This is a genomic window from Streptomyces sp. NBC_00568 (genome assembly GCF_026341855.1).
Taxonomy (GTDB): Bacteria; Actinomycetota; Actinomycetes; order Streptomycetales; family Streptomycetaceae; genus Streptomyces.
On record NZ_JAPENW010000001.1, the window covers coordinates 1720882 to 1951567 of the forward strand.

At 71.0% G+C, this 230686-nt stretch carries 206 protein-coding genes (2 of these 206 running past the window's edge); 76 read left to right on the forward strand and 130 right to left on the reverse strand.

What is annotated here, in order from left to right; genetic code table 11:
• A protein-coding gene (locus OOK38_RS07290) for a UPF0182 family protein (protein ID WP_266765842.1) crosses the window boundary here: on the reverse strand, positions 1–179 show its start. 2791 nt of this gene lie to the left of the window's left edge; 179 of the gene's 2970 nt are visible here — the first part of the coding sequence; its start codon is at positions 177–179; its stop codon lies off the left edge, out of view.
• Positions 180–341: 162 nt separating this feature from the next.
• Here OOK38_RS07290 and OOK38_RS07295 point away from each other — a divergent pair, with 162 nt between their 5' ends.
• The gene (locus OOK38_RS07295; protein ID WP_266762540.1) at positions 342–884 is read left to right on the forward strand and encodes a PPA1309 family protein; all 543 of its coding nucleotides are present in this window, start codon (positions 342–344) and stop codon (positions 882–884) included.
• Positions 885–992: 108 nt separating this feature from the next.
• Here the strand turns inward: OOK38_RS07295 and OOK38_RS07300 are convergent, their stop codons facing one another.
• From OOK38_RS07300 to OOK38_RS07315, 4 genes are all read right to left on the reverse strand, one after another.
• A complete protein-coding gene (locus OOK38_RS07300) occupies positions 993–2090 on the reverse strand; it encodes a PDZ domain-containing protein (protein WP_266762538.1) in 1098 nt (365 codons plus the stop codon).
• A gap of 201 nt (positions 2091–2291) precedes the next feature.
• Complete coding sequence (locus OOK38_RS07305; RefSeq protein WP_266762537.1) at positions 2292–2477, reverse strand: hypothetical protein; 186 nt, start codon at positions 2475–2477, stop codon at positions 2292–2294.
• A 150-nt stretch (positions 2478–2627) separates the two neighbouring features.
• Entirely contained in the window at positions 2628–3089 is a 462-nt protein-coding gene (locus OOK38_RS07310; protein WP_266762535.1) for a molybdenum cofactor biosynthesis protein MoaE, read from the reverse strand.
• A 559-nt stretch (positions 3090–3648) separates the two neighbouring features.
• On the reverse strand, positions 3649–4764 hold the full coding sequence (locus tag OOK38_RS07315; RefSeq protein ID WP_266762533.1) for an SDR family oxidoreductase: 1116 nt from the start codon (positions 4762–4764) through the stop codon (positions 3649–3651).
• Between the two features lie 189 nt (positions 4765–4953).
• On the opposite strand from OOK38_RS07315, the gene OOK38_RS07320 reads away from it, so the two are divergent.
• Together OOK38_RS07320 and OOK38_RS07325 are read left to right on the forward strand one after the other, a co-directional pair.
• Entirely contained in the window at positions 4954–6387 is a 1434-nt protein-coding gene (locus tag OOK38_RS07320; RefSeq protein ID WP_266762531.1) for a zinc-dependent metalloprotease, read from the forward strand.
• A complete protein-coding gene (locus OOK38_RS07325) occupies positions 6384–6905 on the forward strand; it encodes an NUDIX hydrolase (protein ID WP_266762529.1) in 522 nt (173 codons plus the stop codon). Before OOK38_RS07320 ends, OOK38_RS07325 begins: the two co-directional genes overlap by 4 nt.
• A 100-nt stretch (positions 6906–7005) precedes the next feature.
• Here OOK38_RS07325 and OOK38_RS07330 read toward each other — a convergent pair whose 3' ends face one another.
• From OOK38_RS07330 to OOK38_RS07345, 4 genes are all read right to left on the reverse strand, one after another.
• Positions 7006–7761: an AIM24 family protein gene (locus tag OOK38_RS07330; protein WP_266762528.1), complete on the reverse strand. Its 756-nt coding sequence runs from the start codon at positions 7759–7761 to the stop codon at positions 7006–7008.
• A 16-nt stretch (positions 7762–7777) separates the two neighbouring features.
• Positions 7778–8458, reverse strand: a complete 681-nt coding sequence (locus OOK38_RS07335; RefSeq protein WP_266762527.1) for an AIM24 family protein — start codon at positions 8456–8458, stop codon at positions 7778–7780.
• A gap of 11 nt (positions 8459–8469) precedes the next feature.
• Positions 8470–10179: a TerD family protein gene (locus OOK38_RS07340; RefSeq protein WP_266762526.1), complete on the reverse strand. Its 1710-nt coding sequence runs from the start codon at positions 10177–10179 to the stop codon at positions 8470–8472.
• A gap of 124 nt (positions 10180–10303) precedes the next feature.
• The gene (locus tag OOK38_RS07345) at positions 10304–10900 is read right to left on the reverse strand and encodes a M48 family metallopeptidase (RefSeq protein WP_266762524.1); all 597 of its coding nucleotides are present in this window, start codon (positions 10898–10900) and stop codon (positions 10304–10306) included.
• 217 nt (positions 10901–11117) lie between these two features.
• On the opposite strand from OOK38_RS07345, the gene OOK38_RS07350 reads away from it, so the two are divergent.
• Both OOK38_RS07350 and OOK38_RS07355 read left to right on the forward strand, forming a co-directional pair.
• Positions 11118–12317 carry a TOMM precursor leader peptide-binding protein gene (locus OOK38_RS07350; RefSeq protein ID WP_266762522.1) on the forward strand — a complete coding sequence of 400 codons (1200 nt, stop codon included), beginning with the start codon at positions 11118–11120 and terminating at the stop codon, positions 12315–12317.
• Positions 12310–13686: an AarF/ABC1/UbiB kinase family protein gene (locus OOK38_RS07355; RefSeq protein WP_266762520.1), complete on the forward strand. Its 1377-nt coding sequence runs from the start codon at positions 12310–12312 to the stop codon at positions 13684–13686. The genes OOK38_RS07350 and OOK38_RS07355 overlap by 8 nt, the downstream gene beginning before the upstream one ends.
• Positions 13687–13764: 78 nt before the next feature.
• On the opposite strand, the gene OOK38_RS07360 is transcribed toward OOK38_RS07355, so the two are convergent.
• From OOK38_RS07360 to OOK38_RS07380, 5 genes are all read right to left on the reverse strand, one after another.
• Positions 13765–13989: a hypothetical protein gene (locus OOK38_RS07360; RefSeq protein WP_266766041.1), complete on the reverse strand. Its 225-nt coding sequence runs from the start codon at positions 13987–13989 to the stop codon at positions 13765–13767.
• 130 nt (positions 13990–14119) lie between these two features.
• Positions 14120–14443, reverse strand: coding sequence for a hypothetical protein (locus OOK38_RS07365; RefSeq protein ID WP_266762518.1), 324 nt, complete (start codon positions 14441–14443; stop codon positions 14120–14122).
• Complete coding sequence (locus OOK38_RS07370) at positions 14440–14808, reverse strand: WhiB family transcriptional regulator (protein WP_028802016.1); 369 nt, start codon at positions 14806–14808, stop codon at positions 14440–14442. The genes OOK38_RS07365 and OOK38_RS07370 overlap by 4 nt, the downstream gene beginning before the upstream one ends.
• A gap of 175 nt (positions 14809–14983) precedes the next feature.
• Positions 14984–15310, reverse strand: coding sequence for a hypothetical protein (locus tag OOK38_RS07375; RefSeq protein WP_266762515.1), 327 nt, complete (start codon positions 15308–15310; stop codon positions 14984–14986).
• 164 nt (positions 15311–15474) lie between these two features.
• A complete protein-coding gene (locus OOK38_RS07380) occupies positions 15475–17670 on the reverse strand; it encodes an ATP-dependent DNA helicase UvrD2 (protein WP_266762514.1) in 2196 nt (731 codons plus the stop codon).
• Positions 17671–18015: 345 nt separating this feature from the next.
• Between OOK38_RS07380 and OOK38_RS07385 the strand changes: the two genes are divergently transcribed.
• On the forward strand, positions 18016–18258 hold the full coding sequence (locus tag OOK38_RS07385; protein WP_266762512.1) for a mycoredoxin: 243 nt from the start codon (positions 18016–18018) through the stop codon (positions 18256–18258).
• Positions 18259–18264: 6 nt separating this feature from the next.
• On the opposite strand, the gene nudC is transcribed toward OOK38_RS07385, so the two are convergent.
• The 5 genes from nudC to OOK38_RS07410 all read right to left on the reverse strand — a co-directional run bounded on the left by nudC (position 18265) and on the right by OOK38_RS07410 (position 28856).
• Positions 18265–19212, reverse strand: a complete 948-nt coding sequence (gene nudC / locus OOK38_RS07390) for an NAD(+) diphosphatase (RefSeq protein ID WP_266762510.1) — start codon at positions 19210–19212, stop codon at positions 18265–18267.
• A gap of 95 nt (positions 19213–19307) precedes the next feature.
• Positions 19308–20726: a dipeptidase gene (locus OOK38_RS07395; RefSeq protein WP_266762508.1), complete on the reverse strand. Its 1419-nt coding sequence runs from the start codon at positions 20724–20726 to the stop codon at positions 19308–19310.
• A 4-nt stretch (positions 20727–20730) separates the two neighbouring features.
• Entirely contained in the window at positions 20731–24351 is a 3621-nt protein-coding gene (locus OOK38_RS07400) for an ATP-dependent DNA helicase (protein WP_266762506.1), read from the reverse strand.
• Between the two features lie 201 nt (positions 24352–24552).
• On the reverse strand, positions 24553–28242 hold the full coding sequence (locus OOK38_RS07405; RefSeq protein WP_266762504.1) for an ATP-dependent DNA helicase: 3690 nt from the start codon (positions 28240–28242) through the stop codon (positions 24553–24555).
• 248 nt (positions 28243–28490) lie between these two features.
• The gene (locus OOK38_RS07410) at positions 28491–28856 is read right to left on the reverse strand and encodes an MGMT family protein (protein WP_323178786.1); all 366 of its coding nucleotides are present in this window, start codon (positions 28854–28856) and stop codon (positions 28491–28493) included.
• A gap of 185 nt (positions 28857–29041) precedes the next feature.
• Between OOK38_RS07410 and OOK38_RS07415 the strand changes: the two genes are divergently transcribed.
• The 3 genes from OOK38_RS07415 (at position 29042) to OOK38_RS07425 (ending at position 35315) form a co-directional block, all read left to right on the forward strand.
• The gene (locus tag OOK38_RS07415) at positions 29042–31885 is read left to right on the forward strand and encodes a lysylphosphatidylglycerol synthase transmembrane domain-containing protein (RefSeq protein ID WP_266762500.1); all 2844 of its coding nucleotides are present in this window, start codon (positions 29042–29044) and stop codon (positions 31883–31885) included.
• Positions 31886–32097: 212 nt separating this feature from the next.
• A complete protein-coding gene (locus tag OOK38_RS07420; RefSeq protein ID WP_266762498.1) occupies positions 32098–33642 on the forward strand; it encodes an alpha/beta hydrolase in 1545 nt (514 codons plus the stop codon).
• Positions 33643–33758: 116 nt separating this feature from the next.
• Positions 33759–35315: an alpha/beta hydrolase gene (locus OOK38_RS07425; protein ID WP_266762496.1), complete on the forward strand. Its 1557-nt coding sequence runs from the start codon at positions 33759–33761 to the stop codon at positions 35313–35315.
• Between the two features lie 71 nt (positions 35316–35386).
• On the opposite strand, the gene moeZ is transcribed toward OOK38_RS07425, so the two are convergent.
• From moeZ to OOK38_RS07485, 12 genes are all read right to left on the reverse strand, one after another.
• On the reverse strand, positions 35387–36565 hold the full coding sequence (gene moeZ / locus OOK38_RS07430; protein WP_266762494.1) for an adenylyltransferase/sulfurtransferase MoeZ: 1179 nt from the start codon (positions 36563–36565) through the stop codon (positions 35387–35389).
• A gap of 63 nt (positions 36566–36628) precedes the next feature.
• Positions 36629–37378 carry a spherulation-specific family 4 protein gene (locus OOK38_RS07435; protein WP_266762493.1) on the reverse strand — a complete coding sequence of 250 codons (750 nt, stop codon included), beginning with the start codon at positions 37376–37378 and terminating at the stop codon, positions 36629–36631.
• Entirely contained in the window at positions 37366–38328 is a 963-nt protein-coding gene (locus tag OOK38_RS07440; protein ID WP_266762491.1) for an NAD(P)-dependent oxidoreductase, read from the reverse strand. Before OOK38_RS07440 ends, OOK38_RS07435 begins: the two co-directional genes overlap by 13 nt.
• A gap of 245 nt (positions 38329–38573) precedes the next feature.
• Complete coding sequence (locus OOK38_RS07445; protein ID WP_266848246.1) at positions 38574–40031, reverse strand: hypothetical protein; 1458 nt, start codon at positions 40029–40031, stop codon at positions 38574–38576.
• Positions 40028–41770 (reverse strand): DUF3492 domain-containing protein, encoded by a 1743-nt coding sequence (locus tag OOK38_RS07450; RefSeq protein WP_266848248.1) that lies wholly within the window; start codon positions 41768–41770, stop codon positions 40028–40030. Before OOK38_RS07450 ends, OOK38_RS07445 begins: the two co-directional genes overlap by 4 nt.
• 213 nt (positions 41771–41983) lie before the next feature.
• Complete coding sequence (locus OOK38_RS07460) at positions 41984–43714, reverse strand: ABC transporter ATP-binding protein (protein ID WP_323178787.1); 1731 nt, start codon at positions 43712–43714, stop codon at positions 41984–41986.
• Complete coding sequence (locus tag OOK38_RS07465; RefSeq protein ID WP_266762485.1) at positions 43711–44709, reverse strand: ABC transporter permease; 999 nt, start codon at positions 44707–44709, stop codon at positions 43711–43713. Before OOK38_RS07465 ends, OOK38_RS07460 begins: the two co-directional genes overlap by 4 nt.
• Positions 44706–45824 (reverse strand): ABC transporter permease, encoded by a 1119-nt coding sequence (locus OOK38_RS07470; RefSeq protein WP_266762483.1) that lies wholly within the window; start codon positions 45822–45824, stop codon positions 44706–44708. The genes OOK38_RS07465 and OOK38_RS07470 overlap by 4 nt, the downstream gene beginning before the upstream one ends.
• Positions 45825–45828: 4 nt before the next feature.
• Positions 45829–47547, reverse strand: coding sequence for an ABC transporter substrate-binding protein (locus OOK38_RS07475; RefSeq protein WP_266762481.1), 1719 nt, complete (start codon positions 47545–47547; stop codon positions 45829–45831).
• A gap of 197 nt (positions 47548–47744) precedes the next feature.
• Positions 47745–47837: an Ms4533A family Cys-rich leader peptide gene (locus OOK38_RS34500; protein WP_323178788.1), complete on the reverse strand. Its 93-nt coding sequence runs from the start codon at positions 47835–47837 to the stop codon at positions 47745–47747.
• Between the two features lie 56 nt (positions 47838–47893).
• Positions 47894–49591 (reverse strand): DUF3152 domain-containing protein, encoded by a 1698-nt coding sequence (locus OOK38_RS07480; RefSeq protein ID WP_266848249.1) that lies wholly within the window; start codon positions 49589–49591, stop codon positions 47894–47896.
• 8 nt (positions 49592–49599) lie between these two features.
• Entirely contained in the window at positions 49600–50589 is a 990-nt protein-coding gene (locus OOK38_RS07485; protein WP_266762477.1) for an alpha/beta fold hydrolase, read from the reverse strand.
• Between the two features lie 160 nt (positions 50590–50749).
• On the opposite strand from OOK38_RS07485, the gene OOK38_RS07490 reads away from it, so the two are divergent.
• From OOK38_RS07490 to OOK38_RS07505, 4 genes are all read left to right on the forward strand, one after another.
• On the forward strand, positions 50750–50968 hold the full coding sequence (locus OOK38_RS07490) for a hypothetical protein (RefSeq protein WP_266762475.1): 219 nt from the start codon (positions 50750–50752) through the stop codon (positions 50966–50968).
• A gap of 187 nt (positions 50969–51155) precedes the next feature.
• Positions 51156–51797 carry a TetR/AcrR family transcriptional regulator gene (locus tag OOK38_RS07495; protein WP_266762473.1) on the forward strand — a complete coding sequence of 214 codons (642 nt, stop codon included), beginning with the start codon at positions 51156–51158 and terminating at the stop codon, positions 51795–51797.
• Between the two features lie 168 nt (positions 51798–51965).
• Positions 51966–52193 carry a DUF3107 domain-containing protein gene (locus OOK38_RS07500; protein WP_028801993.1) on the forward strand — a complete coding sequence of 76 codons (228 nt, stop codon included), beginning with the start codon at positions 51966–51968 and terminating at the stop codon, positions 52191–52193.
• Positions 52194–52411: 218 nt separating this feature from the next.
• Positions 52412–52681 (forward strand): hypothetical protein, encoded by a 270-nt coding sequence (locus OOK38_RS07505; protein WP_266762471.1) that lies wholly within the window; start codon positions 52412–52414, stop codon positions 52679–52681.
• A gap of 184 nt (positions 52682–52865) precedes the next feature.
• Here OOK38_RS07505 and OOK38_RS07510 read toward each other — a convergent pair whose 3' ends face one another.
• Positions 52866–53627 (reverse strand): ferritin-like fold-containing protein, encoded by a 762-nt coding sequence (locus OOK38_RS07510; protein WP_266762469.1) that lies wholly within the window; start codon positions 53625–53627, stop codon positions 52866–52868.
• Between the two features lie 276 nt (positions 53628–53903).
• Here OOK38_RS07510 and OOK38_RS07515 point away from each other — a divergent pair, with 276 nt between their 5' ends.
• Positions 53904–56411 carry a DEAD/DEAH box helicase gene (locus OOK38_RS07515; RefSeq protein ID WP_266762467.1) on the forward strand — a complete coding sequence of 836 codons (2508 nt, stop codon included), beginning with the start codon at positions 53904–53906 and terminating at the stop codon, positions 56409–56411.
• A 433-nt stretch (positions 56412–56844) separates the two neighbouring features.
• Positions 56845–57714: an alpha/beta fold hydrolase gene (locus tag OOK38_RS07520; protein ID WP_266762465.1), complete on the forward strand. Its 870-nt coding sequence runs from the start codon at positions 56845–56847 to the stop codon at positions 57712–57714.
• Positions 57715–57862: 148 nt separating this feature from the next.
• Here OOK38_RS07520 and OOK38_RS07525 read toward each other — a convergent pair whose 3' ends face one another.
• Positions 57863–58759, reverse strand: coding sequence for an NYN domain-containing protein (locus tag OOK38_RS07525; RefSeq protein ID WP_266762463.1), 897 nt, complete (start codon positions 58757–58759; stop codon positions 57863–57865).
• A gap of 223 nt (positions 58760–58982) precedes the next feature.
• Between OOK38_RS07525 and OOK38_RS07530 the strand changes: the two genes are divergently transcribed.
• A complete protein-coding gene (locus OOK38_RS07530) occupies positions 58983–59135 on the forward strand; it encodes a hypothetical protein (RefSeq protein ID WP_007384531.1) in 153 nt (50 codons plus the stop codon).
• A 114-nt stretch (positions 59136–59249) separates the two neighbouring features.
• On the opposite strand, the gene OOK38_RS07535 is transcribed toward OOK38_RS07530, so the two are convergent.
• The 3 genes from OOK38_RS07535 to OOK38_RS07545 form a co-directional block, all read right to left on the reverse strand.
• Entirely contained in the window at positions 59250–59855 is a 606-nt protein-coding gene (locus OOK38_RS07535; RefSeq protein WP_266762461.1) for a MarC family protein, read from the reverse strand.
• A 496-nt stretch (positions 59856–60351) separates the two neighbouring features.
• Complete coding sequence (locus OOK38_RS07540; protein WP_266762459.1) at positions 60352–61209, reverse strand: PHP domain-containing protein; 858 nt, start codon at positions 61207–61209, stop codon at positions 60352–60354.
• A 522-nt stretch (positions 61210–61731) separates the two neighbouring features.
• Positions 61732–62373: a DUF6758 family protein gene (locus tag OOK38_RS07545; protein ID WP_266762457.1), complete on the reverse strand. Its 642-nt coding sequence runs from the start codon at positions 62371–62373 to the stop codon at positions 61732–61734.
• A 163-nt stretch (positions 62374–62536) separates the two neighbouring features.
• On the opposite strand from OOK38_RS07545, the gene OOK38_RS07550 reads away from it, so the two are divergent.
• Positions 62537–63790 (forward strand): MFS transporter, encoded by a 1254-nt coding sequence (locus tag OOK38_RS07550; protein WP_266762455.1) that lies wholly within the window; start codon positions 62537–62539, stop codon positions 63788–63790.
• A gap of 51 nt (positions 63791–63841) precedes the next feature.
• On the opposite strand, the gene OOK38_RS07555 is transcribed toward OOK38_RS07550, so the two are convergent.
• Entirely contained in the window at positions 63842–64426 is a 585-nt protein-coding gene (locus tag OOK38_RS07555; RefSeq protein ID WP_266762454.1) for a suppressor of fused domain protein, read from the reverse strand.
• Between the two features lie 616 nt (positions 64427–65042).
• Here OOK38_RS07555 and OOK38_RS07560 point away from each other — a divergent pair.
• Positions 65043–66155, forward strand: a complete 1113-nt coding sequence (locus OOK38_RS07560) for a magnesium and cobalt transport protein CorA (RefSeq protein WP_266762452.1) — start codon at positions 65043–65045, stop codon at positions 66153–66155.
• Positions 66156–66179: 24 nt separating this feature from the next.
• The gene (locus OOK38_RS07565; protein WP_266762450.1) at positions 66180–66725 is read left to right on the forward strand and encodes a hypothetical protein; all 546 of its coding nucleotides are present in this window, start codon (positions 66180–66182) and stop codon (positions 66723–66725) included.
• 82 nt (positions 66726–66807) lie between these two features.
• Here OOK38_RS07565 and OOK38_RS07570 read toward each other — a convergent pair whose 3' ends face one another.
• Positions 66808–67566, reverse strand: a complete 759-nt coding sequence (locus tag OOK38_RS07570) for a hypothetical protein (RefSeq protein ID WP_266762448.1) — start codon at positions 67564–67566, stop codon at positions 66808–66810.
• A gap of 186 nt (positions 67567–67752) precedes the next feature.
• Here OOK38_RS07570 and OOK38_RS07575 point away from each other — a divergent pair, with 186 nt between their 5' ends.
• The 3 genes from OOK38_RS07575 to OOK38_RS07585 are packed head-to-tail and all read left to right on the forward strand — an operon-like array spanning position 67753 to position 70907.
• Positions 67753–69144, forward strand: coding sequence for a CBS domain-containing protein (locus tag OOK38_RS07575; protein WP_266762446.1), 1392 nt, complete (start codon positions 67753–67755; stop codon positions 69142–69144).
• The gene (locus OOK38_RS07580) at positions 69134–69730 is read left to right on the forward strand and encodes a DUF1003 domain-containing protein (protein ID WP_266762444.1); all 597 of its coding nucleotides are present in this window, start codon (positions 69134–69136) and stop codon (positions 69728–69730) included. The genes OOK38_RS07575 and OOK38_RS07580 overlap by 11 nt, the downstream gene beginning before the upstream one ends.
• A gap of 43 nt (positions 69731–69773) precedes the next feature.
• Entirely contained in the window at positions 69774–70907 is a 1134-nt protein-coding gene (locus tag OOK38_RS07585) for an Mrp/NBP35 family ATP-binding protein (protein WP_266762443.1), read from the forward strand.
• A 97-nt stretch (positions 70908–71004) separates the two neighbouring features.
• On the opposite strand, the gene OOK38_RS07590 is transcribed toward OOK38_RS07585, so the two are convergent.
• From OOK38_RS07590 to sigE, 5 genes are all read right to left on the reverse strand, one after another.
• Positions 71005–71661, reverse strand: coding sequence for a hypothetical protein (locus tag OOK38_RS07590; protein WP_266762442.1), 657 nt, complete (start codon positions 71659–71661; stop codon positions 71005–71007).
• A gap of 333 nt (positions 71662–71994) precedes the next feature.
• On the reverse strand, positions 71995–72432 hold the full coding sequence (locus tag OOK38_RS07595; RefSeq protein ID WP_266762441.1) for a sec-independent translocase: 438 nt from the start codon (positions 72430–72432) through the stop codon (positions 71995–71997).
• A gap of 205 nt (positions 72433–72637) precedes the next feature.
• Complete coding sequence (locus OOK38_RS07600; protein ID WP_266762439.1) at positions 72638–74437, reverse strand: S1C family serine protease; 1800 nt, start codon at positions 74435–74437, stop codon at positions 72638–72640.
• Between the two features lie 137 nt (positions 74438–74574).
• Entirely contained in the window at positions 74575–75543 is a 969-nt protein-coding gene (locus OOK38_RS07605) for an anti-sigma factor (RefSeq protein WP_266762437.1), read from the reverse strand.
• Positions 75540–76238 (reverse strand): RNA polymerase sigma factor SigE, encoded by a 699-nt coding sequence (gene sigE, locus OOK38_RS07610; protein ID WP_266762435.1) that lies wholly within the window; start codon positions 76236–76238, stop codon positions 75540–75542. The genes OOK38_RS07605 and sigE overlap by 4 nt, the downstream gene beginning before the upstream one ends.
• A gap of 392 nt (positions 76239–76630) precedes the next feature.
• On the opposite strand from sigE, the gene OOK38_RS07615 reads away from it, so the two are divergent.
• On the forward strand, positions 76631–77164 hold the full coding sequence (locus OOK38_RS07615) for an O-methyltransferase (RefSeq protein ID WP_266765840.1): 534 nt from the start codon (positions 76631–76633) through the stop codon (positions 77162–77164).
• A gap of 166 nt (positions 77165–77330) precedes the next feature.
• On the opposite strand, the gene OOK38_RS07620 is transcribed toward OOK38_RS07615, so the two are convergent.
• On the reverse strand, positions 77331–77498 hold the full coding sequence (locus OOK38_RS07620) for a DUF3117 domain-containing protein (RefSeq protein ID WP_003966491.1): 168 nt from the start codon (positions 77496–77498) through the stop codon (positions 77331–77333).
• A gap of 364 nt (positions 77499–77862) precedes the next feature.
• On the opposite strand from OOK38_RS07620, the gene OOK38_RS07625 reads away from it, so the two are divergent.
• Positions 77863–78666, forward strand: coding sequence for an enoyl-CoA hydratase/isomerase family protein (locus OOK38_RS07625; protein WP_266762433.1), 804 nt, complete (start codon positions 77863–77865; stop codon positions 78664–78666).
• A gap of 165 nt (positions 78667–78831) precedes the next feature.
• On the opposite strand, the gene OOK38_RS07630 is transcribed toward OOK38_RS07625, so the two are convergent.
• Both OOK38_RS07630 and OOK38_RS07635 read right to left on the reverse strand, forming a co-directional pair.
• Positions 78832–79413 carry a DNA-3-methyladenine glycosylase I gene (locus tag OOK38_RS07630; protein ID WP_323178789.1) on the reverse strand — a complete coding sequence of 194 codons (582 nt, stop codon included), beginning with the start codon at positions 79411–79413 and terminating at the stop codon, positions 78832–78834.
• Positions 79410–79760 (reverse strand): DivIVA domain-containing protein, encoded by a 351-nt coding sequence (locus OOK38_RS07635; protein WP_266762431.1) that lies wholly within the window; start codon positions 79758–79760, stop codon positions 79410–79412. Before OOK38_RS07635 ends, OOK38_RS07630 begins: the two co-directional genes overlap by 4 nt.
• Positions 79761–79933: 173 nt before the next feature.
• Between OOK38_RS07635 and folP the strand changes: the two genes are divergently transcribed.
• Complete coding sequence (gene folP / locus OOK38_RS07640) at positions 79934–80794, forward strand: dihydropteroate synthase (RefSeq protein ID WP_266762430.1); 861 nt, start codon at positions 79934–79936, stop codon at positions 80792–80794.
• A 161-nt stretch (positions 80795–80955) separates the two neighbouring features.
• Here the strand turns inward: folP and OOK38_RS07645 are convergent, their stop codons facing one another.
• Positions 80956–81714 carry a TIGR00730 family Rossman fold protein gene (locus tag OOK38_RS07645; RefSeq protein WP_266762428.1) on the reverse strand — a complete coding sequence of 253 codons (759 nt, stop codon included), beginning with the start codon at positions 81712–81714 and terminating at the stop codon, positions 80956–80958.
• Positions 81715–81854: 140 nt separating this feature from the next.
• On the reverse strand, positions 81855–82934 hold the full coding sequence (gene dapE, locus OOK38_RS07650; RefSeq protein WP_266762426.1) for a succinyl-diaminopimelate desuccinylase: 1080 nt from the start codon (positions 82932–82934) through the stop codon (positions 81855–81857).
• A 128-nt stretch (positions 82935–83062) separates the two neighbouring features.
• On the opposite strand from dapE, the gene OOK38_RS07655 reads away from it, so the two are divergent.
• Entirely contained in the window at positions 83063–84046 is a 984-nt protein-coding gene (locus OOK38_RS07655) for a heavy metal transporter (protein WP_266762425.1), read from the forward strand.
• 361 nt (positions 84047–84407) lie between these two features.
• Positions 84408–84851, forward strand: coding sequence for an ATP-binding protein (locus OOK38_RS07660; RefSeq protein WP_266762423.1), 444 nt, complete (start codon positions 84408–84410; stop codon positions 84849–84851).
• 104 nt (positions 84852–84955) lie between these two features.
• Here OOK38_RS07660 and OOK38_RS07665 read toward each other — a convergent pair whose 3' ends face one another.
• Both OOK38_RS07665 and fdxA read right to left on the reverse strand, forming a co-directional pair.
• Positions 84956–86068, reverse strand: a complete 1113-nt coding sequence (locus OOK38_RS07665; protein ID WP_266848250.1) for a bifunctional succinyldiaminopimelate transaminase/glutamate-prephenate aminotransferase — start codon at positions 86066–86068, stop codon at positions 84956–84958.
• A 183-nt stretch (positions 86069–86251) separates the two neighbouring features.
• The gene (fdxA, locus tag OOK38_RS07670) at positions 86252–86572 is read right to left on the reverse strand and encodes a ferredoxin (protein ID WP_018089397.1); all 321 of its coding nucleotides are present in this window, start codon (positions 86570–86572) and stop codon (positions 86252–86254) included.
• Positions 86573–86712: 140 nt separating this feature from the next.
• On the opposite strand from fdxA, the gene OOK38_RS07675 reads away from it, so the two are divergent.
• Both OOK38_RS07675 and OOK38_RS07680 read left to right on the forward strand, forming a co-directional pair.
• On the forward strand, positions 86713–87744 hold the full coding sequence (locus OOK38_RS07675; protein ID WP_266848252.1) for a GNAT family N-acetyltransferase: 1032 nt from the start codon (positions 86713–86715) through the stop codon (positions 87742–87744).
• Between the two features lie 17 nt (positions 87745–87761).
• Entirely contained in the window at positions 87762–88613 is an 852-nt protein-coding gene (locus OOK38_RS07680) for a transglutaminase-like domain-containing protein (protein ID WP_266848254.1), read from the forward strand.
• A 63-nt stretch (positions 88614–88676) separates the two neighbouring features.
• Here the strand turns inward: OOK38_RS07680 and OOK38_RS07685 are convergent, their stop codons facing one another.
• The 8 genes from OOK38_RS07685 to OOK38_RS07720 all read right to left on the reverse strand — a co-directional run bounded on the left by OOK38_RS07685 (position 88677) and on the right by OOK38_RS07720 (position 96379).
• Positions 88677–89291: a response regulator transcription factor gene (locus OOK38_RS07685; RefSeq protein ID WP_266762418.1), complete on the reverse strand. Its 615-nt coding sequence runs from the start codon at positions 89289–89291 to the stop codon at positions 88677–88679.
• Positions 89288–90511: a sensor histidine kinase gene (locus OOK38_RS07690; protein ID WP_266765838.1), complete on the reverse strand. Its 1224-nt coding sequence runs from the start codon at positions 90509–90511 to the stop codon at positions 89288–89290. The genes OOK38_RS07685 and OOK38_RS07690 overlap by 4 nt, the downstream gene beginning before the upstream one ends.
• Positions 90512–90516: 5 nt before the next feature.
• Positions 90517–91257, reverse strand: coding sequence for an ABC transporter permease (locus OOK38_RS07695; RefSeq protein ID WP_266762416.1), 741 nt, complete (start codon positions 91255–91257; stop codon positions 90517–90519).
• Positions 91254–92228 (reverse strand): ABC transporter ATP-binding protein, encoded by a 975-nt coding sequence (locus OOK38_RS07700; protein WP_266762414.1) that lies wholly within the window; start codon positions 92226–92228, stop codon positions 91254–91256. Before OOK38_RS07700 ends, OOK38_RS07695 begins: the two co-directional genes overlap by 4 nt.
• Before the next feature lie 180 nt (positions 92229–92408).
• The gene (locus OOK38_RS07705; RefSeq protein WP_266762412.1) at positions 92409–94604 is read right to left on the reverse strand and encodes a hypothetical protein; all 2196 of its coding nucleotides are present in this window, start codon (positions 94602–94604) and stop codon (positions 92409–92411) included.
• Positions 94605–94764: 160 nt separating this feature from the next.
• Positions 94765–95190, reverse strand: coding sequence for a DUF6113 family protein (locus tag OOK38_RS07710; protein ID WP_266762410.1), 426 nt, complete (start codon positions 95188–95190; stop codon positions 94765–94767).
• 43 nt (positions 95191–95233) lie between these two features.
• A complete protein-coding gene (gene mshB / locus OOK38_RS07715; RefSeq protein ID WP_266762408.1) occupies positions 95234–96136 on the reverse strand; it encodes an N-acetyl-1-D-myo-inositol-2-amino-2-deoxy-alpha-D-glucopyranoside deacetylase in 903 nt (300 codons plus the stop codon).
• Positions 96137–96184: 48 nt separating this feature from the next.
• A complete protein-coding gene (locus OOK38_RS07720; RefSeq protein ID WP_150947166.1) occupies positions 96185–96379 on the reverse strand; it encodes a hypothetical protein in 195 nt (64 codons plus the stop codon).
• A gap of 187 nt (positions 96380–96566) precedes the next feature.
• On the opposite strand from OOK38_RS07720, the gene OOK38_RS07725 reads away from it, so the two are divergent.
• The gene (locus OOK38_RS07725) at positions 96567–98735 is read left to right on the forward strand and encodes a S9 family peptidase (protein ID WP_266762404.1); all 2169 of its coding nucleotides are present in this window, start codon (positions 96567–96569) and stop codon (positions 98733–98735) included.
• Between the two features lie 213 nt (positions 98736–98948).
• Here OOK38_RS07725 and OOK38_RS07730 read toward each other — a convergent pair whose 3' ends face one another.
• The 5 genes from OOK38_RS07730 to OOK38_RS07750 all read right to left on the reverse strand — a co-directional run bounded on the left by OOK38_RS07730 (position 98949) and on the right by OOK38_RS07750 (position 104604).
• Positions 98949–100010: an ABC transporter ATP-binding protein gene (locus tag OOK38_RS07730; protein ID WP_266762402.1), complete on the reverse strand. Its 1062-nt coding sequence runs from the start codon at positions 100008–100010 to the stop codon at positions 98949–98951.
• A complete protein-coding gene (locus OOK38_RS07735; protein ID WP_266762400.1) occupies positions 99991–100977 on the reverse strand; it encodes an ABC transporter ATP-binding protein in 987 nt (328 codons plus the stop codon). The genes OOK38_RS07730 and OOK38_RS07735 overlap by 20 nt, the downstream gene beginning before the upstream one ends.
• A 5-nt stretch (positions 100978–100982) precedes the next feature.
• The gene (locus tag OOK38_RS07740; protein ID WP_266765837.1) at positions 100983–101903 is read right to left on the reverse strand and encodes an ABC transporter permease; all 921 of its coding nucleotides are present in this window, start codon (positions 101901–101903) and stop codon (positions 100983–100985) included.
• A 91-nt stretch (positions 101904–101994) separates the two neighbouring features.
• Positions 101995–102918 (reverse strand): ABC transporter permease, encoded by a 924-nt coding sequence (locus OOK38_RS07745; protein ID WP_266762398.1) that lies wholly within the window; start codon positions 102916–102918, stop codon positions 101995–101997.
• A 54-nt stretch (positions 102919–102972) separates the two neighbouring features.
• Positions 102973–104604 carry an ABC transporter substrate-binding protein gene (locus OOK38_RS07750; protein ID WP_266762396.1) on the reverse strand — a complete coding sequence of 544 codons (1632 nt, stop codon included), beginning with the start codon at positions 104602–104604 and terminating at the stop codon, positions 102973–102975.
• 500 nt (positions 104605–105104) lie between these two features.
• Between OOK38_RS07750 and OOK38_RS07755 the strand changes: the two genes are divergently transcribed.
• The 5 genes from OOK38_RS07755 to OOK38_RS07775 all read left to right on the forward strand — a co-directional run bounded on the left by OOK38_RS07755 (position 105105) and on the right by OOK38_RS07775 (position 111275).
• On the forward strand, positions 105105–106133 hold the full coding sequence (locus OOK38_RS07755) for an ABC transporter permease (RefSeq protein ID WP_266848256.1): 1029 nt from the start codon (positions 105105–105107) through the stop codon (positions 106131–106133).
• A gap of 77 nt (positions 106134–106210) precedes the next feature.
• Positions 106211–107974, forward strand: a complete 1764-nt coding sequence (locus OOK38_RS07760) for an ABC transporter substrate-binding protein (RefSeq protein WP_266762392.1) — start codon at positions 106211–106213, stop codon at positions 107972–107974.
• A 138-nt stretch (positions 107975–108112) separates the two neighbouring features.
• Positions 108113–109093 (forward strand): ABC transporter permease, encoded by a 981-nt coding sequence (locus tag OOK38_RS07765; protein WP_266762390.1) that lies wholly within the window; start codon positions 108113–108115, stop codon positions 109091–109093.
• A 71-nt stretch (positions 109094–109164) separates the two neighbouring features.
• On the forward strand, positions 109165–110202 hold the full coding sequence (locus OOK38_RS07770) for an ABC transporter ATP-binding protein (protein ID WP_266762388.1): 1038 nt from the start codon (positions 109165–109167) through the stop codon (positions 110200–110202).
• Between the two features lie 26 nt (positions 110203–110228).
• Positions 110229–111275, forward strand: coding sequence for an ABC transporter ATP-binding protein (locus OOK38_RS07775; RefSeq protein ID WP_266762386.1), 1047 nt, complete (start codon positions 110229–110231; stop codon positions 111273–111275).
• 178 nt (positions 111276–111453) lie between these two features.
• Here OOK38_RS07775 and OOK38_RS07780 read toward each other — a convergent pair whose 3' ends face one another.
• Together OOK38_RS07780 and OOK38_RS07785 are read right to left on the reverse strand one after the other, a co-directional pair.
• Positions 111454–111831: a VOC family protein gene (locus OOK38_RS07780; RefSeq protein WP_266848258.1), complete on the reverse strand. Its 378-nt coding sequence runs from the start codon at positions 111829–111831 to the stop codon at positions 111454–111456.
• 18 nt (positions 111832–111849) lie between these two features.
• Entirely contained in the window at positions 111850–112362 is a 513-nt protein-coding gene (locus tag OOK38_RS07785; protein WP_266848260.1) for a DinB family protein, read from the reverse strand.
• Between the two features lie 105 nt (positions 112363–112467).
• On the opposite strand from OOK38_RS07785, the gene OOK38_RS07790 reads away from it, so the two are divergent.
• Positions 112468–113508 (forward strand): amidohydrolase family protein, encoded by a 1041-nt coding sequence (locus OOK38_RS07790; RefSeq protein WP_266762380.1) that lies wholly within the window; start codon positions 112468–112470, stop codon positions 113506–113508.
• Here OOK38_RS07790 and OOK38_RS07795 read toward each other — a convergent pair.
• Positions 113498–113890 carry a VOC family protein gene (locus OOK38_RS07795; protein ID WP_266762378.1) on the reverse strand — a complete coding sequence of 131 codons (393 nt, stop codon included), beginning with the start codon at positions 113888–113890 and terminating at the stop codon, positions 113498–113500. The two genes, OOK38_RS07790 and OOK38_RS07795, sit on opposite strands and share 11 nt — an antisense overlap.
• Before the next feature lie 150 nt (positions 113891–114040).
• Here OOK38_RS07795 and OOK38_RS07800 point away from each other — a divergent pair, with 150 nt between their 5' ends.
• Entirely contained in the window at positions 114041–114775 is a 735-nt protein-coding gene (locus OOK38_RS07800; protein WP_266762376.1) for a trans-aconitate 2-methyltransferase, read from the forward strand.
• Between the two features lie 101 nt (positions 114776–114876).
• On the opposite strand, the gene OOK38_RS07805 is transcribed toward OOK38_RS07800, so the two are convergent.
• The 7 genes from OOK38_RS07805 to OOK38_RS07835 all read right to left on the reverse strand — a co-directional run bounded on the left by OOK38_RS07805 (position 114877) and on the right by OOK38_RS07835 (position 126115).
• Positions 114877–116001, reverse strand: a complete 1125-nt coding sequence (locus OOK38_RS07805; protein WP_323178841.1) for a dipeptide ABC transporter ATP-binding protein — start codon at positions 115999–116001, stop codon at positions 114877–114879.
• Positions 116002–116006: 5 nt separating this feature from the next.
• Positions 116007–117071, reverse strand: a complete 1065-nt coding sequence (locus tag OOK38_RS07810; RefSeq protein WP_266762374.1) for an ABC transporter ATP-binding protein — start codon at positions 117069–117071, stop codon at positions 116007–116009.
• Between the two features lie 28 nt (positions 117072–117099).
• On the reverse strand, positions 117100–118077 hold the full coding sequence (locus tag OOK38_RS07815) for an ABC transporter permease (RefSeq protein ID WP_266762372.1): 978 nt from the start codon (positions 118075–118077) through the stop codon (positions 117100–117102).
• Between the two features lie 81 nt (positions 118078–118158).
• Positions 118159–119955 (reverse strand): ABC transporter substrate-binding protein, encoded by a 1797-nt coding sequence (locus OOK38_RS07820; RefSeq protein ID WP_266762370.1) that lies wholly within the window; start codon positions 119953–119955, stop codon positions 118159–118161.
• 111 nt (positions 119956–120066) lie between these two features.
• Entirely contained in the window at positions 120067–121095 is a 1029-nt protein-coding gene (locus OOK38_RS07825; RefSeq protein ID WP_266762368.1) for an ABC transporter permease, read from the reverse strand.
• 572 nt (positions 121096–121667) lie between these two features.
• Positions 121668–123581 carry a translational GTPase TypA gene (typA, locus tag OOK38_RS07830; protein WP_266762366.1) on the reverse strand — a complete coding sequence of 638 codons (1914 nt, stop codon included), beginning with the start codon at positions 123579–123581 and terminating at the stop codon, positions 121668–121670.
• A gap of 179 nt (positions 123582–123760) precedes the next feature.
• Positions 123761–126115, reverse strand: a complete 2355-nt coding sequence (locus OOK38_RS07835; protein ID WP_266848261.1) for an ABC transporter family substrate-binding protein — start codon at positions 126113–126115, stop codon at positions 123761–123763.
• A gap of 489 nt (positions 126116–126604) precedes the next feature.
• Between OOK38_RS07835 and OOK38_RS07840 the strand changes: the two genes are divergently transcribed.
• Genes OOK38_RS07840 through OOK38_RS07855 form a run of 4 tightly spaced genes read left to right on the forward strand, consistent with a single transcriptional unit; the run spans position 126605 to position 130614 of the window.
• A complete protein-coding gene (locus OOK38_RS07840) occupies positions 126605–126928 on the forward strand; it encodes a hypothetical protein (RefSeq protein WP_266848262.1) in 324 nt (107 codons plus the stop codon).
• 46 nt (positions 126929–126974) lie between these two features.
• Positions 126975–127796 carry a hypothetical protein gene (locus OOK38_RS07845; protein WP_266762360.1) on the forward strand — a complete coding sequence of 274 codons (822 nt, stop codon included), beginning with the start codon at positions 126975–126977 and terminating at the stop codon, positions 127794–127796.
• 18 nt (positions 127797–127814) lie between these two features.
• Positions 127815–129791 (forward strand): fumarate reductase/succinate dehydrogenase flavoprotein subunit, encoded by a 1977-nt coding sequence (locus OOK38_RS07850; protein WP_266762358.1) that lies wholly within the window; start codon positions 127815–127817, stop codon positions 129789–129791.
• A 52-nt stretch (positions 129792–129843) separates the two neighbouring features.
• Entirely contained in the window at positions 129844–130614 is a 771-nt protein-coding gene (locus tag OOK38_RS07855; protein WP_266762356.1) for a succinate dehydrogenase/fumarate reductase iron-sulfur subunit, read from the forward strand.
• 118 nt (positions 130615–130732) lie between these two features.
• On the opposite strand, the gene OOK38_RS07860 is transcribed toward OOK38_RS07855, so the two are convergent.
• Together OOK38_RS07860 and OOK38_RS07865 are read right to left on the reverse strand one after the other, a co-directional pair.
• Positions 130733–131053: a hypothetical protein gene (locus OOK38_RS07860; protein WP_266762354.1), complete on the reverse strand. Its 321-nt coding sequence runs from the start codon at positions 131051–131053 to the stop codon at positions 130733–130735.
• Positions 131054–131123: 70 nt separating this feature from the next.
• Positions 131124–132164 carry a hypothetical protein gene (locus OOK38_RS07865; RefSeq protein WP_266765835.1) on the reverse strand — a complete coding sequence of 347 codons (1041 nt, stop codon included), beginning with the start codon at positions 132162–132164 and terminating at the stop codon, positions 131124–131126.
• Between the two features lie 627 nt (positions 132165–132791).
• Here OOK38_RS07865 and OOK38_RS07870 point away from each other — a divergent pair.
• A complete protein-coding gene (locus OOK38_RS07870; protein WP_266848264.1) occupies positions 132792–134807 on the forward strand; it encodes a hypothetical protein in 2016 nt (671 codons plus the stop codon).
• Between the two features lie 54 nt (positions 134808–134861).
• Here OOK38_RS07870 and OOK38_RS07875 read toward each other — a convergent pair whose 3' ends face one another.
• From OOK38_RS07875 to OOK38_RS07900, 6 genes are all read right to left on the reverse strand, one after another.
• The gene (locus OOK38_RS07875; protein WP_266762350.1) at positions 134862–137576 is read right to left on the reverse strand and encodes a SpoIIE family protein phosphatase; all 2715 of its coding nucleotides are present in this window, start codon (positions 137574–137576) and stop codon (positions 134862–134864) included.
• 248 nt (positions 137577–137824) lie between these two features.
• Complete coding sequence (locus OOK38_RS07880; protein WP_266762348.1) at positions 137825–138256, reverse strand: ATP-binding protein; 432 nt, start codon at positions 138254–138256, stop codon at positions 137825–137827.
• A gap of 107 nt (positions 138257–138363) precedes the next feature.
• Positions 138364–138771: a (deoxy)nucleoside triphosphate pyrophosphohydrolase gene (locus OOK38_RS07885; protein WP_266762346.1), complete on the reverse strand. Its 408-nt coding sequence runs from the start codon at positions 138769–138771 to the stop codon at positions 138364–138366.
• A gap of 45 nt (positions 138772–138816) precedes the next feature.
• The gene (locus OOK38_RS07890) at positions 138817–138999 is read right to left on the reverse strand and encodes an SPOR domain-containing protein (protein WP_266454873.1); all 183 of its coding nucleotides are present in this window, start codon (positions 138997–138999) and stop codon (positions 138817–138819) included.
• Positions 139000–139519: 520 nt separating this feature from the next.
• Entirely contained in the window at positions 139520–140272 is a 753-nt protein-coding gene (locus OOK38_RS07895) for a GntR family transcriptional regulator (RefSeq protein WP_266762344.1), read from the reverse strand.
• 148 nt (positions 140273–140420) lie between these two features.
• Entirely contained in the window at positions 140421–141470 is a 1050-nt protein-coding gene (locus OOK38_RS07900; RefSeq protein WP_323178790.1) for a DUF4190 domain-containing protein, read from the reverse strand.
• Between the two features lie 721 nt (positions 141471–142191).
• Here OOK38_RS07900 and OOK38_RS07905 point away from each other — a divergent pair.
• Positions 142192–143298, forward strand: coding sequence for a threonine synthase (locus OOK38_RS07905; RefSeq protein WP_266762340.1), 1107 nt, complete (start codon positions 142192–142194; stop codon positions 143296–143298).
• A 45-nt stretch (positions 143299–143343) separates the two neighbouring features.
• On the opposite strand, the gene OOK38_RS07910 is transcribed toward OOK38_RS07905, so the two are convergent.
• A complete protein-coding gene (locus OOK38_RS07910; RefSeq protein ID WP_266762338.1) occupies positions 143344–143784 on the reverse strand; it encodes a MarR family winged helix-turn-helix transcriptional regulator in 441 nt (146 codons plus the stop codon).
• 250 nt (positions 143785–144034) lie between these two features.
• Here OOK38_RS07910 and OOK38_RS07915 point away from each other — a divergent pair, with 250 nt between their 5' ends.
• On the forward strand, positions 144035–145057 hold the full coding sequence (locus tag OOK38_RS07915) for an SMP-30/gluconolactonase/LRE family protein (protein WP_266762336.1): 1023 nt from the start codon (positions 144035–144037) through the stop codon (positions 145055–145057).
• A 100-nt stretch (positions 145058–145157) separates the two neighbouring features.
• Here the strand turns inward: OOK38_RS07915 and OOK38_RS07920 are convergent, their stop codons facing one another.
• The 3 genes from OOK38_RS07920 to ychF all read right to left on the reverse strand — a co-directional run bounded on the left by OOK38_RS07920 (position 145158) and on the right by ychF (position 146979).
• Positions 145158–145412: a Txe/YoeB family addiction module toxin gene (locus OOK38_RS07920; protein ID WP_266762334.1), complete on the reverse strand. Its 255-nt coding sequence runs from the start codon at positions 145410–145412 to the stop codon at positions 145158–145160.
• Entirely contained in the window at positions 145409–145690 is a 282-nt protein-coding gene (locus tag OOK38_RS07925) for a type II toxin-antitoxin system Phd/YefM family antitoxin (RefSeq protein ID WP_266762332.1), read from the reverse strand. Before OOK38_RS07925 ends, OOK38_RS07920 begins: the two co-directional genes overlap by 4 nt.
• A 200-nt stretch (positions 145691–145890) precedes the next feature.
• Positions 145891–146979: a redox-regulated ATPase YchF gene (ychF, locus tag OOK38_RS07930; protein ID WP_266762331.1), complete on the reverse strand. Its 1089-nt coding sequence runs from the start codon at positions 146977–146979 to the stop codon at positions 145891–145893.
• A 350-nt stretch (positions 146980–147329) separates the two neighbouring features.
• On the opposite strand from ychF, the gene OOK38_RS07935 reads away from it, so the two are divergent.
• Positions 147330–147758, forward strand: a complete 429-nt coding sequence (locus OOK38_RS07935; RefSeq protein WP_323178791.1) for a DUF6542 domain-containing protein — start codon at positions 147330–147332, stop codon at positions 147756–147758.
• 131 nt (positions 147759–147889) lie between these two features.
• On the opposite strand, the gene ppgK is transcribed toward OOK38_RS07935, so the two are convergent.
• Positions 147890–148639: a polyphosphate--glucose phosphotransferase gene (gene ppgK / locus OOK38_RS07940; RefSeq protein WP_266762327.1), complete on the reverse strand. Its 750-nt coding sequence runs from the start codon at positions 148637–148639 to the stop codon at positions 147890–147892.
• Positions 148640–148668: 29 nt separating this feature from the next.
• Positions 148669–149673, reverse strand: coding sequence for a 4-hydroxy-3-methylbut-2-enyl diphosphate reductase (locus OOK38_RS07945; RefSeq protein ID WP_266762325.1), 1005 nt, complete (start codon positions 149671–149673; stop codon positions 148669–148671).
• A 102-nt stretch (positions 149674–149775) separates the two neighbouring features.
• Here OOK38_RS07945 and OOK38_RS07950 point away from each other — a divergent pair, with 102 nt between their 5' ends.
• From OOK38_RS07950 to OOK38_RS07965, 4 genes are all read left to right on the forward strand, one after another.
• Positions 149776–151149 (forward strand): APC family permease, encoded by a 1374-nt coding sequence (locus OOK38_RS07950; protein ID WP_266762323.1) that lies wholly within the window; start codon positions 149776–149778, stop codon positions 151147–151149.
• Positions 151150–151248: 99 nt separating this feature from the next.
• Complete coding sequence (xseA, locus tag OOK38_RS07955) at positions 151249–152457, forward strand: exodeoxyribonuclease VII large subunit (protein ID WP_266762322.1); 1209 nt, start codon at positions 151249–151251, stop codon at positions 152455–152457.
• 9 nt (positions 152458–152466) lie between these two features.
• The gene (locus OOK38_RS07960) at positions 152467–152718 is read left to right on the forward strand and encodes an exodeoxyribonuclease VII small subunit (protein WP_266762320.1); all 252 of its coding nucleotides are present in this window, start codon (positions 152467–152469) and stop codon (positions 152716–152718) included.
• Between the two features lie 215 nt (positions 152719–152933).
• On the forward strand, positions 152934–153524 hold the full coding sequence (locus OOK38_RS07965; RefSeq protein WP_266762318.1) for a malonic semialdehyde reductase: 591 nt from the start codon (positions 152934–152936) through the stop codon (positions 153522–153524).
• Positions 153525–153654: 130 nt separating this feature from the next.
• Here OOK38_RS07965 and OOK38_RS07970 read toward each other — a convergent pair whose 3' ends face one another.
• Entirely contained in the window at positions 153655–154173 is a 519-nt protein-coding gene (locus tag OOK38_RS07970; RefSeq protein ID WP_266762316.1) for a DUF4245 domain-containing protein, read from the reverse strand.
• Positions 154174–154299: 126 nt separating this feature from the next.
• On the opposite strand from OOK38_RS07970, the gene glpX reads away from it, so the two are divergent.
• Entirely contained in the window at positions 154300–155331 is a 1032-nt protein-coding gene (gene glpX, locus OOK38_RS07975; protein ID WP_266762314.1) for a class II fructose-bisphosphatase, read from the forward strand.
• 89 nt (positions 155332–155420) lie between these two features.
• Here glpX and OOK38_RS07980 read toward each other — a convergent pair whose 3' ends face one another.
• Together OOK38_RS07980 and OOK38_RS07985 are read right to left on the reverse strand one after the other, a co-directional pair.
• Positions 155421–155789 (reverse strand): WhiB family transcriptional regulator, encoded by a 369-nt coding sequence (locus tag OOK38_RS07980; RefSeq protein WP_266762312.1) that lies wholly within the window; start codon positions 155787–155789, stop codon positions 155421–155423.
• Positions 155790–155988: 199 nt separating this feature from the next.
• Positions 155989–156717 (reverse strand): DUF1707 domain-containing protein, encoded by a 729-nt coding sequence (locus OOK38_RS07985; RefSeq protein WP_266762310.1) that lies wholly within the window; start codon positions 156715–156717, stop codon positions 155989–155991.
• Between the two features lie 247 nt (positions 156718–156964).
• Here OOK38_RS07985 and OOK38_RS07990 point away from each other — a divergent pair, with 247 nt between their 5' ends.
• The 5 genes from OOK38_RS07990 (at position 156965) to OOK38_RS08010 (ending at position 165295) form a co-directional block, all read left to right on the forward strand.
• Positions 156965–158632, forward strand: a complete 1668-nt coding sequence (locus OOK38_RS07990; RefSeq protein ID WP_266762308.1) for a fumarate hydratase — start codon at positions 156965–156967, stop codon at positions 158630–158632.
• A gap of 240 nt (positions 158633–158872) precedes the next feature.
• Positions 158873–160276 carry a class II fumarate hydratase gene (locus OOK38_RS07995; RefSeq protein ID WP_266762306.1) on the forward strand — a complete coding sequence of 468 codons (1404 nt, stop codon included), beginning with the start codon at positions 158873–158875 and terminating at the stop codon, positions 160274–160276.
• Between the two features lie 115 nt (positions 160277–160391).
• Complete coding sequence (locus tag OOK38_RS08000) at positions 160392–161084, forward strand: DUF402 domain-containing protein (protein WP_266762304.1); 693 nt, start codon at positions 160392–160394, stop codon at positions 161082–161084.
• A gap of 412 nt (positions 161085–161496) precedes the next feature.
• Entirely contained in the window at positions 161497–163653 is a 2157-nt protein-coding gene (locus tag OOK38_RS08005) for a SpoIIE family protein phosphatase (protein ID WP_266762302.1), read from the forward strand.
• Between the two features lie 178 nt (positions 163654–163831).
• A complete protein-coding gene (locus OOK38_RS08010) occupies positions 163832–165295 on the forward strand; it encodes a catalase (RefSeq protein WP_266762300.1) in 1464 nt (487 codons plus the stop codon).
• Between the two features lie 82 nt (positions 165296–165377).
• On the opposite strand, the gene OOK38_RS08015 is transcribed toward OOK38_RS08010, so the two are convergent.
• Positions 165378–167702, reverse strand: coding sequence for a transglycosylase domain-containing protein (locus tag OOK38_RS08015; RefSeq protein ID WP_266762298.1), 2325 nt, complete (start codon positions 167700–167702; stop codon positions 165378–165380).
• A gap of 248 nt (positions 167703–167950) precedes the next feature.
• Here OOK38_RS08015 and OOK38_RS08020 point away from each other — a divergent pair, with 248 nt between their 5' ends.
• The 5 genes from OOK38_RS08020 (at position 167951) to OOK38_RS08040 (ending at position 172951) form a co-directional block, all read left to right on the forward strand.
• Positions 167951–168925, forward strand: a complete 975-nt coding sequence (locus OOK38_RS08020) for an SPFH domain-containing protein (protein WP_266848266.1) — start codon at positions 167951–167953, stop codon at positions 168923–168925.
• Positions 168922–169179, forward strand: coding sequence for a hypothetical protein (locus OOK38_RS08025; RefSeq protein WP_266762295.1), 258 nt, complete (start codon positions 168922–168924; stop codon positions 169177–169179). The genes OOK38_RS08020 and OOK38_RS08025 overlap by 4 nt, the downstream gene beginning before the upstream one ends.
• 219 nt (positions 169180–169398) lie before the next feature.
• The gene (locus tag OOK38_RS08030; protein ID WP_266762293.1) at positions 169399–169926 is read left to right on the forward strand and encodes a PadR family transcriptional regulator; all 528 of its coding nucleotides are present in this window, start codon (positions 169399–169401) and stop codon (positions 169924–169926) included.
• Positions 169923–170621: an ABC transporter ATP-binding protein gene (locus OOK38_RS08035; protein WP_266762291.1), complete on the forward strand. Its 699-nt coding sequence runs from the start codon at positions 169923–169925 to the stop codon at positions 170619–170621. The genes OOK38_RS08030 and OOK38_RS08035 overlap by 4 nt, the downstream gene beginning before the upstream one ends.
• Positions 170618–172951 (forward strand): ABC transporter permease, encoded by a 2334-nt coding sequence (locus OOK38_RS08040; RefSeq protein WP_266848268.1) that lies wholly within the window; start codon positions 170618–170620, stop codon positions 172949–172951. The genes OOK38_RS08035 and OOK38_RS08040 overlap by 4 nt, the downstream gene beginning before the upstream one ends.
• A gap of 66 nt (positions 172952–173017) precedes the next feature.
• On the opposite strand, the gene OOK38_RS08045 is transcribed toward OOK38_RS08040, so the two are convergent.
• From OOK38_RS08045 to OOK38_RS08060, 4 genes are all read right to left on the reverse strand, one after another.
• The gene (locus tag OOK38_RS08045) at positions 173018–173446 is read right to left on the reverse strand and encodes a hypothetical protein (protein ID WP_266762287.1); all 429 of its coding nucleotides are present in this window, start codon (positions 173444–173446) and stop codon (positions 173018–173020) included.
• A gap of 4 nt (positions 173447–173450) precedes the next feature.
• Positions 173451–173873, reverse strand: a complete 423-nt coding sequence (locus OOK38_RS08050; RefSeq protein ID WP_266848270.1) for a roadblock/LC7 domain-containing protein — start codon at positions 173871–173873, stop codon at positions 173451–173453.
• A gap of 53 nt (positions 173874–173926) precedes the next feature.
• The gene (locus OOK38_RS08055; protein WP_266762284.1) at positions 173927–174889 is read right to left on the reverse strand and encodes a MarR family transcriptional regulator; all 963 of its coding nucleotides are present in this window, start codon (positions 174887–174889) and stop codon (positions 173927–173929) included.
• Between the two features lie 277 nt (positions 174890–175166).
• Positions 175167–176075, reverse strand: coding sequence for a LysR substrate-binding domain-containing protein (locus OOK38_RS08060; protein WP_266849315.1), 909 nt, complete (start codon positions 176073–176075; stop codon positions 175167–175169).
• A gap of 312 nt (positions 176076–176387) precedes the next feature.
• On the opposite strand from OOK38_RS08060, the gene OOK38_RS08065 reads away from it, so the two are divergent.
• A complete protein-coding gene (locus OOK38_RS08065) occupies positions 176388–176942 on the forward strand; it encodes a peroxiredoxin (RefSeq protein WP_266762282.1) in 555 nt (184 codons plus the stop codon).
• A 6-nt stretch (positions 176943–176948) separates the two neighbouring features.
• Positions 176949–177482: an alkyl hydroperoxide reductase gene (locus OOK38_RS08070; RefSeq protein ID WP_266762281.1), complete on the forward strand. Its 534-nt coding sequence runs from the start codon at positions 176949–176951 to the stop codon at positions 177480–177482.
• Positions 177483–177651: 169 nt separating this feature from the next.
• Here the strand turns inward: OOK38_RS08070 and OOK38_RS08075 are convergent, their stop codons facing one another.
• The 4 genes from OOK38_RS08075 to OOK38_RS08090 all read right to left on the reverse strand — a co-directional run bounded on the left by OOK38_RS08075 (position 177652) and on the right by OOK38_RS08090 (position 182752).
• Entirely contained in the window at positions 177652–179064 is a 1413-nt protein-coding gene (locus OOK38_RS08075; protein ID WP_266762280.1) for an AI-2E family transporter, read from the reverse strand.
• Between the two features lie 136 nt (positions 179065–179200).
• Entirely contained in the window at positions 179201–179923 is a 723-nt protein-coding gene (locus OOK38_RS08080) for a transglycosylase SLT domain-containing protein (RefSeq protein WP_266762279.1), read from the reverse strand.
• Between the two features lie 409 nt (positions 179924–180332).
• Complete coding sequence (locus OOK38_RS08085; protein WP_266762277.1) at positions 180333–181658, reverse strand: PhoH family protein; 1326 nt, start codon at positions 181656–181658, stop codon at positions 180333–180335.
• Between the two features lie 320 nt (positions 181659–181978).
• Positions 181979–182752 (reverse strand): isoprenyl transferase, encoded by a 774-nt coding sequence (locus OOK38_RS08090; RefSeq protein ID WP_266762276.1) that lies wholly within the window; start codon positions 182750–182752, stop codon positions 181979–181981.
• Positions 182753–182898: 146 nt separating this feature from the next.
• On the opposite strand from OOK38_RS08090, the gene mgrA reads away from it, so the two are divergent.
• The 3 genes from mgrA to OOK38_RS08105 all read left to right on the forward strand — a co-directional run bounded on the left by mgrA (position 182899) and on the right by OOK38_RS08105 (position 186200).
• Positions 182899–183936 carry an L-glyceraldehyde 3-phosphate reductase gene (gene mgrA, locus OOK38_RS08095; protein ID WP_266848272.1) on the forward strand — a complete coding sequence of 346 codons (1038 nt, stop codon included), beginning with the start codon at positions 182899–182901 and terminating at the stop codon, positions 183934–183936.
• Positions 183937–184344: 408 nt separating this feature from the next.
• A complete protein-coding gene (locus OOK38_RS08100) occupies positions 184345–184689 on the forward strand; it encodes a DUF192 domain-containing protein (protein ID WP_266762272.1) in 345 nt (114 codons plus the stop codon).
• Positions 184690–185048: 359 nt separating this feature from the next.
• Positions 185049–186200, forward strand: a complete 1152-nt coding sequence (locus tag OOK38_RS08105) for a winged helix DNA-binding domain-containing protein (protein ID WP_266848274.1) — start codon at positions 185049–185051, stop codon at positions 186198–186200.
• A gap of 121 nt (positions 186201–186321) precedes the next feature.
• Here OOK38_RS08105 and OOK38_RS08110 read toward each other — a convergent pair whose 3' ends face one another.
• Positions 186322–187110, reverse strand: a complete 789-nt coding sequence (locus OOK38_RS08110) for a class I SAM-dependent methyltransferase (protein WP_266848276.1) — start codon at positions 187108–187110, stop codon at positions 186322–186324.
• A gap of 84 nt (positions 187111–187194) precedes the next feature.
• Here OOK38_RS08110 and OOK38_RS08115 point away from each other — a divergent pair, with 84 nt between their 5' ends.
• Complete coding sequence (locus OOK38_RS08115) at positions 187195–187707, forward strand: DinB family protein (protein WP_266762268.1); 513 nt, start codon at positions 187195–187197, stop codon at positions 187705–187707.
• 138 nt (positions 187708–187845) lie between these two features.
• Here OOK38_RS08115 and OOK38_RS08120 read toward each other — a convergent pair whose 3' ends face one another.
• From OOK38_RS08120 to OOK38_RS08190, 15 genes are all read right to left on the reverse strand, one after another.
• On the reverse strand, positions 187846–188739 hold the full coding sequence (locus OOK38_RS08120; RefSeq protein WP_266762266.1) for an LLM class flavin-dependent oxidoreductase: 894 nt from the start codon (positions 188737–188739) through the stop codon (positions 187846–187848).
• Positions 188740–188779: 40 nt separating this feature from the next.
• Positions 188780–189445, reverse strand: a complete 666-nt coding sequence (locus OOK38_RS08125; RefSeq protein WP_266762264.1) for a dihydrofolate reductase family protein — start codon at positions 189443–189445, stop codon at positions 188780–188782.
• A gap of 84 nt (positions 189446–189529) precedes the next feature.
• A complete protein-coding gene (locus tag OOK38_RS08130; RefSeq protein WP_266762262.1) occupies positions 189530–190171 on the reverse strand; it encodes an OmpA family protein in 642 nt (213 codons plus the stop codon).
• Between the two features lie 3 nt (positions 190172–190174).
• Positions 190175–190771, reverse strand: a complete 597-nt coding sequence (locus tag OOK38_RS08135; protein WP_266848278.1) for a hypothetical protein — start codon at positions 190769–190771, stop codon at positions 190175–190177.
• A gap of 15 nt (positions 190772–190786) precedes the next feature.
• On the reverse strand, positions 190787–191395 hold the full coding sequence (locus OOK38_RS08140; RefSeq protein ID WP_266849317.1) for a pilus assembly protein TadG-related protein: 609 nt from the start codon (positions 191393–191395) through the stop codon (positions 190787–190789).
• On the reverse strand, positions 191392–191592 hold the full coding sequence (locus OOK38_RS08145; RefSeq protein WP_266848279.1) for a hypothetical protein: 201 nt from the start codon (positions 191590–191592) through the stop codon (positions 191392–191394). The genes OOK38_RS08140 and OOK38_RS08145 overlap by 4 nt, the downstream gene beginning before the upstream one ends.
• A gap of 102 nt (positions 191593–191694) precedes the next feature.
• The gene (locus OOK38_RS08150; RefSeq protein WP_266848280.1) at positions 191695–192426 is read right to left on the reverse strand and encodes a response regulator transcription factor; all 732 of its coding nucleotides are present in this window, start codon (positions 192424–192426) and stop codon (positions 191695–191697) included.
• Complete coding sequence (locus OOK38_RS08155; RefSeq protein WP_266848282.1) at positions 192419–193795, reverse strand: sensor histidine kinase; 1377 nt, start codon at positions 193793–193795, stop codon at positions 192419–192421. The genes OOK38_RS08150 and OOK38_RS08155 overlap by 8 nt, the downstream gene beginning before the upstream one ends.
• Positions 193795–194685 (reverse strand): DUF5936 domain-containing protein, encoded by an 891-nt coding sequence (locus OOK38_RS08160; RefSeq protein ID WP_266848283.1) that lies wholly within the window; start codon positions 194683–194685, stop codon positions 193795–193797. The genes OOK38_RS08155 and OOK38_RS08160 overlap by 1 nt, the downstream gene beginning before the upstream one ends.
• Positions 194686–194698: 13 nt before the next feature.
• Positions 194699–195640, reverse strand: a complete 942-nt coding sequence (locus OOK38_RS08165) for a type II secretion system F family protein (protein ID WP_266762252.1) — start codon at positions 195638–195640, stop codon at positions 194699–194701.
• Between the two features lie 58 nt (positions 195641–195698).
• Complete coding sequence (locus OOK38_RS08170) at positions 195699–197039, reverse strand: CpaF family protein (RefSeq protein WP_266762251.1); 1341 nt, start codon at positions 197037–197039, stop codon at positions 195699–195701.
• A gap of 18 nt (positions 197040–197057) precedes the next feature.
• Positions 197058–197483 carry a TadE/TadG family type IV pilus assembly protein gene (locus OOK38_RS08175; RefSeq protein WP_266762250.1) on the reverse strand — a complete coding sequence of 142 codons (426 nt, stop codon included), beginning with the start codon at positions 197481–197483 and terminating at the stop codon, positions 197058–197060.
• Positions 197484–197656: 173 nt separating this feature from the next.
• Entirely contained in the window at positions 197657–199276 is a 1620-nt protein-coding gene (locus OOK38_RS08180; protein WP_266848285.1) for an AAA family ATPase, read from the reverse strand.
• A gap of 198 nt (positions 199277–199474) precedes the next feature.
• Positions 199475–200188, reverse strand: a complete 714-nt coding sequence (cpaB, locus tag OOK38_RS08185; RefSeq protein ID WP_266762246.1) for a Flp pilus assembly protein CpaB — start codon at positions 200186–200188, stop codon at positions 199475–199477.
• Between the two features lie 171 nt (positions 200189–200359).
• Positions 200360–201241, reverse strand: a complete 882-nt coding sequence (locus tag OOK38_RS08190) for a hypothetical protein (protein ID WP_266762244.1) — start codon at positions 201239–201241, stop codon at positions 200360–200362.
• 376 nt (positions 201242–201617) lie between these two features.
• On the opposite strand from OOK38_RS08190, the gene OOK38_RS08195 reads away from it, so the two are divergent.
• Positions 201618–203306, forward strand: coding sequence for a chitinase (locus OOK38_RS08195; protein ID WP_266765832.1), 1689 nt, complete (start codon positions 201618–201620; stop codon positions 203304–203306).
• 189 nt (positions 203307–203495) lie between these two features.
• On the opposite strand, the gene OOK38_RS08200 is transcribed toward OOK38_RS08195, so the two are convergent.
• The gene (locus tag OOK38_RS08200) at positions 203496–204812 is read right to left on the reverse strand and encodes an Nramp family divalent metal transporter (protein WP_266762242.1); all 1317 of its coding nucleotides are present in this window, start codon (positions 204810–204812) and stop codon (positions 203496–203498) included.
• A 374-nt stretch (positions 204813–205186) separates the two neighbouring features.
• Here OOK38_RS08200 and OOK38_RS08205 point away from each other — a divergent pair, with 374 nt between their 5' ends.
• Positions 205187–206563: a M14 family metallopeptidase gene (locus tag OOK38_RS08205; protein ID WP_266762240.1), complete on the forward strand. Its 1377-nt coding sequence runs from the start codon at positions 205187–205189 to the stop codon at positions 206561–206563.
• Between the two features lie 69 nt (positions 206564–206632).
• Here the strand turns inward: OOK38_RS08205 and OOK38_RS08210 are convergent, their stop codons facing one another.
• The 5 genes from OOK38_RS08210 to OOK38_RS08230 form a co-directional block, all read right to left on the reverse strand.
• Positions 206633–207415 carry a hypothetical protein gene (locus OOK38_RS08210; protein WP_266762238.1) on the reverse strand — a complete coding sequence of 261 codons (783 nt, stop codon included), beginning with the start codon at positions 207413–207415 and terminating at the stop codon, positions 206633–206635.
• 64 nt (positions 207416–207479) lie between these two features.
• The gene (locus OOK38_RS08215; protein ID WP_266762236.1) at positions 207480–209003 is read right to left on the reverse strand and encodes a GntP family permease; all 1524 of its coding nucleotides are present in this window, start codon (positions 209001–209003) and stop codon (positions 207480–207482) included.
• A 199-nt stretch (positions 209004–209202) separates the two neighbouring features.
• Positions 209203–209613 (reverse strand): RidA family protein, encoded by a 411-nt coding sequence (locus OOK38_RS08220; RefSeq protein WP_266762234.1) that lies wholly within the window; start codon positions 209611–209613, stop codon positions 209203–209205.
• A 7-nt stretch (positions 209614–209620) separates the two neighbouring features.
• Positions 209621–210376, reverse strand: a complete 756-nt coding sequence (locus OOK38_RS08225) for an IclR family transcriptional regulator (protein ID WP_266762232.1) — start codon at positions 210374–210376, stop codon at positions 209621–209623.
• Positions 210373–211464 carry a sugar kinase gene (locus tag OOK38_RS08230; RefSeq protein WP_266762230.1) on the reverse strand — a complete coding sequence of 364 codons (1092 nt, stop codon included), beginning with the start codon at positions 211462–211464 and terminating at the stop codon, positions 210373–210375. Before OOK38_RS08230 ends, OOK38_RS08225 begins: the two co-directional genes overlap by 4 nt.
• Positions 211465–211611: 147 nt before the next feature.
• Here OOK38_RS08230 and OOK38_RS08235 point away from each other — a divergent pair, with 147 nt between their 5' ends.
• The gene (locus OOK38_RS08235) at positions 211612–212889 is read left to right on the forward strand and encodes an amino acid deaminase (protein ID WP_266762228.1); all 1278 of its coding nucleotides are present in this window, start codon (positions 211612–211614) and stop codon (positions 212887–212889) included.
• A gap of 16 nt (positions 212890–212905) precedes the next feature.
• Positions 212906–214534, forward strand: a complete 1629-nt coding sequence (locus OOK38_RS08240; protein ID WP_266762227.1) for an amidohydrolase family protein — start codon at positions 212906–212908, stop codon at positions 214532–214534.
• Between the two features lie 20 nt (positions 214535–214554).
• On the opposite strand, the gene OOK38_RS08245 is transcribed toward OOK38_RS08240, so the two are convergent.
• Positions 214555–215442, reverse strand: a complete 888-nt coding sequence (locus OOK38_RS08245) for a serine protease (RefSeq protein WP_266762224.1) — start codon at positions 215440–215442, stop codon at positions 214555–214557.
• An 810-nt stretch (positions 215443–216252) separates the two neighbouring features.
• Complete coding sequence (locus tag OOK38_RS08250) at positions 216253–216897, reverse strand: hypothetical protein (protein WP_266762222.1); 645 nt, start codon at positions 216895–216897, stop codon at positions 216253–216255.
• Between the two features lie 126 nt (positions 216898–217023).
• On the opposite strand from OOK38_RS08250, the gene OOK38_RS08255 reads away from it, so the two are divergent.
• From OOK38_RS08255 to OOK38_RS08280, 6 genes are all read left to right on the forward strand, one after another.
• Positions 217024–218235, forward strand: a complete 1212-nt coding sequence (locus OOK38_RS08255; protein ID WP_266762220.1) for a pyridoxal phosphate-dependent aminotransferase — start codon at positions 217024–217026, stop codon at positions 218233–218235.
• A gap of 124 nt (positions 218236–218359) precedes the next feature.
• Positions 218360–218782 carry a hypothetical protein gene (locus OOK38_RS08260; RefSeq protein WP_266762218.1) on the forward strand — a complete coding sequence of 141 codons (423 nt, stop codon included), beginning with the start codon at positions 218360–218362 and terminating at the stop codon, positions 218780–218782.
• Positions 218783–219019: 237 nt separating this feature from the next.
• Positions 219020–220093: a substrate-binding domain-containing protein gene (locus tag OOK38_RS08265; protein ID WP_266762216.1), complete on the forward strand. Its 1074-nt coding sequence runs from the start codon at positions 219020–219022 to the stop codon at positions 220091–220093.
• A 12-nt stretch (positions 220094–220105) separates the two neighbouring features.
• Positions 220106–221278 (forward strand): toxic anion resistance protein, encoded by a 1173-nt coding sequence (locus OOK38_RS08270; RefSeq protein WP_266762214.1) that lies wholly within the window; start codon positions 220106–220108, stop codon positions 221276–221278.
• A complete protein-coding gene (locus tag OOK38_RS08275) occupies positions 221275–222819 on the forward strand; it encodes a VWA domain-containing protein (RefSeq protein WP_266762212.1) in 1545 nt (514 codons plus the stop codon). Before OOK38_RS08270 ends, OOK38_RS08275 begins: the two co-directional genes overlap by 4 nt.
• Positions 222806–223414, forward strand: a complete 609-nt coding sequence (locus tag OOK38_RS08280; RefSeq protein ID WP_266762210.1) for a hypothetical protein — start codon at positions 222806–222808, stop codon at positions 223412–223414. Before OOK38_RS08275 ends, OOK38_RS08280 begins: the two co-directional genes overlap by 14 nt.
• Positions 223415–223478: 64 nt before the next feature.
• Here the strand turns inward: OOK38_RS08280 and OOK38_RS08285 are convergent, their stop codons facing one another.
• From OOK38_RS08285 to OOK38_RS08315, 7 genes are all read right to left on the reverse strand, one after another.
• On the reverse strand, positions 223479–224639 hold the full coding sequence (locus tag OOK38_RS08285; protein WP_266762209.1) for a hypothetical protein: 1161 nt from the start codon (positions 224637–224639) through the stop codon (positions 223479–223481).
• On the reverse strand, positions 224636–225442 hold the full coding sequence (locus OOK38_RS08290) for a PP2C family serine/threonine-protein phosphatase (protein WP_266762208.1): 807 nt from the start codon (positions 225440–225442) through the stop codon (positions 224636–224638). The genes OOK38_RS08285 and OOK38_RS08290 overlap by 4 nt, the downstream gene beginning before the upstream one ends.
• A 27-nt stretch (positions 225443–225469) precedes the next feature.
• On the reverse strand, positions 225470–226231 hold the full coding sequence (locus OOK38_RS08295) for a hypothetical protein (protein ID WP_266762206.1): 762 nt from the start codon (positions 226229–226231) through the stop codon (positions 225470–225472).
• Positions 226232–226248: 17 nt separating this feature from the next.
• Entirely contained in the window at positions 226249–227400 is a 1152-nt protein-coding gene (locus OOK38_RS08300) for a hypothetical protein (RefSeq protein ID WP_266762205.1), read from the reverse strand.
• 115 nt (positions 227401–227515) lie between these two features.
• A complete protein-coding gene (locus OOK38_RS08305; protein ID WP_266762203.1) occupies positions 227516–227980 on the reverse strand; it encodes a hypothetical protein in 465 nt (154 codons plus the stop codon).
• Positions 227967–228953 (reverse strand): serine/threonine-protein kinase, encoded by a 987-nt coding sequence (locus OOK38_RS08310; protein WP_323178792.1) that lies wholly within the window; start codon positions 228951–228953, stop codon positions 227967–227969. The genes OOK38_RS08305 and OOK38_RS08310 overlap by 14 nt, the downstream gene beginning before the upstream one ends.
• A 223-nt stretch (positions 228954–229176) precedes the next feature.
• Positions 229177–230686 carry the 3' portion of a phosphoenolpyruvate carboxykinase (GTP) gene (locus tag OOK38_RS08315; protein WP_266762201.1) on the reverse strand. Its footprint extends 317 nt past the window's final position, so only the last 1510 of its 1827 coding nucleotides appear in the window; the start codon falls outside the window, past its right edge; it ends in the stop codon at positions 229177–229179.

The following is a 230686-nucleotide window of genomic DNA, read 5'->3' on the forward strand; positions in this document are numbered from 1 at the left end:
ACCGACGAGTAATGAACCGATCGGTACCAGAGCCAGTCCGTCCAGAACCCCGCGAACATGACGAACGTCATGGCCAGCACGGCCAGCACGCCCAGTGTCATGAGCAGGGTCCGGACACGCCGGGACGGTCGGCCCACTCTGATCCGTGGCCCCGACGGGCCTCCGCCGCGGTCCGGCATCTGGAAAGCCAAGGTGCGCACCTCGAAGTCGCTGTTGATCCGTCAGGCCCCCGTGTCGGTGGCCGTCCGTAAGGCTCCGTGATCGAGGAGCCTCATCTATGCAACTTACTCACGCTTTACTCGGTTCCCGGTTCCGGGTACGAACGAGGCAGGATTGTGACCATGTCCAACACTCCCATGGCAGCGAACCCGCTCACCCGGGCCGTACTCGAGATCGACGAGTACGCCTCCGGCCTCGGCTGGGACCAGCCCGCTCGCCTCTTCGCCCTCGTAGACACCGCACGGCTGCGGGTCCAGGAACCCGGCCTCGCCGCCCAGCTCGGCCTGGAGGACGAGCAGGCGACCATCGGTCTCACCCCCATCGAGCAGGACGAGATCCCTGCCGGAAAGCCGCTGGACGAGTTCCTCGGCACGATCGCCTGGCCCGACGCCGTGGTCGGCTGCGCGCTCACGGTGGAGCGGCTGATGCTGCCGCCGTCCGCGGAGGCCTCGGTCCCGGAGGGTCTCAGCGGCAAGAAGCTCACGCAGTGGGTCGCCGCGCACCCGGACCGTCAGGAGGTACGGATGACGGTCGGCGTCCTGCGTGACGGCACCCGTGACTCGGCGCTGCGGCTGCGCGAGAAGGACGCGCCGACGGAGGTGCTGACGGGAGGCGGCCTGGTGCCGGGCCTCGCGGAGGCGCTGTCGGCGACGTTCGCGGACTGAGACGTTCGCGGACCGATCCGCGGAGCGACGACGTGAGAGGGGGCGCCCCGGAGTTCCGGGGCGCCCCCTCTCACGCGGCAGCGGTACCGTGCGGGCCGGTGGTGTCGGTCAGCCCTTGGTGGTGCACTTCGGCAGGTCGGAGGTCCGGCCCGCGCTGATGTCCTTGAGGGCGCCCATCGCGTCGTCGATGGTGTCGACCTTGACGAGCGTGAGCCCGCTGGGGGTGTCCTTGGCCGCGGCGGCGCAGTTGTCCTTGGGCGTCAGGAAGTACTGGGCGCCCTTGTCGCGCGCGCCGACGGTCTTCATCTCGATGCCGCCGATGGGGCCGACCTTGCCGTCGTCGTCGATGGTGCCGGTGCCCGCCACGAACTTGCCTCCGGTGAGGTTCCCCGGAGTGAGCTTGTCCACGATGCCGAGCGCGAACATCAGACCCGCGCTCGGACCGCCGACGTCGGCGAGCTTGATGTCGACGGTGAACGGGAACGTGTGGTCGGTCCCGGCCGAGATCCCGACGATGGCACGGTCGCTGCCGTCGTCGTCGGACTTGGCCGTGGTGATCGTCACGTCCTTGGTCCCGGTCGCCGTCCGGTTCTCCTTCTCGGCGGCGGCCTGCTCCTTGGCGGGCACGATCGTGAACACGACCTTGTCGCCGGGCTTGTGCTTGGTGACCAGCTTCGCGACGTCGTCGGGCGCCTTCACCGCCGTACCGTCGACAGCCTTGATCACGTCACCGGCGTGCAGCCGTCCTTCGGCCGGCGAGCCCTTGAGGACGGTGGAGACGATCACCCAGGACTTCACCGGGATGTCCAGTTCCTTCAGAGCGGCCACCTTGGCGCTCTCCTGGGACTGGCTGAACTCCTCGGCGTTCTCCTGCGTCGACTGCTCCTCGGTCTTGCCGTCCGGGTAGAGGGTGTCGTGCGGCACGATCTTGTTGTCGTGCGCCAGCCATCCGTACACGGCCTCGACGAGGTTCATGTTGTAGTCGGCGCTGGTGACCCGGACCGTGGTCATGTTCAGGTGCCCGGTCGTCGGATACGTCTTGCGCCCGGAGATCTGCAGCACCGGCTCGCCCTCGTGGTCACCCAGTGTGTTCACGGTGGGACCCGGCGACATCTCCGAGTACGGCACTTTGATGAACACTCCCGCGCACAGGAGCGCGATCAGGATCAGAGTGGAGGCGAGCATCGTCGCGGTGCGGCGTGGCATGGAACGACAGTACGGGACGGTGCTGTAAGCGCACCGTCGGGGCCGTCCGTACGTGGTGCTGCCCGAGCCCGCCCCCGAGGCACGATCGCCCGCTTTCCGGCGGTGGTCCGCTGCGTTCCGCGCGATGCCCGGAGCGGGCCGGGATCCTCGGACCGCCTCGGCCGCGCACCCACGGGCATCGCGCGGAGGCGGACCGGGGTCTCACACCGCGTCGGAGGGGGACTTCTCCCGGGTGTCGGACCGTTCCATGGCCTCACGGAAGCGCGTGTATCCGGCGAGCTCGACACCGTCTCCCGCGGCCTTGCGATTCCGGCCGGCCCAACTGCCCCACAGTCCGGCACCGATCGCGGCCATAAACGGAATCAGCAACCAGGCAAGCGCCGCCATGTCGACCTCCCAACCCCATGAGCGACCGCAACTGACTGATCAGCAGATTAACCATCCGCAGTGTTAACGCTCACGGCAGGGCCCCGGTTACGCAACCGGAAGAGGGGCGCGAAACAGGTCGGTCCTCAGCGGCGGAGAATCCCGCCCGTCTCAGCAGGCGCCGACCCACTCCTGCGACCCGTCGGAGAACGTCTGGTGCTTCCAGATCGGCACTTCGTGCTTGAGGTCGTCGATGAGCTTGCGGCAGGCCTCGAAGGCCTCGCCCCGGTGCGCGCACGACACGGCGACGACGACGGCCAGGTCCCCGACGGCCAGGTCACCCACCCGGTGAACGGCGGCCAGCGCCCGCACCGGATACGCGGCGACCACCTTCTCCGCGACCCGCCGCATCTCCGCCTCGGCACTGGGGTGGCACGAGTACCCGAGCTCGTCGACGTCCGCGCCTCCGTCGTGATTGCGCACGGTCCCCACGAACAACGCGGTCCCCCCGGCGGCGTCGTCCCCCACGGCCTTGAAGACCTCGTCCAGGGAGAGCGGTTCGTCGCGGATCGCGAGCAGCCGGATCGGATCCTGCGCGGCCTGCTCACCGGGATGGTCATAGGTAGGTGCCATGGCTCCATCGTGCCGCACCCCGCCGACACCGTGGAATACGGTTTTCACCCGGCACTCACGCGTACGGCTTTGGAGCCTCCTACAGGGCGGCCGGCCCCCACTCCACGAGCCCGTCCGTGACGCGCACGACGCCCACCTTCACGCCCGGCCCGACAACGGCCGGCGGCCCCCGGCCTCACGAGCCGGTCCCTGCCCGGCCCCAGGGCGGGCCGGCCTTCGCAGCGCGGTCCGGCACCGGCCCACGGGACGGGATCACCCGATCCGGACCGGTTCCGACACCCACAAGGCCCAACCGCGCAGACCGGTCCGTGTCCGTTCCGACGGACTCGGCTCCCCAGCCCGGCCACGCCCGGCCCACAGGGCGGGCCGACCCCACGGCACGGCCGCCCGGAACCGGCCCGCGGCCCCGGACCGTGCGGCCCCGCAGCGCCGTCACCCTCCCGCACGTTCCGCCGCACGCCCTGCCACGCCGTCACCTCCCGCACGTCCCGCCGCGGCACGCCGCACCGCGTCAGACCACGGACCACCCACGGCACGGCATCGCGCGGCCGTGGCCGCCTCAGATCCGGCGACGGGCCTTCCGCGCGCGCCGGACCACCGCGGCCGCGCCCAGCAGGGCCACCGTCGCGCCCGCCGCGCCCGCCGCGGTCGCGTCCTTGCGTCCCAGCCGCCGGCCCGCCACCGTGTGCCGCCCGGCAACCTCCTCCAGCAGCTCCGCCAGGACCTCCTCGTTGGTCCACTGCGGCCGCCATCCGGCGTCGTGCAGTCGGCTCCCGCTCACCACCCAGGGGTACATCGTGTAGGCGAGGTCCCCCGCGGGCGAGGGAGTGAGCCCGATCCGGTGAAGCCGGGCGGCGGCGCCCAGCGCGACCGCGGACGGCAGTTCCATCCGCCGGATCCCGCTCAGCTCCTCCACCTCCTCCTGCTCCAGCCATCCGTCGCAGCCGACGGCCAGCTCGCCCTCCACCTTCTCGACGACCGCGTACTCCAGCGCGCTGCACAGATCCTCGACGTGGCAGAACTGCCAGGCGGGCCTCGACCCCGCCACGACCAGCAGCCGGGGAGACTCGAAGTACCTGGTCAGCGCGGTATCGGTGCCGCCGCCGACCAGCACCCCGGGCCGTACGACGGTCACGTTCAGGCCCGGGTGCGCGCGCGGGGCGCGACGCGCGAGCCGCTCGATCTCCAGGAGGTCACCAACCCCCGTCGCCTCGGCCGTCGCCCGCAGTTCGGCGTCCTCGGCGAGGGGCAGCTCGTTGTCGGGCAGCGCCCCGTAGACCATCGCCGAGGTGCACAGCACGACACGGTGGACCCCGGCGGCCGCGGCGGCGGTGAGCACGGTCTGCGTCCCCCGGACGTTGTACGCCGTCCGGGCGGCCGCGTCCGTCTCCAGATCGAGGTCGAGCGCGAGATGCACCACGACGTCGGCGCCGCGCAGCTTCTCGGCGATCGCCGGGTCGCGGACGTCCAGGATGTGCCACTGGGCGTCGGCGCACTCGCCGCGCCGCTCGTCGATCGCGACGACCTGCTTGATCTCCTCGCTGGCGGCCAGCCGCTCGGTGAGCAGCGCGCCCACACCGGCCGCGGCGCCGGTGACCGCGACGACGGGGCCGCGCGAGGCTGGGCTGGTTGAGTGGTTTCGCGCTGCGCGAACCTGCGGATCTGGGGAACTCACCGGGCGTCTCCAGCGGTTGTCTTCAGTATGGACGCGCGTGACGCGCCCGTACCAGGTGGCATCCATCCTGCCGCAGGCGACGAGTCGGCGAAGCACCGAGGCCCGATCGGGTTCAGGTGTCTACGCTGGGTGGTGTTGTGGGCAGCCGCCGTCGGAACGAACCGGCGGCCTTACCAGCCGAGGAATCCCGTGAGTGACACCCCATTCGGATTCGGCCTTCCGCCGGAGGAGCCGGAGAACGGCGACGAGGGCAAGAAGAAGGACCAGCAGGGCGGTGGTGGTCAGGGACCGTTCGGTTTCGGGCTGCCCGGAGCCGGTGGCCCCGGAGCCGACAATCCGCTCGCAGCCATGTTCGGTTCCATGAACCCCAACGACCTGGGCGCCGCGTTCCAGCAACTGGGCCAGATGCTCTCGTACGAGGGTGGTCCGGTGAATTGGGACATGGCCAAGCAGATCGCCCGCCAGACGGTCTCCCAGGGCACTTCTGACGGCACCAAGGACGCGAGCGTCGGCCCCGCCGAGCGGCTGGCGGTCGAGGAGGCCGTGCGGCTGGCCGATCTGTGGCTGGACGACGCGACCTCCCTGCCCTCCGGCGCGGGCTCCGCGCTGGCGTGGAGCCGGGCGGAGTGGGTCGAGGCGACCCTGCCCGTGTGGAAGGAGCTCGTCGACCCGGTCGCCGAGCGTGTCGGCGCGGCCATGGGCGACGTCCTGCCGGAAGAGATGCAGGCCATGGCGGGCCCGCTCATCGGCATGATGCGCTCCATGGGCGGCGCCATGTTCGGCACGCAGATCGGACAGGCCGTGGGCGTGCTCGCGGGCGAGGTCGTCGGCTCGTCCGACATCGGTCTGCCGCTCGGCCCGGCCGGCAAGGCCGCGCTGCTGCCGCTGAACATCGAGTCGTTCGGCAAGGACCTGAGCGTCCCCCAGGAGGAGGTGCGGCTCTACCTCGCCCTGCGCGAGGCCGCCCACCAGCGCCTCTTCGCGCACGTGCCGTGGCTGCGCTCCCACCTGTTCGGCGCTGTCGAGGGGTACGCGCGCGGGATCAAGGTCGACACCGCGAAGCTGGAGGACGTGGTCGGCCAGTTCGACCCGCAGAACCCGGAGGAGCTGCAGCAGGCACTCCAGCAGGGCATGTTCCAGCCGGAGGACACGCCGGAGCAGAAGGCCGCGCTGGCCCGCCTGGAGACGGCGCTCGCACTGGTCGAGGGCTGGGTGGACGCGGTCGTCCACTCGGCGGCCAAGCCGCGGCTCTCGTCGGCCGACGCGCTGCGCGAGACACTGCGCCGCCGCCGCGCCACGGGCGGTCCCGCCGAGCAGACGTTCGCCACGCTGATCGGCCTGCAGCTGCGCCCGCGCCGGCTGCGGGACGCCTCGCGCCTGTGGGCCTCCCTCACCGACGCGCGCGGTGTGGACGGCCGGGACGGCCTGTGGGCCCACCCGGACATGCTGCCGACCGCGTCCGACCTGGACGACCCGGACGGCTTCGTCCACCGCGAGCACCTGGACTTCTCCGAGCTCGACAAGATGCTCGGCGAGGCCGCGAGCGGCGCCGCCACCGAGAAGCCGAACCTGAAGAAGGACGACGACTCCGAGGACACCGACAAGGGCGACGGCACCGAGTGAGCCTGTACGACGACGCGGTCCTCGTGCTGAAGAGCCACGAGGGCCAGGACGAGCTGCGCCAGGTCTATCTCGATCACCTGTCCGAGCATCCGGACGGCATGTGGAAGTCGTGCCACGCCGGGCACGTCACGGCGAGCGCTCTGGTGGTCGACCCGGTGCGGGGCCGCGTTCTCCTGACGCTGCACCGCAAGCTCCAGATGTGGCTCCAGATGGGCGGGCACTGCGAGCCGGGCGACTCGACCCTGGCCGACGCGGCCCTGCGCGAGGCGACCGAGGAGTCGGGCATCCAGGGTCTGACCCTGGCCCCGGGCGGACCCGTGACCCTGGACCGGCACGCCATCCCGGCGCCGTGCCACTGGCATCTGGACGTCCAGTACGCCGCCCTCGCCCCGGCCGACGCCGTCGAAGCCATCAGCGACGAGTCCCTCGACCTGCGCTGGTTCGCTTACGACGAGGTCGCCGAGGTGGCCGACGATTCGGTCGTACGTCTCCTGGAAGGGACCCGCGCACGGCTGTGACCGCCCCGCGGGCGACCGACCGACGTGTAAGGGGCGACCGCCATGGGCGGTCGCCCCTTACGTCTGCTCGCGGACCGTCGTTTCCCGAACGGCCGTACGGTCAGCTCCAGACGTTGCCCTGGTTCTGCGCGTGGGCGCCTTGCTGGCCCATGCCGTACTGGGCGCGCACTCCCTGGCCGATCACCGCGTTCTGCGGCGGCAGGAGTTCGCTGGGCTGGATGAGCGCGTAGCCGGTGCCCATGAAGCTGAGCTCCCAGCCCTCACCGGTGTTGCCGCGGCGCCGCCACACTCCGGAGGAGTGGGTCTGGGCCTGCATCTGCACGCGCAGGCCGGTGGACCACGCGACGATCGCGTCGGCGTCGCAGTTGACGTATTTGTCCGGTGTGACCTGCATCATCAGCGGCATCCCGGAGGTCATCAGCGCGACCTTGCCGCGTCCCGTGATGTTGAGCTGGTACTTGCCGGAGCCGGAGATGCCGTACTGGCTGTCCACGGCGATGACGTCGTGGTGCAGACCGGAGTCCATCGCCAGCACATAGCTGCTGTCGACGGTGAGGCCGTCCTGATCCACGTCGACCACGTGCACGTGCTGGCCGAGGTTGGCGAGGTAGACCGTGCCCTGCCCGTGGCAGCGCATCAGGTCGAGGCCCTCGCCGGTTTGCGCACGCGAGCGGCGCTGGCCGTTGTTCTGGTACTCGGCGTCGAACTCGACGAGACCCTGGTACGCGACCATGGTGCCCTTGCGGGCCAGGATGTCGTCGTGACCCTCCAGGACGACGCGCAGCATCTGCGAGTTCTGCAGGCTGTAGCGGTCCTGGGACTGCTGCTCGTTGTAGCCGAAAAGCGGGCTCTGCATGGTGTCCTGCTCCCCCTCAGCCCCGGACTCGGAGGCGGTCGGTGCTGTCCTCGCTGGGCTGGACGACGACGATGCCCTGCCCGGAGAACGCCATCTGGTACGCCTCGCCGCTGCCGCGTCCGATCAGCGACTGCGCCTTGAAGCTGCGCTTGCCCTTCACCTTGAGGTTCGGGGACCAGGCGACGAGCGCGTCCGGGTCGACGTACGTCTCGTCCTCACCGCCGCCGCAGTCGACGACGATCGGCTTGCCCCGGGACGTCAGCGCGACCCAGCCCTGACCGGAGATCTTGGTGTTCCACAGACCCTGTCCGGCGAACTTGGCGAGCCCCTTCACCCGCTCGACGCCCCAGGTGAGGTGAGCGTCGAAGGCGAGCAGATTCGTCGCGTTGACGGAGATCGCGTCCCCGTTGAGGTTGATGACGACGACGTTCGCCCCGTAGTCGGCGAGGTAGAGCAGGCCGTCGCCGGAGCACTTCATGAGGGGCGCGCCCTCGCCGGTCATCCAGTCGCGTGCGATCTGACGGACGGCGGGCGGGTTGGGCTCGTACTGGACGAACCCTTCGTAGGCGACCATCGACCCCACGCGCGCGAGGAGGTCGTTCCCGGTCTGCATGGCGACCTTCAGCATGTGATTGCCGTGGTTCTCCATGCGCGTGGTGACGGGTGTCGGGGCAAAGCCCGCGAATGGCTGGTTCATGACGGGCTCCCTCAGACCTCGTACGGCTGGACGACGACGAAATTGCCCGGCGCGGCACGGAACTGGAGGTTCACGCTCTCGCCGGTGTCGCCGGGGTAGGCGTTCCGGCGCATCCTGACCTGGCTGGACACGATCACCTGCGCGGCGGCGGACCAGGCGACGACGGCGTTGCAGTCGGCGAACGTCGTGGGTGTCACCGGAAGCACGACAGGAGCGCCGTTCGTCTTGACGACGATGGTGCCGGTCCCCTGGAACTGCATCGTGAACAGCGCGCCCCCGGGGATGCCGTGCCCCTCGATGCGGCGGACCTCGTACTGAAGGGACTCGTCGAAGGCGAGGACGTTCTCCGCGGAGACGCAGATCGCGTCACCCTGGAGTTCGATCGGGTGCACATGGGTGGCGTTCTCGGCAAAGAACACCTGGCCCTGGCCGGTACAGCGCATCAGCTGCATCTCCTGGCCGGTCGCGTTGCCCACGATCCGGCCGGCGAACCCGGCGCCCTTGTAGCTGAAGTCGACCTTGCCCTGGTACAGCACCATGCTGCCCTGCCGGGCCAGTACGGGCTGACCGCCGATGCCGAGATCGACGCGGATGAGCTTCTTGTTCTGCGGAGTCCACCGCTGACCGGTGGGCGTCTCCTTGAAGGCACCCAGTGCGGCGGCCACACCGGCCCCGCCCTGCGGCGCACCCTGGGGCGCGCCGTACGGGGAGGGGGCACCGGGCTGCCCCGGGTACGGCCCGGGTGCCTGGCCCGGGACCTGCCCGAACTGCGGCTGCTGACCGTAGCCGGGGGGTGCCGTCGGGGGCTGCTGACCGTATCCGGGAGGTGCCGTCGGCGCCTGCTGCCCGTAGCCGGGCGGCATCGGGGCTGTCTGGCCGGGCGGCTGCTGGCCGTAGCCGGGCGGCGGACCGGGCGGACCGGGCGGACCGGGCGGCTGCGCGTACGGCGCGGGGCCCGGCGGCGGGACGGTGCCGCCCGGCGGGGTGTGCAGCGGCCCCACGATGGTGGGGGCGGCGTGCACGGAGGGCGCGTGAGCGGGCGGAGTGGCACCGGGCGGCGGCGCGAAGCCCTGAGCGGCGGGGGCCGGGGCGGGTGCCGCCGGAGCGCCGAACGTGGGCGGCGCGGTGGCCTGGGCCGGCGGCGCGAAGGACGGCGCCGCGCCGGACTGCGGCTGCGGAGCGGCGGGCTCCTCTTCGGCGACCTCGCCGCCGAAGTTCTTCAGGAGCGCGTCGAGGCCGCCGTCGAAGCCCTGCCCCACGGCGGCGAACCGCCAGACGTCCTTGAGGTAGAAGTCGCCCAGCATCACGGCACGTTCGGTGGAGAACTCCGCGCCGCTGAAGGCGTACCGGGCCACCTCCTCGCCGCCCGCGACGACACGGAGATATCCGGGGGCGATCTGAGACATCTGTCCGGCACCGTCGAGCGTCGCCGTGAAGGACAGCTTCTGGATCTGCGCCGGAATCCGGTCGAGGGTGATCCGGAAGGACTCCGTGTCACCCGACTGCGCGCCGAGCAGCTGAATGGACTCCTCGGGGGACTTCGGCTGGTTGAAGAAGACGAAGTACCGGTCGTCCGAAAGCCGTTCGTCGGCGTCCAGACCGAAGCAACTGATGTCGAAGGTCAGCCCGGGGCCGGTGATCTGCACACCTACGTACAGATCGGTGCCCGCGGTGAGGTCACTGATCTTGGCCTTGTGGCCGCGTTGGAATTCCCTGGCCATGCGTAACGACCGTCCCCCATCCCGATGCGAGTGCGTCGCGTCAGGCTAACGGCAAAGTCCGGAAGTGGACGAAGCCGGTACAGACCCGGTACACAATCGCGTCCGCGGCGGGGCGGGCCCGCCCCTACTCGTCGCGCGAGGCCGGGAGGTGGGGCAGCCGGTCGGCGGCGACGACGCCTTCGAGATATCCGCGAGCCCGTTCGGTACGCGGATAGGCCTCGAGGAGCCGCCAGAAACGCGGCCCGTGCCCGGGTACGAGCAGATGGGCGAGCTCGTGGAGGAGGACGTAGTCGACGACGTACTCGGGCATGCCCTGCAGCCGGTGCGACAGACGGATGCTGCCCTCGGAGGGGGTGCACGAGCCCCAGCGGGTGTTCTGGTTGGTGACCCAGCGCACCGACGAGGGCCGCGCTCGGCCCTCGAAGTAATGGGCCGACAGCCGCTCGGCACGCTCGGCCAGCTCGGTGTCGCCGAGCACCCGTTTGCTTTCCTGGGCGGCCAGTTTGTCGAGCATGACGGTCACCCAGCGCTGCTCCTCCGCCTCGGACATGCGGGCGGGGATGAGCACGACGGTGCGATCGCCCTCTCGGTACGCGGAGACTGTTCTGCGCCGTCGGGCGCTCCTGCGGACCTCGATCGCGCTCGCCCCCGAACCGCTCGGCGGCGGGCTCGTCGTGCTGCGCTTGGTTTTTGCGGCGCTGTGCAGTGGGTCGGCGGGCACGCCCCGACGTTACCCGCTGCACATGGGGGAAGTCCCGCCCCCGGGACGGTTCGATGCCGATCCGCACTCCGCGCGTTTGATTTGTGCGACGAACGGTGCCGCCTGTGGACAACTTTCGGCGGGGCTCGACGCGGACGGGCATGCTGGCGATCGGTCCGCCGTGCGGCAGTCGCACCGCGGACATACGGGGACGTTCTACGGTCTACGGGGGTAGGTCATGCATCCGATCGTGAAGCCCGCGCTGCGGCGCGGCTGGCGGGATCTCAACACCGTGCAGTTCGGAATGGCACCGGCGCACGCGATGGTGCTGGGCCCGATGGACACGGCGACAGGCAGCTTCCTCGAGCTGCTCGACGGGACACGCGGAATGCCGCTGCTGCGCGAGCAGGGCCGCGAGATGGGGCTGCCGGACGGCCATGTCGACGGACTGGTGGACCGGCTGGCCCGGTCGGGTCTGCTGGACGACGCGACCGGAGGCGGCCCGGCCGCGGACGCGTTGCGCGAGAAGAAGGAGGTCATGGACCGGCTGCGATCCGACCTCGCCTCGATCTCCCTCGTAGCTCGCCGGCCGGGCGGGGCCGTCGAGCGTCTGGCCGCCCGCCGCTGTCTGCGCGTGCAGGTGCGGGGCGCCGGCCGGGTGGGGGTCGTCCTGGCAGCGCTGCTCGCGGGCGCCGGTGTGGGCGAGGTCGAGGTGCGTGACCTCGGCCGCGTCGAGCCGTGGGACGTGGCGCCGGGCGGCCTTCCCGTCGAGTCCATCGGTGAGCGCAGGGAGGACGCCGCGCGGCGGGCGGTGCGCCGAGCGGCCCCGGACCGTCCGCCCCGGGCCTCCTCCAAGGAGAGGCAGGATAGGCAGGGCGAGGAGACCCGCGGACTGTCCCTGGTGGTCATCACTCCCCGGGACGGCCTCGGCGTCCACGCGCCGGACCCGGTGTCGGCCGAAAGCCTGATCGCCTCGGGGACGCCCCACCTCTACGCGGGCGTTGTCGAGGCGACCGGGATCGTGGGCCCTTTGGTCCTGCCGGGCGACACCGGCTGCGCCGGCTGTCTGGACCGGCAGCGCACCGACCGGGATCCGACCTGGCCACGTCTGGTCGCGCAGTGGCGCTCAGGGCAGCAGCGCCGAGTGGCCGCATGCGATCTCGCCCTGGCCTCGGCGGTCGCCGCACTCGCCGCGAGCCACGCGCTCGTCTTCCTGGACGGAGATCAGCCCTCCAGCGCGGGGGCCCGCTGGGAGGCCTCGCTCCCCGGATGCGACTGGCACGCGAAGCCGGTCCGGGCTCATCCCGGATGTCCCTGCGGGACCGAGGAGAAAACAAAAGGGGAGCGGACCCCCGAGGACGGCGAAGGGCACGAGACAATGGCCGGGCAACAGCCGCACGCGACACGGCTTGCTGGGACCTGGAGGGCGCATGTCTGATCTTCCCCGGAAGGCAGTCACCCGTACTGCCAAACTGGCCGCGCTACCGCTCGGCTTCGCCGGGCGGGCGACCTGGGGACTCGGTAAGCGGATCGGCGGAAAGTCGGCCGAGATCGTGGGCCGCGAGCTTCAGCAGCGGACGGCCGAGCAACTCTTCAAGGTGCTCGGGGAGCTGAAGGGCGGTGCGATGAAGTTCGGGCAGGCGATGTCCGTCTTCGAGTCGGCACTGCCGGAGGAGGTCGCGGGCCCCTATCGGGCGGCGCTGACGAAGCTCCAGGAAGCCGCGCCCCCCATGCCGACCCGCACGGTCCACTCCGTGCTGGAGGAGAGGCTCGGCGCGGACTGGACCGAGCTGTTCACGGAGTTCGAGGACAAGCCGTCCGCGGCGGCCTCGATCGGCCAGGTGCACCGGGCGGTGTGGCACGACGGGCGTGAGGTCGCCGTCAAGGTGCAGTATCCGGGGGCGGGCGAGGCCCTCCTGTCCGATCTAACCCAACTCGGCCGGTTCGCCCGGCTCCTCGGTCCCCTGATCCCCGGAATGGACATCAAGCCGCTCATCACGGAGCTGCGTGACCGGGTCTCCGAGGAGCTCGACTACGGCCTGGAGGCGCAGGCCCAGGCGGCGCACGCCGAGGAGTTCGCGGACGACCCGGACGTCATGGTGCCGGCGGTGGTCCACCAGTGCGAGCAGGTCCTGGTGACCGAGTGGTTCGACGGGATACCGCTGTCGGAGGTGATCACCGACGGCACGCCGGAGCAGCGGAACCGCGCCGGGCAGTTGCTGGCCCGCTTCCTCTTCTCGGGCCCCGCCCGCACCGGCCTGCTGCACGCGGATCCGCACCCGGGCAACTTCCGTCTCCTGCCGGACGAGAAGAGCGGCTGGCGCCTGGGCGTCCTGGACTTCGGCACCGTGGACCGGCTTCCCGGCGGCCTGCCCCAGCCGATAGGCGATTCCCTCCGCATGACCCTGGACGGTGACGCCGAGTCGGTCTACGAACTGCTCTGCGAGGAAGGCTTCGTCAAGGAGTCGATAGACCTCGAACCCGACGCGGTCCTGGACTACCTGCTGCCGATCATCGAACCGGCCCAGGCCGACGAGTTCACCTTCACCCGGGGCTGGATGCGCAGCCAGGCCGCCCGCATCGCCGACCCCCGCTCCCCCGCCCACCAGTTGGGCCGGCAGCTGAATCTGCCGCCGGCGTACCTCCTCATACACCGTGTGACCCTCAGCACCATCGGTGTGCTGTGCCAGCTCGGCGCGACGGTCCGCCTGCGCGACGAACTGGAGGAATGGCTGCCGGGGTTCGTGCCGGAGGAGGAGCTGGAGGACGAGGACCTGGACGAAGAGGTGGCGGCCGCCGAGGCGTGAGTTCACGCCGCGGACGCGGTCCACGGGCGGGCAGTTGTCGCACCGGATCGCCGGAGGACCCCCTTCCTCGGGGCGGGACTACCACCAGGCCGAGTCGAGACGGCCCTCGATCGCTCTGAGGTTGCTGCGGGCGCAGTTGTCGCAGAAGTAGCGGCGGGTGCCGTTCTCGACGGAGCAGGTCCACGTCGGCAGGGGGCCATCGGCCTGGGTGCCGCAGTGGGCGCACACGATCTTCCGGGCTTCGCCCGCGTCGGACCGCGGTGGGGAACCGGTGCTGTCACTGTCTTCGGGAAGACTCGTCACTCGGGCGACGATATCGCCGCGATCGGCGGTTCGCCCGGCACAACGCACCGCGGGGGCCGGTCCGAACGGACCGACCCCCGCGGGATTCCATGTCTGCGACTGCTACGGCTGCTGAGACGACATGCGTCGACTACTGCATGACCGCCATGGCCAGCGCGCGCCGGGCTCGCATCGAAGCGCGCTCGGCCCTGCGCTGCATGCGGCGAGCGGTCGCCAGGCGCACGGCCCGGCGTTCCTGCTCGGCCTGGTGCAGTCGCTCGTGCATATGCGCACGAGCCAAGGCTTCTGGGATGAGTTGCATCTCTCGGGTCCTGTTCTGACGCGAGTCGTTCGCGCCGGTGGAGGTGAAGTCTGGGGTCGCGGAACCTGCGGGTTCGCTCGTGGACGGCTTCATCGGGGCCTGCTTCTTGGGGTCGTGCGTCAGGGGACGGTCGATCGTTCCTCGGATGTTCATGCCGCAACCGGGTTCTTGCGCGGGCGGCCACGCGGCCGCTTGCGGGCCACGACAACACCCTGGACGAAGAGCTCGCCACCCCAGACGCCCCAGGGCTCACGCCGCTCCTTGGCGCCGGCGAGGCAGGCCTCCATCAGCGGGCAGGTACGGCAGAGGGACTTGGCGTACTCGACGTCGGCCGGCGACTCGGCGAAGAAGACCTCCGGGTCGTAGGAACGGCAGGGGACGGGTACGCCGAGGTTCTCGATGGCGTCGTCGAGCGCGGTGAGCGCAGTGAGCGGGATCAAGGTGGAGTCCTCCGTGAGGCCGGGCGGGGGGATCGTTTCGGAAGGCGGTACGGACGGGGCGTGCGCTTCGAGTTGCACGGTTCGTCTTCCTCGTCTGGTCGTGCCGGCCGGGTTGGCCGGTTGGCGGCTGGTACCGGGTTCTTTTCTTGTCCCGAGGCCCCTTCGCTCCGCTGTCCCCGGTCGGGGACAAACAGAAGGGCCGCGGATCCCGGGTGGGGTTCCGCGGCCCTGAAGGCGCCGGCCTGATCGAGAATCAGGCTGGATCACTCCAGGGTTCAGGCCCACGGAAGGCCCACATCGTGTGCTGCTGCTTCGTCTGCTTCAGGGATCCGGCACCGGCTGCCGCAAAGGCATAGGCATGGGCCTCTGCCACTACTGCCGCTTCCAGTGCCTGGGTCGGTCGCTCATTGCGCTCACGGATGGGAAGACCCGCGAGAGACACGGAGGACGCCGGCCGGACGGCAGGAATGCCGGACAGACCGGTGCCCAGGTTCGAGACGCCGAGCATGCACGTGGAGACGACGACCGAGCGATCGGTCATTTTCACGGTGTTGATGAAGCTGGTGTTGATGCTGATCACTGGAATCGCCTCCTCTCGGCGTCTTGGGGGACCGGTGCGAGCCGGTCCGACGGTTATTAAGTACAGCACGGAACCAGGGCCTTGGAGAAGGCCGCTGCTGCCGTGGTTAAGAACCTATGGGGATTGCTGGGGCATGCGCAAACTATTTTTTCGACGAGTTTGAATCAATCGCCCTCGCCGTCTCCCTCGACCTCGCCACCTGCGCAGATGGCCAGAACATCGGCTCCGAAGCGGTTGAGTTTGCGCACGCCGACCCCGGGGATCCGTGCGAGCTCGCCCTCGTCGTCCGGCGCGGTCTCCGCGATCGCCATCAGCGTCTTGTCGGTGAAGACGCAGAACGCGGGCTGCCCGCTGCGCCGCGCCTGCACCGCGCGCCACTCGCGCAACCGCTCGTAGAGACCCTCGTCCATGTCGGAGGGGCAGCCCTCGCAGCGCATCAGCTTCATCTCACCCGCGTCGGTGAGCGTTCGGCCGCAGACCCGGCAGCGCGCCGGGGTCCGGCTGGTGCGCCGGACGGCGGTGACGCCGCTGCTTCCGGCGCCGCGCTCGATGCCTCCCGAGGCGCCGCCACCGCCGCGGCCCGCCGTGGCGACGGAGCCGGGACGCAGACCGTCCAGGAACCGGCTGGGGCGTCGGCCCGCGCGTCCGCCGGGCGAGCGGGACAGGGCCCAGGAGACGAAGAGGTGCTCTCTGGCGCGGGTGACACCGACGTAGAGGAGACGGCGTTCCTCCTCGATCTGCTCGTCGGTCTTTGCGTAGGTGATCGGCATCATGCCCTCGGCCACACCGACCAGGAAGACGACGTCCCACTCCAGGCCCTTGGCGGAGTGCAGGGAGGCGAGGGTGACACCCTGCACCGTCGGCGCGTGCTGGGCGCTCGCGCGTTCGTCGAGCTCGGCGATCAGGTCACCGAGCGTCGCGCCGGGCTTGGCGGTCGCGAAGTCCTGCGCGAGGTTCACCAGGGCGGCCAGCGATTCCCAGCGCTCTCTGACCGCGCCGGAGCCGGCCGGGGGCTTGCTGGTCCAGCCTTCGCCCGAGAGCACCGCTCGGACCTGCGAGGGCAGGTCGACGACATCGTCGAGCAGCGAGTCGTTGCCGCCGAAGCGGGCCGCGGCACGCAGGGCCGCGCCCGCCTTGCGCACCTCGGGACGGTCGAAGAACCGCTCGGCGCCGCGGAGCTGGTAGGGCACACCGGCGTCGGCGAGGGCCTGCTCGTAGATCTCGGACTGGGAGTTCGTGCGGAACAGGATCGCGATCTCACCGGCGGGGACGCCCGAGGCGACGAGGTCACGGATGCGGCGGGCGGCGCCCTCGGCCTCGGCGGGCTCGTCCGTGTACTCGGCGTAGACGGGCTCGGCGCCCGAGGGACGCTGGGAGATCAGTTCCAGGCGGTGGTCGGCGGCGCGTCCGCGGGCCTGGGAGAGCAGCCCGTTGGCGAGGTGGACGACCTGGGGCGAGGAGCGGTAGTCGCGGACGAGCTTGACGACGGTGGCTCCGGGATGGCGGGTGCGGAAGTCGAGAAGGTGGTCCGGAGTTGCACCGGTGAACGAGTAGATCGTCTGGCTGGCGTCACCGACCACGCAGAGGCTGTCCCGCTCGCCGAGCCACAGCTCCAGGAGCCGTTGCTGCAGCGGGCTGACGTCCTGGTACTCGTCGACCACGAAGTGCTGGTACTGGGAGCGGACCTGCTCGGCGATGTCGTGGCGGTCCTGCAGGACGGCGACCGTCAGCAGCAGGACGTCCTCGAAGTCGATGACCCCGCGGTCGCGCTTGAGGTCCTCGTAGGCCGAGTAGATCTGGGCGATCTCGGCCGGGTCCCGGGGGGCTTCGCGGCCGGCCCGGGCGGCGGCCGCGAAGTAGTCGGCGGGGATCGTCTGGGTGACCTTGGACCACTCGATCTCGCCGGTGACGTCCCGCAGCTCCCCGCGGTCGAGGCGGATGCGGCAGGCGGCCGCCGCGTCCGCGACGAGCTGGATCTTGCGGTCCACGAGCCGGGGCAGACTGCCACCGACGGCTTTCGGCCAGAAGTACTGAAGCTGGCGCAGCGCGGCGGAGTGGAAGGTGCGGGCCTGGACTCCTCCGGCGCCGAGCTGGCGCAGGCGGCCGCGCATCTCGCCCGCGGCCCGGTTGGTGAAGGTGACCGCGAGCACGCTGGAGGGCTGGAGGATCCCCGCGCGCACTCCGTAGGCGATGCGGTGGGTGATCGCGCGCGTCTTGCCCGTACCGGCGCCGGCCAGCACACACACCGGACCGTGCAGGGCGGTGGCGACCTCGCGCTGCTCGGGGTCGAGCCCGTCGAGCACCGCGTCGGCCGTGTCCGGAACCTGCGGGAAGAGGGTGGAGTGCGTTGCTGCTGTCACCCCGCCATGCTGCCAGGTCTGCGGAGACGGATGAGCCGGTTGTCCACAGGGAGGCGCCTGCAGTCGTATCAATGCGGCAAGCGTCAGGCCTCGGTGCGGCGAGCACCACGCCTCCGTGCGACAAGCGTCACGTCCGCCCGCGTGCGACGGGGGTCGCATCTCGGCCATCCCCGGGTGTCGCGCCGATCCCCTGCGGCGGCCGTCCCGCCTGCGATGCGGTGCGGAGCGGCGAGCGTCACGTCCCTGGCGGGCGCGTCCGATACCCCCCACGGGAATGGCGACCGGGTGACCTGCGTTCCACTGGCAGCGACCACGCACCCGAAGCCGTGAAGGAGCGCATTAGACATGCAGGGCACTGTGACGATGTACAGCACCACGTGGTGCGGTTACTGCCGTCGGCTCAAGAGCCAGATGGACCGCGAGGGCATCACGTACAACGAGATCAACATCGAGCAGGACCCGCAGTCCGCGGCGTTCGTCGAGAAGGCGAACGGCGGGAACCAGACGGTTCCCACCGTTCTCTTCCCGGACGGTTCGACGCTCACGAACCCTTCGCTCGCGCAGGTCAAGCAGAAGATCAGCGTCTGACCGACGTCAGGCGATGTGCCCCCGCGTCGGCAGGGGCTTGCCGTACCAGAGTTCGATCAGGCGGGCCGCGATCGAGATTCCGTAGGGAGGCAGCACCTCCCCGGACTCGAATGCGGCCCGCAGGTCGTCCCGGGAGAACCAGCGGGCTTCCTCGATCTCCTCGCCGTCGACGTCGATCTCCGACGAGGTGGCGCGGGCCCTGAAGCCCAGCATGAGGCTGGAGGGGAACGGCCAGGGCTGGCTGGCGACGTAGTCGACCTCGCCGACCGTGACGCCCGCCTCCTCGAAGACCTCTCGGCGCACGGACTGCTCGATCGACTCCCCGGGCTCGACGAAGCCCGCGAGCGTGGAGAAGCGGCCCTCGGGCCAGTGCACCTGGCGGCCGAGCAGGATGCGGTCCTCGTCGTCGGTGACGGCCATGATCACGGCCGGGTCGGTGCGCGGGTAGTGCTCGGCACCGCAGGCGGGGCAGCGGCGGATGTGACCGGCGGCCGCGATGACCGTGCGCTCACCGCATCGGGAGCAGAAGCGGTGCAATCGCTGCCAGTTCTCCAGCGCGACCGCGTGCACCATCAGGCCGGCGTCGCGCGGGGACAGCAGGAGACCGGCCTCGCGCAGGCCCGCGGGACGGGCGGACTGGTCGATGCGGCCGGGGAGCGCGTCCTTCTGGAGCGCGAAATAGCTCACCCCGTCGTCGTCCGTGCCCAGGAAATACCGGTGCGCCTCGGTGAGCGGGGCCTCGAACGAGGGCGTCATCAGCAGTTCGGTGGCGCCGTCGGCCGTCTCGTCGATGAGCACCTGACCGCCGGAGACCACGAAGACGCGGGTCGTGGGGTGGCTCCACGCCGCCGCGAGCCAGGCCTCGTCGAGCCGGTGGTGGGCGGCCCGGTCGATTCCGCTCGGCGCGGTGAGCGAGATGGGACGGTCGGCGCTGTGGTCGGTCCAGGTGGTCACGGGTGCTTCCAACTCCCCCGGTGGAACGGTTATTTCGGCGGGCGGTTCGGCAGGACGGGCGTGCGGTGCGCTGTTGAGGGTGTCGATCGGCTTGTTCAGTGTGTCTCGCGCCAGTTCTCGGCCAGGTCGCCCCACAGGTGGGCGGTCGTTTCGACGCCCTTCATGAGGAGATCGAGTTCGACCTTCTCGTTGGGGGCGTGCCAGCCGTCGGAGGGAACGGAAATGCCCAGGAAGAGCACCGGGGCGCCGAGGACTTCCTGGAGGTCGGCCGCCGGTCCCGAGCCGCCTTCGCGGGTGAAGCGGATCGGCTGCTCGAAGGCGCGGCCCATGGCGCGTACGACGGACTGCAGGGCGGGGTGGTCCAGTGGCGTCAGGCACGGGCGCGTGGCCGCGCCGAACGTGATCTCGTGCCGGATGCCGTCGGGTACCTGCTCGGCCGCCCAGGCGCGTACGGCCTTCTCGATGTGATCCGGGTCCTGTCCGGCGACCAGCCGGAAGGAGAGCTTCACCAGGGCCGAGGACGGGATGATCGTCTTGCTGCCGGGACCCTGGTAGCCGCCGCCGATGCCGTTGACCTCCGCGGTCGGGCGGGCCCAGACGCGCTCGAGGGTGGTGTGCCCGGCCTCTCCGTGGGTGGCGGTCGACCTGGCCGTGCGCAGCCACCGCTCCTCGTCGAAGGGCAGCTCGGCGAAGAGTTCGCGCTCGCGGTCGGTGAGTTCGGTGATGCCTTCGTAGAAGCCGGGGACAGCCACGCGCGCGTGCTCGTCGTGCAGGGCGGCGACCAGGCGGGCGGCCGCGGTGGCCGGGTTGGGCACGGCGCCGCCGAACGATCCGGAGTGGATGTCCTGGTCGGGCCCGTGGAGCTCGATCTCGCATTCGGCGAGGCCGCGCATGCCGGTGCAGACCGTGGGGGTGTCCTCGGACCACATGCCGGTGTCGGAGACGATCACGGCGTCGGCCGCGAGCCGCTCAGCGTGCTGTTCGACGAGGTCGCGGAAGTGCGGGGAGCCTGACTCCTCCTCGCCCTCGATCAGCAGCTTGAGGTGCACGGCCGGGGTGGTGCGCCCGGTGGCGGCGAGGTGGGCCCGGACACCGAGTGTGTGAAAGAGCACCTGGCCCTTGTCGTCGGCTGCCCCGCGCGCGTGGAGGCGATTGCCGCGGATCACCGGCTCGAAGGGCTCCGTGTCCCAGCCGTCCTCGCGGGCGGCCGGCTGCACGTCGTGGTGCCCGTAGACGAGGACCGTGGGCGCGTCGGGGTCCTCGGAGGGCCACTCGGCGAAGACGGCCGGGGCGCCCGCGGTCGGCCAGACCTCGCTGGTCGGGAAGCCGGTGGCCCGGAGTTCGGCGGCGAGCCAGTCGGCGCTGCGTGCCACGTCCGCCGCGTGGTCGGGCTGAGCGGAGACCGACGGGATGCGCAGCCACTCGGCGAGGTCGTCGAGGAAGGCGGCCCGGTGGGTCTCGATGTATGCGCGGACGGTGCTGACGGCGTTGTCAACGGGCTTGCTCATGTTCATGAGCCTATCCGCCCACAGAGACGCGTTCGTCCGGCGGTTCACCGGGAGCCCCGTCCCGCGGGCCCGCCGGGTCCTCCGTGAGCAGCCGCTCCAGTGCGGCGCGGTCCGGAAGCCCGTCCGGTCGTACGACCTCGCCACCGCGGACGTACAGGAACGCGGCCGTGACGGATTCCAGGGGCACGCCCTGCTGCTCGGCCCAGGCCAGTCGGTACAGCGCGAGCTGCAGAGGGTCGGCGGTGCGCGTGTGGCTGGTCTTCCAGTCGACGATCTCGTACGTCGTCCCGTCGCCGTCGTCCTTCCTGTAGACGGCGTCGATCCGGCCGCGGACGACCCTGCCGGCGATCGCGAGCTGGAAGGGTGCCTCGACGCGGTACGGAGTGCGGTGCGCGTAGGGAGAGCGTTCGAAGGCGTCCTTCAGGGCCTCCAGGTCCCGCTCGTCGGCGATCTCCGCCTCGCCGCCCGGCAGCTCCTCGGGCTCGAGCATCGGCAGCCGCAGCTCTTCGAAGCGGGACTCCACCCAGGCGTGGAAGCGCGTGCCCCGGCGCGCGGCGGGCTGCGGGGGGCGCGGCATGGGGCGGGCGAGCTCCTGTGCGAAGCCGTCCGGGTCGTCGGCCAGGCGCAGCAACTGGGAGGCGGTGAGCGACGCGGGCAGGGGTACGTCGGTGACGCTCGCGCGGGCGCGCAGGAGCTCTCCGGTCAGCGCGTCCAGGTCACGGTCCCAGGAGGCGAGGGTGCGTGCCTCTTCGGGCGTGAGGCGACCGCTCCCGGTCTCCCGGGGGTGCGGCCGGTCGGCAGGGGCCGGGCCCTGGGCCTGGTGCGGGACCGTCGGACGTCCGCTCCGGCGATCGGCCGGGCGGTCCCCCGGTCGGTCCGTCGTCCAGGAGTCCCAGTCGGAGTCCGAGTCATCGCCCCCGGCGAGGGCGGTCTCCGCGAAGTCGCCCTCCGGGAACGCGTCCTCGGGATAGTCACCTTCGGAGAAGTCGTCTTCGGGGAGGTCGTCCTCGTCGTAGGGCGGGACGTCGTCCTCCGGAGGAGGCGGCCATTCCGGGTCGTCGTACGCGGCGGGGTCGTGGGCGGCGGGCCGGCGGCTGCCGGCCCCCGGGTGGACCTCGTCGTGAGAGGCGACCCGCTCCAGGTGGGCGAGTACGGTCTCCGCCGCCGCGCGACGCCGGGCGAGGGACGTGTCGTCGAGCGGGAGCGGCCAGGCGTGGTCGGCGGCCGCCTCGTGCAGGGCCGGGTTCTCCTCGTCCTCCGCCGGTTCGTCCGCCCAGACCTCGATCTCGCCGTGTCCGGCCGCGCAGTGGTCGTACAGGGCGTGCAGGAAGGCCGAGGGGCCGCGCGAACGCTTCTGGGAGGGGCCCCACCAGTGGCCGGAGCCGAGCAGGAGCGAGCGGGGGCGGGTGAACGTGACGTAGCCGAGGCGCAGTTCCTCGGTGTGCTGGTGCTCCTTCATGGCCTCGTGGAAGGCCTTGACGCCCCTCGCGTCCCAGGCGTCGATGTCGGGCAGCGTGTCGGCGTCGCCGCGCAGTTCGTGCGGCAGGACCTTGCCCTGGGCGGTCCATTTCTCGCGGCCCTGACTGCTGGGAAAGGTGCCGTTGACGAGGCCGGGGACGGCGACCACATCCCATTCCAGGCCCTTGGACTTGTGCGCGGTGAGCACCTTGACGGTGTTCTCGCCGCCGGGCAGGGCGTTGTCCAGACCCTTCTCGTACTGCGCGGCGGTGCGCAGGAAGCCGAGGAAGGCCAGCAGGCTCGCCTCGCCGTCGCCGGAGGCGAAGGACGCGGCGACGTCCAGGAAGTTCGACAGGGTCTCGCGGCGGCGGGCGGCCAGGGCGTGCGGGGACGCCGAGAGCTCGACCTCCAGTCCGGTGACGGCGAGCACCCGGTGCAGGACGTCCATCAGGGGGTCGGCGAGCGAGCGGCGCAGGTCGCGCAGCTCGGCGGCGAGCCGGGCGAAGCGCACCCGCGCGTCCGGCGAGAAGGGCAGCCCGTCGTCGTCCCCGGCGGCCTCGATGGGCGTCTCCAGGAAGGTGTCGAGGGCGTCCGCGAGCGATATCACCTCGGCCGGGTCGACCCCCTCGACGGCCGCGGCGAGCCGGCGGTCCGGGTCGTCGTCGGACCCCACGCGCGCGTGGGACACGAGCAGACGTGCGCGGCGCCCGAGGAGGGCGAGATCGCGCGGGCCGATCCGCCAGCGGGGCCCGGTGAGCAGCCGGACGAGGGAGGCGTTCGCCCCGGGGTCCTGGAGGACCTCGCAGACGGCGACGAGGTCGGCCACCTCGGGCAGGTGCAGCAGACCGGAGAGACCCACCACCTCCACGGGGATGTCGCGGGCGACGAGTGCGCCCTGGATCTCGGCGAAGTCGGTGGCGGTGCGGCACAGGACGGCGATCTCGGCGGGTGCCTTTCCGGTGCGTACGAGATGGGCGATCGAGTCGGCGAGCCAGTCGATCTCCTCGGCGTGGGTGCGCAGCAGCGCGCAGCGCACCAGGCCGTCCCGCTCGGCTCCGGGGGCGGGCCGCAGGGCCTCCACGCCCGCGTGCATGGCGCGCAGCGGCTCCGCGAGGCCGTTGGCGAGGTCGAGGAGGCGGCCGCCGCTGCGGCGGTTCTCACTGAGCGACTGGCGGGTCGCGGGGCGGCCGTCGGGGCGCGCGAAGTGCTCGGGGAAGTCGTCGAGGTTGGCCACGGAGGCGCCGCGCCAGCCGTAGATCGCCTGGCAGGGGTCGCCCACCGCGGTCACGGGGTGCCCCGTGCCGCCGCCGAACAGTCCGGCGAGCAGGACGCGCTGGGCCACCGACGTGTCCTGGTACTCGTCCAGCAGGACGACCCGGAACTCGTCGCGCAGGATCTCCCCGACCTCGGGACGGGTGCGGGCCAGGGTGGCGGAGAGGGCGATCTGGTCGCCGAAGTCGAGGAGGTCGCGTTCGCGTTTGGCCGCGCGGTAGCGGCCCACCAGCTCGGCGAGTTCACGCCGGGCGGCGGCGGCCTCGGGGACCTTGCGCAGGTCCGCGTTGGTGAGTTTGGCGCTCTCCAGGGTGCGGAGCAGTTCGGCGTCGTAGGCGCGCAGGTCCTCTGCCCGTACGAGGTGTTCGGAGAGCTCGGAGTCGAGTGTCAGGAGGTCGCCGACCAGGTCCGGGAAGGAGCGGGTCAGCGCCGGATACGGGCCCGGGGCCTCACGCAGCACCCGGGCGGCGAGCTGGTAGCGGGTGGCGTCGGCGAGCAGCCGGGAGGTCGGTTCGAGCCCGATGCGCAGGCCGTGGTCGGTGAGCAGGCGGCCCGCGAAGGCGTGGTACGTGGAGATGACCGGTTCGCCCGGCGGGTTGTCGGGGTCGATGACGTCCGGGTCAGTGACGCCCGCCTTGACCAGCGCCTTGCGGACGCGCTCGGCGAGTTCGCCCGCCGCCTTGTTGGTGAACGTCAGGCCGAGGACCTGCTCGGGGGCGACCTGTCCGGTGCCGACCAGCCACACCACGCGTGCCGCCATCACCGTGGTCTTGCCCGAACCGGCTCCGGCCACGATCACCTGCGGGGCGGGCGGTGCGGTGATGCACTCCGTCTGCTCCGGGGTGAACGGGATACCGAGGAGCTCCTTGAGCTGCTCGGGGTCGGAGATACGGGCGGGCATGTCGCAGAGGCTAGCGGCGCCCGCTGACAGCGGTGGCCACATCGGCGTCCGGGGCGGAAGAACCGCTGGTCAGCACGGGTGGTGCCGTACGTCACGTCGGGTGACGTCACGCCCTCCGGCCCGCCCGGACCGGCGGCCCGGCGAACGGCACCGGCACGGGCCCCGGAGACCGGCCCCGCCCGGTACCCGCTCCGGGACCTGTCACTCGACTACCTGCCGTCCTTCCGGCCGGGCACTGCAGGACGCCTGGAACGAGCAGTGCGTGCAGTGCTGTCCCGTCGTCGGCGAGAAGCGTTCGTCGAGGACCTTGCCGGCGGCGTTCGCCAGGAGATCGCCGACCCACTCGCCCTCCAGCGGCTCCTGCGCCTGCACCTTGGGGAGGGTCTCGCCGCCGTTCTTCTTGGCGGCTCCCTGGCGGAGCTGGACGAGTTCGGCGCCGCCAGGTTCGGGGCGTACGCCGTCGAAGACGTCGTCGACCGCGCCTTCCCCGACGGCGAGCTGATAGACGGCGAGCTGCGGGTGGTGGGTCACCTCGGCGGCGCTCGGCGCCTGTTTGCCGGTCTTGAAGTCGACCACGTAGGCGCGGCCCTCGGAGTCCGCCTCGACACGGTCCATGGAGCCGCGGATGCGCACTTCGTAGGAGCCCGCTTCGAGGGTCACGTCGAAGTCGTGCTCGCTGGCCACCGGCGTACGGCCGGTGCGGTCCATCACGTGCCACTTCAGGAAGCGTTCGAGCGCCACGCGCGCGTGCTCCTTCTCCTGCGCGGACTTCCAGGGTGCGTCGAAGGCGAGCGCGTTCCACACGGAGTCGAGGCGCTCCATGAGGACGGCGAGGTCGGCGGGAGTACGTCCGGACGCGACCTCGTCGGCGAGGACGTGCACCACGTTGCCGAAGCCCTGGGCGGCTGTCGCGGGCGCGTCGGCCTTCACCTCCCGCCCGAGGAACCACTGCAGGGCACAGGTGTTGGCGAGTTGGTCGAGAGCGCTTCCGGAGAGCACGACGGGCTGGTCGCGGTCGCGCAGCGGGATCTTGCTCTCCGTCGGTTCGTACATGCCCCACCAGCGGTAGGGGTGCGCGGAGGGGACCAGCGGGCGGCCGTCCTCGTCGGCGAGCGCGGCGAGCCGGGCGAGGCGGACCGCCGCGGCCTGCCTGAGGCTCTCCGAGACGCGCGGGTCGACCGTGGTGGCGCGCAGCTCGGCGACCAGGGCGGCGACGGACAGGGGGCGGCGCGGCCGGCCGGTCACGTCCTTGGGTTCGACGCCGAGTTCGGTGAGGAAGCGGGAGGGCTGGTCGCCGTCGTCGGCGGGCGCCTTCACGGCGGTCACGACGAGGCGTTCACGCGCGCGCGTGGCGGCCACGTAGAACAGCCGGCGCTCTTCGGAAAGGAGGGCCCCGGGTGTGAGGGGCTCGGCCAGCCCGTCCCGCCCGATGCGGTCGGCCTCCAGCAGGGAACCGCGGCGGCGCAGGTCCGGCCACAGGCCCTCCTGGACGCCCGCCACGACGACGAGGCGCCACTCCAGGCCCTTGGAGCGGTGCGCCGTCATCAGGCGTACGGCATCGGGGCGGACGGCCCTGCGGGTGAGCGTGTCCGCCGCGATGTCCTCGGCGTCGATCTGCTCCAGGAAGTTCAGGGCGCCACGGCCTCCCGTGCGCTCCTCCGCGCGCCCGGCGGTCGCGAACAGCGCGCACACGGCGTCGAGGTCCCGGTCGGCGTTGCGTCCGGCCGCGCCGCCGCGCCGGGCGGCCCGCTCCAGGCGCTGCGGCCACGGTGTGCCCTCCCACAGGTCCCAGAGGGCCTCCTCGGCCGTCCCGCCGCCCGCGAGACGCTCACGCGCCTTGCGCAGCAGCGCGCCGAGGCGCTGGGCCCCCCGGGCGTACGCCGGATCGTGCGCGACGAGCCGCTCCGGCTCGGCCAGCGCGCGGGCGAGCAGGTCGTCGGACGGCGGCGGTACGAGGTTTCCGGCGGCGCGCTCCTCCTCGCGCAGCGCCCGTCCCAGGCGCCTCAGGTCGGCGGCGTCCATGCTCGCGAGCGGTGAGGCGAGGAGGGTGAGCGCGGTCTCGGTGTCGAGCCAGCACGCGTCGTGCGCGTCGGCGGTGCCCTCACGTGGGTCGCCGCCCTGCCGCAGGCCGACGCTTTCGGGGTCCTCGGTGGCGCCGACGCCCTCCGGCTCACCGGCACCGTCGGAGACCCCGATCACCCCGGAGACCCCGGAGACCCCGGAGACCGCGGTGACCCCGGTGACCCCGGTGGCCCCCAGCTCATCGAGAGCCTCGGGAACCTCGGCGGTCTCGGGAACTGCGGCGACTTCGGGAACTGCGGCAGCCTCCGGCGCATCCTCGCCCTCGGTGCCCTCGGTGCCCTCGGTGGCCTCAGTGGCCTCAGTGGCCTCGGAGACCTCGGAGCCCTCGGAGCCCTCGGAGACCTCCGGCGCATCAGCGTCGTCGGGCGCATCGGCACGCGTCTCGGCGGCGGCACCGGACATCCCGTCCGCGCCCGACTCGGCCCGGGCCACCGCCCGCAGCGCCGTCAGCAGCGGCGCGACCGCGGGTTCGTGCCGCAGGGGCAGGTCGTCGCCGTCGATGTCGAGGGGCACGCCCGCGGACGTGAGCGCCCGCCGGATCGTGGGGATCGTCCGGGAACCGGCGCGCACCAGGACGGCCATCTCGCCCCAGGGAACGCCGTCCTCCAGGTGGGCGCGGCGCAGGATGTCCGCGATGTTGGCGAGCTCCGTGCCGGACGTCGGGTACGTGTAGACCTCGGCGTGTCCCCCGTCCCGCACCGCGGACAGTTCGCGGTGGGCGCGCACCTTCTCCGCAGGCAGCCGGGTCAGCGGCATGCGCTGGGTGAGCAGGCGGGTGGCGGCCAGCAGGACGGCCCCCGAGCGGCGGGACGTTCCGAGGACCTCGACCGGAGCCGGACGGCCGTTCGCGCGCGGGAAGGCGTCGGGGAAGTCCAGGATGCCGTTCACGTCGGCGCCCCGGAAGGTGTAGATCGACTGGTCGGGATCGCCGAAGGCGACGAGGGTGCGCCCGCCGCCGGCGAGGGCGCGCAGCAGCCGCACCTGCGCGGGGTCGGTGTCCTGGTACTCGTCCACGTAGACGGCGTCGTACTGCGCCGCGAGCCGCTCGGCGACCTCGGGGCGCCGGGCGAGGAGCACCGCGCGGTGGACCAGTTCCGCGTAGTCGAGGACTCCCTGCATGTCGAGGACGTCGAGGTACTCGGCGAGGAACGCGGCCGCCGCGCCCCAGTCCGGGCGGCCGATGCGCCGCGCGAAGGCCTCCAGGGCGTCGGGGCCGAGCCCGAGTTCCCGGCTGCGGGCGAGGACCGCGCGGACCTCGTCGGCGAAGCCGCGCGTGGTGAGGGAGGCGCGCAGTTCGTCCGGCCAGCGCACATGGGCGAGCCCCAGCCGCTCCAGGTCGGGCTGGCCCGCGAGCAGCCCGCGTACGGCCACGTCCTGCTCGGGGCCGGACAGCAGTCGCAGCGGCTCCACGAACAGGTCGCTGTCCTGGTGGGCGCGGACCAGTGCGTAGCAGAAGGAGTGGAACGTGGTGGCCTGAGGTGCCCGGGCGGCCCCTATGCGGAGCGCCATGCGGTCGCGCAGCTCGACGGCAGCCTTCCGGCTGAAGGTGAGCACCAGGATGCGTTCCGGGTCGCCGTCGCGTGCGATCCGGGCGGCCACGGATTCGACGAGCGTGGTCGTCTTGCCCGTACCGGGCCCGGCGAGCACCAGCAGCGGACCGCTCCCGTGGTCAACCACCGCGCGCTGTCCTGCGTCAAGACGAGGGGGATCCACCCGGGCCGGCGGAGTGCGCACCAGCCGGTACGCGCCACGGGCCCCCTGACGCACCGGGGGGTGCGTCGGGCGTCTGGTGGAAGAAGTGGAGCTCACGTGGTTCGCCGGTCCTGGTGGTCGTACTGGTTGGCGGACTGCCGCGCGTGGAGGGCGGTGACCGCGGGGTGAGAGGGACGCGCGCCGACGACGCTACGCCGGTACGGTTCGCGGAAGGAGGGCTTCCGGTTCTTCCCTCACGCCACGTGCGTCCCCCGCTTCACGAACGTACGGCATGTCACGGATGTGCCTCGTTTCCCTCGTACGGGCTCCAGTTTCCCCTTCCGCCCCGTGAATGCCGGAAGCTGTCAGGTGTGACCTTCCGCGCGTTCGCCGCCGTCCCATCGCGCCCGTCTCATGTCGACGCGTGGCAGATGCCCCTCGGAGGCCCGGCTCGCCTCCCTCAGAGGCGTGCCCTCGGCGCGGTAGTGGGCCAGCGCGTCCAGCTCGTGGCCGGGGAGCAGCACACCGTCGGCGCGTATGACACGCCACCACGGAACCGCTCCTCCGTAGAGGGCCATCACCCTGCCCACCTGGCGCGGCCCGCCCTCTTCCAGCCATTCGGCGACGTCTCCGTACGTCATGACGCGCCCGGGCGGGATCAGCTCGGCGACCTCAAGGACCCGCTCCGCGTACTCCGGCAGGGCATCCGCCGGAAGGCTCTCCTCGCTCATCCGCCCCATCCTGCCCCACCCCACCGACAACGTGACGCGGCGGCGACTGTGCGTATCCCCCGCCCCGGAGCGACGCCCGGGGCAGACTGCGCGCCCCGCATTTGCACCCTGATGCCCCCGTGTGTCGGTCGGGCATGCCACCATCGTGCGGGCGGTGACTGGTGATACGAGATCAAGAAGAGACTATGAGGCAGCAGGGCGTGCACCCCGAAGACGCGGAGGGCACCTCCGCTGCCTCGTCACGCCCGGACACCGGCAGCGTCGACGAGAAGGACCCGGACGGCGGGACGAACGAGTCCGCCGCCGATCCGAACGAAACCGCTGCCGACGAGGGCGAGGGATCCCCTCCTAGGACCCACGAGACAGCGTCTCGGGCGTACGGGGACGACAAGCGGCAGGTCAAGCGGGACGCCGACTGCGCCGACGAGGCGCACGCCGACGAGGTCGAAGGCGACGAACCGCTGCTCCCCGCGCGCGTGCACCGCCCGTCCGACCTGATGCGGCTCCTGGTCGGCGTTCTCGCGATCGTGGTGCTGCTCGCCATCGCCGCGTTCGCGCACGGCACCACCTCGGGCCTCGAACAGGACATCAACAAGGGCACCGGGCAGGCACCCGATCTGCTGATCAAGATCGCGGGGCTGGCCTCGAGCATCGCGATCCTTCTCGTACCGGTTGCTTTCGCCATCGAGCGACTGATCAAGCGGGACGGACTGCGCATCGCCGACGGCGTCCTCGCCGCGGTCCTCGCGCACGGAGTGACACTCGCCACGGACCTCTGGGTCGCGAAGGGCGCCCCGGACTCCATCCAGGAGGCGCTCACCCAGCCGTCGCCGGGTGACATCCACGCCCTGACCGACCCGGTGCACGGCTATCTGGCACCGGTCATCGCCTACATGACGGCCGTCGGCATGTCCCGCAGACCGCGCTGGCGCGGGGTGCTCTGGGTCGTCCTGCTCCTCGACGCCTTCTCCATGCTGGTGACCGGCTACACGACCCCGTTCTCGATCATCCTGACGGTGCTGATCGGCTGGACCGTCGCCTACGGGACGCTGTACGCGGTCGGCTCACCGAACGTGCGGCCCACCGGACGGACGCTGATGGCGGGTCTTCGGCACGTCGGCTTCCACCCGGTCAGCGCGGCCCGCGAAGAGGCTCCGGAGACCGCGGAGAGCGGCGACCGGGGCCGACGCTACTTCGTCACCCTGGAGGACGGTCCACCGCTGGACGTCACGGTCGTCGACCGCGAACAGCAGGCACAGGGGTTCTTCTACCGCGTCTGGCGCCGTCTGACGCTGCGCGGCATCACCACCCGCCGCAGCCTCCAGTCACTGCGCCAGGCCCTGGAGCAGGAAGCCCTGCTCGCGTACGCGGCCATCGCGGCCGGCGCCAACGCGCCCAAGCTGATCGCGACCTCCGAGCTGGGCCCCGACGCAGTGATGCTCGTGTACGAGCACACCGGCGGCCGCACCCTCGACTCGCTGCCCGACGAGCTCATCACCGACGATCTGCTGCGCGACACCTGGCACCAGGTGCAGGCGCTCCAGTCCCGGCGCATCGCGCACCGCAGGCTCGCGGGCGACGCGATTCTGGTGGATCGTTCCGGCACGGTGATCCTCACCGACCTGCGCGGCGGCGAGATCGCGGCGGGCGATCTGCTGCTGCGCATGGACATCGCCCAGTTGCTGACCACCCTCGGGCTGCGCGTGGGCGCCGAGCGGGCGGTGGCGTCGGCGGTCGGCGTGCTCGGCCCGGACGCGGTCGCGGACTGTCTGCCCCTGCTCCAGCCGATCGCGTTGACGCGCTCCACGCGCGCGACGCTGCGCAAACTCGCCCGGGAGCGCTCGCAACGCGAACGCGACGCGGTGCTGGAGGCCTCGCATCAGGCCAAGCTCGCCCGCGCCGAGGAGGCGCGGGAAGCCGCGGCGCCCGCGCCGGAGAAGCCCGGCAAGAAGGCCGTACGCGCCGAGCAGCGAGCCGAGAAACGGGCGATCGACGACGCCCTGGAGGAAGCGCGCGAGGAGGATCTGCTCACCCAGATCCGCCACCAGGTGCTGCTGATCAGACCGCAGGCCCCGGTCGAACCGGCCCGCCTGGAGCGCATCCGGCCGCGCACACTGATCAGTTTCATCGCCGGCGCCATCGGCGCGTACTTCCTGCTCACGCAGCTCACCCACACCCCGTTCGGCACGCTTTTCGACAACGCCGAATGGGGCTGGGTCGCCGCGGCGGTGCTGTTCTCGGCGTTGAGCTACTTCGCGGCGGCGATGAGCCTGCTGGGCTTCGTACCGGAGCGGGTGCCTTTCCTTCGGACCGTGGCCGCGCAGGTCGCCGGTTCGTTCGTGAAGATCGTGGCGCCCGCCGCGGTCGGCGGCGTCGCCCTCAACACACGCTTCCTGCAGCGTGCCGGTGTGCGGCCCGGACTCGCGGTGGCGAGCGTCGGCGCGTCGCAGCTGTTCGGGCTCGGCTGTCACATCCTGATGCTGCTCTCCTTCGGCTATCTGACCGGTACCGAGAAGACACCGTCCCTGTCGCCGTCCCGTACGGTCATCGCGGGTCTGCTGACCGTCGCGGTACTCGTCCTCGTGGTGACGTCGGTGCCGCTGCTGCGCAAGTTCGTCTCCACGCGCGTGCGGTCGCTGTTCGCGGGCGTCGTACCGCGCATGCTCGACGTGCTGCAGCGGCCGCAGAAGCTCATCACCGGCATCGGCGGCATGCTGCTGCTGACGGCCTGCTTCGTGATGTGCCTCGACGCGTCGATCCGCGCGTTCGGCAACGAGGAGACGACCTCCCTCAGCCTCGCCAGTGTCGCCGTCGTCTTCCTCGCCGGCAACGCGCTGGGTTCGGCGGCGCCGACCCCCGGTGGTATCGGCGCGGTCGAGGCGACCCTCACCGTCGGCCTGATCGCCGTCGGGCTCCCGAAGGAGGTCGCGGCGCCCGCGGTGCTGCTGTACCGGCTGCTGACGCTGTGGATTCCGGTGCTGCCCGGATGGCTGTACTTCAACCATCTGACACGCAAGGGCGCGCTCTAGCGGTCCGCGCGAGGACCGGCCGTCCGCGGCTCGGCCCACCGCGCGGGACCGCCTCGTCCGCGGCTCGGCCCACCGCGTGCCCACCCGGCCCAACGCCGACCGGACCGCCTCGTACCTGCCCCGTCCCACCGCGTACGGGCCCCGCGGCGCGCCCTCACCCACACGGCTCGCGCCCCGAGCGCCCCACCCCGAGCGCCCGCAGGATGGGGAACATGCCGAACCCGCCCCAGCTGCGCGCCGCTGCCCTGACCGCCACCGCCGTCCTGCTGACCTCGTGCGTGTCCGGCTGCAGCGGTGAGTCCAAGGACGAGGATCTGACGGCGCAGAAGCTGAACTGGAAGGAGTGCCCGGCACCGTCCGAGGCAGAGGGCGGAGGCAGCGCCCCCTCTCCCCTGCCGGGCGGTACGGAGTGGCAGTGCGCCACCTTGAAGGTGCCCCTCGACTGGGCCGAGCCCAAGGGCGACACGATCGGGCTCGCGCTGATCCGGGCGAGGACGAGCGGCGCGGCGAGCAAGCGCATCGGCTCGCTCATCTTCAACTTCGGCGGCCCCGGCGGCTCGGGCGTCACCACCCTGCCCGCCTTCGGAAAGGACTACGCCGCCCTGCGCACCCGCTACGACCTGGTGAGTTTCGACCCGCGCGGTGTCGGCCGCAGCGCGGGCGTGAAGTGCGAGAACGACCGGGAGCTCGACGAGTACTTCCAGCAGGACGCCACTCCGGACGACACCGCCGAACAGCAGGAGCTCCTGGGGAACACAAGGACCTTCAACGGGGCGTGCGAGAAGAACTCGGGCAAGGTCCTCCCCCATGTGCGCACCACGGACGCGGCCCGCGACATGGACCTGATGCGGCAGGTGCTCGGCGACGACAAGCTGCACTACTTCGGCATCTCGTACGGCACCGAACTGGGCGGGGTCTACGCCCACTTGTTCCCCAAGAACGTGGGCCGCGCCGTCTTCGACGGGGTCGTCGACCCGACCCAGAACCCGGAACAGAGCTCCCTCGGACAGGCCAGAGGCTTCCAGCTCGCGCTCGACAACTTCGCCGAGGACTGCACCTCGAAGGTGGAGGACTGCCCCATCGGCGACACCGCGCAGGACGTCAAGGACCGCATCGCCAGACTGCTGAAGGACCTCGAGACCAAGCCGATCCCCGGCGTCTTCCCGCGCGAACTCACCCAGACCGCCGCGACCAGCGGCATCGCGCAGTCGCTGTACTCCAAGGACTTCTGGGAGTACCTGACGGAGGGACTTCAGCAGGCGTACGACGGCGACGGCAGAGTGCTGATGCTGCTGTCGGACTCGATGAACGGGCGCAGCGAGAACGGCCAGTACAGCAACATCGCCGCGGCGAACGTCTCCATCAACTGTGCCGACGACAAGCCGCGTTACACCGCGGACTACGTGCAGTCCAAGGTTCCGGAGTTCCGGGCCGCCTCCCCCCTGTTCGGGGACTATCTGGCCTGGGGCATGGTCAGTTGCACCGACTGGGCCGTGGCGGGAGCGGCCGACCACCCGGACGTCAGCGCCCCCGGCTCGGCACCGATCCTCGTGGTCGGCAACACCGGCGACCCCGCCACGCCGTACGAGGGCGCCCGTGCGATGGTGGGCGCGCTCGGTAAGGGCGTCGGTGTCGAGCTGACATACAAAGGTCAGGGGCACGGAGCGTACGACAGCAAGAACAAGTGCGTGCAGGGCGCGGTGAACGGCTATCTGCTGCAGGGCGAGGTGCCGTCGACCGGCACCGTCTGTTCCTAGAAAAGTGCAGGTCAGAGCGTTATCCACAGGTCTCCGCGGCGGTCGGCGGCCGCCGCCTACTATTGCCTGCATGTGATCCGCGACTTCGGGCGGACCACGGGCAAGGGGGGACGCTCATGACACGTTTCGCACGGTGGACGGCCGCTGCCGCCGCCGCGTTGCTGGTGGCCGGCTGCAGCGGGGGCTCGTCCGGCGACGGCGAGGACGAGGGCAAGAACGGCGACGGACCACCGTCGGCCACCGCGCCGACTTCCGGCGGGTCGCCCGGACTGCCGGCCTCGCTCACCTCGCAGGAGCTCGACTGGGGCCGTTGCAAAGCCACTTCGGACTCCCCCGCGCCCGGGGGCGGTTGGCAGTGCGCGACGCTCAAGGTGCCGCTGGACTACGCGAAGCCGGGCGGCGAGACGATCGGCCTCGCGCTCGTCCGCTCGAAGGCGACCGGCGCCCAGGGCAGGCGCATCGGCTCCCTCCTGTTCAACTTCGGCGGCCCCGGCGGCTCGGGCGTCTCCACGCTGCCGTCCTACGAAAGCGTCGTCGGCTCGCTCCACGACCGGTACGACCTGGTGAGCTGGGACCCGCGCGGGGTGGCCGCCAGCGAAGGCGTGCGATGCCGTGGCGACAAGGCCATCCAGGCCTCGGAGTCGCTGGACGCCACACCGGACGACGCGGCCGAGGAAGCGGCGTACTTCAAGGACGCCGCGGACTTCGGCAAGGGCTGCGAGAAGGCGGCCAGCAAGCTGATGGCCCACGTCTCGACGACCGACACGGCCCGCGACATGGACCTGATGCGCCAGGTCCTCGGCGACCGCCGGATGCACTACTTCGGCATCTCCTACGGCACCGAACTGGGCGGTGTGTACGCCCACTTGTTCCCGAAGAACGTGGGCCGCCTGGTGCTCGACGCGGTCGTCGACCCGAGCGCCGACACCGTGGGCCACGCCAGGAACCAGACGCTGGGCTTCCAGCGCGCCCTGGACGACTACCTCAAGTCCACCGGCCAGGACCCGAAGCAGGGCTCCCGGAAGATCGCGGACCTGCTGAAGCGGATCGACGCGAAGCCGCTGCCCACCAGCAGCGGGCGCAAGCTCAGCCAGTCCCTGGCCCTCACCGGCATCGTGCTGCCGCTGTACAGCAAGCAGGGCTGGCCGAGCCTCACCAGCGCCCTCAAGGCGGCCGGGAACGGGGACGGTTCGGAGCTGCTGACGCTCGCCGACGGCTACAACGAACGCGACGCCTCGGGGCACTACGGCACGACGACGCATTCCCAACGGGTCATATCGTGCTTGGACGACAAGCAGCGCCCGACTCCCGAGGAGACGAAGAAGCGGCTGCCCGAGTTCGAGAAGATCTCGCCCGTCTTCGGCGATTTCATGGGCTGGGACACGGCGGGCTGGTGCCACGAATGGCCGGTGGCCGGTCAGTACGACACCCCCGAGGTCAGTGCGCCGGGAGCCGAACCCGTCCTGATCGTCGGCAACACCGGGGACCCGGCGACGCCCTACGAGGGCGCCCGCAGGATGGCGGACGAGCTCGGCAAGGGTGTGGGCGTGGAGCTCACCTGGAAGGGCGAGGGCCATGGCGCCTACGGGAGCGGGAGCGACTGCGTCGACTCGACCGTGAACCGCTATCTGCTGGACGGGACGGTGCCGAAGGACGGCAAGGTCTGTTCATGACGACGGCGGGGGTTTCGCGAACACCCGGTTCGCGAAACCCCCGCCATCGAAAGAGCGGGCCGAGCGGTCGGTCAGTACACCGGCTTCTCGGGCTCGATCTGGTGGACCCAGCCGATCACACCGCCGCCGACGTGCACGGCGTCGGAGAAACCGGCGGACTTCAGGACGGCGAGGACCTCCGCGCTGCGGACACCCGTCTTGCAGTGCAGGACGATCTTCTTGTCCTGCGGCAGGGTCGCCAGGGCGGTGCCCATGAGGAACTCGTTCTTCGGGATCAGCTTGGCGCCGGGGATCGAGACGATCTCGTACTCGTTGATCTCGCGGACGTCGATGATCTCGATGTTCTCGCCGTCGTCGATCCACTCCTTGAGCTGCTTGGGAGTGATCGTCGAGCCGGCGGCCGCCTCCTGCGCCTCCTCGGACACGACGCCGCAGAAGGCCTCGTAGTCGATGAGTTCGGTGACGGTCGGGTTCTCACCGCAGACCGCGCAGTTCGGGTCCTTGCGGACCTTCACCTGGCGGTACGTCATCTCCAGGGCGTCGTAGATCATCAGGCGGCCGACGAGCGGCTCACCGATGCCGGCGAGGAGCTTGATCGCCTCGTTGACCTGGATGGAGCCGATCGACGCGCACAGCACGCCGAGGACACCGCCCTCGGCGCAGGAGGGGACCATGCCCGGCGGCGGGGGCTCCGGGTAGAGGCAGCGGTAGCAGGGTCCGTGCTCGGACCAGAACACGGAGGCCTGGCCGTCGAAGCGGTAGATCGAGCCCCACACGTACGGCTTGTTGAGCAGCACGCACGCGTCGTTGACCAGGTAGCGGGTCGCGAAGTTGTCCGTGCCGTCGACGATCAGGTCGTACTGGCTGAAGATGTCCATCACGTTCTCGGCCTCGAGCCGCTCTTCGTGAAGGACCACGTTCACGTACGGGTTGATGCCCAGTACGGAATCGCGCGCCGACGCGGCCTTGGAACGGCCGATGTCAGCCTGGCTGTGGATGATCTGGCGCTGCAGGTTCGACTCGTCGACCTCGTCGAACTCCACGATGCCGAGCGTGCCGACGCCGGCCGCGGCCAGGTACATCAGCGCCGGCGATCCGAGGCCGCCGGCGCCCACACACAGCACCTTGGCGTTCTTCAGCCGCTTCTGCCCGTCCATGCCCACATCGGGGATGATCAGGTGGCGGGAGTACCTGCGGACCTCGTCTACGGTGAGCTCAGAGGCTGGCTCGACCAGGGGTGGCAGCGACACGGGGACTCCGTTGGTCGGTCAATCACTACAGTTGTTCTCCCCGTAACACTGCCACGCCCTTCTTCATTCCGAGACACCCGTTCCGATCCGCGAGACGATCTCGTCCCAGTAGCCGGGCATCGTCTCCCAGGGGTCGGCCGTCCCTCCGTGATCCGAGCGGTCGGTGAAGTAGATCGTCGAGGCGCCCTGCCAGCGGGCGATGCGCAGCGCCTCGTCCAGGTGCCCGCGCGGCACACCGTGCACGAAGTGACAGAAGCGCTCCGGGGGATGGTCGGCTGTCCACTCGGCGACCTGCGACCAGCGGTAGTCGGTCCAGGGGCCCGAGAAGGTCACCAGCTGGTCGGCGTTCTCGGCGTATCCCGGGTGCGGGTGGGTGCCGTGGCCGAGCACGATGTGGGCACCGTCACGGAGCGCGCGGAGCGCGCCGACCGTGCGGCGGATCTCGGGAAGCGCGGCGCGCTCACCGGGGCAGCGGCCGAGGAGGAATCCGTCGGCCTGATACCAGTCGAGGTAGCGCCGCGCATCGGACATCACCTCGGCGAAGGTGCGTGCTCCGTAGGTGGTGTCCAGGAGCCCCAGCACCCGGACACCCGCGTTGCGCAGCCGTCCCGAGGCTTCCAGGCAGCGCGGGTCGGGGCGTGCGCCGGGACCGTTGTCCACGTTCAGGACGACCCAGTGCAAGGGGGTGCCGGGGCGGGTGAGTTCGTCCCATTCCACGGAAGCGACGAGGGGGTGCGCATAGCCGGGGATGCCGAAGCCGAGTCCCAGATCGGTGCTCGCACTGCCGGTCGCGGTGCTGGTCAGATACGACATGCCGCCTCCATCCAGATGTCCGCGAGGGATTCCTCGAGGTTGATCCGGGGCCGCCAGCCGAGCCGGTCGCGTGCGGTGCGCACATCGGCCTGCTGCCAGCTGCCGCAGCCGTCCGGGTAGGGGTACGCGACCGGGGCCGCGTGGTCGGGTTCGGGGCGGGGGTGACCGATGGACGCCCGCATGGACGGGCCGGGCGGGCCGTCGAGTTCGTGCAGGGTGCCGCTGTAGCCGGCCACGCGCGCGAGGACGGCGGCGGCGTCACGGAGGCGCACGGCACGGCCCGAGCCGATGTTGATCACGCCCTGTGCGGCGGAGAGGGAGGCGGCGTGGACGGCGCGGGCGACGTCACGGACGTCGATGAAGTCGCGCTGGACGCCCAGACCGCCGAGCTTGAGCTCGCCGTCGCTGGCCTGCATGGCGCGGCGCAGCGCCTCGGCGAGCCGGCCGAGCGGGGATCCGGCGGGGGTGCCGGGGCCCGCGGGTGAGAAGACGCGGAGCACCACGGCGTCCAGGCCGGAGCCGAGGACGAGTTCGGTCGCGGCGAGTTTGCTCACGCCGTACGGGCCGCCCGGGCGCGGCACGGCGTCCTCCGCGGTGGAGGAGCCGGGCTGGCTGGGCCCGTACTCGGCGCCGCAGCCGATCTGCACGAGCCGGGCCCCGCAGCCGCTGCGCCGCAGGGCCTCGCAGACGGTGGCGACGGCGACGGTGTTGTGCCGGGTCAGTTCGCGGGCGCCGCCGCGGGTGGCGCCCGCGCAGTTGATGACGACTCCGGGGTGCACCGCGTCCAGGAAGCGGGTGAGCGCGCCGGGGCTGCCCGAGGCGAGGTCGAACCGTACGTCGGCGTCGTCGCCCCGGCCGAGCGCGGTGAGCTGCACGGCCGGGTCGGCCAGCAGCCTGTCGGCGACGAAGCGGCCGAGGTAACCGTTGGCTCCGATCAGCAGGACCCTCATCGGGCGGCTCCCGGGGCGGATTCTCCGGTTCGGGAGGTGATCATCTGACTGTCTCCTTCGGGGTGATGCCGTGGGTAGGGGAGAGGGCCCGCGGTGTCGGCCCCGCGGGAGAAGGGGGCCCGGATCCGGGAGGCTGTCCCGGACGCCGGGGAGGGCTCACGGCGGTGGGGGCGTCGTGGGCCGGTTTCGGGCGGCCCCGGTCGACCGGGCCGCCGTGTTCGGTGCGCCGGGGCGCGGATCGCGGCTCATGGGGCCTCGCAGGGCAGGGCGTGGGCCGAGGCGCGGGTCAGGGCGCGGGTCGCGTGGACGAGGAGGACGAGGGCGCCCGCCCCGCACGCCAGGGCCGGTACGGCGCCGGGTCCTCCCGCGCCGACGAGACGGTCGACGGGGACGGCCAGGAAGGAGCAGCCGGGCAGGCGGGCGGCGAGGACCGTGGCGAGGGCGGTGGCCTCGGCCGCGCCCGCAGCGGCGAGCGCGACGGCCGGGGCCTGGGTGAAGCCGCGCACGGTCAGCAGCCGGGCGAGCAGGAGCAGGGCGCCGAGGGCACCGGCTCCGGCGTAGCCGGGCGACTCGTTCAGTGCCGTCCCGCACAGCGCGAGCAGCCCGCCCAGTGCGCACAGGAACAGGCCGAACGCTCCGAGGAGCAGGGGTCGTACGGAGGAGGCGAACTCCTCCAGGCCACGGCTGGCGTTGAGCCGGAGGCGGGCGCGGGCGACGAAGAGCTGGGCGCACCAGGCCGCCGGGGCGCAGGCCAGGGCGAGGGCCAGCACGGGCGCGACGGCCAGGGGCCAGGGGCCGTCCGGGCCGCCGTCGAGGCCGGCGCTCAGCAGTCCGTCACCGACGAGGGCGTACGCGATGAGCCAGCACGTCCATCCGCGGGTGGCGCTCGTCGTGCGGTGCCGGGTGCTCAGGGGACCCCGCCGGAGGGCGGCATGCAGGCCCAGCGTCATGGCCAGGGTGCCGAACGCGGCGACGGCGAGGCGCGGCTGCCCGTCGGTGAGCCGCACCCCGGCGACGACGGCCGCGCCGAGGGCGCCCGGCACCAGGGCGAGCGCCGCCCAGTAGGCACGTGTGCCGGGGCGTCCCGGGGTCTCGGTGCGGGGCGTGGACTCCCCGTCGCGCGGAACGCGCGCGAACATCTCCTCGGCGAGCGAGAAGACGTCCCGGTGCCGGAAGCGGGCGGCTGTCCGGTCGGTCACCCCGTGCGCCTCCAGTCCCGCCGCGATCTCCAGCGGGTCCACGGCCCGCTCGCAGAGCTCGCGGTGCCGGTGTATCAGCGCCTTCACGGGGTCCGCCGCGCCGCGGCGTCCGGCGGGCCTGCGCGCACCGTGCGAGCCGTCGGCGCGGTCGCCGCCTCCCTCAGCCGCACCGGGACCGGGGCGGGCGCCTCCGGCAGCCGCACCGGAGCCGGGGCCGACTCCGCGACCCGCGCCACGGAGACGTTCGGGGCCGGCGTCGGGGCCCGGCCCGTCCGTCGCGAGGGAGTCACCCGCCAGATCCGCCAGGTCCGCCAGGTCCGTTCCGGTCCCGACGGCAGTCCCCTCCCCCGCGCCCGCGGCCCGTCCGTCCGTCTCCTCCGCCACCAGCCACGTCTCGGACCGCTCGTCCCAGATGCGGGAGCCCGTCGGTGTCGCGGGCCGGTCCGGTTCACCCAGGTCGTCGAGCCCGCTCAGGGCACCGGGTCCGCCGCTGTCGATGGTCACGCGCCCTCCCCCACAGAAACGGCAACGGGCACGGGCACCGTGGCTCGTACCGGTGCGCCCTCCGCCCAGCGCGTTCGGTCCGCGGTCATGAGGCGGGACTCGGTCCAGCAGCCGGGCACGTGGGCCTCGGCGGGGACGCCGAAGGGCAACGGCTCCCCCTCGTCGTCCACCAGTACCCGACTCACCGGGGAGTGCGAGACGATCTCGAGGTAAATGCCGTGAAATGCCGTGATGTTCTGCTCGACGGTGAAGAGTTCGAGAGCGCGTGCCCGGGCGGCCGCACCCAGACGCTCACGGCGCTCCGGGTCGCGCAGCAGGGCGACGCACGCCTCCGCGAGCGCCCGCGGATTGCGCGGCGGCACCACCAGTCCTGTGCCGCCGATGACCTCGACGACCGCGCCCACATCCGTGGAGACGGTGGCCCGGCCGCAGAACATGGCCTCGACGAGGCTGATCGGGAAGCCCTCGACGACGCTGGAGAGGACGACCAGGGCACCGGAGGCGTAGGCCTCCGCGAGGCTCGGGATCTCCGGACCGCCGATCTCCTCGAAGGACACCGGGTTGTCGCCGACCGCGTGCGCGCCCTCCGCCTCGTCGGGGAAGAGCTGCGCGGCCAGGGCCTTGCAGTGGGCCAGATAGGTCGCGCCGTCCGGGCCGTCGGCGGGGGCGCCGACGATCCGCAAGCGGGTCTTCGGCTCCTCCTTGCGGATCTCGGCGAAGGAGTGCAGCAGGGAGATCAGGTCCTTGGCCGGTTCGATGCGGCCGACCCACACCAGCGTGTCGGGGTCCGCGCACCGGCTGCCCTCCACGCCCTCCCCGACGTCCGCGAAGCGCTCGGCCTCCATGCCGGGGTAGACGGTGCGCAGCTTGGCGCGGTCGGCGCCGCAGCGCTCCTGCCAGCGGCGGGCGTGCGCGTTTCCGGGCGTGATGAGCGCGGCCGCGCGGTAGACCTCGGAGGCGAGCCCGCCGTGGAACGCGGCGAGCAGCGCCCGGACGGCGGGGGCCTCTTCGACGGTCGCGGCGGCCAGGTAGTGCGCCCGCAGCTGCACGCCGTACTCGGTGACCAGCAGGGGGACGCCGAAGAAGTGCCGGGTGAGGAGGCCGGGCAGGGCGGCGGTTCCGCCGGACGCGGCGTGGCAGAGGTCGACCGAGCCGAGCCCGTCGTCCCCGTACCAGTCCAGCGAGAGGGGGCGCAGGGCGCGCTCGATGTGCGCGGCGACGGTGAGCAGATCGGGTACGCGCGCGGTGCGGGCGGCGCGGAGTGCGCCGGGCGCACGACAGGCGCGTTCCAGGGCACGCACGGCGCTCTCGGAGCGCAGGGCGCCGACCAGTCCGGCCTCGTCCCGGGCGAGTTCGGCCAGCCCGTACAGCGCGCTGGCGAAACGGTCCGCCACGACAGCGGCGGAAGCCGCCCCCTCCCCCGGCACCTCCGCGCCTCCGGCCTCCGGCCCCGCGCACACCGCCGCCGCCAGTTCCCCGTACGCCTCGGCGAACCGGCGCCGCGCCCGTCGCCCGTACACCACCCCGTCGCTCTGCGCCGTCCACAGCGGTGCCGTGCGTACGCGGCCGACCTGGGGCGGCAGCCGGATCCAGCCCTCGTCCTCCTGGCGTTCGGTGCGGCTGAGCGCGTAGACGTCGAACTCGTGCTGCCCGAGCCCTCGTACGAGCCGGTCGCACCAGAGCCTGGCGTCACCGCTCACATACGGATAGCCACCCTCCGTCAGCAGTCCGATGCGCACGACCACACCCCCGATCTCCCGTATGAGGAGCCGCCGTTGACCCGGCGGCTCGCAGCGGGACGAACGTATGCGGACAAGGCGGTGGTGCGACGGACGGTTGTCCATCGCACCACCAAAAGGGGTGAACGGTCGTAACTTTCCCGCGCAGACCGCGTTTTGTCGCGCTACGAGTTCAAGCGGTCACGTTTCGCTGGGCTCGGGCCCTCGATCGGGTCACGCCAGGGACAGTTCCTCGCGTTCCGCCCGGCGTCGCGCCGCGACCGCCGGATCGAGTGCCGGCACGGCGGCCAGCAGCTGCCGGGTGTACGGGTCCCGCGGGTTCTCGTACACCTCGTCGGCGGGACCGTACTCGACGAGCCGGCCGCGCCGCATCACCGCCACCCGGTCGCTGACCTGGCGCACGACCGCGAGGTCGTGGGCCACGAAGACCAGCGCGAGTCCGAGTTCCCGCTGCAACTCGCCCAGCAGGGCGACCACTTGGGCCTGTGTGGTGACGTCGAGCGCGGAGACCGGCTCGTCGCACACGATGGCGCGCGGCTCGGCGGCGAGCGCCCGCGCGATGCCGACCCGCTGGCGCTGTCCGCCGCTGAACTCGTGCGGGTAGCGGTCGTAGTGCGCCCCTTCGAGCCCCACGCGCTCCAGCAGCTCCCGTACCCGCCCGCGAATGCGTTTCTCGTCCTTCTCGCCGCGCGCCCGCAGCGGATCGGCGATGGACTCGCCCACGCTGCGGCGGGGGTTGAGGGAGGACACCGGGTCCTGGAAGACCATCTGCACCGAGGGACGGACGCCGGACTGCTCGCGTCCCTCGTGGCGGACCACACCGGTCGTCGGCTCCAGGAGCCCCACCAGCATCCTTCCCAGGGTCGTCTTCCCGCTGCCGCTCTCGCCGACGATGCCGAGGGTCTCGCCCCGGCGGACGGTCAGCGACACGTCGTCGACGGCCGCGAACCGCTGCTTCCCGCGCCCGAACTCCCGCCGGAGCCCGACCGCTTCGAGAACGACGTCGTCCGAAGGGAGGCCCTCGGCCGGACCTGCCCCCTCGGCCGCGTTCGTGCTCCCGCCGCGCCCGGCCGCGCGAGGTGTGTCCACGCGGGGGACGGCGCCGAGGAGTTCCCGGGTGTACGGCTCCCGGGGCGCGCCGAGAACGGCGTCGACCTTCCCGTGCTCGACCGCGCGTCCGTGACGCATCACCAGGATCTCGTCGACGCTCTCGGCCGCGACCCCGACGTCATGGGTGACCAGCAGCAGTCCCGTCCCGGTCTCCTGCCGCAGGGTGTGCAGAAGGTCGAGGATCTGGGCCTGGACGGTCACGTCGAGGGCCGTGGTCGGCTCGTCGGCGATCAGGAGCTCGGGTTCGCAGGCCAGGGCCATGGCGATGAGGGCGCGCTGGCGCATACCGCCGCTGAACTCGTGCGGGCGCGAACGGGACCGGCGGGCCGCGTCGGGGATGCCGACGCGGTCCAGTACCCGCACCGCACGCGCGCGTGCCGCTCGCCGGGACGCCTTGGTGTGCACCCGGTACACCTCGGCGATCTGGTCGCCGACCGCGTAGTACGGGTCGAGGGACGACAGCGGGTCCTGGAAGACCATGGCGGCCTTTCCGCCGCGCAGCCGACGCAGTTCGTCGTCGGATGCCCGCTGTACGTCCACACCGGCCACGCGGACCGTGCCGCCGACGCGCGCTCCGGTGCCCCGGTGCAGCGCCAACAGGGCGGATGCCACGGTGGACTTGCCCGAGCCGGACTCGCCGACCAGGCCCAGGGCGGCGCCCTTCTCCAGCCGGAAGGAGAGCCCGTCGACGGCCCGCAGGCCCCCGAAGTCGACGACGAGATCGCTCACTTCGACCAGAGAAGCCGGCGAGGAGGTCGCCGCGGGGGCGGTGGAAGGGGGTGATGAAGAGGCCCGTGACGGGGCGGTGGAAGGGGTCTTGGAGGAGTTGCTCATGCCAGCACCACCCGTCGGTCGGCCACCGCGTAGAGCACGTCCGCGACGGCGTTGGCGATGACCACGAAGAAGCCGATGACCAGGACCATGCCGACGACCACGGGAAGGTCCACGACGTTCACCGCGTGCACCAGCTCCTGCCCGATGCCGGGCAGTCCGAAGAGCGTCTCGGTGAGCACCGCGCCGCCGACCGCCGACCCGAAGGTGTTGGCGTTCAGCGCGATGATCGAGGCGAGCGCTCCCCGTACGGCGTGCCGTCCGATGATCGACCGCTCACCGACGCCGTACGCCCGGAAGGTCCGGATGTGGTCCTCGGCCAGTGTCTCCAGCATCGAGGCCCTGGTCAGCCGGGCGAACGCGGCGGCTTCGACGAGGGCGAGCGAGAGCCAGGGGAGCAACAGGTTCCACGCCCACTGCTCGGGGTCGTCGGAGAAGTTCACGTACTGCGGGAAGGGCAGCAGTTGCAGCTGGCCGCAGACCACGATCATCAGGATCAGGCCGATGACGAAGACGGGCGTCGCCGTCCCGGCCAGCGTGATGCCGGTCAGCACCCGCTCGCTGAGCCGGCCGCGCCGCCACGCCGAGAGGACGCCGGTGCCGACGCCGAGCACGAGCCAGACGACCATCGCGCCGAACACCAGCGACAGGCTGACCGGCAGCTTCGTCAGGATCAGCTGCGTGACCTGCTGGTCGGTCTGGTACGACAGCCCGAGGCAGGGTGCCGAGCAGTGCTGGACGGAGGTGCCCGTCGAGTAGTCCTGACCGACGAAGAGGCCCTCCAGGAAGTGCCAGTACCGCGCGTACAGCGGGTCTCCGAGATGCAACTGCTCGGCGACCTGGTGCACTTGGAGGGGTGAGCAGCGCGGGCCACAGGTGATCTGGGCGACGTTGCCGGGTGTGGCGTAGAAGACGACGTAGATGATCACCGAGATGGCGAAGAGGGTGATCGCGGTGCCGAGGGCACGACGCAGGACGAAACCGCCGAAGCCGCTCATGCCTTGGCCTCCTCGGCCTCGGAGGACGGCGCGCCCGGCCGGTCCGGACCCGCGCCCTGCCCGGGCAGGGCCACGCCCGCGCCGGCCTGGGGCACGGCGGCTCCCGCGGCGGTCCCGCCCGCGTCCGCCTTGGCCTCGCCCCTGCGCCCCGTGCCGACGCGCAGACGTGAAGCCGCGCGCGGGTCGAGGGCGGTGCGCACGCCGTCGCCCAGGACGGTGAGGGAGAGGACGGTGACGAACAGGGCGCCCGCGGGCAGCAGCAGGTACTGCGGCGCGGCCTGGTACCAGACGTCGGCGGCGGTCAGCATCTGTCCCCAGGACGGCGTCGGGGGCTTCACGCCGACGCCGAGGAACGACAGGGCCGCCTCGACACCGATGTTCATCGGCACGAGGAGCGCGGAGTACGTGATGAGCGGGGCGGCGAGGCCCGGCAGCAGCTCGCGTCGGGCGATGCGCCAGGTGCCCCAGCCGCTGAGACGGGCCGCCGAGACGTAGTCCAGCTGCTTGAGCGTGAGCGTCTGCGCGCGCACGATCTTCGCGAGGGTGCCCCAGGCGATCAGCCCGATGACGAGGGCGACCAGGACGGGACGCGGGAAGCTGCTGGGCACGATCGCCAGCAGCGCCAACGACATGATCATCAGGGGCATCGCGACGATGATCTCGGTGACGCGGCTCAGCAGTTGATCGACCCATCGGTTCCCGAGCGCGGCCGCCACGCCCACCACGACGGCGATGAGGACCTGCACCAGGGTCGCCGCGAGCGCGACGCCGAGGGAGACCCGGGCACCGTAGACGAGGCGTGCGAAGAGGTCGCGGCCGGTCTGGGGTTCGACGCCGAGCCAGTGGTCGGCGCCGATGCCGCCGAGCGGGCCGACGGGGACGCCGCCGCGCGCGGAGTCCACCAGCGAGGGGTGGTAGGTGGTGGGGTCCTGGCCCTCGATGGCCGTGAGCAGCGGTGCGGCGAGCGCGACCAGGACGAGCAGCGCGACGACGGCCGCCGCGACGAGGGCGGCGCGCTGCGCACGCAGCCGCCGCCAGAACTGACGGGCCCCCGAGGCCCCCGCGGCGGACGAGTCCGCCGCGGGGGCCGGGGAGGCGAGAAGTGCCTCGCTCACGGTGCTACTTCACCGCGACCTGGGAGATGTCCAGAACGCCGGTCCAGTCGCTGATCACGATGTTCTTGACGCTCTTGCCGTACAGGCGCTTGTAGACGGGGTGGAACAGCGGCACGGTCAGCGCCTGCTCACCGATCTTCTTGTCCAGCGCACCCCAGCGCTTGGCGGCCTCGTCGAGGTCGGTCAGCTTGTTGATCGCGTCGATCTCGTCATTGACCGACTTGTCGTTGAGGAAGCCGGAGTTGAAGTTGGCGCCGTCCTTGACGATCTGCCGGCCGTCGAAGATCGGGGCCAGGAACGGACCGCCGGAGGGCCAGTCGGCACCCCAGTGGGCGAGGAAGAAGCCCGGCTCGGTCTTGGCGCTGTGGATCTTGTCGCTGTAGTCGTTGTCCTCGAGGCCCTGGAGCTTGACCGTGATGCCGGCCTTCTTGAGCGCGTCCTGGATGGCGGTCGCGATCTCCGGGCTGGTCTCGAAGTCCTTGCTGTTGGAGTGGGTGAGCGTGACGGTCAGGCCGTTCTTGTGGCCCGCCTCGGCCAGCAGCTCCTTGGCCTTGGCCGCGTTGCCGGACTTGCCCGCCGGGAAGAGGTCGTAGGGCGTGTAGCCGAAGGACTTCTGGTTCGGCAGGTACGTCGTCGCGGGCTCGGCGAGCGACGAGCCGCCCGCCGCGTTGATCACCGAGCTGCGGTCGATGGCGTAGGAGATCGCCTGGCGCACCTTCGGGTCGTCGAACGGCTTCACCTTCGGGTTGAAGGCGATGTAGTTGGTGTAGCCGAAGTGCCCGGTGCCGACACGCGAGGCCAGCTCCTTGTCCCCCGTCACCTTCGCCAGCTCGGCGGGGCCGAGGTTGGTGTCCGTGGTGACGGCGGTGGTGTCCGCGCCCTGGGAGGAGGACAGCCGCTGGTTGATCACCGACGAGTCCAGGCCGGACCGTACGTCGATGGTGTCCGGGTAGGCCTTGCGCTCGGCGTCGGTCGACGCGGACCAGTACGTGTTGCGCTCCAGGGTGAGTCGCTCGCCGTCGTTCTCGTTCTTGACGACCTTGTACGGACCCGAGGAGACCGGGTGCTCCTCGTACTTCGTGCCCTTGTCCTTGGCCTTCGGGACGGGAGTGAACTGCGTCTGCGTGGCCAGGTAGGGGAACTCGCCCTCGGGCTTGTTCAGGTGGAAGACGATGGTCAGCTCGTCCGGCGTCTCGATCGAGTCGAGGCCCTTCTTGTCCTTGTAGGGGCCCTGGTAGTCGGCCCCGCCGATCAGCCAGTCGCGCAGATAGGGCGCGCCGCCGGAGAGTTCGGCGGCGAAGGAACGCTCGATGCCGTACTTGATGTCGGCGGAGGTGATCGGCGTGCCGTCCTCGAACTTGAGGCCCTTCTTCAGGGTGTACGTCCACACGGTCGCGTTCTTGCTCGGGCGGCCGGTGTCGGTGGCGAGGTCCGGCACGACCTCGGCGCCGGCGGCCCCGTTCTCGCGGTTGCGGGTGGTGAGCGTACGGAAGACGAGCGAGGGCACGTTGCCGCCGCCGGAGGTGTAGAGCCGCGCGGGGTCGAAGTCCGACTGCGGATTGGAGTTCAGGACGGTGAGCGTGCCGCCCTTGTGGGGCCGGGAGTCGCCACCGGAGCTCTTGGCATCGTTGTCCTCCGGGCCGCAGGCGGCGGCGCCCGCTGCCACGACCAGGCTGACGGATGCCGCGGCCACGCGGCGCGCTATGAGGGACGGTTGACGCATCGGAAGACGACCTCTCGGAATGGCTCGAATACTGAGACGGATTGACGCGGGGTGAGACGGAAGAGCGCGGAGCTCGCCCAGGGCGTCAGGCGTCGGTGTCCGACCGGACCGAAAGAGGCACCGGCGCGCCGAATCGGAGATTCAGGGGCGCACGGAACAAGACGGGAGGAAAGCGACGCACTCGCCGGGGGCGGGCGTCAGCGACAGTGAATGTCGGCCACGCAGAGCGCGGTCACGCCGATGAGCGCCAGCTCAAGGGCGGCGCGTGCGGAGGCGTGACGGGGCGACATGCGGAAAAATATGAACGATCTTTCGGCGCATGTCAACGTGGCCCAGGCGCTCCCTGTCAACTCCCGGGATAGGCCCAGGGGTTGGCGAGGCAGTGGATTCCGTCGTGGTCGAGGAACTTGGTCTGCTGCTGCATGACCGGGGCGAGCTCGCCGTCCTTGTCACAGGTGACGTGCCCGAATCCGAGCCGGTGGCCGACCTCGTGGTTGATCAGCATCTGCCGGTAGGCGTGAATCTTGTCACCGTAGGTCGTCGAGCCCTGGGCCCAGCGGTAGGCGTTGATCATGACGCGCTCGGTGGACGCCGAGTCGCACGACACGTTGTCCTCCGTGGTGTCGAGCCCCGACTTGGCGCACCACTCGGCGGTGGTGCCCGGGCTCGCCAGCGTGATGACGAAGTCCGGTTTCCCGGAGTGGATCCGCTCGAAGGTGCGGGCGCCGCCGTGGGCCCAACTCCGCTGGTCGTTCAGGGTCTTCTGCACGGCCTCGGCGAAGAGCTCACCGTCGAGGCCGAGGCCCTTCTCGATGTCGACGCGGTAGGTGTACTTGCGCCCCTTGCCCGGCGCCTCGGCGACTCCGGGTACCGCGTCGAACTTCCCCGACGCCTTGAGCTTCGCGCCGAGGGGGTACGTCCTGGCCATCTGCTGGTCGTACGTCAGGGGCGCCGCGGCCACGTTCGGTGCCCCCGACTGGGTCGGCCGGTCGTCCCCGCGCGAGGCGGAGTCCTGGGTCGCCCGGCCGCCGCCGTCCTCGGCTGCCTGCGTCCGCGCACCGGCGTCGTGCTGTCCCGAGGCGACCTGTCCGGCCACGACGACGGCCAGCACGGTGGTGACGGCGGCCGCCGCGATCCCGGTGAACGCCCACCCCTTGCGGGCCTTGCCGTCGGCCTGTTCCTCGGTCTCCGGCAGCGAGGGCTCACCGGTCTCGAACGACCCGGTGTCCCAGTCGGTGACGGAGCCGTAGGGGTCGGCGGCCCGGGGATTCGCCGTCCGCCCGGGAGCGACGCCGCCCGACGCGAAGTGGGCGTCGCTCTCCTCCGCTCCGAGGTCGAACGCGTCGACGTAGGCCTGCCGGGGAGCCGCCACGTGCTCCTGGCGCTGCCGGGGGACGCGCGGTCCGGGAGGCGCGCCCTGAGGAGCCCCACCGGCCCTGGACTCCCCCCAGCCACCGCCCGGTTCACGCTGCTCGGGATGCCCGCCCCGCACCCGGGGCATCCCGTGAGCGGGGGTCCCGTCGGGAAGTCGCGGCATCCCGTGCGCCGGAGTCCCGTCGGGAAGTCGCGGCATCCCATGGGCCGGAGTCCCGTCGAAAAAACGCGGCACCCCATGTGCCGGGGTGCCGTCGTCATACCGCGGGACGCCTTGTGCGGGAGTCCCGTCCGTGAATCGAGGCACCCCGCGTGCGGGAGTGCCCTCCGCCATCCGCGGGAACCCGTGCGCCGGCGTCCCGTCCGGCAGACGCGGCACGCCACGTGCCGGAGTGCCGTCCTCGAAACGCGGCACTCCCCGCGCGGGAGTGCCCTCCGCCATCCGCGGGAACCCGTGGGCCGGCGTCCCCTTGTCGAAACGCGGCGCGCTTCGCTGCGGGGACCCGCCCGCGGGCGGATACGGGCCCAGGGGGCCGGTCGGCTGTGCCGCCGCGCGGCGGGCGCGATCCGGGCCCGGCGCCGGGGCGGGTGCCGCCTCCGCCGCCGGAACCGCTCGCGTACGCGAGGTGTCCGGCTTCTCGGCCCGCCCCCGACGACTGTGTCGTCCCACTTCCTGCCTCAGCTCTCCGCGCCGACTGCCGCCGAGGAGGTCAACTCTCCCAGGTCCGCCAGGAGTTCGCGGAAGGCGGTGGCCACCGTTTCCGGATACTCCATCATGGCGACGTGCCCCGCGTCCGGCAGGGACAACAGCCGGGAGTCACGGAAGGCACGGGCCGCGCGCTGCGCCATACGGTAGCCGACGAGTTGGTCTCGGCCGCCGTAGACGAGCAGCGTCGGGGCGAGCACCCGCTCGGCCTGACGCCACAGTCCGTGCTGTCCGCCCAGCGTGTACGCGTTCACGACCCCGCGCGCGGAGCGTGCCATGGCGTCCCAGAAATAGGGGAGGGCGAGTCGCCGTTCCATCTCCTCGACCGCGTGGCGGAACCCCTCGGGCGTCACGATGCTGGGATCGCCGTAACAGAGAGCCGTCACCCCCCGTACACGCTGCTCGGCGCTCCAGTCCCTGGTGAGCCTGGTGAACAGTCCCGCCACCCCGGGCAGCGCGAGCAGCGCGGTCGGCAACGCGGTGCGCTGGGCGCGGATCTCGGGCAGCGCGGGTGAGACCAGGGTGAGCGTCCGGACGAGATCCGGCCGGACGGCCGCGACGCGCGTCGTGACCGCTCCACCGAGCGAGTTGCCGAAAAGGTGCACGGGCCCGCGCCCGGACGCGTCGAGATAGCGGATGACCGCGCGGGCGTGTCCGGTGACCGAGTAGTCGCCGTCGTCCGGTGGCGGCGAGTCTCCGAAGCCCGGCAGATCGAGGGCCTCACTGTCCACGAGCCCGTCGAGCAGCGGCATCAGCGCCGACCAGTTCTGCGAGGAACCGCCCAGGCCGTGCACGTACAGCGCGGCCGGCAGCCCCTCGCGCGACGGCGGTCTCGACCGGACCGTCAGGGTGATGCCGGGCAGCCCTACCGATCGAAGTCGCTCCCCTTCCGCGACCCTGACGGCGCCGACCCTGGGCAGGACGGTCGCGGCCGGCGCGGACGGGAGTTCGGTCGAAGACATGCCGCAATGTTACGAGACGATCACGCGGGGGCTCATGTGTTCGCGGTCACAGATGGCGAGCGGATCGCATAGCGTCCGGATCGCGTGTCTCCTAGGCTTCGAACGAGGGCACTCGTACGCACATCAGGAGCGCACTCGTACCCGTTCGGGAAGAGGAACCATGACAGTCGACCCGACAGACCCCGGGACTTTCGATGACCAGTTCCGGGAAATCCTCGGCGCGGAGGCCCCGGAGGCCGACACCGCCGAGCAGTCCGCCGAGCTGGATCCCGCGGACGATGTCGACCCGGAACCCCCGGGCGACCCCCTCAACGCCGATGAGGCGGATCTCGCCGAGCAGGCCCGGGTCGTCCGGCTGAACGAGGACGACTACCGGTGACACGACACCGCTGATCAAGGCCGTCGGGACGGCCTGGTGCCCAGCTCGTCCCCTTCGGCACACTGTGCGCCGCCGCCGTCGGCGTCCGGTCCGTGAAATTCTGCGCTCGCACCGCACACAGCACGGTTACCGAAAAGTACGATGGCGGCGCGGCGCACACCGCACGTGGACAATTTTGGGAGGCGGCGTGACAGCCATCGAGCAGACAGAGGCAGCACGCCCGCGGGGCACTCGCCTGCCGCGCCGTGCCCGACGCAACCAGCTCCTCGGCGCCGCCCAGGAAGTATTCGTTGCGCAGGGATATCACTCGGCCGCCATGGACGACATCGCCGAGCGCGCGGGCGTCAGCAAGCCGGTTCTCTACCAGCACTTCCCGGGCAAGCTCGATCTGTACCTCGCCCTGCTGGACCAGCACTGCGAGTCCCTGCTCCTCGCGGTGCGGGCGGCGCTCGCGTCGACGACGGACAACGCGCTGCGCGTCCGCGCGACGATGGACGCCTACTTCGCGTACGTCGAGGACGACGGCGGAGCTTTCCGGCTGGTCTTCGAGTCGGACCTGACCAATGAGCCGGCGGTGCGCGAGCGCGTCGACAAGGTGACGCACGAGTGCGCCGAGGCGATCTGCGACGTCATCGCGGAGGACACCGGTCTCTCGCGTGCCGAGTCGATGCTTCTCGCCTCGGGCCTCGGCGGCCTGGCCCAGGTGGTGGCCCGTTCCTGGCTGCACAGCGACCGCAGTGTCCCGCGCGACCAGGCGGTCCAGCTGCTGACCTCGCTCGCGTGGCGGGGCATCGCGGGTTTCCCGCTGCACAGCACCGATCACCACTGACACGGAGGAGGCGGCCGGGGGTGTACCCCTCGGCCGCTTCTTTGTTCCCGTCGGATGTTCGCTCCTGGCGTTCCCTGGCGGAGCGTGCACCTCCCCTCACCGGGCTAATGTGTGCTGCGTACGGCGCGTACGAACGCGCACATGACTGACCGTCGGAGGGACAAAGCCGTGGAGGTCAAGATCGGCGTGCAGCACGCGCCCCGCGAGATCGTTCTGGAGAGCGGTCAGACCCCGGAAGAGGTCGAGCGCGCGGTGTCCGAGGCGCTGGCAGGCAAGTCGCAGCTGCTGAGCCTCGTGGACGACCACGGCCGCAAGGTCCTGGTTCCGGCCGACCGGCTGGCGTACGTGGAGCTCGGTGAGCCCACGCAGCGCAAGGTCGGATTCAGCGCTCTGTAGGGCAACGGAGTGGTACGCGAAGGGCCCGGTGACGATGTCACCGGGCCCTTCGCGTACCACTGCGCGCTCGCTCCCGTCCGCCGCAGCCCGGCCGCGCCTCCCCGCGTCACGTCCACAGACGGAGCACAGGACGAGCACGGAGGAGGATTGCGTTCCGCACGTCCCGGGTAGGAGCGGCTACGACCGATTTGCCCGGCCGTGCGGGAGGGAACCTCACCATGTTCTTGGAAGCGCTCGGCTCAGCGCTGCTCGGTCTCGCGCTGGCGTGGGGGGCGGCCTACCGCCTGCCCCACCGGTTGCCCGCCCGCAGCCTGGTCCTGTCGACCGGCGTGGCAGGAGCCCTGTTCGGCGCCTTCCTGACGCATACGGCCCTGGGCTCCGGCCACTGGCTGGTCATCCTGCTCGGCGCGGCGGCCGTCTCCGCGGCGCTGCTGTCACTGCTGCTCCGGCCGGAGGAACGTTTTCGACGCCGCTCGGCGACGGCGTAGCCCGTTCCGCAGACCCCGTCCCCACGACCGCCAACCGCGCGGCTAGGACGTAAGCACGTCTCCCTGAGGACCACGCCCGACGGCCCACCCCCCGCCCCCGGCAGGTCCTGGGCCGTGGCGCAGATCCTGGGCCGTGGAGCGGGGCCCGGGCGCCGCGAGGCAGGACCTGGCCGCGAGGCGGGTCCTAGGCCGCGAGGCCCAGTGCGGCCATCCGCTTGGTGTGCGCCTCGGTGATCCGGGAGAACATCCGGCCCACCTCCGCGAGATCGAAGCCGTCCGCGACGCCGCCCACGAGCATCGTCGACAGGGCGTCGCGGTCGGCGACCACGCGCTGCGACTGGGACAGGGCCTCGCCCATCAGCCGTCGCGCCCACAGCGCGAGCCGGCCTCCCACCCGCGGGTCGGCGTCGATCGCGGCGCGCACCTTCTCGATGGCGAAGCCGGCGTGACCGGTGTCGTCGAGGACGCCGAGGACGAGCCCGCGGGTGTCCGAGTCGAGGCGGGCCGCGACCTCACGGTAGAAGTCACTGGCGATCGAGTCGCCGACGTACGCCTTGACGAGCCCTTCGAGCCAGTCCGAGGGTGCCGTCTGCTTGTGGAAGCCGTCGAGCGCGGCGACGAACGGCTCCATGGCCTGCGTCGGCTCCGCGCCGACCGCGGCGAGCCGGTCCCGCAGCTGCTCGAAGTGGTGGAACTCGGCCGACGCCATCTTCGCCAGTTCCGCCTTGTCGCTGAGCGTGGGCGCCAGCTTGGCGTCCTCCGCGAGCCGCTCGAACGCCGCGAGCTCGCCGTACGCGAGCGCTCCGAGCAGGTCCACGACCGCGGCACGGTACTGCGGGTCGGCCGAGGCCGTGTCCCAGTCCTGCGCGGCTACTCCGGTGGCCGCGGGAGCGGTGTCGGCGGGGGCCTCGGCGGGCTTCTCAGCGGCGTTGTCAGGCGTCGTCATGAAGCGCACAATAGCCCGCTCACAGCACGAGGGAAGTCCCTGGTCAACCAGTGTGACGACGACTACGTGACCAAATCGGCCATCGCATGTGCGTGATTCCGGGGTATGGTGGTAATGCGCCCGGCGAGTATTCGACGGGCCGCACGAATGAGGATGCCCGGTCGGTGGCCCGATCGGCTCCGACCCGACAGCCCTCCTCGTCGGTACGGCACATTGCGTACGGCATCCGGAGGGAACCCTCAGCGGCACGAGAGCTCGAGCGTCGGCAGTGGTCCCATGCCACTCGGCCCGCCCGTCAAGAGCGGCCGACGTCCCCGGCACGGTCCCGACACGACCCCCGCGCTCGCCTCGCACCGCGCACACAGAAGAGGCAGCACCCTGACTACGACTTTCCGAGACCTCGGAATCCTTCCTGAGACCGCCGAAGCCCTCGAGGCCGTCGGCATCATCACGCCGTTCCCCATCCAGGAGATGACGCTCCCCGTCGCCCTTTCGGGCAGCGACGTCATCGGCCAGGCCAAGACCGGCACCGGCAAGACGCTGGGCTTCGGCCTTCCGCTTCTGGAGCGCGTCACCGTCCCCGCGGACGTCGAGGCGGGCCGGGCCAAGCCCGAGCAGCTCACCGACGCCCCGCAGGCCCTCGTCGTCGTCCCGACGCGCGAGCTGTGCACCCAGGTGACCAACGACCTGCTGACCGCGGGCAAGGTCCGCAACGTGCGCGTTCTCGCCATCTACGGCGGCCGGGCGTACGAGCCCCAGGTGGAGGCCCTGAAGAAGGGCGTCGACGTCATCGTCGGCACCCCGGGCCGACTGCTGGACCTCGCGGGCCAGAAGAAGCTCAACCTCAAGCACGTCAAGGCGCTCGTCCTCGACGAGGCCGACGAGATGCTCGACCTGGGCTTCCTGCCCGACGTCGAGAAGATCATGAACATGCTGCCGGCCCGCCGTCAGACGATGCTGTTCTCGGCGACCATGCCGGGCGCGGTCATCGGTCTCGCGCGCCGCTACATGTCGCAGCCCACGCACATCCGCGCCTCCGAGCCGGACGACTCGGGCGCGACGGTCCGCAACACCGCGCAGTTCGTCTACCGCGCGCACAACATGGACAAGCCCGAGCTGGTCGCCCGCATACTGCAGGCCGACGGCCGGGGCCTGGCCATGGTCTTCTGCCGCACCAAGCGCACGGCGGCCGACCTCGCCGACCAGCTCCAGCAGCGCGGTTTCGCCTCCGGCGCGGTCCACGGCGACCTCGGCCAGGGCGCCCGCGAGCAGGCGCTGCGCGCCTTCCGCAACGGCAAGGTCGACGTCCTGGTCTGCACCGACGTGGCCGCCCGCGGCATCGACGTCGAGGGTGTCACCCACGTCATCAACTACCAGTCCCCCGAGGACGAGAAGACGTACCTGCACCGCATCGGCCGCACCGGCCGCGCGGGCGCCAAGGGCATCGCGATCACCCTCGTCGACTGGGACGACATCCCGCGCTGGCAGCTGATCAACAAGGCGCTGGACCTCGGCTTCGGCAACCCGCCGGAGACGTACTCCACGTCCCCGCACCTCTTCGAGGAGCTGAAGATCCCGGTCGGCACCAAGGGTGTCCTGCCGCGATCCGAGCGCACCCGCGCCGGCCTCTCGGCCGAAGTGGTCGAGGACCTGGGCGAGACCGGTGGCCGTGGCGGTCCGCGTGGCCGCGGTGGCCGTTCGGCGGCGCCGTCGGCCCCCGAGCGCGAGCGTGAGCGCTCGCCGCGCACGCCGCGCCAGCGCCGTCGTACGCGCAACGGTGCGCCGCTGGACGAGACGTCCACATCCCCGTCCACGTCGCCCGAGGCCGCCACGGACGCTCCCGCGTCCGTAGAGGCCACCGAGCCCCGCACGCCTCGGCGCCGTCGGCGTACGCGCGGTGGAACGGGCTCCGAGCCGGTGGCGGCCGCTGCCGTGGCCACCCCGGTGGCCGAGGCCGCCGAGGTCGCCGTGGCGACGGCCGAGGGCGTCACCGACGAGCCGGCCAAGCCGCGCCGTCGCCGGAACCGCAGGACCGCCGACACCGTCGTCGAGCCGGCGGAGGCGGCGGTGACCGCTGCCGAGGCCGTGGTCGAGAACGTCGCCGCCGAGATCGCCGCCGAGGCTCCGGCCAAGCCGGCCCGCCGTCGGACCCGCAAGGCCGTCGAGGCGGCGCCGGCGGCCGAGACGGTCGCCGAGGCCGCCGAGGTCACCGAGGCTCCGGCCAAGCCCGTGCGGCGCCGGACCCGTAAGGCCGCGGAGGCCGTGGTCGACACGGTCGAGGCCGCCGCCACCGAGGTCGCCGAGGCGGTCGCCGAGACCAAGCCGCGGCGTACCCGGGCCAAGGCCGCGAGCACCGTCACGGACACGGCCGAGACCGCCGAGGCGACCGAGGCCAAGCCCGTCCGCCGCCGGACCCGCAAGGCCGTCGCCGACGCCGACATCCCGGCCCAGGCCGCCGAGGAGGGCGAGGCGAAGCCCGCCACCCGCCGACGCACCCGCAAGGCCGCGGAGGCCGTGGTCGACACGGTCGAGGCCGCCGCCACCGAGGTCGCCGAGGCGGTCGCCGAGACCAAGCCGCGGCGTACCCGGGCCAAGGCCGCGAGCACCGTCACGGACACGGCCGAGACCGCCGAGGCGACCGAGGCCAAGCCCGTCCGCCGCCGGACCCGCAAGGCCGTCGCCGACGCCGACATCCCGGCCCAGGCCGCCGAGGAGGGCGAGGCGAAGCCCGCCACCCGCCGACGCACCCGCAAGGCCGTCGCCGCGGAGCCCTCGGAGAGCTGATCTCCCGTCCGATGGCCCGGTCCCACTCCGGTGGGGCCGGGCCATCGGCGTTCCCACCCGCTCCCGGCCCTGCCCGTTCCGGCGAGCGGCGGGGCGTGTCCCGGGGCGGGCGAGGCCCGTCCCCAGGGGCCTGACCCGGCGGTAGGGCAGGGTCTGACCTGGGGCAAGGCCGTCCCGGTCTCGCCGCGCCGGGGTCTGCCCCGGCGGGAGGCGAGCCGGTTGCGGCCGCCCGCACCCGGGCAGCACCTGCCTGGCCCGCCTCCCGGAACACCGTCCCCGAGCCCCCGCTCCCCGGCACCCAGGGGCCGGCCCCGGCGGCCCCTCCCCCCCTGCCGGATCCCGGCATCCCCCACCAGGCAGTGGTCCCCCCGTGGCCCCCCGGACCGCCCCACCCGCCGAGCGTCCGTCTTCCCCTCCCGATAGCCTCCTCCGCATGAGCAGGCCCTACACGTTCGTCCCGCCCGCCGGCGTCCGCGCCTACCGTCTGTCGACCTCGCGCGGCGAGTTCGCCGTGCTCGACGGCGCCCCGGACGGGCAGCCCAAGGGCACCGCGTTGCTGCTGCCGGGGTTCACCGGGAGCAAGGAGGACTTCATCGCGCTGCACGCTCCCCTGGCCTCGGCGGGATACCGGACGGTGGCCGTGGACGGGCGCGGACAGTTCGAGACCGAAGGCCCTCGGGACGACGAAACTGCTTACGCGCAGAGCGAGTTGGCGCAGGACGTGCTCGCGCAGGCCGCCGCGGTCGGCACCCCGGTGCACCTCGTGGGGCACTCGCTCGGCGGCCAGATCGCCCGCGCGGCGGTGCTGGTCGACCCCTCGCCGTTCGTCTCGCTGACGCTCATGGCCTCCGGCCCCGCCCAGATCTCCACGCCCCAGCAGCAGCGCGTCAAGCTGCTGCGGGACGCGCTCGCCGTGATGAGCATGGCCGAGGTCTGGGAGGCGATACGGGCGATGGAGCCACCCGAGGAGACCGACACGGGCGGGCTGGACGCGGGGCTCGACGACCTCGCCGACCTGCGCCGCCGCTGGCTCGGCAACAGCCCCGCCCAGCTCGTCGCCACGGGCCGTCAGCTGTGCGTCGAGCCGGACCGCGTGGCCGAACTGGCCACCGTCCCCCTCCCGAAGCACGTCATCTCCGGCGAGCGCGACGACACCTGGCCGGTGTCCCTGCTGGACACGATGGCCGTACGGCTCGACGCCCACCGCACGGTCGTCGAGGGCGCGGAGCACTCCCCCAATGCCGACCAGCCACTGGAGACCGCCCGCGCTCTGGCCGGGTTCTGGGACAGCACAGCCCGCTAGTACCAGGAACGTAGGACCAGGAACGTAGTACCAGGAACGCCACGGCTGACAGGAGCGCCAGGACTGCCGGGGCTGCCAGGCCTGCCGGACCTCCTCAGACCGGCCAGGACAGCCGGGGACTCCTGCGACCGCCAGAGCTGCCGGATCGCTAGTACTGCGCCTGCAGGTGCTCCCAGAAGCCGTCCCGCAGGGCGCGGCGCAGGTCCGACTGGCCGCGCAGGGAGTACTGGAGCAGCCCCTCGGCCTCGACCAGCAGGTCCTGGTCGACCGAGCCGGGGAGGTACGGGTGCCCCGGCAGCAGCTCCACCAGGGATTCCCTGCCCCGTGCGGCCAGCCACTTGGCGGCGATCTGCGCGCCCACGAAACGTACGTCCTCCCGGGTGGGCCGGGCCGCCGCCGTCGGGTCGTACGACTGGGCGGTCCGCCTGGCCACATACGGCTTGAAGAAGTCGAGGTCGAACGTCCGCTGGCTGTCGACCTCCCAGAGCAGCGGTTCGGCCTGGTTGCGGCCCTCGGGCGCCTCGATGCCCCAGAGGTGGACCCGGGCGCCGTAGCCCTGCGCCGCCTCGACCGCGGAGACGAGGTCCTCGTCACCGCCGAGCAGTGCCGCGTCGCTGATGGCGCGGTGCCGGGCGAGGGACTCCAGGTCGGACCTGATGAGCGAATCGACGCCCTTTTGCTGGTTGTTGGCGTTCAGGTTGCCCAACCGGACCTTCACGTCCGGGAGTTCGGCGATCGACTGCTGCTCCGCGGTGTGGATACGGCGCCGCGCACCGTCGTACCAGTAGACGCGCAGCAGCCGGCTGTCCGCGAAGATCGTGCGGGCCCGGTCGATGAGCGCCTCGATGAGGCCCTCGGTGTCCAGGTCGAACGAACGGCGGTCCTCCGTGCCGGCGACGAGCCGTCCCGCGGCCGCGTACAGATATCCGGCGTCGACGAAGATCGCATGGGTGGAGGGTGTCTTCGCGACCTCGGCGAGCATGCGCTGGAGCAGCTCGTTCGTGCGGTCGATGCGGGCGGCGAGGGCCGCGTGGTCGTCGTTCATCGATTCCATTGTCCCGGCGGTCACGCTGCGAACACAACTGGCGCCGTTCAGTCTCCGCCAACCTGCTTACCCGTCAGTAATTAGGTTCTCGAAAAATTTCCTTAGCGTAGGGAATGTTTGTAACACGCATCCCGTTGGCTACCTACGGAGGCAAGACACCGATGACTCGCTCTCCGCACAAGTAGTTCTCCTCAGGAGGATGACCAGACGAAGGGAGAAGCCCATGCGCTTCGAAATCATGCGACTCGACGATGTCGACGGCACGCCCGTGGACAGCACTGTCGTGGACGCCGCCTCCGTCAACCGGATCGTTCAGCAGGCCGCCGCCATCGGGCAGCGACTGTGGATCCGCCCGGCCGATACGTCCGCTTCGTAATACGAGGACCCGCCTCGTAGCGCCCAGGGGCGTTGCAGGACGCGGACGCTTTTCAGACTTCAGAGCCCCGTACGGCATCCATGCCGTACGGGGCTCTGCGTGTCCGGGGAGCCGTCAGCTCCCCTGGATCACCTGTGTGACGCCGTTGATGATCTGCTGCACCGCGATGGCGGAGAGCATCATGCCCGCGAGCCGGGTCACCAGCACCACGCCGCCGTCCTTGATGACGCGGATGATCAGCAGCGAGTAGCGCATCACGATCCACAGCACGACGTGGATCGCCAGGATGGCCGTCCACACCGAGACCTGCGTGGCGACGGTGTCGGCTTTCTGCACCGCGAGGATCACGGACACGATCGCGCCGGGCCCGGCGAGCAGCGGCATGCCCAGGGGTACGAGGGCGACGTTGACGTCCTTGGTCTGCTTCGGCTCGTCGGTCTTGCCGGTCAGCAGGTCGAGGGCGATGAGCAGGAGCAGCAGTCCGCCCGCGATCATCAGCGCGGGCACGGAGACGTGCAGGTAGTCCAGGATCTGGTGCCCGAGGAGCCCGAAGACGACGATGACACCACCGGCGACACAGACCGCCTGGAAGGCCATGCGCCGCTGCACCCGGGCGGGGCGGCCGGCGGTGAGCGCCAGGAAGATCGGGGTGATCCCGGGGGGATCCATGATGACGAAGAGCGTGAGGAAGAGGGAGCCGAAGACGGCGACGTCGAACATGGTGAAGGGAAGCCTTGCGAGGTGGTGAGAGGCGGTGGGCGGGTCTTCCGGCCACCGTTGTGGGCAGTGGTTCCGCGGGACGGAACGGGGAGGCACGACCGGCGGTGCCGGGTGCCTGGGAACGGGCCGGTGAACGCGGTTCCGGCCGAGCGCGGGGCGGGACGTACGCCCCCGGGTGAGTACGCGCCGGTCCGTACGACCGGCCCGGGCGCGGCCCGGCACGCATGGCGCCGGTCCTCGCCCGTACGGCCGGCCAGGACATCCGACCCGACCGGGCACGGGCGTCAGTCCGCGCGCCGCGCGCCGGGCCCGGGCCTCACGGCGCGGACCCGGCCCGTACGGACCTCATGGCGCGAACCCGGCGGATGCGGGACCGGCGGCACGGAGCTCGGCGGCACGGACACCGGCGAAACGGACCGGGCCCGTACAGGCCTCATGACGCCGACCCGTCGGCACAGGCCCGACGAGACCGGCCCGGCGTGGAACGTCCGGGGATTCAGGCTCCGCCCGCGCCCGGCACCGGGAACGCCCCGGTGGCCCGGCGGGTGATCTCCCCGTAGACCTCGGGGTCGGTCGTGAACTCCCCGAGCACACAGGTCTTGCGGCTGCCGTGGTAGTCGGACGAGCCCGTGACCAGCAGCCCCAGCTCGGAGGCCAGACCGCGCAGCCGTGCCCGGGTGGCCGGCTCGTGGTCCATGTGGTCGACCTCGATGCCGTCGAGTCCCGCGGCGGCGAGCTCCGCGATCGCCGACTCCGGCACGGTACGGCCCCGCTTGGCGGCGGCCGGGTGCGCGAAGACGGTGACGCCCCCGGCTCCCTTGACCAGCCGGATCGCCTCGAAGGGGTCGGTCTCGTGCTTGGGGACGTAGGCGCGACCGCCGTCGGCGAGCCACTCCCCGGTGAAGGCGTCGGAGACGCTGTCGACGACACCCAGCTCGACCAGCGCGGAGGCGACGTGCGGGCGTCCGACCGATCCGTCGCCCGCGATGCGCGCCACCTGTTCCCAGGTGATCGGCACGCCGAGTTCCCGGAGCCTGGCGATCATGCCCTGGGCGCGCGGCACCCGGTCGTCCCGCACGAGCTCACGCTCGGCGAGCAGCGCGGGCTCCTCGGGGTCGAAGAGGTAGGCCAGCATGTGCATGCTGATGCCGTCGATCCGGCAGGAGAGTTCGGCGCCGGTGACGAGGGTGAGCCCCTCGGGCAGCGCGGCGGTCGCCTCGGCGTACCCGCGGGTGGTGTCGTGGTCGGTGAGCGCGACGACGTCCAGACCGGCGGAGGCGGCGTTGCGCACCAGCTCGGCCGGGGTGTCCGTGCCGTCGGATGCGGTGGAGTGGGCGTGCAGGTCGATGCGCACTACGCGGACTCCAGGCGGTGACGGGACGGACGGGGACGCTCAAGGATAACGGGAATCCGACACCCCTCTGTCACACCCGCACCACCCGAGCACCCCCTACACATCCCGCAGAGCCGCCGACGACCGAACTCCAGAATCCCGCCGCCGACCCCGGCACCCGCCGTACCCCGCATTCACCAGACCCCCCGGTATCCGACATCCGGCACCCCAGGCACTCCCAGGACCCAGCGCCCTCGAACCCGCCACCACCGAACCCGACACCCCTCGAACCCCGGCATTCACCACACCCGGCATTCGCCAGACCCGGCATCCACCCAGCCTGGCATTCACCAGGCCCGACATCCGCCCATCCCGGCGCCCATCGGACCCGGCATCCGCCCATCCCCGGCACCCATCGGACCCGGCCTTCCGGGAACCGGGCGTCCGTACGCGACGAGACCCGCCCGAGCCCTGATCCCGGGCCCGGCGGAGCGGGACCGTCTCAGCCCGGCGGAGCGGGGACTGTCACTGGCCGGCGCGGTCCTACGGCTCCAGGATGCGCGGCGACAAGGCGCCGCACGGCAGCAGGTCCACCTCCGCGCCCGCGTCGCGCAGATCCGTCAGGACCAGTTCGTCGTACATCAGCAGTCCGGTCTGTTCGGGCCAGACGACGGCCCACAGCCACAGTCCGCGCGCCTCGCCCGCGAAGACGGCGCGATCGTCGGGGGAGCTGGAGACGTGCCAGAGCGGGGTGGGCCGGCCCGCCGCGAGGACCTTCGCCTGAGGCGGTTTCTCGACGCTCATGTACGGGCCGGGATCGGGCCCCTCGATGCCCGCGTACCGGGCGCCGAGGCCGACGCCGAGTTCCTCGGCGACCAGGATCAGTTCACCCATGCCGCCCAGCGGACCGGGCCCCGAGCAGGCGATGACGGTGGCCCTGCCACCACTGCGGTCGTCCCCCGCGAACGCCGCCCCGGTGAACAGCCAGCCGACCGGCAGCGGCCAAGGCATCCACACCGGTACCCGGGCGCGGTGCACGACCACACCGAGGGCCTCGACGCTGGGCGGGATCACGGGCTGCAGCGGATGCACCGTGCCGTGCACATCGCACTGCCAGGAGTCGGCAAAGAGGCCGGGAGCCCTGACCCGGCCACCACACTTCGGGCAACTGGGTTCGCCCCTCATAGGGCCCAACGGTCCTCCCCGTCCTTCGCCGCGTCAAGGACGATCACCCGTCCGCCGTGCGCCTGCCACACCAAAAACTAGATGTACCTTGCATTAATTAGCTCATCTAACTTATTGTGTGTATACGCCAACGATCCAGTCGGTGCACAGCGAAGGAGCAGGCATGATCAGCGACACGGAGGGCCCCGCGGAGGGGGACACGTTCGACGCGGGCGCGGGCGGCATCCTGCACCAGCCGAGGGCCGTCTGGGCGACTGCGGGGGCGTCCGTCGTCGCCTTCATGGGCATCGGGCTCGTCGACCCGATCCTGCCGTCCATCGCCAAGGGGCTCGACGCCACGACCAGCCAGGTGTCCCTGCTCTTCACCTCGTACTTCCTGATCACCGCCGTCGCGATGCTGGTGACCGGCTTCGTCTCCAGCCGGATCGGCGGCCGCAGGACCCTGCTGCTCGGACTCGCGCTCGTCGTGGTCTTCGCCGGACTCGCCGGCACCTCGGGATCGGTCGGCGAACTCGTCGGCTTCCGGGCGGGCTGGGGCCTCGGCAACGCGCTGTTCGTCTCCACCGCCCTCGCCGTCATCGTCGGCGCGGCGGCCGGCGGCAGCGCGGCGGCGATCCTGCTGTACGAGTCCGCACTGGGCCTCGGCATGGCCTGCGGGCCCCTGCTGGGAGCGCTGCTCGGTGACGCCAGCTGGCGCTACCCGTTCTTCGGCACCGCGTTCCTGATGGCGATCGGGTTCCTGTGCATCACGGCGTTCCTGAAGGAGCAGCCGAAGCCCGCGCGCAAGACCTCGCTCCTGGACCCGCTGCGCGCCCTCGGCCACGGAGGCCTCGCCTCCGCCGCGACGTCCGCGTTCTTCTACAACTACACGTTCTTCACCGTGCTGGCCTTCACCCCGTTCGTGCTGAACATGACGCCGTACAAGTCCGGCGCGGTGTTCTTCTGCTGGGGCGTACTGCTCGCGGTGTTCTCGGTGATCGTGGCGCCGCGCCTGCAGGCCCGGTTCGGCTCGCTGAAGGTGCTGGGCGGCTCCCTGGTGCTGCTCGCCGCCGACGTGCTCGTCCTCGGGTACGGCGACCACACCACCGCCGTCGTCTGCACGATCCTGTCCGGCGCCTTCATCGGCGTGAACAACACCGTCTACACGGAGCTGGCCCTCGGGGTCTCGGACGCACCGCGGCCCGTGGCGAGCGCCGGCTACAACTTCGTGCGCTGGTTCGCGGCCGCGGCGGCGCCGTACTTCGCGCCGAAGATCGAGGAGTGGAGCGACATCCACGTCCCGTTCGTGGTCGCCGCGGTCACCGCGCTGCTGGGCGCGGCGGTGGTCTTCGTACGGCGCGAGGCGCTCACCTCCGAGGCCGGGCGACTGGAGCCGGCCCACGCCACCGAGGACGGCGTCACCGTCTTCGCCAACTGACCGGCCGGGAGCGGAAGCTGACGTCCTGTCGGGCCGGACTCCGGAGGTCGGTCAGTCCAGCGGTACGGACTTGCGCAGCGGATCGCGCAGGTCCGTACCGCCGTTCAGCCAGCGCTCCTGGAGCGCGGCGGCGCCGTGCACGCGCTTCCAGGCGGCCTCGTTGGGCGTCATGGGGAGCAGCGGCAGGAACCGCACGGGGTCGGCGGGCTCGTCCAGTTCCAGGTCCTCCACCAGACCGCCGGACTCCGCGACCAGGACGGAGGTGAACGGCGCGCCGGGCCACAGGGGTTCGCCCACGTCGAGCGAGGCGCCGGGGGCCACGACCAGGCCCTCTACCTGGGGTGAGGCTCCGAGCACGGCCAGCGGCCGGAGCACCTTGTCGGTGTCGGCGCCGCCCGGCCGGACCGAGAGGACCAACTCGGCGCGCGGGCCCTTCACCGGGTCGGCGAGCACGGCGGTGGGGTCCGCCATCGGCTGGGCGGACATGCCGAGCGTGGCGTAGCGGACGATGTCGCCCTCGGTGAAACGCAGCACCTCGATGCGATCGGTGCCCAGGAAGGTGACCGCGGCCCGCGCGTCGGGTTCGCCCAGCGCGGAGCGCAAACGGGCCTCGACCAGAGGAAGAACATCAGCCATGGGCCGAGCATAGGCCGCGTCAACTGCGCGACGGCGCACCGGACCCTGGTCAACAACGCGCAAAGCGGGGACTTGACGTATCGGTGCGCTGATAGTCTTGGCCGCTGGTCGGAGCAGCGCACAGTGGAGGCACCACCCAGGCCCTCTTGGCGCTGGGGGAGTTGCTCCCGGGCTCCGACGCACTGAGACTGATCTGACTCCCCTTCGGAGGGAGACAGACTCCCCTTCGGGGGATGGATCGTCCCTCATGGGGGACCGACCGGAGGAGGTGGGGCTGCAATGGACCGAAGTCGACCGTGCAGTACCACCCGCTCTTCCGGTCGCTGAGTTCGTAGCTGGTTCCGCTGGTTTTTCAGCCTTGCCGGCTGCCGCCTCCCGCAAACGTGTGCATACGTGTCAGCGTTGCCCGGTGCACCACGGAAGAGCGCTTCGTTTCCGCCTGATCTGTCCGATCTGAACCCCTGATCTGTCCGATCTGAATCAACAGCGAAGCTGCCACCGCGACGGTGCGGTGCTCCCCGCTTTGTGGACGTGCCAAACATCCGCAGTCAGGACGTCCCCATTCCGGGTAGTTCCAACCGTCGCCGGCCGCCTCCGTTGCGAAAAGGAGCCTGCCATGTCGATGATCCGAGACCTGCGCGCCGCGGTCCGCCCCCGCCCCTCGCCGCGCAAGGACAGTGGCTCGTACGACACCACCCGTGACCCCGGCACCCCGTCGGCCGTGGTCGACTGCGCCGTCTACCGCGACGGCGCCCGTGTCCAGACGCGCACGCCGCTCACGCCGCAGGAGGCGATGCGCCAGGTGCGGCGCGACGGCGGCTTCGTGTGGATCGGCCTGCACGAGCCCACCGAGGACGAATTCGCCGGTATCGCCGGGGAGTTCGGGCTGCACCCGCTTGCCGTCGAGGACGCCGTCCAGGCCCACCAGCGGCCCAAGCTGGAGCGCTACGACGACTCCCTCTTCACCGTCTTCAAGACCATCCACTACGTCGAGCACGACCGGCTGACGGCGACCAGCGAGATCGTCGAGACCGGCGAGGTCATGTGCTTCACCGGACGGGACTTCTTCATCACCGTCCGGCACGGCGGACAGGGCTCGCTGCGCGCCCTGCGGCACCGGCTGCAGGACGACCCCGAGCTGCTCGCCAAGGGCCCCTCGGCGGTGCTGCACGCGATCGCCGACCATGTCGTCGACGGCTACATCGCGGTCGCGGACGCCGTGCAGGACGACATCGACGAGGTCGAGACCGAGGTGTTCTCGCCGGGCCGCAAGGGCACCCCGCGCGGCACGGACGCCGGGCAGATCTACCAGCTCAAGCGTGAGGTGCTCGAGTTCAAGCGGGCGGTGTCGCCGCTGCTGCGCCCCATGCAGCTGCTCAGCGAGCGCCCGATGCGGCTCATCGACCCCGACATCCAGAAGTACTTCCGCGACGTCGCCGACCACCTCGCGCGCGTGCAGGAGCAGGTCCTCGGCTTCGACGAACTGCTCAACTCGATCCTCCAGGCCAACCTCGCGCAGGCCTCCGTGGCGCAGAACGAGGACATGCGCAAGATCACCTCGTGGGCCGCGATCATCGCCGTACCGACGATGGTCTGTGGCGTGTACGGCATGAACTTCGAGCACATGCCCGAGCTGCACGCACGCTACGGCTACCCGGTGGTCATGGGCATCACGGTCGGCCTCTGTCTCTCGATCCACCGCATCCTGAAGCGCAACGGCTGGCTCTAGGGCGGGCTGGATAGGCTTGGCCCCATGACGCAAGAGCTGCTCGACCAGGCCCTCGTAGAGGAGGCCACCAAGAAGTCCGGGCTGATCTGGGTGCGGGGCGCCGTCACGCCGGCGCTCCCCGGTCCGGCTCAGGAGGGACCCACTCAGGCGCTGTGGCACGTGTGGCACGACGGCGCGGCCTGCGTGGTCGGCGACGGGCCCGGCGAGCAGCCGCTGCCGGACCTGATCGACGGGGGCTTCGCGGTGGTCACCGTTCGCAGCAAGGACAAGGGCGGACGGCTCGTCTCCTGGTCCGCCGCGGTCGTGGAGCTCGCCGAGAACACCCCCGCGTGGGAAGCCGCCGTCGGTGAACTCAAGGGCAAGCGGCTGAACGCCCACGACGGCGAGGCCATGCCGGAGCGCTGGGCGCGCGAGTGCCGGGTGCTGCGCCTCGAACCGATGGGCGGGACCGCCGAACTGCCCGACGGCTCGCTCGCCGAGCGGCCGGTGCCGACCCCGGCGACCACCCGCCTGCCGATTCCGGCGGCGCTGCCCCGCCTGCTGATGAAGAGGAAGCGCAAGGGCCGCTAGGGGCCGTCGTCCGGGTCACGCCACGGATGGTGGCGGGGTCCGAGCCGCCGCGGACCGCACCGGGCCCAGAGGCCGCGCGGGGCTACGACGTGGGCAGCTGCTGCCCGTAGTCGACCGTCTCCTTCTTGGACGGCTCCTTCAGCGCGAAGTCCTTGCCCCAGTCGGTCAGCCGGAGGGTGCCGGCGTTGCCCGCCCGCGACAGGAGGAGCGGATAGGGGGTCCCCTGCAACGAGACGTCCAGGGTGCCGCCCGAGCCCTTGTCGCCGGTGATGCGGATGGTGCGGACGCCGGACTCCTCGTGGTGGCCGTCCGTGGCGAGGTCGCCGTGCAGACTGAGCAGCCCGTCGAGCAGGACGTCCTTGTCGGTGAAGCCACTGAAGCGCTTGTACGCGGGGTCGCCGGTCGGCACCTTCACGTACATGCCCTCCAGCTTGTCCGCCGCGGCGGTGTCCGACGGCTTGCCGCCGCTCTTGCCGTCCTGATGGGCCCAGAACTCGGCGTTCGCCTTGAGGAAGAGGTGCTCACCGACCCGCAGCAGCCGGAAACTGGCCCCCTTCGAGGTGACCGAGCCGGTCCCGCCGTCGGACTTGAGACGCATGTCGAGGGTGTACGTGGTCCCGTTCGAGACGACGGTCCCGGACAGCCGTACGGTCTTCGCGTCGTCGGCCGCCTTCTTCGTCTTCGCCTGGATGGTGGCGGCGGGCAGCTTGCCGACCCCGTTCGTGCCCGCGTCCGGGTCCTCGCTGCCGCACCCCGTCAGTCCCGTCCCTGTCACGGCCAGTGCGCACATCGCGGTCGCCATCACGGCTCTGCGGGTACGGCCCTGGGGAATTGCAGTCACAGGTGGGGCTGCCTCTCGTGCGCGGTCCTCAACGGCGTACGGCAGCGTACCGGTGCCGCCCCCTCCCGACGGAGGCAGTCCGTCCGGACCGCCCACCAGGGCGTATCCGACCGGGACGGGCTAGCCTGAAGCCCACCCGAGCGGACAGACCGGCACATAACGCTTCGAAGCGAAGGAGGCGCGGGCATGGCCGCAGGCGCCCCCCGGATCTTCGTCTCGCACCTGGCCGGTGTCGCCGTCTTCGACCCGAACGGCGACCAGGTGGGCCGGGTGCGGGACCTCGTCGCCATGCTGCGCGTCGGACGGCGGCCTCCCCGGCTGCTCGGCCTCGTCGTCGAACTGTCCACGCGCCGCCGGATCTTCCTGCCCATGACCCGGGTGACCGGCATCGAGTCCGGCCAGGTCATCACGACCGGCGTCCTGAACGTGCGCCGCTTCGAGCAGCGGCCCACCGAACGGCTCGTCTTCGGCGAACTGCTCGACCGGCTCGTCACCCTCGTCGAGACCGGCGAGGAGGTCACCGTCCTGGACGTGTCGATCCAGCAGCTGCCGGCCCGCAGGGACTGGGAGATCGGCCGCGTCTTCGTGCGCAAGGGGCGCAGCGGCACCTTCCGGCGCTCCAAGGGCGAGACGATGACGGTCGACTGGTCCTCCGTCACCGGGTTCTCCCTGGAGGAGCACGGACAGGGCGCGGAGAGCCTGCTCGCCACCTTCGAGCAGCTGCGCCCGGCCGACCTCGCGAACGTGCTGCACCACCTGTCGCCGAAGCGGCGCGGCGAGGTGGCCGCGGCGCTCGACGACGACCGTCTCGCCGACGTCCTTGAGGAGCTGCCCGAGGACGACCAGATCGAGATCCTCGGCAAGCTCAAGGAGGAGCGCGCGGCCGACGTCCTGGAGGCGATGGACCCGGACGACGCGGCCGACCTGCTCGCCGAACTGCCCACCGAGGACGTGGAGCGGCTGCTGACGCTGATGCGGCCCGGCGAGGCGGCGGACGTCCGGCGGCTGATGGCGTACGCGGAACGGACGGCGGGCGGACTCATGACCACCGAGCCCATCGTGCTGCGCGCCGACGCGACCGTCGCCGAAGCGCTCGCCCGGGTCCGCGACCCCGACCTCTCCCCCGCGCTCGCCGCCCAGGTGTACGTGTGCCGCCCGCCGGACGAGACGCCGACGGGCAAGTACCTGGGGGCGGTGCACTTCCAGCGGCTGCTGCGCGATCCGCCGTTCACCCTGGTCGGCTCGCTCGTCGACGACGACCTCCAGCCACTGGCCCCGGAGGACGAGCTGCCCGTGGTGGCCGGGTTCTTCGCGACGTACGACATGGTCGCGGCTCCCGTCGTCGACGAGAGCGGCTCGCTGCTCGGGGCGGTGACCGTGGACGACGTGCTGGACCACATGCTGCCCGAGGACTGGCGGGAGACGGAGTTCCATCTGGACGAGGGCGTGCACGAGAGCATGCACGAGAGCACCCACGGGGACGGCCGTGAAGGGGTCCACGAGGACTCCCACGGCCACGAGGACGACCGCCGGGGGCCGGACGGCCCGCTGGGCGGAGAGGAACGCCATGGCGCCTGAGCGTGAGGCCCGTGAGCGGGTCGCCAGTGGGGCGACGGCGGCCTCCCGGCCGCGCACCCGGCTGGACCAGCCGAAGCTGCCGGGGCGCAGACTGCTGCCCGAGTGGGACCCGGAGGCCTTCGGACGGCTCTCGGAGCGCATCGCCCGCTTCCTCGGCACCGGACGGTTCATCGTCTGGATGACGGTCGTCATCATCCTGTGGGTGGTGTGGAACATCTTCGCGCCGCACGACCTGCGCTTCGACAACTACCCGTTCATCTTCCTGACCCTGATGCTGTCGCTCCAGGCCTCCTACGCCGCCCCGCTGATCCTGCTGGCGCAGAACCGGCAGGACGACCGCGACCGGGTCAACCTCGAACAGGACCGCAAGCAGAACGAGCGGTCCATCGCCGACACCGAGTACCTCACCCGCGAGATCGCCGCGCTGCGGATGGGCCTCGGCGAGGTGGCCACCCGCGACTGGATCCGCTCCGAGCTCCACGACCTGTTCAAGGAGCTGGAGGACCGTCATCCCGACGGCCACGGGGACGACCGGATCGTATTCCCGGCGGAACGGTCGCACGGACGTGACGTAGACGACCGGTGACGGGGCTTTCCGGGGCCCCTGGGGAGCGCCGTACCATCGTCCTATGGCTACGGAAGACGCGGTGCGTGAAGCACTGGCGACGGTGAACGACCCCGAGATCAACCGACCCATCACCGAACTGGGGATGGTCAAATCGGTGCAGATCGGTGCGGATGGCGTGGTCGCGGTCGCCGTGTACCTGACGGTCTCCGGCTGCCCGATGCGCGACACGATCACCCAGCGGGTGACAGAGGCGGTCTCGCGGGTCGAGGGCGTCACCGCGGTCGAGGTCGAGCTCGACGTGATGAGCGACGAACAGCGGCGCGAACTGGCGACCGCGCTGAAGGGCGGCACGGCTGAGCGCGAGGTGCCCTTCGCCCAGCCCGGCTCGCTGACCCGCGTGTACGCGGTGGCCTCCGGCAAGGGCGGCGTCGGCAAGTCCTCGGTCACCGTGAACCTGGCGGCGGCGATGGCCGCCGACGGGCTCAAGGTCGGTGTCGTGGACGCCGACATCTACGGCCACTCGGTGCCGCGCATGCTCGGCGCGGACGGCAAGCCGACCCAGGTCGAGAACATGATCATGCCGCCGTCCGCGCACGGCGTGAAGGTCATCTCCATCGGCATGTTCACCCCGGGCAACGCGCCGGTGGTCTGGCGCGGCCCGATGCTGCACCGCGCCCTCCAGCAGTTCCTGGCGGACGTGTACTGGGGCGACCTGGACGTCCTGCTCCTCGACCTCCCGCCGGGCACGGGCGACATCGCGATCTCCGTCGCGCAGCTCGTCCCGAACGCCGAGATCCTGGTCGTCACGACCCCGCAGCAGGCGGCGGCCGAGGTGGCCGAGCGCGCGGGCTCCATCGCCGTGCAGACCCACCAGAAGATCGTGGGTGTCGTCGAGAACATGTCGGGGCTGCCCTGCCCGCACTGCGGCGAGATGGTCGACGTGTTCGGCACGGGCGGCGGCCAGTCGGTGGCCGACGGGCTGACCCGCACCACCGGGGCGACCGTCCCGGTCCTCGGCTCCATCCCGATCGACGTCCGCCTCCGCGAGGGCGGCGACGAGGGCAAGCCGGTGGTCCTGACCGACCCCGACTCCCCCGCCGGCTCGGCCCTGCGCGCCATCGCGGGCAAGCTGGGCGGCCGCCAGCGCGGCCTGTCGGGCATGTCGCTGGGCATCACCCCGCGCAACAAGTTCTAGGACTTCCCCGCGAAGTTCCCGCGCTTCCCGTACTAAGGAGGGGGCGCCGTCCGTGCGGACGGCGCCCCCTTCCTCGTAGCGCCTGTCAGGGCCTCCCCTAGGCGTACGTCGCGATGTCCTTGATCATCGCGAAGCCCAGCCCGTACGCGCTCATTCCCCGGCCGTACGCGCCCACGTGGACGCCTTCCTGGGTGGAACCCGCGAGGACCCAGCCGAACTCGGACTCGCGGTAGTGGAAGGTCGTCGGGACGCCGTCCACGGGGAGGGACAGGGTGGACCAGTCCGGACCGTTCAGGTCGTCGGCCAGCACCCACGCGGTCTCGGTCTGCTGGTCCAGCCAGTCGTCGCGCCGGGCGTGGTCCATCTGGCCGGGCCAGGTGAAGGACAGCAGCCCCACACCGGCGAGCCACGCCGCCGAGGACACCGAGGTGGCCTCCAGCAGGCCCGTGCCGTCCGCGCTGCGGCGCACCGGGCTGGCGGCGACGGTGACCACCACCGCGAACCGCTCCTTGTCCTCGGTCGACTCACCGCGCACCGTCGGCTCGTCACCGTGCCCGATCGAACCGTGCTCGACGGCACCGTCCGCCGAGGTACCCACCTGCATCAGCCACCGCGGCCCCGTGAAGGCCTCGTCGAGGCCGTACCAGGGGAAGGGCGCCAGCAGGTAGCCGTCGACCGTACGCCGGGCGGAGGGGACCTGTTGTCCGCCCTCCGCGGCCGGCGCCTGCGCGCCTACCCGACTTGTCGTCTCCATCTGCCGGACGCCTCCTCGCTCTCGTCGGACCGGGTGGCCCGCCCCCCTCGGGCGTCCTTGTCGGTCCGCACAACAACTGGGCAGCATAGCCATACCGCTCCGAACAGCCGCGAAAGCGCCCGGCGCGTGGGGCGTGTGCGCGGCGGATTCGAGCCGCGCGGACAGGTCGGCAGACCGCGGACGAACACGTTCTCAGGCCGTGCGGGGCCGCGTTCCGAGGGCCCCCCGCGGGCAGGCGCGCGCGACCCGCGTGGGCCGTGGATCCCTGGCCGCGCACGGTTCGCGCGGCAGCCCGCCGTGGTACTCCGTACGGCCCAGCGGGGGCCGTACGGCTCAGGTGGCGTCGGCGTCGTAGGGCGGGCGCTCGTCCGCGGCGAGCTTCTCGCGCTTCTTCGTCATGTCGACGGAGCCACCGGCCGGGCCGGTGGAGGACGCGGAGGAGTCGGACTCGCGGCCGTGCACCGCGTCCGTGACCTCGGCCATCTCCTTCTTCAGGTCGAAGCCGTTACGGATCTCCTTGAGCCCCAGCTCGTCATTGTCCAGCTGCTTGCGGATGAACGTCTTGGGGTTGAGGTCCTCGAACTCGAAGTCCTTGAACTCCGGGCCGAGTTCATCGCGGATGTCCGCCTTGGCGCTCTCCGAGAACTCACGGATCTTGCGAATCGTGCGCGTGACGTCCTGAATCATCTTCGGGAGCTTCTCGGGACCGAAGACGAGCACGGCGAGGACGACGAGCGTCACCAGCTCGAAGATTCCTATGTCATTGAACACCTGGTAGCTCCTTGCGATGTCCTCGGTCCTCGGCCCTCGGGAGTCTTCCGTGGTCCGGGCCGGGTCCAACGGTACCCGGCCCGGACCTGTCCCGGGGCTTCCGACTTCCTCCGCACGGCCGGTTTTCCGCGTTGTTTGCCGTCCGGAGCTGCGACATCGCGCTCGGCTGTGAGGTTCGTGTCACTCCTGGGCCGTGTCTCACGGCTCAGTCGCCGCTCGCGGAACCGAGGACCAGGGTGACCGTCTTCTCCGCGCCGCCTCGCCGGAGCGTCAGCCGGAGCCGGTCGCCGGGACGGTGGGCGCGGGTCTTCACGATGAGTTCCTCGCCGGAGTGGACGCGCCGGCCGTCGACCTCGGTGATGACGTCGCCCGCCTTGATGCCCGCCTTCGCACCGGGACCGCCCGCGGTGACGGACGGACCGCCCCCGGCGGCCTTGGCGGTGACACGCGCGCCGTCGCCGTCGTACTCCATGTCGAGCGTGACACCGATCACAGGGTGGGTGGCCCTGCCGGTGTTGATCAGTTCTTCGGCGACGCGCTTGGCCTGGTTGACGGGGATGGCGAAGCCGAGCCCGATGGAACCGGCCTGACCGCTCCCCAGGCCGGAGCCGCTGTCGGCGGAGCGGATGGCGCTGTTGATGCCGATGACGCGGGCCCGCGTGTCGAGCAGGGGCCCGCCCGAGTTGCCGGGGTTGATGGGCGCGTCGGTCTGCAGGGCGTCCACATAGGAGACGTCGGTCCCGTCGCCCTTCTCGCCGCCCGCCGTGATGGGCCGCTCCTTGGCGCTGATGATCCCGGAGGTGACGGTGTTGGCGAGGTCGAAGGGCGCGCCGATGGCGACGACGGGGTCGCCGACCTGGACGTTGTCCGAGTTGCCCAGCGGCATCGGAGAGAGACCGCGGACGCCCGAGACCTTGACCACGGCGAGGTCGTAGCCGCTGTCGTGCCCGACGAGCTCGGCCTTCGCGGTCTCACCGCCGCTGAACGTCACGGATATCTCGCCGCTGCCGCCGGCCGGTTCGATCACGTGGTTGTTGGTGAGGATGTGTCCCTGGCCGTCGAGCACGAATCCGGTGCCGGTGCCCTCCTCCTCGCTTCCGCGCACATGGAGGGTGACGACGCTGGGCAGCGCGTGCGCCGCGATCCCGGCGACGCTGTCCGGGGCGCGCCCCGGGGCCTCCTTGGCGGCCTGCGGCAGCTCGACGTCCGTCAGCCCGCCGTTGCGCTCCAGATACGCCCCCGCGGCACCGCCCACTCCCCCGGACACCAGCGCGAGCGCGAGGGCGCCGAGCACCAGGGCCTTCCGGGTCCGCCTGCGCCGCTGCGCCGCGGTGGGCACGCCGACCCCGTTCTGCTGGAGGGGTCCGGGCGCGGCCCAGGGGTCGTAGTTCTGCCAGGGGTCGGGTGCGGCGGACTCGGCGGACGCGGCGGGCTCCGCTACGTGCGGGAAGCCCTGTCCGGCGGGCGCCGGGGGCGGCGCGTCCTGGGGCGCGGCGCCGAAGGGCGCGCTCTGGGGCGGGATTCCCCCGGTGAGGTGCGTTCCGTGGGCGGGGGTGGCCGCCTCCGCCCGGGAACCCGGCGCGTGCGCGCCCTGCGCCCGCGTGTCCTGCGTGAGGGCGGCCGCCGGGTGCTGGACCGGCGGGGCGGGCGCCCAGGGGCCTGGACGGCCGTAGGGCGGGGTGCTGTAGGGGTCGGGGGCGTGCAGGGGCTCGGGGCGCCGCGGGGCGGGCCGCTCCAGCTCGAAGTCGCCGTCGTCCGCGTCGCCGCCGTCGGCATCCTTGTCGAGGCCGACGGGGGAAGCGGACGCGGAAGAGGTGGAGGCCGCGCCTTCGGCCGGACCGGAAATCCCCGCGGGGCGGGCCAGCTCGAAGTCCCCGTCGCCGTCCCGGTCGCGGTCACCCTCCCCGGGAACGGGAGCTCCGCCCCCGGGCCCGGATTCGGCTCCCGTGCCCTGCGGCCGGGGCCGGCCCCACCACTTCGCCTTCGTGGGCTTGCCCTCGTCCATGCTCTCCCCACACCTGGCCCGCGGCACAACGCGCCGACGGTCACCGCAGACTTGTCGACCCCACACCCGTGATCCCCCGCGGGCGCGGCCCACCCCGGATTCAACCAGGTTCACGGGCCGCAGCGCAGAGGGCGGGGTCAGCGGGCGGTACGAGAGGTGGGGGACGAGGAGGAAGTGGGGGACGGTGTGGCGGCGGGGGCGGCGAGCAGCCCCGGAGTCGTGACGTCCTGGTCGGCGGGCCACGAGGTCAGCGCGAGCGGCTGGGCGTCGGTGAGCGGACGTATGAGTGGGGACATCGCGGCGGCACCGGCCACCACCGGTGTCGTCAGCGCGTGCATGGCCTCCTGGCCGCGGCCCGCCGGAGCGGGGACTCCGGGCAGCAGCGGGGCGGACACCTCGGTCGGCGCCACCGGACCATTGCCGAGCGCCCGCTCGCCCTGGGCGAGCAGCGGTCCGACGGACCGGCGGCGCTGGGACTCGGGAGTCGTGGCGGCCCCCGCGCCCTGGGAGCGTGACGGCGTCACATTGCTTCCGGTGCCGGATCCACCGCGGGCGTCCGCGGTGTCCCCCGGCATTCCGGTGGACACCCCGCCGAGCGCGACGGCGGCCAGCGACACCGCGCCCGCCGCGGCGAAGGCGAACCGCAGCCCGCGCGAGGCCGACCGCTCGGCCTCGTGACGGCTGACGTCATGGATACGGAAGCCGCGGCCCGGTGAGGACGGCAGTACATCGGTGTGCGGTCCGGCCGGCACGTACCCGAAGGGTTCGCCCCGCATTCCGAAGACGCCGGGCAGGCCGGTGCCCGCGGAGCCGCCGGGAAGTCCGGAGCCGAAGCTTCCTCCGCCGAGCCGCGAGCTGTCGGAGTCGCCTCCCCCGGGAAGCCCCTGGAGACGGGCCAGGAAGCTTTCGGAGGGGGGCGGCGGGGCCACTTCCGCGAAGACGTTCTTCAGTCGGCGCTGTGCGTCGGCCTCGGCCTTGCACTTCGCACAGGTGGCGAGGTGGGCTAGGACGCGGTCGCGCGACTCATGACCGAGCTCTCCGTCCACCAGGGCGGACAGCCGGTCTCCGAGGTGCTGCTCGGCAGGGGTAGGACGGGATCCACTCACGCGGTCGCGCCCCCTCCCCCCAGCACGGGCACACGGGCCGCGAACGAGCGTCGCTCGGCGCGGGCCTCGGGAGACCGGTGAGCCAGGGCTTTGCGCAGCTGGGAGCGGCCGCGGTGGATCCGGGAGCGGACCGTGCCGAGCTTGACGCCCAGGGTCGCGGCGATCTCCTCGTAGGACAGTCCCTCGATGTCGCAGAGGACGACGGCGGCACGGAACTCGGGTGCGAGGGTGTCCAGCGCCTGCTGGACGTCGGCGTCGAAGTGCGCGTCGTTGAAGACCTGCTGCGGGGAGGGCTCCCGGCTGGGCAGGCGCTCGGCCGCGTCGTCGCCGAGGGCGTCGAAGCGGATGCGCTGCTTGCGCCGCACCATGTCGAGGAAGAGGTTCGTGGTGATGCGGTGCAGCCAGCCCTCGAAGGTGCCGGGTGTGTACGTCGACAGCGAGCGGAAGACGCGGACGAAGACTTCCTGGGTGAGGTCCTCGGCGTCGTGCTGGTTGCCCGTGAGGCGGTAGGCGAGGCGGTAGACGCGGCCGCTGTGGGTGCTGACGATCTCCTCCCACGTGGGCGGAGTCCACGGCTGCGACTCCGCGTCGGTGGTGAACGTCGCGGTCTGCACAGGGGCAGCGGCGTGGGACTGGTCAGCGTTGTCGGTCACGGATTTCGGCTCACCGGCTGATCTGAGTAGGCGCCTCAGCACCCCTCCCCGATCCACAGGCGCAGCCGCACCTCCCCTGTCGGCTCTGGTGGTGTCCAGTGGAGCCCCTACCATAGCCACCTCGCCCGTTAGCTCCGGATAAGCGGTTTTACGGGAATTTGATACGGGCTCATATGGGTGCGTCAGCACCTGCCCGTGCTCCCGTCCCGTGTACTGGTCCATCGACTTCCCCCCGCTCGGTTCCCCCACCCCTCTAAACGCCCGGTCCCATCCGCGGGTTCCCAGCACCAACGGATACAGTCACGACCAGGCAACCACGGGGACAGGAGAGGGTCATTACCGGCAACCGGCAGACGAGCTGGGCGTTCGCCGACGCCTTTGTCGCCGAGGACGAGGCGGTGCGCTGGGCCCGGGACCGGGCCCGCGAGGCAGGCATGCGCTCGGTGTCGCCCGGCACGGGCGCCGCGCTGTGCCTGCTCGCCGCCACCGTGGACGCGAAAGCGGTCGCGGAGATCGGGACCGGGACCGGCGTCTCCGGGATTCATCTTCTGCACGGCATGCGGCCGGACGGGGTACTGACCACGGTGGATCCGGAGCCGGAGCGCCAGCAGTTCGCCCGCCAGGCCTTCCGCGCCGCCGGTTTCGCCAGCAATCGCGCCCGCTTCATCCCGGGCCGCGCGCTCGACGTCCTGCCCCGTCTCGCCGACGCCGGCTACGACCTCGTCTTCTGCGACGGCGACCGTCTGGAGTGCCTGGACTACCTCGCTGAATCGTTGCGCCTGCTGCGTCCGGGCGGGCTCGTCGTCTTCGAGGGCGTCTTCGCCGACGGCCGCACGGTGGACGCGGGACCGCAGCCCGCGGAAGTGAGCCGGCTGCGCGAACTGCTGCGCGCGGTGCGCGAGAGCCAGGAGCTGGTGCCCTCGCTCCTGCCGGTGGGCGACGGCCTGCTGTGCGCGGTCAAGCGCTGACCCGGCCGCCCGGACCGTTTCCCGTCGCACGCCGCTGACCAGGCCGTACGCCCCTTCCGGTGGCTGCCGGACAACCGGCGCGGCCGTCCCCGCGCCCCGGAAAGACAACTTCCCCGGCACCATGTGCGGTACCGGGGAAGCCGAAGAGGTATGGGCGCGTTCCGCGTCAGCCGACGACCTTCTTGAGGGCGTCGCCGAGCGCGTCCGCCTCGTCAGGGGTCAGCTCGACGACGAGCCGACCGCCGCCTTCGAGCGGAACGCGCATGACGATGCCCCGCCCCTCCTTGGTCACCTCGAGCGGGCCATCGCCCGTCCGCGGCTTCATGGCCGCCATGCTCGTTCCCCTTCCTGAAACCAGCTCATCGTCGCCGACGGCCCCCTCGGAGGGCACGCACGTCCTCTCATAGGACACACGTCACCGGCATCGAACACATTGCTTCCAGGCCATTATCCCGCATCTCAGGACCCGATGACCAACATCAGTCGGCATCGCTTGCGCAACGCGCTTGAGCAAAACCACTCAATTCGGCGATGTGGCTGCGATACTGCGCCGCCGCATGGACTTCCACGGCTCGGAATTCTTTGACGCAGGTCACATGTCGGCCCCGCGCCACCGCCGGTGATCTCCGCCATGCTGTCATCTGACGCAGGACGTACCGCCCGGTACGACGGAGCCGCGACACCGGAGGGGACCCACCATGGCCGACACCGTGCTCTACGAGGTGAGCGACGGACTCGCGACCATCACGCTGAACCGCCCCGAGGCGATGAACGCGATGAACACCGAGACCAAGGTCGCCTTCCGGGACGCGGCGCAGGCGGCCGCGTCGGACGACGCCGTGCGGGCGATCCTGCTGACCGCCGCCGGGGACCGGGCGTTCTGCGTCGGGCAGGACCTCAAGGAGCACATCGGGCTGCTGGCCGCCGACAAGCAGTCGGGGTCGGGCCGGACGATGAGCACCGTGCGCGAGCACTACAACCCCATCGTGCGGGCGCTGACCGGGGCCGCGAAGCCCGTGGTGGCCGGGGTCAACGGCGTCGCGGCCGGGGCCGGCTTCGGTTTCGCGCTCGCCGCGGACTATCGCGTCGTCGCCGACACGGCCGCCTTCAACACGTCCTTCGCCGGAGTCGCGCTGACCGCCGACTCGGGGATCTCCTGGACGCTGCCCCGGGTCATCGGCCCGAGCCGCGCCGCCGACCTGCTGCTCTTCCCGCGCAGCATCGGCGCGCAGGAGGCGTACGAGCTGGGTATCGCGAACCGGCTGGTTCCGTCCGCCGAACTGCATGCCGAGGCGGAGAAGGTGGCGCGGGCGCTGGCCTCGGGGCCGACGCTGGCGTACGCCGCGCTGAAGGAGTCCCTCGCGTTCGGACTCACCCACTCGCTGGACGAGACCCTGGAGAAGGAGGACGAGCTCCAGGCGCGGGCCGGCGCCTCCGAGGACCACACCATCGCGGTCCAGGCGTTCGTGAACAAGGAGAAGCCGAAGTACTTGGGACGCTGACGGTCCGGGAGCGGGCGCCGCGGCCGTCCGCGGCCGGTGGCGCGGCTCCCTGTGCCCCTCGTGGCCCGCGGCACCGCCCCTGTGCCCCTCTGGCCGGGCGCCGCTCCCCGCGCGTCCCCGTGGCCCTCGGCGCCGCTCCCCGCGTTCTCGGGAGGGTGCCGCCGATCACGGGGCGTCGCGCACCGCGCAGTCCACCAGATGGTCGTTCACCAGGCCGCACGCCTGCATCAGGGCGTACGCCGTCGTCGGGCCCACGAAGCGGATGCCGCGCTTCTTGAGGGCCTTGGAGAGGGCGGTCGACCCGTCGGTGACGGCCGGCACGTCCGAGAGCTTCGTCGGCGCCGGACGGGCGGCGGGGTCGGGGGCGAAGGACCAGATCAGCTCGTCCAGCTCGCCCGGTGACCAGTCGGCCAGCACGCGCGCGTTGGCGACGGTCGCGCGGATCTTGGCGCCGTTGCGGATGATCCCCGGGTCGGCGAGCAGGCGCTCCTCGTCGGCCTCCGTGAAGGTCGCGACCTTGGCGATCTCGAAGTCCGCGAAGGCCGCGCGGAAGCCGGACCGGCGGCGCAGGATGGTGATCCAGGACAGCCCCGACTGGAAGGCCTCCAGGCACAGGCGCTCGTAGAGGGCGTCGTCGCCGTGGACGGCCCGGCCCCACTCCTCGTCGTGGTAGGCCACGTAGTCCTCGGTGGACAGCGCCCAGGGGCAGCGCAGGGCGCCGTCGGGTCCGGCCAGCGCGTCGCTCACTGCCCGTCCTCCGGGTGCTTGCGCAGCGAGGTGGTGTGGCTCGCCGCGCGGGCACCGGCGAGCGCGGTCTCCAGGTCGGCGATCCGGGCGTCCCGCTCGCCGATCTCGGCGCCGAGCCGGCCGAGGGCGTCGTCGACGTCCGCCATGCGGTAGCCGCGCACGGCGACGGGGAAGCGCAGCGCGTCCACGTCACCGCGCTGCACCGGGCGGTCGTACGGCAGCGGATCCCGGAGGATCTCGGGCTCGGCGTCGGGAAGGGGGGTGCTCTCGCCGCCGCCCACCACGGACAGGGTGACCGCGGCGACCACGACGGCGAGCGCGACGACCAGGAACAAGAACATGAACATCGCTGAGGTCCCCACGCTCTGGTGCCGGCGCGGGTCGCGTCGGCGCGAAAGTACTGATGCTGACGAAAGCGGTCTGACGCTGCAAGTGTCAGGCTCCGATCGTGCCATGCGAGTCTGACAGTTAGGGTCGCAGGCGGCTCATCAGCGGCACTTACTGGGAGAGGTCATAGGGGATGCTCAGGCTGGGCAGGCGTGAATTCGACGCGCACGAACCGGTGATCATGGCGATCGTGAACCGGACCCCGGACTCCTTCTACGACCAAGGAGCCACCTTCCGCGACGAGCCCGCCCTCGCTCGCGTGGAGCAGGCGGTGTCCGAGGGCGCCGCCATCATCGACATCGGCGGGGTCAAGGCCGGGCCGGGCGAAGAGGTGACGGCCGAGGAGGAGGCGCGCCGGACGGTCGGCTTCGTCGCCGAGGTGCGCCGCCGCTTCCCCGACGTGATCATCAGCGTCGACACCTGGCGGCACGAGGTCGGCGAGGCGGTCTGCGAGGCCGGTGCCGATCTGCTCAACGACGCCTGGGGCGGGGTCGATCCGCGCCTGGCGGAGGTGGCCGCCCGCTACCGGGTGGGGCTGGTGTGCACGCACGCCGGGGAGTCGGAGCCGCGGACGCGCCCGCACCGGGTCGCGTACGACGACGTGATGGCCGACATCCTGCGGGTCACGCTCGGCCTGGCGGAGCGCGCGGTCGCCCTGGGGGTGCCCCGCGAGTCGGTGCTGATCGATCCCGGGCACGACTTCGGGAAGAACACCCGGCACAGCCTGGAGGCGACGCGGCGGCTGGGAGAGATGGTCTCCACGGGGTGGCCGGTTCTCGTCTCCCTCTCCAACAAGGACTTCGTGGGCGAGACGCTCGACAGGCCGGTCAAGGAGCGGGTCGTCGGGACCCTGGCGACGACCGCCGTCTCGGCGTGGCTGGGGGCGCAGGTGTACCGCGTCCACGAGGTCGCGGAGACGCGTCAGGTGCTGGACATGGTGGCGTCGATCGCCGGACACAGGCCGCCGGCGGTGGCCCGGCGGGGGCTGGCGTAGCGGACGGACCGCGCGAGGGCGCCGGGGCGGTGCGCGGGTCGCCATGAGCCCCCCCGTGGACGGGCAGCGGAGGGGCCGCCGTCTCAGCCCCTCCGCCGCCCGTCGTCAGTCCCTGCCCGGCCCGCGGCCGCTCCCCTGCCGAGGAGAGGCCGGACCGGGTGCTAGCGGCCGGCCTCCTTCGACACCAGCGCCACCGCCTCGTCCACGTCGTCCGTGAGGTGGAACAGGAGCAGGTCCTTCTCCGAGGCCTTGCCCTGGGCGATCAGGGTGTTCTTGAGCCAGTCGACGAGGCCGCCCCAGTACTCCGTGCCGAACAGCACGATGGGGAAGCGGGTGACTTTCTGGGTCTGGACCAGGGTGAGCGCCTCGAAGAGTTCGTCGAGGGTGCCGAGGCCGCCGGGCAGGACCACGAAGCCCTGCGCGTACTTCACGAACATCATTTTCCGGACGAAGAAGTACCGGAAGTTCAGGCCGATGTCGACGTACTGGTTCAGCCCCTGCTCGAAGGGGAGCTCGATGCCGAGGCCGACGGAGATGCCCTTGGCCTCGCAGGCGCCCTTGTTCGCCGCCTCCATGGCGCCCGGCCCACCGCCGGTGATGACGGCCCAGCCGGCCTCCACGAGCATGCGGCCGAGCTGTACGCCCGTCTCGTACTCCGGCGAGCCCGGCTTGGTCCTGGCCGAGCCGAACACGCTGATGGCAGGCGGCAGTTCGGCCAGGGTGCCGAAGCCCTCGATGAACTCCGACTGGATGCGCAGAACGCGCCAGGGGTCGGTGTGCACCCAGTCCGACGGGGCCCGCTCGTCCAGCAGCCGCTGATCCGTCGTGCTCGCCTGCACCTGATCCCGCCTGCGCAGCACCGGGCCCAGCCGCTGCTCCTCCGGTGGCCGCTTCTTGCCCTCCGGGTTGCCAGTAGCCATGTCCACTCCCTCCGCGTACGGATCTCCCCCGCCCCGGCCGAGGCCGGAGCGGGGGAAGGTCGTTCCGCCCCAGGGTAGATCTCCGCTGGTTACGGCGGGGGGACGTGGGCATGTCCGCCATGAACCGCCAACGGGACGCCTCAGGCGGTGAGCCAGTCGCGCAGCCGCTCCTCACCCGCGAGGATCTTGGACGTTTCCACCCTTTCGTCCCGCTTGTGCGCCAAGTGGGGATTCCCGGGGCCGTAGTTGACCGCCGGAACGCCGAGCCGGCTGAAACGGGAGACGTCCGTCCAGCCGTACTTGGGCTGCGGGGTGCCCCCGACCGCCTCGATGAAGGCGGCTGCGGCCGGGTGGGAGAGGCCGGGAAGAGCGGCACCGCTGTGGTCGTCGACGACGAACTCGTCCACGCCGCAGTCGGCGAAGACCTGGCGGACGTGCTCGATCGCCTCCTCCTCGGTGCGGTCGGGCGCGTAGCGGAAATTGACCGTGACGACGCACTCGTCGGGGATGACATTGCCCGCGACACCGCCCGAGATGCCCACCGCGTTCAGGCCCTCGCGGTACTCCAGGCCGTCGATCACCGGGTAGCGCGGCTCGTACGCGGCCAGCGCGGCCAGGATCGGGGAGGCCGCGTGGATCGCGTTCGAACCCATCCAGCTGCGGGCGGAGTGGGCCCGCTCGCCCTTGGTCTTCAGCAGTACCCGCAGCGTGCCCTGGCAGCCGCCCTCGACCTGCCCGTCGGAGGGCTCCAGGAGGACCGCGAAGTCGCCCTGCAGCCATTCGGGGTGGGCTTCGGACACATGCTTCAGCCCGTTCAGGTGGGCCGCGACCTCTTCGTTGTCGTAGAAGACGAAGGTGAGGTCCCGGTTGGGTTCGGGGACGGTGGCCGCGATACGGAGCTGGACCGCGACGCCCGACTTCATGTCGCAGGTGCCGCAGCCCCACAGCACGCCGTCCTCGTCGAGGCGCGAGGGCACGTTGTCCGCGATGGGCACCGTGTCGATGTGGCCGGCGAGGACGACCCGCTCGGCGCGGCCCAGGTTCGTGCGTGCCACGACGTTGTTGCCGTACCGGTCGACCGTCAGATGCGGCAGGGCGCGCAGGGCGGCCTCCACGGCGTCCGCGAGCGGCTTCTCGTTGCCGCTCTCCGAGGGGAAGTCGACGAGCTGCGCGGTGAGCTCGGCTGCGTCCAGGGTGAGGTCAAGCGGGGTGTCGGCCATGCCGACGACCCTAGCGCGCCCGGCCGGGGGGTCCCGAAAGCAGCCGGATGCGGTCGTATCCCCCGGCGTCACTCCCGTTGTCCACAGCCCCACAGTCCGCCGACAGCGGTCTCCAGTACCTTGTACGCGTGCCAGAGCCGTCCCCCACTCCTGTCCGGCGCCGCGGTCGCCTCCTCCGCTTCGGCGGGGCCTTCATGGTCCTGCTCGCCCTCGCGGGCTATCTCGGCGTGCAGTACCTCACGGGCGGCACCGGCGCGCCCCGGTGCAAGGTCGTCTCCGGCAAGGGCGACGGCGCGTCGTACGAGTTCACACCCGAGCAGGCGGTGAACGCGGCGACGATCTCGGCGGTCGGCACCTCCCGCCGGATGCCCGAGCGCGCGGTGGCCATCGCCCTCGCGACGGCTCTCCAGGAGTCGGGGCTGCGCAACATCCAGCACGGCGACCGGGACTCCCTCGGCCTGTTCCAGCAGCGGCCCTCGCAGGGCTGGGGCACGACGAAGCAGATCATGGACCCGACGTACGCGGCGGGCATCTTCTACGAGCACCTGGCCAAGGTGCCCGGCTATTCGCGGCTGCCCCTCACCGTCGCCGCGCAGCGCGTGCAGCGCAGCGGCTATCCGCAGGCGTACGCGAAGCACGAGCCGGACGCCACCCTGCTCGCCGCCGCCCTGACCGGTCGCGCGGCGGCCACGCTGACCTGCGAGGGGCGCCCGGACGCGACTCCGGCGGGCGGCGCCGCCCCGGTGCGGGCCGCGCTCGCGCGGGACTTCGGACGCGATGTGCTCCAGGAGGCGGGCGCCACCGTGGACGCCAAGGGTTCCTCCGCGTCGCCGGCCCCCGTCGCCCCGGCCTCCCCGAAGGCCGTCGACCGGACCGTGACGGTCCCCGTGCGCGAGGACTCCACCGCCGGGGCCGGGGTGGTCCGCCGCGGCTGGGAGCTGGCGCACTGGGCCGTGGCCAACTCCTCGGCCCTGCACATCGAGCGGGTGTCGTACGCGGGGCGCGAGTGGACCGCGGGGACCTCGGAGGGCTCGTGGCACACGGCCGACGACAAGGGCGGTGCGGCCGAAGGGAAGGCCGCGGCCGAGGTCCGTATCGTCACTGCTCAGTAGTACGGACCTTCACTCGTCAGAGGGACCGACCCTCGGCGGGCCGGTGACGGGCACCGGCCTGCGCGACCCACTCCCGCACCCGGGAAATCCCTTGAGAACAAAGGGCCGCAGGGATTCGGCGGGATACGCGGCCGGGTATTGTTTGCCCGTTTTTATCCACAACCGATAATGCGACGCATTGCCAACTCTTTGCGTCGGGCCACCGCAACCTTCGCGGACTTCGAGCGGTAGTCACTGCGTCCGAGCCCGGAACGATCACCGCAGAGGCTCAGCGGACGGTGACGCGGTCGGTCGGCAGCCAGCCGGTCAGCCCCGGGCACGGTCGGACACTTCCCCGTTCTCTCCCGTCATAAGGAGCAACATGTCCCTCCCCCTGACCCGCCGGATCGCCCGTGTCGTGCTGCTCGTCGCAGCCGGAGCGGCGCCCGTGGTCGGTGCGGCCGGCTCCGCCTGCGCGGCGGCCGAACTGCCGGCCCCCAGCCTCGGCGGGCTGACCGCCCTGGACGGGGCGAACGTCGGCAACACCGTCGACGGAGCGGCGCGGAACGTCGCCGGGATCGCCGGCAAGTCCGGCGGCGACGCGGTCAAGAAGTCCGTGCCGGCCGCGGGCAAGACCGGTGGGAAGGTCGCCAAGAAGGCGACGCCGGCCGCGCAGAAGGTGGCCGGGGACGCTGCCGGGCAGGCCGGTGGCCTCCTCGGTGACACCACGAAGTCCGCGACCGGCGGCGGCCTGCCGACGGACACCGTGACCCGGGGCGGCCTGCCGACGGAGCAGCTGCCGCTGAAGGGCCTGCCGCTGGGCTAGGCCCTGGGCACCGCCGGAGCGCCGACGCCCCGGACGCGGGGCCCGGCGTACGCGGGCGGCGACGGGGGTCCGGGGAAACGCATTCCCTGAACCCCCGTTTCGCACTACTGGGCCGACGGTGTCTGCCGGAGGCGTTCGACCGCCGCCGCGACGCGCTCGTCCGAGGCGGTGAGGGCGACGCGGACGAACTTCTCTCCCGCCTCGCCGTAGAAGTCGCCGGGGGCCACCAGGATGCCCAGGTCGGCCAGGTGGGCGACCGTGGACCAGCAGGACTCGTCCCGGGTGGCCCAGAGGTAGAGGCTCGCCTCGCTGTGCTCGATCCGGAAGCCGTGGTCCAGCAGGGCGTCGCGCAGCGCGGTGCGGCGGGCGGCGTAGCGGTCGCGCTGTTCGCGGACGTGGGTGTCGTCCGAGAGGGCGGCGACCACGGCGGCCTGGGTCGGCGCGGAGGTCATCATGCCGCCGTGCTTGCGGATCGCGAGGAGTTCGCCGAGGACGGCGGGGTCGCCCGCGATGAACGCGGCACGGTAGCCGGCCAGGTTCGAGCGCTTGGAGAGCGAGTGGACCGAGACGATCCCCTCGTAGGAGCCGCCGCACACGTCCGGGTGCAGTACCGAGACCGGGTCGGCCTCCCAGCCCAGCTCGAGGTAGCACTCGTCGGAGAAGACGAGGACGCCGTGCTCGCGGGCCCAGGCGACGATCCGGGCGAGCTCCGCGGCGGACAGGACCTCGCCGGTCGGGTTGGACGGGGAGTTCAGCCACAGCAGCTTCAGGCCCGTCGGGTCCAGCTCCGTCGGGTCGTCGTAGACCACGTGGTCCGCCCGCGCGAGCCGCGCTCCGACCTCGTACGTCGGGTACGCGAGGCGCGGGTACGCGACCTTGTCGCCGGGGCCGAGGCCGAGCTGGGTCGGCAGCCAGGCGACCAGTTCCTTGGAGCCGACGATCGGCAGGACGTGGCGGTGGGTGATGTCCCGCGCGCCGAGCCGTCGCTCCACCCAGCCCGTGAGCGCGTCCCGCAGCTCGGGCGTGCCCCACACCGTGGGATAACCGGGCGAGTCCGCGGCCGCGACCAGAGCTTTCTGGATCAGCTCGGGCACCGGGTCGACCGGGGTGCCGACGGACAGGTCGACGATGCCGCCCGGGTGAGCGGCGGCGGTCGCCTTGTAGGGCTCCAGCTTGTCCCAGGGGAAGGTGGGAAGCCGGTCGGAGACTGCGGACACGGGATCGGGCTCACTTTCTCGTACGTACGGCCCGTACAGGCGGAAACGGGCTGCTGCACGGATGCCGCACGGGCTGACACGGCAAAACGCCTCGGTCCCGTAAGGCGATCGGAGCGATCAGGCCGTACGGGACCGAGGCGGCGCTCCCCCAGCTACCGCTGGGAGGGACCCCCAGCGGGCCGCTTACTGGTTCTGCGGCGGGAGCGCTGCGATGAAGGGGTGGTCGCGCTCGATCAGACCGAGCTTGCTGGCGCCGCCGGGCGAGCCGAGCTCGTCGAAGAACTCGACGTTCGCCTTGTAGTAGTCCTTCCACTCTTCCGGAGTGTCGTCCTCGTAGAAGATCGCCTCGACCGGGCACACCGGCTCACAGGCTCCGCAGTCGACGCATTCGTCCGGGTGGATGTACAAGGACCGGGAGCCCTCGTAGATGCAGTCGACCGGGCACTCCTCGATGCACGCCTTGTCCTTGACGTCGACACAAGGCTGCGCGATGACGTAGGTCACGCTGTCGTTCCTCCTCGATAGGGCGCTGGCGGGCCTCCGTAGGCTCCGCCGCCTGGCGCGCGGGAGCGCGGCGTCGTCGATGCCCGCCCCTAGTATCTCCGTTCTTGGGCATGATCCGAACAGGAGGGGTGAACTGACCTGTGGAAATCTCTGCATCCGGCCGCCTGGAGGTCCGTATCACCGCTGCTGACGTGGGAAAACGTGTCTCGGTACGACGCGTGATCGACGACGGAGACACGGGCGGGAAGTTCACCGATACGGTCGGAGTTCTCACATCGTGGGACAAAGGTGTGCTGCTGATCACACGACGCACCGGCGAGAGGGTCCGGATCGCGGAATCCTCGCTGGTCGCGGGCAAGGTCGTGCCGGCCGCCCCGGCCCGGCGGCGCGGGCCCGCCGCTTCGTACGAGGAGCTGGCGCGGGTCGCCGCGCGGGCCTGGCGGCCGGTGGAGAGCGAGCGGCTCGGCGCATGGGAGCTGCGGGCGGCGGGCGGGTTCACCCGGCGCGCCAATTCCGTGCTGCCGCTGGGCGACCCGGGCGTGCCGCTCGACCGGGCGCTGACCTACGTACGCGACTGGTACGCGGCCCGCGGCCTGCCCGCCTACGTCCAGACCGCGACCGGCGCCGAGGGCGCGCAGGAGCTGCTGTGCGCGGAGCTGGAGGCGCGTGACTGGGCGCGTGAGGTGACGGCCGAACTGTGGACCGGCGCGCTCGCGCCGATCGGGGACCGGGAGGCACCCGGGGTCCTGCTCTCCCGCACGGCCGACGAGGCGTGGCTCGGCCGCTACCAGCGCAAGGGCCTGAGCGATGTGGCCCTGAAGGTGCTGGGCAGCGGTCCCTCGGTGTGGTTCGCGACGGTGCCCGGCGCCGAGGGCGCGGCTCCGGCCGCGATCGGACGGTGCGTGGTGGACGGCCGCTGGGCCGGTTTCGCCGCCGTCGAGGTCGACCCGGCCCACCGCCGCAAGGGTCTCGCCACCGCCGTCATGGCCTCGCTGGCCCGCCGCGCCCTGGACGAGGGCGCCTCGGCGGCCTGGCTCCAGGTGGAGGCGGACAACACCGGGGCACGGGAGCTGTACGCGCGCATGGGATTCGGGGCGCATCACGCGTACCACCACTACCGCGCGCCGCGGACGCAACAGGTATCCGGCGACGACCGCTATCGATCGACGTGACGGGGCACGAGCCAGCTATGCCTTCCCCTCAGCCACCGGACCCGGAGCGGGCCGACGAAGTACGGCGGCGGTTCGCCGACGAGGCACGCGCCGAGCGGCCCGATCTCGCGGTGCTGTGCCTGCTGGTGGGCGCCGCGGCGGACGGGACGCTGGACGGGGCCGGCATGGACGCGGCGCAGATCGAGCTGGACGGGCTGGCCGGCCGACTGCCCTTCCGTCCGAGCGGCCCCCGCGCCTGGGCGAGCGCCCTCTCCGAACTCCTCGGCGGGCGCTGCGGATACCGGGGGTCACCGGGCGACTACCAGCGGCTGGAGTCCTCCCTGCTGCACGCGGTGCTGCGCCGGCGGCGCGGGCTGCCCATCCTGCTCTCGGTGGTGTGGATGGAGGTCGCGCGACGGGCCGGCGCACCGGTGTACGGGGTCGCGCTGCCCGGTCACTTCGTGGTGGGCTTCGGACCGCCCGAGGAGCAGGTGCTCGCCGATCCCTTCGACGGCGGGCGCGTCCTGACCGACTCCGACGCCGAGCTGCTCGTCGCCGGGGCGACCGGCGCCCCGCTCGACCCGTCGATGCTCTCCCCCGCCGACCCGCTCGACGTCGTGCTGCGCATCCTGAACAACATCCGCGCCTGGGCCGCCGCCCGGCCGGAACGCTCGGACGTGGCCCTGTGGTCGGTGGAGCTGTCCCTCCAACTTCCCTCGCACCCGGCGCGGCTGCGCTACGAACGGGCCCAACTCCTCGTCCAGCGCGGAGACTTCCTCAGCGGAGCCGCCGAACTCGACGCGTACGCGGACGTGGTGGCGGGCGTCGACGAACCGGCCGCCGACCGCGTACGCCGACAGGCCCACGCGGCACGGGCGATGCTCAACTGAAGGGGGTCCGGCGGGCTCCGCGGGTGTCCGGCCCGGAGCCGTGCCAGGAGCCCGCGGCTCCCCTCACAGCCACCCCTTCTCCCGCGCGATCCGTACCGCCTCCGCCCGGTTGCGGACCGCCAGTTTCTGGATGGCCGTGGAGAGGTAGTTGCGGACCGTGCCCTGGGAGAGGTGGAGGGCGGTGGCCAGTTCGGCGTTGGTGGAGCCGTCGGCGGCGGCACGGAGGATCTCGCGTTCGCGGTCGGTGAGCGGGTTGGCGCCCTCGGCCAGCGCGGCCGCGGCCAGCGTGGGGTCGATCACGCGCTCGCCCGCCAGCACCTTGCGTACCGCCTGGGCGAGTTGGGCCGCCGGGGCGTCCTTGACCAGGAAGGCGTCGGCGCCGGACTCCATGGCGCTGCGCAGATAGCCGGGGCGGCCGAAGGTCGTGAGGACGATCAGCTTGAGGGCGGGGAACTCCTTGTGGAGTTCGGCCGCGGCCTCTATGCCCGTCATCCCCGGCATCTCGATGTCGAGGAGCGCCACGTCCACGTCATGGGCGCGGGCCGCCGCCGACACCTCGTCGCCGCGGGCGACTTGGACGACCACCTCGATGTCCGGCTCCAGTCCCAGCAGGGCGGCCAGCGCCTCGCGGACCATCGACTGGTCCTCGGCGAGCAGGACCTTGATCGTGCGGCTCATGCACCGGATCCTACGGGGTCCTCCGCCGCGCCCACAGGGGCTCGGCCGCCGGTGAGCGGCACCCGTGCGACCAGCCGGAATCCGTGCCGGACGCGGCCCGCCTCCAGCGATCCGCCCGCCTGCTCGAGGCGTTCGGTCAGCCCTGTCAGTCCGTTGCCGGGGGCGGCGCCGGAGGAACCGCCCGAGCCGTCGTCCTCCACCGACAGTTCGAGCACGGGGCCGTCCAGGGTCTGGCGCCGGACGAGGGTCACCACGCAGCGCCGGGCGCCGCTGTGCCGTACGACGTTGGTGATCGCCTCGCGCAGCGCCCAGGCCAGCGCGGACTCGCGCTCCTCGGGAACAGCCTCGACGTCGGGTTCGGCCGGCAGGTCGGCGATGACGCCCGCGGCGGTCAGGGCGACCTGGGCGCCCGCGAGTTCACCGGCCAGCCGGGGCCGCCGGTAGCCGGTGACCGCCTCGCGCACGTCGACCAGGGCCTGGCGGCTCACCTGCTCGATGTCGGCGACCTGCTGGGCCGCCTTGCCGGGATGGTCGGGGAGCATCCGCCCGGCCAGCTCGCTCTTCAGGGTGATCAGCGAGAGCGAGTGGCCGAGCAGGTCGTGCAGGTCCCTGGCGAGCCGCAGGCGCTCCTCGTTCGCGGCGAGCTGGGCGACGGTGGCCCGTGCCTTGCGCAGTTCCACCGTCGTACGGACCAACTGCCGTACGCCGGTCATCGCGAAGCCGATCAGGACGACGAGCAGGACGAGGTTGCGGGCGTCCCGCTCGCCGCCGTGCAGGCCGACGAGCAGCATCACGACGGCGGTCAGCGGGATGGTCCAGTACGACACCCGCAGCGGGAACGTCGTCCCGCAGGCGACCGAGACGTACACGAACAGGCCGAGCCAGGGCGGGCCGAGCGTCAGGCACAGCACGACGGCGAGCGCGCCGAGGGCGAGGACGAGGGAGGAGACGGCCAGGGTGCCCGCGAAGGCCCTGCCCATGTTCCGGAAGACCAGCGTCAGATAGATCGCGACGAAGGCCGCGAGGCCGAGCCAGCCGGCCGCGGTGGCCGCGGGCGTGTGGTTGCCGGAGGCGAGGTCGTGGACCGGCGAGCTGAGGAACACCAGCCAGATGACGATCCACGCCGACTTGCGCAGGGCCTCGCGGACGTTGCGGGGGGACTCCCCCATCCGCACCAGCCGGTCCGTGCGGGCCTGGTCGGGCAGCGGGTCTTCCGTCATGGCACTCACGCCTTCAGCGTGTCCTTCCGGTACAGCCATGCCGCGCCGCCCGCGAAGAGGGCGAAGGAGACGGCGAGGATGGCGATGTCCTTCGCGTGCGGGGCGTCGCCCAGTTCGATGGCCTGCCCCAGGGCAGCGTACGCGTGCGTGGGAAGCCACTTCGCGATGTTCTGCAGCCAGTCCGGGAAGGTCGTCGTCGGCATCCAGAGGCCGCCGAGCATCGACAGACCGAAGTAGACGATCATCGTGATCGGACGGACCGCGTCGCCGCTGGCCAGATAGCCGATGGCGACGCCGAGCGCGGCGAAGACCAGGCTGCCGGCCCAGATCACGCCGGTGAGCGCGAGCCACTGCCAGGCGTCCAGGCGTACGTCCTTCACCGCCGCGGCGACCACGAAGACGATCACGATCGAGGGCAGGCTGATCACGGCGGCGCCGGCCGTCTTGGCGAGGACATAGCCGCGGCCCGGCAGCGTGGTGAGCCTCAACTGCCGTACCCAGCCGCTCTCCCGCTCCTTCGCGATGCGTTCGCTGTTGCCCATGAGGACGGCGGTCAGGGCGCCGAAGGAGGCCATGGAGACCATGAAGAAGGTCGGCAGGGTGAGGCCGGTGCCGTCCACCTCGGTGGTGCTGTCGGCGCTGCCCGCGATCAGCAGGAACAGGGCCGAGGGGTAGACCACCGAGAAGAACAGGAACTTCTTGTTGCGCAGGGCGCGGGTGATCTCCAGCTTGATGAGACTGTTCACTTGGACGTCGCCTCCTCGGCGGCGGTGCGGTCGGCCTCTTCGGCCGCGGTGCGGTTGGCCTCTTCGGCCGCGGTGATGGCGACGAAGGCCTGCTCGAGACCGAGCCCGGCGACTTCGAGATTGCGCGGGTGGACGCCGAGCCCGTACAGCGCGTACACGGTGGCGTCCGCGTCGGAGGACTGGATGCGGACGGTCTGCCCGGACACGTCGATGGAGGTGAGGAAGGGCAGCGCGCGCAGCGGGGCCTCGTCGATGGGGCCCTCCAGGTCGAAGGCGACGCGGCGGGCGCCGGCCTTGGCCTTGATCTCGGCGGCGGTGCCGTCGGCCAGCAGGCGTCCCCGGTGCAGGACGAGGACCCGGTCCGCTATGGCGTCGGCCTCCTCCAGGTAGTGCGTGGCGAACAGGACCGTGCGGCCCTGGTCGGCCTGCTCGCGCATGGTGGCCCAGAAGGCCTGCCGGGCGGAGACGTCCATGCCGGTGGTGGGTTCGTCGAGGACGATCAGGTCGCTGTCGCCGGCCGTGGCGAGGGCGAAGCGGACGCGCTGTGCCTGGCCGCCCGAGAGCTTGTTGACCTTGCGATCGGCGATCTGGCCGATGCCGGCGCGGGCGAGGACGTCGGTGGCGCGGTACGGCTTCGGGTGCAGATCGCAGGCGAGCTTCACGAGTTCGCCGACGGTGACCTCGTCCATCAGCCCGCCGCTCTGCAGCATGGCGCCCACCCGGCCGGCGACGATCGCCTCGCGCGGGCCGGTGCCGAACACCCGGACCGTCCCGCTGTCGGCGTTCTTGAGGCCGAGCAGCAGGTCCAGCGTCGTCGACTTGCCCGCCCCGTTGGGACCCAGCAGGGCGACGGTCTCGCCCGGGTGCAGTTCGAGCGTCAGCCCGTCCACGGCCCGGACGCTCCCGTAGGCCTTGGTCACCGATTCGAACCCGACCACCGGTGTGGTGGTGATCGCCGCAGTCGTTGTCATGTGATCCATCGTGGCGGCGAAGGGGGTGCCCGCGGCAGTGCGCTGTGTCCTCGGTCGCGGATGACAGATGTCATGTCGGCGGCGCGCGTCCGTGCCCGGCGGCGGCCCGCACGGAACGGCGAGAGGGCACCCGGCCGGTGAGAACCTGGCCGGATGCCCTCGACGCGCTTGGGGCGCCCGCTAGTTGGGGTTGGTGGGGATGGTCACGTCGCGGTCGGCGGTCGTCTTCCCGACCAGCGCCCGGCCGACGGCGGAGGCCACGTCCTGCGGGCTCACGGCCTTCTTGCTGCCGTCGCCCTTGGTGATCGTCACACCGTCGAAGGCGTGGCCGTACAGCGCTTGGAGCGCCTTGAGGTCGTAGTGCTCGACGAGCTTGCCCTCGACCGGCCGGACGCTCAGGAACTTCCAGATGGACTTCTGCGGACTGAAGGCGATGAGGTGCGTGGCGTCCGTGCGGACGGTGATGTTCGCCGACATGGCGACCGTCGCGAACGTCGACATCTTCCGGTCCACCTCGGCCTTGGTGACCGTCGGCTGGCGGGTCGTGGTGGCGACCTTCACCGGTGTGGTCGCGTTGGTCCCGACCTGGGCGAGGTAGGCGTCCTTGACGGCCTGTGTCGAGGACGCGACGTCGATGCCCTTGCCCGCCTTGCCGTAGACGGCGACAGCCTTGCCCGGACTGAACTTGATCGTGCCGTCGGTCGCCGAACCGGAGCCGCTCGCCGCGCGCTCCAGGGCGGCCTGGAGCTTCTCCTCGTCGACCGGCATCACGGGCTCGACCACGCGCTCCTGGCCGAACAGCGAGCCGATCACCGAGACCGGGTTGTAGTCGCTGCCCGCGGCGGCGCGGACGGTGGCCTGGCTGTCCAGCTGGAGTCCGGCCTGGTCGGGCTTGAGCTGGACCGTGTCGCCGTCGACGGACAGCGTGAGGGCCTTGTTCGTGCGGTTGCCGAAGGCCTCGTCGAGCTTCTTGACGGCGTCGTCGCGGGTGCCGCCGCCGATCTCGACGCCGAGCACGGTGGTGCCCTTGGGCACGTCCGAGTGGTTCATGAGCAGGCCCGCGCCGTAGGCGCCGCCGATGAGGACGACGGCGAGGACGCCGAGGAGCGCCGGCTTGTTGCGGCCCTTTTTCTTCTTCGCCGGCTTCGACGAGGCGGGCTGCCGTTGGACCGGCTCGGGCAGCTTCGGCAGGGTGTGGGACCTGGGTCCCTCGTTGCGCGTCCCCTCGTCGAACGAGAAGTTCTGGCTGGGCGACACGACGGGGATGCCGCTGGTCAGGGTATGCCCGGAGACGTTGTCCGCGGGCGCGCCGTAGCCGCCGGGTCCCGGGTCGGGCGCCGGCTTCTGCGGGGTGAGGATCGCGGTGTCGTCGCTGAGACCGCCGCTCAGACCGCCGCGCGAGCCCGTTCCGGCGCCGGGATATCCCGGGCCCGCGTTCGGGTTGCCGGAGGCGGAGCCGGGTGTCGCGGCCAGGCTGCCGGGAGCCGCGCCGGGACCGGCCGGAGGCGCCATCGGGCCGTCACCGGTGGCGGGACCGCCGGTCGGGCCGGCCGGGCCGCCCCGGCCGCCCTCGGAGAAGTACGGGAGGTCGTCGCGGCGCGGTTCGCCGGTTCCGCCGGACGAACCTATGGCCGGGAAGGAGCCGGTGTCGCGCAGGGCCCCGGAGACGTCGAAGGAGCCCGTGCCGCCGCCGTGACCGGGGGCCACGGGTCCGGCACCGGTGGCACCGGGGAGCCCGGAGCCGTTCGTACCGCCGGGCCGCACGCCACCGGTGATGCCCAGCGGACCGGCGCCGTTGGACGGCGCGGGCCGTCCCGCGCCCGGTGTCCCCGCGGGACCCGCGCCGTTCGACGCGCCCGGAGGAGCCGGGGAAGCCGAACCGCCCGGCAGACCCGCGCCGTTGGTCGACCCGCCTCCCGGACCGCTCTTGGGCGCGCCGGACTTGCGTGGCGCGAACCAGTCGCTCGTCTTCTCGTCGGCCGGGCCGGGCTGGTCCACGGGCGCGGGTGCCGGTGCGGACGGGGCCGGGGTGGTGGCCGTCGTGGCGGAGGCGCCCGCGGGCGAACCGCCGCCGCGCGGCGCCTGTGCGCCCGTGTTGGCGCCGTCGCCGCCCTCGGAAGGCGCGTCGGTGCCGGCGACGGGTGTACGGACGACCACGGGCGGGATGGGCCGCGATCCAGGGATGTTGATCCGGATCCGTGTCGTCAGTGTGGTCTCGGTCTTGCGCTCCTCCGGCGGCTTGCCGGTGGCCGAACGGCCCGCGTCGGCGCCGCCTTCGGAAGCCTTGGGGGTCCCGTACGGCGGCGTCCCCGACGGGTACGCGGCTCCACCGCGCCCGTTGGGCCCGGAGGACGAACTGTCAGTTTCACGACTCAAGGCAGGTTCTCCCGGTTGGCTCCGCCGCCCGTTTACTCGACCTCATCTCGGGCAGCTCGGCGGCGCGCACCACCATACTGGCCATGTCCGGCCCGCAAACCTCGCCCGCGAAGGAATCTCGCACCGGACCCGCACCTGACCGATACGGCGAAGTGGTACGTCACTTGCCAAGTCGGACACCGGAGGCGCCCGGTTGCCGCCCCTGGCCGAGAGTGGCGCACATCACAGCCACGGCCATGCCTCCGAGCAGGAAGAGGTACGAAACAACTCCCGCGCCGAAGAGGAAGTCTCCTTCCGGGCGACTGGCGGTGAGGAGGACGACGGCGACCATCCAGCCGGCCGCCGGGGCGACGGCCCCGGCCCGGGACGCGGTGGCCCGCGCTCCGCCCAGGAAGAGTCCGGCGGCGCCCGCCAGCGCGAGCAGCAGCCCGAGGGGGAACCAGCCGGGCTCCACCAGCGCCCCGGCGACCCCGACCACGGCGCCGAGCAGGAAGAGTCCCAGGTAGGCGGCGATCCGCCCGCCCGAGGGCCGTGTCAGTGGCTGGGCGAGCGCGCTTCCGCCGCCGCGCTGTCCGTTCGTACTCATCGCAGACCCGTCCCTCGCCGAGTGGTCGTCTTCCCCGCGTCCGTCACCGGCCGGTCCTCTCGATGCCCTCGATGCCCTCGAACAGGTCCGTCTCCCGCGTCGCGGGGCGGGGGGCGTCGACCAACTCGTAGTACTCGGTGGTGAAGAGCGGCTGCGCCAGCTCGTTCGAGAGGACGAACCAGGGGCCGTCCACGGTGATCTGGGTGGCGTGCGCCCGCATCGCGGCGGCCTTGGCGGCGGCGTACGCGGTTCCGTCGACCTCGGTGGTGATCGTCGCCTCGTCGACCACGCCCGGTACGTCGCCGACGGCGGCCACCCGGTCGAACGGCAGCCCGGGGAGGGCCTCACGCAGACGCGCGAACGCCTCCTCGGCGACCGGGCGCGGCACCCGGTTCCAGTAGGTCTTGGCGATCCGCCACGCGTCGCCGAGATCCTGGCGGTGGGTGGGATCCGCGGCCAGTTCGGCGGCGCGCATGGCCACGCGGTGGGTCTGGATGTGGTCCGGGTGCCCATAACCCCCATCGGGGTCGTAGGTGACGAGCACCTGGGGGCGTACCTCGCGGATCACCTCGACCAGGCAGTCGGCGGCCTCATCGAGGTCGGCGGACCAGAAGGCACCCGGGCAGTGGTTCTGCTCGACGCCCATCATCCCGGAGTCACGGAACCGCCCGGCTCCGCCCAGGAAGCGGTGGTCGGCGACGCCCAGTTCCTTCATGGCGGCGCTCAGCTCACCGGTCCGGTACGGGCCGAGTCCGCCCTCGCGATCGGGGGCGAGATGGGCGAGTTCGGATGGAATGACCTCACCCTCCTCGCCGAGGGTGCAGGTCACCAGCGTCACATGGGCGCCCTCGGCCGCGTATCTGGCCATGGTCGCGCCATTGTTGATCGACTCGTCGTCCGGATGCGCGTGCACCAGGAGCAGACGCCGGTCGGGCAGTTCCGTCATGGAACCCACCCTACGAGGCGCCCGCCCCGTCGCCGGTCCGGGCGGGGATCAGAACTTGATGCTGCCGATCATCCCCGCGATGTTCGTGGTCAGCTCGCTGATCGTGGGCGCGACCGTCGAGGAGGCGAGATAGAAGCCGAGCAGCATGCATACGACCGCGTGCCCGCCTTTCAGTCCTGACTTCTTGATCAGAAGAAAGACGATGATCGCCAGCAGCACCACCGCCGAAATCGAGAGTGCCACGGCGGCTCACCTCCAAAGGTCCCAGGGACTTGGGGTCCGGTACGGGACCGGACATGGGGGGTCGGTAAATCCATACAGCAGCCAGCAGGTTCTTACCCACGCAGCGCTAGTGATCATAACTATCCGTACGCGCGCATCGATCGGCGCACGGCCGCACAAGGGGGCGCATGGCCAATATGGTCGGGGGATGACGAACGAGCCTCTCTCCTTCCCGCGCCGGTACGCCCGCACGCAGCGGTTCACCTCCGGGGCGCCGCGCGCGTTCACCGTGTCCCCCGACGGTTCCCGTGTGGTGTTCCTGCGGTCCTCCTCCGGTACGGAGAGGGCGAATCAGCTGTGGGTTCTCGATGTCGCGGAGGGCAAGGAACGGGTCGCGGCCGACCCCGCGGCACTGCTCGGCGGCGCCGGCGAGCACCTCTCCCCGGAGGAGCGGGCGCGCCGCGAGCGCAGCCGCGAGGGCGGCGCGGGGATCGTCGGGTATGCCACGGACACAGCCGCCGAGTTGGCCTCTTTCGCCTTGTCAGGGCGGCTCTTCACGGCGGAGCTGCGGGCCGGCACGGCGCGTGAACTCCCGGTCCCCGGACCGGTGATCGACCCGCGCCCCTCCCCCGACGGCCGGCTCGTGGCGTACGTCGCCGGGGGCGCGCTGAGGGTCGTCGGAGCCGAGGGCGAGGACGACCGGGCGCTCGCGGAACCGGAACCCACGGCGGAACCGGGTTCGGTTTCCTATGGATTGGCCGAGTTCATCGCGGCCGAGGAGATGGGGCGTTCGCGCGGTTTCTGGTGGTCGCCGGAGGGGGACCGGCTGCTCGTCGCGCGGGTCGACGACACACCCGTGCAGCGCTGGTGGATCTCCGATCCGGCGCATCCGGAAGCCGATCCGCAGCGGGTCGCCTACCCAGTGGCGGGCAGCGCCAACGCGGAGGTGCGGCTCTTCGTGATCGGGCTCGACCGGGTGCGCACGGAGGTCTCCTGGGACCGCGCGCGCTACCCGTACTTGGCGCATGTGCACTGGTCAGCGGCGGGTGCTCCGCTGCTTCTGGTGCAGGCGCGGGATCAGCGCAGCCAGTTGTTCCTGGCCGTGGACCCGGACTCCGGGACGACCCGGATGGTGCACGCCGACGAAGATCCAACTTGGCTTGATCTTTTCCCCGGGGTGCCCTGCTGGAGCCCCGACGGACAGCTCGTGCGGATCGCCGACGAGGGCGGCGCGCGGGTCCTGGCGTTCGGTGAACGCCCGCTGACCGGGGCCCAGTTGCATGTCCGGGCGGTGCTCGACGTCTCGGCCGACGATGTGCTGGTCGCGGCCTCGGCGGGCGAGGCCGCGGCCTCGCCCGAGACCGGCGAGGTGCACGTGTACCGCGTGAACGAACTCGGGATGGAGCGTCTGACGCAGGAGCCCGGCGTGCACTCGGCGGTGCGCGCCGGGGGCGTGACCGTGCTCGTGTCGTCGACGCTCGACCAGCCTGGAGCACAGGTGCGGGTGCTGCGGGAAAGCGACCGAAGGAAGACGGGGACCTCCCCGGCCGGAGGCCGGGGGCGGGTGGCGACCATCCCCTCGTACGCCGAACATCCCGGTTTGTCCCCGCGCGTAACGCTCACGCAGGGGGGCGCACAGAAAATCCCATGCGCCGTGCTTATGCCTACTGACTACGACGGCGACACTCCCCTACCGGTCCTGCTGGACCCCTACGGCGGTCCGCACGGCCCCCGGGTACTGGCCGCGCACAATGCGCACCTCACCTCGCAGTGGTTCGCCGACCAGGGCTTCGCGGTGGTCGTCGCCGACGGCCGGGGCACCCCGGGGCGCTCCCCCGCCTGGGAGAAGGCGATCCGCGACGATCTCACGCTCTCCCTCGACGACCAGGTCGAGGCACTGCACGGTCTCGCGGAGCGGTTCCCGCTCGACCTGTCCCGGGTCGCGATCCGCGGCTGGTCGTACGGCGGCTGGCTCGCGGGGCTCGCCGTGCTGCGCCGCCCCGACGTCTTCCACGCGGGCATCGCGGGCGCCCCGGTCGCCGACTGGCGGCTGTACGACACCCACTACACGGAGCGGTACCTCGGCGATCCCGCCGCGAGCCCCGCGGTGTACGCGAAGAGCTCGCTGGTCACCGACGAGGGGCTCTCCGCGCCCAGCGGGCCGCACCGGCCGCTGATGATCGTGCACGGCCTCGCGGACGACAACGTCGTGGTGGCGCACGCCCTGCGGCTGTCCTCGGCGCTGCTGGCCGCCGGCCGCCCGCACGAGGTGCTGCCGCTGTCCGGAGTCACGCACATGACCCCCCAGGAACAGGTCGCCGAGAACCTCCTGCTCCTCCAGGTCGAATTCCTCAAGCGCTCCCTCGGACTCGTCTGACCTGTCCACGGCGGCCACGGCCCGGCCCGGCACACCCCGCGCCGGTCGGAACCGGGCCGCCGGGGACAGCAACGAGCCGGGGTGACATGGCGCACCCCGGCTCGTTTACGGCACCCGCACGGCCGTACGGTGTTCACCTTGACGCGTCCGTATATCGGTACCGCTTCCGCCAAGTTGCCTGCGTGTTAACGAAGTTCGCTCACATTTGTGGGGTTATGCCACCCCGCCGGAGGGCTCCTCCGGGGGGACGACCTGCTTCTCCTCCGCGAAGTGACAGGCCGAGTCGTGGGCGGTCGGACCGGCGGAGAGCCGGAACTCGGCCGGCACCGCGAGCAGCGGCACCTCCAGCGTGCAGCGCTCCTGCGCCTTCCAGCAGCGGGTGCGGAACCGGCAGCCGGACGGGATGTGCGCGGGCGAGGGCACGTCCCCGGTGAGGATGATCCGCTCCCGGTGCTCCCGGGCCTCCGGGTCCGGGACGGGCACGGCGGACAGCAGCGCCTGGGTGTAGGGGTGCGTCGGATGGTCGTAGATCTCGACGTCCTTGCCGGTCTCCACGATCCGGCCCAGGTACATGACCCCGACCCGGTCGGAGATGTGCCGCACGATCGACAGGTCGTGCGCGATGAACACGTAACTGAGATTGAACTCGGCCTGGAGCCGGTCCAGCAGGTTGATGACCTGTGCCTGCACGGAGACGTCGAGCGCGGAGACCGGCTCGTCGGCGACGATGATCTCGGGCCGCAGCGCGAGACCCCGTGCGATGCCGATGCGCTGGCGCTGGCCGCCGGAGAACTGGTGCGGATAGCGGTTGATGTACTCCGGGTTGAGCCCGACCACGTCCAGCAGGTCCTGGACCCTGCGCCGCCGGTCGCCCTTGGGCGCGACCTCGGGATGGATGTCGTACGGCTCCCCGATGATGTCGCCGACGGTCATCCGGGGGTTGAGGGAGGTGTACGGGTCCTGGAAGACCATCTGGATGTTGCGGCGTACGGCTTTCAGCGCCTTGCCCGACAGCCGGGTGATGTCCTCGCCCTTGTACTTGATCGTCCCCTCGGTCGGCTTCTCCAGGTTGACCAGCATCTTGGCGACCGTCGACTTGCCGCAGCCGGACTCGCCGACGATGCCGAGGGTCTCACCGTGGCCGAGGTGGAAGTCGACGCCGTCGACGGCCTTGACCGCGCCGACCTGTTTCTTGAACAGGATTCCCTGGGTGAGCGGGTAGTGCTTGACCAGTCCGCTGACCTCCAGCAGCGGCTCACTTGCTGCTTGTGTCATCGAGGCACTCCCTCCAGAAGAAGCAGGCGCTCCGGCGGTCCGCGTCGACCTCCGCGAGCGGCGGCACCTCGGTGCGGCAGATGTCCTGGGCCATCGGGCAGCGCGGGTTGAAGGCGCAGCCCGGCGGGATGTGCATCAGGTTGGGCGGCAGGCCCTTGATGGCGTACAGCTCCTGGCCCTTCTGGTCGAGCCGGGGGATCGAGTCCAGCAGCCCCCTCGTGTAGGGGTGGGCGGGCGCCTTGTAGATGTCGTGGACCGGGGCCGTCTCGACGATCCGGCCCGCGTACATCACCGCGATCCGGTCGGCGACGTCCGCGACCACGCCGAGGTCGTGGGTGATGAGGATGAGTCCCATGTTGAGCTCGCGCTGCAGCTCGGCCAGCAGGTCCATGACCTGGGCCTGCACGGTCACGTCGAGCGCGGTGGTCGGTTCGTCGGCGATGATCAGGGCGGGTTCCAGGGCCAGCGCCATGGCGATCATGATGCGCTGGCGCATACCGCCGGAGAACTGGTGCGGATAGTCGCGCACGCGCTCGGCGGCGGCCGGGATGCGCACATGCTCCATCAGTTCGACCGCCTTGGCGCGGGCTTCCTTGCGCGACATCCCGCGGTGCACGGTGAACATCTCGCCGAGCTGGTCGCCGACGCTGATCACGGGGTTCAGGGACGACAGCGCGTCCTGGAAGATCATCGCCATCTCGGCGCCCCGCACCTTGCGCCGCTCCTCCTCCTTGAACTTCAGCAGGTCCTTGCCCTGGAAGAGGATCTCGCCGCCGGTGATCTTCCCGGGCGGCATGTCGAGGATGCCCATCACGGCCTGGGCCGTCACCGACTTGCCGGAGCCGGACTCGCCGAGCACGGCGAGCGTCTCCCCCTCGTCGACGCTGTAGTTGACCCCGTTGACGGCTTTGGCGACTCCGTCCCTGGTCCTGAACTCCACGTGCAGATCGCGCACTTCGAGCAGCACGGCGGTCACCTCAGCTTCGGGTCGAGGGCGTCGCGCACCGCGTCGCCGAGCATGATGAACGCGAGCACGGTGATCGCGAGCGCGCCGGCCGGCCACAGCAGCATGTGCGGGGCCTGGCGGATGTACGCGGACGCCGAGGAGATGTCGATGCCCCAGCTGACCGTCGGGGGCTTCAGACCGACGCCCAGGTACGAGAGCGTCGCCTCCAGCGAGATGTAGGTACCGAGGGCGATGGTCGCCACGACGATCACCGGCGCTACCGCGTTCGGGGTGATGTGGCGCAGCATCAGCCGGGAGTTGGAGGCGCCGAGGGCGCGGGCCGCCTGGACGTAGTCGTTCTCCTTGGTGGTGATGACGGAGCCGCGCGCGATGCGGGAGATCTGCGGCCAGCCGAGCAGCACCATGAACCCGACGACCGGCCAGATCGTGTTGCTGGTCACCACGGAGAGGAGGACCAGACCGCCGAGCACGACGGGGATCGCGAAGAAGATGTCGGTGATCCGGGACAGGACCGAGTCGCCCATCCCGCCGTAGAAACCGGCCAGCCCGCCGAGGAGCGAGCCGAGGATCGCGACCCCGAGCGTGGCGAGCACACCGACGCTGATCGAGACGCGGGTCCCGTACACGGTCCGGGTGTAGACGTCGCAGCCCTGTCCGTCGTAGCCGAAGGGGTGTCCGGACTGCGAGCCCTCCTGGGCCTTGGAGAGGTCGCACTGGAGCGGGCTCTGTGAGGTGATCAGCGAGGGCCAGATCGAGATGACGACCAGGAAGACGATGACGAGTCCCGCGATGATGAAGACGGGGTTGCGGCGCAGGTCCCGCCAGGCGTCGGACCACAGGGAGCGCGGCTTCTCCTGGGGACCCGTGCCCTCCGGTCCTCCCGGCGTCTTCTCCAGGGTCTCCGCCTCGCTCGTCCCGAGGTCCATCGTGCCTCCGAAGCCGGTCGGGGCGATGGCGAGGTCCTCCGGCGGCGGCCCCTCCGGCCCGTGATGTGGCTCTTCCTCGTACGGCGGCTGCTCAGGCATAGCGGATCCTCGGGTCGAGTACGGCGTACAGGAGGTCGACGAGCAGGTTGGCGACCATGAAGATGAGGACGAGGATGGTCACGAAGCCGACGACCGTCTGGGTGTTCTGGCGCACGACCCCCTGGTAGATCTGGTAGCCGACCCCGTGGATGTTGAAGATCCGCTCGGTGACGATCGCGCCGCCCATCAGCGCGCCGATGTCGGTGCCGATGAAGGTGACGACGGGGATCAGCGAGTTGCGCAGCAGGTGCCGGATGGTCACCCGGCGCCGCGGCAGTCCCTTGGCGACGGCCGTACGGACGTAGTCGGACCGTTTGTTCTCCGCGATGGAGGTCCGGGTCAGGCGGGTCACGTACGCGAGGGAGACCGAGGCCAGCACCAGGCCCGGCACGATCAGCTCGCCGAAGGTTGCTTCCCCGGAGACCGACGGTTCGATCCAGTGCCATTGGACGCCGAGCACCAGCTGGGCCAGCAGACCGGTGACGAAGGTCGGCACGGAGATGACCACGAGCGTGAGCAGCAGGACGCCGGTGTCGACGGGCCGGCCGCGGTGCAGACCGGTGATGACGCCGAGCGTGATGCCGATGACGATCTCGAAGAAGATCGCGACGATCGTGAGCCGGATGGTGACCGGGAAGGCGGAGGCCATCAGCTCGGTGACCGGCTGTCCGTTGAACGCTGTGCCGAAGTCGCCGGTGAAGATGTGGCCGAGGTAGGTCAGGTACTGCTGCCACAGGGGCTTGTCGAGGCCGAAGTCCTTGCGCAGCTGGGCGGCCGTGGCGGGGTCGCACTGCCGGTCGCCGCACAGGCCCGCGATGGGGTCGCCCATCACGTTCACCATCACGAAGATGAGCATGGTGGCGCCGATGAAGACCGGGATCATCTGCAGCAGACGCCGGATGACGTACCGTCCCATGAGTGCTCCGGGGATAGAGGGGCGGGCCGCTGTGACGGACCCGCCCCGGGCGGCTCAGTTGACGGTGATCTCGTTGTAGACCGGGACGCTGAACTGGTTGAGCGCCACGTTCGAGACCTTGTCGGAGTAGCCGGCGCTGCCGTTCTGGTACCAGAGCGGGATGGCGGCCATGTTGTCCCGCACGACCTCTTCGGCCTGCTGGAAGAGCTTGATGGCCTTGCTGGTGTCGGTCTCGGCGTTCGCCTGGTTGACGAGGTTGTCGAAGTCCTTGTTCGACCACTGGCCGTCGTTGGAGGAGGCGTTCGTGTAGTACAGCGGCTGGAGGAAGTTCTGGATCAGCGGGTAGTCCATCTGCCAGCCGGCCCGGAACGGACCGGGCATCTTGTGCTGCCCGATCTGGTTGCGGAAGTCGGCGAAGGTGCCGATCGGGTTGCCGACGCAGGCCTTGTCGTTGCCGAGGGCGTTGTTGATGGAGTTGCAGACGGCGTCGACCCACTCCTTGTGGGAGCCCGTGTCCGCGTTGTAGGAGATCTTGACCTGGCCGCCGGGCAGACCGCCGCCCTCCTCGACCAGCTTCTTGGCCTCGGTCGGGTTGTACTTGCAGGAGTCGCCGCACAGGCCTTCCTGGAAGCCGCCCTCCTCGCCGAGCACCGGTGAGGTCCAGTCGCTGGCGGGCGTCCGCGTCTTCTGGAAGATCGTGTCGGTGATCTGCTGGCGGTTGATCGCCATCGACAGGCCCTGGCGGACCTTCGTCGCGCCGCTGGTGTCCCACTTCGGGTCGTAGAAGGGGAAGGCGAGGGTCTGGATGATGCCGGCCGGGGTGTTGATGTACCGGCCGTTCAGGTCGCTCTTGGCGTTCTTGAGCTGGGCCGCGGGCACGTCGTCGACGAGGTCGAGGTTGCCGGCCAGGAGGTCGTTGTAGGCGGTGTTGTTGTCCGTGTAGACCTTGAGGGTGACGCCGCCGTTCTCCGCCTTGTCGTCCCCGGGGTAGTCGTCCCACTTCACCAGGGACATCTGTGAGCCCTTGGTGTACGAGTCGATGGTGTACGGGCCGTTGCCGATGGGCTTCTTCACCCAGGCCGCGTGGTCGTCGAAGAACGCCTTGGGCAGCGGCGAGTAGGCCGAGTAGCCGAGGGTGTCCGGGAAGGTCGAGAACTTCTGGTTGAGCTTGACGGTGAAGGTGTTCGTGCCGGTGACCTTGAGCCCGGAGAGCGTGTCGGCGCTCTGGGTTCCCGTGTCGGGGTGCACCTTGTCGTAGCCCTCGATGTACCCGAAGAAGTAGGCGTTCTTCTGGTTGTTCTTCAGACTCGCGCCGTAGTTCCAGGCGTCGACGAAGGACTGGGCGGTGACGGCCTCGCCGTTGCTGAACTTCCAGCCGCCCTTGACCGTGATCGTGAAGTTCTGCGAATCGGAGGTGTCGATCTTCTCGGCGAGCATGTCCTCGGCGGCGCCGGTCTTCGCGTCGTACCGCTTCAGGCCGCGGAAGATCATGTCGAGGACCTTGCCGCCCTGCACCTCATTGGTGTTGGCCGGCTCCAGCGGGTTCTGCGGGTCGCCCCAGGAGGCACTGACGGTGCCGGAGCCGCCTCCGCCGCCGCTGTCACTCCCTCCGCCCCCGCAGGCGGTCGCCGCGAGGGCTACCGCCGCCGCACATGCGGCCCATTTGGCGTGCGTGGCTCCACGCATGGAGTGCCTCCTCAAGAGTGCGCTGTGCCGCCGGCCCCGGGGTCGTGCGTCCGGCTCCCGGTGCGCTGTGCCTTTAGGGCCCAATATCCGTCCATATGGGGCGCGTCGCACATTTACCCCACCCTTCCGGGTGTCGATCCATCCGGAAGGGGGTACTCCGGACACTCCGTCAAAGGATCTTGGGAGCCGACGCAACAGATCTCCGCGGTTCGATACGGAACTGTTGATTCCAGTGCACGAGATGTACGCATTCCGAGACTCCGCCGTCCGGTTATCGAACTCATTGCCCGTTTCGCGAAGTTGGCCCGAATCTGGACACGGAACGGCCACAGTGCGCTACACGCGTAGTTACGCTGAGGTCAAGTCCAGGCAAAGAAAGTAAAGACAACACCAAGGCGACCGAGATTTTATTGACCTTGCATGAATTGCGTTGAAAAAGTCCGGCGTAGCCCGTAGGGAGCGCCCTGCGGAGCCCTTGACCCCCTCGGGCCTGGAGCACCATGACCCCCCCTACTCCTTCCGCGGCCGCCCCGCTTGAGGTGACCGACGAGACCGGCAAGATCCCGGCTCCGTCCACCAACCCCAAGGGCTCGGAGAGTCGCTCCCCAGGACGACTCGCCTGGAAGCGGTTCAAACGTGACCGCACGGGCGTCATATCCGCCTACATCGTGATCTTCTTCTTCACGATCGCGATCTGCGCGCCGCTGATAGCGAAGCTGTATGGGAAGAACCCGTACGAGCAGTACGGCCAGGAGTCCGACGGCCTGCTCAACGACTTCGCCTTCCCGGTCAAGCCCAACGGCGGCATCGACGGCAACTTCTGGTTCGGCATCGAGCCCCAGCTCGGCCGGGACGTCTTCACCTTCCTGCTCTACGGCATCCGCACGTCGCTGATGATCGCCACCGCCGCCACGCTGCTGACCACGGTGGTCGGTGTGGTGATCGGCATCACCGCGGGATACCTCGGCGGCAAGACGGACTACTTCGTCGGCCGGATCATCGACATCCTGCTGTCGTTCCCGTCCACCTTGTTCTTCATCGCCTTCATGCCGGTCGTCTACGCCCTCTTCGTGCCCTTCAACGAAGAGGTCCCGACCTGGCTGCGGGCCACCTGCCTGATCCTCGTCCTCTCCGCCTTCGGCTGGGCCTCCATCGCGCGACTGCTGCGCGGCCAGGTCCTCGGCCTGCGTGAGCGGGAGTTCGTCGAGGCGGCGAAGGTGACCGGCGCGTCCTCGCGCCGCATCGTCTTCAAGGAGCTGCTGCCCAACCTGTGGACGCCGATCCTGATCCAGTCGACCCTCATGCTGCCGGCCTACGTCACGGCCGAAGCGGGCCTCGCCTTCCTCGGCGTCGGCATCCAGGACCCGACACCGGACTGGGGCGTCATGATCCAGCGCGGTGCCGGCTTCTACACGGAAGACATCACCTTCATGATCTTCCCGGGCGTCTCGATGATCATCTTCGTCCTCGCCTTCAACCTGCTCGGAGACTCGGTCCGCGACGCACTCGACCCGAAGTCCAAGCGCTGACTTCCACCCCCAGACCCGGTCGTAGTCGTCCGGCTGGTTACCCGTCTCTCACTCACCCACCACTAGGCAGGTAAGCCATGTCCTTTTCCCGCAGAAACTTCCTCATAGCCACTGGTGTGGCCGCCGGTGCGACCACGGTCCTGAGCGCGTGCAGCAGCGGCAACAGCGGCGGGACCGGCAGCAACAAGGCTCCGTCCGTGGACAAGGCCAAGGCCGCCACCATCGCCGTCGGCACCAAGGCCGACTCCACCGGTGCGGCCCCCGAGGTCCCCGGCGCGGTCAAGGGCGGCACGATCTACACGCTGGACCAGATCGACTGGGACCACCTGGACCCGGCGCAGCTCTACTCCTCGTACGAGGGCGCCTGCTCGGTCCTGTTCCTGCGCGGTCTGACCGGCTACAAGATCGACTCCAAGGGCGGCACCACGCTCGTGGGTGACCTCGCCACGGACGCCGGCACCGCGGCCGACGGCGGCAAGACCTGGTCCTTCACGCTGAAGGACAACGTGAAGTGGGAGGACGGCGCCGACGTCACGATCGCGGACGTGCGCCACACCTTCGAGCGCCTCTTCGCCTCGTTCGTCACCCAGGGTCCGCGTTACCCGCAGGGCTGGCTGGTCGGCGGCGACAAGTACAAGGGCCCGTACGGCGGCAAGCACCTCGACTCCATCGAGATCGACGGCAAGACCATCACGTTCAAGCTGAAGGAGGCCCACGCCGACTTCAACTTCATGGTCGCCATGCGCGGCTTCTCCATCGTGCCCAAGAAGCACGACACCAAGGAGAAGTACGACAAGCACCCCCTCTCCTGCGGCCCGTACAAGATCGCCAGCCGCAGCATCGGCAAGTCGGCGACGCTGGTCCGCAACACGCACTGGGTGGCCGAGACGGACCCGCTGCGCAACGCGTACCCGGACAAGTTCGAGTTCCAGTTCGGCTTCCAGTCGCTGGCCTCGACGGACCGCTACATCGCCGACAAGGGCAACGACCAGTACACGCTGTCGCTGCTCAACGAGGTCGCCCCCGAGCGCATCCAGAAGGTGCTGACGAACGCGACCTTCAAGAAGCGTGTCCTGACCCAGGTCGACACCACCTGCTACTACTTCGCGATCAACACCAAGCGCGTCTCCGACGCCAAGGTGCGCCAGGCGCTCAACTTCGCGTGGCCGTCGAAGCAGCTCCAGCAGATCCGCGGTGGTTCGCTCTCCACGGCGACCGCGACCACGATCATCAGCCCGCTCACCCCGGGTCACAAGGACTTCGACCTCTACGAGAAGAAGACGAAGCCCATGGGTGACCCCGAGAAGGCCAAGTCCCTTCTCAAGGAGGCCGGCAAGTCGGGCCAGCGCATCGTCGTCGCCATGCAGCAGTCGGACAACGCCGTCAAGCAGGCCGTCGCGATCAAGACCGCGCTGACCAAGGCCGGCTTCACCCCGGTCGTGAAGCAGGTCGACAAGACCTCCTTCTACAGCCAGATCGGCCAGCTCGACAACGAGTACGACATGTTCGCCGCGGGCTGGGGCCCGGACTGGCCGGCCGGTTACGCGGTCATCCAGCCCTGCTTCGACAGCAGCCAGATCGCCGACGGTGGCGTCAACTGGCCGCAGCTGAAGGACGCGAGCGTGGACAAGGCGATCGCCGCCGCCACGATCGAGCCCGACGCGAAGAAGGCCGCCACCATGTGGGGCGACATCGACGAGCAGATCATGCGCACCGCCGCCGTGGTTCCGGACTACAACCCGATCCGCAACTACTTCCACGGCTCCAAGGTCGGCGGCGTGATCTACGACTCCGGCAACACCTGCATCGCGCTGGGCAAGGTCTACGCCGCGAAGGCCTGATCCAGCATCGGGGCCGCGGCGACCACCGCGGCCCCGACGTGATCCCCCTCCGGGGCGGCGGCCACCGCCGCCGCCCCGGCCCCCCTCATACGCTCCCCACACCCCGGCGACGGCGCCCCGTCCGGAAAGTCACGCCACATGTTCCGTTTTCTAGTCCGCCGTGTCATCGGCGCACTTGTGATTCTGCTGATCATCAGCGCCGTCACCTTCATGCTCTTCTACGCGATGCCGCGTGACCCAGCCCGCATGGCGTGCGGAAAGGTCTGCACCAAGGAACTTCTGGATCAGGTCAGGGTCAACCTCGGGATCGCCGACCCGCTGCCGGTGCAGTACTGGCACTGGCTGGTGGGCATCTTCGCCGGCCGTGACTACGGCGGCCTGGGCAACTGCAACGCCCCCTGCCTCGGCTTCTCGTTCACCAACCGTGAGCCCGTTCTCGGCACGATCATGGACCGTATGCCGACGACGCTGTCCCTCGCGCTCGGTGCCGCGGTCTTCTTCCTCATCCTCGGTGTCGGCACCGGCATGATCGCCGCGGTCAAGCAGGGCAAGGCGGCCGACAAGATCGCCAGCTCGTTCTCGCTGATCGGCTCCTCGCTCCAGATCTACTTCGTCGGCTACATCGCGATGTACTTCCTGGTCCAGCAGCTCGGCATCCTCGAGCAGCCCTCGTACACGCCGTTCACCGACAACCCGGCCGCCTGGGCCAGCGGTCTGCTGCTGCCCTGGCTGACGCTCTCCATCATCTTCACCGCCAACTACACCCGTATGACGCGCTCCCAGCTGGTGGAACAGCTCAGCGAGGACTACGTGCGTACGGCGCGCGCCAAGGGCCTGTCCCGGCGCTCCGTGTTCTTCCGCTTCGCCTGGCGCGGAGCGATGGGTCCGATCGTCACGATCTTCGGCATCGACCTGGGCACCCTGATCGGTGGCGCCATCATCACCGAGTCGGTCTTCAGCCTCCAGGGCATCGGCAAGCTCGCCGTGACCGCCGTGGAAGCCAACGACCTGCCGATGCTGCTGGCAGTGACCATGGTCGCGGCCGGCGCGATCGTCTTCTTCAACATCATCGTGGATGCCGTCTACGCCTTCATCGACCCGCGGATCCGGCTCGCCTGACCCGGCGCCCCGCCGCCGTCCACCCGCCGACCCGCAAGCTACCCCTCGCATCACCCCCCAGGAGCGTCCCCGTGACGAGCACCGATCAGCAGCCCTTCCTGTCCGTCAGGGATCTGAAGGTCCACTTCTCCACCGAAGACGGCGTCGTCAAGGCCGTCGACGGTCTCACCTTCGACCTGGCCAAGGGCAAGACGCTCGGCATCGTGGGCGAGTCGGGCTCGGGCAAGTCCGTCACGAACCTGACGATCCTCGGCCTGCACGACCGCGACCGCACCGCCATCGACGGCGAGATCCTGCTCGACGGCAAGGAGCTGCTGACCGCCTCCGAGCGGGAGCTCGAGCGGCTGCGCGGCAACAAGATGGCGATGATCTTCCAGGACGCGCTGGCCTCGCTGTCGCCGTACCACACCATCGGCAAGCAGATCGGTGAGACGTACCGCAAGCACACCGGTGCCTCCAAGAAGGAGGCCCGGGCGCGGGCGATCGAGATGCTCAAGCGTGTCGGCATCCCGCAGCCGGACGTCCGCGTGGACGACTACCCGCACCAGTTCTCCGGCGGTATGCGCCAGCGCGCGATGATCGCGATGGCCCTGGTCTGCGACCCCGAGCTGCTGATCGCGGACGAGCCGACCACGGCGCTCGACGTGACCGTGCAGGCCCAGATCATGGACCTGCTCAAGGACCTCCAGCAGGAGTTCGGCACGGCGATCATCTTCATCACCCACGACCTCGGCGTCATCGCCGACATCGCGGACGACGTGCTGGTGATGTACGGCGGCCGGTGCGTGGAGCGGGGCACCAAGAAGGAGGTGCTGCGCGCGCCGCAGCACCCGTACACCTGGGGCCTGCTGGGCTCGATGCCGAGCCTGGACGGACCGGTCGACGTACCGCTGTCGCCGATCCCCGGCTCGCCGCCCTCCCTCCTCAACCCGCCGACCGGCTGCCGCTTCCACCCGCGGTGCACCTTCACGGAGAAGATCGCGGACGGTCTCTGCTCCACCGAGCAGCCGCCGCTCCAGGTCACGGACGGGCGCGGAGCCGCCTGCCACCTCACGGCGGACCAGCGCCGCGACTTCTTCGCCGACTACGCCGCGACCCGGTCGCACTGACGTAACTGAGACGGGACTTCACGATCATGAGCAACACGAACCCCCTCCTGGACGTCACCGGACTGACCAAGCACTTCCCGGTGATGGGCGGCTTCCCCTTCAAGCGGAAGATCGGCGCGGTCCAGGCCGTGGACGGTCTCGACTTCCAGGTCGCCGAGGGCGAGAGCCTCGGCCTGGTCGGCGAGTCCGGCTGCGGCAAGTCGACGACGGGCCGGCTGATCACGCGCCTTCTCGAGCCCACCGGCGGCAAGATCAGCTACCGCGGCCAGGACATCACGCACGCCAACCGCAAGCAGCTGGCGCCGGTCCGCTCCGAGATCCAGATGATCTTCCAGGACCCGTACGCCTCGCTGAACCCGCGGCAGACGGTCGGCAAGATCATCGCGGGCCCGATGGAGATCAACGGGATCAACCCGCCCGGCGGCCAGGAGAAGCGCGTCCGCGAACTCCTGGAGACGGTCGGCCTCAACCCGGAGCACTTCAACCGCTTCCCGCACGAGTTCTCCGGCGGTCAGCGCCAGCGCATCGGCGTGGCCCGCGCGCTGGCCCTGGAGCCGAAGCTGATCGTGGCGGACGAGCCGGTCTCGGCGCTCGACGTCTCCATCCAGGCGCAGGTCGTGAACCTGCTCCAGGACCTCCAGCGGGACCTGGGCATCGCGTTCCTGTTCATCGCCCACGACCTCGCGATCGTGCGGCACTTCTCGCAGCGCGTCGCGGTGATGTACCTCGGCAAGATCGTCGAGATCGCCAACCGCGAGGACCTGTACGACAACCCGCGTCACCCGTACACGCGCGCGCTGATGTCGGCCGTTCCCGAGGCCACCGCGGACGACGTCCCGGCCCGCGAGCGCATCCTGCTCACCGGTGACGTGCCGTCCCCGCTCAACCCGCCGTCGGGCTGCCGCTTCCGCACCCGTTGCTGGAAGGCGACGGACAAGTGCGCGACCGAGGCTCCGCCGCTGGTGCAGATCTCGGGCAGCAGCGACGGCCACCTGACGGCGTGCCACTACCCGGAGACGCGGGAGACCATCCCGGCCCAGCGTCTCGCCAAGGACCCCGAGGCGGCGGTCTGACACACCCCAATTCGTCAGCCGCCCCCTTCCGGAACCGACTTTCACCGGCCCATTGACCCGAGCCCATGAACGTCAGTTTCAGGGGAACGAAGGCCCGCACCCTCTCGGGTGCGGGCCTTCGTCGTCGTCCGTCGGGCGGGCGGCAAGGGGCGGCGGCGTCGGCCTCCAGGGCCTCCGGCTAGCCCAATTCCCCGCGCTCCACACAGAATTCGTTGCCCTCGGGGTCCGTGAGGACGACCCAGCCGCCGCCGTCCGGGCGGGTGTGGTCCGCGAACCGGCGGGCGCCGAGGGCCACGGCCCGCTCGACCTCCGCGGCCCGGGTGCGGCCGTGCGGCTGCAGGTCGAGGTGGACGCGGTTCTTGGCCGTCTTGCCCTCCTCGACCCGCACGAACAGAAGGGTCGGACCACGGGAGGGGTCCACGATCACGGCCTCCGGGTCACCGGGCTTGTCGTCGTCGGCGAGCGGACGGCCCAGCAACTCGCTCCAGAACAGCCCGAGATCGTACGGGTCACCGGTGCAGTCGAAGGTGATGGTGCGGATGGTGAGGTTCGACAACGCTGCTTCTCCCATGGCCTAGTCGCCCGTCCGGCCGTCCGCCAGTTCGCGCAGGATGTCGAGGTGGCCGTTGTGGCGGGACGTCTCCTCGACGAGGTGGAGGATGATCCAGCGGAGGTCGACCCGGCGGCCGCTGCCGCCCGTGCGCTCGGCCTTGGTGTCGAGGTCGTTCCCGGCCACCAGCTTGCGGTAACGGGCGCTCTGTTCCTCGTACTCGTCGAGGAGCTGGGGCAGCGGGAAGTCGACGGCGATGCGCATCTCGCGGTCGGGGTCCTCGTCCGTCCAGGGCCCCGCGTCCTCCTCGCCCAGGAAGACCACCTGGAACCAGTAGTACTCGACCCAGCGCAGGTGGTTGATGAGCCCGCTGAGGGTCATCAGAGGGGACCCGGGCAGCGGGGCCTTGCGGGCGTCCTCCGCCGAGACGCCCTCGCACTTGGCGCGGGCGGTGGCGCGGGCGTAGTCGAGGAAGGTGGTCAGCTGGGTGCGCTCGTCCCACGCGGAAGGCGTGTCCGTTCGTGTCTGTGAAGTCATCGGGATGAAGCATCCCGGTCGGCCCCGTCCGGTGTCGAGCGATTAACGGCGCCCCGGGCGACGCCACTTGCCCGTGGCCGCCGGCCACCGCCAGACTGTCGCGCCATGGCCTTCCACCTGCGCGGAACCGTGCTGCCCGACGGCGTCGTACGCGACCTCTGGACGCTCGGCGACAGCATCACGTTCCAGCGGCCCTCCGTCCCGGCGGACACCGTGGCCGACGGCGGATTCCTGTTGCCGGGGCTCGTCGACGTCCACACACACCCGGGCGGTGCCGCCGGGGACGAACCGGCCTTCGATCCGGAGGTCTTCGCCGCGCAGATCACCGCGCACCGGGACGCGGGTGTCACGGCCCTGCGCTTTCCGGGGCTGCTGGGTGAGATCCCCGGCGAACTGCGCGAGGCCCCCGGCTCGCCCCGCATGATCACGGCGGGGCGCTGGCTCGCCTGGGCGGGGCTCTCCCGCAGCGCCGCCTTCCACACGGTGACCGACGACCTGGTCGCCTCGGCGGTGGCCGAGGCCAAGGCGCACGACGGCTGGTGCAAGCTCATGGGCGACTGGGACTTCGAGGCACCGCCGGTGCCGTACGAGCTGCTGCGAGCGGTGGTCGAGGGTGTCCACGCGGCCGGTGGCCGGGTCGCCGCGCACTGCCAGTCCGCCGCGGGCGTCCTGGGCGCGGCCCGCGCCGGGGTCGACTCGATCGAGCACGGCATGGGGATGCCGCAGGAGTGCGTCGACCTGATGGCGGGACACGGCACCTCCTACGTCCCCACCCTCACCGCCTTCGCGCGCAGCGCCCCCCGGATCGAGGACACCGCCCGAGGCCGCCTCTGGAACGAGGGGCACCGCACGATGATCCGCCGGGTCCGTGAGGCGTACGACGCCGGTGTCACCGTCCTCGCCGGAACGGACTCGGCCCCCCACGGCAACGTCGCCGCCGAGGTCCTGCACCTCATCGACGCCGGCCTCCCGTCCGGGACCGCGGTCGGCGCGGCCAGCTGGACCGCCCGTGCCTTCCTCGGCCTGCCCGCGCTGGCCGAGGGAGCCCCGGCCGACATCACGGTCTACGACGCGGACCCCCGCGAGGAACCCGCCGTCCTCCACCACCCCCGGCGCATCATGCTCCGCGGCCGGATCATCCGCTGACCTGCTTCACCACGATCTCGGCCTCGAAGCCGTCGGTGTTCTCCAGGTAGGCGGCGCGGTGCTCGGGGCCGCCCGCGTAGGGATGACGTTCCGGGAAGAGGAGCGTCCAGCCGAAGGCGGGTGCCTCCTCGACCAGGGTGTCGAGCTCGGCGCGGCTCGCGATGCGGAAGGCGAGGTGGTTGAGCCCGGGGCGCAGCCGGTCGTGACGGTCCCCGGTCAGGGCGGGGGACTGCTCGAACACGAGGTAGGTGTCCCCCAGCCGCCAGCTCCGGCCGTCCGGCCAGTCCTGGTACGGCACGTACCCGAGCCGCTCCAGCAGCCAGCCCCAGGAGCGCACCGCCCGCCCCAGGTCAGGCACCCACAGCTCGATGTGATGCAGCATCTCGTCCCGATTCTCGCGAGCGGTGTCGGAGCCCTCGTCCCGGGCTCCCGTCCGGCTCGATCAACCTGTCACCTTTTTCTCGCACTTGCTCGACCGATTCCTTACCGATCAGCGGTTCGAGTTGGCGCCGCGGGCTGACAGACTGCTGCGATGGCTGATCGTTCGTTCAGTGATGTCTCACTCGCCGCCCTGTACGACACGCTGAATCCATGGGGTCCGAGCGACGACTTCTACCTGGACCTGGTGATGTCCGCGCGGTCCGTGCTCGACGTCGGGTGCGGGACGGGGCGGCTGCTGGCAGGGGCCCGGGAGGCCGGTCACGAGGGGCGCTTGTGCGGGCTCGATCCCGCCGCGGCCATGCTGGTGCAGGCGCGTCGGCGGACCGCCGGCGAGTGGGTGCTCGGGGATCTCGGATCGGCGCGCTGGGAGCGGGAGTTCGACCTCGTCGTGATGACCGGACACGCGTTCCAGGTGCTCGTCCGCGACGACGAGGTGCGCTCCGCGCTGGCCGCCGTGCGCCAGGCTCTCGCCGACGGAGGCCGGTTCGTCTTCGAGACGCGCAATCCCGCCGTCCGGCCGTGGGAGGCCTGGAGGCCCGAGCGGGCGTTGGAGGTGAGCGACGCGCACGGGGATGCCGTACGGGTCCGGCACGAGGTCGAGACGCCGGTGCTCGGGGACCGCGTGACGTTCAGCGAGACCTTCGAGCATCCGCGCTGGGACCGGCCGCGAGTCAGTCGCAGCACCCTGCGGTTCCTCGGGGCGGACGCCTTGCGCGGGTTCCTCGGCGACGCCGGATTCGTCGTGCACGAGCAGTACGGGGACTGGGGGCGGGAGCCGCTCTCCCCCACCGCCCCCGAGATCATCACCGTCGCCGGTCCGGCCTGACCCGAGGCCAGGGGCCGAAGACACGTGCCGGAGACGTGCGGCCAAGACGCGGGCCCACTCCCACGACGTGTCGTGGAAGTGGGCCCGTACCGCGGGTCGTTCTAGCCGTCGCCCTTCTCCAGCGCCGCCAGCGCCGGGTCCAGCACGATGTCCTCCGCCCGCGCCTCGATGGTCGGGTCCTCCGGGAAGTGACAGGCCGTCAAGTGGCCCTCGGCGTTGCCCGACAGCCGGGCGAGCGGGGGCTCCTCCTGCGCGCACTTGTCCTGCGCCTTCCAGCAGCGGGTGCGGAAGCGGCAGCCCGACGGCGGCGAGATGGGGGACGGCACATCGCCCTGCAGGCGGATGCGTTCCTTCTTCTCGGCGTCGATGTCCGCGTCGGGGACGGCCGACATCAGGGCGTGGGTGTAGGGGTGCCGCGGCCCGGTGTACAGCGACGCGCGGTCGGCGATCTCGACGATCTTGCCGAGGTACATCACCGCGACGCGCTGCGAGAAGTGCCGCACGATCGCGAGGTCGTGGGCGATGAAGACGAACGCGATGCCCATCTCCCGCTGGACCTCCTGGAGCAGGTTCACGACCTGCGCCTGGATGGAGACGTCGAGGGCCGAGACCGGCTCGTCGGCGACGATCAGTTTCGGCGAGAGCGCCAACGCCCGCGCCACACCGATGCGCTGGCGCTGACCGCCGGAGAACTCGTGCGGGAAGCGGTTGTAATGCTCGGGGTTGAGGCCGACCGTCTCCAGCAGCTCGCGCACCCGGGCCTCACGGCCGCCGGGCGGATTGACGTTGTTGATCTCCATCGGGGAGGAGATGATCGTGCCGACCGTCTGCCGCGGGTTCAGCGAGGCGTACGGGTCCTGGAAGATCATCTGGATCTCGGACCGGATCGGCGCCAGCTGGCGCCGGGTGGAACGGGTGATGTCCTTCCCGCTGTACGAGATCGTGCCCGCCGTCGGCTCCATGAGCCGGGTCAGCAGCCGTCCCGTGGTGGACTTCCCGCAGCCCGACTCGCCGACCAGGCCGAGACTCTCACCGGGGAAGACGTCGAAGGAGACGCCGTCGACGGCCTGTACCGCGCCGACCGTGCGGCGGATCGGGAAGCCGCCCTTCACCGGGAAGTACTTCTTCAGGTCGCGTACCCGCAGCAGCGGTTCGGCCGGGTCCCCGTCCCGCTGAGCGGGGATCGGGTCGGCCACGACCGTGGTTTTCTCGTCGCTCACAGTCAGTCCCCTCAGCCCAGCCTGGGTCGGATCGTCTCGGTGAAGATGCGGCTCTTTTGATCCAGGGTCAGATGGCAGGCCGCGCCGCGTCCCGTGGGCAGTTCGGGCCGGACGTCCACACACCGGTCGGAGCCCTCGACCTCGTTCCGGAAGGTGCACCGCGGGTGGAACGGGCACCCCGAGGGCGGGTTGAGCAGCGAAGGAGGCGCGCCCGGGATGGGCGTGAGCGGCTCGTCGACGTCCGCCGTCAGGCGCGGCATGGACCCCAGTAGACCCCAGGTGTAGGGGTGTTGGGGCGCCTTGAGCACCTCGCGGACGGTGCCGCGTTCCACGGCCCGGCCGGCATACATCACCAGCAGGTCGTCGGCCATGTTCGCGACGACACCGAGGTCATGGGTGATCATGATGATCGCGGAGCCGAACTCCTGCTGGAGGTCCTTGAGGAGGTCGAGGATCTGCGCCTGGACGGTCACGTCCAGGGCGGTGGTCGGCTCGTCGGCGATCAGCAGGTCCGGGTTGCAGACGAGGGACATCGCGATCATCGCGCGCTGCCGCATACCGCCGGAGAACTGGTGGGGATAGTCGTCCACACGCTGTTTGGGGTGCGGGATGCCGACCTTCCCCAGCATCTCGATCGCCCGGTCCCGGGCTTCCCTCTTGGACGCCCCGGTGTGCTTGCGGAACGGCTCGCCGATCTGCCGCCCCACGCTGTGGTAGGGCGACAGGGCGGTCAGCGCGTCCTGGAAGATCATCGCCATCTTGTTGCCGCGCAGCCGCTCCAGCTCGGCCTCGGTGGCGGTGACGAGCTCCTTGCCGTCGAGGATGATCTCGCCCTCGATCTGCGTGTTCAGCGGGCTGTGCAGACCGAGGACGGTCAGGTTGGTGACGGACTTCCCGGACCCGGACTCGCCGACGATGCCGAGCGTCGTACCGCGTTCGAGGTCGAAGGAGAGGCCGTCGACCGCTTTGACGACGCCGTCCTCCGTGGAGAACCGCACATGCAGGTCGCGGACCGACAGGAACGCGTCGGATCCGGTGGGAGCCGGGGCGTCCTCCGGCTTGGTGAGTGTGGTCACTGCGGTTTCTCCCAGGGCGCGACAGGCACTACGACAGACGTACGCGGGGGTCGATCACGGCGTACATGGCGTCCACGATGACGTTGAGCAGAAGGATGAACGCGGCGCTGAAGAGCATCACGCCCATGAGTTTCGGCAGGTCCTTGCCGACGACGGATTCCACGGCGAGCCGGCCGATTCCGGCGAGTCCGAAGGTGAACTCGGTGACCACGGCGCCGCCGAGGAGGGCGGAGAGGTCCATGCCGAGGATGGTGAGGATGGGAATGAGGGAGCCGCGCCAGGCGTACCGGAAGAAGACGTACCGGCCGGTCATGCCCTTCGCGCGGGCGGCGCGCACATGCTCCTCCTGGAGCTGCTCGATCATCGTCGAGCGGGCCATACGCGTGTAGTTGGCGGTGAAAATCACGGACATGACGATCCAGGGGATCAGCAGGCCCATGAACCACTGGCCCGGATTCTCCGAGATCGGCACGTACTTGGGCTTGTCGAGCCAGCCGGTGCTGTAGACGAAGATGCCGAGGACGATCGGGCCGAGGAAGTAGATCTGGAACGAGCTCAGCACGAGCGAGATGGAGCTGAAGACCTTGTCGAGCCAGGTTCCCCGGTAGCGGGCGGCGATCATGCCGGTGCCGAGGCCGACGATGAGGAAGACGATCAGACCACCGATCGTGAGGGACAGCGTCAGCGGGAAGCGGTCCATGATCGTGTCCCAGACCATCTGCTGGTCGCGGAAGGAGACGCCGAAGCAGGGGGCCGGGCAGTGGCCCACCGCGAAGTCGCGTCCGGCGAAGATGCCGACGAGGAACTTCCAGTACTGCACCGGGATCGGCTGGTCGAGCCCCAGGTTCTTGTGGATGATCGCCAGCGCGTCCGGGGTGCAGTTCTTGCCGCACGCGAGAGTGGCCGGGTCCTGGGGAATCGCGTAGTACATGAAGAACGTGAAGGCGCTGATCAGCAGAAGGATGAGCACCGCGCCGAACGTCCGGCGAAGGATGAATCGAAGCATGGCGGAACGCTGCTCTCAGGACGGCGGCCAGGGACAGGAGCGCCCGGGGCGCACTGCGCGCAGTGCGCCCCGGGAGGGTCGTCAGCTCTTGAGGAAGACCCGGGTCGGGTCGGTGTAGCTGGTCACCGTGGAGTAGCGCAGGCCGCCCACGTTGGTGCCGGCGATCTGGAACGTCTTGGTGTAGTAGATCGGCGCCGCCGGGTTGATCTTCTCGCTGATGTACTGGTTGAGCGCGGTCCAGGCCTTGGTGGCCTCGGCGTTGTCGGTGATCTGCAGGATCCGCTGGATCTCGGAGTTCACGTGGTCGTCGTTGATGTGCGCGTAGTTCGACGCACCGTCCTGGATCTGCTTGCCGTCGTACAGCGGCGGGAAGACGGTGGCGGCGGAGGGCCAGTCCTGGCCCCAGCCGGTCATGTAGATGTCGAAGCCGTTCTGGACCTTGCCGACCTGCTCGTACCAGGTCGCGGCGTCGATCTCCTTCTTCTGGACGTCCAGGCCGATCTTGCTCAGGGCGTTCTCGACGAGGACGGCCTGCTGCTGGCGGACCGGGGTGTTGGCGTAGGCGTAGACGATCTTCTTGCCCTTGGCGCCGGCTTCCTCGACCAGCTTCTTGGCCTTCTCGATGTCACCGTTGGGCTTCTTGGACCGGTCGAAGGGGTCGTAGTCCTTCTGGTAGCCCGGAGTGGTGGGCGACATCAGGCTGTTGGCGACCTCGCCGCCGTACGCGCCGCCGTCCGTCTTGTACATCGCGGTGGACGGCATGGCGTAGGTGATCGCGTCGCGGAGCTTCTTGTCCTTGATGCGGTCCATGTTGAAGTTCATCTGCCACACGTACGGGGCGTAGCCCTGGATCGTGCGCTTCATGGCCGCGGGGTTGGAGACGACCTTCTGGACCTGGGTGGTGGCGACCTGGCCGGTCATCATGATGGCGTTCTTGGCGTCACCGCGGTCGGCGAGGATCGTCTTGGTCTGGTCCTCGTCGTCGTGGTTGATCTCGATGTTGAACCCGTCGACGTACTGGTGACGCATGGCGTCCGACTTCGGGTCCCAGTTGGTGTTCTTGACCAGCTTGACGCTCTTGCCGGCCTTGAACTCCGAGATCTTGTACGGGCCGACGGAGACCGGCTTGGTGTCGTACTTCGCCTTGGTGTCCGTCTTCTCGGGGACGACGGAGTAACCGGCCATGGCCAGGGCCTGCGGCAGGTCGGGCTGCGCGTCCTTGAAGTGGAAGACGACCGTCTTGTCGTCCGGGGTCGCGAGGACGGTGTCCGGGAGGTGCTTGCCCTTGAACGGACCCGCGTAGGCCTTGCGGTAGGCGGTACCCGTGCCGGACAGCCACTGCTGGATGAACGACGGGCCGTCCGTGATCAGCGGGTCGTAGAGCCGCTCGAAGGTGTGCCGGATGTCGGCCGAGTCGATCACATGACCGGTCTCGTCCTTGATGCCGTCCTTCAGCGTGTACGTCCAGGTCTTGCCGCCGTCCGAGAGCTTGCCCGGGTCGGTCGCGAGGTCGCCGACGACGGTGAGACCGCCCTTGTCGTCCTCCTTGTACGTGGTCAGACCGCGGAAGATGAGCTTGGAGAGCAGGCCGGCGTCGCTGACGTAGATCTGGCCCGGGTCGAGGTGCGAGAAGTCGTCCTCCTCGTAGACCTGGATGGTGCCGCCGGGCTTGGCGCCCGTGACCTCCTCGGCGGGACCCGTCGAGTCCGCCGCGGTGCCCATCTTCACCGCCGCGGACTGGGCCGCGGCTTCCTTCTTGCCCTTGCTCTTGCCTTTGCCGTTGCCGCTGTCATTGCTGCTGCAGCCGGCCAGCGCCAGGGCGCCGGCCGCGACCGCGACGACGGCGGTCCGCCCTCTGCGGGAACTGAGGATGCTCATGGAGTCGAGTCCACCTGCCTGTGAGTTGTGATCAGTGATCCACTGGTGCTGCCTGACAGTGCGCGGCCGGTCGTGCCGGCTCCCGGGTGGCAGCGGCCTCCCGCGCTCGGATCAGCGGCCCGTCTTGGGATCGAATGCGTCCCGGACCGAGTCACCGAGGAGGTTGAACGCCACGACGAAAACGACCATGGCGACACCCGGGAAGAACATGTAGACCGGGTCCAGTTCGTAGATGTCCGACCCGATGGCGAACATCCGGCCCCAGTCGGGGGTCGGTTCGGTGTAGCCGACGCCGACGAATGAGAGAAACGCGACCGACAGGATGGTGCTCGGCAGCATGTACGTGCCCTGCACCAGGATCGGTGTGACGAGGTTCGGCAGCAGTTCCTTGCGGATGATCCGCCAGGGAGAGGCGCCCGCGACCCTCGCGGCCTCGACGAACTCCCGCTCACGCAGCGAGAGGGCGACGGCCCGGATCAGCCGGGCGAGGCCCATCCAGCCGAGGAACCACAGCACTCCGATGATCGCGAGCGCGTGGATGTAGGTGGGCGTCTCCTCGTCGGGGGCGACGAACACCGCGGTGATGACGGGCATCGAAGCGATCATGAACAGCTGCTGCGGGAACGCGAGCAGGAAGTCCGTGAACCGGCCGAGCCAGTAGTCGATCTTGCCACCGAAGTAGCCGCCGACCAGGCCGATCAGCACCCCCATCAGCACCATCGCGACGGTGGCCGCGAGCGCCGTGTACAGCGAGGTGCGCATGCCGTACAGGAGCTGCATGAACACATCGCGCCCGAGGGTGGGTTCGATCCCGAACCAGTACTCCGACGTGATGCCGCCGTTGGGGCCGGCCGGCATGTTGAAGTCGTTCAGGAGCGTGGGGTCGTCCTGCCCGTACAGGGTGTACGGGTCCTTGCCGTAGAGCTTCGAGATCAGCGGAGCGAGCGCGGCGATCAGGAAGAAAAGGATCACGATGTACGCGGAGACGACACCGCTGCGGTCGCGTTTGAACCGGCGCCACATCAGCTGGCCGGGCGATCGGCCCTCCAGCTTTCCCGACGCGTCGGAAAGTTTCTGCTCGGCCGGTTCATCGACCCGGGGGGAGGCTTCCGCGCCCTCGATCTCGATCGGACTCGTCATGATTCGTCCATTTCATGGGTGCGCCGAGTCCACGGCCGCCACAGGGTAGGGCAGCCGCGTTCGGACCATGCGGATCAGGAGAGACGTATGCCTAGCGGTCGCTGCGCGCCAGAGCGCTGCTTGCGACAACTCGCAGGTGAACACGCGTAGTTGGCATCTGGTGCCTCCTCATGACTCAACCGTTGCACGGACAGGAGGGGCTTCTGATTGACCTCCGACACCCCTGACGGAGGATCAAACACCCCACTGTGCTCGTGAGTCGGCACTGTCCCCACAGCGCATGACCCATTGACCCGAGCGTTACGCGGCTAACTATCTGACATGAGCCAGATAACCGACCACAGCCTTTAGGTCTCGGTTCCATCACAGCTGGCGCGTACATCTTCCAAAATCTGGACAAAATGATCTGCGGGAGAAGCCCGCGAAACGGACGTGTTACATGCCTATCGGTCGGGTGGCTCCGCATTTCGGACATGGAAGGGCGGAAAACGGGTTGCAAAAAGCCCGGGTGCCCCCATGCTTGGGGGCACCCGGGCTCGGTTGCCGGTGGATCAGCCGGCCAGGCCGGTGGATCAGCCGTGCTTGGCGCGGCTGGCGGTGCGACCGCGCTCCTTCTGGTCGAGAACGAGCTTGCGAATGCGAACGGACTCCGGGGTCACCTCGACGCACTCGTCGTCGCGGCAGAACTCCAGCGACTGCTCCAGCGAGAGCTTGCGCGGCGGGACGATCGCCTCGAACGAGTCGGCGGCGGCGGACCGCATGTTGGTGAGCTTCTTCTCCTTGGTGATGTTCACGTCCATGTCGTCGGCGCGGGAGTTCTCGCCGACGATCATGCCCTCGTACACCTCGGTGCCGGGGTCGGTGAACAGCACACCGCGCTCCTGGAGGTTCGTCATCGCAAACGCGGTGACGGCGCCCGCGCGGTCGGCGACCAGCGAACCGTTGTTACGGGTCGTCAGGGTGCCGAACCACGGCTCGTGGCCCTCGTGGATGGAGTGGGCGATGCCCGTACCGCGCGTACCGGTCAGGAACTCGGTCCGGAAGCCGATGAGGCCGCGGGACGGGACGACGAACTCCAGGCGGACCCAGCCGGAGCCGTGGTTCGACATGTTGTCCATGCGGCCCTTGCGGACGCCCATGAGCTGCGTGACCGCGCCCATGTGCTCCTCGGGGACGTCGATCGTCATGCGCTCGACGGGCTCGTGGACCTTGCCGTCGATGACCTGGGTGACGACCTGCGGCTTGCCGATGGTCAGCTCGAAGCCCTCGCGGCGCATCTGCTCGACCAGGATGGCGAGCGCGAGCTCACCGCGGCCCTGGACCTCCCAGGCGTCCGGGCGCTCGGTGTCGAGCACGCGGAGGGAGACGTTGCCGACCAGCTCGCGGTCGAGACGGTCCTTGACCTGGCGGGCGGTGACCTTGCGGTCCTTGTCCTTGACCGCGGCCTTGGCGTCCGCGCCCTTGCCCGTGCCACCACGGCCGACCAGCGGCGAGGTGTTCGTACCGATCGTCATGGAGATCGCCGGCTCGTCGACCGTGATCAGCGGCAGCGCGATCGGGTTCTCCGGGTCGGCCAGGGTCTCGCCGATCATGATGTCCGGGATACCGGCGACGGCGCAGATGTCACCGGGACCGGCCACCTCGGCGGGCTTGCGGGTGAGCGCCTCGGTCATCAGCAGCTCGGTGATGCGCACGTTGGACATCGTGCCGTCGCGCTTGATCCACGTGACGGTCTGGCCCTTGCGCAGCTCGCCCTGCTCGACGCGGAGCAGCGCGATACGGCCGAGGAAGTTGTCGGCGTCCAGGTTGGTCACGTGGGCCTGGAGCGGCGCGGACTCGTCGAAGGACGGGGCCGGGACGGACTCCAGGATCGTGGTGAAGAACGGCTCCAGGCTGTCGCTGTCGGCCGGGACGGTGCCGTTCTCCGGCTTGGTCAGCGAGGCCACGCCGTCACGCGCGCACGCGTAGACGATCGGGAACTCGATCTGCTCCTCGTCGGCGTCCAGGTCGAGGAAGAGGTCGTACGCCTCGTTCACGACCTCGTCGATGCGCGAGTCGGGACGGTCCGTCTTGTTGATGCACAGGATGACGGGCAGGCGGGCCTGCAGCGCCTTGCGCAGCACGAAGCGGGTCTGGGGCAGCGGGCCCTCGGAGGCGTCGACGAGCAGGACGACCGCGTCCACCATCGACAGACCGCGCTCGACCTCACCACCGAAGTCGGCGTGGCCGGGGGTGTCGATGATGTTGATCGTGATGACGTCGCCGCCATCCTTCGGGTGGTACTTGACCGCCGTGTTCTTCGCCAGGATCGTGATGCCCTTCTCACGTTCCAGGTCGTTCGAGTCCATCATGCGGTCGTCGAGCGACTCGGCGGCGTGCGCGGCGAAGGCACCGGCCTGCTTGAGCATGGCGTCGACCAGAGTGGTCTTGCCGTGGTCGACGTGGGCGACGATGGCGACGTTGCGGATGTCGTGGCGCGTGGCCATATTGAGGCGCTTCTCCCGGAGTGAGTGGACGGCCTCCGCAGCGCGGGGCCTGCCGGGCTGAACACGCCACGGCCTTACCCCATGGTACGTGGCCCGGACGGAGGCGGCCTCCGCAGGGCCACGGGCCCCGAACCGGCCGGGGCCCGCCACAAGGCGGGCCCCGGCCGTTCACCCGCGGGTCAGCCGCTCTTCGACGGGCTCGCCGAGGGGTGCGCGCCCTTCTTCAGGAAGCCCATGTCCTCGTACACCGGGGTCTGGAATCCGAAGGCTCCGGCGTTCACGACGTCCTTGCGCGCCGCCGTGAGCTGGGGTCGCTGGTAGAGGGGGATGGAACCGGCCGCGGCCCAGATGCGGGCGTCCGCCTTGCGGACGAGGGAGCGCTCCTCGTCCGCGTCCAGGGTGGACAGAGCCTGATCGAACAACTGATCGACCTGGTCGGTTCCGACGCGGGTGTAGTTCTGCTCGACGCTCAGCGAGCCGTCGGCCGCCGGAACGGGCTTGGCGTAGATCGGGCGGGCGTCGGTGGCCGGGAAGGCGGAGGCGGGCCACGAGTAGAGCGCCAGGTCGTACTGGCCCGAGGCGATGTGGTCCGTGAAATAGCTCTCGTCGGAGACCTTCGAGATGTCCGTACGGATACCGATACCCCGGAGCATCCGCGCGATCCGGTCGGCGACGGCACGCAGCGACTCCGAGCCCGGCCCGGAGGGCAGGACGAAGCGGAGTGCCAGCGGCTTGCCGTCCTTGGCGAGGGCATTGGCCGCCGCGCCCGCCGGAGCGGCCGTCCCCTTGGGCGCGTACGCCCCCGGGACCCCGCCCTGCTTGGCGTACTGCTTGCTGTCCAGCTGCCTCGCGGCCTGCTCGTCCGTGCGCGTGCCCGGCCTGGCGCCGGTCTGCTGCTCCTGCTTCCCGGTGTGCTCCTTGGGGTCCTGTCGCAGCTCCCGGTCGGCCTCGGACGGCTTGTCGTCCTCACCGACGATGTACGTCCCGCCGTCGCCCGGACTGTCGTCGGTGTCCGCCTTCTTGCCCTTGGACCCGGCCGCCTTCTCCGTCTTCTTCTGCTCCTTGACCGGCCCGCCGGGCACCCACCCGGCGTCCGCGAGCAGCGCCCGCGCCTCGGCGGTGTCCTGGTCGCCGAGAGCGCCGCTGTTGTCGGCGTACGCCTCCTGGCCGATGAGGGCGAGATGGCTGCCGACCGGCTCGGCGGGCAGGCCGAGCGGCTTGAGGACGACCCGGGCGAGTTCCTTGCGGTCCAGGGCGCGGGCCACCGCGCGACGGACGCGTTCGTCGGCGAGGGGGCCCTCGGAGCCGTTGAGGGCGAGCTGGGTGAAGGCGGGTTCGAGAGACTTGCGGACCACGAAGTCGCTCAGCGCCGCCTGCCGGCGGGCCTCCTTCGCCTTCGCCTTCGCCTCGCTGCCCTTCGCGCCTGCCGTGTCCTTCTCGCTCTTCTCCTCGTCCTCGCCCTCGCTCTCGTCCGCCGGGGCCTTCCCGTCCTCCTCCGCGGCCCTGCTCTTCTCGCTCTTGCCGCTCTTCTCGCTCTTCTCGCTCTTCTCCGAGGACTTGTCCTTCTCCGAGGACTTGTCCTTCTCGCCCTTGGCGCCCGCCGTGTGCGTCCCGTCCGCCGCGGAGGCCCCCTGCAACGGGGCACCGTCCTTGTGCCGGGCGGCGAGGGTGATGCGCTCGGCTTCCGCGGGATCGATCTCGGCCAGATCGAGCTTGCCGTCGGCGAGCGCGGTGGCCCGCTTGTCACGGGCGACGGCCACCAGGGCGATCTCGGCGAGCTTGCCGGGGCGGCCCCACCAGCGCGGGTTGCGCGTGAGGCTGACCGTGCCGGCCTTGCGGTCGACCTTCTTCACCGCGAAGGGCCCCGCGGTGACCCTGAGCTTGCGTCGCGCGCCGTCGTTGAAGGAGTCCGCGGTCCCCATGACGTCCTTCGGGTACAGCGGCGAGAACAGCGCCTTCCAGTCGGCGTAGGGCCGGCTGAACGTGACGCGGATCTCCAGGTTGTTCTTGCCCCGCTCGATCTTCTCGATGCGGTCGTAGCCGGCGTTGCGGGCCGTCCAGTACGCGGAGTCCTTGCCGGACAGGGCGCGCCACTGGGCGGCGAAGTCGGCGGCCCCGATCTCGCGTCCGTCGCTCCACACGGCCTGCTGGTTGAGCTTGTACAGCACGACCTGCTTGGGCTCGGTGTCGACTACCTTCGCCGATTCCAGGTAGTCGGGGTTGATCTGCGGCCGCCCGTTCGCGTCGAGCCGGTACATCGACGGCAGTACGGCGCCGGCGACACGGGAGGTCGCGGCGTCGGCGTCCGCCTGGAACGCGTTCAGCGTCTCCGGTACGGCGTCCACGGCCCAGCGCAGGGTGCCGCCGTCGGCGATCTGGTCACGGGACGCGGGCGCGATGTCCTGCGCGGCCGCGGGCCTGTCCGCCTCGTCCTCCGCGCTGCACGCGGCCAGGGCGGGTACCGCGAGCACGCCCGCGGTGAGGAATGCGGCCGAGCGCATCACCGCGCGCAGTCCGACGCCGTCGTGGGACATCACTGCAACCTCCGGGGGACGCTCCGCTGCGTGGGGCAGGTCTGCTGCCGATCACGTTTGGCCGTATATGGAGCTGATCTGATGTATGGCCCCACTGAAGGGGAGCCCGGCCGGACGGAAGCGGCGACACGGCGACGGACATCCGGAACCCCACCCGTGCGGCGCAATCCGGCGCCTCTCCCCCGGGGCCCGGCCCGCGCCGGGCCCTTGCCGCGCCTGGGACGCACCCGTCGCACCGCGCCAGTGGCCATGTGAGGCCCCGTCGTGGGCTCTCCCCGCGCCGCTCCAGGCGCACGGGGAGAACGGGCGGCGCGCGGGGAAGGCGGCCGGCGCGCCGGGAAAACGGACGGCGCGCGGGGCGCGTTCTGGAGCGTGCGAGCCCTCAATCCGTGCACACGCCTTCACACGGGTACGTGTGACGCGCAACACTCGCAGGCGCATGAACGTTGCCGCCTGGGGCCGCAGGGCCCGCGGAAGTGAGGGCAAGTCATGTCCGTGCACGACGACCTGACGTCAGTCCAGCGCTGCCTCGACGATCTGCAGCGGTCGGTGCGGCGCCTGGAACAGCAGATGGGCGCCGGTCTGGAGATGCGCCGCGTGCGTGCCGACGCCGACCACCTGCGCGAGAGCGTCGCGCTGCTGCGCGAGGCCACCGCGGGCTCCTCCCGGCTCCCGGCCGCTTCCGGACCGGCGGGACCCGCGTCCGGCCGGCGGCCCGATCTGGTGCCCATCTCCGACATCCCGTACGACAGCTCCCTGTGGACCGATTCCGACGACGAGGGTCTCGGCGCGCACCACGGTCCCACCCACTGAGCGCCCTCGACACCGGCGCACCCCCGAACCCGACCGGAGTGCGAAGTTGGCCACTGGTACGGAACCTCATCTGAACAGCGGCGGTGTACGAACCGGTACGCGCGCCGCGATCGCCGCCCCGCATCTGCGGACCGACCGCTGGTGGCTGGCGCCCGCCGCCACCGCGGCCGGGCTGCTGGCCTTCGTCGTGTACTCGACCTGGCGGGCCTTCTCGGACACGCACTACTACGCGGCGCCGTACGTCTCGCCGTTCTACTCGCCCTGCCTGGCGGAGCGGTGCGAAACCATGCGCGCCGGACCGAACACGGATCTGTTCGGGAGCTGGTGGGGCATCTCCCCCGCGATCATCATCCTGATCTTCCCGCTCGGATTCCGGCTGACCTGCTACTACTACCGCAAGGCCTACTACCGGGGCTTCTGGGCGAGCCCGCCGGCCTGCGCGGTCGCCGAGCCGCACAAGAAGTACACCGGCGAGACCCGCTTCCCGCTGATCCTGCAGAACATCCACCGGTACTTCTTCTACGCGGCCCTCGTCGTCGCCGGCATCCTGACGTACGACACCGTGCTCGCCTTCCGCGACGAGCACTACGCGTGGGGCCACATGGGCCTCGGCACCCTGGTGTTCCTGGTCAACATCACGCTGATCTGGGCGTACACCCTCTCCTGCCACTCCTGCCGGCACATCGTGGGCGGGAAGCTCAAGCACTTCTCCAAGCATCCCGTGCGCTACCGGATGTGGCAGTGGGTCGGGAAGCTGAACGCCCGTCACATGCTGCTCGCCTGGGCGTCGTTGGTGAGCGTGGCGCTCGCCGACTTCTACGTGTACCTGGTCGCGTCCGGCGCCTTCGACGATCCGCGCTTCTTCTAGATTGGGTGGAGCCCTCTGATGTCCGTGGTCGACCGACAGGAGTGGGACGTCGTCGTGGTCGGTGCCGGTGGCGCCGGACTGCGTGCCGCCATCGAGGCACGCGAGCGCGGTGCCCGTACGGCGGTGATCTGCAAGTCGCTGTTCGGCAAGGCCCACACGGTGATGGCCGAGGGCGGCATCGCGGCCGCCATGGGCAATGTGAACTCCGGCGACAACTGGCAGGTCCACTTCCGCGACACCATGCGCGGCGGCAAGTTCCTCAACCAGTGGCGGATGGCCGAGCTGCACGCCCGGGAAGCCCCGGACCGCGTGTGGGAGCTGGAGACCTGGGGCGCGCTCTTCGACCGCACGAAGGACGGGCGGATCTCGCAGCGCAACTTCGGCGGCCACGAGTATCCGCGCCTCGCCCACGTCGGCGACCGCACCGGACTCGAGCTGATCCGCACGCTCCAGCAGAAGATCGTGGCCCTCCAGCAGGAGGACATGAAGGAGACCGGCGACTACGAGTCACGCCTGAAGATCTATCAGGAATGCACCGTCACAAGGGTGTTGAAGGACGGACAGCGCGTCTCCGGGGCCTTCTGCTACGAACGCGAGTCCGGCCGCTTCTTCGTCCTCGAAGCGCCCTCCGTCGTGATCGCCACCGGCGGCATCGGCAAGTCCTTCAAGGTGACGTCCAACTCGTGGGAGTACACGGGCGACGGGCACGCGCTGGCGCTCCTCGCCGGGGCACCGCTGCTGAACATGGAGTTCGTGCAGTTCCATCCGACGGGCATGGTCTGGCCGCCGTCGGTCAAGGGCATCCTCGTCACCGAGTCGGTGCGCGGCGACGGCGGAGTCCTCCGGAACTCCGACGGCAAGCGGTTCATGTTCGACTACATCCCCGACGTCTTCAAGGAGAAGTACGCGCAGTCGGAGGAGGAGGGCGACCGCTGGTACGAGGACCCGGACCACAACCGGCGTCCTCCGGAGCTGCTGCCGCGCGACGAGGTCGCGCGGGCGATCAACTCCGAGGTGAAGGCGGGCCGCGGATCGCCCCACGGCGGCGTCTTCCTCGACGTCTCGACCCGGATGCCCGCCGAGGTGATCAAGCGCCGGCTCCCCTCCATGTACCACCAGTTCAAGGAGCTGGCCGACGTCGACATCACGGCGGAGGCCATGGAGGTCGGGCCGACCTGCCACTACGTCATGGGCGGCATCGCGGTCGACTCGGACACGGCGGCGGCTCGCGGTGTACCCGGGCTGTTCGCGGCCGGCGAGGTCGCGGGCGGCATGCACGGCTCCAACCGGCTGGGCGGCAACTCCCTCTCCGACCTGCTGGTGTTCGGGCGGCGGGCCGGGTGGCACGCGGCGGAGTACTCCGTCGGACTCACCGGGGACGGCGCCCGCCCGCCCCTGGACGACACCCAGATCGACGCGGCCGCCGCGGAGGCGCTGCGGCCCTTCTCCGCCGAGGGACCGGAATCCGCCCCCGCCGCTTCGGCCGACGGCGCGCAGGCCCCCGGTGCGCGTCCGCCGGAGAACCCGTACACCCTGCACCAGGAGCTCCAGCAGACCATGAACGACCTGGTCGGCATCATCCGCCGCGAGGCCGAGATGGAACAGGCCCTGGAGAAACTCGCCGAGCTGCGGGTACGGGCGCGCCGGGCCGGCGTGGAGGGCCACCGCCAGTTCAACCCGGGCTGGCACCTCTCCCTGGACCTGCGGAACATGCTCCTGGTCAGCGAGTGCGTGGCACGGGCGGCGCTGGAGCGCACGGAGTCGCGCGGCGGGCACACCCGCGAGGACCACCCGGCGATGGAGCGCTCCTGGCGGCGGCTCAACCTCCTGTGCCAACTTACCGACCCCACGGGCGGTTTGGCGGCCACCGACCCGGTGGCCGGACAGATCGACCTGGTGAACGAGACCACCCAGCCCATCCGCCCCGACCTGCTCGCCCTCTTCGAGAAGGAGGAGCTGGTCAAGTACCTCGCCGAAGAGGAGCTGTACGAGTGAGCAGCCGCAAGGAGTGGTACGAGCAGGAGCGGTACGAGGAGGCTCGGTACGCGTGAGCAGCTACGAGGCCCGCTTCAAGGTGTGGCGCGGGGATGTGAAGGGCGGCGGCCTGCTGGACTTCGAGGTCGAGGTCAACGACGGCGAGGTGGTGCTGGACATCATCCACCGGCTCCAGGCGACCCAGGCCCCCGACCTCGCGGTGCGCTGGAACTGCAAGGCGGGCAAGTGCGGTTCGTGCTCCGCCGAGATCAACGGCCGGCCACGGCTGCTGTGCATGACGCGGATGTCGGTGTTCACCCGCGAGGAGACGATCACCGTCACACCGCTGCGCGCGTTCCCGGTCGTACGGGATCTGGTGACCGACGTCGGCTTCAACTACGACAAGGCGCGGGAGGTACCCGCCTTCGTGCCGCCCGCCGGTGTCGGGCCCGGTGAGTACCGGATGATGCAGGAGGACGTCGACCGGTCGCAGGAGTTCCGCAAGTGCATCGAGTGCTTCCTGTGCCAGGACACCTGCCATGTCGTCCGTGACCACGAGGAGAACAAGCCGGCATTCGCCGGACCGCGCTTCCTGATGCGGGTGGCGGAGCTGGACATGCACCCGCTGGACGCGGCGGAGGACTCCGGCCTCGACCGCAAACGCACGGCACAGGACGAACACGGCCTCGGCTACTGCAACATCACCAAATGCTGCACGGAGGTCTGCCCCGAGGGCATCAAGATCACGGACAACGCGCTGATCCCCTTGAAGGAACGGGCCGTCGACCGCAAGTACGACCCGGTCGTGTGGCTGGGATCGAAGATCGGCAGGCGGCGGACGTAGGCGAGGCCGAAGCGCCGTCCCCTGTCATCGCGTGTCCGGCCTTCGCCGCGCGTCCGGCCGTGGTCGCGCGTCCGGCCGTGGTCGCGTGTCCGGCCGTGGTCGCGTGTCCGGCCCGCTATCAGCGCGGCCGGGGGTCCGGTGGGACGGCCTCGCGGCCCGGGCGCTGCCCCAGCGCCTGGAGCACCAGGCTCGCGATGAACAGGGCGATCCCGCTCATGGCGTAGGGCGTCAGGTCGGCGTCGGGCCCGTGGAACGGTCCCAGGAAGAGGAACAGGGACATGCCCACGGCCCCCGCCAGCGCGCCCGCTCCCCACAGCTTCGGCCGCAGGACCCGGCGGCGGAGCCACGGCGGCACCCGGTCCAGCGTGATGGCCGCGATCCCGAGTCCGGCCTGTGCGGTGACGATCAGCGCGGCGAACCCCACGAGATACCAGTGCATCGACCCCTCGTTCCCCCTGGCGCACCGCTGACAGCGCGCCTCCTGATCATGGCACGCGGGGCGATCACGGTCATCCCTCGCGAACCCAACCTTCGCGGTACGCCGTCCAGTCGGTCTCCGTGGCGGCGAAATCCACGTACAGGGCCACTCCGAAGCGCTCGCGGGTGCGGTCCGTCCGGGAGAGGCCGAGGCGGGTTCCGCGTACGGCCGCCTCGACCGTCTCGGCGTAGGCGTGGTGACCGACGCCGTCGTCGTGGAAGAACGGCAGGCCCATCAGCAGGTCGGTCGACTCGGGGGTGACCTCCAGGGCGAGCGAGGTCTGCTGGGCGACATAGCCGCCGTACAGGCTCTGGAGCGGCATGCCGGTGTCGTACGACATGACGGCGATCTGGTCGACCCGGCGGGCCACCTGCCCGAAGTACGACTGGGACCACCACTTGGGGTGGCCGGTGAGGGTTCCGGCGGCCGAGTGGAGGGCCGGGAGCGGGTCGATCTGGTGGGAGGCGACGGAGAGCGGGACGTGCCGGGCACGGGTGAGCCCGTGCAGGTCGTCGAGGAGCGAGAGGTAGTGGGTGTCGCCCGAGTGGAGGGGCTCCAGGTCGAAGTGGACGCCGTCGAACCCGGCGTCGAGGACCTGCCCGGCCGACCGCACGACGGCGTCGCGCGTCCCGGCCCGCTCCAGCCGCAGCCCGTCCGGCCCCTCGCTCGCCAGCTTGTCGCCCAGCCAGGCCTGGACCCGTACGCCGTCCAGGCGGCGGTGCACCGCCTGGACCAGCCGACCGGCGGACGGATACGCCGTCGCCGGCAGCGAGCCGTCGTGCTCCAGCGGCCCGGCGTGCACGTACAGATCCCGGATGCCGCTCCCCCGCAGGCGCGCCGCCAGCGCGTCGATGTCCGCCTCGCCCTTCCGGCCGTCCACCCAGGCATGCCCGAGCCAGAGCGCGTCCCGGTTCCGGGTCTGCGTCCCGGGAGCCGGATCGCCCGCGTAGTTCACCCGGAGGGCGATTCCCGCGGCGAGGATGGGAAGCAGCAGGACGAGCACCAGCCCGAGGGCGACTCGCTTCGGCAGCCGCAGCCGCGGGTGCCGCCAGCCCCGCGCGAGACGGCGCAGGCCGGCACGAACAGCGGAGTCCGCTCCCCGCGCGGGGGCGGGAACAGGACCGGATACGGGCTCGCCCCCTCCGTCCGCGACGGACCGCACCCCACCGACCGTCACCGACTTGCCTTCCCCGGCGGCCGTCGGCCTTCCTGCGTCGACGCCCACCGGCTGCGCTCCGTCGGCCGCCGGCGCCCCCTCCCCGCCGGTACCGGTCGGCCTCTCCCCACCGGCGGCCGTCGGCTTTCCTTCGTCGGCGTCCCTCGACTGCCCTCCACCGACCGTCGCCGACCCCTCTTCGGCGGCGGCGCCCAGCTGCCCTTCGGCGGTGGCCGCCCGTACCTCTTCGGTCGTGGCCGCCGACCCCTCCTTGCCGGTGGCCGTCGGCTGTCCTTCGGTGGTGGCCGCCCGTGCCTCTTCGGCGGTGGGTGTCGGCTGGTCCTCGGCGGTGGGTGGGTCGGGTGGTGTGTTCTCGTGCCGTGTGTCCGGTGCCGTCTCCGTCGGATTCGTCGACTCGTCCTGGCGTCCCGTGTCCATCCCCCGCACCCCTCCCGTATGCCCCCGTATCTCCCGTACCTTAGGCGCCCCCACCTCCCCGTATCCCGGTCGCGGGGGCGCCCGAGCGGCCATACGCTCCCAAATGTGACGTCGTCCCCGAGTCGAAGCCGGTCGCGCCGGGCCCCGTCGCACATAGCCGTGCGGGTCGCGCATGCCGTGCTCGGGGGGCTGGTCGCGATGGGGTGGCTGGTGCTGCCGCTGGCATGGGCGGGAGCCGACGGTCCGGCCACCGTGGCGCGGAGCGCGGACGTGACCGCCCCGGCGGTCGCCGCCCAGGACAACGCCGCCCCGGACGACGGAACGACGACCGGCGATCTCGTACCGCCCCTGGTCGCGGTCGGCGCCGCGGGAGCGCTGGCGGCGTACGCCTACACGCGCCGCAGACGGCGGGCCACGACACGCACGACACCCGGCGGCGACGACCACGGGCTGGTCCCGCTCCACGAACTCGACCGGCAGGCAAGGAAGTTGCTCGTCGACATCGACGACTGCGTCCGCACCGGTGCCGAGGAGCTCCGCCTCGCCGCGGCCCGCTCGGCAGCCGACGCGGTCGAACCGTACGCGTACGCGCTGACGTACGCGGAAGCCGAACTCGCCGCGGCGTTCCGGCTGCGCCAACACCTCGACGAGTCAGGCGAGGGCGACGGCGACGGCAGGGGCGCCCTGGAGGAGATCGTCGCCCGGTGCCTGGACGCCGGGCGGCGGCTGGACGCGGCGGCGCCGGGCTTCGACCAGCTCCGGGCGCTGGAGCGGAACGCGGCGGCCGCCCTGGAGTCCGCCGGGTCCCGCTTCCGGGAACTCGCCGCGCGCACCCCGGCCGCCGAGGCCACCCTCGCCGATCTCCACGAGCGGTACGCCCCCGCCGCATCGCTCCCGGTCGCCGGCGACGTCGAACAGGCCAAGGACCGGCTCGTGTTCACCACCCTCCATCTCAACCAGGCACGGCGGTACGCGGACAGGGGCGACCACGCGAAAGCGGCCGCCCATCTGCGAGCGGCGGAGGGGGCGGTGGAGCAGGCCACCGCCCTGGTGAACGGCGTGCACCGGCTGTCGGGCGAACTGGCCTCCGCGGCAGCGAGGTTGCCCCTGGCTCTCGCGGCGATGGAGAGCGTCCTGGAAACGGCCCGGGGGCTCCCGCCGACCGGGAGAGCCCGTACCGCGGACGAACACCACCCGGACGCCGCCCGCTTCCCTGACCCTGCCGTCCCCGATGCCGGACCTGACCCCAAGACCCACCCCGACGCCGATTCCGGAGCCGGGGCCGACGCCGATTCCGGAGCCGGGGCCGAGGCCGGAGCTGGAGCCGGGGCCGGAGCTGGAGCCGGGGCCGAGGCCGGAGCCGGAGCTGGAGCCGGTTCACGCGAAGGCACCTCCGCCAGGGCCGGAGCCGGAGCCGAGGCCGGAGCCGGGGCCGAGGCCGGAGCCGGGGCCGAGGCCGGAGCCGAGGCCGGAGCCGGAGCCGGAGCCGAGGCCGGAGCCGGAGCCGGAGCCGAGGCCGGAGCCGGAGCCGGAGCCGAGGCCGGATCACGCGAAGGCACCGCCGCCGGTGTCGGATCCACTGCCGGTGTCGGATCCGGTGCCGGTTCCGGGGAGTTGGTCGGGCCGTTCGGGCGTACCGAGGCGCTGCTCTCCGGGGTGCGTCACACGATGGCGGCCGGGCCGTACGATCCGCTGGACGTGCTCCGCCGAGTGGTGGAGGCGGGTGCGGTCCTCACCGGGGACGGGGGCGGCGACGTTCCCGACGAACGCGCCCACGCGCTTGTCCCCGCCCGCTGCGCGCTCGCCGGAGCGGCGGACTTCATCGGCACGCACCGCGGGGCCGTCGGCAGCGAGGCCCGCACACGGCTGGCCGAGGCGGAACGCCTGCTCGGGCCGGGGGCCACCGCTCTCTCCGAGGTGCGGCGGGCCGATGAGCTCGCCCGGGAAGCGCGGCGGCTCGCCGAGCGGGACGTACGGGCGTACGGCAACCCCGCGGGCGGTCACGGGGGCGCGGGAGCGGGCGGCGCGGTGCTCGGCGGGATCCTCCTGTGCGACGGTGAGGGCCCGGTGAGCTACGGCGGCCCGCACACCCGGGGCCGCCGGGCGGCGTCGTTCACCTGACGCTGCCGACCGGCCTTCCTCCTCCGACCGGCCGCCCGCCCCGCGCGCCCGTCCTCAGAACAGGCTCAGCAACGCCTCCGCCGGGTCGGCGAGCCCCGTCTCCCCGTCCGGCAGCGGGAGTTCGAACCACACGGTCTTCCCGCGCGGGGTCCGGCGGGAGCCCCACCCGGCGGAGAGGAGGCCGACGAGCTGCAGGCCCCGCCCGCCCTCGTCGGTGTCGCGGGCGCGTCGGCGGCGCGGCTGGACGAGGCCGGCGTCCCAGACCTCGCAGACGAGGGTGCGGTCGAGGAGCAGCCGCAGCCTGATCTCGCCCTCGCCGTACCGCAGGGCGTTGGTCACCAGCTCACTGACCAGCAGTTCCGTCGTGTCGACGAGCGGCTCCAGGTCCCAGGCGACGAGCTGGGTGCGCGCGTACTCGCGGGCCCGCCCCACGCTGCGCGGCTCGCGCGGCAGGGTCCAGTCGCCGACGGAGTCGGCGGGCAGCCCCTGGACACGTGCCATGAGCAGGGCGATGTCGTCCTCGCCGTGGTGGGTGTCGAGGGTGTTGAGGACGTGGTCGCAGACGTCCTCCAGCGGACTGGAGGGGTCGGTGAGGGCGCCGACGAAAGCTTGCAGTCCCTCGTCGAGGGGGTGGTCGCGCGATTCGACCAGTCCATCCGTGTAGAGCGCCAACAGCGCACCTTCGGGTAGTTCGACCTCCACCTCCTCGAAGGGCTCGCCTCCCACCCCGAGCGGCATCCCGGGCGGCACGTCGAGCATCAGCGCGGTCTCACCGGGCTCGACCAGGACAGGAGGCAGATGGCCCGCGTTGGCGAAGGTGCACCGGCGGGTCACGGAGTCGTAGACGGCGTACACGCAGGTCGCGAGGTACACCTCGGAGAGGTCGGCGTCGCGGGGCTGACGGGCCGTACGGGTGGCCTGCTGGACCCCTCCGGGGGTGCCGAGTCCGCGCGCGATCTCGTCCAGCGCCGAGAGGACTTCGGCGGGTTCGAGATCGAGCAGGGCCAAGGTGCGTACGGCGGTGCGGAGTTCACCCATCGCCACCGCGGCGCGCAGCCCGCGGCCCATCACGTCGCCCACGACAAGGGCCGTGCGGTGACCTGGGAGTTCGATGACGTCGAACCAGTCGCCGCCGACCTCCGTCGCCGCGTTGCCCGGCAGATAGCGGCACGCGATGTCGAGGCCAGAGGCCTCGGGGTCGCCCGGGGGCAGCAGGGACCGCTGCAGTATCAGGGCGCGTTCGTGCTCGCGGCGGTACAGGCGCGCGTTGTCGATACAGACGGCCGCGCGGGCGGCCAGCTCCACCGCCAGGGCGCGGTCGCGTTCCCCGAACGGCTCGCTGCCCTTCGTACGGGAGAACTGGGCGAGGCCCACCACCGTGTCGTGGGCGACCATCGGGACCGCGAGCGTGGACTGGATGAGGCCGCCCTCTTCGGCCGGGATGTGCTGCGGCCGGGCGGTGCGCAGGGCGTCCGCGCAGGGCGAGTTGAACGGGTAGTGGTGGACGGCGCCGACGGCGACGGGTGCCGGACCGCCGACGAACGGCGCGTCGGAGACGGCGCTGGCGAAGGCGACCCGGCGGAGTTCGGCACTGCCGTCCGCGAGGCCCGGCGGGGTCTCGTCGCCGGCCAGCAGACCCTGGTACAGGTCGACGGTCGCGAGGTCGCAGAAGCCGGGGACCACGACGTCGAGGAGTTCGCGTGCGGTGGTCTCCAGGTCGAGGGAGTTGCCTATGCGGGCGCCCGCCTCGTTCAGAAGGGCGAGATTCCGTCGTGCGGCGGCCGCTTCACGGGCGGCGGCACGGCGGGCGGTGATGTCGGTTCCGAGCCAGGCGATACCGATGGGGCGGCCGCTTCCGCCGTGCACCCGGTAGAGGTTGATGGACCAGTGCCGGCGCTCCTCGGAACCCGGCGTATATCCGGTGACGTGCATGTCCGTGATCGAGTCACCGGTCTCCAGGACCCGGCGCAGGATCGCCGTCACGCGCTCGGCCTCCGCGCGCGGGAGGTAGTCGTGGACGCCCTTGCCGCGGTGGTCGTCGACGCTGCCGCCGAAAATCGAGGCGAACCGCTGGTTGGCGCGCCGGACCCGAAGGTCCGTGTCGATCAGCAGGAAGCCGAAAGGAGATTGACCGAAAATCGCCTGCGAGGCGGCGAGGTCCGTCTCGATGCTGCGCAGGGTGCGGACGTCCACGACGATGCAGACGGCGGCCCGCTCACCGTCCTCGGTCACGGTGGGCATCACATAGACCTCGGCGAGGCCCTCGGTGACCTCGTCGGCGCTCTCACCCGCCTCTTCGGAGGCGGGCGCCCGGAAGGGCACCAGACCGGTCCACTCGCGGCCGTCCAGGATCTCCGCCATCTTCCGCTGACCGAACTCGCGCCGGTCGGCGGTGACGAACGCCTCGATGGGGTCCAGGCCGACGGCACGCTCCGCGGAGATGCCGAAGATCTGCTCGGCCCGCAGACTCCACTGGTCCACCAGCCCGTCGGCGCCGATGGAGAAGGAGGCGACCTTGATGTAGTCGTAGATCGAACCGGGCGGGCTGCTCTGCCACATCGCGTCGGTCGGCGCCTCGCCGGCCGCGTCACCCGGCACATCGTCGGCCGCGCCACCCACCAGGCCGGCCGCGGCGCCGCCCGTCTCCTCACCCGTGGCGTCACCCGCGTCCTCGCCGGGAACCGCGCGCGCGAACTCGCCCGCCGCATCAGCCCTCGCGCCGTCCGACGGGTCCTCGGACTCCGTGGCCTTCGCTGGTATCTCGCTCACGCGAACCGTCCCCTCCAGCTCACCGCGTCCGGCACCGGTCACCGGGGGCGGCTGCCCGCAGTATCCAGCACTACGGCGCCGCACGACACGGTGTTCACGATCACAGCACGGTCCCGATGGTTTTTGGACCGGCCGCGACATACTCCCAGTCTTCTAACCAGGTGGCGCCCGGTCGAATCAAAGAATCCGACACCCGTCGGCGACCCGATCCGGCCAGGTGCCGCACGGGCATCCGGACCCTGCGCGCCTCAGCCCGGAACGGCCAGTTCGAACCAGACGGTCTTGCCGGTGTCTCCGGGCCGGGTCCCCCAGCGTCTGCACGAGCCGGCCAGGAGCTGGAGTCCGCGGCCGCTCTCGTCCGACGCGTCGGCGTCCCGTTCGCGGGGCGGGTCGGGCAGCGGGTCGGAGACCTCGACGCGGAGCGCGCCCGGCACGTCCTCGGGACGTACGAGACGGACGCCGATCGGGCCCGTCGCGTGCCGCAGCGAGTTCGTCACCAGTTCACTGACCAGCAGCGCGGCGATGTCGCCGAGGGAGTCGAGTTCCCATGCGTGCAGTTGCCCCCGGACGACGGCGCGGGCGGTGCGGACGGCACCCGGCTCCGCGGGAAAAGTCCACTCGGCGCAGTCGCCTTCGGTGTCGATCAAGCCGATCACTTCCCAGACCAGGAACCCACCCATGTCCGGTTTCGTGGGATTAATGGGCACATACCCGATATCCGTGACGCTTTACCGCACCCGGGGGCACACTATGGCGCGAACGGCGTACGAACTTCCCACCCGGCTCGTCACGCGCCCGGGTCGAGCCACGGCAGTGCGCCCTTGACCGCCCCCACGTCCTGATCCAGCCAGTCCACGTCCCAGATCTCCCCGGGGGCCAGCCAGCGCAGCTCGTCGTGATCCTCCAGCGGCCTGGGTTCGGCCGAGCCGGGCAGCAGCCGGGCGGCCCACACCACCAGGACGTATCCCGGCTTCAGGGGCCACTCGCCGGGGACGCGCTCCAGCACTTCCGCCTCGACACCGAGTTCTTCGCGCAGCTCGCGCACCAGGGCGCGCTCGGGAGTCTCGCCCGGCTCGACCTTCCCGCCCGGCAGTTCCCAGCGCCCCGCGAGGTCGGGGGGCGCGCTGCGGCGGGCGGCGAGCAGGCGCCCGCCGCCCACCAGGGCGGCTCCGACCACCACGATCCGTTCCGTCATGCGCCGGAGCCTACGGGAGCGGGGCGGGCTCCCGGGCGGAGCGGATCACCGGGTTCCGTTCTGCCCGATCCGCTCGACCCAGTAGAGCTGTTTGTGCCCGCGGTCGTCGAGGCTGTCCGCGATCTTCTGAGCCTCGGCGCGGGTCGCGTACCTGCCCACGCGATAGCGATTGCCGTTGTCGTCCTGTCGTATGACGAGCCAGGGAAGAGTGATCGTGCCGTCGTTCATCCAGCCCCTCCACTTCCCGCCCCGGGCCCCCGCCGAACCCCGCACGCCAACGAAACCGCAATACGCATATGCCCGAGCCTACGCCTAACCTTCACGCAGCGAATACGGCTTTTCACAAAGAGGTACGCAACCGGCCAGTAGGCGGCGCCGGCCCAGGGGGCGCACGCCGTCGAACACGCCGCCCACCGCTCCCCGCGCGCTCTCGAACAGGGCGAAGTCGTTTCTCGGCCCGCCACTTGAGAAAGGCCAGATTCCAACCGGGCACCCGGGCGGTCCCGTTGAGGCACGGACCCCCGTGCCGCGCCTCAACGCCCGGACCGTGCCCGCCGGCTCGCAGCGCGCCCCCGGGCCCGGACCGGGCCAGGCGAGCGGAACAGGCCACCGGGTCGGACCACCGGGCGGGCCACCCGTTCGGGCCACCGGGGGCACCGGGAGGGACGGACGGCGGTCCGACCCGGGACCGCCGGGCAGGGCGCCCGCCCGGAGCCCGGCCGCTACGTCCCCCGAAGGTGACGTGCGGTCACTTCACCGGCAGGTGGTAGGCGATCCGGTACCGGTCCGCCGGGACCACCACGTCCGCCGTCTCCACCGGACGGCCCGAGGCGTAGAAGGTCCGCTGGATGACGACGACCACGTGCCCGGGTACGCCGCCCAGCGCGAGGAGTTCCTCGGCGAGGCCGGGGCGCGCGCCGACCTCCTCGGTGACGTTGTCCACGATCACGTCGATGGCCGCCATGCGCTCGACGACACCCATGCCGCCGAGCGGGCCCTCCTCGGGGAGCATGACCGGCGTGCGCCCGGTGACGGCGAGCGGCTCCCAGGACGTGGAGAGCATCATCGCCTCGCCGCCGTCCCGGAAGACGTAGTTCGTGCACATCACGCGGTCGCCCGGCTGGATGGCCAGCCGCTCGGCGATCGCACCGCTCGCCTCGACCTGCCGGCTGTGGGACTCCCAGGTGCCGCGCACGGCGAGGTCGGCCTGCTCCTGCCGGAAGGGGGTGGCGCCGCTGTCCGGCCGGTATCCGGAGCGGGCCACGCGGCGCGGCACCGGCCTCTCCCGCACATAGGTGCCCGAACCGGAGCGGCCCTCGACCAGGCCCTCGGCCATCAGCACCTTGCGCGCCTCCAGGGCGACCGTGTCGGAGACCCCGTACTCCTCGCGGATTCTGGCCTGCGAGGGGAGGCGGGTGTGCGGTGGCAGCGAGCCGTCGACGATCTTCTTGCGGAGATCACCCGCGACACGCAAGTACGCCGGCTGCTCACCGAAAGTCACTTGGCCGCTCCCATCAGGTTGTACAGACAGCAACAGCGTGGCAACCGTGGGTTGTGCCATGCAAGCAAAGGCCAGAGAATCACTCGATGTGATGACGTGAGCCCCCTGAGGGCTTTACGCAGGCACTTTCTCCCCGCTATGGCCGCCGTCACACCTCGATTCCGGCACCGCCTTCACCACCGCCACCACTGGTGTCGCCCTCGTCGTACTTCGGCGGAGTGGTGGCGAGCCCCAGAGCTTTGCGGGTGGTGACCGTCTTCCTGGGGTCGATGAGCTTCGCGGCCTTCTCGTAGTGCGCGTAGAACGCGTCCGCGTCCCGCGCGTCCGAGGCCTTCGCCCACTCCTTCGCCGAGAGAGTCATGTCCTTGACCAGGGCGGCGACCGGTCCACGCGCGGCCGGCGCGAACGTGCGGACGGGCAGCCCGTCCGCCTGCCACGCCACAATCTCCGAGACACTGGCCGCCCATTTCTTGTAGCCGGGCAGATCGTCCTCGACGGACTCCGCCTCGGGCGCCCCGGCCAGCACGTTGTTGATGGCCCGCGCCGAGCTCAGATAGGAGTACTGGTCGGGGTCCAGCGTCAGCTGGTCGTTGCGCAGGGAGCCCGTCAGGCTGCCCCTCTCGTCGGTGTTCCCGAACAGACAGCTGACCTCGCGATCGCCACGGCGCCAGCTCTGCGACGTCGGCGTGAAGGAGTACACGTCGACGTTGTCCGGGACGGCCCAGGAGTCCATCGCGTAGCCGCTCTGTTCCCGGTAACACCGCCGGTCGGCCTCATCGGCGAGCACACTGTCCCCCGGGTAGTCGCCGTCGCCCATCGCGAATTCCGCGAACACCTCGGCTTCATGCTCGCCCGAGCACGGCACCTTGTCGACATCGAACGCCAGGCCCCTCAGGGAGCCGTTGAGCGAGTCGAAGCACTCGCCCACCTCCAGTGAGAACGCGGCGCTTCCCGAGTCGTTCGCCGCGCCCTGGAAGCCGTCCCAGAAATCGCGCGCGCCACCCGTGGCGACGACGAGCGCGAGCAGCCCGATTCCGATCGACGACATCACCATGCCGCCCACGGCCATGCCCTTGCCGCGCTCCCCGCGCTTCTTGATCTGGACGAGCGCCACGATCCCGAGCACCAGCCCGACGGCGGGCACGAAGCAGAGGATGCCGAGCACCAGCGCCGCGATCGCGAGCCCGTTGACGGGCACCGGCCGGTTGTACGGGGAGTAGCCCTGCCCCCAGGGCTGGTACGGGGGCCCGTAAGGCGACTGCTGGTGCGGGCCTCCCTGGTAGGGGCCGCGGGGATCCGGGACATGCGGATACGGAGGCGGGAAGGCGCCGGGCGTCCCCTGAGCACCCGGTGGCGTCCCTGGCGGCGGGTACGGCCCCTCTGGCTGCTGCGGCCCGGGCGGCGGGGGTATGGCCACGAGTTCCCTTGCTCCTCATCCACGCGCGGTGGAACCTGCGTACGACTGCCGGATGGCTGCGCGCATCGTAAGCGCGGCACGACCTGGGGCGTAACGGAGGTGCCCCGGGCTGTCGGGGCGCCGGACGGACGGACCACCCGACGACGGGCCGCCGGACGGCGAAGAGCATCGGAACGACGGGCGCAGGCGGGCGGGGCGGATGCCGGTCGGTGCCGGGACAGCGGACGCCGTGCGCCGAGCGGACTCCGATCGGTGCCGGGACGACGGGCGCAGGTGGGCGGGGCGGACTCCGATCGGTGCCGGAAGAGCACAGGCGCCGGTGCGCCAGGCGGACGCCGGCCGGTGCCGGGACGGCAGGCGCCGGTGCGTGCCGGGGCCGTGAAGAGTGCCGGGGCGGCAGGCAGGAAAGGGCGGCCGCCGCCTGGACGCCACCGCCGTAACACGCCTGCCGCCGCCCGGCAGTGACGCTCCGTCACTCCGGCCTCGCGTCTAACCTGGGCCTATGACTCCACTGCCGGACTGCTTCTGCCCGACGGACGGCACCCGTGTCCCGGCCGGCTCGCTCGCCTGGTGCTGCCCGGTCTGCCGCGGCCCGCTCGATCTCGACTTCGCGCCGACCCCGGCTCCTCTCACCTCCCTCGCCGGGCGGGTGAACTCGCTGTGGCGGTACGCGGAATGCCTGCCGCTGGCCGCGCCCACGGTCAGCCTCGGCGAGGGCCGCACCCCGCTGGTCCCCCTCCGCGAGGGCGTCTCCGCGAAGCTCGACTACCTGATGCCGACGCTGTCGTTCAAGGACCGCGGAGCCGTGCTGCTGGCCGAGCTGGCACTGCGGCTCCGGCCCCGGCAGGTGCTGGCGGACAGCAGCGGCAACGCGGGCACGGCCATCGCTGCGTACTGCGCGCGGGCGGGACTGCCCTGCACGGTGTACGTCCCCGAGGGCACCTCCGCGAAGAAGCTGGAGCAGATCGAGGCGCACGGGGCGCGGCTGCGGGTGGTCGAGGGCGACCGCGAGGCGACGGCGACCGCGGCCCGCGAGGCGGCCGACGAGGAGGGGGTCTTCTACGCCTCGCACGTCTTCAACCCGTACTTCCTGCACGGCACGAAGACGTACGTCCACGAACTCTGGGAGGACCTCGGCGGACGTCTGCCGGACGTCATCGTGGTGCCGGTCGGCAACGGCACGCTGCTCCTCGGCGCCGCGCTCGCGGTGGCCGAACTGCACGCGGCCGGGCTGATCGACCGCAGGCCCGCCCTCTACGCCGTCCAGTCCGCCGCGGTCGCCCCGCTGGCCCACGCCTGGTCCGAGGGCGCCGACGAACTCGTCGGCGTCACCCCCATGGCGCCCACGTTCGCCGAGGGCATCGCGATCCCGAACCCGCCGCGGGCCCGCCAGATCCTGCGCGCGGTGCGCGCCTCCGGGGGCGCGTTCCTGACGGTGACGGAGGACCAGATCCGGCACGCGCAGACGGATCTGGCGGGACGCGGGCTGTACGTGGAGTCCACCGGGGTGGCCTGCTGGGCGGCGGTCCGTGAGGGCGCCCTCGGACAGCGGGAGGCCGTGGTGCCGCTGTGCGGGGCGGGCTTGAAAACGGGGATGGCCCAGGACTGACCTCCGCGGGACCCCCTGTGCGGGAAGCCCTGTGCGGGACCCGGGCTAGGGGCGTTCCCGCTCCAGCAGCGTGACGCAGCGGCCGAGCAGGGCGGCGAGCGTCTCGCGCTCCTCTGCGGTGAACTCGGCGGCCAGGGCTCGCTCGACCCGTACGGCGCGGGCGTCGGCGTCGGCGAGCGCGGCCGTGCCCTCGTCGGTGAGCCGGGTCTCCAGGACGTTCTTGTGCCAGGCGTGCGGGGTGCGCTCGATCAGGCCTCGGTCCTGGAGGTTGTTCAGGACCGTGTTCATGGTCGGCGGCGTGACCAGGCAGAGGCGGGCCAGCGCGGCGGCCGAGATGCCGGGGTTCTCGCTGAGGTGGAGCAGCGCCGCGTACTGGGCGACGGTCACGCCCGCCGGTTTGAGCACCGCGGCCTTCGTCGCGCCGAGGGCCTGCTCGGCCCGCTTGAGATGGGAGCCGAGGCGCTCGGACACGGGCATGGACGTCATCTCCGCATGGTAGCCGCGGATCGTACGGGCGATACGACGATGAGCCCTCACTCATCCATAAAGACATTGACGAGCATTAGAGCTCTAACTTAAATTCGCACTCAACACCCTCAGCTCATGCAGGGCTCGGCCCGGCATGGCTCAGCCCTGCATGGGCCAGCTCAACTCAGCTCAGCTCTGCTCTGCGGCCCAGCCCAGCTCTGCCCTTCCCGCTCGTCGACGTCTGAGAAGCAGACCGAGAGGTTCCGTCGTGTCCCGTTCGATCCAGCGCCGCACCTTCCTGACCGCCACCGCCGCGACCGTCGCGGCCCTCGCGACGACCACCGCGGGCACACCGACCGCGAGCGCCGCACCCCGCGTCTCCCCTCCCCATGTGCCCACTCCTCGCATCTCCACCGCCTTCGAACTCCCCGACGACCGCGCCTATCCCGAGGGCCTCGCCGCCGACCCGCGCACGGGGACGCTGTACGTGGGCTCGTACACCACCGGCGCCGTCTACCGCTCGACGCCCGGACGCCGCGTGGCCGAGACCTTCCTGCCCGCGGGCGCGGACGGCCGGAAAACCGCCAACGGACTGAAGGTCGACGGGTCCGGCCGCCTCTGGGTGACCGACTCGACGGCCGGAGTCGCCGTCTACGACGTACGCACCCGCTCCCTGCTGGCCCGCTTCGACGTACCCGGTGACGCGCCCCGCTTCGTCAACGACCTGGCGATCGCCGCGGACGGCAGCGCGTATCTGACGGACAGCGTGCGGGAGGTCGTCTACCGGGTGACACCGGCCCAGCGCGCCCGGGCCACGGCCCACGGCGGCCGGGCCGCCCTCACCCCCGCCTACGACTTCGGGAGCGTCCTGGCCCCGCACCCGGCCGGCACGTACACCCTGAACGGCATCGTCGCCGGGGACCGCTGCCTGTTCACCGTCGACATGACCGGCGGCGCCCTCTACCGGGTGGACCTCACCACCGGCGCGATCCGCCATGTCGCCCTGCACGGCGGCGACTTGGTGAACGGCGACGGTCTGGAGCTGGTCGGCGACACCTTGTGGGCCGCCCTCAACAAGACCGACACGATCACCCGCTGGCGTCTGTCGGCGGACGGCCTCACCGCCCGCCTGGAGCGCAGCCTCACCGACCCCGCGCTGCAGATCCCGACCACGCTGGTGCGCCGCGGCGGCCGCACCCTCGTCGTCCGCTCCCAGTTCGACAAGGGCGGCCCGATGGGCCCGGGCACACCCGAGACCCCGTTCACCGTGGCGTGGGTACACGGCATCTGAACCCCCGAACAACAGAAGGGGCCGGCTCCCGGAGGAGTCGGCCCCTTCCGGCCTGCGCCTCTCCCGCGCACGCCACTGATCACGCGCGACGAGGCTGCGATCAGTAGTGATACCTAGCAGCGAGGATGATGATCTCCTTGTCCGTGACCAGGTAGACAAGGCGATGCTCGTCGTCGATCCGCCTCGACCACGCCCCGGGCAAGTGATACTTGAGCGGCTCAGGCTTGCCGATCCCCGTGAAGGGATCACGCTTGACGTCCTCGATGAGCCTGTTGATCCGAGCGAGCATCTTGCGGTCGTGCTTGAGCCAGGACGTGTAGTCCTCCCAGCCCTGATCCTCGAAGACAAGCCTCACGCGTCACCCTCGGCGGGGTGCGCCGCATCCGGGTCGATCAGTTCGCGCTCCGACACGTTCACGTGGCTCAGAGCGTTCTCGTACGCCTTGAGGAGTCGACGTGCGTTCGCGGGCGAACGGAGCAGGTACGACCCCTCACGCAGCGCCGCGTAGTCCTCGGCCGAGACGAGCACGGCGTTGCCATGCTTGGAGACGATCTCGATGGCCTCGTGATCGTCGTTGACCTTCTTGATCAGCGGAAAGAGAGCCTTGCGGGCTTCGCTCGCGGTGATGGACATGGGTCGACTCCCTCTATCAAGTGGTACCAAATAACGTACCACTGACGACCCCCTCGAGCCGGGCCGCACAGGTGACCGGCCATCAGAAAGAGACGCGGCACCATTCCGGCACGGGAAACAGCGAGGGGCCGGCTCCCGGAGGAGTCGGCCCCATGTGACCTGTGTTTGCCAGGTCGCCCATGTGCTGTTGTTCCGTGCGCTCAGACGTTGAAGCGGAACTCCACCACGTCGCCGTCCTGCATGATGTATTCCTTGCCCTCCATGCGGGCCTTGCCCTTGGCGCGGGCCTCGGCGACCGAGCCCGTCTCGACCAGGTCCGCGAAGGAGATGACCTCGGCCTTGATGAAGCCCTTCTGGAAGTCGGTGTGGATGACACCGGCGGCCTCGGGGGCGGTGGCGCCCTTCTTGATGGTCCAGGCGCGGGATTCCTTGGGGCCTGCCGTCAGGTAGGTCTGCAGGCCGAGGGTGTTGAAGCCGACGCGGGCGAGGGTGGCCATGCCCGGCTCCTCGACGCCGACCGACTCCAGGAGCTCCCTCGCGTCCTCCTCGTCGAGCTCGGCGAGGTCCGCCTCCAGCTTGGCGTTGAGGAAGATCGCCTCGGCGGGGGCGACCAGGGCGCTCTGCTCGGCCTTGAAGTCGTCGTCGACCAGCTCGTCCTCGTCCACGTTGAAGACGTAGAGGAACGGCTTGGTGGTGAGCAGGTGCAGGTCGTGCAGCAGCTCCTCGTTGCCGGAGCCCTGGACGATGCCCGCGGAGAAGAGGGTGTCGCCCCGCTCCAGGATCGCCTGGGCCGCCTCGACCGCCGCGACCTTCGGGCCGACGTCCTTCTTGATGCGCGACTCCCTCTGGAGGCGCGGCAGGACCTTCTCGATCGTCTGGAGGTCCGCGAGGATCAGCTCGGTGTTGATCGTCTCGATGTCGTCCTTGGGCGAGACCTTGCCGTCGACGTGCACGACGTTCTCGTCCTTGAAGGCGCGGATGACCTGGCAGATCGCGTCGGACTCACGGATGTTCGCGAGGAACTTGTTGCCCAGGCCCTCACCCTCGGACGCGCCCTTCACGATGCCCGCGATGTCGACGAAGTCGACGGTCGCCGGGAGGATCTTCTGCGAGGAGAAGATCTCGGCCAGTTTGGTGAGACGGGCGTCCGGGACGCCGACCACACCGACATTCGGCTCGATCGTGGCGAACGGGTAGTTGGCCGCGAGCACGTCGTTCTTGGTCAGGGCGTTGAACAGGGTCGACTTGCCGACATTGGGCAGACCGACGATTCCGATCGTGAGCGACACGTTGCGACTTCCCGTACGAGAGGATGGGCGAAGGGCCCTCGAAGAGTGCGGGCCGATCCACCAGTCTACGGCGTGGTCCGGCCCGTACCCGCGAGGTATCGAACGCATGGCCAAGCTCTTTCCATGGCCCCGCCTTCCGCCTGCCTCCGGCGTGTCCGAAGAGCCATTCCACACATAAAACGACCTAAGTTGGTCCAGTGGAGCAACACAGGACGCGTCCCCCTCAGTACAGACCGCGACGCGGTGCACCCGTTCCGGCTCAGGGCGGGCGGGCCGCGGGCGACGGTGCGAGAAGGGGCGCCCCGGTGTCGCGGCGGCCCGCGCCCGCGGGCGGGCGGGAGACACGGCGGATGCCGAATCCCCGGCTGACCGGGCTCGGCGGCGGATTGTTCTGCGGCGCGTCGATGTTCGCGCTGGCCTGCCTCGACCAGCTGCTGTTCGAGGGATCGCCGACGGTCTACGGGGTGCTGTTCCTGCCCGTGTGCGTACTGACCGCGCTGTGGGTGCGGCCCGGCGACCTGGTGACCGCGCCCGTGGTCGTGCCGATCGCCTTCACCTTCGGGCTGCTGCCGATCGCCGACGACAGCGGCGGCGGCGTCAGTGGCAGCTTCATGGGCCTGGTCACCGCCCTCGCCCTCCAGGCGGGCTGGCTGTACGGCGGGACGCTGGCCGCGGGCCTCGTCGTGACCGCCCGCAAGGTCCGCCTGCTGAGCCGCAGGGCCGCTCGGCGGCGGGCCCAGGCGCGCGGCGACCTGCCGGCCGGCAGACAGCCCCGCTGACCCCTCGTCCGCCGCGGGTTCCCGTCCCGCCGCGGGTTCCCGTCCCGCCGCGGGCGGGTTCCCGGTCCCTCACGGGCAGGTTCCCGGTCTCTCACGGGCGGTGTCGCGATCCCTCACGGGCGGTGTCGCGGCTACTGCGCGACCTTCGCCGCTCGCATCGCCGCGCCCACGATCCCCGCGTTGTTCTGGAGCTGTGCCGGGACGATCTCCGCCTTGATGTCCTCGATCAGCGGCAGGAACTTGTCGGCCTTGCGGCTGACACCGCCGCCGATGATGAACAGTTCCGGGGAGAAGAGCATCTCGACGTGGGCGAGGTACTTCGTGACGCGGCGCGCCCAGTGCTCCCAGGTCAGCTCGTGGTCGTCCTTGGCCTTGGTGGAGGCCCGCTTCTCCGCGTCGTGGCCGTTCAGCTCCAGATGGCCCAGCTCGGTGTTCGGGACCAGTTCGCCGTCGATGAAGAGGGCACTGCCGATGCCGGTGCCGAAGGTGAGCAGGATGACCGTGCCCCGGCGGTCGCGGCCGGCTCCGAACTGCATCTCGGCGACGCCCGCCGCGTCCGCGTCGTTCAGCACGGTCACCGGCAGGCCGCCGAGCCGCTCACTCAGCAACGCGCGCGCGTCGGTGTCGATCCAGTCCTTGTCGACATTGGCCGCCGTACGGATCGTGGAACCACCGGTCACCACGCCCGGGAACGTGATGCCCACGGGACCCGTCCAGCCGAAGTGGCCGATGACGTCCTTCACGCCGTCGGCCACCGCGTCGGGTGTCGCGGGTTGCGGGGTGAGCACCTTGAAGCGCTCCGCCGCCAGGTCCCCGCGGTCAAGGTCCACAGGGGCACCCTTGATCCCGGATCCGCCAATGTCCACACCGAAGATCTGCATGGCCCTACGTTACGTCGTACGACTGACGGTCACTTCCCGGGCGTACCGCCGGTGCGCTGCTCCACCAGGGCGGCGGCCTCAGCGCGCAGATCGCGGCGCAGCTCCTTGGGCAGCGAGAAGGTGATGGACTCCTCGGCGGCCTTGACGAGCTCGACGTCCTCGAAGCCGCGCCGGGACAGCCACTCCAGGACCTGCTCGACGAGGACCTCGGGGACGGAGGCGCCGGAGGTGACCCCGACCGTGCTCACGCCCTCGAGCCACGCCTCCTCGATCTCGTCGGCGAAGTCCACGAGGTACGCCTCACGGGAGCCGGCGAGCTTGGCGACCTCGACGAGCCGCACGGAGTTGGAGGAGTTGCGCGATCCGACGACGATCACCAGCTCGGCCTCCGCGCCCATCTGCTTCACGGCGAGCTGACGGTTCTGCGTGGCGTAGCAGATGTCGTCGCTCGGCGGCGAGATGAGCTGCGGGAACTTCTCCTTCAGGGCGTCGACCGTCTCCATCGTCTCGTCGACCGAAAGGGTGGTCTGGGAGAGCCAGACGACCCGGGAGGGGTCGCGGACCTCGACCTTGGCGACGTCCTCGGGTCCGTCGACCAGCGTGATGTGGTCGGGGGCCTCGCCGGAGGTGCCGATGACCTCCTCGTGGCCCTCGTGGCCGATCAGGAGGATGTCGAAGTCGTCGTTCGCGAACCGGACGGCTTCCTTGTGGACCTTGGTGACCAGCGGGCACGTCGCGTCGATGGTGGCGAGCTTGCCCTTCGCGGCCTCGTCGTGGACGACGGGGGCGACGCCGTGCGCCGAGAACATGACGATGGACCCCTCGGGGACCTCCGCCGTCTGCTCGACGAAGATCGCGCCCTTCTTCTCCAGGGTCTGCACGACGTACTTGTTGTGGACGATCTCGTGGCGGACATAGATCGGGGCCCCGTACTGCTCGAGGGCCTTCTCGACGGCGATCACGGCACGGTCCACGCCCGCGCAGTAGCCCCGGGGGGCGGCGAGCAGGACACGGCGGCCAGGAGAAGCAGTCATGCCCCCATCGTAAGGCCGCGCCCGGCAGGTCGAAGATCGCCTCCTTGGAGAGACTGTGGGGAGCCGGAGAGGCGGGGCCGGGCGCGAACCTCGGGAGGCACGATGTCCGACACGCAGACCACCGCCGGTTCGGGCGCGGCGGAGCACGGACTCCGGCGCAGCCTCGGTTTCCGGGATCTGGTCGTCTACGGGCTGCTGTTCATCGCCCCGATGGCGCCGGTCGGGGTCTTCGGGACGCTGGACGCGAAGTCGCACGGGGCGGTCGCGCTGGTCTACGTCGTCGCGACGGTCGCCATGGCGTTCACCGCGTTCAGCTACGCGCAGATGGTCCGCGTGGTCCCGCAGGCGGGCTCGGTGTTCGCCTACGCGCGCGCGGGGCTCGGGAAGGAGGCCGGGTTCGTCGCCGGGTGGATGGTGATGCTGGACTACCTGCTCATTCCGGCGGTGGCCTATCTGTTCTCCGGGATCGCGATGAACTCCCTGGTCCCGGAGGTCTCCCGGTGGGTGTGGACCGCGCTCGCCGTCGTCGTCACGACGTTCCTCAACCTCTGGGGTGTCCGCACGGCGGCGCGGGTCGGCTTGCTGGTGCTCGCGATGGAGATCGTGGTCCTTCTTGTCTTCGTCGTGTCGGCGGTCGTGGTGCTGGCGCGCGACGGGGCGCACCGCGACTGGCTGTCCCCGCTGTCGGGTGACGGCACGCAGGGCGCGTTCGCGCTGTCGGCTGTCATCGGCGCCGTCTCGGTCGCCGTCCTCTCCTTTCTGGGCTTCGACGCCATCGCCTCCTTCGCCGAGGAGGTGACGGGCGGTCCGGAGAAGGTGGCCCGCGCGGTCCTGTTCTGTCTGGCGCTGGCGGGTGTGCTGTTCGTGGCGCAGACCTATCTGGTGTCGCTGCTGGAGCCGCTGTCGTCCGCGCGGCTCGCCGCCGACCCCGCGAAACAGGGTCCGGCCTTCTACGACGCCGTGGACGCGTCCGTCGGCTCGTGGCTGCACAACCTGGTGGCGGTCAGCAAGGCGATCGGCGCGGCCTTCGCGGCGCTGGCCGGGCAGGCCGCGGCCGGGCGTCTCGTCTTCGCGATGGCCCGCGACCGGCGGCTGCCGCGGGTGCTGGCGCGGACCGACTCCGGGGTGCCGCGGGCGGCCCTGTCGTGCGCCGCGGTGATCACGCTGGTCGCCGCGGTCTGGGCGGCGCGCCGCGACGACGGCCTCGACAAGCTGGTCTCGGTGGTCGACGTCGGCGCGCTGACCGCGTTCACCCTGCTGCACGCGTCCGTGGTGGGCTGGTTCGCCGTACGGCACCTGGGCGGGCCGGTGGTGTGGTGGCGGCACGTCCTCGTCCCCGTGCTGGGCGCCGCGATCACCGTCGCGGTGATCGTCGAGGCCTCGGGCACGGCCCAGGTGGTGGGCCTCGTCTGGCTGGCGGTGGGTCTGGTGGTGCTCCTCGCCCAGCGGGGGCGGACCGAACCGAAGACCGGGTAGCGCCTGCCGGGCGGGCCGGTCCACGGCCGGGAGACCGGGCCGCCTCGGCCCGCGCCGGGCGTGCCGGCGTTGTCGGTGGTGGCCACTACGCTCGGGCGCATGGCTCTCAACACGTCCGCGGACGCTCCGCTGCCCGTCGGCGAGGTGTCCCGGCTCATCGGGGGATGGATCGACCGGCTCGGCGCGGTGTGGGTCGAGGGGCAGATCACCCAGTTGTCGCGGCGCCCCGGCGCGGGCGTCGTCTTCCTGACGTTGCGCGACCCGTCGTACGACATCTCGGTGGGCGTGACCTGCTATCGGCAGGTCTTCGACGCGGTCGCCGACGTGGTGAGCGAGGGTGCCCGGGTGGTGGTCCACGCCAAGCCGGAGTGGTACGCGCCGCGTGGGCAGCTGTCCCTGCGGGCCGCCGAGATCAAGCCGGTGGGGGTTGGCGAGCTCCTCGCCCGGCTGGAGCAGCTGAAGAAGTCGCTGGCGGGCGAGGGACTGTTCGCGGCCGAGCGGAAGAAGCCGCTGCCGTTCCTGCCGCAGCTCATCGGGCTGGTGTGCGGGCGCGCGTCGGCGGCCGAGCGGGACGTGCTGGAGAACGCGCGGCACCGCTGGCCCGCCGTCCGCTTCGAGGTGCGCAATGTCGCCGTGCAGGGCGTCCACGCCGTTCCGCAGGTCGTGCAGGCGGTGAAGGACCTGGACGCGCTCGACGAGGTCGACGTGATCATCGTGGCGCGCGGCGGCGGCAGCGTGGAGGATCTGCTGCCGTTCTCCGACGAGCAGCTCGTCCGGGCGGTCGCGGCCTGCCGTACGCCGGTCGTGTCGGCCATCGGGCACGAGCCCGACAACCCGCTTCTGGACCATGTGGCCGACCTGCGGGCGTCCACACCGACCGACGCGGCCAAGAAGGTCGTGCCGGACGTCGGCGAGGAGTACGAGCGGGTGCGGTTCCTGCGGGACCGTGCGCGGCGCTGCGTCATGTCGTTCATCGACCGCGAGGAGCGGGGCCTCGCGCACGCGCTGGCCCGGCCCTCGATAGAGGATCCGCACCGGATGATCGACGAGCGCGCGGACCAGGTCTCCGCGCTGCTCGACCGGGGCCGGCGCACCCTCGGGCATCTCCTGGACCGCGCGGACTCGGAGCTGACGCACACGCACGCGCGCGTGGTGGCCCTCTCCCCCGCGGCGACCCTCCAGCGGGGGTACGCGGTGCTGCAGAAGGCCGACGGTCATGTGGTCCGGGACCCGGCCGAGGTCGTGGCGGACGAGACGCTGCGGGCGCGGGTCGCCGAGGGTGAATTCACGGTTCGAGTCGATGCATAGGGTGGGCGCATGACCAGCAAGGTGGACGAGGCGCTCGGGTACGAGCAGGCACGGGACGAGCTGATCGAGGTCGTACGCCGCCTGGAGGCGGGTGGTACGACCCTCGAGGAGTCCCTGGCGCTCTGGGAGCGCGGCGAGGAGCTGGCCAAGGTGTGCCGGCGCTGGCTGGAGGGCGCGCGGGCCCGCCTGGACGCGGCCCTGGCCGAGGAGGAGTCGGAGTCGCGGAAGGCGGACACCGACACCGGCTCGGATTCCGAGTAACGACCGTCGACGGCGGCGGCCGGCCCCGGCGGGGCCGACCGCCGCCGTTGTCGCGAGCGAGCCGGGACGACCGAGAAGTCCTCTCCTCGCACCCTCAGACCTGTGAAGCGGATCACCATGCCCCGGTTTTGATTGAACCTTAAACCTTTTCGTCGTAGTGTCGTCCTCGCCAACAGATCCCCCGGGATCCACCGCACGCACCGAGAAGGTTCCTCATGTCTCTCGTCCTTGACCCCACCGCTCAGGACCTGCTGTTCCGCGAGGCCCGCACGGCGAACACGTTCACCGACGAGCCGGTGACCGACGAGCAGGTGCAGGCGATCTACGACCTGGTCAAGTTCGGCCCGACCGCCTTCAACCAGTCGCCGCTGCGCATCACCCTGGTCCGCTCCCCGGAAGCCCGTGAGCGCCTGGTGCAGCACCTCGCCGAGGGCAACCAGGCGAAGACCGCCGCCGCCCCGCTGGTCGCGATCCTCTCCGCGGACAACGAGTTCCACGAGGAGCTGCCGGCGCTCCTCCCCCACTTCCCCGCCGCCAAGGACCTCTTCTTCTCCGAGCGCCCGGTCCGTGAGGGCAGCGCCGCGATGAACGCCGCGCTCCAGGCCGCGTACTTCATCATCGGCGTCCGCGCCGCCGGCCTCGCCGCGGGTCCGATGACCGGCGCCGACCTCGCCGGCATCCAGAAGGAGTTCCTGGACGACGACCACACCCCGCTGATGATCGTCAACATCGGCAAGCCGGGCGAGGACGCCTGGTTCCCGCGCTCCCCGCGCCTGGAGGCCGACCAGGTCATCACGACCGTCTGATCACCGGCTCGACCACGGCACCACCAGAACACCGGGACCACCGGAACCACCGGTCGATCCCGCACCAGCGCGAGAAGGGCCCCCGGCGACATGGCCGGGGGCCCTTCTCGTGCATACGTATGCGGGGTGCCTACGAGGTCTTCAGGGCCTGCGCCATCTTCACCAGCGTGCCGAACGAGCCGGTGCCGGTCACCACGGTCGTGGAGCCCTTGCCCGTGAGGACGAGGGCGTCGTAGTGGTCGCCCTCGTAGCGCTGCCAGGTCTGGTCGCCGATGCGCTGGGTGGCCTTGGTCCGCCGCGCGCCCTGGCTCGCCGAGTCGATGAACACGGCCGGCCGCTGAGTGGACTGCTCGACCGCCACGTACTGACCGTCGGGGGCCTGGTAGCCCAGGTGCCAGACGTCGAACTCACTGCCGTCGTACCGCACCGAGGTCGGCTTCCACGCCGTCGGCAGACCCTCGGGCGCCGCCACGGGATAACTCGCCGCCCGGCGAGCCGTGAGCAGCTCGACCCGGTAGTCGACACGCTTGAGATCGGGCTCTGATGCGTCGTGCGGGATGAAGATGTAGATAACGCCCGCCATGAGCCCGATGAGGCCCAGGGAGAGAATCATGTCCCGGACCGACTGCTTGCCTTTCATACCTGCCACGGCCCTATCGTCGCAGGTGCCCTGGCCTGCTCATCCGTGGGGCCCCCTGCTCATTTTGTAAGTCTGGCGATAGAGTCGGGACATCACCCTCATCCGGCCGTCGTCGTATCAGAAAGGTGCGTGTCGATGACCGAGCATCATCTGCCGTCCGAACTCGAAGTACCGTCGGAAGCCCCCGACCGGAACCTCGCCCTCGAACTCGTCCGCGTCACCGAGGCCGCCGCGATGGCCGCGGGCCGCTGGGTCGGCCGCGGCGACAAGAACGGCGCCGACGGCGCCGCCGTCCGGGCCATGCGAACCCTTGTCTCCACCGTCTCGATGAACGGCGTCGTCGTCATCGGCGAAGGAGAGAAGGACGAAGCCCCGATGCTCTTCAACGGGGAGCGCGTGGGCGACGGGACCGGCCCCGAGTGCGACATCGCCGTCGACCCGATCGACGGGACGACGCTCACCGCCAAGGGCATGACGAACGCCATCGCCGTGCTTGCCGCCGCCGACCGCGGCACCATGTTCGACCCGTCCGCGGTCTTCTACATGGACAAGCTGGTCACCGGCCCGGAGGCCGCCGACTTCGTCGACATCAACGCGCCCGTCTCGGTGAACATCCGCCGGGTCGCCAAGGCGAAGCGGGTCACGCCCGAGGACGTCACCGTCGTCATCCTCGACCGGCCGCGCCACGACGGCATCATCAAGGAGATCCGGGAGACCGGCGCGCGCATCAAGCTGATCTCCGACGGCGATGTCGCGGGCTCGATCCTCGCGCTGCGCGAGGGCACCGGCATCGACCTGCTGCTGGGCATCGGCGGCACGCCCGAGGGCATCATCTCGGCCTGTGCGGTCAAGTGCCTCGGCGGCACCATCCAGGGCAAGCTGTGGCCGAAGGACGACGAGGAGCGGCAGCGGGCGGTCGACGCCGGGCACGACCTCGACCGCGTCCTGACCACGAACGACCTGGTCTCCGGCGAGAACGTCTTCTTCGTCGCGACCGGCATCACCGACGGCGAGCTGCTGCGCGGGGTGCGCTACCGCTCCGAGACCGCGACGACCGAGTCGATCGTGATGCGGTCCAAGTCCGGAACGGTCCGCCAGATCACGTCGGAGCACCGGCTGAGCAAGCTGCGTGCGTACAGCGCGATCGACTTCGACCGCGCCAAGTAGGACCACCGGCCGAACGGGGCCGGGCGCCTTCGACGGCGCGGAAGGGGCGCCCCTTGTGCGGAGGGGCGCCCCTTTCCCGTACGCGGGTGTCAGCCGGCCGCGGCTATCGGCCCCCGCGCCTTCTTGAGCTCCAGGTCGCGGCGGCGGCGCCTGGCGAGCACGACACGGCGCTCGGCGGCGGTGAGGCCGCCCCAGACGCCGTACGGCTCGGGTTGCAGCAGCGCGTGTTCGCGGCACTCGACCATGACCGGACAGCGGGCGCAGACGCGCTTGGCGGCCTCCTCACGGGAGAGCCGGGAGGCGGTCGGCTCCTTGGAGGGGGCGAAGAACAGGCCGGCTTCGTCGCGCCGGCACACCGCCTCCGTGTGCCATGGCGCTTCCTGATCCCTGTCCCGCACTGGCGCCCGCTGGGCCGGAACGGCAGCTACCTGCAGGGACTGATGCGGCGGTTGCAGCACGGTCTACTCCTGACGACGGCTTCGCGAGCGTGCCGGGCACCGCGGAAAGTTCCGCCGCGCCCTCCAAGAGACGATGCAGCAAGGCCTACCCGCTGTGCGCGCGCCTATGCACTGTGTGCCGAAGCCCGGGCCTTCCCGCGCATGATCGATCGTCCATCACCGGACCACCGCGCGTCCGCCACCGACGCCGTCCCGGTCGTCAACGATCCAGGTGCTTGCGCAGGCTCCGGTCCACCCGGTCGGCCACGCGGTCGTTCACCCGGCTCGTGACCCGGTCGAGGATGTCCGCGATCAGCTTGCCGCGCTTGGGCCTCGCCTCGACGTTCCCGAGGACGGCGAAGCCGTCGACGTAGACCACGGGTGCGTCGGGGTCGCCCGAATCGAGCGTGTCCACCTCGAAGTTGCCCAGCACACCGCCGCCGTTGCCCCGCAGCGAGACATTCTCCGGGACACGGACCTCGACGTTGCCGAAGACCGAGACCGCCTTGATCACGACCTGCTGGTACTCGAAGATCGCCTCGCTCAGGTCGATCTCCACGCTGCCGAAGACCGCGTACGCGTGGATGCGGCGGCCCGCTCGCCAGCGGCCCTTGCGGACGGCGGCGCTGAAGACCGCCACCACATTGTCGTCGGCCTCCGCGGGGATCTCGCCCTGGGTGGGGCGGTTGGGCGCCGAAGCGTACGCCGAGGCCGTGCGGCCGGTGTGGGCGGCGGGCAGGTCCCGGACGAACTGGTCGAGCTCGCCCACCGTCTTGGTGGCCAGCGCCCCCTCCACCCGCTCGGCGTGCTCCTCCGCGGTCAGGCGCCCCTCGGCGAGGGCCTCGCGCAGGATGTCGGTGATCCGGTCCCGGTCGGCGTCGGAGGCACGCAGCTCGGCCGGCTTCGCCGCCGTGGCGGGGGTCGCGTCGGGGCGCTTTTGAAGGTCCACGACAGCAGCCTACCCAAACGCGATAGATCGCGACTACCCCTCTCGCGCCGCCTGTGGAAAACCCGCCACCCGTCCGGGCCGTCGGTCCGGTGTCCGAACTGAGCCTTACCTCACAACCTCGGCGCCCCTGTCAGGTTCTACGCTGGTGGACGCTGCCAATGAAGGCCGGCCTCCGGCGAGTGAGCCGAAGGGGCGCGCCCGAGGCGAACGAGCCCCAAAGCTGTCTGTCGAGTGAGGAATGGGCGAGATGCCTGAGTTCGCGTACACCGATCTGCTCCCCCAGGGAGAGGACACCACCCCGTACCGGCTGGTGACCTCCGAGGGTGTCTCCACCTTCGAGGCCGACGGGCGCACGTTCCTCAAGGTGGAGCCGGAGGCGCTGCGCAAGCTCGCCACGGAGGCCATCCACGACATCCAGCACTACCTGCGGCCCGCGCACCTGGCCCAGCTGCGCCGCATCATCGACGACCCCGAGGCGTCGAGCAACGACAAGTTCGTCGCCCTGGACCTCCTGAAGAACGCGAACATCGCGGCCGCGGGCGTCCTGCCCATGTGCCAGGACACCGGTACCGCGATCGTCATGGGCAAGCGCGGCCAGAACGTGCTCACCGAGGGCGGCGACGAGGCCGCCCTCTCGCGCGGCATCTACGACGCGTACAAGAACCTGAACCTGCGCTATTCGCAGATGGCCCCGCTGACCATGTGGGACGAGAAGAACACGGGCTCGAACCTGCCGGCGCAGATCGAGCTGTACGCCACCGACGGCGGCGCCTACAAGTTCCTGTTCATGGCCAAGGGCGGCGGCTCCGCCAACAAGTCGTTCCTCTACCAGGAGACGAAGGCGGTCCTCAACGAGGGCTCCATGATGAAGTTCCTGGAGGAGAAGATCCGTTCCCTCGGGACGGCCGCCTGCCCGCCGTACCACCTGGCGATCGTCGTCGGCGGCACGAGCGCCGAGTACGCCCTGAAGACCGCGAAGTACGCCTCCGCGCACTACCTGGACGAGATCCCGTCCGAGGGCTCCGAGCTCGGGCACGGCTTCCGGGACAAGGAGCTGGAGGAGAAGGTCTTCGAGCTGACCCAGAAGATCGGCATCGGCGCGCAGTTCGGCGGCAAGTACTTCTGCCACGACGTACGTGTGGTGCGTCTGCCCCGCCACGGCGCGTCCTGCCCGGTCGCGATCGCGGTCTCGTGCTCGGCCGACCGCCAGGCCGTCGCGAAGATCACCGCAGAGGGCGTCTTCCTGGAGCAGCTGGAGACCGACCCCGCGCGCTTCCTGCCGGAGACCACGGACGAGCATCTCGACGAGGCCGGCGACGTCGTGAAGATCGACCTCAACCAGCCGATGGACGACATCCTCGCCGCGCTGACGAAGTACCCGGTCAAGACCCGTCTCTCGCTCTCCGGCCCGCTCGTCGTGGCGCGCGACATCGCGCACGCCAAGATCAAGGAGCGGCTGGACGCGGGCGAGGAGATGCCGCAGTACCTGAAGGACCACCCGGTGTACTACGCGGGCCCGGCCAAGACCCCCGCGGGCTACGCGTCCGGCTCCTTCGGCCCGACGACCGCCGGCCGCATGGACTCCTACGTCGAGCAGTTCCAGGCGGCGGGCGGCTCCAAGGTGATGCTGGCCAAGGGCAACCGCAGCAAGCAGGTCACAGACGCCTGTGACACGCACGGCGGCTTCTACCTCGGCTCCATCGGCGGCCCGGCCGCCCGCCTCGCCCAGGACTGCATCAAGAAGGTCGAGGTCGTCGAGTACGAGGAGCTCGGCATGGAGGCGGTCTGGAAGATCGAGGTCGAGGACTTCCCGGCCTTCATCGTGGTCGACGACAAGGGCAACGACTTCTTCCAGGATCCCGCCCCCGCCCCGACCTTCACCTCGATCCCGGTGCGGGGCCCCGGACTGGCGTAGTGCGGGGCCCGTGCGACGTCCTGGGTGACGTCGTACGGGTGCCGCGTGCCGCGCCGTGCGGGTCACGTCGTACGGGGTGCCCCGCGCGAAGCCCTGCGTGGCGTGTGAACGGCCGCCGACAAGGCGGCCGTTCGTTCGTCGCGGCCGTCGGCGCTGGGCCGCACGGACCAACGGCTTCGTGCGCGCCGGGCGGGAACAGCCGCGGGCTCCGGGATGCTGTCCCCCATGGAGGTGTCACCGATGGCAGATGGCCAGGGCGAAGGCGCGTACCGGATCGAGCACGACTCCATGGGCGAGGTGCGGGTGCCCGCGGAGGCGAAATGGCGGGCGCAGACGCAGCGTGCCGTGGAGAACTTCCCGATCTCGGGGCAGCATCTCGAGCGCGCGCACATCGAGGCCCTCGCCCGGATCAAGGCGGCCGCCGCGAAGGTGAACGGCGAGCTGGGCGTGATCGACAAGGATGTCGCGGAGGCGGTCCAGGAGGCCGCCGCGGAGGTCGCCGAGGGGCGCTGGGACGCGCACTTCCCGGTCGACGTCTTCCAGACGGGCTCCGGGACGTCCTCCAACATGAACACGAACGAGGTCATCGCCACGCTCGCGACCGAGCGGCTGGGCCGGGACGTCCACCCCAACGACCACGTGAACGCGTCGCAGTCGAGCAACGACGTGTTCCCGTCCTCGATCCACATCGCCGCGACCGCCGCCGTGACCCGCGATCTGGTGCCCGCGCTGGAGCACCTCGCGGCCGCCCTCGGCCGCAAGTCGGAGGAGTTCGCCGACGTGGTGAAGTCGGGGCGCACCCATCTCATGGACGCCACGCCCGTGACCCTCGGGCAGGAGTTCGGGGGGTACGCGGCCCAGGTGCGCTACGGGGTCGAGCGGCTCCGGGCCTCGCTGCCGCGCCTGGCCGAACTGCCGCTCGGCGGCACGGCCGTGGGGACGGGGATCAACACCCCGCCCGGGTTCTCCGCCGCGGTGATCGCCGAGGTGGCGCGGTCGACCGGGCTGCCGCTGACCGAGGCCCGCGACCACTTCGAGGCGCAGGGGGCGCGCGACGGGATCGTGGAGACGAGCGGTCAGCTCAGGACCATCGCCGTCGGGCTGACCAAGATCGCGAACGATCTGCGGTGGATGGCCTCCGGGCCGCGCACCGGGCTGGCCGAGATCAGCCTCCCGGATCTCCAGCCGGGATCCTCGATCATGCCGGGCAAGGTGAACCCGGTGATCCCCGAGGCGGTGCTGATGGTCGCCGCGCAGGTGACCGGGAACGACGCGACCGTCGCCGTGGCGGGCGCGGCGGGGAACTTCGAGCTGAACGTCATGCTGCCGGTGATCGCCAAGAACGTCCTGGAGTCGGTCCGGCTGCTCGCGAACGTCTCGCGGCTGCTCGCCGACCGGACGGTGGACGGAATCGTGGCGCACCGGGAGCGGGCGCGCGAGTACGCGGAGTCGTCGCCGTCCGTGGTGACACCGCTGAACAAGTACATCGGGTACGAGGAGGCCGCCAAGGTCGCCAAGAAGGCGCTCGCGGAGCGGAGGACGATTCGTCAGGTGGTGCTGGAGTCCGGGTACGTGGAGCGCGGAGACCTGACCCTGGAACAGTTGGACGAGGCGCTGGATGTCCTGCGGATGACGCGCCCGTAACGGCCCGCATCCGTGGAAAAACGCCTGATGACGGCTCCGTAACAGGAGTTCCCCGATGGCGGGAACCGTGACGCGCGCCGCAGCGTCGCATGCCTGGGGCACCTAATATCTGGTCATGGCAGAGGGTGGAGCGGTGAGACGGGCGGAAGCGGGCGGGTCGGCGGCGTACTGGGAGCCCGGGAGTCAGATCCTGTGGCGGTACCGGGAGAACGCCGGTGAGCGCGTCCACATCTGCCGTCCCGTGACGGTCGCGCGCGACGACGCCGAACTGCTCGCGGTATGGATGGCGCCGGGCACGGAGTGCGTGAAGCCTGTGCTCGCCGACGGTTCGCCGGTGCACGGGGAGCCGCTGGAGTCGCGCTACACCAAGCCGCGCGCGGTGCGGCGCGACCGCTGGTTCGGGACCGGGGTGCTGAAGCTGGCGCGCCCGGGCGACGCCTGGTCGGTGTGGCTGTTCTGGGATCCGGGCTGGCGTTTCAAGAACTGGTACGTGAATCTGGAGGCTCCGCTGACCCGTTGGGCGGGCGGGGTGGACTCCGAGGATCACTTCCTCGACATCTCGGTCCACCCGGACCGCAGTTGGCGCTGGCTCGACGAGGACGAGTTCGCGATGGCGCAACGGGCCGGTCTGATGGATGCTCAACTGGCGGCACGCGTACGAGAGGCGGGGTGGTCGGCGGTGGAGGTGATCCGCGCGTGGGGCGCGCCGTTCTCGGACGGATGGCAGCACTGGAGGCCCGATCCGGCCTGGCCGGTTCCCGTACTGCCGGATGACTGGGACCGTACGCCCGCGCACGTGTCCTCATGAGACCCTTGATGCGCCCCCGTGGTACAACCGTAGGATCGTCTTCCGCAAGGGCGCACGGCAGTAACAACTCCCGCAGGATGAGCCGAGCTTGACCATATGTCACCGAGGGGCGGCAGGACGTGAGCGAGGGGTACGAGGCGTACAGCGGCGTGGCCGGCCAGGGACCGGGCGCACCGCGCGGGCTCGCCACCACGGCCGCGCGGGCGGGGGCTTCGGTCACCGGCCTCCTGTCGGCACGGGTCGTTTCCGGCCGTCCGCGGGCCGTACCGTGCCGGGCGACGGCGGTCCTCGCCGTCGGTCCCGGCCCTGACGACGCGCAGAATCCGTTCCTGGGGCACTCATTCCGGGTATCGGGGCTGCGGGACGAACTGCACGCACGGCGCGCAGCCCCGGACGGATGGACTCGACACGCGTGACGGAGCACCCCACCTCGCACGAGCGCCGGCAGAGCGGCGCCGGCCGGCCGCCCGCCCCCGCGGACCCTCGCGGGGCGCTCCTGCGTACCCCGGAGCAGCCGTCCCAGCTGCCGGGTTCCGGCGCGTTACCGGTACAGGCCCGTACGGGCGACGCCCCGAGGAGTTCGGGTACGGCCACGCCGCGCGGCAAGCGCGGCAAGGCCGGCGGCAAGGCGTCCCCGGACGCCGGCATGTCCGCGTCCTCCGGCACGGACGCGCCCACGCCCGCCTCTTCCGGACCCGGCCCGGAGCACTCCCAGCCCTCGGCGACCGAGCCCGATCCGCACCGCCCGCGCCCCGCGCCGGAGAGCATCCCGATCCAGCCGGACGCCGAGCAGGACCGTTCCTCGCGGACCTCCGGCGGCAAGGAGCGCCGGACCGGGCAGAGCCTGCCGCAGGGCGGTCCGATGCCGATGCGGCGCGACGGGGACCGGCTGCGCTTCGTGGGCGCCGCGACCCGGCGGATCGCCCGGGGCATCGACCTCGACGAGATCGTGATGGGGCTCTGCCGGGCCACCGTGCCGACCTTCTCGGACGCGATCCTCGTCTATCTGCGTGACCCGCTGCCGGTGGGCGACGAGCGGCCGACGGGTCCTCTCGTGCTGCGGCTGCGGCGGACCGACCGGATTCCGGAGGAGCGGGACACCGAGAGCGGTTTCCTGTCCGTGCTGCGGCCGGAGCCCAGTGAGCTGTCGGCGATGACGGCCGAGCTGTGCGAGGTGCGTCCCGGTGGCGCCCTCGCCGAGGTGCTGCGCGGGGTGCGGCCGGTGTTCGCGGACGCGCCGGCCGCGCGGGCGGCGCTGCCCGAGCTGCTCGGCGACGATCTGCCGGTCCCGAGCGGGCAGCGGGCGATTCTCGCCCCGCTGCGCGGCCGGCGCCGGGTGATCGGCGCGGCGCTGTTCCTGCGCCGTCCGGAGCGTCTCGCCTTCGAGGCGGACGATCTGCTGGTCGCGGCGCAGCTGGCCACGCACAGCGCGCTCGGTATCGACAAGGCGGTGCTGTACGGCCGTGAGGCGTACATCGCCGACGAGCTCCAGCGCACGATGCTTCCCGAGACGCTGCCGCGGCCCACGGGGGTACGGCTCGCGTCCCGCTATCTGCCGGCCGCCGAGACGGCGCGGGTGGGCGGCGACTGGTACGACGCGATCCCGCTGCCGGGCAGCCGGGTCGCCCTGGTCGTCGGTGACGTGATGGGTCACTCCATGACGTCGGCGGCGATCATGGGCCAGCTGCGGACGACGGCGCAGACCCTCGCGGGGCTCGATCTGCCGCCGCAGGAGGTGCTGCACCATCTCGACGAGCAGGCGCAGCGGCTGGGCACCGACCGCATGGCGACCTGCCTGTACGCCGTCTACGACCCGGTGTCGCACCGGATCACCATCGCCAACGCGGGCCATCCGCCGCCGGTGCTGCTGCATCTGGGCGGGCGTGCGGAGGTGCTGCGGGTGCCGCCGGGTGCTCCGATCGGTGTGGGCGGGGTCGATTTCGAGGCGGTGGAGCTGGACGCGCCGGCCGGGGCGACGCTGCTGCTGTACACGGACGGTCTGGTCGAGTCGCGGCTCCGTGACGTCTGGACCGGGATAGAGCAGCTGCGGGAGAAGCTCGCGGCGGTCGCGGCGCTGACCGGGCCGGATCATCCGCCGCCGCTGGAAGCGCTGTGCGACGAGGTGCTCGACATGCTCGGCCCGGGTGACCGGGACGACGACATCGCGCTGCTCGCGGCGCGGTTCGACGGGATCGCGCCGAGCGATGTCGCGTACTGGTTCCTGGAGCCGGAGGACGCGGCGCCGGGCCGGGCCCGGCGCCTCGCCCGGCGGGCGCTGTCCCGTTGGGGCATGGAGGACATGACCGACTCCGTGGAGCTGCTGGTCAGCGAGGTCGTGACGAACGCGGTGCGGTACGCGTCGCGGCCGGTGACGCTGCGGCTGCTGCGGACGGACGTCCTGCGCTGCGAGGTCGGTGACGACGTGCCTCAGCTGCCGCGGCTGCGGCAGGCGCGGGCCACGGACGAGGGCGGTCGGGGGCTGTTCCTGGTGAACCGGCTGGCGAGGCGGTGGGGGGCGACCCGGCTGAGTACGGGAAAGGTCGTCTGGTTCGAGTTGAACCGGAGCTGACCGGGTACTCGTCCGGCCTCGCCCCCGCGGGCCGGCACTGAACCGGTGCCGACCGGGCCGGCACCGAACGGTGCCGGTGCAGGACTCCGTCCTCATGTTGCCGACATGGTGTCGGCGGCGTTGACTGCTGGGGTGAGCGAAGCGACCTGACGACCTCATCTCCGACGGGAGGACGCTCGTGACGCAGGCATCCCAGAAGGCTCCGTACACCACGAACAATGTCGGGATTCCGGTGGAGAGCGACGAACACTCGCTCACCGTCGGACCCGACGGCCCGATCCTGCTCCAGGACCACTACCTCATCGAGAAGATGGCGCAGTTCAACCGGGAGCGGGTCCCCGAGCGGGTGGTGCACGCCAAGGGCAGTGGCGCGTACGGATTCTTCGAAGTCACCAACGATGTCAGTCAGTTCACCAGGGCCGACCTGTTCCAGCCGGGCAGGCGCACCGAGATGCTGGCCCGCTTCTCGACCGTGGCGGGCGAGCAGGGCTCACCCGACACCTGGCGCGACCCGCGCGGTTTCGCGCTGAAGTTCTACACCGAACACGGCAATTACGACATGGTGGGCAACAACACCCCGGTCTTCTTCGTCCGTGACACGATCAAGTTCCAGGACTTCATCCGCTCGCAGAAGCGCCACCCGGCGACGGGGCTGCGCGACCACGACATGCAGTGGGACTTCTGGACGCTCTCGCCCGAGTCGGCGCACCAGGTGACCTGGCTGATGGGCGACCGGGGCATCCCGAAGACGTACCGCCACATGAACGGCTACAGCTCCCACACCTACATGTGGATCAATGGCGCCGGTGAGCGGTTCTGGGTGAAGTACCACTTCAAGACCGACCAGGGCGTCGAGTTCCTCACCCAGGCGGAGGCCGACGAGCTGGCGGGGACGGACCCGGACCTGCACCGCCAGGATCTGTACGGGTCGATCGATTCCGGGAACGCGCCGAGCTGGACGCTGAAGGTCCAGATCATGCCGTTCGAGGACGCGGCGGACTACCGGTTCAACCCGTTCGACCTGACCAAGGTCTGGCCGCACGGGGACTACCCGCTGATCGACGTGGGCCGCATGGTCCTGGACAGGAACCCCGAGGACTACTTCATCCACATCGAGCAGGCCGCCTTCGAGCCCTCGAACCTGGTGCCGGGCATCGGGCCCTCGCCGGACAAGATGCTGCTGGGCCGGCTGTTCTCGTACCCCGACACCCACCGGTACCGGATCGGCCCCAACTACGCCCAGCTGCCGCCCAACCGGCCGCACTCCCCGGTGAACTCGTACGCCAAGGACGGCCCGATGCGCTACGAGGCGTCGAAGGCGTCCCGTCCGTACGCGCCCAACTCCTACGGCGGCCCGGCGGCCGACTACGGGCGGTTCGGTGACCCGGCGAGCTGGCAGACCGCCGGTGAGCTGGTGCGCGAGGCGTACAAGCCGCACCGCGAGGACGACGACTGGGGACAGGCGGGCACGATGGTGCGCCAGGTTCTCGACGACGCGGCCCGCGACCGTCTGGTGGGGAACGTGAGCGGCCATCTCCAGGCCGGCGTGACCCGCCCGGTCCTGGACCGCGCGATCCAGTACTGGCGCAACGTGGACAAGGAGATCGGCGACCGGATCGCGCACAGCGTCAACGGCGACTGACCCGGCCGGAAGACCCGAAGGTCCGAGGACGCGAGGAGGGGGCACCCGGAGTTCCGGGTGCCCCCTCCTGCGTGCTCACGCGCTACTGGCTGTTGTCCCGGTCGAACGGATTGTCGGGGATGCCGTCGGTGGGCGTTCCCGTCGGTGTGGACGGGCTCGTCGTCGTCGGTTCGGTCGTCGTGGGCTCGTCCGTGGGGGTCGGCGGGCTGCTGCTGGTGGGCGGCTCCGACGACGGTTCCTCGGTGGTGGGCGTCGAGGACGGCGTGCTGGACGGCGACTCGGTGACGGTGGGGAGGTCGGTCGGTTCCACCGCCGCGCCCGACGTGGTGTTCAGGTCGAACTCGGTGACCTTGCCGCCCATGGCCTGGAAGGTGTACGCCGCCCAGATCTGTGCCGGATAGCCACCGCCGTTGACACGGCCGCCCTCCGCGTAGAGGCCCGTGGCGCCCTTCATGGAGACCTGATTGTGGTTCTTCGCGTCCTCACCGAACAGCAGGACCGAGGTGACCAGGTTCGGCGTGTAGCCGGTGAACCAGGCCGACTTGTTGTTGTCGGACGTACCGGTCTTGCCGGCGACCTGCTGGCCGTTACGGTTCGGGTTGTTCCGCACCGAGACCCGGGCCGTACCGTCGTCGACCACGCCGGTCAGCACCGAGGTCACCGTGTCGGCGGCCTCCTCGCTGATGACCCGCTCGCCGGTCGGGTCCGGCATCTGGACCGTACGGTCCTTGTGCACGGCCGAGGCGACGATCGCCGGGGTGACCTTCTTGCCGTGGTTGTCGAGCGTGGCGTAGACGCCCGCCATCTCCAGCGGGCTGGCGCCCATGGAGCCGAGGGTCTGCGCGGGCACCGCCTGGAGTCCCTTGGTGTTCATGCCGAGCTCGCCGGCGACCTTCAGCACCTCGTCCATGCCGACGTCGACGCCCATCTGCGCGAAGACGGAGTTGATGGACTTGTTCATCGCGGTCTGCACGGTGACGGGGCCGTAGTTGTGCTCGTCCTCGTTCGGCGGCGCGAAGGCGATGCTGCTGCCCACGACGGGGCGGCGGCTGGTGCCGTCGTAGATCGTGTTCGCGGCGATCGGCCGGCCGGAGCGCGTCTTGGCCTCCTCGGCGAGGGCGGCCGCGAGGATCAGCGGCTTGAACGTCGAGGCGGCCTGGTAGTCCCGGCGCGTCGCGTTGTTGAGGTAGTGCTTGAAGTAGTCCTTGCCGCCGTACATCGCGAGGACCTTGCCGGTCTTGGGGTCGACCGACACGGCACCGGCCTGGATGTTGGCGTCGACCTTGCGCTTCTTCGGGTCCAGCTTGCTGGTGAGCTGCTGCTTGACCGTCTTCTCCAGCAGGGTCTGCTTCTTCTTGTCGATGTTGAGCGTGATGGTCCAGCCGCCCGCGTCGATGAGAGCGTGGGCGTCGTCCAGGTCGGCCGCGGTGCCCTGGGCGACGAGCTGCTTGGCCAGCTCGGCCTCGGCCTGGAACACCAGATAGCCGGTCTGGCCCTCCATGCCGGGGGCGCCCTTCGGGTCCTTGGGGACCGGGAACTTCATGCCCGCGCGCTTGCCCGAGTCGAGCCAGCCCTGCTCGACCATGTTGTCGAGGGTGTAGTTCCAGCGGGCCTCGACCAGCCTCTTGCCGGTCTTCGAGGCGACCGCCCAGTCGTACTGGCTCGGAGCCTGGAGCAGCGAGGCGAGGTAGGCGCCCTGCTCGACCTTGAGCTTGCCGGCGTCGACTTGGTAGTAGGCCTGCGCCGCCGCCTGGATGCCGTACGCGTTGCGGCCGTAGTAGCTGGTGTTGATGTAGCCCGCGAGGATGTCGTCCTTGGACTTCTTGCGGTCCACCTTCAACGAGATGACCAGTTCCTTCAGCTTGCGCGTGACGGTCTGGTCCTGGCTGAGGTAGTAGTTCTTGACGTACTGCTGGGTGATCGTCGAACCACCCTGCTTGCCCTTGCCGGAGAGGGTGTTGATCAGACCTCGGGCGGTGCCCTTGAGGTCGACGCCCGAGTCCTTGTAGAACGACTTGTTCTCGGCGGCGACGAAGGTCTTCTGGACGCCCTGGGGCACCTTGGACAGGTCGACTATCTCTCGGTTGACCTTGCCGGTGCGCCCGAGGAGGTCGCCGTTGCTGTACTTGTAGATGTTGCTCTGCCGCTTCGCGGCCGCGTTGCCCTCGGGCACGGACACGACCATGTACAGCACGATGAACGCGCCCATGCCGAGCAGGCAGACGCCGAGGAAGGTCCCGAGGACCGACTTCCAGTTCACGAACCTGCGTATGCCGGTGCGCTTGGGCTTGCCGCCCGCCTTCGCGCCGGTGGCCCCGGGGGCCGCCGACTGATGCCCCGACGAGCTCTGGGGCGCCGCGCGGCGGCCCTGCGCCTGCCGCGCTCGTCTCTCTTCAGCTCGTCCCATGGGTCGATCCGCTCCGCTTCACTCTCGTGTGGCACACAAGTTCGTCGCTCAGGTCAGCTCAGAAAGCTAACACCGCGCGCTATGACAAAGGGCAGCCGATCCGGTCTTTTCCGGACGTGACAATCAGCACGCCTTACGCACAGGCCCCGAAGAAACCGACGAGCGGGAGGGGTGGAAGGTTGCGTGCCGGGTAAAGTGATATCACTTAGATAGACAGAAGCTATGCCGTACGAAACGGGGGACCGACCATGTCGTCACACACTTCCCACGACTCCTCACCCGCCCCGGGCGCATCCGCCGCCGGGACAGCGGGCGACGGGCCCGAGATGCCGGCGCCCCGCGTCCGGGAGTTCGCCGCGCACAGCATCGGCGGGGGGCTCGCACTCCTCCTCGGCCTTCTCGGACTGCTCCTCGGCGCCGCGCTGTGCGCCGTCGGCGGCGCGGTGGTCCACACCGGCGGCGCCCAGGCCGCGCTGATCACCACCGGCGTCCTGGTCGGCATCGCCGCGTTCTTCGCGATGTGCGGGCTGAACACCGTCGCGCCCGGCGAGGCCCGGGTGGTCCAGCTCTTCGGGCGCTACCGGGGCACCATCCGGCAGGACGGGCTGCGCTGGGTCAACCCCCTGACGTCCCGGACCAGGATCTCGACGCGCGTGCGCAACCACGAGACCGCCGTCCTCAAGGTCAACGACGCCTACGGCAACCCGATCGAGCTCGCCGCCGTCGTGGTGTGGAACGTCCGGGACACCGCGCAGGCGTCCTTCGAGGTGGACAACTTCCTGGAGTTCGTCGCCACCCAGACCGAGGCGGCCGTGCGCCACATCGCCATCGAGTACCCGTACGACGCTCATGACGAGGACGGCCTGTCGCTGCGCGGCAACGCCGAGGAGATCACCGAGAAGCTCGCCGTCGAACTGCACGCGCGCGTGGAGACGGCCGGCGTGCGGATCATCGAGTCGCGCTTCACGCATCTCGCGTACGCTCCCGAGATCGCCTCCGCGATGCTCCAGCGCCAGCAGGCCGGAGCGGTCGTCGCGGCGCGGCGGCAGATCGTGGACGGCGCGGTCGGCATGGTCGAGGCGGCGATCGCCCGGATCACCGAGCGCGACATCGTGGAGCTGGACTCCGAGCGGAAGGCGGCGATGGTGTCGAATCTGATGGTCGTGCTGTGCGGGGACCGCGCCGCCCAGCCCGTTCTGAACACGGGGTCCCTCTACCAGTGACGGCTCCTACGGAGGGGACACCGCCGCGTCGGCCGCAGCAGCAGCGCAAGCAGGTGCTGCTGCGGCTCGATCCGCTGGTGTACGAGGCCCTGGCCCGCTGGGCGGGCGACGAACTGCGGTCGGCCAACGCGCAGATCGAGTTCCTGCTGCGCCGCGCGCTCGCCGAGGCCGGCCGGCTGCCCGGCGGGACGGGCCCGATCCCCCGCCGCGGGCGGCCGCCGGCCGCCGCGGAGCCGGAGGGCCCGGAGGCCTAGGGCGCGCCCTCTCGCGCACCTCCGCCCCGCCCGGCCCCGGGTGCGCGCGGCCTCGCGCCTCGCGCCCGTCCCGGTCGGCGGGACGGCTGGTTCAGAACCGTGACAAACGGCCGTGACCAGCCGGATCTCCCCCTCCGACTCCCCTCCTGTCCCCCTCCGTCATGACCTATACGCGGCGCGTATACACACCATGTATACGCGCTGTGTAGAGTGCTCCGCATGTCCATCGGTCACACCCTCCTAGGGCTCCTGGAGTCCGGGCCGCGCCACGGTTACGACCTGAAGCGGGCCTTCGACGAGAAGTTCGGTCACGACCGGCCGCTGCACTACGGCCAGGTCTACTCGACGATGTCGCGGCTGCTCAAGAACGGGCTCGTCGAGGTCGACGGGATCGAGGCGGGCGACGGGCCCGAGCGCAAGCGGTACGCGATCACCGAAGCCGGGATCACCGACGTGGAGCGCTGGCTCGCGACGCCGGAGAAGCCCGAGCCGTACCTCCAGTCGACCCTGTACACGAAGATCGTCCTCGCCCTGCTGACGCACCGCGACGCGAGCGAGCTCCTCGACACCCAGCGTTCGGAGCATCTGCGCCTGATGCGGATGCTGACCGAACGCAAGCGCAAGGGCGACCTGGCCGACCAGCTGATCTGCGACCACGCCCTCTTCCACCTGGAGGCCGATCTGCGATGGCTGGAACTGACCGCCGCGCGCCTCGACAAGCTCGCCGAGGCGGTGACGGTCCGATGACCTCGACGACCCCTCCGGAGGGCTCCCTGCTCACCGCGTCGGAACTGCGCAAGGCGTACGGCCCGACCACCGCGCTGGACGGCGCCGAGTTCTCCATCCACCCCGGCGAGGTCGTCGCCGTGATGGGTCCCTCCGGCTCCGGCAAGTCCACCCTGCTGCACTGCCTCGCCGGAATCGTCACACCCGACTCCGGCTCGATCACGTACAACGGCCGCGAGATGGCGACGATGAACGACGCCCAGCGCAGTGCGCTGCGCCGCTCCGAGTTCGGGTTCGTCTTCCAGTTCGGCCAGCTCGTACCTGAGCTGACCTGCGTGGAGAACGTCGCGCTGCCGCTGCGGCTGAACGGCAGGGGCCGCAAGGACGCCGAGCGCGTCGCGCTGTCCTGGATGGAGAAGCTGGAGGTCGACGACCTCAAGGGCAAGCGGCCCGGTGAGGTCTCCGGCGGTCAGGGACAGCGCGTGGCGGTCGCCCGTTCACTGGTCACCGACCCGCGGGTGCTGTTCGCCGACGAGCCGACCGGCGCGCTCGACTCCCTCAACGGGGAGCGCGTGATGCAGCTGCTGACCGACGCGGCCCGCTCGACGAACGCCGCCGTCGTCCTCGTCACGCACGAGGCGCGGGTGGCCGCGTACTCGGACCGCGAGATCGTCGTGCGGGACGGCAGGTCCCGGGACATGGAGCGGATCGTATGAGTGCGCGCCAGTGGTCCCGCGACCTCGGCATGGGCGCCAGGTTCGCGGTGACCGGGGGCCGTGAGGCCTGGGTGCGGGTCCTGCTGACGGCCGTCGGGGTCGGACTCGGGGTGGCGCTGCTGCTGCTCACCACGGCGCTCCCGAGCGCGCTGGCCTCCCGGCACGACCGGGAGCGCGGCCGCAGCGACATGACGTACAGCTCGACGGTCAAGAAGAAGTCCGACCGCACGCTGCTCGTCGCGACCTCGGACACCACCTTCCACGACGAGGACGTACGCGGCCGGGTGCTCCAGCCCGAGGGGCCCCGGGCGCCGTTGCCGCCGGGCGTGTCCGCCTTCCCGGCGGTCGGCGACATGGTCGTCTCACCGGCTCTGGACCGGCTCCTGAAGTCCCCCGAGGCCAAGCTCCTGCGTGAGCGGCTCGTCTATCGCGTCAGCGGCACGATCGCCGACAGCGGGCTCGTCGGTCCGCACGAACTCGCCTACTACGCGGGCGCCGACGACCTGAACGCGACCGAAACGACCACCGGCCGCCTCGAGCGCATCGACGCCTTCGGCTCCACCGGGCAGTCCGAGGCGATGGACCCCGTCCTGCTGCTGCTGGTGCTGATCGTCTTCGTGGTGCTGCTGATGCCGGTCGGCGTCTTCATCGCCGCGGCCGTACGGTTCGGTGGCGAGCGGCGCGACCGCCGGCTGGCGGCGCTGCGGCTGGTCGGCGCGGACGGGCGGATGGCCCGGCGGATCGCGGCCGGCGAGGCGCTGGCCGGAGCCCTGGTCGGACTGGTCCTCGGCGCCGGGTTCTTCCTGATCGGACGTCAGCTCGCGGGCATGATCATGCTCTTCAGGGTCAGTGTCTTCCCGGGCGACCTCAATCCGACGCCCGCCCTGGTGGCACTGGTGGCCCTCGCGGTCCCCGCCGCCGCGGTCGCGGTGACCCTCTTCGCGCTGCGCGGCGTCGTCATCGAGCCGCTCGGAGTGGTGCGGACCGCGCGCCCCTCGCGGCGCCGGCTGTGGTGGCGGCTGCTGCTGCCGCTGGGCGGCCTCGCGATGCTCTACCCGATGATCGGGCAGGGGCGGACCAACGGGGACTTCAACGAGTACCTCGTCGTCGGCGGCGTCATCCTGCTGCTCGTCGGCATCACGGCGCTGCTGCCCTGGGTCGTCGAGGCGGTCGTCGCCCGGCTGAACTCCGGTGGCGTCGCCTGGCAACTGGCGGTCCGCAGGCTTCAGCTGAGCAGCGGCACGGCGGCCCGCATGGTCAACGGCATCGCGGTGGCGGTGGCCGGTGCGATAGCCCTGCAGATGCTGTTCGCCGGGGTCGACGGCGACTACACCAAGGTCAACAAGAACGACCTCACGCGGGCCCAGATGTCCATGAACGTGCCGGACAAGGTGCCGACGGACAAGGCCGTCCGGGAGCTGTCCGGGACCAGGGGGGTCACGCACACGACGGCCCTCGGGCGGACCAGCCTGGGCGACGGGCGCGACGAACCCGAGCGCCAGTCGACCGTGACGGTCGGCGACTGCGCGGCCCTGCGGGAGGCGGCCCGGCTGCCCTCCTGCGAGGACGGCGACGTCTTCGCGGTGCCGGACTCCAAGTGGGACACCGCCACCGCGGCACTGAGCAAGGCCGGCACCAGGCTCTACCTCGACCCGTCCTACGGCTCCTCCGTCAAGGGCGAGGAGATCCCCTGGACGGTACCGAAAGACATCAAGCGGGCGGGCTCCCGCGAGGACCCGTCGGGCGACGAACGCGGCGGCTTCCTCTTCACGACCGGCGCGCTGCCCGGGAAGGCCGCGTCCACCGTGAGCGCGACGGTCTATCTCCAGCTCGACGAGTCGGTGCCGGACGTCCGTGAACTCGTCCGCAACAGCGCGGCGCGCGTCGATCCGCTGGCCGACGCCGCCACCTGGTCGGCGACGACCCAGTCCGGGAAGTTCACGTCCATCCGTACCGGGCTCTTCGTCGGCGCGGCCTGTGTTCTCGTGCTGATCGGCGCGAGCCTGCTGGTCTCCCAGCTGGAGCAGCTGCGCGAGCGCAAGAAGCTGCTGTCGGCCCTGGTCGCCTTCGGTACCCGGCGCCGCACGCTGAGCATGTCGGTGCTGTGGCAGACCGCGATCCCGATCGCCCTGGGGCTCCTCCTCGCGTCGATCGTGGGGCTCACCCTCGGCGCGGTCCTGCTGAGGATGACGGACACCGCGGTGAGCGTGGACTGGGCGAGCGTGCTGTCGATGACCGGCATCGGTGCGGGAGTCGTGCTCCTGGTGACCCTGCTCAGCCTGCCGCCGCTGATCCGTCTGATGCGGCCGGACGGGCTGCGTACGGAGTAGGACCCGTACGCGTCGTGCGCCGTCGCCGGTGGCCCTCCCCGCCCGGGGAGGGCCACCGGTTCGCGTTCAGATGCTGTACTCCCGTACCACGCGCCGGACTTGGGCGAAGAGCATGCCCACGTTGACCGCCTTGCGGCAGACGACCACGGCGACCACGTCCTGCTGCTCGTTCATCCGCACGAACAGATGGGTGAGGTTGTCGCTGTTGACCAGGATCTCCTGGAAGAAGTGCTGGTCCGACTCGATGCCGCGACGTTCTTTGAAGACGTCCTCGATCATCTGGACCGTGCGCCCCTGGAACAGGTCGAGGGTCGCGCCCGCGAGCAGGTCCAGGACCTCCGGCGGATGGTTGTCGACGGTCTCGTACGAGAGCAGCATTCCGGTCGACATGTCGACGGCTCCGGAGGCGAGGCAGTCCGGCGCGTCGGTGCGCAGTGACTTGACCAGACCCATGATCTGGTCGGAGAACCCCGGCGTCATTCGCTTGCTGGCCATGTCGTCATACCCCTTCGGTCGCGGTTTCGGTCATGGCTCCGACGAGCGGGTCGGGGTCGGTGCCCGTGAGGATCGATTCGATGCGGCCGAGGGCCGGCCGGGTCCGCTCGTGGAGCCGTTCGAGGTCGATGCCCTCGTCGCCCAGGACGATCATCAGCGCGGTGTCCCCGACCGCGTAGAAGGCCGCGAGGCCCTGGCTGCCGTAGGTCACGGTCTGGCGGAACGTGCCCCGGCCTGTCACGGCGGTCGCGCGGCGCGCGATGCCGAGGCCCGCGGCGGCGATCGCGGCGAGGCTCTCCGGGTCGATGATGTCGGCGGTGTCCGCCGCGATCAGCATTCCGTCGGCGGCGGCCACCGCCGTATCGGTGATTCCGGGGACCTGTTCTCGGAGGCCTCTCATTTCCCTGGCCAGTGCCTCGTGATTCATGTAATCAACTCCCTGATAACGGGGTGCATTCGATCGATGGCAGGCATGCGGTCTCAGGCACCGGAATCCGGGGTCCAGATGCGGTGCCGGAGACGGAAGAACCCTTTCCAGCTCGCCCCGGCCCTTTCGGGGGCGAGAGTTTCGGTGATTCCGCTCGCGCCGGGCTCACGGCGGGGCAGGGACGGTGCGTTCACGCCGGGCTCGCGGCGGGGCAGGGACGAAGCGGTCGCCCCGGGAACGGGAAGCGGGCCGGGGAGCGGCCGGGGCTCCGGTGCCGGACTCTCTCCGTCGGCCACCGCGGAGGCCAGGGCGGAGAACACCATGGGATCCATCGCGGGTGCGGCGGCCGGTCGCTGCCGGAGCGCTCCCGTCGGTGGGATCCGCACGGTGACCGGGGCGGCGGACTCGGGCTCGCCCGGCAGCTCCAGCAGACCCTCGCCGAGCATGCGGGCCATCCCCACCGTCACGGTGTAGGCGCCGAGGCCGGTCGCGAAGGCGATGTCACGGGCGGTCCGCCGGCCGTCCGCGTGGGCCAGTAACTCCTTGTGCGGAGCGGGCAGTTGATCGCGTATCTCGTCCGGAACGGCGGCGGGAACAGGGCGTTCGCGGTCCGGCCGTACGGGCTGCGGCAGGGCGGCGACCGCCGCCAGCTTCCTCGCCGCGTCCTGCAGCAACCGTCCCGGCGCCTCGCCGAAGGCGACCGGCGCGTACGGCTCGAAGGCGGCGTCCAGGGGGTCGCAGGCCTCCACATCACCGGCCACGACGGCGAACGCCGCGTCCTGCATCGCCATCATGCAGACGACCCGGAGCTGCGCGGCCCCCGCGTAGCCGTGCGCGACGAGCCCGGCCTCCGGCCACCGGGTGCCTCCGGACTCCCGGAGCAGTGCGGCCCACTGCTCGCCGCTGACACGGCCGGAGCGCAGCAGCCGCGCCTCGGGTCCGGGTGCGCCCGGACTTTCGACGGCGACGACACAGCCGTCCCGGAGATGGAAGACTCCTCCGGGTCTTCCGGACACCCGCAGTTTCCCCGTCGCCCGAGTGCCCTGGCATTCGCTCAGCGCGCGCGACAGCAGGTCGTATCCGACCCTGCCAAGGGAATCCCGAATGCCCGACATCACTCCCCTTGGAACTTCCGGCGCTTCGCACTGACGCCTGACGTTTCACTCTGAGGGGGTATGTGTATCAGCCGGGGCGCATATCCCAGCGAGAGTCGCGTTACCTGACGGAAGTTGAGATTTCCCGCCTGCCGAGGTGCTTCATCAGTCGTTCGAATGACCGACTCTGCGCGGTGGTTCAGGCTTCCGGGCCCAGCACCCGTACAGGCAGGGGGCGCAGTGCCTCGCGCAGCGCCTCCGCCAGTTCCTGGTACTCCGGGCCCCGCGCGGCACCCGCCCGCATGGCGAGCGCGATCCGCCGGGTGGGCGCCGGATCCGCGAAGTATCCGGTGAGGAGCTGATTGCTGCGGGTCGTCTCCACCTTGACGGCGGTGCGCGGCAGCAGTGTCACGCCGAGACCGCCGGCGACCAGCTGGACAAGGGTCGACAGGCCCGCGGCGGTGGTCGTGACGGGGGCGTCCGCGCGGCCGGCCTCACGGCAGATGTCCAGGGCCTGGTCGCGCAGGCAGTGGCCCTCGTCGAGCAGCAGGAGACGGAGTTCGCGCAGCGCCTCGCGCGGAATGCCCTCCCGGCCGCCGAGCCAGTGGTCGAGCGGGGTCACCAGCACGAAGTCCTCGTCGAACAGCGGGAGTTCGGTGACACCGGGCATGCCGAGGGGCACCGCGAGCAGCAGCAGGTCGAGCCGCCCGACCGTGAGGCCCTCCAGCAGGCTGGCCGTCTGCTCCTCGTGCACCTGGAGGTCGAGGTCGGGGTAGCGGTCGTGGACGAGCCGCAGGACGGTGGGCAGGAGGTACGGGGCGACCGTGGGGATGACACCGAGGCGCAGGGCCCCGGTGAACGGCGCGCGCACGGCCTCCGCCTCTTCCATCAGCGCGCCGACCTCGCTCAGCACCGCCTTCGTGCGTACGGCGAGACGCTCACCGGCAGGCGACAGGAGCACCTTGCGGGTCGTACGCTCCAGCAGGGTCACCCCGAGGATCTCCTCCAGGGCGGAGACCGCGCCGGACAGCGCGGGCTGGCTCATGCCGATCGCGGCGGCCGCGTCACGGAAGTGCAGATGCTCGGCCACGGCGGCGAAGGCGCGCAACTGCGCGAGGCTGGGCTGACGTCGCCCGTTCCCCTTGCCGCCCGCCCTGCCGCCGGCCCCCGCCCTGCCGGGTCCCACCCTGCCGAGGGGGGAGGCCGACGCGCCCGCGCCGCCGGTGCCGCCGATGGGGCTCGCCATGGCTGTTCCTCTCACTTCGAGTCGATATCACCGAAGGTGACTGATAGTCCCACCCGATCAACACGACCGAGTGTAGCTATTTCCCGAATCAATGCTGCCTGTGTCAACATCAATTTCGTCCAACCCAAGGGAAAAGCCCTCAAAAGGGGCGATTCCTCGCTGCAAGGAGATCGTGTGCTCACCGTCGGTGACAAGTTCCCCCAGTTCGACCTGACCGCTTGTGTCTCGCTCGAAAAGGGCCAGGAGTTCCAGCAGATCGACCACAAGACCTACGAGGGCAAGTGGAAGATCGTCTTCGCGTGGCCCAAGGACTTCACCTTCGTGTGCCCCACCGAGATCGCCGCCTTCGGCAAGCTGAACGATGAGTTCGCCGACCGTGACGCCCAGGTCCTCGGCTTCTCCGGCGACTCCGAGTTCGTGCACCACGCCTGGCGCAAGGACCACGAGGACCTGCGGGACCTGCCCTTCCCGATGATGGCCGACTCGAAGCACGAGCTCATGCGTGACCTCGGCATCGAGGGCGAGGACGGCTTCGCCAAGCGCGCCGTCTTCATCGTCGACCAGAACAACGAGATCCAGTTCTCCATGGTGACCGCCGGCTCCGTCGGCCGTAACCCCAAGGAGGTCCTGCGGGTCCTGGACGCTCTCCAGACGGACGAGCTCTGCCCGTGCAACTGGACCAAGGGCGAGAACACCCTCGACCCGGTCGCGCTGCTGGCCGGTGAGTGACCTTCCATGGCCCTCGACGAACTGAAGTCCGCCATACCGGACTACGCCAAGGACCTTCGCCTGAACCTCGGTTCGGTGATCGGCAACAGCGATCTCCCGCAGCAGCAGCTGTGGGGCACCGTGCTGGCCTGCGCGATCGCGTCGCGTTCGCCGCGCGTGCTGCGTGAGCTGGAGCCCGAGGCGAAGGCCCAGTTGTCGCCCGAGGCGTACACGGCCGCCAAGTCGGCCGCCGCGATCATGGCGATGAACAACGTCTTCTACCGCACGCGGCACCTGCTCTCCGACCCGGAGTACGGGACGCTGCGCGCCGGTCTGCGGATGAACGTCATCGGCAACCCGGGCGTGGAGAAGGTCGACTTCGAGCTGTGGTCGCTCGCCGTCTCCGCCGTCAACGGCTGCGGGCAGTGCCTCGACTCCCACGAGCAGGTGCTCCGCAAGGCGGGCGTCGACCGGGAGACGATCCAGGAGGCGTTCAAGATCGCGGCCGTCCTCCAGGCGGTCGCCGCCACGCTGGACGCCGAGGCCGTTCTCGCCGAGTAGTCCTCGCGCAACCCGGGCAGTCCGGGCCTGCTCGAGCTTTCAGGGCCCCGTTCACCTGTGTGGTGGGCGGGGCCCTGAGCGTTGTCGTCCGCCGGGCCGGTCAGGGGCCCGCGCGGTCGGCCGCACCCCTCGACAGCGCACGGCGACCGCGTGAACGGGGGCGAAGCCGCTACGGCGTCAGGCGCCGGTCGGCCGGGAACGCGTCCAGGGCGGTGGCGCCCCGCGGCTCCGGGGCGTGGCGCAGGCCCGCTTCATGGGCGTACGAACGCAGGTACACGACCACCGTGTTGGTCACCGCGACCAGCGGGACCGCGACGACCGCTCCGCCGATGCCGGCGATCATGCCGCCCGCGGCGACCGAGAGGACCACCGCGAGAGGGTGGACACGGACCGCGCGGCCCAGGATGAACGGCTGGAGGATGTGGCCCTCGATCTGCTGGACGGCGAGGACCACGGCGAGGGTCATGACCGCGGTGAAGACGCCCTGCGTCACCAGCGCGACCACCACGGCGAGCGCGCCGGAGATCACCGCGCCCACCAGCGGGATGAACGCGCCGAGGAAGATGAAGACGGCGAGGGGCACGGCCATGGGGACGTCGAGGAAGTAGATGCCCAGGCCGATGAAGATCGCGTCGATCAGAGCGACTATCACCGTGCCGCGGACGTACGCCGTGAGCGTGCGCCACGCGCGCGGACCCGCGCCCGCGACCCCGGTCCGGGCGGCGGCCGGGACGAGCTTGAGCGACCACTCCCAGATCCGCTTGCCGTCGTAGAGCAGGAAGAGGGTCGAGAACATCGTCAGCAGGATGCCGGTGAGGGCCTCGACGATCACCGTCACGCCCTGCAGGCCCGCCGAGGTGATCTGATCCGTGTTGGCGCCGATCGCCTCGCGGAGGTTCTTCGCGATCTCGTTGATCTGCTTGTCCGTCACATGGAACGGGCCCTTGAGGAGCCACTTGCGCAGCTCGTCGATGCCGTCCTGGATCTGACCGGAGAGGTTGTCGATGTTCTCCTGGACCTGCCAGACCACGAACCAGCCGACCAGCCCCATGATGACGAAGCCGAGGATCGCGGTGAGCGCGGTGGCGAGCCCGCGCGGCACCCCGTAACGCGTCAGCCGGGCCACCGTCGGCTGGAGCAGCGCGGTGATGAGCAGCGCGCTCACGAAGGCCAGCACCACCAGCTGCACGGCGCTGATGACCCGCATCGCCACCCAGACGGTGCCCGCGAGGATGAGCAGCCGCCAGGCGGCCTCGGCGGCGACACGCACCCCCCACGGCACGGCGAGCGCGGGGTCGGGGCGCTGGGGCGTCAGCACGTACGCGGCGGTCGTGGCCGTCTCCTCGGAGGGGCGCTGGACCGGGAGCGCTGACGGCTCCGCGTCCGTCACCGGGCCCTGCGGGGGCTCGGGAGCCTCCGGGGCGCCGGAGGCGTCGAGGGGTGTACGCCCCTCGGGAACGCCCTCGTCGTCGAGGGAGCCCTGTGACTCCAGCTCGACCTCGGCGCGGCGTTCGTCCAACCGCTCCCCCAGCTCGGTGAGTCCGGCGCCGAGCCGGCCGAGCCACCCTGGTACTCGCGACATGATGCGTCCTTTTCCCCCGTTGCTCCCCACCACTCCCCCCTGGAGTCGTCGGGTCCGACCGTACATGGCCGAAGCCCCTCCCCCTAGGACGGGGAGGGGCTTCGGAAGGTTGAGCGGCCGGCGTACGGCGTGGCACTCAGTACCAGTGGTTGGCCTGCCAGAACGACCAGGCGTCACACGGGCTGCCGTACCGGCTGTCCATGTAGTTGAGGCCCCACTTGATCTGCGTGGCCGGGTTCGTCTGCCAGTCGGAGCCGACGGACGACATCTTGGAGCCGGGCAGGGCCTGGAAGAGACCGTAGGCACCCGAGGAGGCGTTGACCGCCTTGTAGTTCCAGCTCGACTCGTGATTCACGATGTTGCTGAAGCACTGGAACTGACCGCTCGGGACCATCTGGCGCGCCATCGCCTGGATCTGGGCGACGGTGTACGAGGACTGGACGGAGAAGCTGGAGGCGTCACGCGTCGCCGAGCGGCTGGCCGCTTCCGCGGCAGCCTCCTTGCGCGCCTGGGCTTCCTTCTCGGCCTTCGCCTCGGCAGCCTTCTGCTTCGCGACGGCGTTGTCGGCCGCCTGCTTGCGGGCGGCTTCCTCCGCGTCCTTCTTGGCGCTGGCGTCCGCGGCGATGGCCTGGGCATCGGCCTGCTGCGTCAGGGACGCGGTCTGCACCTGGGCCTGCTGGCCCGCAGGTATGTCTGCGAGGAGGGTCGAGTCGCTTGCCGTCGCCTCGGCGTCGTTCGAGGGCTGGGCGGTGCTGCCCGAGGCAACTCCGACGACGCTTCCGACAGCGGTGACCGCGGTGGCCGAAGCCACTGCGAATCCCCGGACCGAAATCCGGCTCACACGGTTTCCTTCCAGCATCGCCCGCTTAGGTGACCCTCGCGGACGCAATCGTGCCCCTCGGCGCTGGCCTCCCAACTGCGGGGTCACGGGAGACACGGGCCCGGTGGGCAACTCCCGCTCGGGGAGCGCCGCGTGGTGCGCGGGCGGCATACGACGGCTCTATGGAGTTCTGAGGTTCCGGTGTTGCCATACCGCTGGGGGTACAACTGTGTCGTATGCGGGGCCTGACAGGAGTGAGACTCTAGCCGTATCCCGACGCCGCAAGGCAATTCCGCGTCGCGTGTGAAAGCTCACACCTCGTTTGCCCCAGTCGTTTCCCGGAAACCTGGGCGCAGCAAGACGCCGCCCGGCTAGGCTCTTCGCCTTTGCCGGACGGCGCCAACCAGCGTGTATCCACCACCCTTTGACCAGGTGGGGACAGTGGGGATCAGATCTGCCCGTCCTCCAGCATTTCGGTCACGAGTGCCGCAATCTGGGACCTCTCCGAACGATTCAGCGTGACGTGCGCGAAGAGCGGATGGCCCTTCAACTTCTCCACGACGGCGACCACTCCGTCGTACCGCCCGACGCGCAGATTGTCCCTTTGCGCCACATCGTGGGTCAGAACGACCCGCGAATTGGCGCCGATCCGGGACAGAACCGTCAGCAGGACATTCCGCTCCAGGGACTGGGCCTCGTCCACGATCACGAACGCGTCGTGGAGCGAGCGGCCACGGATGTGCGTGAGTGGCAGAACCTCCAGCATGCCGCGGGCGGTGACCTCCTCGATGACCTCGCGGCTGGTGACCGCGGAGAGCGTGTCGAAGACCGCCTGCGCCCAGGGGCTCATCTTCTCGGACTCGGAACCGGGCAGATAGCCGAGTTCCTGCCCGCCCACCGCGTACAGCGGCCGGAAGACCATCACCTTCTGGTGCTGGCGGCGTTCGAGGACGGCCTCCAGGCCCGCGCAGAGCGCGAGCGCGGACTTGCCGGTGCCGGCCCGGCCGCCCATCGACACGATCCCGATGTCCGGGTCGAGCAGCAGATCGAGCGCGATGCGCTGCTCGGCGCTGCGGCCCTTGATGCCGAACGCCTCACGGTCCCCGCGTACGAGCCGGACGTTTCCCTCGGAGGTGACACGGCCGAGGGCCTTGCCGCGCTCCGACTGGATCGTCAGGCCCGTGTGCACGGGCAGGTCGGCCGCTTCCGGGACGTACGCGTGTCCCTCCTCGAAGAGGAGGTCCACCTGCTCGCCGGGCAGGGTCAGTTCGGACATTCCGGTCCACCCGGAAGAGCCCGTGATGGCGAGCTCCGCGCGGTACTCCTCGGCGAGGAGACCCACGGAGGACGCCTTGATCCTGAGCGGCAGGTCCTTCGAGACGACGGTGACGTCGTACCCCTCGGCCTGCAGGTTGCGGGCGACCGCGAGGATGCGGGAGTCGTTGTCCCCCAGGCGATACCCGCTGGGCAGGACGCTGGGGTCCGAGTGATTGAGCTCGACGCGTACCGTCCCGCCGAGGTCCCCGACGGGAATCGGGGAGTCGAGGCGGCCGTGCCGGACCCGGAACTCGTCGAGCAGGCGCAGTGCCTGCCGGGCGAAGTAGCCGAGTTCGGGATGGTGCCGCTTGGCCTCCAGCTCCGTGACCACGACGATCGGGAGCACCACTTCATGCTCGTCGAAGCGGCTCAGGGCATTGGGGTCGGCCAGCAGGACGCTGGTGTCGAGAACATAGGTGCGCCGGTCTGTCTTATGGCGCTTTGTGCTGGTCACCACGGAAGGACGTACCCCCTCGGATGAGGTCGGGGAGCGACGAAGGAGATCTGGACCGGTCTCGGGCACCGATGCGCGGGCCGAAAACCGGCCCTCCGCTTCGTCCGTACTGACCGCACGGTCGGGCTGGTGCAAAGGGCCTCCCGGGCGGACGGCCCCGTGCCGTCCGCTGAGATCCGACACCCGTGGTTCGGGTGTCGACCTGCAAGGCTTATGCCCTCGAACGAGCCAAGCCATGCCACGGCATATGACGGCGCGTTCGTTAACTCCCGATGACGTACGTCCCCGCAGGGTGCCCCGAGTGACGCGGGGCACCCCGGAATTCAGCCTCCGTAACGGCGGTGTCGCGCCGCGTAGTCACGCAGGGCGCGCAGGAAGTCGACCTTGCGGAAGGCGGGCCAGAAGACTTCGCAGAAGTAGTACTCGGAGTGAGCGGTCTGCCAGAGCATGAATCCGGACAGCCGCTGCTCGCCGCTGGTGCGGATCACCAGGTCCGGATCGGGCTGGGCGCCGGTGTAGAGGTGCTTGCCGATCAGGTCGACGTCGACGCGGTCCGCGAGGTCCTCCATCGAGGTGCCCTTGTCGGCGGCGTCGAGGATCATCGAGCGCACGGCGTCGGCGATCTCCTGGCGGCCGCCGTAGCCGATGGCGACGTTGACGACTATCCCCTCGACATGCGCGGTGGTCTCCTCGGCCTCCTTGAGGGCCGACTGCATCGCGGAGGGCAGGATGTCGCGCGTGCCGACATGGTGCACCCGCCAGCGGCCGTCGGCGGCGAGGGTGCGGACGACGCCCTCGATGATGCCGAGCAGCGGGCCGAGTTCCTCCTGCGGGCGGTCGAAGTTGTCGGTGGACAGCAGCCACAGAGTGACGACCTCGACATCGGTCTCGGAGCACCAGCCGAGGAATTCCCCGATCTTGTCGGCTCCGGCCCGGTGGCCCTGGGCGGTGGTGGAACCCGCCGCCTTCGCCCAACGGCGGTTGCCGTCCATGATGACGCCGATGTGCTTGGGCACCTGGTCGTGGTCGAGGTGGCCTTCCACCCTGCGTGCATAGAACCTGACCAGCAGGCGGCGCAGGTTGTCGCGCAAGGTCACGTGTTGTCAGCCCCTCCGTGCGAATCGGACAGACGCGCCCGAGCACAGTCCCTGTCCATATGGCGGTCCCCCGCGGGGCGAAGCCTACCGCTGTGAGACGCGAGCGCTCCCGTGGGGCCTCTGCACCCTGACATAGGTTCGCCCCCATGAACGACCCCTCTCTGTACCGGGCCGCGACCGAGCGGTACGACACGATGGAGTACCGGCGTTCGGGACGCAGCGGCCTCAAGCTGCCCGCGATCTCGCTCGGCCTGTGGCACAACTTCGGCGACGACCGCTCGCTGGACTCCCAGCGCGCGATCCTGCGCCGCGCCTTCGACCTCGGCGTCACGCACTTCGACCTCGCCAACAACTACGGGCCGCCGGCCGGCTCGGCGGAGCTCAACTTCGGCACGCTGCTGAAGCAGGACTTCGCCTCCTACCGGGATGAACTGGTCATCTCGACCAAGGCGGGCTACCTCATGCACCCCGGCCCCTACGGCGAGTGGGGCTCCCGCAAGTACCTGCTGTCCTCCCTGGACGCCTCGCTGCGGCGGATGGGCGTCGACCACGTCGACATCTTCTACTCGCACCGCTTCGACCCGGACACCCCGCTGGAGGAGACGATGGGCGCGCTCGCGTCCGCCGTCCAGCAGGGAAAGGCGCTGTACGTCGGCGTCTCCTCGTACACCAGCGAGCAGACGGCGGAGGCGGCCCGGATCCTCACCTCGATGGGGGTCCGTCCGCTCATCCACCAGCCCTCGTACTCGATGATCAACCGCTGGACCGAGGAAGACGGCCTGCTCGACACGCTGGAGGCGGCCGGCATGGGCTGCATCTCCTTCGTGCCGCTCGCGCAGGGCCTGCTGACGGGCAAGTACCTCCAGGGCATCCCGGAGGGCTCGCGTGCCACCCAGGGCAAGTCGCTGGACCCGGAACTGCTGAGCGACGACGTCGTACGCCGGCTGAACGGACTGAACGACATCGCGGTCCGGCGCGGTCAGTCCCTCGCCCAGCTCGCGCTCACCTGGGTGCTGCGCGACGAGCGGATGACCTCCGCCCTCATCGGCGCGTCCAGCGTGAGGCAGCTGGAGGAGAACGCGGCGGCACTGGCGGCCCCGAAGCTCACGGACGAGGAACTGAAGGAGATCGACACGTTCGCGGTGTCGACGCCGGGCACGAACATCTGGGCCGGACGCCACTGAGTCACCGGAATCCCCCGCCGCGCGAGGCGGCCGGGTCCGGGGGCGCACGGGGGCGCCCGCCGGACCGGCCGTCGCGGGCACAAAAAACGGGCCGGTCCGTGGGGGGGAGACGGACCGGCCCGAGGGGGGGTTTCCACCATAACCCTTCGTAAGTGATGCTGCGTGCATCCGCGTGCCACAACTACTCTCCGGAGTCGCCCGACAACGCCGCGATGAGCGCGGAACCATCGATTCCGGGTGTGATCATGGCCGAATCGCAGCTGATTCAAAGGGAATCGCGGAGGATCGGTGGAGATCCAATGGGTCTGCGCCCGCTTGTGGGGCGTGGCGCCGACTTGTCCCGGGGTACTCCGGGAGAGTGACGCGCGTGGCGCGCTCCCGCTTGACGCCGCCGCTAACTTCGCACCCATGGCCACGTTCACGACGGACACGACGGAGGGGGCGGGCGAGCCGGTGCCCCTGGAGCTCGCCGCGACGGCGCGCTCCCGGCGGCGCGGACTGCTCGGGCGGGACGGGATCGAGGGCGCGCTGCTGCTGAGACCGGCGAACTCGGTGCACACGCTGGGGATGCGTTTCGCGATCGACGTCGCCTATCTGGACCGGACGTCGCGGGTCCTGGCGGTGCGCACGATGCGTCCGGGCCGGCTGGGGCTGCCACGACCGCGGGCCCGGCAGGTCCTGGAGGCGGAGGCCGGTGCGATGGAGCGGTGGGGTGTGCGGCGCGGGGTGCGGATCGCGGTCCAGGACGGCTGACAGCACGTCACCACATGAAGGCAGCACCGCGCAGCCCCCTCCTCTGCGCGGTGCCACACGCGCAGCTTTGCTGACGCGAATTACCTTGGTCTGAACTTACGTGAGCCGAACGGACTAGGCGACCCACTCTCGATAACGATGTGGAAAACCCGTGGAGATGCGCGGCGGACCCTCCGGCGCACACCCGGATCCCGTCCGTCATCCGGACGGACATCTCACGCCGAGCACCCCTCATTGGGGTGTTTTCGGTCAATCGTCCCGCGGGGGCGCCGATCAGCCCGTCCGCCCGCGCCGTGCCCCTCCCGAAGCCTCCGCACAGCGGACAGGAACCGACCTCTTTCCCCTCTAGCGTCGGCCGTATGACCTTGAGGATCACATGGGACGAGGCGAGCGCCCGGCGCCTGGAACGGCAGTTCCTGTCCGTTCCCGCGCGGGCCGGGGCACCGGTCGCCGAGGTGGTCGGCGCGATGCTCGGCGCCCACGCGCAGGTGCTGTCGGCGGCCGAGGTGTCGGTGGGCGTACGGGCCGAGGGCGTGACCCGGGCGGACGTGCGAGCGGCGCTGCGGGAGGAGCGCTCGCTGCTGAAGACGTACGGCCCGCGCGGCACCCTTCATCTGCTGCCGGCCGCCGGACTCTCCTTCTGGACCGCCGCTCTGACGGCGATTCCGACCGGTCCGAGCCCGTTCGCGCAGGGTGCCCGGATGACCGTGGCACAGGCCGACGAGGTCGTCGCCGCGATCGCCGACGCCCTGGCCGGCACCTCGCTGACCATCGACGAACTGAGCGAGGCGGTCGTGGCGCGCACCGGACCGTGGGCCGGGGACCTGGTGATGCCCGCGTTCCAGGGGATGTGGCCGCGCTGGCGGCAGGTGATGCACCGGGCGGGCCAGCGGGGCGCCCTGTGCCTCGGCCCCAACCGGGGCCGCAAGGTGACGTACACCCGGCCTCCGCACTTCCGGCCGATGGCCGCCGACGAGGCACTCTCCCTGCTCGTACGCCGGCATCTGCGCGCCTACGGTCCGGCGACGGCGGCGCACTTCGCCCAGTGGGCGGCGGCACCCCGGGGCTGGGCCCGCGACCTCTTCGCGACGCTCGCCGACGCCGGGGAGATCGAGGAGGTCGACTTCGCGGGCGGACCGGCGTGGGTGGCGGCGGGCGACACGGACTTCCCGGGTGAACCGGCAAGCGGGGTCCGGCTGTTGCCGTATTTCGACGCGTACGGCATCGGCTGCCGCCCCCGTGAACTGCTGTTCCCCGGGGCCGCCTACGAGCGGGCGCTGGCCGGCGGCCAGGCGGGGAACCATCCGGTGCTGCTCATCGACGGAGTGGTGTCGGGGGTCCGGCACCAGCGGCGCAGCGGACGCCGTACGACGGTCACCGTGGAGCCGCTGGTACGGCTGACGGCGGCCCTGGAGAGGGAGTTGGCACGGCAGGTGGACCGGGTGGGCGAAATCCTTGAGGCGACACCGGAGTTGGTGGTGGGGAAGGTGACGTCTGGACCGCACGCGTGACGGCTGATGTGCAGGGGTGACGGCGGGGTGTGCGGGTTCTCCGGCCTCCGCGGCTTGCGCGGCGGTAAGGCCTGCGGGTCCGGGGACCGGACCTCCGGGACCTCCGGGATCTGCGGGGTGGCTAGGCCTCCGCGTCTCGGATCCCCCGGGGCTTGCGTGCCTCGATCAGGAAGCGGGTGCTGTGGGCGACGAACGGGCCCTCCGTCTCGATCTGTTCGTGCAGGGCACGGAGCCTTTCCCGGTACGCGTCGACGGTGAAGCCCGGGACCATCCAGATCACCTTGCGCAGGAAGTGGACGACGGCGCCGATGTCGTGGAACTCCATGCGCAGCCGCTCCGAGCGCAGATCGACGACGTCGAGCCCGGCGGCCTCGGCGGCGGCGCGGGCGCGGCCCGGGTCGCGGCCGTTCCTGACCTCCTCCGGCTGCGGGCCGAGGAAGTACTCGACGAGTTCGAAGACGCTCGCGGGGCCGACCTGCTGGGAGAAATAGGTGCCGCCGGGGCACAGCACGCGCGCGACCTCGTCCCAGTACGTCGCCACCGGGTGCCGGCTGGTGACCAGGTCGAAGGCGCCGGCCGCGAACGGCAGCGGCGCGCCCTCCGGGCTGGCGACCACCACGGCGCCCCGGGGATGGAGCAGGGCGGTGGCCTTCGCGACGTTCGGCGGCCAGCCCTCGGTGGCGACGGTGAGCCCGGGCAGCTTCGGGGCGGAGTTCAGGACCTCCCCTCCGCCCGTCTGGATGTCGAGGGCGCCGCGCGCTCGGCCCAGCCGCTCCCCCATCGCCCGCGCGTACCCCCACGAGGGCCGCTCCTCGGTGGCCCGGCCCTCGAACCAGGAGAAGTCCCAGCCGTCGACGGACACCGTCTCGGCTTCGGTGACGAGGTCGTCGAAGGTGCGCGCGGTGCTCATGGGGCGATTCTCGCAACGGGCGCGGTACCGGGCGACTCAATTTCCCGGGCGGGCGATGTCAGTGCCCGCTGCTACTTTCCGGGCATGACGACGAATCCGGGAGCCGCGCCGACGCCGTACACCGACGGCGAGAAGGAAACCCTGCACGCCAGTCTCGACCGGCATCGGGACGCCGTGCTGTGGAAGCTCCAGGGCCTGGACGACGAGCAGGTCAGACGGGTGATGACCCCGTCCGGCACCAACCTGCTCGGGCTGGTGAAGCACCTCGCGTCCGTCGAGTACGGCTGGTTCTGCTCGGCCTTCGGCCGCGAGGTCGAGCCGCTGTGGTTCGACCCCTCCTCCGGCGAGGACATGAGCGCGGGGCAGGGCGAGACGACGGAGCGGATCGTCGAGTTCTACGGCCGCGCCCGCACCGCCGCCGACCGGACCGTCACCGAGCTGGCGCTCGACGACGTGGGCACGACGGGGAGCGGCCGGGCCGTCTCGTTGCGCTGGGTGCTGGTCCACATGATCGAGGAGACGGCACGGCACGCGGGCCACATGGACATCGTGCGGGAGCTGATCGACGGGGGAACGGGGGATCACCGGCCGGGCTGACCGACCTTCTGACCCGCCGGGCTGACCGACCGGTCCGACGGCCAGGTTGACCGACCGGTTCGGCGGCTGGGCTGACCGACCGGTTCGGCGGCTCGGCTGACCGGTCGCCCGGCCGGGCTCCTCCGTCGTGCCGGACCGTCACCGACCGGACGGGTCCCGGCGGAGCAGCGGGCGCACCTGTCCGGCCGCGAACCGGACGAACCCCTCGGGGTCCGGCTCGTCCGCGGTGGGCTGGAGGACCACCGTGTCGGCGCCGGCCTCCGCGAGCCGCCGGACGGCCTTGGCCACGGACTCCGCGTCGCCCGCGACACCGTGTTCCGGGACGGGGTTCTCGCCGTTGGCCTCGAGCTCGGCGCGCAGCCGGGCGGCCGCGTCGGCCCCGGTGGTGGTGTGCAGATAGACGACCACCCGGTGGTGTCCGGACGTCCGTCCCGCCGCCTGCCGTCCCTCCTCGATGAGCCGGCGGGCCCGCCGTACCCCGTCGAGGGTGGTCGAGGCGGTGAGGACGGTGCCGTCGGCCACCTCACCGGCGAGCCGGAGCGTGCGGGGCCCGGTGGCGCCGGTGAGGACCTCGGGCGCCTCGGCGGGCGGCCAGTCGAGGGCCACGCCGTCGAGCTTCACGTACCGCCCGTCGGAGGTCACGCGTTCGCCGCGCAACAGGGCGCGCAGCGCCTCGAGATGCTCACGCAGCAGGGTCACGGGCGACTCGGCCCGCGCCCCGACCTGCTCCATCCACTCCTGTACGCCGTGGCCGACCGCGAGGACGGCTCGCCCGGGGAACAGCCGGTGCAGGGTGGCGGCCTCCATCGCGGTGACGGCGACGTTCCGCAGCGGGACGGGCAGCAGGCCCACGCCCACTGTGAGCCGCTCGGTCCAGGCGAGTGCGGCCGCGGCGGCCGAGACGCCTCCTTCGAGGAAGCAGTCCTCCCACAGCCACAGCTCCTCGAGACCCGCCTCCTCCGCCTCGCGCGCCACGGCGCGCAGCCGCTCGGGAGGCAGTTGGGGCCGGAAGACAACACCGAGTGACGTCATGCCGCCTTCCTATCGACGCCGCCGTGCACGGACAACCGCATTACGCGTCATCGGTGCCCGCGGTGTCTGCGGTGCCGGTCGTGTCGGTGGTCTCGGTCGTGCCGGTGGTCTCGGTCGTGTCGGTGGCTCCGGCGGTGCCGGTGGTCCTGTCGCGCTCGTAGCGCAGGAGGACGACGCCGTTCCCGAAGCGCCGCGTCTCGATGAGGCGGAGTTCGGTCAGGGCGTCGGACTCGGCGAAGAGCGGCTTGCCGCGCCCGATGAGCACGGGGTGCACGTACAGCCTGATCTGGTCCACGAGGTCGTGCCGGAGGAACTCCGCGGCGAGATCGGCGCCACTGAGTGCGATGTCCCCGCCCGGTTGTGCTTTCAGCGCCCGGATCTCCTCGGGCACGACTTCCCGTACGACGGTGGTGTGCCACTCGGCGTGCTTGAGCGTCCTCGAGAACACCACCTTGGGCATGTTCCGCCAGATCCTGGCGAACTCGACCTCCTCCGGGCTGCTCTGCGGGTTCTTGTCGGCCGTCGGCCAGTACGCGGCCATCAGCTGGTGCGTCACCCGTCCGGAGAGCAGGGCGCCATAGCCCCTGACCAGGTCATTGAAGTGCTGGTGCAGCTCTGCGTCGACCCGGTGCCAGTCGATCTCCTTGTTCGGGCCCTCGATGAATCCGTCGAGGGACACCGACGACATCAACACGATCTTCCTCATGGCGGACTCCACCGACTCGTGCGCGACCAATTCGTCGGGGGAATGCTGCCAGGCGGCCCGGCGCCGGAGAAGGTGACGCGCGCGTCAGGCCTTGTCTCCTGCGGCCGAGCCCCTCGGGAAGGTCACCTCCACACGGCGGTTCTTGCGGCGGCCCTGTTCGGAGGTGTTGTCGGCGATCGGGTAGTCCTCGCTGTACCCCCGCACCTGGAAGGTGACGTCCGTGGAGCCGAGCGCGGCGGCCAGCCGGTCGTGGACCTGTTCCGCGCGCTTCTTGGAGAGCGTCAGGCCGTGCGCGTACGAGCCGAGGTTGTCGGTGAAGCCGAAGACGCGGACGGTCGTCGCGTTCTGGGCCTTGATCTCGTCCGCGATCGCCTGGATACGGGACTGGGCGTCCGGGTTCAGTTTCGAACTGTCCTTCGGGAAGAGCACCTCCGCCTGGAGCGCGAACGTCACATCCGAGTTGGTGTCCTCCCGGCGCTCCTCGCCCCCCAGGTCCTCCACGACCGACTTGATGTCCAGCACCTTGGCGGGCGCCAGCGTCGCACCGTCGGCGAGCTTGAGCCCGGGGCTGTTGGCGTCGACGTCGGGCGGCGGGGAGGTGGTGACGCTGCCGGGCGGGGCGCTGGGGTCGTCGTCGTCCGCGTACGCGGGACCCGGAAGTCCGAGGGTGATCAGCACGGCGAGGGCCGTGAACGTCGTCGCGACGCCGCGGGTCGGGAGGGCCATGGCTCAGCCCTCGGAGATCTCGATGGAGGCGGGGGGCATCGAGCCGACCTGGAAGTCGACGGCCGTGGTTTCGGCGGGGGGTGCGGGGAATTGGGCGAACCACTGGGCGGTCGCGCCCTGGCGGACGCCACCGGTGAACTGCGTGCACAGGCAGCGGCCCGAGGTGTCCCGGAGGATGAAGTACTTCTTCTTGCCCTTTTGGTCGATCAGGTTGGCGCCGGCGATGGACGCCCCGTTCTTGGACAGCTCACGTTCGTCACCGCGCCAGTTCGCCGCGATCCAGGTGTTGTCCGTGTTGTTCGTGACCGTCCCTTCGACGGTCACGAAGCCCCCCTGGTCACGCTTGGCGGATGTGACCGTGAGCGTGAGTCCGTTCTCGCCTTTGACTTCCGCGAGCACCGCTTCGGACTCCGGCGTCTGCGTCTCCGCCTTGCCGCCGCCGCTGCTGCTGCTCTTGGTGGAAGCCGATGGGGACGAAGCCCCCTTGTCGGATTCCCCGTCACCTCCCCCGCCGCAGCCGGCCACCGTGAGGAGCAGCCCAGCCGTGATCGCCACCGCGCTCAGAGCCGTACGGCCCTTCCTGGTGTGCCGAAAGTCCATCGGTACGGCTTCCTCTCACTCGGCCAGGTGCACGGAGAAGAGCACCGACGCGTCCGGTAGGTCGTCCGGGTTGAAGTCTCCGGGGTCGATGTTCACGATCTCCCCGTCACAGGCGAGTTCGACGGGCTTCTCGGGATCCGCGTCCGGATCGAAATCGCAGCGCGGCTGAATCACCGCGACGGCATGGGCCTCGGCATGCATGCCCTCGGTGCCAGGGATGATCGAGTCGCCGACGGTGTAGTTGGTCTGGATGTCGGCCCGGTACCCGGGGTAGCCGTTCTTCCTGACGAACTGCCATCCCTGGAGGCTGGAGTCGTTCGCGGCGGCCAGTTGCTGGGCCGCGGCGCCCGCCCCGGCCCCGTCGGCCTCCTGATCGCCGTCCAGCCAGTCCAGCCAGTTGTCTTCCTCGCCGACGGCACCCGCCAGGCGGTCGATCACTTCGTCCCGGAAATCCTGCGCGGCCGCCAACGCGGCAGCGTCCGCCGCGGATTGAGCTCCATTGCGGGCGGACGCTGCTTGGGCGAAGGCGAAGAAGGCGAGCGCGGCGAACAGCAGAATCACCGTCAGCCAGATGTAGATGGGGAGGGTCTGCCCCCGGTCGCTCCGCGCTCGTACGAGGGTCAGCCGCCGATGACGTCCGTCACGGCGTTGAGGATGGCTGTCGAGATCAGCCCGTCCAGTCCGAGGCTGTCGATCAACGTGAAGATCCCCGCAATGATGATCATCAGGCCCGCGTACTCCACGAACCCCGCTCCCGCGTCCCGGTTCGTGCCCCGCATGCGGGAGACCACGGTTCGTGTCCACACGGTGAACCTGCTCATCAGCACTGCCCTCCCACCCGACGCCACTAACGACTCGAGCACCGTACGTGAGAAGCCGCCTACTCCGGGTGGGCCCAGGGGCCCAACTTCCGGGCCGTGGAGTCATCGGCTCCACCCCCCGTGGGCCGTGCCCAGCCAGTGGGCGATCGCTTCGCTGCGCGAAGAACTGTGCAGCTTCGCGAAGATGCGGTTGATGTGATTCTTGACGGTCTTCTCGGTGATGAAGCAGGTGGCGGCGATCTGGCGGTTGTTCATGCCGGCGGCGATGAGGTCCATCACCTCCACCTCCCTTGAACTCAGGCCGAAATCAGGCTGATTGAGGGCGCGGCGGTGAAGTCCCGCCGCGGGTACGGGCCGAGCCTCCGACGACTGTGACACAGTTGGTTGCAGATGCGAAGTGGACGAGGGTGTTTGGTGCGAAACTCCGATTGAATCCGGGACAGTCGGGCGTCCGTGACGGACATCCCGCACCGCGGCGATCAGTTCGGCCGCCGTGAACTCGCCATGGACGAGATAGCCGGAGGCGCCTTTGCGCAGCGCTTCCGCCACGACCTCGGGTTCGCGGCTGTATGTCAGCATCATCACCGGGGCGATCCTGGACAGTTCGGGCAGCGCGGTGAGGCCGTCCGTGCCGGGCATGCGGACGTCGAGGAGCACCACGTCCGGGGTGAGGCGGGCGGCGCAGGCCAGCGCCTCCCCGCCGTCCCGCGCCGCCGCGACGACCGTGATGTCGGGGTGCGCTTCCAGCAGCGCGCTCAGGCCGGCCCGGACGACCGGGTTGTCGTCGGCCACCAGGACACGCAGGGGCGGGCCGGAAAGTGCCTGGTCAGGCATGTGCGGCCTCCTCTTGGGGAGTGGGGGAAGAGGGAAGGGCCGCCGACGGGAGCGGGAGCGTCAGACGGACCTCGGTGCCCCCTTGCGGGGATCGGTCCAGTGCGATCAGGCCGCCGACGCATGCGGCCCGTTCCGTCATGCCGAGCAGGCCGAAATGGCCGGATCTCGTCCAGGCGGCCAGTGCGGCGGGAGTCGCCGCCGTCGGCAGTCCGACTCCGTCGTCCCGTACGGAGAGCGCGAACTCGTGCGCCGACAGTGCGAGTTCGATCGACACTCCGCTCGCGCCCGCGTGGCGGTGGGCGTTCTCCAGGGCCTCGGAGACGATCGCCAGGACGTGGTGGGCCGTGGTGCAGGGAAGAACGGGGTCCGCCCCCCGGTGCCGTACAGCGGCGGGGAGGCGGGTGCGGGACTCGAAGTCGGCCGTCATACGGCAGAGTTCGGGGAGAAGGTCGGTGTCGGGGGCGGTCAGGTCCGTATGGCGCCGCAGGTCCGTCAGGAGGGTGCGGGACTCCGTCGCGGCGAGGCGCGCCGCGTCGGCCACGACCGTCGCCTGACGTTTGAGTGCCTGCGGGTTCGCGCCGTCCGCCGTGACGGCCAGGGCTTCCGCGGCCAGCGCGAGGCCGTGCAGCGTCTTGGCCACCGAGTCGTGCATCTCCCGTGCCAGGCGGGTCCGTTCGGACTCCACGGCCTCCGCGACGGCGAGCCTGCTGGTCGCCTCGGACAGCGCCTGGCTGGCCGTGCCGAAGCGGAACATCAGATTGCGCAGGGTGACGCCGATGATGCCCGCGCCGATGCAGAAGCCCGCGACGAGGAGCGTGTTGGCGCCCGCGCCCGGCCGGTGTTCCCAGGCCCTGAAGACCGTGAGCAGGACGATGAGCTGGAGTCCGGTGAAGACGCCCGCGCCGCGCCAGCCGTAGAGCAGGCCCGACAGGAGCGGGGTGCAGACGGTGGCGTAGGCGAGGGGGGAGGCCGGGGACGCGGTGAGGAGCAGGACCGCGCCGAAGGTGAGGTCGAGGGCCATCAGGGTCGGGTGGGCGAGGAGGCGGGGGCCGAAACGGTCCCAGTCCCTGAGCATGGCGTAGGAGCCCATGACGCCGAGGACGGCCGCGGCGAGGACGGCGTAGCGGGCCAGGCCGTCCGTCGCGTTCGTCATCGCGAAGGGAGCGCCGATCGCGATGGCCGCGAGGCGGACCGCGAAGGCCTGACGGCACAGGGCCTGGAGGGCGTTGAGCTGGAGGCGGATGCCGCCGGGGGCGGGGGCGTCGTCCGCGAGGTAGCCGGTGGGCCGTTCGCGGCTCCGCCCGAGCAGCGAGGACCACCGTCGGACCGTGTCGCCGGCGCGCCCGGAGCGGCGCAGGGTGGCGTCCATCAGCGCCCCAGGATCGAGCCGAAGTTCGTCCCCGAGCCCAGGAACATGCCGGTCGCGATCAGGATCATCGTCGCCGGGAGCATGAAGACGAGGGTGACCATCGTGGCCTTGGGGATGGTCTTGGCTGCGCGGCGGCGGGCGTTCTGGGCGTCGGTGCGGCGCATGTCCGTGGCCAGCTGGATGAGGGTCTCGGCGATCGGGGAGCCGAGTTCCTCGCCCTGCTGGAGGGCCGAGACGAACTGGGCGACCTGCTCGGAGGAGTTGCGCCTGCGGAGTTCGTCGAAGGCCTGGCGGCGGCTGACGCCCATGTCCATCTGGCGCAGGGTGATGCGCAGTTCGTCGGCCCAGGGACCCTCGTACTTCTCCGCGACGCGGTCCAGGGCCTGGCGGAAGCCGAGGCCCGCCGAGACGACGACCGCGAGGACGTCGAGGAAGTCGGGCAGGGTGCGGTCGATGACCTCCTTGCGCTCGCGGACCGCCTGCCAGATCAGGGCGTCCGCGGCGACCAGGCCGAAGGCGAGGGTGAGGACGGCGAACAGGAGCTGGCCGTTGGAGAGGAAGACCAGACCGAGGATGACGCCGAAGATGCCGTACACCGCGCGGCGGGCCGCGTAGCGGTTCAGGGTCAGGCCGCCGGGGTTGCCCGCCATGTCGATACGGCGGCGTTTGGCGTCCACCCGCCGGGGGCCCATCAGGCGCAGGACGGTCGGCGCGAAGCGCATGCCGAGACGGTCGACGGCCGAGTCCGCCGTGGAGACCCGGGTGCCGCCGACCTCCAGGGCGAGCTGGAGATCGCTGGGGAGTTTGACGTCGGCACGGATCATCCGGACGCCCAGGAGGACGCCCGCGACGGCCGCGCCCATCAGGACGGCGAGCAGCAGCGGCAGCAACGTGACCCCTCCCTCACACTTCGATCTTGCCGAGCCGGCGGATGACGAAGAAGCCCACGGTGTAGAGGCCGAGGGCGAGCAGGACCAGGCCCTGGCCGAGCGGGGAGCCGGTGACGCGGGCGAGGGCTCCCTCGTTCGAGGAGTTGATCAGGACCAGGGAGCCGATGCCGAGGAAGGGGACCGTGAAGGCGGTCGCGTTGACCTCGGAGAGCATGGTGCGGACCTCGCGGCGGGTCTCCTTGCGGTCCTCCAGGGTCTGGGTGAGGTTGCGCAGGGAGCTGACCACCGAGCCACCCGCCTTGTTGGCGAGGACGAGGGTGGTGACGAGGACGATCAGCTCACGGGAGGGCAGGCGCTCGGAGAGCTCGCCGAGGGCGTCGTCGATGGTGCGGCCCAGCATCAACTGGTCGGCCACATGAGCGAGTTCCTCGCCCGCCGGGGCCTCCAGCTCCTCCGCCGCCATGGCGAGCGCCGTCCGCAGGGCCAGGCCCGCCGCCGTCGCGTTGGCCAGCAGGCGTGCCACGTCGGGGAGTTGGTTGATGAAGGCCTCGATGCGCTTCTGCCGCTGCCAGTTGAGGAAGACGGCCGCGCTCCACACCCCGAGGACGGCGGCGATCGGACCGAAGAACGGGGCGAGCGTCGCGGCGGCGATCAGCCACAGGGCGACGACCACTGCGGTGACGTAGGTGAAGAACTCCCCCGCCGTGAGGTCGAGTCCGGTGGCCGACAGGCGCAGGTGGATGGTGCGGCCGAGGCGGGTGCGGCGCAGTCGGCGGTCGATGCCCGCGAAGCGGCGTACCCGGCCGGACGCCGTGCGCAGCGGGCCGCCGCCGGAGAGGCGGTCGACGAGCGCCTGCCGCTGGGCGCGGCCCGAGGCGTACGAGTGAACGCCCGCGACGGCGAGTGTGCCGCCGAGGACGGTCCCGCCGAGGGCGAGGAGGGCAGGGTCGTTCATGGCTGCCTCCCTTCGGAGGTGGGCGGCTCGGGGGCGGGCGGCGCGGGCGTGGGCGGCGTCATCCGATGGCCTGCCGAGTGTTGAATGCGTCGATGGCCTCGGCGACGCCGAAGGCGGGCGGCGGCGGCTCGTTGGCGACGTACAGCTTCTCGGCGACCGAGCGCGGGAGCGGAAGGTGCTCGAAGTGGCCCCGGACGACGCGGTCGGGGCCGACCGGGCGGGGCACGAACCGGGTGACGGGGGTGACGCGGAACTGTTCGCGGCCGTGCGAGACGAGCAACGCGATCTCGGTGACCTTGCGGGAGCCGTCGGCGTGCCGGGAGAGCTGGACGACGACCTCGACGGCGGAGTTGATCTGGTCCTTGAGCGCCTCGAAGGGGATCTGGACCTCGGACATCGAACCGAGGGTCTGCAGACGCATGAGGGCGTCCTCGGCGGAGTTCGCGTGGACGGTGGCGAGCGAGCCGTCGTGGCCGGTCGACATCGCCTGGAGCATGTCGAGGGTCTCGCCGCCGCGGACCTCGCCGACGATGATGCGGTCGGGGCGCATGCGCAGGGAGTTGCGGACCAGGTCACGGATGGTGACCTGGCCCTTGCCCTCCACGTTCGGGGGTCGGGACTCGAGGCGGATGACGTGCTCCTGCTGGAGCTGGAGTTCGGCGGAGTCCTCGATGGTGATGATGCGCTCGTGCGAGGGGATCAGCCCGGAGAGCGCGTTCAGCAGGGTGGTCTTGCCGCTGCCGGTGCCGCCGCTGACGATGACGTTGAAGCGGGCCCGGACGAAGGCCGCGAGCAGCATGAGCATCTGCTCGTCGAGCGAACCGAGGCCGATCAGTTCCGGGAGCGTGTAGGCGCGCGGGAAGCGGCGGATGGTGAGGGTGGGGCCGGTCAGGGCCAGCGGCGGGATGATGACGTTGACGCGCTCGCCGGTGGGCAGGCGGGCGTCGACCATCGGGTTGGACTCGTCGACGCGGCGGTTGACCGTCGAGACGATGCGCTCGATGGTCTGCATGAGCTGCTCGCTGGACGCGAAGCGGAGCGGCAGCTGTTCGACGCGGCCGGCCCGTTCCACGAAGATCGAGTCCGGGCCGTTGACCATGATCTCGGTGATCGAGGCGTCGGCGAGGAGCGGTTCGAGGACGCCCAGCCCGAGGGCCTCGTCGACCACCCTGCGAATCAGCTGGGAGCGCTCCGCGGTGGAGAGGACGGGGCCCTCACGGCTGATGATGTGGCCGAGGACGCGTTCGAGACGGACCCGGCGTTCGGCCGCCGCCAGGCTGGACATCTCGGCGAGATCGATCTCTTCGAGGAGTTTCGCGCGGTAGACGGCGACGAGGTGTCCGTCCTCACGGGCGGGTCCCCCCTCGTCGGGGGCGGCGATACGGGAACGCAGGCTCATGGTCTCGGCTCCTCCCGGTCAGTCGTCGGTGGGCATGGTGGCGTGGCGGGTCACGTCGTAATCGCCGAAAAGGGGAATCACGCCGGGGACATGGACCGTGACCGTCGCGGTGGTGGTCTCGGCGCCCTGATCCGGCGTGACGTCCGGGTCGAGCCAACCGCTCACGGCGGCCTGTCCCGCCGCGATGCCCGCCGCGGGGCCGCCCTCTTGCGAGGCGGCCCGCGCGGCGGCGCGCGCCCCGGAACCGGCCTGGCTGACGCCGTACCCGATGAGGCCGAGCTGGATGGCCGCCATCCCGATGAGCAGCAGGATGGGCAGGAACCCGGTGAACTCCAGGATGGAGACACCCCGGTCGCCCCGGAGCCGGCGCGCGGCCCGGAACCTGCCCGAGGGGCGGAGCGCGATCATGGCGCGGTGCCAGGTCATGCCCCGGCGACCGGTCACGGCGCGGACGAATCTCCTGGGTCCGGACCTGTGCGCGGCGCGGCGTCCGCTCGTGGAAGCGGGCCGGCGCGCGGCACGGAATCCGTTCGTGGCGCCGGACCGGGGCACGGTGCGAAGCCGGGTCGTGGCGTCGGGCCCGTGCCTGGCCCGGGACCCGCGCCGGAGGTGCGTCCTCATCCGTCGTCCCCCTCCAATGCCGCGCCCGCGCTGCCCCGTACGTGGAACCCGGCGTCGAATCCCGGGAAGAACAGCGGGACGTCGACCTCGACGGTGGCCCTCATGACGGAGCCGGCCGGACCGCAGTCGATCTCGGCGCCGCTCCAGGCCCCCGGCAGATGCTCGCTCCCCGCCGCCGCGCACGCGCCCGCGACGTCTTCGTTCACCGCGTACGCGGCGGTGGCGGCGCGTGCCGCCTCGTCCGCCGCGTTCCCGGCGAGCGAGTACGAGTAGCCGTACAGCACGGCCTGCCACAGGATCGTCATGACGACGAGCAGCAGCGGGAACATCCCGGCGAATTCGAGGGTGACTGCTCCCCGGTCGCCGCCCCGTCGCCGCAGCGTCAGCGCGCCCCGGTCCGACGAGGACGCCTTGCGCCGCCTGCCGCCGCCCCCGCCTTCCTGGGCGACCACGAGATCCAGCTCGCCGGCCAGCGCCCACAGGGCCTGTTTGACCGTCGAGCGGGCGTCCAGGTCCTGGAGCCGCCCCGCGTCGACGACCGACTGGAGTTCCTTGAAGGCGGCGGGGACCGCGGAGCGGGCGACCTTGGTGCCGGTGACGCGTTCGACGAGGGACGGCTGGATCTCCGTACCGCGGGCGAAGCGGTTCACGACCGTCGTGGTCTCCTCCGCCTTGCGGATCTGGAGGCGGTCCCACATGCGGACCATGCGCTTGGCGGCGCGGACGGCGATGACGTCGGGGGTGACGAGCAGCAGGGCCTGGTCGGCCATCTCCACGGCCGCCGCGGTGGCCGAGTTCATCTGGGAGCCGCAGTCGACGACCACCACGTCGTGCCGGGAACGCAGCGCGCCGAGGACCTGGCGGGCCACGCGGTCGGTGACCTCCTCGCCCCGTTCGCCCTCGGCGGGGGCGAGCAGCAGGGCGATGCCGCTGTCGTGGGTGTAGACGGCGTCCTGGAGGACGCGCGGGTTGATGTCGCTGATGGCCGCCAGGTCGGCCACCGAGCGGCGGAACTGCACGTCGAGGTACGACGCCACGTCCCCGGACTGGAGGTCCAGGTCGACCAGGGCCACGCTGCGGCCGGACGCCCTTGCCGCGAGGGCGAGTTGGACCGCCGTGACGGTCGCTCCGACGCCGCCCTTCGCGCCGGTCACCGTGACGACGGTGCCGCCGGGGCCCGCGTACAGCTCGGGGGCGCCGCTGTGCAGATGGCGGCGCATCCCGGCGGACCAGGCGGCGGCGGCCTGGACGCGCTCGGCGAGGGCGTCGTAGCCGAGCGGCAGGCCGATGATGCCGCGGGCGCCGGAGTCCATGGCGGCGGTGAGGACGCCGGTGCTGGTGTCGGCGGTGATGAGGATGACCCCGACGGCGGGGAAGCGCATCACGAGGTCGCGGATCAGGTCCAACGCCGGTACGGGGCCTATGCGTTCATGGACCAGGACCACTTCGGGGAGCTCGTCGAGGGACTCGGCGGCGAGCCGCGCGAGGGTGTCGAGGAGCGCCGTCGAGTCGGGTACGGGCGGGGCGGGTTCGGTGTCGGCGAGCTGGCTCAGCAGAGTGGTGAGCGCGCGGGCCGAGTCGATGTCGCCGACGGCGGGAAGGATGCGGACGGTCATCGGCCCAGCCCCGCTTCCACGTGCCGCGGACCGGCCGCTGGGCCCGGCACCCCGCGAACCCGCCACCGAGCCGCGGACGACCGTCCCCGCGGTCCGTCCGTCTGCCGCACGCCGGGGCCTCGGTCCGGACCCGTACGCCTCGGACTCGTAAGCGACCCTCGGCACCGCCCCGTGGGCATGGACCTCATGCGCGGCCTCCTACTTGTCCTCGTCGAGGGTGTACGTACGGTCGCCGGGCGCGACGGCCGCGTCGGAGCCGCCCGCGACCAGGGCGAGCCGGACATGTTCGGCGAACGACTCGGCGTACGCGACACGTTGGGCGTCGGCGGTGCCGAGGGCGAAGGTGATGGGGACGGCCTGGTTGGCGCTGTTGCGCCGGTCAGAACTGGACTGGCCGGGGTCGAGGGCGGTGAGCTTGCCGACGTCGATGACGCGCGCGTTCTCGACGATCACCTTGGACTGGTCGGTGCCCTTGTCGTTCTCGGCCTTGAAGGTGGCGTAGATGTTGACCCGCGAGCCGGGGTTGATCTTGCCCGCGACACCCGTCGCCGCGTCGATCAGGATGGCGATCTCCTGCTGCCCGGGCACCAGTCGGGGCCGGTCCACGATCATGTCGGCCTGCAGCAGGGAGCCCTTCTCCAGGCGGGTGACGGCGATCTTGCCGCGGATGCGGGAGAGGCTGGTGACGGCGGTGGACGACAGCCACCGCTCGGGCATCGAGATCTTCTCGAACTGGTCGGCCGACAGCTCCTTGTAGGGCGCGATGTCGTTCTTCAGGCGGTACGCCGTGACCTCCGGGCCGACCTTGGAGTTCACGTCGCGGATCACCGAGAGGACTCCGGCGAAGGCGCCGAGGGCGCACAGGACCGAGAGGACCAGCAGGATGACGCCGCGGCGCTGGCGCGAGTTCACTGAATCTCACCTCGTGGTGCGGTACCGGGGACTGGACCGAGCTGTCTTTCCTGCCGGGGAGCCGGGGAGTGTCCCCCGGGGTGATGCAGCATGTTCCGGACAACCTCGATCTACGGCGGACGGCGGGGTCGAGCGGTCGTGCCTGGTGCTGTTCAGATGTGCCCGAGGGGCCTAGGTGGCGCCTCGGGGCAGAGCGCGTACCGGAGAGGCTGCCCGGACGACGGTGGCCGGAAGCTCCGGTGCGGAAGGCGGTGGCAGGGGCGCGGCGCAGAATCCGCAGCGGTCACCGATGAGTTCGAGGCCGCACCAGTGGCACTCCTCCCGCCGGACGGACGAGACGAGCTGGTAGAGGACGGAGACGTCGTACAGGCCGGCGGCGAATTCGACGAGCCGTGACGTGCCCCACCAGCGGGCCGATTCCTCGGGCAGCGGGACGGTCGCGACGCCCTGGACGCGCCAGGCGGGTGCGAGGGTCTCGGTGACCCAGTCGGAGGGCGGCTGGCCCGCGGCCCAGAGCAGCCGGGTGCCGAACTCCGGTCCTGGCAGCTCGTCCTGACCGACTCTGATCAGTTCGGGCCGCGGATTGGCGAGTACGGCGAACTGGGCGCCCGGAACCCACGACTTGGCGTGCGACTTCAGCGAGACCGGGACCCGGTCGAGCTTGGCGACGGAGCCGAGCAGGGCGCCCGCGTAGATGTAGTGGGCGAGCAGCCGGGCGGCGGAGGCGAGCACGCCGGGGCTGAAGTCGCAGACGGAGAGCTGGCGCAACTGCTGGGCCAGCAGGGCGATTCCGAGCGGTGGCAGGTCGATGCCGAGCAGCGCGATGCGGTCGCTCTCCAGGACGGAGCGGACGGTGTGCAGCCGCTGGGTGACGGCGCCCTCGACGGAGGACGGATAGAGGGAGATGACATACCCGTGCTGCTCGATGAGCGCGTGCATCCCGGTGAGGGAGTTCTCCAGGGTGTCGAGCGGCTGGACGACCGCCGGCGGGGTCTGCCGGTCGTGCGGTGGGAGCACCAGATCGGGACTGGTGACGGCTATCGCGGTCGGCACGCTGCACACACCCCGTTCGCTGGGGCGGGGTGGTCAACCACCGCCTCAGATCGCCCCTTTTATCGCCATGGAGCGTCACGGACGACCACAAACGGCCGCAGATCGTCACTGTGACGTCCTCTTGCATCAGCACCATATCCACGGCATGGCCCGCTCAACACCGAATCTCCGAGATCATCTCACCGAAGGTGCGGGCGTGATCAACGGAGAGTGAGCCGGGCGATGACAACTCAACCCCTCGGTAAGGGTGTTGAGAACTCCAGAGGTCTTGACAACCAGATTGGTCTGGACCAACTTGTATCCACCGGCGGTGGCCACCGTTCCGTTCCCCCTCCCCCACCTCTTCCCGGAGGACCCAGTGGACCGCGTCACCCGTATGCCCAGGCGGAGATGGGCGGGAGCCCTCGCCGCCGCCGTCACCGCATCCGTCCTCTCCCTCACCGGCCTGGCCGGCCAGGCCCAGGCCGCCGACGTCAACAACGCCAAGAACGGCGGCTACGAGTCCGGCCTGAGCAACTGGACGTGTTCGGCGAGCAGTGGTGCGACCGTCTCCTCGCCGGTGCACGGCGGCTCGGCCGCGCTGAAGGGCACGCCCGCGGGGCAGGACAACGCCAAGTGCACCCAGTCCGTCGCCGTCAAGCCCAACTCGACGTACACGCTGAGCGCCTGGGTGCAGGGCGGCTACACCTACCTCGGGGCCACCGGCACGGGGACGACGGACGTGTCGACGTGGACGCCCGACTCCTCCTCCTGGAAGCAGTTGACGACCACCTTCACCACCGGTGCCTCGACGACGTCGGTGACGGTCTACACGCACGGCTGGTACGGACAGGCCGCCTACTTCGCCGACGATCTCTCGGTGTTCGGCCCCGACGGCGGCGGTGGCGGGGACCCGGCCCCGACGGTCCCGGCGACCCCGGCCGGACTCTCCGTGCCGTCCACGACCTCGTCGTCCGTCTCCCTCGCCTGGAACACGGTGTCGGGCGCGACCGGCTACAACGTCTACCAGGGCGGCTCCAAGGTCCAGTCGGTGACCGGGACCTCCGCGACCGTCTCGGGACTCGCCGCCTCCACCTCGTACTCCTTCCAGATCACGGCGACCAACTCGGCCGGTGAGTCGGCGAAGTCGTCGGCCGTCACCGGGACGACGACCGCGTCCTCGGGCGGCGGGGGCGGCGGAAGCGTGCCCGCGCACGCCGTGACGGGCTACTGGCAGAACTTCAACAACGGCGCGACCGTCCAGAAGATCTCCGCCGTGCAGTCGCAGTACGACATCATCGCCGTCGCCTTCGCCGACGCCACGAGCACGCCGGGCGCGGTGAGCTTCACCCTCGACTCGGCCGGGCTCGGCGGCTACACCGTCGACCAGTTCAAGGCCGACATCAAGGCCAAGCAGGCCGCGGGCAAGAAGGTCATCATCTCCATCGGCGGCCAGAACGGCACCGTCTCGGTGAGCGACTCGGCGTCGGCCACGAACTTCGCCAACTCCGTCTACTCCCTGATGCAGACGTACGGTTTCGACGGCGTCGACATCGACCTGGAGAACGGCCTCAACGCCACCTACATGTCACAGGCGCTGCGGTCCCTGTCCGCGAAGGCCGGCTCGTCCCTGGTCATCACGATGGCCCCGCAGACGATCGACATGCAGTCCACGTCGAACGCCTACTTCCAGACCGCCCTGAACATCAAGGACATCCTCACCGTCGTCAACATGCAGTACTACAACAGCGGTTCGATGCTCGGCTGCGACGGCAAGGTCTACTCGCAGGGCTCGGTGGACTTCCTGACGGCGCTCGCCTGCATCCAGCTGGAGGGCGGCCTCGCCCCGTCCCAGGTCGGCCTCGGCCTCCCCGCCTCCACCAGCGGCGCGGGCAGCGGCTACGTCTCCCCGACGATCGTGAACAACGCCCTCGACTGCCTGACCAAGCTCACCAACTGCGGTTCCTTCAAGCCCTCCAGGACCTACCCGGCCCTGCGCGGCGCGATGACCTGGTCGACGAACTGGGACGCCTCGGCCGGCAACGCCTGGTCGAACGCGGTGGGCCCGCACGTGCACGCGCTGTAGTTCCGTCCCCGCTCCCCGCCTGTCCCACTCCGCCCCCGCTCGCCGCAGCCGCGACGAGCGGGGGCGGCGGTCTTCGGGGACCGCGCCGCGGAACGGGTCCGGCGACGCGGAACGGGTCCGGCGGCGCGGAACGGGTCCGGCGACGCGGCCGGCGCCGGGCTCCCGCAGCCGCAACCGCAACGCAACCGCTCAGAAGAACTCCGACCACGGCTGGTCCCAGACCTGTTTGGCACACAGGATCAGGAACAGGACGCCCGCGATCACGAGCATGGCGTTGCTCAGGAGCCCGTTGCGCCATTCCCGGGGCGTGCGGGAGGAGTTGAGGAGCCGGAGGAGGGTCAGGGCGAGGAAGGGGAGGAAGGCCGCGCCCAGGACTCCGTAGAGGATCACCAGGCGGAACGGCTGCCCCTGGAAGAGGAGCACGATCGGCGGGAAGGTCAGCCAGAGAAGGTACGCGCGGAAGGCCCAGGACTTGTCGCGCCGCCCCGAGGCGACCTCCTCGCCCCTCGCCGGCCCGCCGCGGTAGTGCGCCACGAAGTCGGCGAACATCAGGCTCACGCCGTGCCAGACGCCGATCAGCGAGGTGAAGGACGTGGCGAAGAAGCCGATCAGGAAGAACTTCGCGGTCGCCGTGCCGTATTCGGCCGCGAGGAGGTCACTGAGCTGGAGCAGACCCTTGTCGCCGCTCGCGATGGCCACCTGGGCGGAGTGGAGCAGTTCCGCGCCGACGAAGAGCATCGCGATCACGAAGATGCCCGTGGTGACGTAGGCGACGCGGTTGTCGAGCCGCATGACCTTCATCCAGCCGGTGTCGGTCCAGCCCTTGGCGTTGACCCAGTAGCCGTAGGCGGCGAGCGTGATGGTGCCGCCGACGCCGCCGATCAGGCCGAGTGTGTTGAGGACGGAGTCCTTCTCGTCGGGCAGGACGGGGAGCAGGCCCGCGAACGCGTCCGGCAGGTTCGGGGTGACCCGGATGGCCAGGTACACCGTCACCAGGAACATGACGCCGACCAGGACCGTCATGACCTTCTCGAAGACCTCGTACTTGTTGAACCAGACGAAGACCAGGCCGACCAGTCCGCAGGCGATGCCCCACCACTCGAGGTCCATGACGCCGGGGAACAGCGCCTGGAGCGGCAGCGCGCTCGACGACATCGCGGCGGCGCCGTAGACGAAGCCCCAGACGACCACGTACACGACGAAGAAGTACGTGGTCCACCGGCCCAGGCTCGCCCAGCCGTCGAAGAGCGTGCGCCCGGTGGACAGATGCCAGCGGCCGGCCGCCTCGGCCAGCGAGATCTTGACCAGGCAGCCGATCACGGCGGCCCAGAGGAGGGTGTAGCCGAAGCTGCTGCCCGCGATGAGGGTCGCGACGAGGTCACCGGCTCCGACACCGGTCGCGGCGACCACGATGCCGGGCCCGATGTACTTCCAACTGGACTTGCGGGGGCGGAAGACGGTCGCTGCGGTCTCCCCTGACGCTGACTTCCCACTGGTCTCCGTCATGCGATTCAAGAAAGCGCAAAGGGCGAGGGCGGCACAAGGGCGCGTACGCCGATCGCCACGCGATCCACGCAGGGCGGTCGCAGGAGGTCCCGCGGCCCGGGCCTCGGGGGCGCTGGCCAGACCCGCCCCCGCCAATGCCCGCACACCCCGACCCGCACCCCGACCCGCACCCCGCTCACGGCCGGCTCACGGCCGGCTCACGGCCGGCTCACGGCCGATTCACGCCACCGGCCCTCTGACACACCTTGACCTGCTCATGCCATGGGCCCACCATGAGCGCCACACCCGCACCAGGCACGTCGCCATGGACCACCCCCCGCTCCACTCCCCACATTCCGGAGATCCCGGAATTCCTGGAGAAACAAGGAGACTTCATGCGACTTCGCATACGCGGCAGCGCCCGCGGCAGCACCGACGGCAAGGGCAGAGGCGGCCGGCGCGGCGCCGCGCTCGCCGTCCTCGCGGCCCTCGCCCTCGCCGCTCCCCTCACCGCCACCGCCCCCGACGCCACGGCGAGCGGGGCGAAGGCCCCCGCACCCTCGGCCGACGACATCAGGCAGTACGAGATCCATCAGAGCTCGACTCCCGTGTCGCGTACGGCGATCCAGCAGTCCGGGGTCACCGTGGACGAGGCCGACGAGGAGACCGTCGTCGTCTCGGGCCGCGCGGACCAGATCAGCAAGCTGCGCCGGGAGGGCTACGACGTCTCCCTGCTGGGCTCGGCGCCCGACCGCGCCGCAAGCGCCTCCGACGTGCGCCTCTTCGACTTCCCGACGGCGGACGCGAAGTACCACAACTACGCGGAGACGAACGCGGAGATCGACCAGCGTCTCGCGGCCTACCCGAGCATCATGAGCAAGAGGGTGATCGGCAAGTCCTACCAGGGCCGGGACATCGTCGCTATCAAGGTCAGCGACAACGTCGCGACCGACGAGAGCGAACCCGAGGTCCTCCTCACCTTCCACCAGCACGCCCGCGAGCACCTCACGGTGGAGATGGCGCTGTACCTGCTGCGTGAGCTCGGGGCGGGCTACGGCAGCGACTCCCGCGTCACCAGCATGGTGAACAACCGCGAGATCTGGCTCGTCCCGGACCTCAACCCGGACGGCGGCGAGTACGACATCGCGAGCGGCTCCTACCGCTCGTGGCGCAAGAACCGCCAGCCCAACTCCGGTTCCTCGTACGTCGGTACGGACCTGAACCGCAACTGGAACTACAAGTGGGGCTGCTGCGGCGGCTCTTCGGGTTCCACGTCCTCGGAGACCTACCGCGGGACGTCGGCCGAGTCGGCTCCCGAGGTGAAGGTGGTCGCCGACTTCGTCCGTGGCCGGGTGGTCGGCGGCAAGCAGCAGATCAAGGCCGGCATCGACTTCCACACCTACAGCGAGCTCGTGCTGTGGCCGTTCGGGTACACCTACTCCGACACGGCGACGGGGATGACGGCGGACGACTACAACGCCTTCAAGACCGTCGGCCAGAAGATGGCCGCGAGCAACGGCTACACGGCCGAACAGGCCAGTGACCTGTACATCACGGACGGCTCGATCGACGACTACCTCTGGGGCAGCCAGAAGATCTTCGACTACACCTTCGAGATGTATCCGTCGTCCAGCTCCGGCGGCGGCTTCTACCCGCCCGACGAGGTCATCGAGCGGGAGACGTCCAGGAACCGGGACGCGGTGCTCCAACTCCTGGAGAACGCCGACTGCATGTACCGGTCCATCGGCAAGGCGGCCCAGTACTGCGCCTAGGAGGCAGGCCGGTCGATGACCGGGGAACCGCGCGCCCCGCGTGACCGGGCGCGCGGTTCCCCGTACCGCTTACGGCTTCTCGCCCTCGTCCTTCGTCCCGGCCGCCTCGGAAGCGGACGTGTCCGAAGCGGGCGCCTCGGAAGCGGACGTGTCGGAATCCGATGCCTCCGAAGCATCGGAAGCATCCGTCGCCTCGGATGCTTCCGACGTCTCGGCCGCGCCGGACGCCTCGAGTTCCTCGGGCACCTCGGCAGACGTGGTGTCCTCGGCGTCCTCCGTGTCTTCGCCGTCCTCGAAGTAGACGTCCAGGACGGCGTCGAGCTGTTCCTCCCACTCCTTGAACCGTGACCGCGCGCTCGCCTCGATCTCGAGGGGATACCAGCGGCGGTCCGGCGTGTGCACCGTCACGGTGAACCTCTTGCCGAAGCGCGGCGACTCCGTCTCGACGGCACCGATCTCGTCCCAGCGGAACTCCGCCTCCTGGTCGTCCAGACGCAGGCGTACGCCGCTGTGGTCGGCCGTGACCGAGGCGCGCCGGTCGGAGGCCTCGAAGACGGGACCGTCGGGGGCGGGGCCGGATTCCGGCTCCGCCCGGGACTCCTGTTCCGTCCCGGAGTCGGATTCCGCTTCGGACGCGGGCTCCTTCGGGGTCTCGGCGGCGGGCGCCTCGTCGGACGCCGCGTCGCCGGGGACCGACTCGTCGGAGACGGTCCCCTCGGCGGCGGCCTCCTCGGTCCCCTCGACCGCGTCCTTCGGCTCCGCCGGCACGGGTGACGTAAGCCCGGGGATGTACGCCGGGTTCACCGCGGCGGCGTCCAGGGGCTGGCTCTTCGAACCTATGCGCTGCTCCACAGCGGGAAGTATGGTCGAAGATCCTGTGTCGGACACAGCCAGCCCCTACTTAGCTATGCCTCTGTTACACGAAGAGGCTCACGACGGCGGCCACGGCGAACCCCGCGACGGACAGCACCGACTCCAGAACGGTCCAGGTCCTGAGGGTGTCGCGCTCGCTGATGCCGAAGTACTTGGCCACCATCCAGAAGCCGCCGTCGTTGACGTGCGAGGCGAAGATGGAGCCCGCCGAGATCGCCATGATGACCAGGGCGACGAAGGCCTGGGAGTGGTCGCCCTCGACGAGCAGCGGGGCGACGATGCCGGCCGTGGTGACGATCGCGACCGTCGCCGAGCCCTGGGCGACCCGCAGGACCAGGGAGATCAGATAGGCCAGGAAGATCACCGGGAGGCCGACGTCGTTGAAGGTGTCCGAGAGGGCCTGGGCGACTCCGCTCGCCTTCAGCACGGCGCCGAAGATGCCGCCGGCGCCGACCACGAGCAGAATGTTGCCGACCGGCTTCAGGGACGAAGTCGACACGGTCTCCAGGGACTTGCGGGACCAGCCGCGCCGGATGCCGAGCAGGTAGTAGGCGAGGACCAGGGCGATCGTGAGGGCCACGAAGGGGCTGCCGAAGAACTCGATGACCGAGCGCAAGGTGGAAGGATCGAGGGCGATCGAGGAGAACGTCGCCGCGAGGATCAGCACCAGGGGCGTACCGATGATGCCGAGGACCGTGCCGAGCGGCACCGGCTTCTCCTGCGGCTCGGCGCCTTCCTCCGCGCTCCCGGCTCCGCCCGGCCGGAGGGTGCCCGCGGCGCGCTGTTCCTCGATGACGGCCAGCTTGGCCTCGGCGGCCGCCTCGACCATGTCCTGCGGTACGGGGACGAAGATCCGCTTGCCGATCCAGGCGGAGTAGACCCAGGCGGCCAGCACGGCGGGGATGCCGCAGACGATGCCCATGAGGATGACCCAGCCGAGCTGGACGTGCAGCAGTCCCGCGGCGGCGACCGGGCCGGGGTGCGGCGGCAGGAAGGCGTGGGTCATCGACAGGCCGGCGAGCAGCGGCAGGCAGTAGAGCAGGATCGACTTGCCGGAGCGCTTGGCGGCGGCGTAGACGAGCGGCGCGAGGACGAAGATGCCGACGTCGAAGAAGACCGGGATGCCGAAGATCAGGCCGGTCAGGCCCATGGCGAGCGGGGCCCTCTTCTCGCCGAAGAGGTTGAGCAGCCGGGTCGCCAGTACCTCGGCGCCGCCGCTGACTTCGAGGATCGCCCCGAGCATCGTGCCGAGGCCGATGATGATCGCGACATGGCCGAGGATGCCGCCCATGCCCGTCTCGATGACCGACACCGCGGTGGACCTCTGGACCGTGCCGAACAGTTCCGTGACCGAGAGTCCGGCGGCGAGGCCGACGGCTATGGAGACGGCGAGCAGGGCGACGAACGGCTGGAGCCTGACCTTGATGATCAGGAAGAGGAGGAGCGCGATTCCGAGGGCGGCGACCGTGAGCAGTCCGGCCGTGCCGTCGAGAAGGAGCAGGAGACCACCGGTGTGGGGTGGTGTCTCCGGGGCCGGGGCTGTCGCTGCGAGCGGATACGACGACATGTCGGGGGGCCTCGTTTTCGTAAGTCCATCGGGCTTTCGGGCAGGGCGAATCGCGGTGCGGCACCCCGGATTCGGCGGGTGCCGCACCGTGACGACGTACGAGGTGCGGGAGGTGATCGGGCGTCAGCCCGGAGAGAGGGCGTCAGCCCGGAGAGCGGACGTCAGCCCGGAAGGAGGGCGTCGGACCCGGGACCGGACGTCAGCCGAGGACGGCGAGTACGTCGATCTCGACGAGGAGTCCGGCCGGCAGGCCGACGTAGACCGTCGTCCGGGCGGCGGGGGGCGCGGTGAGGCCCTGGTCCTCGAAGTACTGGTTGTAGATCTGGTTCATCTCGGCGAAGTGGCCGACGTCCGTGAGGTAGACGCGGATCATCATCGCGTCGTCCCAGCCGGAGCCGCCCTCCTCGAGGATCGCCTTGACGTTGGCGAGGGTCTGCAGCGTCTGCTCGCGCAGGGTCGGCCCGGCGGGCGTCGGGGGCCTGCCCTCCTCGGCGGGCAGGAAGCCGACCTGGCCGGCGACCTGGAGGATGTTCCCCTTCTTCACGCCGTGCGAGAACTTGGCGGGCGGGGTGGTGTGGGTCTTCGGGGTGAGGGCGATCTTGTCGGTCATGCGCTGATCATTCCTTCGTGGGGGCTTTGCCGGAGTAGTCGCGGCTGATGGCGTCCGCCGTACGGCGCACCAGCGGGAGCAGGGTGAGCAGTTCGTCGGCGGTGACGACGACGTTGGGCGCGGAGACCGACATGGCGGCACAGACGCGTCCGTCGGCGCCGCGGATGGGGGCCGCGACGCAGTTGATGGATTCCTCGTGACCACCGAGGTCCGTGGCCCAGCCCTGTTCGCGTACCGTCGCCAGCTCCTTCAAAAAGGCGGGGGCGCTGGGGGTCGAACGGGCCGTGTACATGGGGTAGTCGAGCTTGTCGGCGAGGGCGCGGCGCTCGGCCTCGGGCAGGTCGGCGAGGAGCAGTTTGGCCACCGCCGCGACGGTGATGGCGACGGGCTTCCCGATCCGCGAGTACATGCGCACCGGGTAGCGGCTCTCCACCTTGTCGATGTAGAGGACCTCGTTCTCCTCGTGGACGGCGAGGTGGACGGTGTGTCCGCACTGTTCGTTGAGGCGGACGAGGTGGGGGTGGGCGATCTCGCGGACGTCGAGGTTCTCGACGGCCTCCTGGGCGAGGGCGAAGAGGCGGGCGCCGAGGCGGTAGCGCTGGTCGGACTGGCGGTAGACCAGGCCGTGCTCGTGCAGGGTGCGCAGCAGGCGGAGCGCGGTGGACTTGTGGACGCCGAGGCGGTCGGCGACCTGTCCGAGGTCGGCGGGGCCCTCGGCGAGCAGGGGCAGGATGCTCAGCGCTCGGTCGACGGTCTGGCTCATGGCGTGCGTACCTCCTCGGCGGCCCGTGCGTCGGCTTCGGTCCAGCCGGGGCCGAGTCGAAGTGTCTCCCACGCGCGGTCGTCGAGAGCGGCCAGCCGGTCGGCGTGCCCGCGGGCGGGCGGCTCGGCGAGGTCGCCGGGCACGGTGAGGGCGGCGGCGGCCATCAGGTGGCCGTGGCGGAGCCGGTCGCGGACGGGGAGGCCGCGGAGGGTGGCGGAGAGGAACCCGGCGGCGAAGGCGTCGCCGGCGCCGACGGCCGCGACGACGTCGACGCGCAGCGCACGGACGAAGGTGGCGGTGCCGGCGGCGTCCTCGGTCCCCTCGGGGACGTCCTTGTCGAACACGACGGCTCCGCCCTTGCCGTACTTGACGACCAGGACGTCCGGTTCGGGCAGTGCCTCGCGGATCGCGCGTGCCCCGCGCAGCCCCCAGGCCTCGCGGGCCTCGTCGTCCCCGACGAAGACGATGTCGGCGCCGCGCGCGAGGTCGAGCAGGACGCGCGGCCCTTCGGGGTCGCGCCACAGCCCCGGGCGGTGGTTGACGTCGAAGGAGACGAGGGGGCGGCCGGGCCGTGGGGCGGTCAGTTCGCGCATCAGGGCGAGGCAGTCGTCGGAGAGTGCGGCGGTGATTCCGGACAGGTGCAGCACGCGGCCCGAGCGGGCGGCGGCCAGGTCCACGTTCCGCGCGGTCATGGCGGAGGCGGCGGATCCGGCCCGGTAGTAGGCGACTTCGTGGGCGTCGGTCGCGCGGTCGCCCGCGGTGCGGAAGTAGACGCCGGTCGGGCGGTCGGGGTCCCGGCGTACGGCGGAGGTGTCGACGCCGTACGCGGCGATCGCCTCCACGAGGTGGTCGCCGAACCCGTCGGCGCCGACCCTGCCGACCCAGCGCGCGGAGTGACCGGCACGGGCGAGCACGCACGCCACGTTGGACTCGGCGCCGCCGATGCCCCGCTCGAACGACGGCACGTCGGCGAGGCGCCCGGCCCGGGTGGGCAGGAAGGTGACCATGGACTCGCCGAGCGCCACCACCTCGACGGTGTCGAGGCCGGCGTCGGAGGACGCGGCACCTGCGGGTCCGTTGCTGGTCACGATGGTCGGGGCTCCTCGCTCTGGCGGCCGACGGCGGCGAACGGCACCGTTGACCCTGCGTTGGCTGGGATGTTAGACAGCAGTAAGCGACATACGCAATGAGCGTTGCACAGCATGCAACGCATCCGGGCAGACCAAGGAGGCCCCATGAGCGCCGACACCGCCGCCGCACCGCTGGCCGCACTCGTGGCGGACCGCGTCGACCACCGTTTCAAGGGCCTGCCCCCGGACGCGGACGGCCTGAGCGTCGGGGAGTTGGCCGCCCAGCGCCGCAACCTGTTCACGGACGGCTTCACCACCCCCGTCCTCGCCCTCTCCGCCGAGCGCCTGACCCACAACCTCGAACTCATGGAGACGTACGCCACCCGGCACGGCCTCGCGTTCGCGCCGCACGGCAAGACGTCCATGGCGCCTCAGCTGTTCTGGCGGCAGATCGAGCACGGCGCCTGGGGCATCACCCTCGCGGTCCCCCACCAGGTGCGCGTGGCACGGGAGTTCGGCATCGACCGGATCTTCCTCGCGAACGAACTCGTCGACGCGGCGGCCCTGCGGTGGATCGCCACCGAGCTGGCCGGGGACCCCGGCTTCCGGTTCATCTGTTACGTCGACTCGGTGCGCGGTGTGGAGCTGATGGACGCCGCGCTGCGCGGGAGCGCCCGCCCGGTGGACGTCGTCGTCGAACTCGCCGCCGGCGAGGGCGCCCGTACCGGCGTGCGTACGGAGGCGCAGTGCGCGGCGGTCGCGGACGCGGTGGCGGCGACGGCGACGCTCCGGCTGGTCGGCGTCGCGGGATACGAGGGCGAGGTCCCGGACGCGGATCCCGGGCGGGTGCACGCCTGGCTGCGGCGGCTGACCGCGCTCGCGGCGGAGTTCGACGGCGCCGGACGCTTCAAGGGCCTCGACGAGATCGTCGTCAGCGCGGGCGGCAGCGCCTGGTTCGACGCGGTCGCCGACGTCTTCGCGGAGATCCCGGAACTCTCCCTCCCCGTCCTGAAGTTGCTGCGTTCCGGCGCGTACGTCTCGCACGACGACGGCCACTACCGCAAGCTGACCCCGTTCGCGCGCGTCCCGGAGGAGGGCGCCCTGCACCCGGCGTTCCGCCTCTGGTCGCAGGTCGTCTCCCGGCCCTCCCCCGAGCAGGCCTTCAGCAACGCGGGCAAGCGGGACGCGGCCCACGACCTCGACCTCCCCTTCGCCCAGGTGGTGCGCCGGGACGGCGCCGAGCGTCCCGCGGCCGGCATCGAGGTCAGCGGGCTCTCCGACCAGCACGCCTGGCTGCGCACGGCACCGGAGGCGGATCTGGAGGTCGGCGACTGGCTCGGCATGGGTCTGTCCCATCCGTGCACGTCCTTCGACAAGTGGCAGCTGATCCCGCTGGTCGAGGCGGACGGCACGGTCGTCGACTACATCCGCACGTTCTTCTAGAAGCCGGAGACGCCCCATGGATCACGCCGACCTGGTCATCCAGGACGTGGACGTCGCCGACGGCAGCGGCGCGGCCACCTACCGCGCCGACGTGGCCGTCAAGGGCGGCCGGATCGTCTCGATCGTCAAGGAGGCCGCGGCGGCCGGCTGCCAGCGGCCGCGCGGCACCCGTGAGCTGGACGCCGAGGGCCTCGTCCTCTCCCCCGGCTTCATCGACATGCACGCGCACAGCGACCTCGCGCTGCTGCGGGACCCGGACCACAGCGCGAAGGCCGCCCAGGGCGTGACCCTCGAAGTCATCGGCCAGGACGGCCTGTCGTACGCGCCGGTCGACGACCGTACGCTCGCCGAGGTCCGCCGGACGATCACCGGCTGGAACGGCCACGGCGACGACATCGACTTCACCTGGCGCTCCGTGGGCGAGTACCTGGACCGTCTCGACCACGGCTTCGACGGCGAGGGCATCGCCGTGAACGCCGCCTACCTCGTCCCCCAGGGCACCGTCCGCATGCTCGCCGTCGGCTGGGAGGACCGCGAGGCGACCCCCCAGGAGCTGGACCGGATGCGGCGCTTGGTGGCGGACGGGCTGCGGGAGGGCGCGGTCGGCATGTCCTCCGGGCTGACGTACACCCCCGGGATGTACGCCAAGGACGCCGAACTCACCGCCCTGTGCCGGGTGGTGGCGGAGCACGGCGGCTACTACTGCCCGCATCACCGCTCCTACGGGGCGGGCGCCCTGGAGGCGTACGAGGAGATGGTGACCCTCACGCGAGAGGCGGGCTGCCCGCTCCATCTCGCCCACGCCACCATGAACTTCGGCGTGAACGAGGGGAAGGCGCCCGATCTCCTCGCCCTGCTGGACAAGGCGCTGGCGGAGGGTGCGGACATCACCCTGGACACCTATCCGTACACCCCGGGGTGCACCACCCTCGTGGCGATGCTGCCGAGCTGGGCGGGCGAGGGCGGACCTGAGGCGGTTCTCGCCCGGCTGCGGGACGACGCGACCGCCGAACGCGTCCGGCACCACATGGAGGTCGTGGGCGCCGACGGCTGCCACGGTGTCCCCATCGAGTGGGACACGATCGAGATCTCCGGGGTGTCCGACCCGGACCTCGGGTCCTACGTCGGCCGCACCGTCCGGGAATCCGCCGACCTGCGCGGCGAGGCCCCCTGGACCACCGCCCGCCGTCTGCTGACCGAGGACCGTCTCGGCCCGACGATCCTGCAGCACGTCGGCCACGAGGAGAACGTCCGGGCGATCATGCGGCACCCCGTGCACACCGGCGGCTCCGACGGCATCCTGCGCGGCGACAAACCGCACCCGCGCGCGTACGGCACCTTCCCGCACTATCTCGGCCGGTACGTCCGGGAGTTGGGCGTCCTCTCACTGGAGGAGTGCGTCGCCCATCTCACCGGCCGCCCGGCGGCCCGGCTGCGGCTGCCCGACCGCGGCCTCGTCCGCGAGGGGTACCGGGCCGATCTGGTCCTCTTCGACCCGGCGACGGTCGCGGCGGGGTCGACCTTCGCGGCGCCGCGCACCCTGCCGACCGGCATCCCGCACGTCCTGATCGACGGCCGTTTCGTCGTCGAGGACGGGCGCAGGACGGACGTACTGGCGGGACGGGCGGTCCGCCGCACGGCGTGACCGCCCGCCCTCCCGCGGCACTACGGCTTGGGCAGGACGCACCCGCTCAGGGTCAGGTCGAGCTTGTTGCCGGTCGTGAAGCAGGCCGGTATCTGGTAGGTCTCCTCGGCGTAGTTGATGCCCTGGCGGACGGTGACGTTGCCGCTCGCGTCGACCTCGCACGGGTTGTTCACCGTGCAGCGCTCGCCGTCCTCGTTGCCGGTGTTGTTGACGGCGACGACCTTGCCGGTGGCCTGGTCGACGACCGGCGAGCCCGAGGTGCCGCCGATGGTGTTGCAGGCGGAGGTGTAGCGGACCGAGTCCTTCCAGGTCCAGTCGCCCTCCTTGAGGCGGTACACGAAGCCGTCGATGCTGCAGCTGTAGAGCCGCTTCCAGTAGCCGGAGGCCACGGTGATGGCGGTGCCGGCGGCCGGATGCGTGTTCTGCACGGTCAGCGCGCTGATGCCGTACGAGTTCTTGATGGTCGCGTAGGTGCTGGTGAGCTGGTAGATCGTGATGTCCGTGTCGGTCATCGTGGAGTACGCGACCTTGCTTGCCCGCAGCGTGGCGACCTTGGTGCCGGCCGAGTTGAGCAGGCTGAAGGTCCGGCTGGACGCCTGGCCGACGATCACCTCACCGGGGTCCGGGAAGCCGGTCTCCAGGCAGTGGCCGTTGGAGAGCACGAGCGCCGGGTCGGTGTCCGCCGAGTTGGGGAAGCGGACGACCGAGCCGGAGCAGTTGCTGAGCGCGACGGTCCCGGCCAGGCTGACGGCCTGGAGCGTGGGCGCGGCCGCCTCGGTGTCCGCCGGGACGGCCTTGGCCGACACGTGCGTGGGGGCGGACTCGGGCGCGGACGCGGCGACCGCGGGTGCCGCGCCCGCCCCGGTCATCACCAGGGCGAAGAGAGCGGCGACGAGAGGCTTTCTCATGTGGGGGTCCCCTCTTGCGACTTGGGGCGGCCGAAGGTCATCCGGTCGCCTTCCGTTGACCGGAGGTCTTCCGGCCATCTGTTTGTCATGTGCATTGTGAGGGGGGAGGGAAAGGCGGACAAGGAGCGGTTTCCGGCCTGGGGAGTGGCCACAACACGCCCTAGAGGGCGGCCTGTTCGTACGCCTCCTCGGCATGTCGGAAGAGCAGCGCGCCGCTCGTGGCGACCCGCGCGTCGAGCGCCCCGGCACGGGCCTCGCGGTTCGGGGTGGTGCGACTGGTGAAGAAGAAGACGGCGGTCCGAGATACCGCTCGCTCTCCCGCCGGCCGCGCAGATCGGAGAGTCCCGCCTCCCGGTCCGGTCCGCGCCGCACATCGGAGATGAGCAGGTCGATCCGGGTGACGCCGAGGACGTGCTCGGCACGGTCCCGGTCGGTGGCCACCGGGACGCGGGCCCCCCGTACCTCCAGCAGCTCGGCGAACCGGGTGTCGCGCTCGGGGTGGTCGTCGATCCAGAGCCCCCGCATCCCGGCGTACGGCGGGCGCTGCCGGGTTGCACGGCCGGGCCCGGGCTCCGCCTGCTCGTCCGGACGGGCCCCGCGAGCAGGGGCGCCCCTGCGGCGACTGCGCCACCAGGTCGTCCACCTCGGTCAGCGCCATCAGCTGCGGGAGCAGCACAGACGGGCTTGAGCGCGCACTCCAGACCGAAGCCGTTGATGAGCCTCTTGATCCGGCGCGGGACGCGGGCGGAGCGCGGGGCGATCAGCTCGGCGAGGTGGTCACCGGGCAGGTCCTGGACAGGGGACCGACGGCTACCTGTGCCGCCCTCCGCCTCTCCCGTGCCCGTTCCCCCCGCTGGTGCCACCCGTCGCCGAGGCGGTCGCGGTGGGGGACGCGGAGGCCGGGGGCGCGGTGGACGCGGAGGGCGTGGAAGCGCCCCCGGCGGTCGTGGTCGCGCCGGGGGACGCGCTCGCTGAGGCACCGGCCGAGGCAGCGGCCGGCGTGGCCGACGGCGTGGCTGCCGACGGCTGCGCGGACGTGGCGTCGGCGGATTCCTCGTCCGACTGCGCGGGTCCCGTCGCGAGGCGCACGGGCCCGGACGTCCCCACGGGCGTGCCGCCCGTCCCGTCGGCCGGCTCGGAGTCGAAGGCCCCCACGACGACGACGCCGAGGACGACGACGCACGCCGCGCCTCCGGCCACGGCCAGCCGCCGGGTCAGCCGGGCACGCCGGCGGCGCAGCAGCCGCTCGTGCCGCCCCGCCGGATCACCGGGCACGGCGCTGTCGGCGGGCACCGGGTCGAGGAGGGCGGTGTCGTCGCCGTCCGCGTAGGCCTTCCGCCAGCCGTGCGCCTCGGCCGGATCGGAGTACGACTCATAGGCCGGAGGAGTCTCCCCGTCGCTCTGTGGGAGGTACACCTTCGGCCGGGCTTCGGAATCGCCGGACTGCCAGGACATGATCGCGCATTCTAGGGACCACCAGGGCTTTCGGAGTAGCGCGCGGACAAAGAGGTCCGAACCTCCCCGTCTCACGTGGTGGAAAACACGCCCCGGTGTGCGTTACACGGCCGTAAGCTCACGGACATGCAGGTGATCCAGTCCACGAAGCTCGCCAACGTCTGCTACGAGATCCGGGGTCCGGTTCTTGAGGAGGCGATGCGGCTCGAAGCGGCCGGTCACCGCATCCTCAAGCTCAACACGGGCAACCCGGCGGCCTTCGGGTTCGAGTGTCCGCCCGAGATCCTCGAGGACATCCTCCGCAACGTCTCCTCGGCGCACGGCTACGGCGACGCCAAGGGCCTGCTCGCCGCCCGCCGCGCGGTCGTGATGCACAACCAGACCCTCGGCATCGAGACGGACGTCGAGCACGTCTTCATCGGCAACGGCGTCTCCGAGCTCATCGTGATGGCGATGCAGGGCCTGCTGGACGACGGCGACGAGGTCCTCGTACCGGCCCCGGACTACCCCTTGTGGACCGCGGCGGTCTCCCTGTCCGGCGGCACGGCCGTGCACTACCGCTGCGACGAGCAGTCCGACTGGATGCCGGACCTCGCGGACGTGGAGCGGAAGGTCACCGACCGCACCAAGGCGATCGTCATCATCAACCCGAACAACCCGACCGGCGCGGTGTACGACGAAGCCATGCTCCGGGGGCTCACGGACATCGCCCGGCGGCACAACCTGCTGGTCTGCTCCGACGAGATCTACGACAAGATCCTCTACGACGACGCCACGCACACCGCGACCGCCAAGATCGCCCCGGATCTGCTCACCCTCACCTTCAACGGCATGTCGAAGGCGTACCGCGTGGCGGGCTACCGCGTCGGCTGGATGTCGATCTCGGGGCCGCGCGCGCACGCGGAGTCCTACATCGAGGGACTGACGATCCTCGCGAACATGCGCCTGTGCGCGAACATGCCGGGGCAGCACGGGGTGGTGGCGGCGCTCAGCGGGCGGCAGACGATCAGCGACCTGGTCCTGCCTGGCGGGCGCCTGAAGGAGCAGCGGGACGTCGCGCACGAGCTGCTGACGCAGATCCCCGGCGTGACCTGCGTGAAGCCGAAGGGGGCGCTGTACCTCTTCCCGCGTCTCGACCCGAAGGTCTTCAAGATCAAGGACGACCGGCAGATGGTGCTCGACCTGCTGCGCCGCGAGAAGATCATGGTCGTCCAGGGAACGGGCTTCAACTGGCCCGAGGCGGACCACTTCCGGGTGGTCACCCTGCCGACGGTCGGGGATCTGACGGACGCGGTGACCCGGATCGGCACGTTCCTCGACGGCTACAGCCAGCCGTGACGCCCGCGGGTGGAGCGGGGCGCGCTCACCCTGCGTACGCGTCGCGACCCATTCCGCGAACCGGCTCAACTTTAGACGAAATCCAAGCTAGGATGGCTTCCTGTCAGGCACAGGAGGCCATCCCATGTACGAACCGATCCGCACGAAGTCGGTCCACACGATGGCCGGCGCCCCTTCCTCCGACTTTCCCCACCGGTCGCGCGAGGAGGAGCTGGACATCCAGCTCGCCGGTCACCTCGCGGCACTGCTCGCCGTGACGGACGAGATCCGCGCTCTCGCGCCGTCCGCGGACCTGGACGCCGGCGCCGACCGGCTCACCGAGCAGGTGACACGGCTGCGCGGCGGCACCGCGCCGGTCCGCGCCCCGGCCGCCGCGGCGCCCCACGCGTCCCGCCTCGCGACCCTTCACCGTCGCGCCCACGCCCTCGCGGGCCGCGCCCTCGTCGTGGCGGCCTCCCGCGCCGACACGGCCGCCGCGATCCTCTCCGCCGAGCGCATGGACGCGCACGCCCTGGCCGTCGGACCCCGCGAGCTGGCCACCCACTGAGCCCCGGGCTCCCCGAGCCCGAGGCCCCTCGTACGGCCCCGGTCCGCGCGCTCCCGCAGCGACGTGCGGACCGGGTGCCACAAGCCACCGCGCCGGCCCACCGCGCCGGCCCTCCGCGCCCTTCACCCGCCCGCGTAGCGGCGGTCCTCCCTCCGGTTGCGTACCGGGACCCGGTGGTCACCCCGTGTTCACCCCCCGAGACCGGGAACGTTGGATTCCGAGGTGCACGCTCCAGGCGTGAGACGCATCGCAGGAATCGTCCTGGCGGTCCTGTTGATCGGCGGAGTGGCAGCAGCCGTCGTCGCAGGCCGCACTGGTCAGGACAAGGGCACGGCAACGAAGACCGTGCAAGGAGTGATCGGTTCGGAGAAGGCGGAGTTCTTCGCCGACCCCGACGTGGTGAAGGCCCTCGCCGCCAAGGGCTACACCGTGAAGGCGGAGACCTCCGGGTCCTGGGCCATGGAGGGCCTCGACCTCGAGGGGTACGACTTCGCCTTCCCCTCCAGCCAGGCCCCGGCGGACGAGCTCGCGGACAAGTACCACGTCCGCCAGCCCCTGCCCCGGCCCTTCTACTCGCCCCTCGTCGTGGTGGCCCACCGCAGCGCGGCCCAGGTCCTCGCCGCCAACGGTCTGGCCACCCTCGACAAGAACACCGGCACGCTGAGGATGGCCGCCTATCTGGACGCGGCCCGGCACGAGCGGACCTGGCAGCAGCTCAAGGGCGCGAAGGCGCACGGTGAACTGACCGGCACGCTGTACATCGCGTCCACCGACCCGGAGACCTCCAACTCCGGCGCCCTCTACCTCGCCGCCGCCTCCTACGTCGCCGACGGCGGGCGCGTCGCCGCCGACGACGCCGCCGTCGACCGCACCGCGCCCCTGATGCACCGGCTCATCAGCGTCCAGGGCGCCCAGCAGTCCAGTACCGACGCGGAGTTCCGGGACTTCGTCAGCGGCGCCGGCAATCCGCTCGTCCTCGTCTACGAGTCACAGGTCGCCGCCCTCCTCGCCGAGGGCCAGGACACCGGAGACCTCACGGTCCTCTACCCGGACACCACGGCGAACAGCGACCACACGGTCGTACCGCTCACGCCCGAGGGCCGTGCGCTGGGTGAACTCCTCAGTAAAGACCCGGAGTTGCGCAAGCTTGCCGTCCGGCACGGGTTCCGGCCGCAGGGCGCCACCGGCGAGTTCACCTCGGCCACCGCGGCCCACGCCACGTATCTCAATCAGAAGCTGACCGGCGTCCGGCAGGCGCCCGTGCCCGCCTCCAAGGTGCTGCACGAGATGGCGCGCCGGGCCGGGAACTAGGGGGAAGCGCACATGACCACCGAAGAGACATTCACCCTCACACCGCCCGAGGCCGTCGCGCCCGTGCCCCGTGAGAAGGCCGGCGGACTCGTCCCCGTCGACCCGGGTACGCGGGACGAGATGGCGCGACGCGCCGCGGAGTACGTCGGCGGACTCGCCCACCTGGACGCCCGCTCGCCCGAATTCGCGGGCAAGGTCGGGGAGATCACCGGGCTCGGGTCGAACGAGATGCGCGGCGCCGCCGCCCAGTCCAACCGCATGCTGGAGCGGACGATCCGCAGTCTGCCCTCCAAGGGCGAGGACGCCCAGTCGCACGTCGCGGGCTCGCTCGTCGAACTGCGGCGCGTGGTCGAGGACCTGGACCCGCGGGACCTGTCCGCGAGCAAGGGGCGGAAGTTCCTGTCCAGGCTGCCGGGCGGCAACAAGCTGCGCGACCACGTCGCCAAGTACGCCTCCGCGCAAGGCACGTTGAACAAGATCGTCGGCTCGCTGCGCGGCGGCCAGGACGAACTGCGCCGGGACAACGCGGCACTGCAGACCGAACGCGTCCGGCTCTGGGAGACGATGGGCAAGCTCCAGGAGTACGTCGTCCTGACCCAGGCCCTGGACACCGCGGTCGAGGACCACATCGCGGGCGTCGACGCCGCGGACCCCTCGCAGGCCGACACGCTCCGCTCCGACGTGCTCTTCCCGGTCCGGCAGAAGCACCAGGACCTGCTCACCCAGCTCGCGGTGTGCGCCCAGGGCTATCTGGCGATGGACGTGGTCCGGCGCAACAACGAGGAGCTCATCAAGGGCGTCGACCGCGCGGCCACCACCACGGTCTCCGCGCTGCGCATCTCGGTGATGCTCGCCTCCGCGCTCGACAACCAGCGCAAGGTCGTCGACCAGGTCAACGCCCTGCGCGGCACGACCGAGGACCTCATCCGCGGCAACGCCGAGATGCTCGCCACCCAGAGCGGCGAGATCCAGCGCATCGCCGCCGACCCGGCCGTCGGCGCCGAGACTCTCCGCGACGCCTTCCAGCAGATCTACCGCACCCTGGACGCGATCGACACGTACAAGGTGCAGGCGACCGAGACGATGGCCGCGACCGTGGAATCCCTGACCACCGAACTCCAGCACGCCGGTGCCTACTTGGAGCGCAGCCGCGCGCAGGGCGCCCTGGAAGGCGGGCTCGGATGAGAACGGTCCGACGGGCGGCCTGCGCCGTCCTGGCCCTGCTCGCGGTCACCGCGTGCACGGCCACCCAGGAGGAGCGGAAGCCCGACGACGCCGCCCCCGAGCCCGGCACCCTCCGCGTCCTCGCCTCCAGCGAACTCTCCGACATGAAGCCGGTACTGGACCGGATCGAGCGGGACACCGGCATCACCGTCAAGCCCGCCTACATGGGCACGCTCGCCGCCGTGGACCTGATCGCGCGGGGCACGGCGGACGACCGGTTCGACGCCCTGTGGCTCTCCTCCAACGCCTATCTGCACCTGCGCCCCGACGCCGCGAAGAAGGTCGTCTCGGAGACGCCGGTCATGTCGAGCCCGGTGGCCATCGGCGTCAAGCCGACGACGATGAGCAGCCTCGGCTGGAAGCCGGACGACGTCACCTGGTCGCAGGTGGAGAAGGCCGTGACGGACGGGAAGCTGACGTACGGCATGACCGATCCGGCGCGCTCCAACTCCGGTTTCTCCACCCTGATCTCGGTGGCCTCCGGACTGTCCGGCGCCCAGTCGGCGCTCACGGACGCCGACGTGGCCAAGGCGACCCCGCACCTGCGGGAGTTCTTCAAGGGGCAGAAGCTCACGTCGGGTTCGTCGGGCTGGCTGGCCGGCGCCTACGAGCGCCGCGGCACCGTGGACGCCCTGCTCAACTACGAGTCCGTCCTCAAGGGCGTGAAGGGCCTGACGGTCATCCGCCCGCGTGACGGAGTGGTGACCGCCGACTATCCGCTCTCCTCCCTGGCAGCGTCCTCCAAGGACACCCGCGAGACCGTCCGGCGCCTCGCCGAGGCACTGCGCGCGCCGGCCACCCAGAAGCGGATCACCGAGCGGACACACCGCCGCCCGGTCGTCGCCTCGGTCGCCCCGGCGGCCGGCCTCGGCACCGGACGACGGCGTGAACTCCCCTTCCCGGGAAGCCGGTCCGTCGCCGACCGGCTCCTCGACTCCTACGAGAACAAGCTGCGCCGGCCGTCCAGGACGGTCTACGTCCTCGACACCTCGGGCTCGATGGACGGCGACCGCCTCGACCGGCTGAAGAAGGCGCTCGGCGATCTGACCGGCGACTTCCACGACCGCGAGGAAGTGACCTTCATGCCGTTCGGCTCGGAGGTCAAGAGCGTCCGCACGCATGTCGTCCGCCCGGAGAACCCGAAGGCCGGGCTCGACGCGATCCGCGAGGACACCCGCGCGCTGAGCGCCGACGGCGACACCGCGATCTACACCTCGCTGGAGAAGGCGTACGAGCATCTGGGCGCCGACGACGACACGTTCACCTCGATCGTGCTGATGACGGACGGCGAGAACACCAGGGGCGCGGGCCCGTCCGACTTCGACGCCTTCTACGGCCGGCTGCCGGGCGGACAGCGCCAGATCCCCGTCTTCCCCATCCTGTTCGGCGACTCCGACCGCGACGAACTCCAGCACATCGCCGACCTGACCGGCGGCCGTCTCTTCGATGCCCGGAAAGGCTCGCTCGACGGCGCCTTCGAGGAGATCCGTGGCTACCAGTAGGCTCGTCGGCTTCCTCGAGTCCCGCAAGAACCTGACCGGCAGCGCCTGCGGGATCGCCGGACTCGCGCTGACCTTCGCCGGGGTCGCGGGCCCGTACTGGCCGGTCGTCGTCGCGGGTCTCTACGGCGCGGGCGCGCTGATCGCCCCGCCGGAGCGCCCGGCCCTTCCCGACTTCCCGGACCCCTCGGCCCAACTCGAGGAACTGCGCGCCGACTTCGGCACGCTGCGGACCTACCTGGACGGGGTCGAGCTGCCCCCGGCGGCCGCGGGCCGGCTCACCGAGCTGACCGAGGTCCTCGCCGCCCTGCTCGATCCCGGCTGGGTCGCCGAGGTCCTCGCCCAGGACCCGGAAGGCGTGCGCGCCCTGTCGCGCGCCGTACGGCAGGACATCCCCGAGGCGGTCGACACCTTCGTCCGCACCCGGTGGTGGACCCGCCTGACCCCCGGCACCGAACCCCCGGAACGCCACCTGGAACGTCAGCTCGGCCTCTTGCACGAGGAGTCCGAGCGGCTCGCGGCGGCCCTGCGGGAGACGGAGGCACGCCGCCAGGAGTCGCACACCCGGTACCTGGAGGACCGCGGCCGCTCGCAGTGACCGCGGCCTTCCACGGTGCCGGGCCGCCGGCGGTGACCGCGGCACCGCTCGCCACGACCGCGGATCACGCGCTCGCCGCGATCACCACCAGGATCACGACCACCAGGACGAGCAGCGCCACCTTCAGCGCCGCGGGCCAGGGCTCACCCGGCGTCGGTGGCTGCGGCGGCGCCCCCTGCGCCGGCACCGCGGCGGGCCCGTTGAACACGTCGTGCCCGGTGAGCGCCGCCCGGGTGCACCAGGGGCACGCGGTCAGATGAGAGCCGAACGCGTGCAGCGGGCGGCCCGGGCAGACCCGTACGAGCGCGCGCTCCTTGTCCAGGGCGCGCAGCCACGCCTCGGCGGGGGGCCGGGTGGCGGGGTCGTGCACGCCGGGGCCGAAGGCGGAGCGGGCCAGGGCGAGGAGTTCGGGCGGGAGTACGGAGGGGTCGATGGTGCCGCGCGGGATGACCACCCGCTCGGGGCGCACGACGAACGAACAGCTGGCGGCGATGTTGTCCTTGACCGTCGACTCGGAGGCGCTGTCGTGCGGGACGCCGCCGAAGGGGTGGTTGCCCGCGGTCAGCAGCTGGTAGACGAGGACCGCGAGGGCGAAGTCGTCGGTGGCGCGGGTGGCGGGGCCGCCGGCCTGCCGCTCGGGGGACGAGTAGTCGGTGGTGTGCATCAGGCAGGGGAAGAGTTCCCCGGTCACCGGGTCGTCGAAGGCGATGGAGTCGCAGTCGAGGAAGGTGACGAAGCCGTTGGCGTCGACGACGACGTTGCTGCTGGAGAAGTCGCCGATGACGAGGTTGTCGTAGTGCATGCGGGCGGTCATGAAGGCAAGGTTCCAGGCGACGCCGAGCAGAAAGCGCCAGTCCGCCCGGTCGGCGAAGAGCTTGAGGCGCTGGGCCCGGGTGAACAGGCCGATCAGCTGGACGTGCTGGGGCTCGCCGAAGCGGCGCATGGCGTAGCCGAGGAACTCGCCCTGGGCGCCGCGGGCGAGGGCGGTCGGCCAGGCCAGTTCGGGCGGCTGGGAGGCGTCGGTGGGGCGGGCCGCGAGCGGGGACATGGTCAGCATCCGCGTCAGCCGGCGCTCCTGCTCGGGGCCCGGGGGTTCGCGGTACAGCTTGACGACGATGCCGTCGTCGCCGACGACGGGGAAGACGGCCGCCTGGCCGCCGCCCTTGAGGGGCAGCTCGGCGAGGGTGACCTGCTTGCCGTCCAGGAACACGGTGAGGCCGCTCATGGGCGCGCCTTGAGCACGGCCCGCAGCAGGGTCTTGTCGTCGGCGTTGAGGGCGGTGAGCCGGTCCGACCGGAGCAGGGTCGCGAGGCCCTCGTGGGCGGTCTCGCTCACCGGACCGGGGACGTCGAGGGAGCGGAAGACGGCCTCCGCGAACGACGCGTTCGGGGACAGCGCGCCGCCTCCGGAACGGTTCAGCGCGGCCTGCGCCAGTCCGTCGGTGGACAGCAGCACCCCGTCGATCCCCTCGTCGGACACACAGTCGGTGTGCACCCAGCGGGCCGCGTCCGGCGACGTCAGGAAGACCGTCTCGTTGCTGTACTCGCTGACCGCCGCCGGCTGCGGCAGCAGATGGAACTGCCGCTCACCGTCCTCCGTACCGGCCCGCAGGACGACGAAGCCGTCGCCCACGGTCAGATGGCCGAGCCAGCCCCGCGCGAGCACGACCACGGTGAGCGTGGTCGCGAAGTCCGCCGCGTCGGCACCCGTCCGGTCCAGGAACACCTTGCAGACGTCGTGGAAGGCGTCCTCCAGCAGCTCGTGCACGGCCTCGCCGGGACGGCGGTCCGCCGCGGTGGCGGCCCGGCGCGCGAAGTGCTCGGCGGCCAGCTCGACCGCGAGGCGCGAGCCCTCCTCGGAGCGCGGTCTGCTGCCCGCGCCGTCCGCGACCGCGAGGACCGCCACGGACGCGGTCACCGCGTACGCGCAGGCGTCCTGGCAGGGCAGCCCCTGGCGGCGGTGCCGGTAGCCCTCGACACTCATGCCGTGGATCCGCCACGGCGTCTCCCGCTCGTCGACTCCGGTCATCAGTCAGGAATCCCATCCGGTCATCGGTCACGATTCCCAGGCCGGGCGCTGCGTCTTGAACTGGCTGAAGATCTTCTCGAAGACCTCGTCGCCCGCGCCCTTCTGTTCGGCGTTGGCACTCGCGGACATCATCTGGAGCAGCTCGCGGAACGGGAATCCCTGGAGCCGGGCGTTGAACTTCGGCGCGAACGCCTGGAGCACCTGCTCGCCCCTGTCCGTGATCCCGCCGACGCCGATCGCGTACAGCCGGAAGCGGCGGGCCCGCTGCTCGTCCGCGAGCACCGGGATCAACCGGTGCCAGGTGTCGGTGAGATGGCCGGTGGCGTCGGTCGGCAGTCCGTCGGTGACCAGGCAGATCTGCGGCCGGTAGTACTGGAGTCCGGAGGCGCGCAGCTCGGCCTTGCGGGCGGCGACGATGTGCATGGACAGTTCGAGGGCCTCGGTCATCAGGGTGACGCCGGCGGCGGCGAGCCGCGGCGGCTGGAACATGTGCGCGGGCACGAAGGGGCTCACCGGGGCACGCGGGGCGAGGAGCTGGGGCCCGCGCCAGGCCGCGACGCCGTTGCCGCCGAAGGTGACCACGGCGACCTCGACGCTGTAGCTGAGGCTGACGTCGTCGTGCAGTTCCCGGGTCCACTCGGCGAGCGCGTTGTTGAGCGTCTGGATGGGCTGACCCGCCATGGAGCTCGAGATGTCGAGACAGAGCACGAGCGGCAGCCGCTGGGCGTTGTTCTCGAACTCGATGTCGGCGTACTCCGCCGGCAGGGTGGGCGGGTATTCGCTGTGCATGGGGATCTCTCCTGGTCTCAGGGCCGGCCGGCTTTGGCGTGCCGTCCGGTGGTCGGCGGAAACGCGTAGAGGACGTCGGAGTCCCGTTCCCGTGCGTCGGTGACGTCGACGAGTCCGCCGGGTGCGGGCGGCGGGCGTCCCGGCTCGGCCCACACCGCCCGGTACAGCACGTGGTCGACCTCGACATAGCCCTGCGGGTGCAGTTCGGTGCGGACGACGGCGGCCCTGACGGGTCCCGGTACGTTGCCGACCCGCCGTCCGTGGCGGGGCGTCGGCGTGACCCTGAGACGGGTGGTGGCCTCGTCGGGCGCCCGGGTGCGCGGCGCCGCGACGGTCGGTACGGCGCCGACGCCCGGCGCGGCGAGCGCGCGCCGGGACAGGGTGCCGACGGCGTGGGAGGAACGGCGGATCAGGAAGAGGAGCAGTCCGAGGAGGAGGACGAGTACGGCGCAGAGGACGGCGAGCACCTGGGTGGCGGTGTCCCAGCCGGAATCGGCGACCGGGTCGGAGCCGGGTTCCGACCCGGGGTTGACGACTTTCCCCGGCTCTGTGTTCCGGCCGTTCCTGCCGTCCTTGCTTGTCTCGCCGTCCTGGCCGGTCTTGCCGGACGGGGAGGTCCCGGTGGGATTCGGCGGGACGGGCGGCGGGTCCTGGGCGGAGACGGTGTACGTGTGCCGGGAGAGGTCGACGGCCAGGCTCGCGGCGATGAGGTCGCGGCCCTTCAGGGAGCGGCTCTCGCGGAGCGGGGCGCAGAGTTCCTTGCCGTCCTTGGATCGGCACACCCCGACGGTGTCCAGCTCGTCCAGGGTTTTCGGTGCCAGCGGGTCGATGACGGCGTCCTCCGCGACGAGCCTCGCCTTCGGCTCCGCCAGCATGAGGAGTGCCGTTCCGCCCTCTCCGGTGCGGCCGCCTCGGGGCACCTCGACCACGAGTCCCTGGCGCCGCGCCAGCAGTGCCTTCTCGAACCGCTCGCGGTCCTCGGCAGCACCGTCGAAGGGCACCTCCTGGTCGAGGGTGACGTGAACCGTCCCCTCGCCGATCGACCGGGACCAGCACTGGAGCCGCTGGTCGAAGTGCACGCCGCACGGCTCGGCGGCCGCCGCCGAGCCCGCCGGAGCGAGTGCGGCCAGCAGTCCGGAAAGCACGGTGAAGAAAAGCCGACGCCGCATCGAAAACCCCCCGTGGCCCAAAGAAACACCCCCGTGGCCCTGAAAGGCACTCGCCCATAGTGGCGGAAACCGGCGGGCGTCCGGAAGGGTTTGAGTCACGCAACAGGCATATCTTCTACAACTCGAACACCTGATGGCAGCGGGTGAACATCTGTTTCGCCCGTTCCACCCAATCGCTGGCCAAAGCATCGAAATCCGTTTGCGTCATGCGACAGGTGAGGGGAAGGTCGCACACCCCTGCGAGACAAGGGCGCGGACCCCGTACGTCCCACACGGACAACATGGGGTTCAGTTGTTCGGTATTCCATGCGTTCGACGCGGCCGCGGCGACGGCGAGTTGGTCCCGGCGCAGAAAATGCCCGTCGGTCGCGAAGGCGACAAGCAGTCTCTTGGTCGTCATGAATCGCACGGTGACCATCCGGCCCGTTTCCTCCAGGTCGAATTGCATGGAGACGGAAACGGTGTCGGTCGCGGTGTGGTAATTCCGTCTGGCCACCCAGTTCTGCACCAGCTGCCGCCAGTGCGTGCCGATTTCCAGGATCTCGTGGCCGCGGCCGGAAAGGGACTCAGGCGTCGCCACGGCCCACCGCCTCGGCGACCATCGCATCGGTCAGGCCGGCGTCGAGCAGCGCCTGGGCGTGCGACAGCAGACAAGAGGGTACGGACACGCTGCTGCTCTCCTTGCGGCGCTTCATCAGGTCCTGGGTGCGCGCCTTGATGCTGTGGGCCACCGTGGGCGGCGGCCAGAGGGCCTGCCGGGGCTCCTGCTCCAGCAACCCGTCCAGGAGATCGTCCAGTTGGGGCCGGTCCTCGGCCCGCTTGGCCAGGCAGCGCGCGACCAGCTCCCGCATCGGCCCGGATATGCCGTCGAGTTCGGGTTCGGCGAGGACGACCCGGTAGCGAACGGCCTCTCCGCTGCCGTGCGGAGGGCGCCCGGTGAGGGCGTACACGAGGACCCCGCCGAGGGAGAAGACGTCGCTGGGCGGGCCCACCGCGGCTCCCTTGATCTGCTCGGGCGACATGAAGGGCGGAGTTCCGACGACGACGCCGACCTGGGTGAGACCGGGGGCGCCGTCGACACGGGAGATCCCGAAGTCGATGACGCGCGGCCCGTCGGAGGCGAGGAGCACGTTCGCCGGTTTGAGATCACGGTGCACCACGCGTGCGGCGTGGATGGCCTGGAGCGCCTCGACGAGGCCGGCGCCGAGCCGCCGTACCTGCGGCTCGGGCAGGGGCCCGTCGGTGTGGACCGCCTCGGCGAGCGAGGGGCCGGGCACGTACAGGGTGGCCAGCCAGGGCAGTTCGGCCTCGGTGTCGGCGTCGACGACGGCCGCGGTGTACGCGCCGCTGACCACGCGTGCCGCCGCGACCTCGCGCGCGAAGCGCTCCCGGAACTCGCCCTCCGCCGCGAGTTCGGGCCGCACCACCTTCACCGCCACCTCGCGCCCGGAGGGCGAGCGGCCGAGATACACCCATCCCATGCCGCCGGAACCGAGCCGCCCCACGATGCGGTACGGACCGATCTTCATGGGGTCACTGACAGGCGTGCGCACCCCGCCCACCTCATTTCGGGGCTCACTGCAGGATGTCAGGAGTGTCCCGCGAAATCCCCGCTTTTTCAGCCGTTCCGGCACGGGCAGGGGCGGAGGGGACGAAAAAAGCCGGGGTCCCGCACAGATGTGCGCGGGACCCCGGCGGGGTGCTGTCACCGCGGCCGACCTCCGCAACGGTCGCAGGTCAGGGCAACTCAGATCGGCCGCGGAGCCACAGGGGGCGTCAGCCCAGGCGCTGCACCAGCGCGCGGTACTCGTCCCACAGTTCCTTGGGCGTGTGCTCGCCGAAGGTGTTGAGGTGCTCGGGGACCAGGGCGGCCTCCTCGCGCCAGACCTCCTTGTCGACCGTGAGCAGGAAGTCGAGGTCGGAGTCGGCCAGTTCGAGACCGTCGGTGTCGAGGGACTCCCGGGTCGGCAGGACGCCGATCGGGGTCTCGACGCCCTCGGCCTTGCCGTCGAGGCGCTCGACGATCCACTTCAGGACGCGGCTGTTCTCGCCGAAGCCGGGCCACACGAACTTGCCCTCGTCGTTCTTGCGGAACCAGTTCACGTAGTAGATCTTCGGGAGCTTCGCCTGGTCCTTGTCCTTGGCGACGTCGACCCAGTGGCCCATGTAGTCGCCCATGTTGTAGCCGCAGAACGGCAGCATGGCGAAGGGGTCGCGACGCAGCTCGCCGACCTTGCCCTCGGCCGCGGCGGTCTTCTCGGAGGCGACGTTCGCGCCGAGGAAGACACCGTGGTTCCAGTCGAAGGACTCCGTCACCAGCGGCACGGCCGTGGCGCGGCGGCCGCCGAAGAGGATCGCCGAGATCGGCACGCCCCTGGGGTCCTCCCACTCGGGCGCGATGATCGGGCACTGCGAGGCGGGCACCGTGAAGCGGGCGTTGGGGTGCGCCGCGGGCGCGGTGGACTCCGGCGTCCAGTCGTTGCCCTTCCAGTCGGTCAGGTGTGCCGGAGTCTCCTCCGTCATGCCCTCCCACCAGATGTCGTTGTCGTCGGTGAGCGCGACGTTGGTGAAGACGGAGTTGCCCCACAGCGTCTTCATCGCGTTGGCGTTGGTGTGCTCACCGGTGCCGGGCGCGACGCCGAAGAAGCCGGCCTCGGGGTTGATCGCGTAGAGCTGGCCGTCCTCGCCGAACCGCATCCAGGCGATGTCGTCGCCGATCGTCTCGACCGTCCAGCCGGAGACCGTGGGCTCCAGCATCGCGAGGTTCGTCTTGCCGCAGGCGCTCGGGAAGGCGGCGGCGACGTACTTCGACTCGCCCTGCGGCGGCGTCAGTTTGAGGATCAGCATGTGCTCGGCGAGCCAGCCCTCGTCGCGCGCCATCACGGACGCGATACGCAGGGCGTAGCACTTCTTGCCGAGGAGCGCGTTGCCGCCGTAGCCGGAGCCGTACGACCAGATCTCGCGGGTCTCCGGGAAGTGCGAGATGTACTTCGTGGAGTTGCACGGCCACGGCACGTCCGCCTCGCCCTCGGCCAGCGGCGCTCCGAGCGTGTGCACTGCACGCACGAAGAAGCCGTCGTTGCCGAGCTCGTCCAGGACGGGCTGTCCCATGCGGGTCATGGTGCGCATGGACACGGCGACGTAGGCGGAGTCGGTGATCTCGACGCCGATCGCGGAGAGGTCCGAGCCGAGCGGGCCCATGCAGAACGGGACGACGTACATCGTCCGGCCCTTCATCGAGCCGCGGAACACGCCGCCCTCGCCGCCCTGGCCCTGGAATATCTCC

Bases quoted from the DNA above. Each gene is read 5' to 3' on its own strand.
- OOK38_RS07295 (WP_266762540.1), top strand. From the start codon at position 342: ATGTCCAACACTCCCATGGCAGCGAACCCGCTCACCCGGGCCGTACTC.
- OOK38_RS07300 (WP_266762538.1), bottom strand. From the start codon at position 2,090: ATGCCACGCCGCACCGCGACGATGCTCGCCTCCACTCTGATCCTGATC.
- OOK38_RS07305 (WP_266762537.1), bottom strand. From the start codon at position 2,477: ATGGCGGCGCTTGCCTGGTTGCTGATTCCGTTTATGGCCGCGATCGGT.
- OOK38_RS07310 (WP_266762535.1), bottom strand. From the start codon at position 3,089: ATGGCACCTACCTATGACCATCCCGGTGAGCAGGCCGCGCAGGATCCG.
- OOK38_RS07330 (WP_266762528.1), bottom strand. From the start codon at position 7,761: ATGCAGAGCCCGCTTTTCGGCTACAACGAGCAGCAGTCCCAGGACCGC.
- OOK38_RS07335 (WP_266762527.1), bottom strand. From the start codon at position 8,458: ATGAACCAGCCATTCGCGGGCTTTGCCCCGACACCCGTCACCACGCGC.
- OOK38_RS07340 (WP_266762526.1), bottom strand. From the start codon at position 10,179: ATGGCCAGGGAATTCCAACGCGGCCACAAGGCCAAGATCAGTGACCTC.
- OOK38_RS07350 (WP_266762522.1), top strand. From the start codon at position 11,118: ATGCATCCGATCGTGAAGCCCGCGCTGCGGCGCGGCTGGCGGGATCTC.
- OOK38_RS07355 (WP_266762520.1), top strand. From the start codon at position 12,310: ATGTCTGATCTTCCCCGGAAGGCAGTCACCCGTACTGCCAAACTGGCC.
- OOK38_RS07365 (WP_266762518.1), bottom strand. From the start codon at position 14,443: ATGAACATCCGAGGAACGATCGACCGTCCCCTGACGCACGACCCCAAG.
- OOK38_RS07385 (WP_266762512.1), top strand. From the start codon at position 18,016: ATGCAGGGCACTGTGACGATGTACAGCACCACGTGGTGCGGTTACTGC.
- OOK38_RS07395 (WP_266762508.1), bottom strand. From the start codon at position 20,726: ATGAACATGAGCAAGCCCGTTGACAACGCCGTCAGCACCGTCCGCGCA.
- OOK38_RS07400 (WP_266762506.1), bottom strand. From the start codon at position 24,351: ATGCCCGCCCGTATCTCCGACCCCGAGCAGCTCAAGGAGCTCCTCGGT.
- OOK38_RS07410 (WP_323178786.1), bottom strand. From the start codon at position 28,856: ATGAGCGAGGAGAGCCTTCCGGCGGATGCCCTGCCGGAGTACGCGGAG.
- OOK38_RS07415 (WP_266762500.1), top strand. From the start codon at position 29,042: ATGAGGCAGCAGGGCGTGCACCCCGAAGACGCGGAGGGCACCTCCGCT.
- OOK38_RS07420 (WP_266762498.1), top strand. From the start codon at position 32,098: ATGCCGAACCCGCCCCAGCTGCGCGCCGCTGCCCTGACCGCCACCGCC.
- OOK38_RS07425 (WP_266762496.1), top strand. From the start codon at position 33,759: ATGACACGTTTCGCACGGTGGACGGCCGCTGCCGCCGCCGCGTTGCTG.
- OOK38_RS07435 (WP_266762493.1), bottom strand. From the start codon at position 37,378: ATGTCGTATCTGACCAGCACCGCGACCGGCAGTGCGAGCACCGATCTG.
- OOK38_RS07440 (WP_266762491.1), bottom strand. From the start codon at position 38,328: ATGAGGGTCCTGCTGATCGGAGCCAACGGTTACCTCGGCCGCTTCGTC.
- OOK38_RS07460 (WP_323178787.1), bottom strand. From the start codon at position 43,714: ATGAGCAACTCCTCCAAGACCCCTTCCACCGCCCCGTCACGGGCCTCT.
- OOK38_RS07465 (WP_266762485.1), bottom strand. From the start codon at position 44,709: ATGAGCGGCTTCGGCGGTTTCGTCCTGCGTCGTGCCCTCGGCACCGCG.
- OOK38_RS07475 (WP_266762481.1), bottom strand. From the start codon at position 47,547: ATGCGTCAACCGTCCCTCATAGCGCGCCGCGTGGCCGCGGCATCCGTC.
- OOK38_RS34500 (WP_323178788.1), bottom strand. From the start codon at position 47,837: ATGTCGCCCCGTCACGCCTCCGCACGCGCCGCCCTTGAGCTGGCGCTC.
- OOK38_RS07485 (WP_266762477.1), bottom strand. From the start codon at position 50,589: ATGTCTTCGACCGAACTCCCGTCCGCGCCGGCCGCGACCGTCCTGCCC.
- OOK38_RS07490 (WP_266762475.1), top strand. From the start codon at position 50,750: ATGACAGTCGACCCGACAGACCCCGGGACTTTCGATGACCAGTTCCGG.
- OOK38_RS07505 (WP_266762471.1), top strand. From the start codon at position 52,412: ATGTTCTTGGAAGCGCTCGGCTCAGCGCTGCTCGGTCTCGCGCTGGCG.
- OOK38_RS07510 (WP_266762469.1), bottom strand. From the start codon at position 53,627: ATGACGACGCCTGACAACGCCGCTGAGAAGCCCGCCGAGGCCCCCGCC.
- OOK38_RS07515 (WP_266762467.1), top strand. From the start codon at position 53,904: ATGCCACTCGGCCCGCCCGTCAAGAGCGGCCGACGTCCCCGGCACGGT.
- OOK38_RS07520 (WP_266762465.1), top strand. From the start codon at position 56,845: ATGAGCAGGCCCTACACGTTCGTCCCGCCCGCCGGCGTCCGCGCCTAC.
- OOK38_RS07525 (WP_266762463.1), bottom strand. From the start codon at position 58,759: ATGAACGACGACCACGCGGCCCTCGCCGCCCGCATCGACCGCACGAAC.
- OOK38_RS07530 (WP_007384531.1), top strand. From the start codon at position 58,983: ATGCGCTTCGAAATCATGCGACTCGACGATGTCGACGGCACGCCCGTG.
- OOK38_RS07535 (WP_266762461.1), bottom strand. From the start codon at position 59,855: ATGTTCGACGTCGCCGTCTTCGGCTCCCTCTTCCTCACGCTCTTCGTC.
- OOK38_RS07545 (WP_266762457.1), bottom strand. From the start codon at position 62,373: ATGAGGGGCGAACCCAGTTGCCCGAAGTGTGGTGGCCGGGTCAGGGCT.
- OOK38_RS07550 (WP_266762455.1), top strand. From the start codon at position 62,537: ATGATCAGCGACACGGAGGGCCCCGCGGAGGGGGACACGTTCGACGCG.
- OOK38_RS07555 (WP_266762454.1), bottom strand. From the start codon at position 64,426: ATGGCTGATGTTCTTCCTCTGGTCGAGGCCCGTTTGCGCTCCGCGCTG.
- OOK38_RS07560 (WP_266762452.1), top strand. From the start codon at position 65,043: ATGTCGATGATCCGAGACCTGCGCGCCGCGGTCCGCCCCCGCCCCTCG.
- OOK38_RS07565 (WP_266762450.1), top strand. From the start codon at position 66,180: ATGACGCAAGAGCTGCTCGACCAGGCCCTCGTAGAGGAGGCCACCAAG.
- OOK38_RS07575 (WP_266762446.1), top strand. From the start codon at position 67,753: ATGGCCGCAGGCGCCCCCCGGATCTTCGTCTCGCACCTGGCCGGTGTC.
- OOK38_RS07580 (WP_266762444.1), top strand. From the start codon at position 69,134: ATGGCGCCTGAGCGTGAGGCCCGTGAGCGGGTCGCCAGTGGGGCGACG.
- OOK38_RS07585 (WP_266762443.1), top strand. From the start codon at position 69,774: ATGGCTACGGAAGACGCGGTGCGTGAAGCACTGGCGACGGTGAACGAC.
- OOK38_RS07590 (WP_266762442.1), bottom strand. From the start codon at position 71,661: ATGGAGACGACAAGTCGGGTAGGCGCGCAGGCGCCGGCCGCGGAGGGC.
- OOK38_RS07600 (WP_266762439.1), bottom strand. From the start codon at position 74,437: ATGGACGAGGGCAAGCCCACGAAGGCGAAGTGGTGGGGCCGGCCCCGG.
- OOK38_RS07615 (WP_266765840.1), top strand. From the start codon at position 76,631: ATGCGCTCGGTGTCGCCCGGCACGGGCGCCGCGCTGTGCCTGCTCGCC.
- OOK38_RS07620 (WP_003966491.1), bottom strand. From the start codon at position 77,498: ATGGCGGCCATGAAGCCGCGGACGGGCGATGGCCCGCTCGAGGTGACC.
- OOK38_RS07625 (WP_266762433.1), top strand. From the start codon at position 77,863: ATGGCCGACACCGTGCTCTACGAGGTGAGCGACGGACTCGCGACCATC.
- OOK38_RS07635 (WP_266762431.1), bottom strand. From the start codon at position 79,760: ATGTTCATGTTCTTGTTCCTGGTCGTCGCGCTCGCCGTCGTGGTCGCC.
- folP (WP_266762430.1), top strand. From the start codon at position 79,934: ATGCTCAGGCTGGGCAGGCGTGAATTCGACGCGCACGAACCGGTGATC.
- OOK38_RS07645 (WP_266762428.1), bottom strand. From the start codon at position 81,714: ATGGCTACTGGCAACCCGGAGGGCAAGAAGCGGCCACCGGAGGAGCAG.
- dapE (WP_266762426.1), bottom strand. From the start codon at position 82,934: ATGGCCGACACCCCGCTTGACCTCACCCTGGACGCAGCCGAGCTCACC.
- OOK38_RS07660 (WP_266762423.1), top strand. From the start codon at position 84,408: ATGTCCCTCCCCCTGACCCGCCGGATCGCCCGTGTCGTGCTGCTCGTC.
- OOK38_RS07680 (WP_266848254.1), top strand. From the start codon at position 87,762: ATGCCTTCCCCTCAGCCACCGGACCCGGAGCGGGCCGACGAAGTACGG.
- OOK38_RS07685 (WP_266762418.1), bottom strand. From the start codon at position 89,291: ATGAGCCGCACGATCAAGGTCCTGCTCGCCGAGGACCAGTCGATGGTC.
- OOK38_RS07690 (WP_266765838.1), bottom strand. From the start codon at position 90,511: ATGACGGAAGACCCGCTGCCCGACCAGGCCCGCACGGACCGGCTGGTG.
- OOK38_RS07700 (WP_266762414.1), bottom strand. From the start codon at position 92,228: ATGACAACGACTGCGGCGATCACCACCACACCGGTGGTCGGGTTCGAA.
- OOK38_RS07710 (WP_266762410.1), bottom strand. From the start codon at position 95,190: ATGAGTACGAACGGACAGCGCGGCGGCGGAAGCGCGCTCGCCCAGCCA.
- mshB (WP_266762408.1), bottom strand. From the start codon at position 96,136: ATGACGGAACTGCCCGACCGGCGTCTGCTCCTGGTGCACGCGCATCCG.
- OOK38_RS07725 (WP_266762404.1), top strand. From the start codon at position 96,567: ATGACGAACGAGCCTCTCTCCTTCCCGCGCCGGTACGCCCGCACGCAG.
- OOK38_RS07730 (WP_266762402.1), bottom strand. From the start codon at position 100,010: ATGACACAAGCAGCAAGTGAGCCGCTGCTGGAGGTCAGCGGACTGGTC.
- OOK38_RS07740 (WP_266765837.1), bottom strand. From the start codon at position 101,903: ATGGACCTCGGGACGAGCGAGGCGGAGACCCTGGAGAAGACGCCGGGA.
- OOK38_RS07745 (WP_266762398.1), bottom strand. From the start codon at position 102,918: ATGGGACGGTACGTCATCCGGCGTCTGCTGCAGATGATCCCGGTCTTC.
- OOK38_RS07750 (WP_266762396.1), bottom strand. From the start codon at position 104,604: ATGCGTGGAGCCACGCACGCCAAATGGGCCGCATGTGCGGCGGCGGTA.
- OOK38_RS07755 (WP_266848256.1), top strand. From the start codon at position 105,105: ATGACCCCCCCTACTCCTTCCGCGGCCGCCCCGCTTGAGGTGACCGAC.
- OOK38_RS07760 (WP_266762392.1), top strand. From the start codon at position 106,211: ATGTCCTTTTCCCGCAGAAACTTCCTCATAGCCACTGGTGTGGCCGCC.
- OOK38_RS07765 (WP_266762390.1), top strand. From the start codon at position 108,113: ATGTTCCGTTTTCTAGTCCGCCGTGTCATCGGCGCACTTGTGATTCTG.
- OOK38_RS07775 (WP_266762386.1), top strand. From the start codon at position 110,229: ATGAGCAACACGAACCCCCTCCTGGACGTCACCGGACTGACCAAGCAC.
- OOK38_RS07785 (WP_266848260.1), bottom strand. From the start codon at position 112,362: ATGACTTCACAGACACGAACGGACACGCCTTCCGCGTGGGACGAGCGC.
- OOK38_RS07790 (WP_266762380.1), top strand. From the start codon at position 112,468: ATGGCCTTCCACCTGCGCGGAACCGTGCTGCCCGACGGCGTCGTACGC.
- OOK38_RS07795 (WP_266762378.1), bottom strand. From the start codon at position 113,890: ATGCTGCATCACATCGAGCTGTGGGTGCCTGACCTGGGGCGGGCGGTG.
- OOK38_RS07800 (WP_266762376.1), top strand. From the start codon at position 114,041: ATGGCTGATCGTTCGTTCAGTGATGTCTCACTCGCCGCCCTGTACGAC.
- OOK38_RS07815 (WP_266762372.1), bottom strand. From the start codon at position 118,077: ATGCTTCGATTCATCCTTCGCCGGACGTTCGGCGCGGTGCTCATCCTT.
- OOK38_RS07820 (WP_266762370.1), bottom strand. From the start codon at position 119,955: ATGAGCATCCTCAGTTCCCGCAGAGGGCGGACCGCCGTCGTCGCGGTC.
- OOK38_RS07825 (WP_266762368.1), bottom strand. From the start codon at position 121,095: ATGACGAGTCCGATCGAGATCGAGGGCGCGGAAGCCTCCCCCCGGGTC.
- typA (WP_266762366.1), bottom strand. From the start codon at position 123,581: ATGGCCACGCGCCACGACATCCGCAACGTCGCCATCGTCGCCCACGTC.
- OOK38_RS07835 (WP_266848261.1), bottom strand. From the start codon at position 126,115: ATGTCCCACGACGGCGTCGGACTGCGCGCGGTGATGCGCTCGGCCGCA.
- OOK38_RS07840 (WP_266848262.1), top strand. From the start codon at position 126,605: ATGTCCGTGCACGACGACCTGACGTCAGTCCAGCGCTGCCTCGACGAT.
- OOK38_RS07850 (WP_266762358.1), top strand. From the start codon at position 127,815: ATGTCCGTGGTCGACCGACAGGAGTGGGACGTCGTCGTGGTCGGTGCC.
- OOK38_RS07860 (WP_266762354.1), bottom strand. From the start codon at position 131,053: ATGCACTGGTATCTCGTGGGGTTCGCCGCGCTGATCGTCACCGCACAG.
- OOK38_RS07880 (WP_266762348.1), bottom strand. From the start codon at position 138,256: ATGGGTGGGTTCCTGGTCTGGGAAGTGATCGGCTTGATCGACACCGAA.
- OOK38_RS07885 (WP_266762346.1), bottom strand. From the start codon at position 138,771: ATGACGGAACGGATCGTGGTGGTCGGAGCCGCCCTGGTGGGCGGCGGG.
- OOK38_RS07890 (WP_266454873.1), bottom strand. From the start codon at position 138,999: ATGAACGACGGCACGATCACTCTTCCCTGGCTCGTCATACGACAGGAC.
- OOK38_RS07905 (WP_266762340.1), top strand. From the start codon at position 142,192: ATGACTCCACTGCCGGACTGCTTCTGCCCGACGGACGGCACCCGTGTC.
- OOK38_RS07910 (WP_266762338.1), bottom strand. From the start codon at position 143,784: ATGACGTCCATGCCCGTGTCCGAGCGCCTCGGCTCCCATCTCAAGCGG.
- OOK38_RS07925 (WP_266762332.1), bottom strand. From the start codon at position 145,690: ATGTCCATCACCGCGAGCGAAGCCCGCAAGGCTCTCTTTCCGCTGATC.
- OOK38_RS07935 (WP_323178791.1), top strand. From the start codon at position 147,330: ATGCCGAATCCCCGGCTGACCGGGCTCGGCGGCGGATTGTTCTGCGGC.
- ppgK (WP_266762327.1), bottom strand. From the start codon at position 148,639: ATGCAGATCTTCGGTGTGGACATTGGCGGATCCGGGATCAAGGGTGCC.
- OOK38_RS07945 (WP_266762325.1), bottom strand. From the start codon at position 149,673: ATGACTGCTTCTCCTGGCCGCCGTGTCCTGCTCGCCGCCCCCCGGGGC.
- OOK38_RS07950 (WP_266762323.1), top strand. From the start codon at position 149,776: ATGTCCGACACGCAGACCACCGCCGGTTCGGGCGCGGCGGAGCACGGA.
- xseA (WP_266762322.1), top strand. From the start codon at position 151,249: ATGGCTCTCAACACGTCCGCGGACGCTCCGCTGCCCGTCGGCGAGGTG.
- OOK38_RS07960 (WP_266762320.1), top strand. From the start codon at position 152,467: ATGACCAGCAAGGTGGACGAGGCGCTCGGGTACGAGCAGGCACGGGAC.
- OOK38_RS07965 (WP_266762318.1), top strand. From the start codon at position 152,934: ATGTCTCTCGTCCTTGACCCCACCGCTCAGGACCTGCTGTTCCGCGAG.
- glpX (WP_266762314.1), top strand. From the start codon at position 154,300: ATGACCGAGCATCATCTGCCGTCCGAACTCGAAGTACCGTCGGAAGCC.
- OOK38_RS07990 (WP_266762308.1), top strand. From the start codon at position 156,965: ATGCCTGAGTTCGCGTACACCGATCTGCTCCCCCAGGGAGAGGACACC.
- OOK38_RS07995 (WP_266762306.1), top strand. From the start codon at position 158,873: ATGGCAGATGGCCAGGGCGAAGGCGCGTACCGGATCGAGCACGACTCC.
- OOK38_RS08000 (WP_266762304.1), top strand. From the start codon at position 160,392: ATGGCAGAGGGTGGAGCGGTGAGACGGGCGGAAGCGGGCGGGTCGGCG.
- OOK38_RS08015 (WP_266762298.1), bottom strand. From the start codon at position 167,702: ATGGGACGAGCTGAAGAGAGACGAGCGCGGCAGGCGCAGGGCCGCCGC.
- OOK38_RS08020 (WP_266848266.1), top strand. From the start codon at position 167,951: ATGTCGTCACACACTTCCCACGACTCCTCACCCGCCCCGGGCGCATCC.
- OOK38_RS08030 (WP_266762293.1), top strand. From the start codon at position 169,399: ATGTCCATCGGTCACACCCTCCTAGGGCTCCTGGAGTCCGGGCCGCGC.
- OOK38_RS08035 (WP_266762291.1), top strand. From the start codon at position 169,923: ATGACCTCGACGACCCCTCCGGAGGGCTCCCTGCTCACCGCGTCGGAA.
- OOK38_RS08040 (WP_266848268.1), top strand. From the start codon at position 170,618: ATGAGTGCGCGCCAGTGGTCCCGCGACCTCGGCATGGGCGCCAGGTTC.
- OOK38_RS08045 (WP_266762287.1), bottom strand. From the start codon at position 173,446: ATGGCCAGCAAGCGAATGACGCCGGGGTTCTCCGACCAGATCATGGGT.
- OOK38_RS08050 (WP_266848270.1), bottom strand. From the start codon at position 173,873: ATGAATCACGAGGCACTGGCCAGGGAAATGAGAGGCCTCCGAGAACAG.
- OOK38_RS08070 (WP_266762281.1), top strand. From the start codon at position 176,949: ATGGCCCTCGACGAACTGAAGTCCGCCATACCGGACTACGCCAAGGAC.
- OOK38_RS08075 (WP_266762280.1), bottom strand. From the start codon at position 179,064: ATGTCGCGAGTACCAGGGTGGCTCGGCCGGCTCGGCGCCGGACTCACC.
- OOK38_RS08080 (WP_266762279.1), bottom strand. From the start codon at position 179,923: ATGCTGGAAGGAAACCGTGTGAGCCGGATTTCGGTCCGGGGATTCGCA.
- mgrA (WP_266848272.1), top strand. From the start codon at position 182,899: ATGAACGACCCCTCTCTGTACCGGGCCGCGACCGAGCGGTACGACACG.
- OOK38_RS08100 (WP_266762272.1), top strand. From the start codon at position 184,345: ATGGCCACGTTCACGACGGACACGACGGAGGGGGCGGGCGAGCCGGTG.
- OOK38_RS08105 (WP_266848274.1), top strand. From the start codon at position 185,049: ATGACCTTGAGGATCACATGGGACGAGGCGAGCGCCCGGCGCCTGGAA.
- OOK38_RS08110 (WP_266848276.1), bottom strand. From the start codon at position 187,110: ATGAGCACCGCGCGCACCTTCGACGACCTCGTCACCGAAGCCGAGACG.
- OOK38_RS08115 (WP_266762268.1), top strand. From the start codon at position 187,195: ATGACGACGAATCCGGGAGCCGCGCCGACGCCGTACACCGACGGCGAG.
- OOK38_RS08120 (WP_266762266.1), bottom strand. From the start codon at position 188,739: ATGACGTCACTCGGTGTTGTCTTCCGGCCCCAACTGCCTCCCGAGCGG.
- OOK38_RS08125 (WP_266762264.1), bottom strand. From the start codon at position 189,445: ATGAGGAAGATCGTGTTGATGTCGTCGGTGTCCCTCGACGGATTCATC.
- OOK38_RS08130 (WP_266762262.1), bottom strand. From the start codon at position 190,171: ATGGCCCTCCCGACCCGCGGCGTCGCGACGACGTTCACGGCCCTCGCC.
- OOK38_RS08135 (WP_266848278.1), bottom strand. From the start codon at position 190,771: ATGGACTTTCGGCACACCAGGAAGGGCCGTACGGCTCTGAGCGCGGTG.
- OOK38_RS08145 (WP_266848279.1), bottom strand. From the start codon at position 191,592: ATGAGCAGGTTCACCGTGTGGACACGAACCGTGGTCTCCCGCATGCGG.
- OOK38_RS08150 (WP_266848280.1), bottom strand. From the start codon at position 192,426: ATGCCTGACCAGGCACTTTCCGGCCCGCCCCTGCGTGTCCTGGTGGCC.
- OOK38_RS08155 (WP_266848282.1), bottom strand. From the start codon at position 193,795: ATGGACGCCACCCTGCGCCGCTCCGGGCGCGCCGGCGACACGGTCCGA.
- OOK38_RS08165 (WP_266762252.1), bottom strand. From the start codon at position 195,640: ATGAACGACCCTGCCCTCCTCGCCCTCGGCGGGACCGTCCTCGGCGGC.
- OOK38_RS08170 (WP_266762251.1), bottom strand. From the start codon at position 197,039: ATGAGCCTGCGTTCCCGTATCGCCGCCCCCGACGAGGGGGGACCCGCC.
- OOK38_RS08180 (WP_266848285.1), bottom strand. From the start codon at position 199,276: ATGACCGTCCGCATCCTTCCCGCCGTCGGCGACATCGACTCGGCCCGC.
- OOK38_RS08195 (WP_266765832.1), top strand. From the start codon at position 201,618: ATGCCCAGGCGGAGATGGGCGGGAGCCCTCGCCGCCGCCGTCACCGCA.
- OOK38_RS08200 (WP_266762242.1), bottom strand. From the start codon at position 204,812: ATGACGGAGACCAGTGGGAAGTCAGCGTCAGGGGAGACCGCAGCGACC.
- OOK38_RS08205 (WP_266762240.1), top strand. From the start codon at position 205,187: ATGCGACTTCGCATACGCGGCAGCGCCCGCGGCAGCACCGACGGCAAG.
- OOK38_RS08215 (WP_266762236.1), bottom strand. From the start codon at position 209,003: ATGTCGTCGTATCCGCTCGCAGCGACAGCCCCGGCCCCGGAGACACCA.
- OOK38_RS08220 (WP_266762234.1), bottom strand. From the start codon at position 209,613: ATGACCGACAAGATCGCCCTCACCCCGAAGACCCACACCACCCCGCCC.
- OOK38_RS08225 (WP_266762232.1), bottom strand. From the start codon at position 210,376: ATGAGCCAGACCGTCGACCGAGCGCTGAGCATCCTGCCCCTGCTCGCC.
- OOK38_RS08235 (WP_266762228.1), top strand. From the start codon at position 211,612: ATGAGCGCCGACACCGCCGCCGCACCGCTGGCCGCACTCGTGGCGGAC.
- OOK38_RS08240 (WP_266762227.1), top strand. From the start codon at position 212,906: ATGGATCACGCCGACCTGGTCATCCAGGACGTGGACGTCGCCGACGGC.
- OOK38_RS08245 (WP_266762224.1), bottom strand. From the start codon at position 215,442: ATGAGAAAGCCTCTCGTCGCCGCTCTCTTCGCCCTGGTGATGACCGGG.
- OOK38_RS08250 (WP_266762222.1), bottom strand. From the start codon at position 216,897: ATGTCCTGGCAGTCCGGCGATTCCGAAGCCCGGCCGAAGGTGTACCTC.
- OOK38_RS08255 (WP_266762220.1), top strand. From the start codon at position 217,024: ATGCAGGTGATCCAGTCCACGAAGCTCGCCAACGTCTGCTACGAGATC.
- OOK38_RS08260 (WP_266762218.1), top strand. From the start codon at position 218,360: ATGTACGAACCGATCCGCACGAAGTCGGTCCACACGATGGCCGGCGCC.
- OOK38_RS08270 (WP_266762214.1), top strand. From the start codon at position 220,106: ATGACCACCGAAGAGACATTCACCCTCACACCGCCCGAGGCCGTCGCG.
- OOK38_RS08275 (WP_266762212.1), top strand. From the start codon at position 221,275: ATGAGAACGGTCCGACGGGCGGCCTGCGCCGTCCTGGCCCTGCTCGCG.
- OOK38_RS08285 (WP_266762209.1), bottom strand. From the start codon at position 224,639: ATGAGCGGCCTCACCGTGTTCCTGGACGGCAAGCAGGTCACCCTCGCC.
- OOK38_RS08290 (WP_266762208.1), bottom strand. From the start codon at position 225,442: ATGACCGGAGTCGACGAGCGGGAGACGCCGTGGCGGATCCACGGCATG.
- OOK38_RS08295 (WP_266762206.1), bottom strand. From the start codon at position 226,231: ATGCACAGCGAATACCCGCCCACCCTGCCGGCGGAGTACGCCGACATC.
- OOK38_RS08300 (WP_266762205.1), bottom strand. From the start codon at position 227,400: ATGCGGCGTCGGCTTTTCTTCACCGTGCTTTCCGGACTGCTGGCCGCA.